155 protein-coding genes, 1 tRNA gene, 1 pseudogene and 1 riboswitch are annotated in these 179,490 nt (G+C 59.1%); of the genes and pseudogenes, 73 read left to right on the forward strand and 84 right to left on the reverse strand.

Going from position 1 to position 179,490, the window contains the following annotated elements; genetic code table 11:
- Positions 1-438: 438 nt before the first annotated feature.
- From rplT to recJ, 9 genes are all read right to left on the reverse strand, one after another.
- On the reverse strand, positions 439-798 hold the full coding sequence (gene rplT, locus GT571_RS01910; RefSeq protein WP_022094123.1) for a 50S ribosomal protein L20: 360 nt from the start codon (positions 796-798) through the stop codon (positions 439-441).
- A 46-nt stretch (positions 799-844) separates the two neighbouring features.
- Positions 845-1,036 carry a 50S ribosomal protein L35 gene (gene rpmI, locus GT571_RS01915; protein WP_006234422.1) on the reverse strand — a complete coding sequence of 64 codons (192 nt, stop codon included), beginning with the start codon at positions 1,034-1,036 and terminating at the stop codon, positions 845-847.
- 32 nt (positions 1,037-1,068) lie between these two features.
- The gene (gene infC, locus GT571_RS01920; RefSeq protein WP_006234423.1) at positions 1,069-1,638 is read right to left on the reverse strand and encodes a translation initiation factor IF-3; all 570 of its coding nucleotides are present in this window, start codon (positions 1,636-1,638) and stop codon (positions 1,069-1,071) included.
- A gap of 431 nt (positions 1,639-2,069) precedes the next feature.
- Positions 2,070-2,156: transfer RNA gene (locus GT571_RS01925), tRNA-Leu, on the reverse strand.
- Between the two features lie 39 nt (positions 2,157-2,195).
- Entirely contained in the window at positions 2,196-3,629 is a 1,434-nt protein-coding gene (locus GT571_RS01930) for a transglutaminase-like domain-containing protein (protein WP_161155110.1), read from the reverse strand.
- A 351-nt stretch (positions 3,630-3,980) separates the two neighbouring features.
- Positions 3,981-4,847, reverse strand: coding sequence for a class II fructose-1,6-bisphosphate aldolase (fba, locus tag GT571_RS01935; protein WP_035137086.1), 867 nt, complete (start codon positions 4,845-4,847; stop codon positions 3,981-3,983).
- A 195-nt stretch (positions 4,848-5,042) separates the two neighbouring features.
- A complete protein-coding gene (locus tag GT571_RS01940) occupies positions 5,043-5,726 on the reverse strand; it encodes an MBL fold metallo-hydrolase (protein ID WP_161155112.1) in 684 nt (227 codons plus the stop codon).
- Positions 5,727-5,810: 84 nt separating this feature from the next.
- Entirely contained in the window at positions 5,811-8,171 is a 2,361-nt protein-coding gene (locus GT571_RS01945; protein WP_161155114.1) for a RelA/SpoT family protein, read from the reverse strand.
- Positions 8,172-8,186: 15 nt separating this feature from the next.
- Positions 8,187-11,474, reverse strand: a complete 3,288-nt coding sequence (recJ, locus tag GT571_RS01950) for a single-stranded-DNA-specific exonuclease RecJ (protein ID WP_161155116.1) — start codon at positions 11,472-11,474, stop codon at positions 8,187-8,189.
- Between the two features lie 276 nt (positions 11,475-11,750).
- Between recJ and GT571_RS01955 the strand changes: the two genes are divergently transcribed.
- Positions 11,751-12,749, forward strand: coding sequence for a bile acid:sodium symporter family protein (locus GT571_RS01955; protein WP_161155118.1), 999 nt, complete (start codon positions 11,751-11,753; stop codon positions 12,747-12,749).
- 30 nt (positions 12,750-12,779) lie between these two features.
- Here GT571_RS01955 and GT571_RS01960 read toward each other — a convergent pair whose 3' ends face one another.
- The gene (locus GT571_RS01960) at positions 12,780-13,577 is read right to left on the reverse strand and encodes a DUF4931 domain-containing protein (protein WP_089573302.1); all 798 of its coding nucleotides are present in this window, start codon (positions 13,575-13,577) and stop codon (positions 12,780-12,782) included.
- Between the two features lie 3 nt (positions 13,578-13,580).
- On the reverse strand, positions 13,581-14,258 hold the full coding sequence (locus GT571_RS01965; RefSeq protein WP_089573303.1) for a copper homeostasis protein CutC: 678 nt from the start codon (positions 14,256-14,258) through the stop codon (positions 13,581-13,583).
- A 284-nt stretch (positions 14,259-14,542) separates the two neighbouring features.
- Here GT571_RS01965 and GT571_RS01970 point away from each other — a divergent pair, with 284 nt between their 5' ends.
- Genes GT571_RS01970 through GT571_RS01980 form a run of 3 tightly spaced genes read left to right on the forward strand, consistent with a single transcriptional unit; the run spans position 14,543 to position 15,760 of the window.
- A complete protein-coding gene (locus GT571_RS01970) occupies positions 14,543-14,863 on the forward strand; it encodes a PadR family transcriptional regulator (RefSeq protein WP_192934611.1) in 321 nt (106 codons plus the stop codon).
- Positions 14,850-15,482 (forward strand): DUF1700 domain-containing protein, encoded by a 633-nt coding sequence (locus GT571_RS01975; protein WP_117655177.1) that lies wholly within the window; start codon positions 14,850-14,852, stop codon positions 15,480-15,482. Before GT571_RS01970 ends, GT571_RS01975 begins: the two co-directional genes overlap by 14 nt.
- Before the next feature lie 14 nt (positions 15,483-15,496).
- Positions 15,497-15,760 carry a hypothetical protein gene (locus GT571_RS01980; RefSeq protein WP_161155120.1) on the forward strand — a complete coding sequence of 88 codons (264 nt, stop codon included), beginning with the start codon at positions 15,497-15,499 and terminating at the stop codon, positions 15,758-15,760.
- A 511-nt stretch (positions 15,761-16,271) separates the two neighbouring features.
- Here GT571_RS01980 and GT571_RS01985 read toward each other — a convergent pair.
- From GT571_RS01985 to GT571_RS02010, 6 genes are all read right to left on the reverse strand, one after another.
- Positions 16,272-16,985 carry an ABC transporter ATP-binding protein gene (locus GT571_RS01985; RefSeq protein ID WP_006234438.1) on the reverse strand — a complete coding sequence of 238 codons (714 nt, stop codon included), beginning with the start codon at positions 16,983-16,985 and terminating at the stop codon, positions 16,272-16,274.
- Positions 16,986-17,846, reverse strand: coding sequence for an ABC transporter ATP-binding protein (locus tag GT571_RS01990; protein ID WP_055287178.1), 861 nt, complete (start codon positions 17,844-17,846; stop codon positions 16,986-16,988).
- Complete coding sequence (locus tag GT571_RS01995; RefSeq protein WP_161155302.1) at positions 17,836-18,915, reverse strand: branched-chain amino acid ABC transporter permease; 1,080 nt, start codon at positions 18,913-18,915, stop codon at positions 17,836-17,838. The genes GT571_RS01990 and GT571_RS01995 overlap by 11 nt, the downstream gene beginning before the upstream one ends.
- Positions 18,916-18,924: 9 nt before the next feature.
- A complete protein-coding gene (locus tag GT571_RS02000; RefSeq protein WP_022095035.1) occupies positions 18,925-19,806 on the reverse strand; it encodes a branched-chain amino acid ABC transporter permease in 882 nt (293 codons plus the stop codon).
- A 139-nt stretch (positions 19,807-19,945) separates the two neighbouring features.
- Positions 19,946-21,133 (reverse strand): ABC transporter substrate-binding protein, encoded by a 1,188-nt coding sequence (locus tag GT571_RS02005; protein ID WP_161155122.1) that lies wholly within the window; start codon positions 21,131-21,133, stop codon positions 19,946-19,948.
- A gap of 269 nt (positions 21,134-21,402) precedes the next feature.
- On the reverse strand, positions 21,403-21,756 hold the full coding sequence (locus GT571_RS02010) for a type 1 periplasmic-binding domain-containing protein (protein WP_226790394.1): 354 nt from the start codon (positions 21,754-21,756) through the stop codon (positions 21,403-21,405).
- A gap of 184 nt (positions 21,757-21,940) precedes the next feature.
- Between GT571_RS02010 and GT571_RS02015 the strand changes: the two genes are divergently transcribed.
- The gene (locus GT571_RS02015) at positions 21,941-23,284 is read left to right on the forward strand and encodes a homoserine dehydrogenase (protein ID WP_161155124.1); all 1,344 of its coding nucleotides are present in this window, start codon (positions 21,941-21,943) and stop codon (positions 23,282-23,284) included.
- A 214-nt stretch (positions 23,285-23,498) separates the two neighbouring features.
- Entirely contained in the window at positions 23,499-24,248 is a 750-nt protein-coding gene (locus tag GT571_RS02020) for an SDR family NAD(P)-dependent oxidoreductase (RefSeq protein WP_138340724.1), read from the forward strand.
- Positions 24,249-24,532: 284 nt separating this feature from the next.
- Here the strand turns inward: GT571_RS02020 and GT571_RS02025 are convergent, their stop codons facing one another.
- On the reverse strand, positions 24,533-26,095 hold the full coding sequence (locus tag GT571_RS02025) for a cation:proton antiporter domain-containing protein (RefSeq protein ID WP_006234446.1): 1,563 nt from the start codon (positions 26,093-26,095) through the stop codon (positions 24,533-24,535).
- A 184-nt stretch (positions 26,096-26,279) separates the two neighbouring features.
- Between GT571_RS02025 and GT571_RS02030 the strand changes: the two genes are divergently transcribed.
- Both GT571_RS02030 and GT571_RS02035 read left to right on the forward strand, forming a co-directional pair.
- Positions 26,280-30,026: a phosphoribosylformylglycinamidine synthase gene (locus GT571_RS02030; RefSeq protein WP_161155126.1), complete on the forward strand. Its 3,747-nt coding sequence runs from the start codon at positions 26,280-26,282 to the stop codon at positions 30,024-30,026.
- 101 nt (positions 30,027-30,127) lie between these two features.
- On the forward strand, positions 30,128-31,063 hold the full coding sequence (locus GT571_RS02035) for a DMT family transporter (RefSeq protein WP_161155128.1): 936 nt from the start codon (positions 30,128-30,130) through the stop codon (positions 31,061-31,063).
- Between the two features lie 99 nt (positions 31,064-31,162).
- On the opposite strand, the gene GT571_RS02040 is transcribed toward GT571_RS02035, so the two are convergent.
- The 4 genes from GT571_RS02040 to GT571_RS02055 all read right to left on the reverse strand — a co-directional run bounded on the left by GT571_RS02040 (position 31,163) and on the right by GT571_RS02055 (position 34,666).
- A complete protein-coding gene (locus GT571_RS02040; protein ID WP_161155130.1) occupies positions 31,163-32,305 on the reverse strand; it encodes a diguanylate cyclase domain-containing protein in 1,143 nt (380 codons plus the stop codon).
- Between the two features lie 190 nt (positions 32,306-32,495).
- Complete coding sequence (locus GT571_RS02045) at positions 32,496-33,518, reverse strand: 2-keto-3-deoxygluconate permease (RefSeq protein WP_161155132.1); 1,023 nt, start codon at positions 33,516-33,518, stop codon at positions 32,496-32,498.
- A 142-nt stretch (positions 33,519-33,660) separates the two neighbouring features.
- Positions 33,661-33,984: an AzlD domain-containing protein gene (locus tag GT571_RS02050; protein ID WP_161155134.1), complete on the reverse strand. Its 324-nt coding sequence runs from the start codon at positions 33,982-33,984 to the stop codon at positions 33,661-33,663.
- The gene (locus tag GT571_RS02055) at positions 33,974-34,666 is read right to left on the reverse strand and encodes an AzlC family ABC transporter permease (RefSeq protein WP_161155136.1); all 693 of its coding nucleotides are present in this window, start codon (positions 34,664-34,666) and stop codon (positions 33,974-33,976) included. The genes GT571_RS02050 and GT571_RS02055 overlap by 11 nt, the downstream gene beginning before the upstream one ends.
- A 126-nt stretch (positions 34,667-34,792) precedes the next feature.
- Between GT571_RS02055 and GT571_RS02060 the strand changes: the two genes are divergently transcribed.
- Positions 34,793-35,605, forward strand: a complete 813-nt coding sequence (locus GT571_RS02060) for an HD domain-containing protein (RefSeq protein WP_161155138.1) — start codon at positions 34,793-34,795, stop codon at positions 35,603-35,605.
- On the opposite strand, the gene GT571_RS02065 is transcribed toward GT571_RS02060, so the two are convergent.
- From GT571_RS02065 to GT571_RS10195, 3 genes are read right to left on the reverse strand one after another with little or no spacing between them, the layout of a single operon-like run.
- Positions 35,602-36,807 carry an electron transfer flavoprotein subunit alpha gene (locus GT571_RS02065; RefSeq protein ID WP_161155140.1) on the reverse strand — a complete coding sequence of 402 codons (1,206 nt, stop codon included), beginning with the start codon at positions 36,805-36,807 and terminating at the stop codon, positions 35,602-35,604. The two genes, GT571_RS02060 and GT571_RS02065, sit on opposite strands and share 4 nt — an antisense overlap.
- The gene (locus GT571_RS02070) at positions 36,808-37,623 is read right to left on the reverse strand and encodes an electron transfer flavoprotein subunit beta/FixA family protein (protein ID WP_089573320.1); all 816 of its coding nucleotides are present in this window, start codon (positions 37,621-37,623) and stop codon (positions 36,808-36,810) included.
- A 2-nt stretch (positions 37,624-37,625) separates the two neighbouring features.
- Positions 37,626-39,227, reverse strand: coding sequence for an FAD-linked oxidase C-terminal domain-containing protein (locus tag GT571_RS10195; RefSeq protein ID WP_161155142.1), 1,602 nt, complete (start codon positions 39,225-39,227; stop codon positions 37,626-37,628).
- A 345-nt stretch (positions 39,228-39,572) separates the two neighbouring features.
- Between GT571_RS10195 and GT571_RS02080 the strand changes: the two genes are divergently transcribed.
- The 9 genes from GT571_RS02080 to GT571_RS02120 all read left to right on the forward strand — a co-directional run bounded on the left by GT571_RS02080 (position 39,573) and on the right by GT571_RS02120 (position 49,314).
- A complete protein-coding gene (locus GT571_RS02080) occupies positions 39,573-39,869 on the forward strand; it encodes a hypothetical protein (protein WP_089573322.1) in 297 nt (98 codons plus the stop codon).
- Entirely contained in the window at positions 39,866-40,375 is a 510-nt protein-coding gene (locus GT571_RS02085) for a cell division protein FtsQ/DivIB (protein ID WP_099431401.1), read from the forward strand. The genes GT571_RS02080 and GT571_RS02085 overlap by 4 nt, the downstream gene beginning before the upstream one ends.
- A gap of 90 nt (positions 40,376-40,465) precedes the next feature.
- Complete coding sequence (locus GT571_RS02090) at positions 40,466-41,065, forward strand: hypothetical protein (protein ID WP_089573324.1); 600 nt, start codon at positions 40,466-40,468, stop codon at positions 41,063-41,065.
- Positions 41,049-41,330: a hypothetical protein gene (locus tag GT571_RS02095; RefSeq protein ID WP_117640550.1), complete on the forward strand. Its 282-nt coding sequence runs from the start codon at positions 41,049-41,051 to the stop codon at positions 41,328-41,330. Before GT571_RS02090 ends, GT571_RS02095 begins: the two co-directional genes overlap by 17 nt.
- 18 nt (positions 41,331-41,348) lie before the next feature.
- Positions 41,349-42,779, forward strand: coding sequence for a hypothetical protein (locus GT571_RS02100; RefSeq protein WP_117774084.1), 1,431 nt, complete (start codon positions 41,349-41,351; stop codon positions 42,777-42,779).
- Positions 42,780-42,897: 118 nt separating this feature from the next.
- The gene (locus tag GT571_RS02105; protein WP_192934605.1) at positions 42,898-43,614 is read left to right on the forward strand and encodes a DUF554 domain-containing protein; all 717 of its coding nucleotides are present in this window, start codon (positions 42,898-42,900) and stop codon (positions 43,612-43,614) included.
- An 87-nt stretch (positions 43,615-43,701) separates the two neighbouring features.
- Positions 43,702-45,456: a TerB N-terminal domain-containing protein gene (locus tag GT571_RS02110; RefSeq protein WP_233539776.1), complete on the forward strand. Its 1,755-nt coding sequence runs from the start codon at positions 43,702-43,704 to the stop codon at positions 45,454-45,456.
- Positions 45,449-46,753 carry an ATP-binding protein gene (locus GT571_RS02115; protein WP_117582895.1) on the forward strand — a complete coding sequence of 435 codons (1,305 nt, stop codon included), beginning with the start codon at positions 45,449-45,451 and terminating at the stop codon, positions 46,751-46,753. Before GT571_RS02110 ends, GT571_RS02115 begins: the two co-directional genes overlap by 8 nt.
- Positions 46,754-46,869: 116 nt before the next feature.
- Positions 46,870-49,314, forward strand: a complete 2,445-nt coding sequence (locus tag GT571_RS02120) for a DEAD/DEAH box helicase (protein WP_161155144.1) — start codon at positions 46,870-46,872, stop codon at positions 49,312-49,314.
- Between the two features lie 25 nt (positions 49,315-49,339).
- On the opposite strand, the gene GT571_RS02125 is transcribed toward GT571_RS02120, so the two are convergent.
- The 4 genes from GT571_RS02125 to GT571_RS02140 form a co-directional block, all read right to left on the reverse strand.
- Entirely contained in the window at positions 49,340-50,215 is an 876-nt protein-coding gene (locus GT571_RS02125) for a spermidine synthase (protein WP_161155146.1), read from the reverse strand.
- On the reverse strand, positions 50,216-52,120 hold the full coding sequence (locus tag GT571_RS02130) for an elongator complex protein 3 (RefSeq protein WP_161155148.1): 1,905 nt from the start codon (positions 52,118-52,120) through the stop codon (positions 50,216-50,218).
- Between the two features lie 98 nt (positions 52,121-52,218).
- Positions 52,219-53,118 carry a DUF4097 family beta strand repeat-containing protein gene (locus GT571_RS02135; RefSeq protein WP_161155150.1) on the reverse strand — a complete coding sequence of 300 codons (900 nt, stop codon included), beginning with the start codon at positions 53,116-53,118 and terminating at the stop codon, positions 52,219-52,221.
- Complete coding sequence (locus GT571_RS02140) at positions 53,115-53,831, reverse strand: helix-turn-helix domain-containing protein (protein ID WP_161155152.1); 717 nt, start codon at positions 53,829-53,831, stop codon at positions 53,115-53,117. The genes GT571_RS02135 and GT571_RS02140 overlap by 4 nt, the downstream gene beginning before the upstream one ends.
- Positions 53,832-54,098: 267 nt before the next feature.
- Between GT571_RS02140 and GT571_RS02145 the strand changes: the two genes are divergently transcribed.
- The 3 genes from GT571_RS02145 to GT571_RS02155 all read left to right on the forward strand — a co-directional run bounded on the left by GT571_RS02145 (position 54,099) and on the right by GT571_RS02155 (position 58,909).
- Positions 54,099-54,971 (forward strand): class I SAM-dependent methyltransferase, encoded by an 873-nt coding sequence (locus GT571_RS02145; protein WP_161155154.1) that lies wholly within the window; start codon positions 54,099-54,101, stop codon positions 54,969-54,971.
- A 119-nt stretch (positions 54,972-55,090) separates the two neighbouring features.
- Positions 55,091-55,972 carry a tRNA (guanine(46)-N(7))-methyltransferase TrmB gene (gene trmB / locus GT571_RS02150; RefSeq protein WP_161155155.1) on the forward strand — a complete coding sequence of 294 codons (882 nt, stop codon included), beginning with the start codon at positions 55,091-55,093 and terminating at the stop codon, positions 55,970-55,972.
- Between the two features lie 267 nt (positions 55,973-56,239).
- Complete coding sequence (locus GT571_RS02155; RefSeq protein WP_161155157.1) at positions 56,240-58,909, forward strand: DEAD/DEAH box helicase; 2,670 nt, start codon at positions 56,240-56,242, stop codon at positions 58,907-58,909.
- Between the two features lie 79 nt (positions 58,910-58,988).
- Here GT571_RS02155 and GT571_RS02160 read toward each other — a convergent pair whose 3' ends face one another.
- From GT571_RS02160 to GT571_RS02185, 6 genes are all read right to left on the reverse strand, one after another.
- Positions 58,989-60,746 (reverse strand): DUF2130 domain-containing protein, encoded by a 1,758-nt coding sequence (locus GT571_RS02160; protein ID WP_161155159.1) that lies wholly within the window; start codon positions 60,744-60,746, stop codon positions 58,989-58,991.
- Positions 60,747-60,884: 138 nt separating this feature from the next.
- Positions 60,885-61,430 (reverse strand): metallophosphoesterase, encoded by a 546-nt coding sequence (locus GT571_RS02165; protein ID WP_161155161.1) that lies wholly within the window; start codon positions 61,428-61,430, stop codon positions 60,885-60,887.
- A gap of 66 nt (positions 61,431-61,496) precedes the next feature.
- Positions 61,497-61,676: a hypothetical protein gene (locus GT571_RS02170; RefSeq protein ID WP_161155163.1), complete on the reverse strand. Its 180-nt coding sequence runs from the start codon at positions 61,674-61,676 to the stop codon at positions 61,497-61,499.
- Between the two features lie 18 nt (positions 61,677-61,694).
- On the reverse strand, positions 61,695-62,021 hold the full coding sequence (locus GT571_RS02175; protein WP_161155165.1) for an HIRAN domain-containing protein: 327 nt from the start codon (positions 62,019-62,021) through the stop codon (positions 61,695-61,697).
- Positions 62,022-62,144: 123 nt separating this feature from the next.
- On the reverse strand, positions 62,145-63,524 hold the full coding sequence (locus GT571_RS02180; protein ID WP_161155167.1) for an aldehyde dehydrogenase: 1,380 nt from the start codon (positions 63,522-63,524) through the stop codon (positions 62,145-62,147).
- An 8-nt stretch (positions 63,525-63,532) separates the two neighbouring features.
- Positions 63,533-64,753, reverse strand: coding sequence for an iron-containing alcohol dehydrogenase (locus tag GT571_RS02185; protein ID WP_161155169.1), 1,221 nt, complete (start codon positions 64,751-64,753; stop codon positions 63,533-63,535).
- A gap of 256 nt (positions 64,754-65,009) precedes the next feature.
- Between GT571_RS02185 and GT571_RS02190 the strand changes: the two genes are divergently transcribed.
- Positions 65,010-65,570, forward strand: a complete 561-nt coding sequence (locus GT571_RS02190; protein WP_022094328.1) for a ferritin family protein — start codon at positions 65,010-65,012, stop codon at positions 65,568-65,570.
- A gap of 241 nt (positions 65,571-65,811) precedes the next feature.
- Here GT571_RS02190 and GT571_RS02195 read toward each other — a convergent pair whose 3' ends face one another.
- Positions 65,812-66,693 carry a hypothetical protein gene (locus GT571_RS02195; protein WP_161155171.1) on the reverse strand — a complete coding sequence of 294 codons (882 nt, stop codon included), beginning with the start codon at positions 66,691-66,693 and terminating at the stop codon, positions 65,812-65,814.
- 541 nt (positions 66,694-67,234) lie between these two features.
- A complete protein-coding gene (gene pdxR / locus GT571_RS02200; protein WP_161155173.1) occupies positions 67,235-68,671 on the reverse strand; it encodes a MocR-like pyridoxine biosynthesis transcription factor PdxR in 1,437 nt (478 codons plus the stop codon).
- A gap of 145 nt (positions 68,672-68,816) precedes the next feature.
- On the opposite strand from pdxR, the gene pdxS reads away from it, so the two are divergent.
- Together pdxS and pdxT are read left to right on the forward strand one after the other, a co-directional pair.
- The gene (pdxS, locus tag GT571_RS02205; protein ID WP_161155175.1) at positions 68,817-69,707 is read left to right on the forward strand and encodes a pyridoxal 5'-phosphate synthase lyase subunit PdxS; all 891 of its coding nucleotides are present in this window, start codon (positions 68,817-68,819) and stop codon (positions 69,705-69,707) included.
- Between the two features lie 20 nt (positions 69,708-69,727).
- A complete protein-coding gene (gene pdxT, locus GT571_RS02210) occupies positions 69,728-70,315 on the forward strand; it encodes a pyridoxal 5'-phosphate synthase glutaminase subunit PdxT (RefSeq protein WP_161155177.1) in 588 nt (195 codons plus the stop codon).
- Between the two features lie 305 nt (positions 70,316-70,620).
- Here pdxT and GT571_RS02215 read toward each other — a convergent pair whose 3' ends face one another.
- Positions 70,621-71,520 (reverse strand): hypothetical protein, encoded by a 900-nt coding sequence (locus GT571_RS02215; protein WP_161155179.1) that lies wholly within the window; start codon positions 71,518-71,520, stop codon positions 70,621-70,623.
- A gap of 214 nt (positions 71,521-71,734) precedes the next feature.
- On the opposite strand from GT571_RS02215, the gene GT571_RS02220 reads away from it, so the two are divergent.
- A complete protein-coding gene (locus GT571_RS02220) occupies positions 71,735-72,145 on the forward strand; it encodes a peptide deformylase (protein ID WP_161155181.1) in 411 nt (136 codons plus the stop codon).
- Positions 72,146-72,219: 74 nt separating this feature from the next.
- On the opposite strand, the gene GT571_RS02225 is transcribed toward GT571_RS02220, so the two are convergent.
- Positions 72,220-73,701, reverse strand: a complete 1,482-nt coding sequence (locus GT571_RS02225; RefSeq protein WP_161155304.1) for an aminotransferase class I/II-fold pyridoxal phosphate-dependent enzyme — start codon at positions 73,699-73,701, stop codon at positions 72,220-72,222.
- Between the two features lie 202 nt (positions 73,702-73,903).
- Positions 73,904-74,761, reverse strand: coding sequence for a LysR family transcriptional regulator (locus tag GT571_RS02230; protein ID WP_117757314.1), 858 nt, complete (start codon positions 74,759-74,761; stop codon positions 73,904-73,906).
- Positions 74,762-74,879: 118 nt separating this feature from the next.
- On the opposite strand from GT571_RS02230, the gene GT571_RS02235 reads away from it, so the two are divergent.
- Positions 74,880-75,791, forward strand: coding sequence for a DMT family transporter (locus GT571_RS02235; protein ID WP_161155183.1), 912 nt, complete (start codon positions 74,880-74,882; stop codon positions 75,789-75,791).
- A gap of 139 nt (positions 75,792-75,930) precedes the next feature.
- Entirely contained in the window at positions 75,931-78,180 is a 2,250-nt protein-coding gene (locus tag GT571_RS02240) for a KUP/HAK/KT family potassium transporter (protein ID WP_161155185.1), read from the forward strand.
- 79 nt (positions 78,181-78,259) lie between these two features.
- Here the strand turns inward: GT571_RS02240 and bsh are convergent, their stop codons facing one another.
- Together bsh and GT571_RS02250 are read right to left on the reverse strand one after the other, a co-directional pair.
- Positions 78,260-79,225 carry a choloylglycine hydrolase gene (gene bsh / locus GT571_RS02245; protein WP_089573355.1) on the reverse strand — a complete coding sequence of 322 codons (966 nt, stop codon included), beginning with the start codon at positions 79,223-79,225 and terminating at the stop codon, positions 78,260-78,262.
- A 244-nt stretch (positions 79,226-79,469) separates the two neighbouring features.
- On the reverse strand, positions 79,470-79,889 hold the full coding sequence (locus tag GT571_RS02250; protein WP_117746174.1) for a peptide deformylase: 420 nt from the start codon (positions 79,887-79,889) through the stop codon (positions 79,470-79,472).
- A gap of 193 nt (positions 79,890-80,082) precedes the next feature.
- Here GT571_RS02250 and GT571_RS02255 point away from each other — a divergent pair, with 193 nt between their 5' ends.
- The gene (locus GT571_RS02255; protein ID WP_022094378.1) at positions 80,083-81,393 is read left to right on the forward strand and encodes an NCS2 family permease; all 1,311 of its coding nucleotides are present in this window, start codon (positions 80,083-80,085) and stop codon (positions 81,391-81,393) included.
- Positions 81,394-81,530: 137 nt separating this feature from the next.
- Positions 81,531-82,196 (forward strand): alpha/beta hydrolase, encoded by a 666-nt coding sequence (locus tag GT571_RS02260; protein WP_161155187.1) that lies wholly within the window; start codon positions 81,531-81,533, stop codon positions 82,194-82,196.
- A 232-nt stretch (positions 82,197-82,428) separates the two neighbouring features.
- On the opposite strand, the gene GT571_RS02265 is transcribed toward GT571_RS02260, so the two are convergent.
- From GT571_RS02265 to GT571_RS02275, 3 genes are all read right to left on the reverse strand, one after another.
- On the reverse strand, positions 82,429-83,562 hold the full coding sequence (locus GT571_RS02265) for a 5-methyltetrahydropteroyltriglutamate--homocysteine S-methyltransferase (protein WP_240136085.1): 1,134 nt from the start codon (positions 83,560-83,562) through the stop codon (positions 82,429-82,431).
- Positions 83,563-83,717: 155 nt separating this feature from the next.
- Positions 83,718-84,614: a LysR family transcriptional regulator gene (locus GT571_RS02270; RefSeq protein ID WP_055286633.1), complete on the reverse strand. Its 897-nt coding sequence runs from the start codon at positions 84,612-84,614 to the stop codon at positions 83,718-83,720.
- A gap of 10 nt (positions 84,615-84,624) precedes the next feature.
- Entirely contained in the window at positions 84,625-85,533 is a 909-nt protein-coding gene (locus tag GT571_RS02275) for an HAD-IIB family hydrolase (protein WP_055286635.1), read from the reverse strand.
- Positions 85,534-85,626: 93 nt separating this feature from the next.
- Positions 85,627-85,737, forward strand: a riboswitch (TPP riboswitch).
- A 51-nt stretch (positions 85,738-85,788) separates the two neighbouring features.
- Between GT571_RS02275 and thiM the strand changes: the two genes are divergently transcribed.
- The 3 genes from thiM to GT571_RS02290 are packed head-to-tail and all read left to right on the forward strand — an operon-like array spanning position 85,789 to position 87,665.
- The gene (thiM, locus tag GT571_RS02280; protein WP_271741844.1) at positions 85,789-86,628 is read left to right on the forward strand and encodes a hydroxyethylthiazole kinase; all 840 of its coding nucleotides are present in this window, start codon (positions 85,789-85,791) and stop codon (positions 86,626-86,628) included.
- A 3-nt stretch (positions 86,629-86,631) separates the two neighbouring features.
- On the forward strand, positions 86,632-86,973 hold the full coding sequence (locus GT571_RS02285) for a thiamine-binding protein (RefSeq protein ID WP_006234516.1): 342 nt from the start codon (positions 86,632-86,634) through the stop codon (positions 86,971-86,973).
- The gene (locus GT571_RS02290) at positions 86,970-87,665 is read left to right on the forward strand and encodes a thiamine phosphate synthase (protein ID WP_006234517.1); all 696 of its coding nucleotides are present in this window, start codon (positions 86,970-86,972) and stop codon (positions 87,663-87,665) included. The genes GT571_RS02285 and GT571_RS02290 overlap by 4 nt, the downstream gene beginning before the upstream one ends.
- Positions 87,666-87,901: 236 nt before the next feature.
- Here the strand turns inward: GT571_RS02290 and GT571_RS02295 are convergent, their stop codons facing one another.
- A complete protein-coding gene (locus GT571_RS02295; protein WP_192934607.1) occupies positions 87,902-88,771 on the reverse strand; it encodes a patatin-like phospholipase family protein in 870 nt (289 codons plus the stop codon).
- A gap of 323 nt (positions 88,772-89,094) precedes the next feature.
- Between GT571_RS02295 and GT571_RS02300 the strand changes: the two genes are divergently transcribed.
- From GT571_RS02300 to GT571_RS02325, 6 genes are all read left to right on the forward strand, one after another.
- Complete coding sequence (locus tag GT571_RS02300) at positions 89,095-91,812, forward strand: bifunctional diguanylate cyclase/phosphodiesterase (protein ID WP_161155191.1); 2,718 nt, start codon at positions 89,095-89,097, stop codon at positions 91,810-91,812.
- 128 nt (positions 91,813-91,940) lie between these two features.
- The gene (locus GT571_RS02305; RefSeq protein ID WP_161155193.1) at positions 91,941-93,470 is read left to right on the forward strand and encodes a diguanylate cyclase domain-containing protein; all 1,530 of its coding nucleotides are present in this window, start codon (positions 91,941-91,943) and stop codon (positions 93,468-93,470) included.
- Between the two features lie 111 nt (positions 93,471-93,581).
- Positions 93,582-94,205: a flavodoxin family protein gene (locus tag GT571_RS02310; protein ID WP_161155195.1), complete on the forward strand. Its 624-nt coding sequence runs from the start codon at positions 93,582-93,584 to the stop codon at positions 94,203-94,205.
- A 184-nt stretch (positions 94,206-94,389) separates the two neighbouring features.
- On the forward strand, positions 94,390-94,731 hold the full coding sequence (locus GT571_RS02315; protein ID WP_161155197.1) for an arsenate reductase family protein: 342 nt from the start codon (positions 94,390-94,392) through the stop codon (positions 94,729-94,731).
- An 86-nt stretch (positions 94,732-94,817) separates the two neighbouring features.
- Complete coding sequence (locus GT571_RS02320; protein WP_118226587.1) at positions 94,818-95,948, forward strand: GTP-binding protein; 1,131 nt, start codon at positions 94,818-94,820, stop codon at positions 95,946-95,948.
- Positions 95,949-96,043: 95 nt separating this feature from the next.
- Complete coding sequence (locus tag GT571_RS02325; protein ID WP_161155199.1) at positions 96,044-96,643, forward strand: tRNA (cytidine(34)-2'-O)-methyltransferase; 600 nt, start codon at positions 96,044-96,046, stop codon at positions 96,641-96,643.
- A gap of 268 nt (positions 96,644-96,911) precedes the next feature.
- Here GT571_RS02325 and GT571_RS02330 read toward each other — a convergent pair whose 3' ends face one another.
- From GT571_RS02330 to GT571_RS02370, 9 genes are all read right to left on the reverse strand, one after another.
- A complete protein-coding gene (locus GT571_RS02330) occupies positions 96,912-97,973 on the reverse strand; it encodes a hypothetical protein (RefSeq protein ID WP_161155201.1) in 1,062 nt (353 codons plus the stop codon).
- A gap of 9 nt (positions 97,974-97,982) precedes the next feature.
- Positions 97,983-98,654 (reverse strand): DUF4230 domain-containing protein, encoded by a 672-nt coding sequence (locus GT571_RS02335; protein WP_161155203.1) that lies wholly within the window; start codon positions 98,652-98,654, stop codon positions 97,983-97,985.
- Positions 98,655-98,868: 214 nt separating this feature from the next.
- On the reverse strand, positions 98,869-99,717 hold the full coding sequence (locus GT571_RS02340) for an FxLYD domain-containing protein (RefSeq protein WP_192934608.1): 849 nt from the start codon (positions 99,715-99,717) through the stop codon (positions 98,869-98,871).
- 161 nt (positions 99,718-99,878) lie between these two features.
- On the reverse strand, positions 99,879-100,481 hold the full coding sequence (locus GT571_RS02345; protein WP_161155207.1) for a recombinase family protein: 603 nt from the start codon (positions 100,479-100,481) through the stop codon (positions 99,879-99,881).
- 255 nt (positions 100,482-100,736) lie between these two features.
- Positions 100,737-103,229 carry an excinuclease ABC subunit UvrA gene (locus tag GT571_RS02350; RefSeq protein WP_161155209.1) on the reverse strand — a complete coding sequence of 831 codons (2,493 nt, stop codon included), beginning with the start codon at positions 103,227-103,229 and terminating at the stop codon, positions 100,737-100,739.
- Positions 103,226-103,783, reverse strand: coding sequence for a GNAT family N-acetyltransferase (locus tag GT571_RS02355; RefSeq protein ID WP_161155211.1), 558 nt, complete (start codon positions 103,781-103,783; stop codon positions 103,226-103,228). The genes GT571_RS02350 and GT571_RS02355 overlap by 4 nt, the downstream gene beginning before the upstream one ends.
- A gap of 50 nt (positions 103,784-103,833) precedes the next feature.
- Positions 103,834-104,952, reverse strand: coding sequence for an AAA family ATPase (locus GT571_RS02360; protein ID WP_161155213.1), 1,119 nt, complete (start codon positions 104,950-104,952; stop codon positions 103,834-103,836).
- Between the two features lie 93 nt (positions 104,953-105,045).
- Positions 105,046-107,049, reverse strand: coding sequence for a GTP-binding protein (locus GT571_RS02365; protein ID WP_161155215.1), 2,004 nt, complete (start codon positions 107,047-107,049; stop codon positions 105,046-105,048).
- Between the two features lie 305 nt (positions 107,050-107,354).
- Entirely contained in the window at positions 107,355-107,843 is a 489-nt protein-coding gene (locus GT571_RS02370; protein ID WP_161155217.1) for a GNAT family N-acetyltransferase, read from the reverse strand.
- 76 nt (positions 107,844-107,919) lie between these two features.
- On the opposite strand from GT571_RS02370, the gene GT571_RS02375 reads away from it, so the two are divergent.
- Positions 107,920-108,216, forward strand: coding sequence for a hypothetical protein (locus tag GT571_RS02375; protein WP_055310006.1), 297 nt, complete (start codon positions 107,920-107,922; stop codon positions 108,214-108,216).
- Between the two features lie 48 nt (positions 108,217-108,264).
- Here the strand turns inward: GT571_RS02375 and GT571_RS02380 are convergent, their stop codons facing one another.
- The gene (locus GT571_RS02380) at positions 108,265-108,969 is read right to left on the reverse strand and encodes a class I SAM-dependent methyltransferase (RefSeq protein ID WP_161155219.1); all 705 of its coding nucleotides are present in this window, start codon (positions 108,967-108,969) and stop codon (positions 108,265-108,267) included.
- A gap of 440 nt (positions 108,970-109,409) precedes the next feature.
- Here GT571_RS02380 and GT571_RS02385 point away from each other — a divergent pair, with 440 nt between their 5' ends.
- Entirely contained in the window at positions 109,410-109,814 is a 405-nt protein-coding gene (locus GT571_RS02385) for a hypothetical protein (protein ID WP_161155221.1), read from the forward strand.
- A 135-nt stretch (positions 109,815-109,949) separates the two neighbouring features.
- On the opposite strand, the gene GT571_RS02390 is transcribed toward GT571_RS02385, so the two are convergent.
- The gene (locus GT571_RS02390) at positions 109,950-110,762 is read right to left on the reverse strand and encodes a putative RNA methyltransferase (protein ID WP_161155223.1); all 813 of its coding nucleotides are present in this window, start codon (positions 110,760-110,762) and stop codon (positions 109,950-109,952) included.
- A 191-nt stretch (positions 110,763-110,953) separates the two neighbouring features.
- Here GT571_RS02390 and GT571_RS02395 point away from each other — a divergent pair, with 191 nt between their 5' ends.
- Positions 110,954-112,336 (forward strand): MATE family efflux transporter, encoded by a 1,383-nt coding sequence (locus GT571_RS02395; protein WP_161155225.1) that lies wholly within the window; start codon positions 110,954-110,956, stop codon positions 112,334-112,336.
- 27 nt (positions 112,337-112,363) lie between these two features.
- Here the strand turns inward: GT571_RS02395 and GT571_RS02400 are convergent, their stop codons facing one another.
- Positions 112,364-113,230, reverse strand: a complete 867-nt coding sequence (locus GT571_RS02400) for a LysR family transcriptional regulator (RefSeq protein ID WP_161155227.1) — start codon at positions 113,228-113,230, stop codon at positions 112,364-112,366.
- Between the two features lie 158 nt (positions 113,231-113,388).
- On the opposite strand from GT571_RS02400, the gene GT571_RS02405 reads away from it, so the two are divergent.
- Complete coding sequence (locus GT571_RS02405; RefSeq protein WP_161155229.1) at positions 113,389-114,291, forward strand: DMT family transporter; 903 nt, start codon at positions 113,389-113,391, stop codon at positions 114,289-114,291.
- Between the two features lie 88 nt (positions 114,292-114,379).
- Entirely contained in the window at positions 114,380-115,105 is a 726-nt protein-coding gene (locus GT571_RS02410) for a uracil-DNA glycosylase (RefSeq protein WP_161155230.1), read from the forward strand.
- 50 nt (positions 115,106-115,155) lie between these two features.
- Here the strand turns inward: GT571_RS02410 and GT571_RS02415 are convergent, their stop codons facing one another.
- The 3 genes from GT571_RS02415 to GT571_RS02425 form a co-directional block, all read right to left on the reverse strand.
- Complete coding sequence (locus tag GT571_RS02415) at positions 115,156-115,836, reverse strand: SDR family NAD(P)-dependent oxidoreductase (protein ID WP_161155232.1); 681 nt, start codon at positions 115,834-115,836, stop codon at positions 115,156-115,158.
- A gap of 9 nt (positions 115,837-115,845) precedes the next feature.
- A complete protein-coding gene (locus GT571_RS02420) occupies positions 115,846-116,568 on the reverse strand; it encodes a VUT family protein (RefSeq protein WP_226812554.1) in 723 nt (240 codons plus the stop codon).
- A gap of 156 nt (positions 116,569-116,724) precedes the next feature.
- Complete coding sequence (locus GT571_RS02425) at positions 116,725-118,338, reverse strand: peptide chain release factor 3 (RefSeq protein WP_161155235.1); 1,614 nt, start codon at positions 118,336-118,338, stop codon at positions 116,725-116,727.
- Between the two features lie 727 nt (positions 118,339-119,065).
- On the opposite strand from GT571_RS02425, the gene GT571_RS02430 reads away from it, so the two are divergent.
- The 4 genes from GT571_RS02430 to GT571_RS02445 all read left to right on the forward strand — a co-directional run bounded on the left by GT571_RS02430 (position 119,066) and on the right by GT571_RS02445 (position 122,065).
- The gene (locus GT571_RS02430) at positions 119,066-119,446 is read left to right on the forward strand and encodes a GntR family transcriptional regulator (protein WP_161155237.1); all 381 of its coding nucleotides are present in this window, start codon (positions 119,066-119,068) and stop codon (positions 119,444-119,446) included.
- Between the two features lie 23 nt (positions 119,447-119,469).
- A complete protein-coding gene (locus GT571_RS02435; RefSeq protein WP_161155239.1) occupies positions 119,470-120,351 on the forward strand; it encodes an ABC transporter ATP-binding protein in 882 nt (293 codons plus the stop codon).
- Positions 120,348-121,046, forward strand: a complete 699-nt coding sequence (locus tag GT571_RS02440; protein ID WP_161155241.1) for an ABC-2 transporter permease — start codon at positions 120,348-120,350, stop codon at positions 121,044-121,046. The genes GT571_RS02435 and GT571_RS02440 overlap by 4 nt, the downstream gene beginning before the upstream one ends.
- Before the next feature lie 281 nt (positions 121,047-121,327).
- Positions 121,328-122,065, forward strand: coding sequence for an SAM-dependent methyltransferase (locus tag GT571_RS02445; RefSeq protein ID WP_161155243.1), 738 nt, complete (start codon positions 121,328-121,330; stop codon positions 122,063-122,065).
- An 82-nt stretch (positions 122,066-122,147) separates the two neighbouring features.
- Here GT571_RS02445 and GT571_RS02450 read toward each other — a convergent pair whose 3' ends face one another.
- The 3 genes from GT571_RS02450 to GT571_RS02460 form a co-directional block, all read right to left on the reverse strand.
- Positions 122,148-123,437, reverse strand: coding sequence for a chloride channel protein (locus GT571_RS02450; RefSeq protein ID WP_161155245.1), 1,290 nt, complete (start codon positions 123,435-123,437; stop codon positions 122,148-122,150).
- A 123-nt stretch (positions 123,438-123,560) separates the two neighbouring features.
- Entirely contained in the window at positions 123,561-124,094 is a 534-nt protein-coding gene (locus tag GT571_RS02455; protein WP_161155247.1) for an LOG family protein, read from the reverse strand.
- A gap of 36 nt (positions 124,095-124,130) precedes the next feature.
- On the reverse strand, positions 124,131-124,556 hold the full coding sequence (locus GT571_RS02460; protein WP_158550201.1) for a potassium channel family protein: 426 nt from the start codon (positions 124,554-124,556) through the stop codon (positions 124,131-124,133).
- 214 nt (positions 124,557-124,770) lie between these two features.
- Between GT571_RS02460 and GT571_RS02465 the strand changes: the two genes are divergently transcribed.
- Together GT571_RS02465 and GT571_RS02470 are read left to right on the forward strand one after the other, a co-directional pair.
- On the forward strand, positions 124,771-127,575 hold the full coding sequence (locus GT571_RS02465; protein WP_161155249.1) for an ATP-binding protein: 2,805 nt from the start codon (positions 124,771-124,773) through the stop codon (positions 127,573-127,575).
- 41 nt (positions 127,576-127,616) lie between these two features.
- Positions 127,617-128,096 (forward strand): pyridoxamine 5'-phosphate oxidase family protein, encoded by a 480-nt coding sequence (locus GT571_RS02470; protein WP_161155251.1) that lies wholly within the window; start codon positions 127,617-127,619, stop codon positions 128,094-128,096.
- Positions 128,097-128,192: 96 nt separating this feature from the next.
- On the opposite strand, the gene GT571_RS02475 is transcribed toward GT571_RS02470, so the two are convergent.
- Complete coding sequence (locus tag GT571_RS02475; protein WP_161155253.1) at positions 128,193-129,404, reverse strand: MalY/PatB family protein; 1,212 nt, start codon at positions 129,402-129,404, stop codon at positions 128,193-128,195.
- Between the two features lie 112 nt (positions 129,405-129,516).
- On the reverse strand, positions 129,517-130,254 hold the full coding sequence (gene tsaA, locus GT571_RS02480) for a tRNA (N6-threonylcarbamoyladenosine(37)-N6)-methyltransferase TrmO (protein WP_240136084.1): 738 nt from the start codon (positions 130,252-130,254) through the stop codon (positions 129,517-129,519).
- A 147-nt stretch (positions 130,255-130,401) separates the two neighbouring features.
- On the opposite strand from tsaA, the gene GT571_RS02485 reads away from it, so the two are divergent.
- From GT571_RS02485 to GT571_RS02505, 4 genes are all read left to right on the forward strand, one after another.
- Positions 130,402-131,229: a TipAS antibiotic-recognition domain-containing protein gene (locus tag GT571_RS02485; protein WP_161155257.1), complete on the forward strand. Its 828-nt coding sequence runs from the start codon at positions 130,402-130,404 to the stop codon at positions 131,227-131,229.
- A gap of 52 nt (positions 131,230-131,281) precedes the next feature.
- Positions 131,282-131,527, forward strand: a complete 246-nt coding sequence (locus GT571_RS02490; protein ID WP_161155259.1) for a glutaredoxin family protein — start codon at positions 131,282-131,284, stop codon at positions 131,525-131,527.
- A 318-nt stretch (positions 131,528-131,845) separates the two neighbouring features.
- A complete protein-coding gene (locus tag GT571_RS02495; RefSeq protein WP_161155260.1) occupies positions 131,846-133,135 on the forward strand; it encodes a DUF1016 domain-containing protein in 1,290 nt (429 codons plus the stop codon).
- A 332-nt stretch (positions 133,136-133,467) separates the two neighbouring features.
- Positions 133,468-133,734 (forward strand): ribbon-helix-helix protein, CopG family, encoded by a 267-nt coding sequence (locus GT571_RS02505; protein WP_161155262.1) that lies wholly within the window; start codon positions 133,468-133,470, stop codon positions 133,732-133,734.
- Between the two features lie 143 nt (positions 133,735-133,877).
- On the opposite strand, the gene GT571_RS02510 is transcribed toward GT571_RS02505, so the two are convergent.
- On the reverse strand, positions 133,878-134,831 hold the full coding sequence (locus tag GT571_RS02510) for a tRNA dihydrouridine synthase (RefSeq protein ID WP_161155263.1): 954 nt from the start codon (positions 134,829-134,831) through the stop codon (positions 133,878-133,880).
- A gap of 256 nt (positions 134,832-135,087) precedes the next feature.
- Between GT571_RS02510 and GT571_RS02515 the strand changes: the two genes are divergently transcribed.
- Entirely contained in the window at positions 135,088-136,221 is a 1,134-nt protein-coding gene (locus GT571_RS02515) for a hypothetical protein (RefSeq protein ID WP_161155264.1), read from the forward strand.
- A 44-nt stretch (positions 136,222-136,265) separates the two neighbouring features.
- Here GT571_RS02515 and GT571_RS02520 read toward each other — a convergent pair whose 3' ends face one another.
- The 4 genes from GT571_RS02520 to GT571_RS10235 all read right to left on the reverse strand — a co-directional run bounded on the left by GT571_RS02520 (position 136,266) and on the right by GT571_RS10235 (position 141,792).
- A complete protein-coding gene (locus tag GT571_RS02520; protein ID WP_161155265.1) occupies positions 136,266-139,520 on the reverse strand; it encodes an ATP-binding cassette domain-containing protein in 3,255 nt (1,084 codons plus the stop codon).
- A 253-nt stretch (positions 139,521-139,773) separates the two neighbouring features.
- On the reverse strand, positions 139,774-140,745 hold the full coding sequence (locus tag GT571_RS02525; RefSeq protein WP_040358702.1) for a TlpA family protein disulfide reductase: 972 nt from the start codon (positions 140,743-140,745) through the stop codon (positions 139,774-139,776).
- Positions 140,746-140,774: 29 nt separating this feature from the next.
- Entirely contained in the window at positions 140,775-141,725 is a 951-nt protein-coding gene (locus GT571_RS02530) for a 4Fe-4S binding protein (RefSeq protein WP_204987187.1), read from the reverse strand.
- A complete protein-coding gene (locus tag GT571_RS10235) occupies positions 141,670-141,792 on the reverse strand; it encodes a CD1871A family CXXC motif-containing protein (RefSeq protein ID WP_152068672.1) in 123 nt (40 codons plus the stop codon). Before GT571_RS10235 ends, GT571_RS02530 begins: the two co-directional genes overlap by 56 nt.
- Positions 141,793-141,889: 97 nt before the next feature.
- Here GT571_RS10235 and GT571_RS02540 point away from each other — a divergent pair, with 97 nt between their 5' ends.
- The 4 genes from GT571_RS02540 (at position 141,890) to GT571_RS02555 (ending at position 144,873) form a co-directional block, all read left to right on the forward strand.
- The gene (locus GT571_RS02540) at positions 141,890-142,582 is read left to right on the forward strand and encodes a response regulator transcription factor (protein ID WP_161155266.1); all 693 of its coding nucleotides are present in this window, start codon (positions 141,890-141,892) and stop codon (positions 142,580-142,582) included.
- Positions 142,579-143,718, forward strand: coding sequence for a sensor histidine kinase (locus GT571_RS02545; protein WP_161155267.1), 1,140 nt, complete (start codon positions 142,579-142,581; stop codon positions 143,716-143,718). The genes GT571_RS02540 and GT571_RS02545 overlap by 4 nt, the downstream gene beginning before the upstream one ends.
- 30 nt (positions 143,719-143,748) lie before the next feature.
- Positions 143,749-144,156: an arginase family protein gene (locus tag GT571_RS10240; RefSeq protein WP_204987185.1), complete on the forward strand. Its 408-nt coding sequence runs from the start codon at positions 143,749-143,751 to the stop codon at positions 144,154-144,156.
- A 267-nt stretch (positions 144,157-144,423) separates the two neighbouring features.
- Entirely contained in the window at positions 144,424-144,873 is a 450-nt protein-coding gene (locus tag GT571_RS02555; RefSeq protein WP_161155268.1) for a PH domain-containing protein, read from the forward strand.
- Between the two features lie 169 nt (positions 144,874-145,042).
- On the opposite strand, the gene GT571_RS02560 is transcribed toward GT571_RS02555, so the two are convergent.
- The 4 genes from GT571_RS02560 to GT571_RS02575 all read right to left on the reverse strand — a co-directional run bounded on the left by GT571_RS02560 (position 145,043) and on the right by GT571_RS02575 (position 146,750).
- The gene (locus tag GT571_RS02560) at positions 145,043-145,348 is read right to left on the reverse strand and encodes an ATP-binding cassette domain-containing protein (RefSeq protein WP_161155269.1); all 306 of its coding nucleotides are present in this window, start codon (positions 145,346-145,348) and stop codon (positions 145,043-145,045) included.
- Between the two features lie 174 nt (positions 145,349-145,522).
- Complete coding sequence (locus tag GT571_RS02565; RefSeq protein ID WP_161155314.1) at positions 145,523-145,804, reverse strand: hypothetical protein; 282 nt, start codon at positions 145,802-145,804, stop codon at positions 145,523-145,525.
- A 15-nt stretch (positions 145,805-145,819) separates the two neighbouring features.
- The gene (locus GT571_RS02570; protein ID WP_161155270.1) at positions 145,820-146,443 is read right to left on the reverse strand and encodes a DUF1700 domain-containing protein; all 624 of its coding nucleotides are present in this window, start codon (positions 146,441-146,443) and stop codon (positions 145,820-145,822) included.
- Complete coding sequence (locus tag GT571_RS02575; protein WP_006234594.1) at positions 146,430-146,750, reverse strand: PadR family transcriptional regulator; 321 nt, start codon at positions 146,748-146,750, stop codon at positions 146,430-146,432. Before GT571_RS02575 ends, GT571_RS02570 begins: the two co-directional genes overlap by 14 nt.
- Before the next feature lie 340 nt (positions 146,751-147,090).
- On the opposite strand from GT571_RS02575, the gene GT571_RS02580 reads away from it, so the two are divergent.
- Positions 147,091-148,095 (forward strand): helix-turn-helix domain-containing protein, encoded by a 1,005-nt coding sequence (locus GT571_RS02580; RefSeq protein ID WP_161155271.1) that lies wholly within the window; start codon positions 147,091-147,093, stop codon positions 148,093-148,095.
- 210 nt (positions 148,096-148,305) lie between these two features.
- Positions 148,306-152,619, forward strand: coding sequence for a hypothetical protein (locus tag GT571_RS02585; protein ID WP_161155272.1), 4,314 nt, complete (start codon positions 148,306-148,308; stop codon positions 152,617-152,619).
- Between the two features lie 110 nt (positions 152,620-152,729).
- Here the strand turns inward: GT571_RS02585 and GT571_RS02590 are convergent, their stop codons facing one another.
- Positions 152,730-153,746, reverse strand: a complete 1,017-nt coding sequence (locus GT571_RS02590; RefSeq protein WP_161155273.1) for a DUF4352 domain-containing protein — start codon at positions 153,744-153,746, stop codon at positions 152,730-152,732.
- Between the two features lie 367 nt (positions 153,747-154,113).
- Between GT571_RS02590 and GT571_RS02595 the strand changes: the two genes are divergently transcribed.
- From GT571_RS02595 to GT571_RS02605, 3 genes are all read left to right on the forward strand, one after another.
- The gene (locus GT571_RS02595) at positions 154,114-156,111 is read left to right on the forward strand and encodes a DNA gyrase/topoisomerase IV subunit B (RefSeq protein ID WP_161155274.1); all 1,998 of its coding nucleotides are present in this window, start codon (positions 154,114-154,116) and stop codon (positions 156,109-156,111) included.
- 45 nt (positions 156,112-156,156) lie between these two features.
- Complete coding sequence (locus tag GT571_RS02600) at positions 156,157-158,397, forward strand: DNA gyrase subunit A (protein WP_161155275.1); 2,241 nt, start codon at positions 156,157-156,159, stop codon at positions 158,395-158,397.
- 246 nt (positions 158,398-158,643) lie between these two features.
- On the forward strand, positions 158,644-159,738 hold the full coding sequence (locus tag GT571_RS02605; protein ID WP_161155276.1) for a P-loop NTPase family protein: 1,095 nt from the start codon (positions 158,644-158,646) through the stop codon (positions 159,736-159,738).
- A gap of 108 nt (positions 159,739-159,846) precedes the next feature.
- Here GT571_RS02605 and GT571_RS02610 read toward each other — a convergent pair whose 3' ends face one another.
- Positions 159,847-160,377 carry a flavodoxin family protein gene (locus GT571_RS02610; RefSeq protein WP_161155277.1) on the reverse strand — a complete coding sequence of 177 codons (531 nt, stop codon included), beginning with the start codon at positions 160,375-160,377 and terminating at the stop codon, positions 159,847-159,849.
- A 287-nt stretch (positions 160,378-160,664) separates the two neighbouring features.
- Here GT571_RS02610 and GT571_RS02615 point away from each other — a divergent pair, with 287 nt between their 5' ends.
- The 3 genes from GT571_RS02615 (at position 160,665) to GT571_RS09970 (ending at position 163,565) form a co-directional block, all read left to right on the forward strand.
- Positions 160,665-162,398: a DUF262 domain-containing protein gene (locus GT571_RS02615; RefSeq protein ID WP_161155278.1), complete on the forward strand. Its 1,734-nt coding sequence runs from the start codon at positions 160,665-160,667 to the stop codon at positions 162,396-162,398.
- A gap of 9 nt (positions 162,399-162,407) precedes the next feature.
- Complete coding sequence (locus GT571_RS02620) at positions 162,408-162,752, forward strand: DUF6508 domain-containing protein (protein WP_161155280.1); 345 nt, start codon at positions 162,408-162,410, stop codon at positions 162,750-162,752.
- A gap of 285 nt (positions 162,753-163,037) precedes the next feature.
- A complete protein-coding gene (locus GT571_RS09970) occupies positions 163,038-163,565 on the forward strand; it encodes a zinc ribbon domain-containing protein (RefSeq protein WP_204987186.1) in 528 nt (175 codons plus the stop codon).
- Between the two features lie 290 nt (positions 163,566-163,855).
- On the opposite strand, the gene GT571_RS02630 is transcribed toward GT571_RS09970, so the two are convergent.
- The 3 genes from GT571_RS02630 to GT571_RS02640 form a co-directional block, all read right to left on the reverse strand.
- Complete coding sequence (locus tag GT571_RS02630; protein WP_161155282.1) at positions 163,856-165,055, reverse strand: EcsC family protein; 1,200 nt, start codon at positions 165,053-165,055, stop codon at positions 163,856-163,858.
- Positions 165,056-166,333: 1,278 nt separating this feature from the next.
- Complete coding sequence (locus GT571_RS02635) at positions 166,334-167,305, reverse strand: alpha/beta hydrolase (RefSeq protein ID WP_161155284.1); 972 nt, start codon at positions 167,303-167,305, stop codon at positions 166,334-166,336.
- A gap of 2 nt (positions 167,306-167,307) precedes the next feature.
- A complete protein-coding gene (locus tag GT571_RS02640) occupies positions 167,308-168,072 on the reverse strand; it encodes a carboxymuconolactone decarboxylase family protein (RefSeq protein WP_161155286.1) in 765 nt (254 codons plus the stop codon).
- Positions 168,073-168,346: 274 nt separating this feature from the next.
- Between GT571_RS02640 and GT571_RS02645 the strand changes: the two genes are divergently transcribed.
- Positions 168,347-168,787 (forward strand): MerR family transcriptional regulator, encoded by a 441-nt coding sequence (locus GT571_RS02645; protein WP_161155288.1) that lies wholly within the window; start codon positions 168,347-168,349, stop codon positions 168,785-168,787.
- 229 nt (positions 168,788-169,016) lie between these two features.
- Here GT571_RS02645 and GT571_RS02650 read toward each other — a convergent pair whose 3' ends face one another.
- Complete coding sequence (locus GT571_RS02650; protein ID WP_161155290.1) at positions 169,017-169,916, reverse strand: LysR family transcriptional regulator; 900 nt, start codon at positions 169,914-169,916, stop codon at positions 169,017-169,019.
- 129 nt (positions 169,917-170,045) lie between these two features.
- Between GT571_RS02650 and GT571_RS02655 the strand changes: the two genes are divergently transcribed.
- From GT571_RS02655 to GT571_RS02665, 4 genes are all read left to right on the forward strand, one after another.
- Positions 170,046-170,894 (forward strand): aldo/keto reductase, encoded by an 849-nt coding sequence (locus tag GT571_RS02655; protein WP_161155292.1) that lies wholly within the window; start codon positions 170,046-170,048, stop codon positions 170,892-170,894.
- 71 nt (positions 170,895-170,965) lie between these two features.
- Positions 170,966-171,100, forward strand: coding sequence for a flavodoxin (locus GT571_RS10145; protein WP_267473384.1), 135 nt, complete (start codon positions 170,966-170,968; stop codon positions 171,098-171,100).
- 105 nt (positions 171,101-171,205) lie between these two features.
- Positions 171,206-172,057: an aldo/keto reductase gene (locus GT571_RS02660; protein ID WP_161155294.1), complete on the forward strand. Its 852-nt coding sequence runs from the start codon at positions 171,206-171,208 to the stop codon at positions 172,055-172,057.
- 44 nt (positions 172,058-172,101) lie between these two features.
- Positions 172,102-173,265 carry an iron-containing alcohol dehydrogenase gene (locus GT571_RS02665; protein WP_161155296.1) on the forward strand — a complete coding sequence of 388 codons (1,164 nt, stop codon included), beginning with the start codon at positions 172,102-172,104 and terminating at the stop codon, positions 173,263-173,265.
- Here the strand turns inward: GT571_RS02665 and GT571_RS02670 are convergent.
- Both GT571_RS02670 and GT571_RS02675 read right to left on the reverse strand, forming a co-directional pair.
- Entirely contained in the window at positions 173,262-173,540 is a 279-nt protein-coding gene (locus GT571_RS02670; RefSeq protein ID WP_161155298.1) for a hypothetical protein, read from the reverse strand. The genes GT571_RS02665 and GT571_RS02670 overlap by 4 nt on opposite strands.
- A gap of 626 nt (positions 173,541-174,166) precedes the next feature.
- Positions 174,167-174,334: a hypothetical protein gene (locus tag GT571_RS02675; RefSeq protein ID WP_157966984.1), complete on the reverse strand. Its 168-nt coding sequence runs from the start codon at positions 174,332-174,334 to the stop codon at positions 174,167-174,169.
- An 837-nt stretch (positions 174,335-175,171) separates the two neighbouring features.
- Here GT571_RS02675 and GT571_RS02680 point away from each other — a divergent pair.
- Both GT571_RS02680 and abc-f read left to right on the forward strand, forming a co-directional pair.
- Positions 175,172-176,458, forward strand: coding sequence for an MFS transporter (locus GT571_RS02680; RefSeq protein WP_005987410.1), 1,287 nt, complete (start codon positions 175,172-175,174; stop codon positions 176,456-176,458).
- A 261-nt stretch (positions 176,459-176,719) separates the two neighbouring features.
- On the forward strand, positions 176,720-178,189 hold the full coding sequence (gene abc-f, locus GT571_RS02685) for a ribosomal protection-like ABC-F family protein (protein ID WP_005987409.1): 1,470 nt from the start codon (positions 176,720-176,722) through the stop codon (positions 178,187-178,189).
- A 908-nt stretch (positions 178,190-179,097) separates the two neighbouring features.
- On the opposite strand, the pseudogene GT571_RS02690 reads toward abc-f, so the two are convergent.
- Positions 179,098-179,490, reverse strand: a pseudogene (locus tag GT571_RS02690) (hypothetical protein); the annotation flags it as partial.

Below are 179,490 nucleotides of genomic sequence, written 5' to 3' on the forward strand. Positions count from 1 at the left end.
GCCTCTCGGCGGCCTTGCGAAAAACAAATCCAAGTTAGACCATTTCAAATGGTTCGATGTCTGCCCGGATGCGACACTGAAGTAAGTGTCCATCCTCGCAGTATCCGGTTCTCAAGGTGCACGCTTTGCGGCTGATCCGGTCCGACCGGGCCGCGCGGCAAGGAGATATATTGCCAGACTACGAAGCCATGTGGGACGTCAATTCCACTCTTCACAAGTCCTACACAATCTATGGCTTTCTATATAGGGAGTAGAAAGTCGAGTGCAGCAAGACCGCACGTATCAGATGATGACCCTTCGGTTAAGAGACATATAAAGATCGGTCACCTGTAAGTGTTTATCTACCCGCGCTTTTAGCTATGTAAACCAGCGCTTTCGATAAAAAAGAGGGAGCGCCGCGCACACCGCGACACTCCCCTAGAGATTCAACAGAATCTATTAGGCCTCGAGAGCCTTCTTGGCAATAGCAGCCAGCTCGTTGAAGGACTCGATGTCCTCGTAAGCCATCTGAGCCAGGACCTTACGGTCGAGCTCGATGCCAGCAACCTTCAGACCGTGCATGAACTGAGAGTAAGAGATGTCGTTCAGGCGAGCAGCAGCGTTGATACGGGTGATCCAGAGAGAGCGGATCTCGCGCTTCTTGTTGCGGCGATCACGATACTGATACTGCAGGGAGTGCTGGACCTGCTCTTTAGCATGCTTGTAAGTACGCGAAGCGGCACCGTAGTAACCCTTCGCACGGTGCATAACGGTACGGCGCTTCTTCTTGGCGGCAACAGCGCGCTTAATACGTGCCATGTTCTATCAACTCCTAGACGGTAAAACGAAAAACGGGAACGCGAACTTAGGCGAGACGCGACTTGATGACCTTGCGGTCGGCAGCGGCGATCTCGGTCTCCTGACGGAAGCCACGCTTACGCTTGGTGGACTTCTTGCTCAGGATGTGGCTCTTGAAAGCCTTGGCGCGCATAAGCTTGCCGGTACCAGTCTTGCGGAAACGCTTCTTGGTGCCGCTGTGGGACTTCATCTTAGGCATGAAATACTCCTTAATCGGTTACAGAACACTAGTTACTTGGTATCGCTTGCCGCTTTATCCTCATCGAAGGCGCCCTTAATCGGGGCGAGCAGCATAAGCATGTTACGGCCTTCCATCTTAGGCTTGGACTCGACCGTAGCGTAAGGCTTGAGATCCTCGGCGAGACGCTCGAGAACGTTAAGACCCTGCTCCGGGTGAGCCATCTCACGGCCACGGAACATGATGGTGATCTTAACGCGTGCGCCCTTCTTGAGGAAACGCAGAACGTGGCCCTTCTTGGTCTCGTAATCGCCAACGTCAATCTTGGGTCGGAACTTCATTTCCTTGACCTCGACCTTGGACTGGTTCTTACGAGCGGCCTTGGCCTTCATGGCCTGCTGGTACTTGAACTTACCGTAGTCCATGACCTTGCAGACCGGCGGCTCCGCGTTGGGAGCGATCTCGACCAGGTCGAGACCCTGATCGTCAGCGACGCGCTGGGCATCGCGGATGGCGAACAGGCCGAGCTGAGAGCCATCGACGCCAATCAAACGGCACGAAGATGCAGTAATCTCGTCGTTGATGCGGGTGTCATCAGACTTAGCTATTTTCCCTACCTCCATTCATAAAAAAATAACCCGGCGCTTCTTTGCAACCAGGTCGTACACATAGACATCCTCAATATGAGGAAGGGAATCTAAGTTGTATGACCAGTCAGCTGCTCATTGGCGCCAAAAGGTGGGAACCCTCGGGTTCCTCTTTAGGGCATTGCGGGAACAACGCCTTGCGAATAATAACACGTACCGCGCGTTATCACATTACGTACACGAAAAAGGGGGCTTTGACCTCCTTGAAGCGCAGGTGCATGTATGGTGCCCGAGGCGAGACTCGAAGGGCCTTCGCTTCGCGAAGCCCCGGGCTTCGGGCGCACGGCGCCCTCGCCACGCTCCGCTACAAACAGGCCACAGGCCTGTTTGCTTAACGCTCCGCGCGCTCACGCGAGTTCGGCACGAAAAAGGGGGCCTTGACCCCCTTGAACGCTCACTTGCATGTATGGTGCCCGAGGCGAGACTCGAACTCGCACGTTGTTGCCAACGGTGGATTTTGAGTCCACTGCGTCTGCCAATTCCGCCACTCGGGCACGTAATGCGTGAGTTAGTTTATCACAGCTTTCTGTTTATTAGTCCGAAAATGGAACTTCAAGCATTTCGATGAGTTCGACCTTGCGCAACATCTCCCGCTTACGACTTCCACGTCCGTCAACCGAGGCCTCGCCCATCTGGTTGTCATAGGGATCCTCGCGCATACCATCGAAAGCAGGCACAAAATCAGCCTGGAATCGGTTGTTGGCCACCATACGCCACGGGTCGAGATTGCCAAAGTAGTGACGACGACGCCACTCCTCCCCCATCCTGCGTGCCGAGGAACCAAACGATACGTCGGCGTTAAGCCAACCGGTCTGGGGCGTGAAGAACTCGGCCCAGTCGTGCGGTCCCACCGAGTCGGGCGCAACATACAGGCCGCTCTGCCAACGGGCAGGCACGCCCGCGATGCGGCACATGGTGATAAACGTGAGCGCCATAACGCCGCAATCGCCGCGGAGCGAATGCGCACAGTCGTCGGCAATAGATCCCAAAAGCAGGTACGGTGGCTGATAGCGATAGTCGATATGCTGTGTCAGGTAATCATAGATAGCACGAGCGCGATCGAGCGGATCATCGAGCCCGTCAATAACACGCTTCGTCAACTGTCGCAGGTACGGCGTAAACACAATGTGCGGACGGTCCTCGGAAGTGTCCTCTGGCAGCGGCGTGTCCATGCACGCATGCGATGGGAGCGCACCACCATAGATATCGCAATAGGCGGCATCGATGCGATAGCGATAGGTCACCGAGAATGAATGTTCAGTCGAAGATGTCCAAGAGGCAGTACGAGCCGAAACGTTTTCAGAGGCAACGGTACCCTCCGACGTCATATCGAGAATCTCGATATGAGACTGTTGACGACAGGCGGCGGCAACGGGTAGCCACGCGCGAACGGTCTCTCCCTCCAGAGCCCCGGGGACAGACACGGATGCCTTAAGCGTGATGACGCGAGTCAGCCCGTTTTGCGACTCCATCTCCCTGAGCATCTGGTTACGCAGCGCTATGCCGTCCGTAGAGTCGGGACGCAGGCCCGGAACCTCCTTGGGGTACACGCGAAGCGAATCGAGAAAGTTATCGAGAACAAACAGCTCGTCATCGATAAAGCGCCAGTCTATACGCTTGCGATTAATCAGGTCATCAAACTGATCTTCGGTAAACTCAGGCCACTCCTCGCGAATCATCGCAATGGCCCGATCACGCGACACCGAAAAATGAAGCGGCGTCTCGAGCATGCGATACCGCTCGGCACGAACACAAGCAGCCAGCGAAGGCTCAGGGTTCTGCTCCAAAAGGCGATCGCAGGCAGCAACAGCCTGCGTCAAATACCCGGCATCCTTAAGACGAAGAATCTCAGGCGGCAGTCCAATATCGAGATGACGAAAATCATCACAGCAAACATCAACAGAGCAGCCAACAGGGCCCTCGTCAATAACCTTCCCATCCGAAGGCAGCACATCAATAACAGCCATACCAAACTCCAAGTCATTAGAACTCTTGAAGCACATTGTAGCGAGATAAAAAGAAAGCCCCAACAAGGGAGCCATCAACGCCGCCGAACGGTAGTCAAAAAAAATGACTTCAGCCCAGTAACCCTGTAGCGAGTTAACAAAGGAGGCCCCGTTTCCCCGGAGCTGATTCCGTCGCGCGACTTCTGGCGAAGCCAGAAGCCATTTTAATTCAGCCTCGTAACCCTGCGGCGTTAAACGAAGGAAGCCCCGTCCCCCGGAACTGTTTCCTTGGCGCGACTTCTGGCGAAGCCAGGTGAGCGCAAAGGAAACAGTGTAGGGGGACGGGGCTTCCGGCGGGAAGTTTAGCGACGCTTACGCCTTGTTGACGGAGCCAAACTCCTCCATGAGCTCCTTGGTGCGGGCAACGATGTTGTCGCGACCAGGCTTGAGGAGCTTGCGGGGGTCAAAGCCCTTGCCCTGCTGATCCTTGCCAGCCTCGATGTACTCGCGGACGCCCTTGGCGAAGACGAGCTGCAGGTCGGTGTTGACGTTGATCTTGGAGATGCCCAGGGAAATGGCCTTCTTGATCTGATCCTCGGGGATGCCGGTACCACCGTGCAGAACGAGGGGCAGGTCACCGGTCTGAGCCTTGATCTCGCCCAGGCGCTCGAAGGAAAGGCCAGCCCAGTCGGCGGGGTACACGCCGTGGATGTTGCCGATGCCGCAGGCGAGGAAGTCGACGCCCAGGTCAGCGATCTGCTTGCACTCAGCAGGATCAGCGAGCTCGCCGCTGGAGGTCACGCCGTCCTCGGTGCCGCCGATGCCGCCGACCTCGGCCTCGATGGACATGCCCTTGGAGTGGGCAAGCTCAACGAGCTCCTTGGTGCGGTCGAGGTTAAGCTGGAAGGTCTCCTCGTGAGAGCCGTCATACATGATGGACGTGAAGCCGGCCTCGATGCACTTGAAGCAGTCCTCGTAAGAACCGTGATCGAGGTGAAGGGCGACGGGAACGGTAACGCCCGTGGCCTCGACGGCAGCCTTGACCATGTCGGCGCAGACCTTGAAACCGCCCATCCACTTAGCGGCACCAGCGGTGCACTGAAGGATCAGCGGAGACTTGGCCTCCTCGGCGGCCTGGAGAATAGCCAGGGTCCACTCGAGGTTGTTGGTGTTGAAGGCACCGAGACCGTACTTGCCGGCCTCAGCCTTCTTGAGCATGTCTGCTGCGTTGACGAGCATAAAAGAAACCTCCTGTAAGGTTGCTCCGATAACGCCTGAGATTTTACCACGGCGCACCCGAGCATAAACGTTCGTTTGTTCACGAATATCGTCCAAACAGACTTTTTTTGACCGTTTGCCCTACGGAATCGACCCGTTGGGGAAAAATAGCTTGACGTTTGGACGCTTCTCGTGCTTCAGAAGCCGACTATTAAGCTACATCTGCATGAAAGGGTTCTGCATGAGCTCGCGTGCCATGGTGGTCGAATCGCCATGGCCGGTTAGGCAAACGGTATCGGGCGGAAGAAGCCGGGCGAGCTTGGAGAGCGAGCGCAGAATCGCCGTCTCGTCTCCTCCAGAAAGATCGGTGCGGCCGTGCCCACCCGGAAACAGGGTGTCGCCCACAAAAGCAATGTTCCCCTGCTCGGTGGCAGCAAACAAGACGATCCCGCCCGGCGTATGCCCTGGCGTCTCGATCACCTGCAGACAGATATCGCCCACCTCGATAGCATCGCCCTCGGCGAGCAGGCGCGTCGGCTCCCCGGGGTCGGGCGTCTCAATGCCCCACATAGCTCGCTGTTCCTCGATGTTCGCATGCGGCACCGCCACATCCTTAGCGCACAGCTCATACCGGCAGCTCTCGCCAACGGTGGTTCGCACGCCGGCAACACCGCCAACATGATCAGCATGGCCATGAGTGCATACGGCGCCAAGCACGCGTACGCCGGGATGCTCGGCTCGAATATGCTCCACCAAGCGCTCGCCTTCCCATGCGGGGTCGATAATCATGCACTCATTGTCCGAAATAACAGCATAGCTATTGGTCTGAATGGGACCGTTTACGAGCGTCTCGATCTCGACCGATCCCTTGGGAGTTAAATCCAAGGACACAGCGCTCATGCCCCTCTCCTCTCTATAGAACTCGAGGCATCAAACGATGCCTCGAGTGTAGCGAATATCGATAATGTGGCACGTTCGTCGCGACTAAACGCGGCGCTTAAGCTGGGCTCCACCCTCGCCGGGCATCAGGCGGCGCGCGTCGTAGACCGAGTCAACGCTGCTGATAGAGGCCAGCAGCGGATCCAAACCACTCGCGTCCGAAATCTCGACCATAAAGCGCAGGGTTGCAATACCCTCGCGGTTGGTCGACGTGGCGGCAGAAAGGATATTGCCGCCCGCATCGCCAATGGCGATGGTGACATCCTTGAGCAGGCCCATGCGGTCCAGGCACTCGACCACGATCTCGACCTGAAAGAGGGTGTCGGCAGCGCCGTCCCACTCCACTTCGATCATGCGCTCGGGATGTTCCATAAGACCCTTGACGTTGGGGCAGTTGGCGCGATGCACCGAGACGCCGCGACCGCGCGTGATGAAGCCGACAATGTCGTCGCCCGTCACGGGGTTGCAGCAATGCGCCAAACGGACCAGCAGACCGCTGTTGCTCTCGCCCTTGACGATAATGCCGTTGCTGGCGCTCTTGCCGCGCTTTTGCGGCTTGCGGTTGGAGCCGCGGGCAGGCTGCTTGACGACCTCGGCGATAGCCTCGGCCTTGGTGAGCTGTTCCTCGGGCTTGGGGTCCAAGATTTGCTCGACCTTGTTACCCACAGCGCGCGGGGCAACCTTGCCGGCGCCCACGGCGGCAAACAGGTCCTCGAGCTGCTTGAAGTTCAGTTGCTCCGCCACGGCGTTGAGCGCGCGCGTGGATCGCGGCGTAGAGATGCCATACCCGCGCTTGCGCAAGTCCTTGGCCAGTATATCGCGGCCGGCAGCAGCGTCGTCGTCCTTGGTCGCGGCGGCAAAATAGCGGCGGATCTTTGACTTGGCGGAAGGTGTCTTAACGATCTTGAGCCAATCACGAGACGGCTTGGAACTCTTGTTGGTCAGAATCTCGACACGGTCGCCCGTCTTGATCTCGTGCGTGAGCGGGGCCACCGCACCGTTGATCTTAGCGCCGACGCAGTGGTTGCCGACCTCGGTGTGAACGGCGTAGGCAAAGTCGAGCGGCGTGGAGCCGGCACGAAGCGCCATGACCTCGCCCTTGGGCGTAAAGACAAAAATCTCCTGGTCAAACAAGTCGACCTTCAGCGAGTGCAGGTATTCCTTGGCATCGGTGATCTCGTCAGACGCAGCCCAATCAAGCGAATGTTTGAGCCAGTTAATCTGGTCGTCCAGACGCTGGGCATCATTGGTCTTAGACGCAGACGATCCGCCCGATTTCTTATACAGCCAGTGGGCGGCAATGCCGTACTCGGCCTGCTCATGCATCTCGTAGGTTCGAATCTGAATCTCGAGCGGACGAGCCGTGGGGCCGATAACCGTCGTGTGGAGCGACTGGTAGTTATTGACCTTGGGCATGGCGATATAGTCTTTAAAGCGACCGGGCATGGGGTGCCACAGCGTATGCACCGCGCCGAGCGTGGAGTAGCAATCGCGCACCGAATGGGTGATGACGCGCAGTGCCACCAGGTCGTAGATCTCGGAGAACTCCTTGCCCTTGCGCTTCATCTTTTGGTAGATGGACCAATAGTGCTTGGAACGGCCATTAATCTGGAAGTCTTCCAGGCCAATGCGGTTGAGCTCGTCGGTGAGCGTCTTGATGGTCTCGGCCAGATAGCGCTCACGGACCTCGCGCGACTCCGCCACCATGCGCGCGATGCGCTGGTAGGCATCGGGCTCCAGGTAGAAGAAGGACAGGTCCTCGAGCTCCCACTTAATAGAGCTCATGCCCAGGCGGTCGGCCAGGGGAGCATACACGTCCATGGTCTCGCGGGCCTTAAACAGGCGACGGTCCTCGCGAAGGGCCGCCAGCGTACGCATGTTATGCAGGCGGTCGGCAAGTTTGACGATGATAACGCGGATGTCCTTGGACATGGCGAGGAACATCTTGCGCAGCGTAAGCGCCTGCTTCTCGTCCATGCTATCGACTTCGATGTTGGTGAGCTTGGTCACGCCATCGACGAGCTCGGCTACCGTATCGCCAAACAGGCCGGAAACATCGGCAAGCGAGGTCTCGGTATCCTCGACGGTATCGTGCAGCAGCGCGGCGCACACCACATCGCAGTCCATCTTGAGGTCGGCCAAAATGATGGCAACCTCGACGGGATGGTTGATGTACATCTCACCCGAGCGGCGCTTTTGGTTGCAGTGCTTCTCGGCGGCAAAGCAGTAGGCCTGCTCCACCTTAGAGAAGTCGTCCTCATTCATATATTTGAGGCACAGGCGCTCCAGTTTGTCGTAGCTGTCCGCCATAATCTCGGGCGGCAGCTCATCGGCATGCTTATAGTGCTCCATCTCCGAAAACGGCTGGAGGGTGGAATCATGGGCGGTACGGGCTGCGGCATCCATCGAGGTCCCCTTCCCCTAGGCCCGCGGTACGATCGGGCGGTTAACTTTGGCTAGCATATCAGAAGCGCACGAATCGAGCGCCCAACTCCGGAAAGCCGAGAACTCCATGCGCGAGCGCAAGCCCTCCAAATAGCGAATTGACCTGCTCAATTGCACACGGCCGGGGTTTTCGGCCATCGCGATGCGACGGGTGTCGTCAAACCCCGAAACGCGACAGAAACCAAGCTCTTCGAAGATTCCCAGGCCGCTTTCCACCGAGCGCTCGTCAACCGGCGTGCGAGCATCGATGGCAAGGCACATCTGCGCGATGTCGATATCGCTCGCGCTAAAGGAATCGTCCCCGGTCTTGCCGCGGTTGGAGCGCCACATAGTCTGCAGCGCTCGATAGAGCGTGACGAGTTCGTCACGCTCGGGCGCATAGCAGTCGAGTAGGCGCTCGTTAATGCGGGCGTCGCGCGACGAATAGAGCAGATGGATCACGGCGGGTTGGCCGTCGCGACCGGCGCGTCCGCTCATCTGGTTGAACTCGATGGCGCCAAACGGCATGTGATAGAGCACGACATGGCGGATATCGGGCAGGTTCACGCCCTCACCAAAGGCAGAAGTCGAAACGATGCAACTGAGGCTTCCGTCACGAAACGCTTCCTCGACACGGCGACGATCGGAGCGCGCAAGCCCCGCGTTATAGAACGCGATGCGGGTCGCGCAATCGGGTACCCGCTTGCGCAGCGTCTTAGCAAGCGCCACGGACTGGTCGCGCGAGTTGACGTAGATGACGGTCTTCTCCCCCGTCGCAACGATGGACACCAGGCGGTTTTCGCGGCTCGCAAGATCGCGGTCGTCCTCGAGCTGCAAGTTCTCGCGCACGGTCTCGTCGACCACCGTACGGGTAATCGGCAACACGCGGGCAAGCTCCGCCACGACCGGAGCCGTTGCGGTGGCAGTCGTGGCCAAAACGACCAGATCGCCCAGGGCCTTGAGGATATCGGGCATGTCGAGATAGGCGCTGCGGTCGCCGCCCTTGGCAAGACCGGCATGATGTGCCTCGTCAATAACGACAAATCCGATACGCCCCGAGCGCGCAAAGCGGTCGCGGTGAATAGACAGGAACTCGGGCGTCGTGAGCACGATGCCGATGCGGCCCGAAGCCAGGCCGGCAAACACGTCATCGCGCGCTGCTTCCACGGTCTCGCCGGTCAGCACGCCGACGCCAATGCCGAGCGCAGCCATCGTCGATGAAAGATGATAGGCCTGGTCGGCAACGAGCGCACGCAGCGGGTAGACAAAGATGCTCGCACGCCCACGAAGGACCGCCTCGCGCGCGGCGTGCACATGGAAGATAAGAGACTTGCCGCGCCCCGTTCCCATAACGGCCAGAACACTTTGGTGATCGGCCAGGGCATCGAGCGCCTCGACCTGCGCGCGGTGCGGCTGGTTCGAGCCGATAAAGCTATGGATAAGCGAGCGCGTGAGCTCGGTATAGGAAAGCTGGGCGAGCGTTTGGCGCTTGCGGGACTCCAGACGAAGACCGGCGTCCGCAGGCTCCACGCCGCGGCGAAGCTCACATGCCGGGTCGTCAACGATGGGCGCCGTGGTATCACGGACCAAGACATCCTTGATCATGAGCTTGGGCTTTACGCGACCTTGCCAATGTTCGGCCACCGCCTCGAACACCAAATCGACAGCGCTATCGCAATTGATGAGCTTATCGATCTGCGGCACGCGAAACATAATGGCCGGCACGCTCGCGGCGCCATCGGTCGCCACAAAGCGCATGTGCTCGCCGGTTTTGCCCACCACGGCGCGATCGCACATTGTCACGCCCTCGGCCGCCAACAGCGGCACCTTGTTGCCCTGGCCAAACGGCTCAAGACGGGAGATCTGCTCGATGGTCTCAATATTCAGCTCGGAGAGGTCGACCGTGGCGGCAACCTCGTCGGTGTCCTCAAAGTCCTCGGCGGGAAGTTCGGACAGCACGGCGGAAAGACGACGACGGAACTCGTCGAGCTTGGACGCCTCGATGGTCACGCCCACCGCGCCCGCATGCCCGCCGCGACGAATCAGCAGATCGGAGCAGCGTTCTACGGCGTCGAACAGGTTGACCTTGCCCACCGAGCGACCCGAACCGCGAGCGATACCGTCTTCGATCGAGAAGAGCAGCGCCGGCACGTGATAACGGTTGGTCAGACGGCTCGCCACGATACCCTTGACGCCCTCGTGCCAGCCCTCGCCACCCACGACGATTGCGCGACCGCCATCATAGGTCTCCTCGACCTTTGCCATAGCGTCTCGTGTGAGCTCCGCCTCGATCTCGCGGCGTTGACGGTTAATCTCCTCGAGCTCGGCCGCCAGCGCGCTTGCCTCGATAGGATCGCGGGCAAGCAGCAGGTCGAGCGCCAGCTTGGGATCGGCCATGCGGCCGGCAGCGTTCAAGCGGGGAATGAGCGAAAACGACAAGCCATCGGCCGTAATGCTAGAGAGGTCGGCCTTGGCGAGCGCGGCCAGCGCGATATAGCCGGGGCGGGCGGTCACGCGCATCTGCTGGATGCCCTCGGCGACCAGCGCGCGGTTCTCGGGCGTCAGCGGCATCATGTCGGACACGGTGCCCAGCGCCGCGACCTCGATCAGCGAACGCCAATACGACGGCTTGCCCAGACGCTCGCCCAAAACCTGCACCAGCTTGAGTGCCACGCCGGCACCGGCAAGCTCACGCGAAGGACCCTCGTCCTCGAGCTTAGGGTCGGTCAGGGGCACGCCCTGCGGCACCTGATCGGAGGGCTCGTGATGGTCCGTGACCACCAAATCGATCCCCAGGCTCTCCAGATAGGAGACCTCTTCCTTGGCGGCAATACCGTTATCGACGGTCACGATCAGCTGGGGGCGAGCGAGCTCGTTAACGCGGTCGAGCGCCGCGCGCGAAAGACCGTAGCCCTCGTCAAAGCGATGCGGAATAAACGGTGTGACATCGGCACCAAACGTGCACAGTGCCTCGGTCAACAGGCAGGTCGACGTAATACCGTCAACGTCAAAATCGCCAAAGACCGCGATGCGCTCGTGGTTGCGAATAGCACGCTCGACGCGGTCGGCAACGACCGACATGCCCGGGATAATGAGTGGGTCGGCCCAGTCGCGATCGAGCGAAGGCGTCAAAAACAGCTGGCCTTCCTCGATGGATGTAATGCCGTGCGCAACCATAATGCGCGCCACCAGCCCGGGTATGCCCAGGCCAGCCGAAAGCTCCTTTTCGAGCTCGGGGTTCTGCTGAGCGACCGCCCAGCGATGCGTCGTCTTAAGCGATGACATAGGCGCCCACCCCCGATAGGGGCAGGTCGCCGCGATACCTCTCACGGTTCATAGCGATGAGTCCTCTGTGTATGCCCGCTTCGGCAGGCAGATCTGTTGAACGGATTTATTATACCGTGCAGCGCGGACGCAAATCGCCGCAGCACGCCGCGGTTTCGGTAAACGATGCCGGTAATAGCCTCGAAATAATCGAGCGTTTCTGACGCACGGACGCATGCGAGCGTCTAGCATATCCATTCAAAACGGATTCACGAGCAAAGGGAGTCACAAGAGCATATGAAGCAATGGGTTGGACTGGGCAAGTTTCTCGCGGGGCACATGCAGGTCATCGTTCCGATTTGCGTGACGCTCGGCGTGCTCTTTCCCCAGCAGATCGGCGTGCTCAAGCCCATCGTTCCCGCCCTGTTTGCCTTTATGACGTTCCAAGGTGCGCTCAGCAACACCTTTCACCAGGTGGCCGAGGTGTTCCGCCGTCCGTTGCACCTAGTCTTGGCGCTGCTCGTCTCGGCGGTGCTTATTCCCATCGCGGCTTATGCCATGGGGTCACTCTTCTTTGGCTCCAACCCCAACCTTGTCTGCGGCATTGTGCTCGAATACAGCGTGCCCGTGGCCGTCACCGCTTTTATGTGGATCAGCATGTTCGGCGGCAACGGCCCGCTCGCGCTCACCATCATCCTGACGTCCTCGGTCATCTCACCTGTGACGATTCCGCTTACGCTCAAGCTCCTGCTGGGCGCCACCGTCTCGATCGACGTGCCGAGCATGATGCAGAACATGGCCTTTATGATCGCCATCCCCGCTGTGCTCGGTATTGCCATCAATGAACTCACGCGCGGCTGGGGCCACGAGAAACTCTCTCCCGTGCTCTCGCCCGCCTGCAAGTTCATGATGATGGGCGTCATCGCGTCCAACTCCACCGCTATGAGCGAGTACGTGCTGCACATAAACGCGGTGCGCCTGGAAGTCGCCCTCTTTATTTTGGTCTTCGCCATCAGCGGCTTTGTCGTCGGTTTTCTGGTCGCACGTGCGCTGCATCTGCCATATAGCGAGACGACTACCATGTGCTTTACCTGCGGCATGCGCAACATCTCTTCGGGTGCCGTCATCGCCACGCAGTACTTTCCGGGCGAGGTCGTGTTTCCCGTCATGTGCGGCACGCTGTTTCAGCAGGTGCTGGCCTCGATTATCGGGCATCTCTTTGAGTGCCTAACCTGCGAGGAGCGCACCAAACAGCGCAAGCGGGTCGAAGCCGGCCGCGACGCCATGGCGCGCTAGGCTGTCCGCATTACGCGGGTGTTAGTCTTGCTATACGAGCGTTTCCAGATGCGCACGCAGACGCTCAGCATCGATATCGAGCGTCGTCTCGGCATTGACTTGGGCCAAACGATAGCCGACAAAGTAGGGCGAAACCACCCAACGCGGCAGCGCCTTGGCAATGGTCCGACCGCCCAGGTGATAGAAGAACAAGTTGTACGACTCTGCGCGACCACCGTGGTGCTCGTTTAGGATATAGCGCAGAGCTACCTGGATCGCATCGGCAAAGAGATCCGCCTCGGCTTGGTCTCGTGCGTCATCGCTGGCGGCGATTCCCTGCGGGGCTGAAACGTTGATCTCAAAGAACCCCATGATCGGTTCGGTTGAGATATTGACCGAGATTCTCCCCTGTTGCCAGACATTGATGCCTTCGAAATTGGCAGAAGTCAGCGAAGTGTAGCCGTCTTCCTGCTCCAAACCCACAATCTGCATGTGCGGATGAACGAGACTACCGCCCGAGAGCGGACCCTTGTTCTTGTACATGAGAACGCTGCGATACTGCTGTGAATCGATCATCTGCTGCCAGCAACCCAGGGCAAACCGCATCACATGGTGGAGTTCATCCGGCTCATAGATCACCAGGTCGGCATCGTGATCGGCCGACTCGATCAGCACGGTTTGACGGGTGGCGCGCAGGGTCTTGAACTTATTCTCGAGCCAGATGCAGTCACCATCGCGCCGGATGATATCGGCAAGTTCCTCGGTATCGCAAAAGGGACACGCGGTGCCAGGGCGCCGGTTGTCGTCGGGCTTACCGTTCGCCTGCTGAACGTCAAATACCAGCGCCACGGGTTACGCCTCCAGCGGCACGATCTTGGTGCCATGGAGCTCGGAGACGCTCAATGCCGCCGCCACGGTATCGCGGTTGGCCGTAGAAATGCCGCCGCCGGGAAGGATGGTCAGGCGGTCGCCCGCATACTCGACAAGACGCGACAGGTGCTCCAGGTTGTCCTCGATCGGCGTTCCGGCAGCACCACCATGCGTCAGGATGCGCGTGATGCCGCAGTCGGCGAGTGTGTCAATGGCGTCCAGCTGAGCCTCGGGCGAGAGCTGGTCAAAGGCCATGTGGAAGGTGATATCGATGGCCCCGCGCTTGCACTCCTCGGTCGCGCAGCCCGTAGCCATCACGAGGGCGCCGAGGGTGAGCTCGTCGAGCGCCCAGCCGCCGGCACAGGGCTTGCAGCAGCCAAAGACCAGGCCGTCAACGCCGGCGCTCACGGCAAGACCCAAGTCCATCTCCATCATGCGCAGCTCGTCCTGGTTGTAGTGAAAGTCACCGCCACGCGGGCGAATCATGCACATCACTCGCGCGTCATGCTCGTGAGCATAGCTGACCGTAGTGCTGATAACGCCGGCCGAGGGCGTGGTACCACCGACGGCAAGGTTGTCGCACAACTCGATGCGCTTAGCACCGGCATCGATAGCCGCCGGCACACGCTCAAAGTTCTCGGCACAAAACTCGTACAGCATAGATAGCCCCCAGGAGACATTTCGATTTCCACACGGCATTGTCGCACGTTAAATAGCAACCCGCACGATGGAACAAAACCTTGACAAGGAGTGTCCCAAAGTGCCGGCACATAAGGAACGTCCCCAGGTGCCACCTTGAGCGATGGGTACTCATTTAAGTACGTCCCCAATGAGTACCCGCAGGGGACAGACAGACCGGACTCCCTATACGACAACTGTTGACATCATATACTATGTGTCATATAGTAGGTGTTACACAGTATACTACGAAAGGAGGTGTGCGGATGGAGGCACAGATGAAGCGCGGCTTCCTCGAGGCCTGCGTGCTCGCGGCCGTCTCGGGCGAGGAATCCTACGGCTATCAGATCGTGAAGGACGTGCCCGCGAGTATGGGGCTCACGGAATCCACGCTCTATCCGTTGCTCAAGCGCCTGGAGAAGGCGGGCTGCATCACCGTGCGCTCCGCCGAGCACAACGGGCGGCTGCGGAGGTACTACCGCATCACGGACGCCGGGCGCGAGCGTATCGCCGAGTTCCTCGCCGAATGGCCATCCGTGCAGGAGATCTACCGTTACGTGGAGGGGGCGCACCATGACGCGCGATGAGTTCTTGAACCGGCTGGGCGAGCTTCTGGCCTGCCTGCCGGCAGATCAGGTAAAGGAAACGCAGGAGTTCTACGCGGAGGCCATCGCCGACCGTATGGAGGACGGCATGACGGAGGCCGAGGCTGTGGCCGCCATGGGCACGCCCGGTGAGGTCGCCGAGGCAACGCTCGACGAACTGCCCGCCGTGCCGCGCGCGATCGCGAGGACCAAGCGCAAGAGCACGGCACTTCTATGGGCGCTCGCCATCGTGGGCTCTCCGGTATGGATTCCGCTGCTGCTCGCGTTCGTCGCCGTTGCCGCTGCAGTCTACATCTGTATTTGGGTTCTTGCGCTCTGCGTGTGGATCGTGGCCGCGGCATTCGGGGGCGCGGGCCTGGTAGGGCTCCTGTTCGCCGTGGACGGCATCATTATCGGGCATGTTCCGTACGTTTTGGCCTCGATGGGAATGGGATTCGCTTCCATCGGTGTGGCGCTCCTCACGGGAGCCGGCGCCTGGACGGCGTCCAAGCAGATCGCGCGCCTCTCTGCCCTTTGGGCGAAGAAAGCCGTTTCGCCCTTCTGGAAAGATCGAGGCAATAAGAGCCGCATGGGCGCCGAAGCGGCGCCGCTCACGGCATAGGAAGGAGTGCAAACATGTCCAGCGTAAAAAGGATTTACCTTGCCGTAGCGGGTGGGCTTGTTGCCACGGGGCTCGTCCTGGCTGCTATCGGATTTGTGGCCTCCGGCTTTAACCTCGCTGTGCTCAACACGCAGATCGACCTGCGCGATGACACCATCATTCTGGGTGGTGTTGAAATAGACGGCCCGACAGGGCTTCCACTCATCGAGCAGCTTGCCGAGGTCGGCGAGATCCATATTGGATCTGCAACGACTGGTTCGTCTTCTCCTCGCAAATGATCGAGCTCGTAGCAGCCGTCCCCCCCCTTCGGGCGCACCACGACGGGCATGAGCACGCCGCGCTCGGAGCCTTTTTGCGAGACCTTCCGTCACGCTCTTCCTGCGTGGTGAACCGGTCATCGACCGACGAGAGGCTGATGGGAATCTCTCGACTTCGGGCCAATCCCGCTCACCGATCTGGTCTTCCTTCGTGATGCGCACATAAGCGAGCAGACACCGCGCAGTGCTTCAGCGCGGCCGCACTTCCACGTCTATGACGGAGGTGCCCGGCGGCGTCTTGGCAATCCCCTTGTTTGCAGGCGTTAGCGCGTGGGGATCGCCCACTCGGGGGCCGAGGCCGCCGAGGACGGCAGCGAACCTCGCGGTGTCATTCGACATCGCGAGGTTCCCGGACCATGACCACCTGGCCTCGTACCGCGGCATAGCCCCGAGGGTGAGGAGCTTCGGCACGTCGATCAGGGCGCCCGCGCAGCGTCGGCCGGTCCGCCGTTCGGTAGAACGGCGGAACCTCTTAGCCTCCGAGGTAGGCTTTGCGGACGTTATCGTCGTGCAGGAGCTCTTGGCCGGTGCCGGTCATGGTAATCTTGCCGGTCTCGAGCACGTAGCCGCGTGTGGCGATGGAAAGAGCCATCTGTGCGTTTTGCTCGACCAGAAGCACCGTGGTGCCGGCCTTATGCAGATCCTCGACAATCTGGAAGATCTGCTCAATCAGAATCGGCGCCAGGCCCATGGAAGGCTCGTCGAGCATGAGCAGCTTGGGGTTACTCATAAGGGCGCGGCCCATAACGAGCATCTGCTGCTCGCCGCCCGAAAGGGTGCCGGCGACCTGGCGACGGCGCTCCTTCAGGCGCGGGAACTGCTCGTAGACGCGCTCAAGGCCCGGAGCCACCGTGGACTTGGGCTGCGTATAGGCGCCCATCTCCAAGTTCTCCTCAACCGTCATCTGCAAAAAGGCGCGACGTCCCTCGGGAACCTGAGCCAGTCCCTTACCAACCAGCTTATCAGCGGGCGTATGGGTAATGTCCTCGCCCATAAACTTGATGGAGCCGGTCTTGGAGCGCAGCAGGCCCGAGACGGTCTTGAGCGTTGTGGACTTGCCAGCGCCGTTCGCGCCGATCAGAGCCACGATCTCGCCCTCGTTAACGTTAAAGGAGATGTCCTTGATGGCGTGGATGGCGCCGTACCAGACGTTGATGTTGTAGACGGAAAGCATCGGCTCTGCCATTTAGTTCTCCCCCTTATCCTGCTTGCCCAGATATGCCTCGATAACGGCGTCGTTGTTCTGGATCTCCTCGGCCGTGCCCTTGGCGATGACCTTACCAAAGTTGAGCACGCAGATGCCCTCGCAGATGTTCATAACGAGCGACATATCATGCTCGATAAGCATGATGGCGATACCAAAGGTGTCGCGAATCTTAACGATGTTCTCCATGAGCTCCGCGGTCTCGGACGGGTTCATGCCGGCGGCAGGCTCGTCGAGCAGCAGCAGCTTGGGGTTGGTGGCAAGAGCGCGAACAATCTCCAGACGACGCTGAGCGCCGTAAGGCAGCGAGCCGGCCTGCTCATTTGCCAGGTGCTCCATATCAAAGATGGACAGCAGCTCCATGGCGCGCTCGTGAGCAGCCTTCTCGTGCTTCCAATACGTCGGCAGACGCAGCACGCCCTCAAAACCGGAGTAGCGCTCCTGGTTGTGCAGACCGACCTTGACGTTGTCCTCCACCGTCATGGTGTTGAACAGGCGAATGTTCTGGAAGGTACGGGCAATACCCATGCGGTTGACCTGATAGACCGACTTGCCCGAGGTGTCCTCACCGTCGAGCAGGATGGTGCCGTGCGTGGGCTGGTACACCTTGGTGAGCAGGTTGAAGACCGTGGTCTTACCGGCACCGTTGGGTCCGATCAGACCAGCGATCTCAGTCTTGCCGATGGTTAGGCTAAAGTCGTCGACTGCCTTAAGGCCGCCGAATTCAATGCCCAGGTGGATGCACTCGAGCGCCGGACGCTCGCCCAGGTCGCGGTCGGGAACGATGGCGCCAGAAGGATACGGGACCATCTTGCCCTTGTTGAACTCAAATTTACTGGGCATCGGCTGCCACCTCCTTCTTGGGAGCAAAGCGATCCTTAATGCGTGCGAAGAACGCCTTGAGCTGCGGGTTATTGGTAAAGATCATGACCAGAATCAGCACGATGGCGTAGATGAGCATGCGGTAGTCCGAGAACTGACGGAGCAGCTCGGGCAGCACGGTAAGCAGCGCTGCAGCGATGACGGAGCCGCGCATATTGCCCAGACCGCCAAGGACCACGAACACCAGGATGAGGATGGACGTGTTGAAGTCGAACTTGGTGGCGGAGAGCTGCGAGAAGTTACCGCCGAAGAGGGCTCCGGCAGCACCGGCGAGGGCAGCGGAAACCACGAAGGCGATCATGCGGTACTGGATGACGGAGATGCCCACGGACTCAGCAGCGATCTTATTGTCGCGCACGGCCATGATGGCACGGCCGGTACGGCTGCGAACCAGGTTGAGCACGATCACGAGTGCGACCATGACCAGGATGGCACCGGCGAGGAAGGTCGAATACGTCGACACGCCCGAGGCGCCCTGGGCGCCCTTGATGATGGCGGTGCCGTCCTCGAGCAGGTGCAGGTCGTCAATCGTGGAGTTACCCGTGATGTTAAAGATCACATGCAGGCCGCGGGAGTCGACGCCCACGATAAGGCAGGTGACGATCTCTTTGATGATCTCGCCAAAGGCCAGGGTCACGATGGCCAGATAGTCGCCGCTCAGGCGCAGGACCGGGATACCGATCAAGAAGCCCAAGATGGCAGCGGCGATAGCGCCGACCACAATGCTGATGATCAGACGTATCGGATCGGACGGAACTGCACTCTCCAGCGCGACGGCGGTGACGATGCCCGTATAGGCGCCGACGCTCATAAAGCCTGCGTGGCCCAGCGACAAGTCGCCCGCGATACCAACTACGAGGTTGAGCGAGATGGCCATAACAATGTAGGCCGTGATGGGAACCAGCTGACCGGCGATCATGCGCGGAATCATGTGGTTAGACTGCATAAAGAACACGATGGCGAACGCCACAAGGCACATGGCGTACGTGACAAAGTCGTGACGCGTCTGCTTGTCTTTAAGAAACTTCATAACGCTCACCTACACCTTCTCGGGGACGTACTTGCCCAAGAGGCCGGCAGGCTTGACGAGCAGGACGATGATCAGAACACCAAAGACGATGGAGTTGGCAAGGCTCGTGGAAATGTAAGCCTGCGCCATCGCCTCGATGATACCGATGAGAATGCCACCGACAAAAGCGCCGGGGATGGAGCCGATGCCACCGAAGACTGCGGCGTCGAAGGCCTTGATGCCAGGCATGGCACCCGTCGTGGGTTGCAGCACCGGCGAGTAGGAGCACAGCAGCACGCCGGCGATGGCGGCAAGGGCAGAGCCGATGGCAAACGTCATCGAGATGGTGCGGTTGACGTTGATGCCCATGAGCTGAGCGGCGGCCTTGTCCTCGGACACGGCGCGCATGGCTTTGCCCATCTTGGTCTTTCCTGTAAAGAACATCAGGCCGGCCATGATAACCAGGCAGGCGACGATGGTGACGAGCGAGACGGCGCTTACGTTGAACTTGGCCAAGAACTCCGGCACCTGGAAGGTGACGAGCGAAGTGAAGTTCTTGGGCGTGGCGCCCCACAGAAGCTGCGCGGCGTTCTGCAGGAAGTAAGACACGCCGATAGCCGTGATCAGAACGGCCAGCGGGCCTGCTTGGCGCAGCGGCTTATAGGCCAGACCCTCAATGAGAACACCGAGAACCGTGCAGGCCACGCAAGAGAGAACTACAGATGCCCAGCCCGGGAGGCCGAGATACGACGTGGCGCAGAACGAGACATAGGCACCGACCATGATGACATCGCCGTGAGCGAAGTTCAGCATCTTGGCGATACCGTAGACCATGGTGTAGCCCAACGCGATGATGGCGTAGACGCTGCCCATGGACAGGCCGTTGACCAGGTATTGGATAAAGACCGTCATGTTCCACATCCCCCTTTCGAATAGGTTTCCAGTTGATGTATGAAACAGGGACGTTACATCGTCCCTAGATACCAAGCAAGCAGGGAAGGCCAAAACCTCCCCTGCTTGGGATCAAAACCGCTCTATGTAAGGCGGCCAATTAGGCCTGTACGTACTTGCCGTCGGTGATGACGTACGCCGTGGGCTCCTTCTGGACCTGGCCCTTGTCGTTCCAGGAGAGCTTGCCAGTCAGACCGTCAACAGTAATGTTGCGCATAGCCTCGGGAAGTTTCTCGGCAACCTCGGTGGGGTCGGCGTCGACACCCAGGCCGGCCTCCTTGAGAGCCTCGACCACCGCATGCACGCCGTCGTAGGCGTCGGCGGCAAACTGGTCGGGGGTATCGCCGTACTTATCTTTGTAAGCGTTGACGAAGTCGGCGTTCTTCTCGTCGTCGGCTGAGAACGGGGTCATGAGCAGCAGACCCTCGGCAAGAGAGGTGTCGAAGCCCTCAACGCCCAGGATGCCGTCCATGCCATCGCAGCCCATCATCTTGACATCGTAGCCCATGTCCTTGGCGTTCTTGAGCAGGACGGACGCCGGCGTGTAGTAGATCGGCGCGAAGATCATGGTGGCGCCGGCCTGCTTGGCCTTGGTCAGCTGGTTGGTAAAGCTCGTGGCGGAGTCGTCCTTAAAGGTCTCCTCGTCAACAATCTCGAGCTTAGACTCAGCGGCCTGGGCCTTAAAGGAATCTGCGATGCCCGAAGAATAGGCGTCGCCGGAGTTATAGAAGAGCACGAACTTCTCGTCCGCATACTTCTGCGCCAGGAACTTGGCAGCGTTGACACCCTGGTTGGGGTCGGTGAAGCAAACCTGGAAGACGCAATCCTTGCCCTTGGTAACGTCCTCGGAGGACGCGGACGGGGTGATCATGAACGTCTTGGGGTCGTTACCGCACTCTGCGGCAACGGCAACCGACGCACCCGTGGTGGTCGGACCGACGAGGGCCTGCATGCCCCAGTCGAGCAGGGTGTTGAAGGCGTTGACGGCCTTCTCGCCGTCAGCCTGGTCGTCCTCGGCCTTGCTGACAAGCGGCAGCTCCTTGGTCGAGAAATCCTTGCAGCCAAGCTCGACAGCCTGTGTAACGGACTTGCCGTAGGACGCGTTGGCGCCGGTCAGCGGGCCGATGGTGCCGATCTTAAACGAAGCGTCGCCCGACGCGGAACCGCTGTCGCCGCCGTTGGAGGAGCAGCCAGCTAGAATGGACATCGCCCCCAGACCTGCTGCGCTCGCGATAACGCTCCTGCGATTCATAACAGGGTTCAATGACTTACCGGTGAGGCTCGACATGCGGCTCTCCTCTCAAATCTCGTCGGGTTTCGGTTACCCGACAGGCCATCCTTCGCCGTGTTCGGCGTTCGCAAAATACTAGACGCTTTAGTTAAGGAAAGTGGCGATTATTTCAACTTTTCTTTTGATTTGTTCATTTATCCATAATCATGCGTATTTCTGTCGGTTTATGCAGTTTAGCCACTTTATTGTGTGAAAGTAATGTTTCCGTTCTGTTACAGGCGTCCCCGCCCTGAATAAAACGGCCCCACCGGTCTCGTTATATGCACTTAGGCGGCGATGTACTTGCCGTCCTGAATCACATAGGCCGTAGCGGGCTTTTCGACTTGGCCCTCATCGTTCCACGTCAGCTCGCCCGTCAGGCCCTCGATCTTGATCTTGCGCATGGCCTTGGTGAGCTGGTTGGTAAAGCTCGTGGAAGAATCGTCCTTAAAGGTCTCGGTATCAACGATATCAAGCTTGGACGCCTTGGCCTGCTCGGCAAAGGCGTCGGCAACGCCCGAGCTGTACGTATCGCCGGAGTTGTAGAACAGGGCGACCTTGGCGTCCGTATACTTCTCGGCCAAGAACTTCGCGGCGCTGGTGCCCATGGTGGGGTCGGTGAAGCAAACCTTATGGTGCAAACGTTGACAGTTTGTTACGGAGTTCCGTTTGTAGCGAGCGTGTTTCCAATGTTTCCGCAGCGTTTCGGGGGTGGCGTTTTGTGCTGCTCCCGCTGCCAGGCAAGCACGCGCCCGCACTTCACGCTAGAATGCACTCAACCTTTAAGCGGTTAATCCATCCATAAGATGCACGAAGGAGCTATCTATGAGCGAACCCATGCGCACCGTGAACGTCGGTCTGATCGGTCTGGGAACCGTCGGCGGCGGCGTGGCCCGTCTGATCAAGAGCCACCACGATGAGTACCTGGCAGCCTACGGCATCGACCTTAAGCTGACCCGCGCCTGCGCGCTTGCTTGGGAGCAGGCCGAGGCAGCAGGCATTGAGCGCGAGGCCTTTACGAGTGACTGGCACGATGTCGCAACCGACCCCGCCGTCGACATCGTCGTCGAGCTGATCGGCGGCGAGCATCCCGCAACCGAGATCTTCACCACTGCCTTTGAGCACGGCAAGCACGTCGTCTCTGCCAACAAGGCCCTGCTGGGCCGTCACGTCGAGACGCTTGCCGAGAAGGCGCGCGCGTGCGGCGTGCAGATTAAGTGCGAGGCCAGCTGCGGCGGCGGCATCCCCATCGTGAGCACGCTTGAGCACGACCTGGTAGGCAACAAGATCCTGACCATCGCCGGCATCCTCAACGGCACCACCAACTACATCCTGTCGCGCATGGACGCCGAGGGCGCCGATTACGCCGACGTACTTGCCGACGCACAGGCAAAGGGCTATGCCGAGGCCGACCCGTCCGCCGACGTCGACGGCTTCGATGCCGCCAGCAAGACAGCCATCCTCGCCTCCATCGGCTTTGGCACCCGCGTTACCACCGACGATGTGTACCAGCAGGGCATCCGCACCATCGGTGCCGAGGATATCGCCCAGGCCCGCGAGCTCGGCTACACCATCAAGCTGCTGGGCATCGCCCGCAACACCAACGCCGGCGTCGACGTTCGCGTGCATCCCACGCTCATCCCGGCAGACCATATGCTCGCCAAGGTCAACGGCGCCATGAACGCCGTCTACGTGGTAGGCGACGCCGTGGGCGAGACCATGTTCTACGGTGCCGGCGCAGGCTCCTTCCCCACCGCGAGCGCCGTCGTGGGCGATATCCTGTCGCTCTCCGAGCAGATCAGCCGCGGCGTGGCTCCGCTGCCCGAGATTGAGCCCTATGGTCACAACCTCGCCTTTAAGCCCATGGACGAGCTCCAGACTAAGTACTATGTGCGCCTGAAGGTCGCCGACCGCGTGGGTGCCCTGTCCGAGACGGTCGACATCTTTGCCAAGCACAACATCTCGATCTCGCTCATCAACCAGGTCGAGGACGGCAAGTCGGGCGCCAGCGATACTTGCTCGGTCATCTTCCTGACGCACCGCGCGCTCGAGAAGGACGTCCAGGCTGCCACCGCCGAGCTTGCCAGCGTCGACTGCGTAGCCGAGGTCGCCAACGTCCTGCGCATCGAGGACGTTGAGGCTTGGACCGAAGGCGTCATGGCGAACTAGCTCAACGCTCGCCTAGCAATACACGCTTTGAGGGCTCCCGTCCGATGCGGGACGGGAGCCCTTTTGTCTCCTGCCCTAAGCACAACGGCAGAGCACATTTGCGCGAGCCGCTCATCGGTAACGCGGGCTACCGTTCACCGATATGCAAACACGGCCGATTCCAGTTACGGCTACGCTGTGCTGCGAATGTCCGCCCGCGATGAGAGGAAATACCATGTTGCTCGAGGGCAAGAAAGCAATCATCACCGGAGGCACGCGCGGTATCGGCTATGCCATCGCCTGCCGTTTTATCGAGGAAGGCGCCGCCGTCACCGTCTTTGGCTCGCGTCAGGAGACCGCCGATGCGGCCGTTGAGAAGCTGACAGCCGCCTATCCCGACGCCAAGGTCTGGGGCCGCTCCTGCGACCTCACCTCACTCGAAGCCGTGACCGAGGCCTTTACCCAGGCTGCAGCCGACATGGGCGGCTTGGACACGGTCGTCAACAATGCCGGTATCTCCCAGCGTTCACCCCTCTTGGACTACACGGCCGAGGAGTTCGCAAAGGTCATGGACCTTAACGTCGTCGCCGTCTTTAATGGCCACCAAGCTGCCGCCAAGATCATGACCGAGGCCGGCCACGGCGGCACCATCACCACCACGAGCTCGATGGTTGCCAAGTACGGCCAGCCCTCTGGCGTCGGCTATCCAACGTCCAAGTTTGCCGTCAACGGCATGGTCCAGTCGCTCTCGCGCGAGCTCGCCCCCATGGGCATTCGCGTCAATGCCGTAGCACCCGGTGTAACCAAAACCGACATGGTCGCCAACCTGCCTGAAGAGGTTATTAAGCCCATCGTCGCCACCATTCCGCTGGGTCGCATGGGCGAGCCCGAGGATGTCGCCAACGCCTTTGTTTTCCTGGCGAGCGACATGTCCTCCTATGTCACGGGCGCCGTGCTCCCCGTCGACGGAGCCGCCCGCTCCTAAGGAGCCACAAGCTTTGGCTTCAAGCTTCAACATAGCTCAACCAAAAAGGCGCGCCGTCTGAATCAACTGCAGACAGCGCGCCTTCTCCTGTTATGAAAGGGAAACTATGTCCCAGTATTTCGGATCAGAACGGGGCACGGTTTCCCCCAGGACCTCCTTGCGGAAACTGCATCCCACTCTGAGCGCCCATTCCGGGACACAGCTTCCCAACGGCCCCCGTTTCGGAAACCACATCCCGTTCCGAGCCTTCAAAGCGGGACGCGGCTTCCCCGAGAAAGTATCGACTACTTACCGTCGTCGTCTTCGGCTTCTTCGCGCGCATAGAGCTCCAGCATGCGACGGCGGTATTCGCGCACAGCGAGCTTGGCGCGCTCCAGGCGGCGGCGCTCACGCGGAGTCAGCTCGGACGGGTCGACCTCGTCTCCATAGGTCTTATCGGCAAGCAGGTGCGCCGCGTCCACGATGCGGGCATCGATGTGGCCGCTCGCTGCCTCGGCGGAAAGACGCTCGGCAATCGTATCGAGCGTAGGCAGGCCCTCGAATACGCGACCATGGCCATGCGAGGTCAGCAGCTCGTGCTCGCGCGCGAGCAAGCTCGCTAGGTCGTGGTGGGCGCGCAAGATGTCGAGCGCATCGGATGGATGCTCGGCAACCTCTGCCACGGCGGCGACCGGTGCGGCATCCACCACGCGGTAGAAGAGCTGCGCGAGCAATGGCATCAAGAACACCGTGATGGCACCGGCGGCAACCATGACCGACGCAATATCTTGCGACAGCGCGCCCGCGTTGACGGCAACGCTCGTAACGGCAACGATGATCGGCAGCGCCGTGGTGCAGTACAGGGCCACGGTAATGCGACCATACGCCGACACATCGCGCGTCGCAGGACAAATGCTCATGGAAATAAGAATGGGCACGGCACGAATAATCAACAACGCCACGATAAAGCCCACGAGCAGACCCGGGCGCGACGCCACGGCCGTCAGATCGATCTTTGCGCCCGATACGGTAAAGAACACCGGAATCAAAAAACCGTAGGCCAGACCGTCGAGCTTGGTCTCGAGCGTATGGTTGCCCTCGGGGATGATATAGCGCAGGACAAAGCCGGCGGCAAAAGAACCCAACACGATGTCGAGATCAAAGACAGCCGAGAATGCCACGAGCGTGACCAGGATGAGCACCGTCAGGCGCACGAAGGTCTGTGATGTGGTATCGGCGCGTTCCTCGACAAACGCAAAGAAGCGGCTGCCGACGCGCTTGGAGCGGCTTGGGACCACGGCCAGCAACACGCAAACCACCGCAAACAAGCCAAGGATTACGAGCGTTTGGATGCCAGTGCGGGCAGACAACAGCACCGACATGGCGAGCACGGGACCGAGCTCGCCCCAAGTGCCATACGCGAGAATCGAGTCGCCCACGCGCGTGCCGGTGAGCGAGCGCTCACGCATGATGGGCACAAGCGTACCGAGCGCCGTCGAAGTGAGGGCAAGCGTCACGGCGATACCGTCGAAATGACTGACTGAGAACCACGGGGTAAAGCGCACGGCAAGCCAGGCGATACCAAACGTGACGACCCACGTCGCCAAGCCGTAGCGCCCCTCGACGCCCGTGATGCTCTTGGGGTCGATCTCAAAGCCGGCAAGCAGGAACAAAAAGGCCAGGCCCAGCTCGGACACAAGCGAGACCTCAGCATCTACATGGATGACGCCGAGCATATGGGGTCCCAGTACCGCGCCGAGCACGAGCAAAAAGACCGTCTCGGGAACGGGTTTTCCGGGAATCGCCGAGGCGATAAAAGGACTCGCAAAGGCCACGAGTGCGATGATGGCGAGCGAAACGAATGCCATGTGATGCCTTTCTCTTGTTTGCGCTTCACTGTAGCACCCTCGCCGTCCTCAACGCGCCGCGAGCTGTCGTATCATAGTGAGGTTTACAAACATGTGGCTCAAGGCGACCGCAGGGCAGACCCCGCAAACCGACCGCTGCCGCATACCGTACCGTACGCCCAACCGATCAGGAAGGCAGGAACCAATGGTCTCTCGTATCTACGTGGAGAAGAAACCCGGGTTCGACGTCGAGGCTCAGCAGCTCAAGGGCGAGCTGACCGAAATTCTCGGCATCAAGGGCATCGAGGCCCTGAGGATTATCAACCGCTACGACGTCGAGGGCATCGACAAGGAGCTTTTCCGGTCCTGCGTGCCGACCGTCTTTAGCGAGCCCCAGGTCGATGTGACCTACGACGAGCTCCCCGCAAGCGATGGCGCCGTCTTTGCCGTCGAATTCCTGCCTGGCCAGTTTGACCAGCGCGCCGACTCCGCCAGCGAGTGCGTGCAGCTCATCAGCCAGGGCGAGCGCCCCGCCGTGCGCTCCGCCAAGGTCTATATGATCTCGGGCGCTCTGGACGAAGCCGCCGTCGAGGCCATCAAGCACTACGTGGTGAACCCCGTCGAGGCGCGCATCGCCTCGCTCGACCTGCCCAAGACGCTGTACATGGAGACCCCCGAGCCTGCGCCCGTCGAGGTGCTCGACGGCTTCCGCGAGCTCGACGAGGCCGGCCTTGCCGCCTTTATCTCCGAGCGCGGTCTTGCCATGGACGAGGCGGACATCGCCTTCTGCCAGCAGTACTTCCGCGATGAGGATCGCGACCCCACCATCACCGAGATCCGCGTGATCGACACCTACTGGTCCGATCACTGCCGCCACACCACCTTCGGCACCGTCCTGGATGACGTGACGATCGACGACGCCGTGGTGCAGCAGGCCTTCGACCGCTACATGGAAATGCGCCACGAGCTCGGTCGCGACGCCAAGCCCGTCTGCCTCATGGACATGGGCACCATCGGCGCCAAGTACCTCAAGAAGACCGGCGTCATGACCGATGTCGACGAGTCCGAGGAGATCAACGCCTGCACCGTCAAGGTGAAGGTCGATGTCGACGGCAAGGACCAGGACTGGCTGTTCCTCTTTAAGAACGAGACCCACAACCACCCGACCGAGATCGAGCCCTTCGGCGGTGCCGCCACCTGCGTGGGCGGTGCCATCCGCGACCCGCTGTCGGGCCGCAGCTACGTGTACCAGGCCATGCGTGTCACCGGCGCCGGCGACCCCACCGTCCCCGTGTCCGAGACGCTCGAGGGCAAGCTGCCGCAGCGTAAGCTCGTGACCACTGCTGCCGCCGGCTACTCCAGCTACGGCAACCAGATCGGCCTTGCCACCGGTCAGGTCAACGAACTCTATCACCCCGGCTACGTCGCCAAGCGCATGGAGGTCGGCGCCGTCGTGGGCGCTACCCCGGCAAACCACGTGCGTCGCGAGTGCCCCGCCCCCACCGACAAGATCATCCTGTTGGGCGGCCGCACCGGCCGTGACGGCATCGGCGGTGCCACCGGCTCCTCCAAGACCCAGAACACCGAGTCCATCGAGACATCGGGCGCCGAGGTCCAGAAGGGCAACGCCCCGGTCGAGCGCAAGCTGCAGCGCCTGTTCCGCCGCGGCGATGCCTGCCGTCTGATCAAGCGCTGCAACGACTTTGGCGCCGGCGGTGTCTCGGTCGCTGTAGGCGAGCTTGCCGACGGCCTGTATGTCGACCTTGATACCGTGACCAAGAAGTACGACGGTCTTGACGGCACCGAGCTCGCCATCTCTGAATCCCAGGAGCGCATGGCCTGCGCCGTCGCCGACGGTGACGTCGAGGAGTTCATGGGCTACGCCGCCGAGGAGAACCTGGAGGCGACCGTTATCGCCGAGGTTACCGCCGAGCCGCGCATGCGCATGGCCTGGAACGGCGTCGCCATCGTCGATCTGTCCCGCGAGTTCCTCAACTCCAACGGTGCGCCCAAGCACCAGGTCGCCCACGTCTGCGCCCGCAGTGTGTGGCAGCCCAGCTGGGCCGGTACCACGCTCGCCGAGCGCATGACCTCGCTCGTCACCGACCTCAACGTCGCTTCCAACAAGGGCCTTTCCGAGCGCTTCGACTCCACCATCGGCGCCGCGACCGTGCTTATGCCTTTTGGCGGCAAGACGCAGCTCACCCCGAGCTCGGCCATGGTCGCCAAGTTCCCCGTGGACGGCGAGACCACCACAGCGAGTGCCATGGCATGGGGCTTCAACCCCTATTTGATGGAGGCCGACCAGTTTGCGGGCGCCTACCTGTCCGTGGTCGAGTCCATCGCCAAGCTCGTTGCCGCCGGCTTTGAGCACAAGCGCGCCTACCTCTCCTTCCAGGAGTACTTCGAGCGCCTGCGCACCGAAGCAGAGCGCTGGGGCAAGCCCATGGCTGCCGTCCTGGGTGCCCTTATGGCCCAGGTCGACCTGGGTGCCGGTGCCATCGGCGGCAAGGACTCCATGAGCGGTTCGTTTGAGGACGAGACCGGCGAGCTCAACGTTCCGCCGACCCTGATCAGCTTCGCCGTCGCCGTGGGCAAGGCCGCCCGCGCCGTCTCGCCCGAGTTCAAGGGCCTCACGCACCGCGTCGTCCGCATCGCCCCCGCCACCTACGGCGAGGATTACCGCCCCGACGCCCAGCAGCTGCTCGCCGCGTTTGACGCCGTCGAGGCGCTCACCGCCAACGGCAACGCCCTGGCCATCTCCACGCCCGGCTACGGCTGCGGCGCCGAGAGCCTCTTTAAAATGTGCGTCGGCAACCAGATCGGTATCGAGCTTGCCGAGGATGTGGACGTGGAGAGCCTCTTCACCCCGCTCTACGGTAGCTTTATCGTCGAGCTCGCCGAGGATGCCGAGCTGCCCGAGGTCGCCGACGGCGTTGTCGTCGAGCCCCTGGGCACCACCGTCGAGGGCTATGTCATCGACACCGGCTCCGAGGTCATCGAGCTCGCCGAGCTCCAGGAGGCCTGGGAGAGCGGCATCGAGGGCGTCTTCGCCTACCGCAGCGCCGGCGAGACCCCCGAGGTCGAGACCATCGACTTCCGCGCCAAGGATATCCACGTGTACGGCGGCGCCAAGATCGCCCGCCCGCGCGTGATCATCCCCGTGTTCCCCGGCAACAACTGCGAGTACGACAGCGCCCGCGCCTTCCGTGCCGCCGGTGCCGAGGCCGACACCTTCGTGATCAACAACCTCACGCCCGAGGCCGTCGCCGAGAGCACCCACGAGCTTGCCCGCCGCATCCGTGCAAGCCAAATCGTTATGATCCCCGGCGGCTTCTCGGGCGGCGACGAGCCCGACGGCTCCGCCAAGTTCATCACGGCGTTCTTCCGCGCTCCCGAGGTCACCGAGGCAGTCCGCGACCTGCTCAAGGCCCGCGATGGCCTGATGCTGGGCATCTGCAACGGCTTCCAGGCCCTGATCAAGCTCGGCCTGGTGCCCTACGGCGACATCGTCGACGCCACGCCCGATGCGCCCACGTTGACGTTCAACACCATCGGTCGCCACCAGAGCCGTCTGGTGCGCACCCGCATCTCGTCCAACTTGTCCCCGTGGCTGTCGCAGTGCAGCCTGGACGACCCCTACACCGTCGCCATCAGCCACGGCGAGGGCCGCTTTGTCGCCAATGACGAAGTGCTCGCCCAGCTGATCGCCAACGGCCAGGTCGCCACGCAGTACGTGGGCGAGAACGGCAAGCCCAGCATGGATCTCTCCGTCAACCCCAACGGCTCCGCACTCGCCATCGAGGGCATCACGAGCCCCGACGGCCGCGTCCTGGGCAAGATGGGCCATGCCGAGCGTCGCGGCGACAACCTGTACCGCAACGTGCCCGAGCATGTCCCCGGCGATAAGTTCATGCCGATCTTTGAGAGCGGCGTGGCCTACTTCGCTTAAACCTTTCCCATCGGGTACAATCCCCCTCGGGTAACAACACCCGCCACCGACACATCCGGTGGCGGGTTCTTTTTTTGCTTCGCGCATGCAGGAAGGACATCATGGAAAGCCGCAAGCCGTATCTCGCCACCCTGCCCGGACTCATCCTGGGCTGTCTTGTTTGCTGTGCACTCTGGGGATCGGCCTTTCCCTGCATCAAGATCGGCTACGCACTCTTTGGTATCCCGGCGCACGATAGCGCCTCGCAGCTGCTCTTTGCGGGCTTGCGCTTCACGCTTGCCGGCGCCCTGGTTATCGTTGGGATGAGTGCGGCCCAACGCCGCCCCCTCATTCCGCAGGCTCGCGACATCAAGCCCATCTTTGTCTTGTCGCTCTTCCAGACTATCGGGCAGTACTTCTTTTTCTATCTGGGCCTCTCGCGCGCCAGCGCCATGTCGAGCTCCATCATCGAGGCCAGCGCCAACTTCCTCGCAATCCTCTTTGCCGCCCTGGCATTTCACACCGAGAAGCTCAATACGGCCAAGGCGCTTGGCTGTGCGCTGGGCTTTGCCGGCGTCGCGCTCGTCAACCTCTCGGGCGCAGATGGCACCTTTGGCTTCAGGCTCGATGGCGAGGGCTTTATCCTAGCCTCCACTGTCGCGGGTGCTCTTTCGACCTGCCTGATCGGCATCTTCTCGCGCAAACACGACGGCGTCTTGCTTGCCGGGTGGCAGTTCTTGGTCGGCGGCCTGGTCCTCACCGCCATCGGCTTTTTGATGGGTGGCGCGCTCTCCCCCACGGCGATTGCCCCTGCCATCGCGCTCATCATCTACATGGCGCTTATCTCCGCGGTCGCCTACTCGCTGTGGTCGCGCCTGCTTGCCGTCAACCCCGTCAGCCGCGTCTCGGTCTTTGGGTTTATGAACCCCGTCTTTGGCGTGCTGCTGAGCGCGCTGCTGCTCGGCGAGGGTGCTGGCACGAGCCCTGTTACCGTACTTGTTGCCCTGCTGTTGGTCTGCGGCGGCATCATCATCGTCAACAGGCCCAAAAAGGCCTAGCGAGCTCACCTTTTTAGGGAGGATGTTCGCACACTTTAGCTTAATGGAGTACATCGGAGAGCCGAGGGCCGCCATGCACGCAAGCTTGCACCCCTTTATCTAGCGTATCTGGATGCCAGCTTTCTTTTTCTCGGCCTTGACACGGTAGAGCTCCGCGTCGGCAGTACGAAACAAGTCTTGCCAGGTATCGACGCCATCACCAACCCGTGCGTAGCCGATGGACATCCGCAACAGATACGGAACCTCGGCGCGCGCGAGCTCATCGTTGATTGTCGCGCACAGATGCATGATATCCTGTTCCGCTACCGCCTTTTGGAGCACCACGAACTCATCGCCACCATAACGTGCGATAAAGCCGCCAGACGCCGAGCAGACTTCTTTGAGCGCAGCGGATATGACCTGAAGAGCGTGGTCGCCCTCCACATGCCCATAGCGATCGTTAATCTGCTTAAAGCCGTCGGCGTCCATCATAAGCAGATATACATCTTCAGCCTGATCCACATTTGAGAAGAGCGACAGCATATAGGTCTCAAAACGGTTGCGATTGTTAAGTCCAGTCAACGGGTCGGTCGAGATGAGCTGCTCCTGGTAGATGATGTAGAGCAGCAACATGCTAATCATTATGCCGACACAAAGGCCGGGCAGCGAGTATACGACCTGAAAGGTACCGCCCACCAGGGCCGGAATGGCGAAAAATGCCAAGGTTCGATAGATGGCCTTCGTCTGCAGGCTCTCGACCCTGCGAGATTGCACAAATGCATGCAGGGACGTATGTATAACGTAACAGTAGCTGACGATGGGCTGGATCATATAGGCAAAGCCGCGACGATACACGCCCTGCGAATCGATATAGAACAGGGCGTGCGTCCAGTAACTGGTAAACGCCAGCACGACCACCAGAGCCGTAGGCAACGCTACAAGCACCACCCTATAGCGCGAGGTCAAAAGGCGAGAACCCTGCACCGTCTCGGAATAGATAAACCAAATGAGACACGCGATAGCAAAGAGCGAAAACGAAACCGCGTTGGAAATCCAGTTGGCAGCAATGCCCAACGTGCCGTCCACACCGTCCGAAAGCGTCCAGATCATATCGAATAATATGTACGCGGCAGAGGTGTAGCCAAGCATGCTAAACAATAGCTGCTGGGTGCTCGAGAACAAGGAGCGACGACTTCGCACGGCAAGCCCGATAAGAACAATCATGCATAGCACGAATATCTCAATCTTGAGTGCCTTAACCACTAGCGCCATCCCTTCAATACCCAAGTGGTCAGAATCGCCCAATTCGAATCAGGGCAATAAACACCCCTTTACTCCGCAGGGGTAAAGGGGATAATAGCAGAGCGCCCGAACATCACTGCAAAACAGTTTCTGTTCGGGCGCCCATACGGCGCGAATTGCACACGCCGGCATCATTGATGGGTATCGATTGCTACTCGCCATCGATGTCAGTCACGACGGCCTCCTCGATGGCCTCGACACCGACAGGCGACAGATCCTCCTTGCCTTGGCAGAACTTCTTGTCGACCCAGCCAGTCAGAATCGGAGCCATGATCGCCGTGATGATAACGGCGGTGGCGATCTGAGCGTACGCGGTGGGCGCAAGCTCGGCGTAGCGCGGTGCGACCTCGGCGAGGGCAACCGGTGTGGTCATAGCCGTGCCGGCAATGGTGGAGCAAGCCACAGCGGCCTTGCCATTGCCGCCGCACAGACGCTCGAACGCAAAGGTGATGGGACCGACGACAAACAGCGTGACAAGGCCCAGCAAGATGCCGGAAATACCGCCGGTGATAAAGCTCGACAGGCTCATGGACGCACCGAGCTGAAATCCGATGACGGCAATCGCGGGATTGGCACCGGGAACCAGCAGGTTCTTGATAAACGGGAACAGGTTGCCCAGAACCATGCCAATAACGAGTGGCAAGATGGAGCCGATAATGGTGCCAATGGGAATGTTGGCGAGGCCGGAAACACCGAGGATGGTCATCGTGACGGCGGGGCCAGCCGTAAAGAACAGGATACCGACGGCGCCCCGCTCGGACTCATCGCCGAACTCGCCCATGATGCCCGTATAGAGCGCCATGTTGCAAAACGTGATGCCGCCGATGATAGACACGGAGCTCAGACCCAGGAAGTTGTCGTTAAAGCAATATGCCACGCCCAGGCCGAGAGCCGCTGCGACGACCAGCTTGGGGATCAGCACGACGATACCGGTCTTGATGGCACCCGGCGTGGACTTAAAGCTGATGCCGGCGCCCACAAACAGCAGGATCGCGGCGACGATGGTATTTGAGCCACCGCGGCAGGCAGCCGTAAAGAATCCGCCGATCTCAAAAACCTGCGGGCAGAAGGTGTTGAGCAAAAGACCGACGATCATCGGATAGATCATGATGTCGCCCGGGATGCGCGGGACCTTGAATTTCTTTTGCTCGTTGGCGGTTGCTTCCTGTGCCATGAAACCCCCATTTCCGCTGACGGGGTACAAAAGCCCACGTCACGCTTTGCTACAGTAAAGTTTGACCATGGTACCAAAAGAAATAGACCAGCTCGGTGAGAAATTCGATTCGTTGGACAGGGGCGCTAAACGTGCCCTGCTCTTATATGAGGCTCAAAACGATATAGAACACGATGCCCGAAACACAGCACCACAGCATCGATTTTGTCTTGACCGCCACGGCCACGACGCCGGCAGCCGCAGTCCAGGGAACCAAGGCAGGCCAGGGTCCCGCGTCGAACGCGCCGGGGCTCACCAAGTCGTTGGCGACCAGCGCGGCAAAGGCAGCGGGCGGGATATAACCCAGGGCCTCGGTAATGCGGGGCGACAGCGTTCTCCCGCGCAAGGCAAACGCCGGCGCGACGCGAAAGAACGCGATAGCAGCCCACGACGACAGCCACAGAACCAAGAACTCGTTAACGGGCATCGCGGGCACCTCTTCCGTCTAATACAGCATCGCACGCCAGCGCAATGGCAATGCCGACCACGACGCTTGCCGGCACGGCAATATTCACGAGGCCCAAGAACTTGCATACGGCGACGGACACCGCGCCCGAAACCGCCGCGACAACGTTGCCGCGCGACAGCCGCTGCGAAAAGAGTAGACAGATAAAGAGCGACGTGCAGACAAAACTCGCAATAGCGGTGGGAACATCGACAACGGCACCGACGATGGCACCCATCGTGCACGAAGCGCCCCATGTCGCGATGAGGATCACGTTGAGCACGAAGGATTCGCGCGGGCCCCAATCCTCCCCCTCAACCAGCTTGGCAAGCGAGATGCCGTATGCCTCCTCGGTAAGCGTCGCGGCAACAGCCAGCGCCTGACGCTTCGAGGCACCCGTCAGATGCGGAGCGATCGATGCCGAGTAAAGCGCAAAGCGCGAGGAGATTGCGGCGACGCTCGCGACGATCGACGCCGCAGGCACACCTGCCAGCCACAGATTGCAGATCATAAACTGCCCGCTGCCCGTCACGAACGTGCTGCTCAGAGCAAAGACCATCCAGGGTTCCATTCCCGTCTGCCCCATGATCATTCCGCACGGCGCGCCTATTGCAACATAGGTAAGCATCACTGGCCAGACGGTTCTAACGATTTTGAGCACCATACGCTTCTCATCCTGACAAGGTCTCCGAGCCGCATGTAGCGACACGGCAGAATCATCATCCGACAGCAACCGAGTTCACCTACAATTGCCACCGGATCGAAAGACACAACTTTTTAGGAAGTCATTATGACAGCTATCGATCGAGACCGGGCGCGCGCGGCCTTCAAAAGCTACACCGATGCCTACGACGCCACTAACCCACGCATCGCGCTCAAAATCGAGCATACGTACCACGTGGCCGAGGCATGCGATGCCGTAGCACGCGAGCGGGGCTGGTCGTCAGAAGATATTGACCTGGCATGGCTTTGCGGCCTGCTACACGATATGGGCCGCTTTGAGCAGTTGCGGCGCTGGGACACCTTTAAGGACGCCGAGAGCATGGGCCATGCAGCGCTGGGCATCGAGGTCCTCTTTGGCGAGAATCCCGCCGATGCACCCGCCGTAACGAGCATCCGCGACTTTATCGATGACCCGGCAGAAGATGAGCTCATCCGAGCGAGCATTGCCTATCACAGCGATTTTCGTCTACCCGCGCAGCTCGACGAGCGTACGCGGCGCTTCTGCGATATCGTGCGCGATGGTGACAAGATCGACATTATGCGCACCATCGCCGACAGCACCGTCGAGACCATCCTTAAGGTGGATGAGGACGCATTTCTCGCCAGCCACTTCTCGGCACCGGCGCTTACCGCCTTTGACGAGCACCGCTGCGTCGCACGCGATGAGCGCGATGAGCCCGCAGACTACCTGGTGGGACTCATCTGCTTTATGTTTGAGCTCGTCTATCCAGCGAGCCGCGCGCTGGCGCGCGAACAGGGCGATATCCACCGCCTGCTCGACGCGCCCTTTGGCATTACGCGGCCCTTTACCGACCCCGCCACGCAGGCAACCTGGAGCCGCCTAAAGGACGAGATGCGCGACTGGCTGACGCGCGCTTAGCGCTCAAGCTGAGCCAGCAGCTCCTCAACGATCTCAACGGCATCGCCGACGACCTTGTACTGGGCGGCACCAAAGATGGGGGCATCCGGGTCCTCATTGATGGCGACAATGCACTCCGCCCCACCGATGCCGGCGAGATGCTGGATAGCGCCCGAGACACCGATGCTCACGAGGAGCTTGGGCGAGACCGATACGCCCGTCTGGCCAATTTGGTGGCGATACTCCAACCAGCCTGCCTCCACAATGGGACGCGTGCAACCAAGCTCGGCACCCAGGGCACCGGCGAGCTTTCGCATCAGGGGCAGATTCTTCTTGGAGCCGATGCCGCGGCCCACCACGACCAGACGCTCGGCATCGGCAATTGAGGCCTGCTGTCCCCACTCCTCGGCGGGAATCGAGATCTCGACGCGGGCCTTAACGTCATCCGCAAGCACTACCTGGGTAATCGTGCCGGAGCGGCTATAGTCAAACTCGGGCGCCTTAAAGATGCCGGGGCGCACCGTTGCCATCTGAGGACGGTGGTTGGGGCAGATAATGGTGGCCATCAGGTTGCCGCCAAACGCCGGGCGCGTCTGCTGCAGCAGACCCGTCTCCGTATCCATAGAAAGCACCGTGCAATCGGCCGTAAGACCCGTCTGCAAGCGCACGGCCACACCGGGCGCCAGCTCGCGACCAAAGGCGGTCGCGCCGTACAGAATGGCCTCGGGCTTGCGCTCGGCTACCAAATCGCAGATCAAGCGAGCGTAGACCTCCGCGTCGTTCTGACGCAGGCGCTCGTCACGACAGACCAGAACTTCGTCCGCACCGGCGCAAATCAGATGCTCCAGGTCCCCGAGTGAGCCCTCGGGGCTCATGCCGACCAGTGCCACCAGACGGCAGCCGCGGGCATCGGCAAGCTCGCGCCCCTTGCCCATGAGCTCGAAGGCCACGGATGCAACGGCATCGTGCTCGTCAGTCTGCACGAAGATCCAGATGTCTCGATATGCGTCAAGGTCTGCCGCGCCGGCGGCCTCGTCGCGCTCAATCGAGATGGCGTTGACGGGGCAGGCGTCGACGCACCCACCGCACAGGATACAGCCGTCGGTTACGCGGGCACAGCGATTGGGGCGCTCACCCTCCACCACAATGCCGCCCGAGGCGCAGGCGCGAACGCAGCGACCGCAGCCGATACAGGCTTCGCTATCGATAATCAGCCCGCTCATCTATGCCATCCCCTCAATAATCTTGGCAAGTTTTACCGCCTGCTCGGACGCCGTTCCCTCGACGGCCTCGCACGTTTGGTCACGGTCGGGCACAAACGAGCGCACGACCTGCGTCGGTGATCCGGCAAGGCCGCAACGCGAGGGGTCGGCGTTTACGTCGGCAGCGCTGGCCACGCGCACGTCTGCATCCTCGGCCGCGCGAATACCGGCAATACTCGGCATGCGCAGCTGGCCAATCTCCTTGGCGGTCGTCATCGCACACGGCATCTCCAGGTACACCGTCTCCTCGCCGGCATCGCAGCCGTGGACGAGTGCCAGCGAGCCACACGTCGTAAATCCCGCGCTCTGCACACAGCTCACGTCGGTCACGCAGGGGACCCCAAAGGCGCCGGCCAGCTCGGGGCCGATCTGGGCCGTATCGCCGTCCACTGCCATCTTGCCGCAGATGAGCAGGTCAAAGTCCTCATCGAGTGCCTCGATGCCGCATTTGAGGGCATAGGTGGTGGCTAGGGTATCGGCGCCCGCAAAGGCGCGATCGGTCAGCAGCAGCGCGTCGTCGGCACCGCGGGCGATGCAGTCGCGCAGCAGCGATTCGGTCGCGGGGATGCCCATCGACACCACCGTCACACGCACGTCCATGCCAAAGCCGATAAAGTCGTCCTTCAGCGCTAGCGCACATTCGAGGGCACTTGCATCGAAGGGATTGATGACCGCCTGCTTGCCATCACGCACGATAGTATTGGTCTTGGGGTCCATCTTGACCTCGGTGCTTCCGGGCACCGCCTTGACGCACACCACCATATGGAAATCACTCATCTTCACGCGCCCCCTTTCTGGACGAGTTCATCCAAGAGCTTCTCCGTAAACAGGTTGCCGCGACCCAGCTGGCCGGCAGGATCGAGCTGGAGTTTGAGGCGCGCCGACTCGACCATGGCCTCGTGGCCGTACATCGTCTCCAAGAAGCCCGCCTTGATCTTGCCGACGCCGTGTTCGGCAGAAACGGCACCGCCCATGGCCGTGACCTCGGAAGCCCACTGGGCAAAGAGCTCTCCACCACGACGGTAGTCTTGCGCATCGCGCGGCAGGATGTTCACATGCAGATGGTTGTTCCCGATGTGTCCCCAGGCAGCAGACTCAAGCCCGCTTTCGGCCAGCGTGCGGCGATAGAGGGCCACGACATCGGCAAGGCGTGCATTGGGCACCGACATATCCGATCCCAGCTTGGTAATGGTGGGGTCGGTGCGGCGACGCTCGTCAATGAGCATGTTGACGCTCTCGGGCACCGCGTGGCGGAAGAACCGCTGGCACTCGCGATCGACTTCGGTGCGGGCGACCCATGTCGCATCGTCGCGGCCGCCCGCAAACTCCAGCACCCATCCCAGGTGGTACAGCTCCTCGGTCGCCTGGGCCTCGTCATCACAATCGAGCTCCACGTAGACACATACCTTGGCCTCTTTGTCGAGCGCCGGCAGCGAGGCAAACGCTGTCGACTGCTCGCGCTGGCGACGCAGGATATCCAGGGCGCCAGCATCGAAATACTCAATAGCGGCGGCATGGGACAGCACGGGACGCAAGGAATCGGTAAAGGACACGGCCTTGTCTTCGCTATCGAAAAAGCAACTCACACCCCATACGACCGAAGGTGCCGCCTGCAGGGCGATCTCGAGCTCGGTAATGACGCCGAGCGTGCCGCACGCACCGATAAAAAGATCGATGGCGTCCATATCGTCCGCAACAAAATACCCCGAGGCATTTTTGGTCTTGGGCATGGTGTAGTCAGGAAGATCAAGCTCGAATGTATGACCCTCTGCCGTCACGAGCGACAGGTGGCGGCCCTGGGCAAAAGCCTCGCCGCGCTGAAGCTCAAGCAAATCGCCATCAGCCAGCGCGACGTGGAGTCCCGTGATATGCGGGCGCATGGGGCCGTAAGCGTAGCTGCGGGCGCCGGAGGCGTTGCATGCCGCCATGCCACCCAGACAGGCAGATGCCTCGGTGGGATCGGTGGGAAAGAACTGCTCGGGGGACTCTTGGAACTCCTCGTAGGCCTCAAGCGATGCCTGGTCCCAACCAGCGGTCGGCAGTACCTTCTTGCTCAGCTGCTTACGCAGCTCCGAGAGCACAACGCCCGGCTCCACGCGCAGCAGAAATTGGCCTTGTTCATCGCGGCGAAGGCCCAAGTAGCGATTCATACGGGAAGTATTGAGGATATGCCCACCGTGGGGCACGGCACCGGCGGCAAGGCCGGTTCGGGCGCCCTGAACCGTTACCGGGACACGCTCGGCATGGAGCGTTTCCAAAATGGCACGGACCTCGTCTTCCGTTGTCGGAAACGAGATGCTCGATGCTTCGCCCGATGCGCGAGATTCATCGCGGCCATACTCCTCGAACTCGTCGGTGAAGGGTTTAATGGTTGCAGACACGCGAACTCCCCCTTTAGCTAACTACAGTGTTTGCAGGGAGATGTTACCGCATCGTTTCGTCGACGTGTTCGAGACCGTCTCCATAATTGGCGTTTTTTACGTTCGTGCAATTCGGCGAACGGCAAGGCTTCCTCGGCAGACGATGCTTTTGACACATATCGCCCCGCCGTCGCCGACCGCTCGATTGTCGCTCGAAAAAAGTTGAAGTAATTTTTCCCACCTTTTACCTGCGGAGATGTCAATCCGTCAAGCATTTGGTCAGAAATTGGTCAAGTAGCGGCTGATACGGTCGGCATCGACAGCCAAAACCGATAGAAGTTTGGCCCCAGAAGCAGGGAGGTTCCCATGGCATATTACTGGCCCCAGTACGGCGTCGCCATCGAGGTCGACGACGATCCCTATCTCCTGCCTTTCGACGAAGAGGCGTTCCCCGATACGGCGGTCTACCACGTCACCACCGATGTTATCTGCGACCCCGAGTCGTTCTCGGCGCTCGCCCACCACATCGCGCGTATCCACGACATCGAGCTCCCTCACGACTTTGACGAGCTCATCTACTCGCGCCGCCTGATGCTTCACATGCTCTTTGGAGCGGACCCGTCCACGTTCGCACGTGTCTACACCACCAAGGACGCCGCATGAGTGCGAAGAAGCCGCCCCGCCTCGCAGGACTGGGGCGTCGCAAGAAACTCGTCGTTGTCTGTCTGGCTATCGTCTGCGCCCTCATCGCCGTAGGGCTATACGCCTGGCAGTCGCAGCCCGTGCCCGAAGCGGGCGCCTCAGTCACGACGGCAGAGGGTAAATCGCGACAAGAAATCCAAGATGAGCTCGATGCCATCGTCCGCGACAACATGATGACGATTTCGGTCGCGCCGGTCGCTCAGCTACAGGAGGACGGCAAGCTGCGCGTCAACGTGCAAAACGTCCAAGACAATAAATTTCCCCAGCGATTCCGCGTCATCCAAAACGACGAGACCATGTACGAATCCGGTGTGGTCGAGACCGGCAAGACAATCGAGACGTGCCCCGCCGGCGACATCAAAGAAGGCGAGGCATACATCGAGATCCAGGCACTCGATGCCAAGACCCTCGACAGCCACGGCAATCCGACACGTGTTAAGGTACGGGTTGAGCAAGCCGAGAACTAGCTTTTTCGGCCGACGCGGCACCGCACGCAATTCACCAGCATTCGTCCAATCATCGCGGGGACGGCCCGCGGCGAATAGAAAGGAACGACCATGGACATCACCAGGAACATGAACGGAGCCAGAGCGCTCGTCGTGGGCGCAGGGCTCGCGCTCGCGCTCGCAATGGGCGCCGCCCCGACGCCAGCTCTGGCAGCCGGGCGCGTTGGAACCACGAAAGTAATGGTCAGGACCGAGATCGACAACGTAGAGTTCAAAGTTCCGACGGTTATTCCCTTCGTCGCCAAGGCCGACGGCACGCTTCAGGGCCCCTCAGAAGACGCGACCACCATCGACAATCATTCGGCCTACGGCATCCATGTCACCAACATGAAGATCGACGCCATGAACACCTGGACCATTGCCGCCGACGCCAAGGCCGGAACCGCGCAGAATTCCATCGACTTTAAGGTCGGCCCCGACGGCGCACTCCAGAACGCCAGCGCCGCAATGCAGGAGACGGGCCTCGATCTTTCCAAGAATGCAGCCTTCGACATGGGCTACCAGGGCATTGCCGGCGGCACGGACAAAATTAAGCTCAAGACAAGCGGAAACGTCGCCCGCGTCACGCGCGACATCTTCCGCGTAACCGGCGAAGGCGATCAGGTTGCAACGATCACCTGGACGGTCGAGCCCGGTGCGCACACGGCATAAGGCCGTCGCCCTGGCCGCCGCCGTCAGTATCCTAGCGTTTGGGCCAGCCATGGCCTTTGCCCAGCAAGAACAGGCGCAGGCCGCCACGCAGGTGACGGTCGACCTCTCGGAGCTCGACCGCGGCAACTGCAAGGAACCGTTGGCACAGACAGACGACAGACGATGGCTCTTGGCAGCAGGCGCCACGGCAGCAGGCGCGGGAACCGCCGGCCTCGGTCTGCACATCAAACGCAGCCAGAAACGAAACACGGACAGGCCGCACTAAATTAGCTAAGGAGACCCCATGGCATCGAAGAACCTTTTGCCCGTCGTCGCACTCTGCGGCGCGCTCGCAACCGGAACGCCTGTCGCCGCTTGGGCGACTCCCGTCATGGCAGACTCCTTACCAGCAGCCCTAAGCTCCGCACCAAATCCGTCGAGCGCCATTGCGTGCAAGCGTTTTTCGTTCGCACAGGCCGCAATCTCAACCTCGGGATGCCTTCGTCGTAATACGGACGGCTCGATAGTCGTGGATATCAATCGTTCGAACAAGGCAAACGGCTCCCAGGCGGGGTGCGCCGTCTGCACGTGGCGCTCGATTGTGCTCGATGCAGATGGCGATCCGTGCGATTTGGGGTTGCGCATCGATATCGCTTCGGTCGATGACTCGGCGAACGGAGCGAAGGTCGCCTTCGACGGTGCGTTTTTCGAGAAAGGAGGCGGTATATGTCTGGGCTGCGCCGCCGCGAATGCAGACGATGTGCAGCCCACCCTCTCATTCACGGCATCGCTGCGGCTGACCAAGGCGGGCACCGATGCCATCGCGGCGGGAGAAGCATCCCTGCTGTTCTACGCCGCCAGTACCGAAGACACAGACATTCATTTCGAGAAGCCGGCCGGATCGCTCAGCCTTACGCGCGGGACGGAGGCAGGCCCTATTGCGATCGATACCCACACGCTAGGCAGGCAACGCATTCTTGCCGACCCGGCGCTTCTCGAGATGGAGTGGAACGGATCCGGAGCCGTCGGGATTGTCCCCTCCGCGCTTGACGCCAAGACGCTCCCCTCAAACGACGAACCCATCAACGCAACCATACAAGAAGAGAGCACGGACAAAGAAGCAGGTGCGGGCGACACGCCGTCGCCGACAAACAGCGTCCCAGCTTCTTTCGAAGCACCAAATGAGCCCGCTACCGGTCCAAACGATCCCGAGCTCGCGGACAGTCTGGGGCTTGCTGATCCTCAGGAGATCGATGAAGGTAACTGCTGCGTGCTTGCCGCCCTCGACCACACAGAGGTCATCGATGCTGCAAACATCGAAGTTGCCGCCGCCAATCAGCCCGTCCGCAAGTCGGCCATCATCGCATTTCCCGAATCCATCGAAGTCGTCTATTTGCCATCGGGCGAGGTCGTGGCCCCAACGCTGCTCACCTTGTTGGGCGCCAAGAATACTCGAAACGAAATTAAAAAGGTCACGGTTGTCGACCCTGCAACCACCGCTAAACTGCGTCTATACGCCGTTGCCCCAGACGGAGGCAAGACCTTGGAATTCGATGGCGACACACTTCTAGCCTGGCGACGTCTGGACATTATGCAAGACGTCTCGTATCAGATCGAACTCGAAGGGTTTGATCGTGCCCGCGATGCCAATATCATCGCCGCGGCTATTGAATCCCCGCAGCGGCTTATGACACTGCGCTTTGACTACTACCCCTATGTCCCGACAACCACCTGAGGCTTAAATGCTGCGCATCATTCCTAATACCACTTATATAACGTATTAGATGAGTCGCGATGTGCCTCGCATTTCGTTCTGCTACGATTGCCACGTTGGCATCAATACAGGAGGGCTCATGCCGGGCTTGGGAACAATCATCAACGTTGCGCTTTTAGTTGCGGGCGGTCTTTTGGGATTAGCGGGCGGCCGCTTCATTACACCGCACATCCAAGACACGCTCATGAAAGCATCGGGGCTGTGCGTCCTGTTTATCGGCCTGGGCGGCACCATGCAAAAGATGCTCATCATCGATGGAAAGGCGCTAGCGACCACCGGTACCACCATGCTCATCGTCTCATTTGCGCTCGGTTCGCTCATCGGCGAGGCCATCAACTTGGAGGCCGCCATCGAGAACCTTGGCGAATGGCTCAAGCGCAAGACTGGCAGTGAGGGCGATAACAAGTTCACCAACGCTTTTGTCTCGACTTCACTCACCGTGTGCATCGGCGCCATGGCCATTGTGGGATCGATCCAGGACGGCCTGCTCGGCGACTGGTCAACGCTTGCCCTCAAGGGCGCACTGGACTGCATCATCGTCTGCACCATGACGGCCTCGCTTGGCCGCGGCTGCATCTTCTCCGCCCTGCCCGTCGCCGTGTTCCAGGGGACGATCACGTTGTTTGCCGGCGCGCTCTCCCCCATCATGACCACAGCTGCCCTCAACAGCCTTTCGCTCGTAGGTTCCATGCTCATCTTCTGTGTCGGCGTCAACCTCATCCGTCCTCAGACCTTCCGCACGGCCAATATGCTTCCCTCCGTCGTCATCGCCGTCATCTACGCCCTCCTGTTCTAAATCTATCAACGCATCGGTATCTCGAACATCTGTTTGATGCTGTGCTATGATATGAGGTCACCGTAGCTGCGTTCGAGAGGAGGAGCGGTGGCCGACCAGGACATCAAGATGCTCATCGAGCGCATTATGGCCGAGGCCCGGACCCATCAGTCCGCCCGCTTCTCAAACGAAACCTACGCAGACGAGCCGATTCTCAAAACCGGCCGACAGATGCAGAATTTCCTCCCCGACCAGTACCGTAAAATGCGCGAGATATCGCGCTGGCAGGATGACCCCAAGGGCGGTGCGGGCCGCTGGCTTTCGGAAGCCGAGCTTTTTTACCGCCAGGGCCTGCTGATGGCCGACTTTGAGGACGACTGTCCCTACAACGGCACCTTTAAGTCGTACTTTCCCACCTACAACGCCATGAGCGACCGGCAACTGCGCGGCTACTTTACCTGGCGTGCCCAAGTGCGCCGCGGAACCGTCGAGGAAACGTCTACGTCCTTTGCCTTTCTGTATCTCTATGAGCTGATCTGCGGCATTGGCGTAGATAATCCACTCGATGGTTTTAACAAGATCAAGGCTTTTTGGGATGTCTATCGCGCCTTCGAGCCCGGCATCGACCGGTTTGCGCGCGTGTGGCTGCAAGATTACGCCGTGTTCCACGGGCTCGACCCCAAGCTGCTTCGCGACTCTAAAACCGTCATGTTCGATAACGCCCTTATCGAACTGCGGCGCGCGGCACGAGACCTTGTACCGGCACCGTCCGGCCAGACCCCTAAGCGTCGCAAAACCTCCGAGCCCACGCTCCCCCTTCCGCCCGATGAGGTGCGCGAGGAGCGACTCATGGCCGCCATCAACGCCCTCTCCACGTACAACCTAAGTAGCTCGCGGCTCGACCGCAGCCACCACCGCGATCTGCGCCACGTGGCGTGCGCCGTGTATGTCCGCATGGCGCGCTACTATGACACGCACCGAAAGACCGGCATCGTGGCAAGTTTATTTGGGGAGGAGACGGCCATGCCCTACACCATGTTTGCCTCGGCCGTATTCTTTGCGCCCGAGCGCCACGAGGACTGCGAATACCGTCTGGACCCCATCCATATCTACCGTTGCCAAAACGGCTTTTGGGAATGCATGCGTATCCACGGTAGTAGGCAAAAGAGCAGCAAGCTCGGTGAAATGATGCGCGCCTGCGACCAACGCCTGCGCCTGGCGCTGGACCCTGCCCATCCCCTTAAGGAAGAAAAGGTCCCCAAATATCTGGCCAAGATTATCGATGACGAGATTGTGGCATGGCTTTCGTGGGACGCCGCACACCAGCCCGTCAAGATCGATATCGATCTGAGTCAGCTGGGGCATATTCGGAGCGCCGCCGCACAAACGCGCGAGGCGCTTTTGATTGACGAGGAACGCGAGGACGGCGCGTCCGCAGAAGCCGAGGCAGCGGACTCAGGGCAACCGGAAGCCGAGCCCGTAGCCGACGCGATGGTCGAGGCGGTCGCGGCGGCTGCAGGGCAGGACGAGTCCGACGAGCCGACCATATCCACCGAACAGTTTGGTGTCGTGGCACCGCTTCTCGCGCCGACGCCCGCGTTCGCAGCTGCTACGCCCGCTGACGCCACAAACGAACTCGCGCCCGCCGCAAACGCCTATCTCCGCGCTCTGCTCGAGCACAACGCAGTACAGGCGGAATCGGCGGTAGTGCAATCGGAGCAGAGCGAGGACATGCTCGTCGATACCATCAACGAGGCGCTCTTTGACCTGGTGGGCGACACCGTAATTGAATTTAGCGCAGCAGGGCCGCAGATTATCGAGGACTACGAAGCAGACGTGAGAGGATACCTAGACCATGAGTGATACCGCATCCGCAGCACCTCGCGTGCCCAAGCGCGTCGCTGCCGTCATTCTCAACTCGCTCAAGGGCGGCGTGGTCCCGCGCATCGGCCTTCCTTACATCACCGTAGGGCGCGAGGTCGAGATCCGCGCCCTGCTCACCGATCTGAGTCTCATCGCCGACGGTGGCGCGAGCTTCCGCTTTCTGGTCGGTCGTTACGGCGCCGGCAAGAGCTTTTTGCTCCAGACTATCCGCACGCACGCCATGGGCGAGGGGTTCGTCGTCGCTGATGCCGACCTGTCGCCCGAGCGCCGCCTGCAGGGCGGTCAGGGACAGGGCCTTGCCACCTACCGCGAGCTCATCCGCAATATATCGACCAAGACGCGCCCCGAGGGCGGTGCGCTCAACCTTATTCTGGATCGCTGGGTCGCCTCGTGTGCCGACGTCGACGAGTCGGTCGTCAATGCCCAACTGGCCCCGCTCGAGGAGATGGTCCACGGCTTCGACTTCACCCGCATGCTCCGCCGCTATCGCATGGCCGCATCCGGGGGCGACGAAGAGACCATGAGCCGCGTGACCAAATGGATTCGCGGCGAATACCGCACCAAGAGCGAGGCACGCGCCGAGCTGGGCTCCTCGACCATCATCAGCGATGACGACTGGTACGACTACGTTAAGCTCATTGCGCGCTTTTTGGTTTGCAGTGGCTACAAGGGCATGCTGGTGCTCATCGACGAGCTCGTGAATCTGTATAAGATTCCCAACGCCATCACGCGCCAATACAACTACGAGAAGATCCTGACTATGTACAACGACACGCTCCAGGGCAAGGCGCAGTACCTGGGCATGATCATGGGCGGCACGCCAACCTCCATCGAAGACCGCCGCCGCGGCGTGTTCTCCTACGAGGCCCTGCGCAGCCGACTCGCTCAGGGCCGCTTTGCGCGCGAAGACCTTAAGGACATGCTCGCGCCCATCATCCGCCTGCAGCCACTCACCTACGAGGAGCTACTGGTGCTCATCGAAAAACTCATGCAGATCCATGCCGGCTACTTTGGCTGGACGCCCACGCTTGCCGAAAACGACTTGGTGGACTTTCTCAAGATTGAGTTCGGCCGCGTGGGAACCGATACGCACTTGACGCCGCGTGAAGTCATTCGTGACTTTATCGAGTTGCTCGACATCCTATGCCAAAACCCCGACGCCAACGTGGCCGAGCTGCTGCAAAGCGTCGGCGGCGACGCGCTGGCGCCGGCAGCCGCAACAGGCGACACCGGCACCGCAGGCGGCGACCGCAACTTCGCCGAGTTCACCATCTAACCTACCAAAAAGGGACAGGTTTATTTTGGCAGGTTTTATCTGGGCAAACGTTGAAGCAGTAATGCAGCAAGCCGTTGCCAGCCGCGTTGAGAGATTCGTTGTTGAAAGGAGGCCCCGTGAACGCCTTTGACCGCTACGCCCCGTTTATCCAAGACTTCATCTACTCCCACGATTGGGAGAGCCTACGCTCTATCCAGGTTGCAGCAGCTGATGCCATCTTTAACACGCAAGATAATGTGCTCCTGACGGCATCCACGGCTTCCGGCAAAACCGAGGCAGCCTTCTTTCCCATCCTGACCGAGTTTTGGGAGAACCCGCCCGCAAGCGTGGGCGCCCTCTACATTGGCCCCCTCAAGGCGCTCATCAACGACCAATTCGTCCGCCTCAACGACCTGTGCGAAGAAGCCGATATCCCCGTCTGGCACTGGCATGGCGATGTCTCGCAATCACACAAGGCCAAACTCATCAAAAAACCGAGCGGCATCCTACAGATTACGCCCGAGTCGCTCGAGGCGCTCCTGATCCATAAGCACATGGCGATCCCGCGCATGTTTTGCGACCTGCGCTATGTGGTTATCGACGAAGTCCATTCGCTCATGCGCGGCGACCGCGGCGGGCAGACGCTCTGTCTTATCGAGCGCCTCTCGCGCATGGCAGGCGTGCAGCCCCGCCGCATTGGCCTTTCGGCCACCATCGGCGACCCCGAGCGCACGGGCGCCTTTCTCTCGCAGGGAACGGGGCGCGACTGCGTTATCCCCCGCTTTGAGGAACCGCGCCGCGTGTGGCGCATCTCCATGGAGCACTTCTACAACTCGGGCCCCCAGGCTCAGCAACGAGGATTCGTAGGCACAGGTCCACAAGAAGCCGAGGTGCTTGCTTGCGAGCGTATTGAGACGGCGGCGCCCGCGGCGCTGCCCGCATCCGGACAAGACATGTGCCACAGCGGACGGCTTACACAGGAAGAACACCGTCAACGTCGTGAGCAGGCGCGGGGCAAGGCCGCTCCCAAAGACCGTCGCACTTCCTCGGCCCCCGAGGGCGAAGTCGACATCCCACGAGCGACCGAGCAGGCGCTTCTCAACCCCACCGACACGGCGCCCGACAACGCCGACCCCGGCATGGGCTATATCTTTGAGCATACGCGCGGCCGCAAATGCCTGGTCTTTGCCAACTCGCGCGAGGAGGCAGAGGCCGTGTGCTCCATGCTGCGCAGCTACTGCGAGAGCCGGCACGAGCCCGACCGTTTTCTCATCCATCACGGCAATCTTTCGGCATCGCTACGCGAGACGGCCGAGGAGCTCATGCGCGACGAGGAGCAGACGCAGACAACCGTCACCACCTCTACGTTGGAGCTCGGTATCGATATCGGCCGCCTGGAGCGCGCCTTCCAGATTGACGCGCCGTTTACCGTTAGCTCCTTTTTGCAGCGCATGGGGCGCACGGGCCGTCGCGATCTTCCGCCCGAGATGTGGTTTGTCATGCGCGAGGAAGAGCCCGAGCCGCGCACGATGATGCCCGAAACCATTCCCTGGAAGCTCCTGCAGGGTATCGCGCTCGTACAACTCTATCGCGAGGAAAAGTGGGTCGAGCCACCCGAGCTCGATCGTCTCCCCTACAGCCTGCTCTATCACCAGACTATGTCGACCCTCGCCAGCACCGGCGAGCTCACGCCGGCCGAACTTGCCCAGCGCGTGCTCACGCTCAGCTATTTCCACCGTGTCTCGGCAGACGATTACCGTGTGCTGCTACGTCACCTCATTAAGATCGACCATATCCAGGTCACCGAAGGTGGCGGGCTCATCGTGGGTCTCGCGGGCGAGCGCATCATCAACAACTTTAAGTTCTACGCCGTGTTCCAGGAAAACGAGGAGTTTACCGTCCGGAGCGAATCGGCCGAGCTGGGCACGATCGTTAATCCGCCCCCGCCCGGTGAGCGCATCGCCATCGCCGGACACTGCTGGATTGTCGAGGAAGTGGACTGGAAGCGCCACACTGTCTTTGCCACGCAGGTCAAGGGCCGGGTGCCGGCCTACTTTGGCGACTGCCCCGGCGACATTAACACGCATGTGCTCGAGCGCATGCGCCAAGCGCTCACTGAGCACGCAGCATATCCGTACCTTATGGGTAACGCACGGGCTCGCTTGGCGCAGGCTCGTCATACCGCCGAGATTTCGGGCGCGGGAACTAAGCCGCTCATCAACCTGGGTGGCGACACCTGGGTGCTCTTCCCCTGGTTGGGCAGCTACGCCTTCCTAGCACTCGAGCGCATGCTTAAAATCAAATGCGCCGCTGAGCTGGGCCTTCGCGGACTCGACCCGTCACGCCCGTACTTTATGCAGTTTAAGATGAAGGCCGACGAGGAGACGTTCTTTGAGGTACTCGCCGCCGAGGCCGAAAAGGACTTCGATCCCATCGAGCTCGTCTATCCCGGCGAGGTGCCTTATTTTGACCGCTACGACGAGTTTGTTCCCGAAGAGCTCGTGCGCAAAGGCTTTGCCGAAGGCGTGCTCGACACCGAAGGCATGAAGCAGCGCGTTCTCGGCTGGCGCGACCACACCTAAGACGGGACTGACTACTCCCAATAGGCTAGTCGTGGAGAGCAGTGCCAAGGAAGTCGGCGTCGAAGGGCACGGCTTCGGCAAAGGCATAGTCGCCGTCACTGGCAATGAGCAGGTAGTTTTCCTCGCCGCCAAACTCCGCATCGCCGCATGGGACCACCCAGGCGTGGGCGAATACCTCGAGTGCCGTGGCAGCGCAGTCGCGCAGGAACGTCACGTCGCTCCCCTCGTTTGCGCTCACGATATTGGCAACGTAGATACCCCCGGGGTTCAGGCTGCCTCGCACCAGGCGCAGCGCCTCAACCGTCGCCAGCTCGCGTACGGGCTCGGCACCGCCAAAGCAATCGCTCACGACCACATCGTAGCGACGATGACCCACGCTCGTCACGCCCAGATACGAGCGAGCCTCAGCGGTAATCACCCGCAGGCGGTCGCCCACCATGCGCTCCAGCTCGTCCAGGTAAAACCAACGACGTGCCAGGCGCGTAATCTCGGCATCGTACTCAATGACGTCCATGCGCAAGCTCTCGTGCGACATCAGCGCAAACTTGGGATAGGCAAACCCGCCGCCGCCCAACATGAGCATGCGGTCGATACCGTGACCATAGGCGTCATGCATTGCGCGCTCGGCCTCAAACACGTCGTCAAACGCACGATAGTACGCAAAGACGGGCTCTGCCCAACGCTCGCCAACGTAGCTTGCGCTTTGGTAGACTCCGCCTTGCACCAACACGCGAATCTCATCGTCGCCCTCATCGTGCACGCGTTTCACACGCGCCAACCCATTGCGGGTTCGCGCAACCTGCAGACAGGCAGCACGAACAGCGACAGCGGCCGCACCAAGCGCCGCGGCTCCCAGAGCAACGCCGGCAACGACGCCGGCAGAAACACTCGGCTTGTTCATCTAGAGCTCCTTTTGCAGATAAAGGCCATGGTCATAAAATCCAAGATGGCGATAGTACTCGCGCGTACCGATCGCGCTGATCACGTTGATGTGCGTATACCCCGCATCCCGAGCAATCTGGCACGCGCGCTCCACGAGCAGACGCCCCAGACCGTGATGCTGAGCCGCCTGGCCCTGATCGCCCACACGTGCCGCCATACCATACACGTGTACCTCGCGAATCATCGCCTCCTCCGGCCCCGTCGGCAGCTCGTCCGCGTGCGCGGCAACAAACGAACGGTCGGGCAGCGACAGGCGCAAAAAGCCGGCGATCTTGCCTTCGGGCGTCACCCACTGCAAAAAGCGTTCACGCGTCACCGGCGTCTCGTAAGCGACTTCATCAAGAAACAGTTCATCCAGGTCGGCACCCGCCGTGCTGATCTCGCGATAGCGAATCTCACGCACCGTCGCACCGTCACCCCGAGCAGCCAGGCGGTTCTCAACGAGCTGACGCAGGTTGGGCTTCTTGTTGCCCACCATGATGTCATCGGAGCTAAAGTCGCGGACCATGCGACTGATGCGGCAGAACGCCGGCGTCACCACGATGTCATCGGCCAGTACATCGAGCAGCTCTTCCTCGGTATAGGGGCGCCACTCGCCACGCTCATAGCAGCCCACCAGACGCGAGCCCTCGATGAGTGCACACGGATAGACTTTGACCTCGTCGGGCATAAAGGCCCCTTCGGTCATAAAGCGTTCGTAGTCGCGCTTGTCCCCTTCGGGCGTGGCACCCAACAAGTTGAGCATAAAGTGCGCGTGGATCTTAAAGCCAAACAGGCGCGCAAGCGAAAACGCCCGCTCGATCTGAGCCACCGAAATGCGACGCTCGTTGATATCGAGCAAATGTTGGTCGAGACTCTGAATACCCATCTGGATCTTGGTGCAGCCCAGCCGGCGGATGAGCGTAAGGGCCTGCGGCGTTACGGCATCGGGGCGCGTCTCGATAACGAGCCCCACCACGCGATGCTTCGCCGTCTCGTTGATGCGCTGTTGACGCTCAAGCTCCTCCATCGTTGCCGTCTGCCACTCGGCAACCTCGCCCCACGGCGTACCGGGGCCGTACAGACGACGCACCGCACGGTTATAGCCGCCCACGGCAGCATCCACACGCCCCTGCTCGTCGGCAACGCCGCTCGCAAGCTCAACCTCATCAGTCGTAATACCGGCAGCCCGATAGCGCTCGCGACGTTCCGCCACCACCGGCGGCAGCGCATCGGCGGGAGCGTCATCGAGCAGGCGCCCCGCCTCGGCGCGGCTGATGCCCGGACGCGCCAACATGGGGTTTGCCGCCACGCCGGCGACGGCATCGTCATTGAGCGCACGGAAAAGCTCCGACATAAACCACGTCTGATACCCTTGCGGATAGTCGCTCCAGGTACCGCCAAGCACAATGAGCTCGATCTTATCGGTCGCATGCCCCATTTGCGAAAGCGCCGTCAAACGGGCACTCACCTGCAGATACGGATCGAAGCAGTTTTGCTCCGCACGGGCACACGCCGGCTCGGCGTGCAGATAGCTCTTGGGCATGCGCAGGTCGTTGGGGCAAAACAGGCAATCGCCCGAGCACGGCCACGGCTTGGTGATGACGGTAATGGTCGCCACGCCCGAAGCCGTGCGACGAGGCTTCATGCGCAGCACCTGCAGCAGTCGACGTTCCAGCTCGACATCGACATTCCACCCAGCCCAACGAGCCGGCTCCTCACGTTTTACCCGCTGGTAAAACGGCAGCAGACGGCGCTTGGCCAAATCGCGTTTGTCGGCACCCTCACGACGCGCCTCGGCATGTATCAGTTTGACGAGCGCCTTGTCGTCCACGGTCTCACCGCGACGCAGAGCCTCGAGTATGTTAAAGATAATCTGTTCCATGCCCCCATTGTAAAGGCAAAGGCGCCGGAGCCCGTCACGGCTCCGGCGCCTCCATCAAAGAGCGCAGCTATGGTTTATAAGTCTTCGATAGCCGTCTGTCACTCCGGATCAAATGACATGTCGCCCGAACCGACCTCAAAACGATACGTGGCAGACTTATCGCCGTTATCGAATTCAAGATTCAAAATGGTCTCGCCGTCGTAGCCAAGCGGAAGGAAATCGCTCTCGAAGTCGCCGCTGCCCAAGGTGAGGCTCGCCTTAAAGCCCGTCGAGTTCGGAACCGTCATCTCCACATCGCCCGAGCCCACGCTCACGTCCATCAACTTCGCGGGGGCCTGGTAGAGCTCGAACGTCACATCGCCCGAACCGACCTCGGCATTCAGGGTATCGGTCACGGTGCCCGTAAACTCAACGTCTCCCGAGTCCAAAGTCAGGTTGAGGTCATGACACGCAATGCCCGCGACCGTCAGATCACCCGATCTTACATTCGCTGTAATGCCCACCATGTTATCGGCAACTTCGCGCGGCAGTTCGACGGTAACCGTGCGGTCAATGGCGCGCTCGTCATCGCAATCGAACTGGCGAATCTTGAGCGTAGAGCCCTTGATTTCGGCCAGGTTCTGAGTTGCCGCATCGAAGGCAACGGTCCCCGTTGCCACGCGACCGCTTTCAATCACGCGCACTGGCCCGCCGGAGACGTGTTTGACCTCGACCGTGCCCGACGTCACGTCCAAGTCAAGCGATGTGAACGCGTCGGCATCAAACGTTTCGCTCGAAAGCTGTTGAGGACGAGCGGAATAGTTACCGCTATCCAAAAGATCGTCCTCGTCAAGCGCATCGTCCATACCAGACAAGCCGGATACAACATCGTCGAGATCCCACGGGCCATCAAAATGAATCAATGTCCGCGAAACGCCAAAGACAAGTCCGATGATGAGCACGAACGCTCCGATGCCAACGCCCAAGCGTACCTTGGATTCATGCGAGAGCTTCATCATTCATCACCCTCTTTGGAAATCGGCTCAGCGGTGGCCGCGGTGGCCGCGTCAGCGTCAACCGCAGCAGAAACACTCTGAGCCCTAGCTGCCACCGGTGCCGGACCAACCTGAATATCCCCGCGTGCCCAATCACCATCGAGCGCACGCGCCACCCAGTGATAGATGGGAATCGTAAAGAAGATCAGCGCGGCAAAGGGGCCAGCACCAAACGGGAACATCAGCAAAAAGAACAGCAGCCAGCACACGGCCCAATACGGGAACGACTGGAACGGGCCCTTCACCGGAGTCGAGCCAACCTCGGTGCCACTCGTCGCCTGTGCCGTAGCGGCATTGGCGGCCTGCGCACTCCAGCTTGCCGCTTGCGCTGCCTTGGCCGCAGCATCACTCGCCTGTGTTGCCGCCTCGGTGGCGCGCGCCGCCGCCTCATGGGTGCGGGCACGTTCCGCCGCCTCGGCCTCGCGCTGACGGGCGCGGTCCTCGTTCTCAAACTCGATATCGTCCTCAATCTCGTCGCTCGGATTGAGCAGCTCGTCCAGGCTCACGCCATAGAGCTTGGCGAGCGAGATCAGGTTCTCGGTATCGGGCGAGCTCTCCGCACGCTCCCATTTACTGACCGCCTGGCGCGACAACCCCAGCTTTCGTGCCAGCCCTTCTTGGCTAAAGCCTTTGCTGCGGCGAAGGTCGGCGAGCCGCTGCGCAGTTTCTACATTCATGGTTCCTCCTATGTGATGCCAGCCGTGCCGCCGGACCGTTTTTGTTCTTAAGGCGCCTTGCACAGTTAAAAATCTATCCGCCACCGCCAAAAACATGCCACCTATTCTAGTGAGATTTTTGACAACCGGCGGTTGCGGGCACATATGAGCTGCGGAAATGTGTCCAAACAAAGCAATGACCCGTAGCTTGGTTGTCCCCGTTGCGGCGTTAACGGTAGTATGGTCGTACTGTTTATTCCGCACCGCCAACGGAGGGAGTCCCGCGCCGTGAACCGCGATTTCGCCTCATCGCTCATCCAGCTCAACAACACGTTCTATCGCGAGCACTCCGCCTCCTTTTCCGATACGCGCCAAGCCCCGTGGCCCGGCTGGGTGCGCACCATGGACGTTGCGCTCGAACAGCTCGACGTCGCCACGATCGAGCATCCCGTCCGCGTCTTCGATCTCGCCTGCGGCAATATGCGATTCGAGAACTTTGCCGCCGGCGGCGCACTTGCCGCCAAGGGCGTCGACGGCGCAAACCCCTCGGCAGACGCCAGCTGCCCGTTTGAGTTCTATGGCGTCGACTCGTGCCAAGACCTGGCCATCGATGCGCATGGTCACGCCCTGCGCATTCCCAACCTGCACTTCCAGGAACTCGACGTGCTCGATGCCCTTATGAAGCTCAACCCCGCCGAGACACCCGACGTGCTTTTCGACGCCCCGCTCGCCGACATCTCGGTCTGTTTTGGCTTTATGCACCACGTGCCGTCGTGCGAGTACCGCGTACGCGTGCTCGACGCCCTGGTGCGTCAGACACGCCCGGGCGGCATCATCGCCATCAGCTTTTGGGAGTTTATGAACGACGAGCGCATGGCGCGCAAGGCCGTTCGCGCCGAGGCCCGCGCCGAGCTCACCCCGCCGTTTGAGGGTTACGATTCTGCGCAGTTTGAAGCCGGTGACCACCTCATTGGCTGGCAAAACGACCGCCACGCCTACCGCTATTGCCATCACTTTGACGATCAGCAGATCACCGACCTGGTGCGCGGCGTCCGTACGTTCTACAAGAGCGGCGAGGTCCCCGTGCGCGAGCTCGAGCGCTTCCATGCCGACGGTCGCAGCGGCGATCTCAACCGCTATGTGATTCTCAAGCGTCTGTAAGCACCGGCGACTCGCCGCCGAGCTGCCCCGCGTCTTTCGGGCAAACTATGCCCACCCTTTTTTCAACCCATTGACGGAACGCGCAGCCATGCGTTCCATATTTATGACCAAGGAGCCTCATGGGAGCCGTCCACGTTCGCACGCCTAAGAACTTTGTGCTCGAGGAGCGCCTGGAGCGCTACACCGATGCGATTGAGACGAACCCCGAGGCCTATGCCGGAGATTGGCGCGAGGCTTGCGCACCAGTTGGCATCAAGCCCTTCGAACACCTTCACCTGGATCTTGGCTGTGGCAAGGGAACGTACCTTGTAGAGCGCGCGGCCCACGAACCAAACACCCTCTTTATCGGTATGGACCAGGAGCCCATCTGCATCGCCTATGCCGCGCAGAAAATCTGCGAGCAGGAGCTGTCCAACGCACTCGTCCTGCCCCGAGGCGCCGCATCGCTGCCGCAGCTGTTTGCCGCAGGCGAGCTCGATGTCATCACCATCAACTTTCCCACGCCGCAGCCCAAGGCCAAGTACGCCAAAAAACGACTCGTCCATGTCGACCATCTGATGCTCTACCGCCCGCTCTGTGCAGTTGGCGCCACCGTAACGCTGCGAACCGACAGCAAGCCATTGCGTGACTACGCCCTGGGGCAGTTTGCCGCGGCCGGCTACGACACGCTTTGGGTAAGCGACAACGTCCGCCGCGACCATCCCGAGCACCCCGAGACCGAATATGAATGCCGCACGCGCGAGATGGGTGCCGTCGTCTACGGCATTTGCGCCACACCCGGAGCGCAGCCCAGCGATGAGCAGCTCGCGGCGGGCCGCGCGCAGGAGCAAAGCCTTGCGTGCTACCTGCCCGACAATCTCGATGAGCTCGCCTACGTGCCTCTCGGCATGGAAGAGGCCGTCGAGAACTTTAAAAACCGCGCCCGCAAGGGCAAGAAGCGCTTACCGCAGGAGTCCCAGGGGCCTCTGATGGTCGCAGCTTCGGCAAACAAGCGCAAATAGGCGCCAGCAAACGACCCTCAAATCTAAGTGAGTAGACTTTTTTGCAATAGCCAAGCACAACCCGCATAGCAAAAAATAAAACCGCAGGTAGAGCCCTTGCGCAAAAACCATGTGTTCGCAATACCGCGAAAAGTCTACTCACTTAGCTGGCAACTGCGCCAAACGGCTGGGCAGAACGCCCATTTCCTGCATTTTCTTGCCTGCGAACGCATCGATGCGACGCTACGCCATAATAGTTGGCGGACAATCGCGAGAGAAAGCAAACACATGGCACAGACCACGACAGACACCGTCTCCGGCGCCGGCGCCGCCAGCTCATTCTCGGGCGGCACGGGAACCGAAGCCGAGTTTGGCTCGCTCGGCGCGCTCTCCCCCACCTGGTGGGAGCCCGAGGACGGCAGCGAGCCCGAACCATGGCTCACGCCCGATCAAGCCTTCGAACGCTTCTTTGAATGGACGAGCGATCGCGGCATTGAACTGTGGGATCACCAAGAAGAGGCCCTCATGGACCTGGCAGCCGGCGATCACGTCATTTTAGGCACACCGACCGGATCGGGTAAATCGCTCGTCGCGCTGGGCATGCTCTTTATGGGCATGGCACAGGGCAAACGCTGTTATTACACGGCCCCCATCAAGGCCCTGGTCAGCGAAAAGTTCTTCGACCTGGTGCAGGTGCTCGGTCGCGATAACGTCGGCATGATCACCGGCGACACGCATATCAACACCAAGGCACCCGTCATCTGCTGCACGGCCGAAATCCTTGCCAACGATGCGCTCCGCGAGGGCGAGGACGCCGACGTGGGCTGCGTGGCCATGGACGAGTTCCACTACTTTGCCGACCCCGACCGCGGCTGGGCCTGGCAGGTGCCGCTGCTCACCCTGCCCCACACGCAGTTTATGCTCATGAGCGCCACACTCGGCGATGTCACTGCCATCGCCGCTTCACTCGAGGAACACACCGGCGCTGCTTGCGACTTGGTTGTCGACGCCCCACGCCCCGTGCCGCTGAGCTACGACTACGTGACGACCTCGCTCGAGGGCACCGTCGAGCTCGCGATGCGTCGCGGCGAGGCCCCGCTCTATATCGTGCACTTTAGCCAGGATGCCGCACTTGCGACGGCACAATCCCTCGCCAACTTTGGCATTGCCAGCAAGGAGCAGCGCGAAGCTATTAAGGAAGCCGCCAAAGGCACGAGCTTCTCCACGGCTTTTGGCAAGATCCTCAAACGTTTGCTTGGCTGCGGCGTCGGTGTGCACCACGCCGGTATGCTGCCGCGCTATCGCCTGCTGGTCGAGCGCTTGGCACAGCAGGGCCTGCTGCCCGTCATTTGCGGCACCGACACACTCGGCGTCGGCATCAACGTGCCCATCCACACCGTGGTCCTCACCGCGCTCACCAAGTTCGACGGCTACAAGATGCGTCGCCTGCGCGCCCGCGAGTTCCATCAGATCGCTGGTCGCGCCGGTCGCTCGGGCTTTGACACCGAGGGTATGGTCATCGCCGAGGCCCCGGAGCACGAGATCGAGAACGCCAAGCTCATGGCCAAGGCGGGCGACGACCCCAAGAAGCTCCGCAAGATTAAAAAGAAGAAGGCCCCTGAGGGCTTTGTCACCTGGAACAAGCAGACCTTTGAGCGCCTGATTGAGACTCAGCCCGAGACGCTCAAGCCGCGACTTCGCATCACACACTCCATGGTGATTAGCGTGGTCGAGCAGGGCGGCGACGCTCGCGCCCGCGTGCACGACCTCATCGAGACAAGCCTGCAAACGCTCGAGGAAAAGGCAAAACTCGAGGTTCGTGCCGACGAGATCTTCGCCACGCTCATCGACTCCGGCGTCGTCGTGCGCACCGAGGTGCCGCCCGCACCCGACGCTCCGGCTGACGCCGCGCCGGACATCGACTACGCGCTGACGGTCGACCTGCCCGAGGACTTTGCGCTCGACCAGCCGCTCTCGCCGTTTTTGCTTGCCGCGCTGGAGCTACTCGACCCCGAGAGTGAGACCTATACCATGGACCTCATCTCGATGGTCGAGGCTACGCTCGAGGACCCCAAGCAGGTATTGCGCGCACAGGAGCGCGCTGCACGCGATCGCGCGATGGCCGAAATGAAGGCTGACGGCGTCGAATATGAGGAACGCCTGGAGCGCATCCAGGATGTCACCTACGAAAAGCCGCTCGAGGACTTGCTCGATGCCGCCTTCGACAAGTACTGCCAGGAAGTACCCTGGGCCAACGACTACCAGCTCTCGCCCAAGAGCGTCCTGCGCGACATGCTGGAAAGCGCGAGCGATTTTAAGGGTTACATTCAAAAGCTCGGCATCGCCCGCTCCGAGGGCATTCTGCTGCGCTACCTAGCCGAGGCCTACCGTTCCCTCGATCGCACCGTACCCATTGAGAAGCGCGATGAGCGCTTGCGCGACATTATCTCGTGGCTGGGCTTTGTGGTGCGCTCGGTGGACTCGAGCCTGGTGGACGAGTGGGAGAACGCCGGCAACCCGGCAGCCCTCGACGCCGCACCGCCGCAGGGCATCGACGAAGTCGTGACAGACCGCCGTGGCTGCACCCTGCTGGTGCGCAACGCGCTCTTCCGCCGCGTGACCCTTGCCGCCCGCGAGCATGTTCGCGACCTGGGCGAGCTCGACGACGACTGGGGCATGAGCGAGATCCGCTGGCAAAAAGCACTCGACGCTTACCACGAGCAGCACGAGGAAATCCTCACCGACGGAGATGCCCGCAGCGCCGCGATGTTTTCCATCGACGAGTCCGACGAGAAGACCGCGCACGTATGGCACGTGCACCAGATCTTTGCTGACGAGGATGGCGACCACGATTTTGGCATCATGGGCGATGTCGATCTGGACGCCACGCAAGACGGTGGCGAGGTCATCTTCAAAAACTACCGCGTCGGCTTTATCGAAGACCTGCTCGAGGACTAGCCGCACATACTGGAACAAAACGAAGCGGGGGCGCTGGCAATATCGCCAGCGGCCCCGCTTTTGCACTATACGCTATGCCCTACTCGGCATCCTCGACCTCATACGAATCCGCCTCGGCGGGCTCATCGTTTGTCTCTGGCGCAGTCCCGCGTGCCTCGTCAAACGCCGCTTTCATGGTCTTGTTGCCCCACGTGAGCTTGCGAATGGTAAGATCGTCGGCTTTCTTGTTGGCTAGGCGCAGGTTGTTCTCGGAGGACAGCAACGCCTCCTTGGTTTTCTGCAGATGGCTAATCGTCTTGTCGATCTCATCGATCGCCGTTTGGAACTTGCGGCTCGCGATCTCGTAGTTGCGACCGAAATCGTTCTTGAACTTCTCCATCTTGGCTTCGAAGTTCGTGACGTCGATATTCTGCTGCTTGTACTCCGCCAGCTCCTGCTTATAGCGAAGCGAACCCATGGCAGCATTGCGCAGCAGCGTAATGATGGGAATGAAGAACTGCGGACGGATAACGTACATCTTCTCGTAGCGGTAACTCACGTCGACGATGCCCGCGTTGTAGAGCTCGCTCTCGGGCTCCAGCAGGGTACAGAGCACCGCGTACTCGCAGCCCTTTTGATGGCGATCGTGATCGAGCTTCTTAAAGAAGTCCTCGTTTTTATGCTTGGTTGCAGTCTCGTCGTTCTCGTTTTTCATCTCGAACATAATCGAGATGACCTCGTTGCCGCTCGCATCGCATTCACGGAAAATGAAGTCGCCCTTGGTGCCCCCGGACGCATCGTTATCCTTCTCAAAGTACGCGTTGGGAAACGCCGTCATGCGCAGGCGATTGAACTCGGTCTCGCAGTGCTGCTCGAGCGACTCGCCCACCATCTTGGTGGACAGGCGTACCTTCATGTCCTTAAGACGCTCAATCTCTTCGTCCTTGTAGCGAATCAACTCGTCGCTCACGCGCTTGGCCTGCGCAAGTTCAAGCTCGTGGGCTGCCTTGGCCTGTTCCTCACGCGAATCGCGCACAGCCAGCTCGCTCGTCAGCTTGGCACGCGCCTCGTCGCGCTCACGCTCTGCTGCGGCGACCGCCTCAGACAGGTTCATTTTTGCCGTAAGCTCTTGCTCACGCAGTTGGGCACGAAGGCCCTCGGCCTCCTGCTCAGACTGAGCCTTTGCGGCGGAAAACTTCTCCTGTACCTTCGCGCGGTAGTCTGTGAGTGCGCGTTCGGCCTCGCTGCGAGCGGCATCGAGCTCACGCTGCGACTCGGCCGCGGCAGCGGCAAGCGCCATCTCCTGGGCCTTGTCCGCCGCAGCAAGCTTGGCCTGCAGCTCGGCAATCTGGGCATCTCGTGCAGCTAAATCGTTTTGAGCGGCGTTGCGCGCCGCCGACTCGGCAAGCTTGGCCTCGTCATCCTTGCGCCCCAGCTGCGCACGCAAGTTGTCGATTTCGCGCTGGAGCTCGGCGTTCTCCTTCTGAGCGTCGGCACGGGCCTCAACCGCCGCGCGCTGGCTTGCACTCTCGCGCTCTGCGGCAGCGCCCTCGAGCTTGGCACGCAATTCGGCAAGCTCGGCATCACGCTTGGCAACCTCTTGTGCCAGCTCCTGAGCCGCGGCGTTTTTCTGCTCGGCAAGTTGAGCGCTACGCTGAGACTCCACCTCCTGCAGGGCGGCCGTCGAACGAGAGCGCTCGAGCTCCAACGCCTGCTCCCCCTCACGCTGGACGGCCTTTACACGCTCATCAAGATCGCGCGAGAACTCGGCATCGCGCACCTGCTTGACGATATCCGCATAACCGGACGCATCGACCTTAAAAACTTCGCCGCAATGCGGGCACTTGATCTCGTTCATAGCAGCTCCTCGATGGACGCAAATTTCAACCGCCTACACTCTACCGCGCCGCACGGACAAAAAAGGCGCCGCTGCCATAATGGCAACGGCGCCAGAATCACCACAAAGGTGCCTGTCCCCTTTGTGGTGGTTTGAGAATTACAGTCCAAAATAGCCGAGGATTTGATCACGACTTACGGGCTTGTAGTCATTGGCGTCGAGGCCGACATCGTAGCGAAAGATAGGACGTTCGCGATCGCGGTTGCGCGCGTTGGTGCGATCACCCCTGCTGTGGATATGCCCATGCAGCATAATGGCGCCACGTGCCTTGCCGTTCCAGCTGAGCATGGGGTAGTGGCTCATAACCAGGCGATGGCCCTTGGCATAGCCAGGAGCAATCTCCAGGTAATCGCGCACGTCTTCCCAGATTTGAGGCGCAGCTGGATCTTCCCAGTCGCCGTCATGGTTACCACGGATGAGCGTCACACTCTGGCATTCGATGCGCTCGCGCAGGCGCACCGCCTCCGCCAGGGGCAAACGATAGGTAAAGTCTCCCAAGATATAGAGGCGGTCGTCCACAGCCACGCACTCATTGATGGCATCGATGACCCTGCGGTTCATCTCCTCGACCGAATCAAACGGTCGGTCCATATCGTGCAAGATATTCGTATCTCCCAGGTGCAGGTCGGCGGTAAACCACATCATCGTCTCTGTCCTCGTTTCGCAATGCGTCCAACTCGTGCTAAGTATACAGACACAGCGATGCGGCGGTTATCCAAAGAGCCCGCCGAACAGTCCGCGGCGGCGCTTGTCTTGCTTTTTCGAAGCGTCACTCTGAGTTTTCTTGTCATGCCGTTTCCTACGGTCCTGCTCCAACTCATCGTCATCGAGTAGCATATCCCACTCAAACGGATCATCTGTCAGATCGAACAGGTCATCGTCATCAAACATGGCAGCCCCCATTGCCGACTAGCGAGCATCCACCACGTAGAGTCCAACGCGAACCTGATGCCACGGGCTGCGCTCGGGAGCAACCTGTTGCACGTGGGCCTCAAATACGTCCTCATGGCCGTAATACATCATCAAAGACAGCGGGCCGACCTCGTTTCCCGGAACATAGCCAAGTTTGGTCTTGCCATAGTAGATCGCAACCGCCTCGGGGTCATGGGGATTATCGCGCTCGGCACACAGCGTCAGTTTATCGCCCGCTTTAAGATCGCCTAGGACCAAAGCGCCGTCGGCATATTGAAATCCTGCGATATGAAACGACAAAAGAACACGTGAAGGCTCGTACATAGCAACTCCCCTAACGGCTGGATAAACCAGCGTTTAACCTTATAGAGAAGTCTACGAACTCGCGCGGACACAAATTCGCCCCACCCGCGCCTTTTCGACCGTTTGTCGCTACGCCATCTGATTCTAATGCACAAACATGCGCACGAACTTGTGCTTCCAGCTTGCATAAGGGGCATAGCGGAATGACACGTCCAACCACGTTGCCTTGTTCACGATGCTCTTCTTGTGGCTAAACGTATCGAAGCTCTCGCGTCCATGGTACTGTCCCATACCGCTCGCCCCCATGCCGCCAAAGCCCATATGGCTCGTGGCCAAATGCATGATCGTGTCGTTGACGCAGCCGCCGCCAAAGGGCACGTAGCGCACAAAGCGTTGCTGGACCTCACGATCCTGACTAAAGATATACAGGGCCAGCGGCGTCGGGCGATTCGTGATGAACGCCTCGGCCTCATCTAGGCTCTCAAACGTCAGCACCGGTAAGATGGGGCCAAAAATCTCCTCCTGCATTACGGCGTCATCGGGGGTCACGCCGTCTAGAATCGTCGGTTCAATCTTGAGCGACGACTCGCGCGCCGTGCCTCCCAGCACAACCTTGTCGGGGTCGATCAGCCCGCGCACGCGCCCAAAATGCTTGGCGTTGACGATATGCCCGTAATCCTCGTTATCGAGCGGATGGTCGCCAAACATACGGCGGACCTCCTCCTTGATGAGGCCCAACAGTTCATCGTGCACGCGCACGTCGACCAGCAGGTAGTCGGGCGCCACGCAGGTCTGTCCCACATTGAGCCACTTACCAAAGGCGATACGCCGTGCCGCGACCTTCAAGTTTGCCGTCGCATCCACGATGCAGGGACTCTTTCCGCCCAGCTCAAGCGTCACGGGCGTAAGGTTTTTACTTGCGCGCTCCATGACGAGTTTGCCGACCGGAACGCTACCGGTAAAGAAGATCTTGTCCCAGCGCTCATCGAGCAGCGCCTCGTTCTCGGCGCGCCCGCCCTCGACAACCGTCACCAGGCACGGATCAAATGCCTCATCACAGATTTGCTTGAGCACCGCGCTCGATGCCGGAGCATAGGCACTCGGCTTGATGACCGCGGTGTTGCCCGCGGCAAGGGCGCCAGCGAGCGGCTCGAGCGTCAGCAAAAACGGATAGTTCCAGGGCGCCATGATGAGCGTGACACCATAGGGCACGGCTTGCGTTTTGCACACGCTTACGGCGTTGGCGAGGTCACACGGACGCAGGCGTGGACGACTCCATCGAGCCACATGTGCAATCTGATGACGAATCTCGGAAAGCGAGGTGCCGATCTCACACATATAGGCCTCGTCATGCGACTTTCCCAAATCGGTCTTGAGCGCATGGGCGATATCGGTCTCGTGTGCCCGCACCGCCTCGCGCAGGCGCACGAGGGCGCGGCGTCGAGCATCGACATCAAACGTGGCGTGCGTCTTAAAATAGGCGCGCTGATCGGCAACGATGCGCGCGATTTCCTCGGTATTCATGGGCCCTCCTAGTTCTCGCCCTCAAACATACCATCTGCAACGACTTCATACATATGCTCGAGCTCCAAGCGGTCCATTAATAGCGGAACGGGGTACAGCGGATTGGCCTCGGCATCGGCATGCGTCGCCATTTGCGGAATATCGGAGCGGCGAATACCCGAAACATATTTGGGGATTCCCAGGGCCTCGTTCATGCGGTCGACCCAATCGATAAAGGCCTCGGCCGCCAGGCTGTCCTGCGCGTTAGCCGGCGCGATACCGGCCATGCGGGCGAGATCGGCGAGTTTAGGAGCAGCAGCTTCGCCATAGGCGCGAAGCATATGCGGCAGGATGATAGCGTTGGCCAAGCCGTGCGGAATCCCGTAACGCCCGCCCAAGCTGTGCGCGATGGCATGAACGTATCCAACATAGGAGCGCGTAAAGGCAACACCCGCCTTATACGCCGCCGAAAGCATATTGCGACGCGCACGCATGTTGTCGCCATGCTCATAGGCCTCGAGCAAATTGTCGTGGATGAGCTGAACCGCCTGTCGCGCCATCTTGCGCGTATAGGACGTGGTGCTTCGCCCGATAAAGGCCTCGACGGCATGCGTCAGGGCGTCCATGCCCGTTTGCCCCGTAATGGAGGCGGGCAGGCCGCGCGTAAACTCGGGGTCGTGCACCGCAAAGCGCGGGATAAGCACAAAGTCGTTAATGGGATACTTGTAGTGTGTCTCGTCATCGGTAATTACCGCCGCAAGCGTGACCTCGCTTCCCGTACCTGCCGTGGTGGGAACGGCGATGAGCAGCGGCAGGCGACGATGAATCCGCAACAGGCCGCGCATCTTGTTGATGGGCTTGTTCGGCTGCGCGATACTTGCTCCCACGCCCTTGGCGCAGTCCATGGCCGATCCTCCGCCAAAACCGATAATGGCCTGGCAGGCGCTCTCTCGATACAGGGACGCCGCCTCCTCCACATTCGAGACCGTGGGGTTCGCACACGTTTTGGCATAGACCGCAACGTCGATTCCCTTGGACGCGAGCGCTGTCTCGAGCGGTGCCGTGAGCCCCAGACGGGCAATGCCGGGATCCGTCACGATAAGAACCCGCTGTATCGAACGCTTTTGAAGCACTGTGGGCACATCCTCAGCATGCTCCAGGATGCGTGGCTCGGTATAGGGCAGCACCGGCAATGCGATACGAAAAATCGTCTGATATGTTCGGCACCAGGCGCGGCGGGCTAGATGCATAAAGGAAACTCCCTCATTTGTTGATTGGTCAACATTTGCTCGACCGATTGTACTCAGCGGCGTCCGTATATGACTTGCAAACCGTTAATCAATCAACATCTTCATATCTCAAAATTGTTTTATTAAAAATCATTCCTAATAGGCTTCACATTTGGTTGCATTTATGGATAATAGAACTCGTCAAGACGCACGTCCGGAGAGGGCCCTTACGGGACCGGACGAGCGCACAATCGCCATCGATCGAAAGGATCGAATCATGAAGTTTGTTTGCCCCGTTTGCGGTTATGTGGAAGAGTTCGACGGCGACCAGCTGCCCGAGGACTTCAAGTGCCCCCAGTGCGGCGTTCCCGGTTCTCGTTTCCTGAAGCAGGAGGAGGGCCAGCTCGAGTGGGCTGCCGAGCACGTCGTGGGCGTCGCCAAGATGGAGGGCGTCTCCGAGGACATCGTTGCCGACCTGCGCGCCAACTTTGAGGGCGAGTGCTCTGAGGTCGGTATGTACCTGGCCATGGCTCGCGTCGCTCATCGCGAGGGCTATCCCGAGATCGGCCTGTACTGGGAGAAGGCTGCCCACGAGGAGGCCGAGCACGCCGCTAAGTTCGCTGAGCTCCTGGGCGAGGTCGTGACCGACTCCACCAAGAAGAACCTCGAGATGCGCGTTGAGGCCGAGAACGGCGCCACCGCCGGCAAGACCGATCTTGCCAAGCGCGCCAAGGCCGCTGGCCTTGATGCCATCCACGACACCGTGCACGAGATGGCTCGCGACGAGGCTCGCCACGGCAAGGCTTTCGCCGGCCTGCTCAAGCGCTACTTTGGCTAAGCCAACCGCTTGAGACATAACCTCTAGCTCGATGAGGCCCGGACCGTATCGGTTCGGGCCTTTTTGTGTCTCGAGGACTCGTTAACGCCCTGAAATAGAGCCATCTTCGGCATCGGTCTCTCGTCAAAAACTAAGTGAGTAGACTTTTCGAAACTTGCCGAGCAGACCATCCGTATTGCTTTATAAAGTCGCAGGTAAATGACTTGTTTCAAAACGGCCTAGTCGCCAAAGTGCCAAAAGCCTACTCACTTAGAACCGCAGCCGTCCACGATCGAGCTGTTTTGTGTCTAACTGGCATCTTTCCGTCAATTACTCCCAATTTTGTCCAGTCAACGAATAGTTCAGACCGGAGTAATGTCTCAGCCCTTTGCTCATCTGAGCTTTTATCACGATATTCAGCATCGAGCATCCTGCATACGGCCTTAACGATCGCGTGGAATCTACCCTCATCGGATATCTGTCTGTGTGTCAGGAGAAGTACATCGTAGCCCATGGCCTGAAGGGCCGTCATGCGGTCAGCGTCACGCAAGCCATCCCCTGCGCGTCCGTGCGAGGCCTTTCCCTGACATTCAATGGCCACCTGTCGCCTGCCGTCCGGCGAAGAAAGAAGTAGGTCGATATATACACGGGACTTTCCCACAATCGCTCGAGCACTTGTGCTTAGCATCACTTCAACATTAAGCTCTATGCCGCAAAAACCTTCGCCTCCCAGGGATCGCGGCAGTGCAAGTAGCAAATACGTCTCGACCTCAAAAGGCGACGCGGCGCCCAATGGAACGAGTTGCGATACCGCTATAAATCTATTGCCGTAACGCATCCCGCAAACATCTGAACAAAAACGGTCAAGGTCTCCGCCCAAAACCAAAGCGTCTCGACGCCATAAATTTGAGGCGGTGCCGTCCTCGGACGGGCAGCGCACCCAACCGAACGTTGTCGAAATCGCGCCCGAATCAATTGCACGCGAAAGCTCCGCCTCAAGTGCCGCCGGCAGGGCACATACCGCAAACAAGCCACACATCTCCGCCAATACCAAAAGAAGCTGAAGATCCGTCAGATGCCGCAACATGATGAATGCCGTCAGGAGAGGAGACGTAATCAAAAACCCATGCTCCGTTTCCAGCACGAATTCCCTGGGAAGCTCACCAAGAAACAGCCGCTGCCTAATACTGGCAGGACAAGTCCGTTTGTTTCTCGTCCGAACCAATGTATACAACGGAAAACCGAGCGCGACCGCAGCCGTCGGGTTACGGGCGAGGTCATATCGCTGCCGGTCTTCTTCCGGTCGTGGAAGCGGCGGACACAAAGCGCGGACTTGAGGGGGCAATCGCCAGTACCTAAAAGCCGATATGTCGCAAAGTAAATCCTTCATAGGCACAGGAAAACACGAATTTCAACCCAGCCAGTCACGCATTGGCGCGAACGCACCGAAAATGGTGCCGAACGGACCGCTAAGTTTTCAACAGCCCTCCCCAACTGACCAAAAGCTTGCCAAGAACTGGACGAAGCCCTGTTGAAAACCCCATTTTTACTCGTGCGGAAGCTTTGTGCGGCAAGTGAGTAGACTTTTTGGAACATCCCGAGCAGACCGGTCATCCTGCTTTTCAAAACCGCAGGTAGATAGCTTGTTACAAAACTGCCTGGTCGCCAAAGTGCCAAAAGTCTACTCACTTAGGTTGCAGAGTGCCCCCCATTAGCTGCGATTCCAAAGTAGTTAGCACTTTTGGACTCAGATCGTCATACTGAACAAGAATTTGAGTTGAGTTTTCAGGGACAGATGCGCCATCGGCACACCAAAAACAGTCACCGATATCGATAAAAGGGATGCTCGAGCGCGTGAGGGCCCGTGCAAAAGTGCTTCCGCCCGTTCCACGCTCCGCAACCACGATACAGTAAAGGCCCGCGTCTGCATGCTCGATCGAGACTTCCCCTGCCGGAAACGCTTTCCGCACAAGCGCCATCAGGCCATCGCGTGCCTCGCGAGCACGAACGCGCACGCGGTTCACATGTCGCTCGTAATCACCCGATTCCAGCAAGCGCGCTAAAGCGACCTGGTCAACAGAGCTCACCGACGAAGCGTAAAAACCAAGGTCGCGCCCAAACCGCTCCATTAGCTCATCGGGCAACACCATGTACGCTAGACGCAACGTCGATGACAGACTCTTCGAAAACGTGTTGGTGTAAATAACCGACTGGGCGGCATCGATCGATGCGAGCGCGGGAATCGGCTTGCCGGCAAGGCGAAACTCACAATCAAAGTCATCTTCGATGAGATACCGACCTGGTCGCTCGGCGGCCCAGCTCAGCAGCGCATAGCGACGCGCAATGCTCGTCACAAGGCCGGTCGGATACTGATGGGACGGCATCAGGTGAAGGACATCGGTCCCAGTTTTCTGCAGAGCGCTCAAGTCCACGCCCTCACCATCCAACGGGATATGTCGAACTTTGCAACCCATAGCCTGATAGATGCGCGTCAGGCGCAAATAGCCCGGGTCCTCGACGGCATACACCTTGTCCGCGCCAAGCAACTGAACCAACATGGTATCGAGCAGCTGGGCGCCCGCGCCGATAACGATGTTGTCGGGGTCGACATTCATGCCCCTCGTCCCACGCAGATGGTGAGCGATTGCGCGTCTTAGCCGAGCGGTGCCCTGTGCCGGTGCGGGCGAAAAGATTTCGCGTTCGTCTTCGGACGTCAGCGTCGCCCGTAACGCGCTTTGCCAAAGCCGCGCCGCCTCCAAAGCGGAAGGAGAAAGTGCATCGAATCGCTCGACCTGTCCGTTGACATCATGCGCGCTGGGGCCCACAGAGACGGCATCTCGCTCGACACCCTCCGCAGCCAAAGCCAAAACCGGCGCATCCGGAAGTTCGCACGCGTAGTAACCACGGCGCGGCTTTGAGCAAATATAGCCCTCGGCAAGCAACTGGCTATATGCATTCTCGATGGTAATGACACTGATTCCCAGATGACTCGCAAAGGCGCGCTTAGATGGAAGATGCTCCCCCGCCGCAATGCGCCCGACAACAATATCATCTCGAATTTGCTGGTAAACATACTCATAGAGCGATGCTTCGCCGCGGTTTTCCAAATTATAGTCAAGCATGAGTTTGTCACCTGACCTTATCGAGTCATTCAATCTGGCATTAGTCTGACCTTGTTATTATCTCGAAAACTGAGTATTTCGCCATACCCAGCTCCCCGATAGGATGTTCCGTCAAGCAATGCACATGCCAACCAAGGGAGCAACCATGGCAGAACAGACCAGCAAGGCCGATCGCGTCAAACTCAACCGCGAGCTCGCGCAGATGCTCAAGGGCGGCGTCATCATGGACGTCACCACGCCCGAGCAGGCACGTATCGCCGAGGAGGCAGGCGCCTGCGCCGTCATGGCTCTCGAGCGCATCCCGGCCGACATCCGTGCCGCCGGCGGCGTGTCGCGCATGAGTGACCCCAAGATGATCAAGGGCATTCAGGAGGCCGTCTCCATCCCCGTCATGGCCAAGTGCCGCATCGGCCACATCGTCGAGGCGCAGGTCCTTCAGGCCATCGAGATCGACTACATCGACGAGTCCGAGGTTCTCTCCCCCGCCGACGATGTCTACCACATCGACAAGACCCAGTTTGACGTCCCGTTTGTCTGCGGTGCCCGCGACCTGGGCGAGGCGCTGCGCCGCGTCGCCGAGGGCGCCACGATGATCCGCACCAAGGGCGAGCCGGGCACGGGCGACGTGGTCCAGGCCGTGCGCCACATGCGCAAGATCCAAAAGCAAATCCGCGACGTTGTCGCCCTGCGCGACGACGAGCTCTTTGAGGCAGCCAAGCAGCTGCAGGTTCCGGTCGAGCTGGTGCGCGAGGTCCATGCCACGGGCAAGCTTCCCGTCGTGAACTTTGCTGCTGGCGGCGTAGCGACCCCCGCCGATGCCGCGCTGATGATGCGGCTGGGCGCCGAGGGCGTATTTGTCGGCTCGGGCATCTTTAAGAGCGGCGACCCCGCCAAGCGCGCTGCCGCCATCGTTAAGGCCGTGGCTAACTTCACCGACGCCAAACTCATCGCTGAGCTTTCGGAGGACCTGGGCGAGGCTATGGTGGGCATCAACGCTGACGAGATCGAGATCATAATGGAGGAGCGCGGACGCTAGTCCGGCAGAAAGGATCGTACATGAGCGATTACGCAGACCAGACGGTCGCCGTGCTGGCGGTCCAAGGTGCTTTTGCCGAGCACGAGGCGAGGCTGTCCGAGCTGGGCGCACGTTGTATTGAGCTGAGGCAGGCGGCTGATTTGAAGCAGAACTTTGACCGTCTGGTACTTCCCGGCGGCGAGTCTACCGTTCAAGGGAAACTGCTTGATGAGTTGGGCATGCTCGAGGAGCTTCGTGCCCGCATCGCTGAAGGCATGCCCGTCCTGGGCACCTGCGCCGGCCTGATTCTGCTGGCTCACGACCTTGCCGCCCATGACGATAAGGGCACGCCGCGTTTGGCAACCATGGATGTACTTGTCGAGCGCAATGCCTATGGCAGACAGCTCGGCAGTTTTCGCACCAAGGGACAGGTAGACGGCATCGACGGTGAAGTGCCGCTGACGTTTATCCGCGCGCCCCGCATCGTCGAGGTCCACGGCGACGCCAAGGCCTTGGCAGAGGTCGATGGTCGCATCGTCGCCGCCCGCCAGGGCAACCAGCTCAGCGTAACCTTCCACCCCGAACTCGATGAAGACACCCGCCTCCACGAACTGTTCCTACAAATGTAGGCGGAATAGAAACGAGCGTGGATTTTCGGACACACAACAAATGAGAGTGGATAATCTCCCACTTTGAGCTTGAATGCAGGCTCAAACCGGGAGATTATCCACTCTCATTTTTTAGTGCAAATGATTCCTTGGGGATGCCGATGTTTTGGTACCGACAGCGAGCGTCCACCAGAGCGAACAAATTGACATGAAAAGAGGACGGCATAGACCTTCTGGTCATGCCGTCCTCTTTGAATGACAAGTTGTCGCTCTGGTGGGCGCGCAGCGTCAACTAGTTACGCGGTTCGTAGAACCGCGTAACCCAATTAGAAGCGGTTGCCGCGGAAGCCGCCACCGTTGCGGCCGCCACGATCGCCACCGCGACCGCCGCGGTCGTTACCACGGTTGCCGCCGAAGCCGCCACGGTTGCCACCGCGATCGCCATAGCCACCACGGTTGCCGCCAAAGCCGCCGCGACCGCCACGGTCGCCGCCACGGTCACCAAAGCCGCCACGGCCACCGCGACCGCCGCGGTCACCGCCACGGCCACCGCGATCGCCAAAGCCGCCGCGGCCGCCACGGTCACCGCCACGACCACCGCGATCGTCACGGCCGCCGCGAGGACCGCGGTCCTCGTCCAGGCCCATGGCGACGAGCGGAGCGATAACCTTATCGAGAGCAGCCATCAGCTCGGTGGCCTCCTCGTAAGAAAGCTCGGGCAGGAGCTTCTCCTTCTTATTGGCAAGCTCGACCAGGCCCTCAGCGGCATCCTCGGCAGCGAAGACGACGATCTTGCGCATATCGCCCTCGGCGTCGTCGATGCGGCCGACCAGATCGGCAGCCTCGGCCTCGGCCATCAGGCCATCGAGCTCACGAAGGCGCATGCCCAGCAGGTCGGACATTTCCTTCTGCTCCATCTTGGGCTTGAGGTCAAGGAGCTTGATGGCGCGCTCGATGTTCGCCATGCGCTCGGCCTTGGCCTCTTCCTCCTTGGAAATAGCAAAGCGACGGCTACGCAGCAGGCGGGCGGCCTTCTGCATCTTGTCCATCAGCTCTTCGTCATCGTAATCAACGGCGGCCTCGACAATCTCGGCCTCCTCCTCAGCGGAAACCTCGTCAGCAGCCTCAACCTCAGCAGCTTCGGTCTCCACGGTCTCGACTGCCTCAGCCTCGGCAGCCATGGTCTCGTTCTCGGTCTCGTTCATGATCTCTTCGTTCTCAGACATGAGACTCCTTCTTGGCCCTCTCGGGCATCATCGCCCCATTCGCGGGGCCCGTCGCGCACTCTTTGCGCTTTAAACATTCATGCCTCTCGGCAAAACGCCCATTAGTTTATGGTGTCGCCCGCCAATCTAGCTGCAGAATCTATGTGCACACATTAATGCGACATGTCGCGGTATCATGGCCTGAACCAAACGTGTCCACCCTAAGGAGCCCGCCATGATTAAGCCCATCATGAAATCCGAGTTCTTTTTGCGCCTGCCTTCCGAAGACGCCGGCCCAGAAGATGCCGCGACCGGACAGGATCTCCTGGATACGCTCCACGAGCATGAGCACGAGTGCGTGGGCCTCGCCGCCAACATGATTGGCGTGCGCAAACGCATCATCTGCGTAAAGGACGGCAACAGGGCGCTCCTGATGTACAACCCTCAAATTCTTGAGCAGGTCAATGCCTATCAGACGAGCGAAGGATGCCTCTCGCTGGTTGGTGAGCGCCCCTGTACCCGTTATCGCCGCATTAAGGTGGAGTATTTGGACGAGAACTTCGTCCACCGCATCAAAAACTTCTCGGGCTACACCGCCGAGATCATCCAACACGAAATCGACCACTGCAACGGGATAGTGATCTAGTCCCGCCGATTCAAGAAAGCTCCCTGCAGCAAAACAACTGCAGGGAGCTTTTCATTGTGCGGAGTTTCTATCCCCTACGATTGACGGTAATGGTCGAAGAAGTCGGCGAGGTCTTCGAGAGACTCTTTGAGCACTTCCATGCGCGGCAGGTACACGATGCGGAAGTGGTCGGGCTCGCCCCAGTTAAAGCCGCCGCCGCGCGTGATCAGGATCTTCTTCTCGTGCAGCAGGTCGAGGGCAAACTGCTCGTCATCGGTGATGTTGAACTTCTTAACATCCATCTTGGGGAAGATATAGAACGCCGCGCGCGGCTTAACCACCGAGATGCCGTCAATCTTGTTGAGCGCCTCATACACAAAGTTGCGCTGCTCGTAAACACGACCGCCGGGGCGGATGTAGTCGTTGACCGACTGATGGCCGCCGAGCGCTGTCTGGACGATCGACTGAGCCGGCACGTTGGAGCACAGGCGCATGTTCGAGAGCATGTTGATGCCCATGATGAAGTCGCTCATGCAGCGCTGGTTGCCCGAAAGCACCATCCAGCCAATGCGATAGCCCGCGATCATGTGCGACTTGGAAAGGCCGCTAAACGTAATGCAGGGCAGATCGGGGGCGAGCGATGCAATGGAGACATGCTCGTAGCCGTCCATGCACAGGCGGTCATAGATCTCGTCGGCAAAAATCATGAGCTGGTGCCTGCGCGCAATCTCAACGATGCCCTCGAGCACCTCGCGCGGGTAGACCGAGCCCGTGGGGTTGTTGGGGTTGATGATGACGAGGGCCTTGGTCGCGCTCGTGATCTTGGACTCCATATCCTGCAGGTCGGGATACCAATCCGCCTGCTCATCGCACAGATAGTGCACGGGATGACCGCCGGCAAGGGTTGCGCACGCCGTCCAGAGCGGATAGTCGGGGCTGGGGATCAGAATCTCGTCGCCATTGTCGAGCAGCGCGTTCATCGAAAGCTGAATGAGTTCGGACACGCCGTTGCCCGTGTAGATATGCTCCATCTGAACATTGGGCAGGCCCTTGATCTGCGAATACTGCATGATCGCCTTGCGCGCAGAGAACAGGCCGCGCGAGTTGGAATAGCCTTCGCAGTCGGGCAGCTGCTGGCGCATGTCCTTGATAACCTCGTCGGGCGTGCGGAAACCGAAGGGCGCCGGGTTGCCGATATTGAGCTTGAGGATGCGCTCGCCCTCGTCCTCCATACGGGCAGCCTCGTCGACGACGGGACCGCGCACGTCATACAGAACGTTCTCGAGTTTGGTGGATTTAGAAAAAGTACGCATGGTGGTGCTCCTTGGAATTTGAGCTGAGGGATGGGGTTCGGGCTTGGAAACGTTGCGGGGCGATGATGTCTCGCCTTGATCGGTGTCACCGGCGAGCAGCCAGGTAACATCGACCTCCAAAATACGGGCGAGTAGCTCTGCCACGTCGCGCCGCGGAATCGTCTTGCCGCTCACATATTGGCTCATCTGACTCTTGCCGAGTTTTTTGCCGAGCATCTCCGATGCACGAATCACGTCCGACTGTCGAACGTCGCGATCGGACATAGTCTGTCGCAGGCGATCGCTAAACGTCTCTTGGGCCACAGGAACCTCCTTGCTGGCAAAGTTCAATTTATAGAACACGAATTGAACCAGAGTTCAATTTAGGCAGCAGTATAATGCCGTGCTATTTCGAAAAGTTCAATTTCAAAAATAAAATGAGCAAGACCTCGAAATTTATCCCAAGGCGATAACGACGTGCACGCATTTAGAGGTATTCGAGGAAACGAGCGGCGGCAAGCGAAACATCGGCCGTTCGATATATGGCGTTGATCTGCCGATGGGGATGCCCTTCGAGCGGACGCACAGCAACATCGAACTGGCAGCGACGCAAGATGAGCGCGGGAAGAATGCTCACGCCCAGGCCGTCCTCGACCATAGCCATAATCGCATAGTCATCCCAAGTCGACAGTTTTGAGCGCACCGCCAGCCCCGCCCGACGGAATAGCGGCGTAATCTCATCATCGGTACCCCGTTCCAGCAGAATAAACTGCTCTCTTGCCAAATCGGTAAGAGAGACGAACTCCGCCGTGGCAAGCAACGAATCTGTCGGCACCACCGCCATCAGCTCATCACACACTAAAGACCGTGATGCCATGCCGTTTTCTCGGGGCTCACGCGGGATAAAGCCCAGGTCGCAGCGCCCCTCCGCCACCCATTGTTCAATCTCTGAGTAATCGCCCATCAGCAACTCATAATCGACGTCCGGGTGATCGGCGCGAAAACGCGCTATGACCGGTGGCAGCACGTGGGTCGCCACACTCGAAAACGTACCAATGCAGATCTTGCCGCGCATGAGCCCACGCATCTCGTCCACATGTCGCTGCAGGCGGCCAAACTCCTCGCAGAGCGCCTCAACCGCCGGCATGATCTGCCGCCCATCGGCAGAAAGCACCACACCCTCGCGGCTGCGGTCGAGTACCTTAAAACCCCAATCGGTCTCAAGGTCGCCCACCATGCGGCTCACGCCCGACTGCGAATAGCTCAGCCGCTCGGCGGCGCGCGTAAAACTGCCGGCCCGCACGGTCTCGAGCAGAACCTGCATCTTTTGAATATTCGTTTCCACGGCACCCCTCCACCTTTACATGAGTTTTTGTCATGTTATCCATGCATTATATTCGCTTTTCTTCTAAAGCCAGTTCACCCATAGTGAACATGTTCGGATATAGAGGGGATGTCAGCACATGAACAACGGATTGTTTACGTACTTAGCAGCATTGCTATTGTTTGGCTCCAACGGCATCATCGCCGCTGCCATCGCGCTGCCGAGCTCCGATATCGTACTGTTGCGCACGTTTTTGGGCGCTCTCACCCTTGCCGCCATCCTCTTCATAACCAAGCGCCATAACCTGCAGGCTCCGTCTCGCCCCCGCGAGGCCGCAGCGCTCATCGTCTCGGGCGCCGCGCTGGGCGCCAGCTGGATTTTCCTGTTCCGCGCCTATCAGACGATCGGCGTTGGTATCTCCTCGCTGTTGTATTACTGTGGCCCCATCATCGTTATGGCCCTCTCACCGCTCATTTTTGGCGAAAAGCTGACCGGCGGCAAAATCGCCGGCTTTGTCGCCGTTGCTTGTGGTGCTTTTCTCATTGCAGCGCAAGGTCTAGGCGGCAATATGCCCATTGCGGGCATCGTCTGTGGAATCGCCTCGGCCTTCTGCTATGCATTGATGGTCATCGCCAGCAAGGGTGCGCCGCACATCGAGGGCCTCGAGAACTCCGCACTCCAAGTGAGCGCCGCCTTTGTGACCGCACTGGCCCTCACGCTCATCACGCAGGGCGCTCCCTCGTTCCTGTCCGCCGGCGTCGCCGCCAGCATTGATTGGCGCGCCGTCGCTATGCTCGGCGTCGTCAACACCGGCATTGGTTGCCTGCTCTACTTTAGCGCCGTCGCCAAGCTGCCCGTCCAGACCGTCGCCGTCGTTGGCTACCTCGAGCCGCTTTCGGCGGTCGTGTTCTCGGCCGCCCTTTTGGGTGAAGCCATAACACCGGTCCGCCTGATGGGCGCCGCGCTTATCATCGGCGGCGCGCTCTTTTGCGAACTCGCCGGCAAACGCGCAAACGCCAAGGCTGGCATCGCCCAGACAGCACGTGCTTAAAAGCCCCTGCTTTGAAATGCTACCTGCGTAGATAAATAATCCCCAGCTGAGGATTATTGTCTAAAATAACCAGATGTGCCAAACTGCTCTTGTATGTATAAAGACGGCATAAAGTTTTTTGTCCTAGACAGATAACCGGATGTCTAAGGGAGTCCTCGTGGCACACAACAAACTGGAGGCAAACCTCCAAGACCAGCGCGGGCAAGGCGGGCACGGAGCCATCCCCCTCTCCGCTGGCATGCTGCTCGTAACGCTCGGCGTCGTCTATGGCGACATCGGCACGAGCCCCATGTACACCATGAAATCAATCGTCGCCAACAACGGCGGCATCGGTACCGTCAGCGAGGACATGATCCTGGGCGCGCTTTCGCTCGTCATCTGGACCATGACGCTCGTGACCACGGTCAAGTACGTGGTAATCGCCATGAAGGCCGACAACCACAACGAAGGCGGCATCTTCGCCCTGTTCAGCCTCGTACGCAAGGTGGCACCATGGCTGATTCTGCCCGCCATGATCGGCGGCGCGGCGCTGCTCGCCGACGGCATCCTCACCCCCGCCGTCACGGTCACCACAGCCATCGAGGGTCTGCGCACCATCGAATGGGGCCATGCGCTGCTGGGCGACGGACAGACCAACGTCATCATCATCACCATCATCATTATCTGCGGCCTATTTGCCATGCAGCGCGCCGGCACCTCGTCAATCGGCAAGCTGTTCGGCCCGCTTATGACGCTATGGTTCCTGTTCCTGGCGGGCGCCGGCCTGTTCAACATGCTCGGCAACCTGTCCATCCTACGCGCGCTCAACCCCATCCGCGGCATCATGTTCCTGTTCTCGCCCATCAACCACTCGGGCATCATGGTGCTCGGCTTCGTCTTCCTGTCGACGACTGGCGCCGAGGCGCTCTATTCGGACATGGGTCACGTGGGCAAAGCTAACATTTACGCATCCTGGCCGTTTGTTAAGGCGGCCCTCATCCTCAACTATCTGGGTCAGGGAGCTTGGCTGCTCGCCAATAACTCCAACCCCCAGATGCTCGCGATGAATATCGTCAACCCGTTCTATATGATGCTCCCCGAGTCCCTGCGCCCCTTTGCCATCGTGCTTTCGGCCGTAGCGGCCATCATCGCCTCGCAGGCGCTCATCACCGGCTCGTTCTCGCTGGTATCCGAGGCCACGCGTCTCAACCTCATGCCGCATCTGCGCATCCACTACCCCAGCGACACCAAGGGCCAGCTCTATATTCCGCTCGTCAACAACATCATGTGGGTCGGCTGCGTCTTCATCGTGCTGCTGTTCCAAAACTCCGAGCGCATGGAGAGCGCCTACGGCCTCGCCATTACCGTGACCATGCTCATGACCACGACGCTTTTGACGAGCTACATCGCCGGCGTCCTCAAGCACAGGCTGGGCGCCTGCGTCTTCGCCCTGCTCTTTGGTGCCATTGAGCTGTGCTTCTTCGCCTCGTGCCTCACCATGTTCTTTGACGGCGGCTACGTCATGATCTTCCTGGCCGCACTGCTGTTCGGCCTTATGTATGTGTGGCGTCGCGGCACCGCCATCGAGCGCACGCAGACGATTCTGCTGCCCGTCTCCAAGTACATCGACCAGCTCAACCGCCTGCGCAATGACGAGACCTACCCCGTGCTCGCCGACAATCTGGTGTTCCTCACCAACAGCCCCGACCCGCTCACGCTCGACCGCGACGTGCTCTATTCCATCCTGGACAAGCACCCCAAGCGCGCCAAGGCATATTGGTTCATCAACGTACACGTTACCGACGAGCCCTATACGCACGAGTATTCCGTTGAGACCTTTGGCACAGACTTCCTGTTCCGCGTGCGCTTGGACCTGGGCTTTAAGGTCAATCAGCGCATCAACGCCTACCTGCGCCAGATCGTTGGCGACCTGATGGCCTCGGGTGAGTTGCCGCCGCAGCACCACACCTACTCCATCTACGAGACGCGCGGCAACGTGGGCGACTTCCGTTTTTGCATGCTGCGCAAGATGCTTGCCCCCGAAACGGACATCAACCGCAACGACCATCGCGTCATGGCCATCAAGTATGCCGTCCGCCGCGCCTGCGGAAGCCCGGCACGTTGGTATGGTCTCGAGAACTCGGCCATCATCATCGAGTACGTACCGCTCTTTGCCCGCATGCGCCCGGCCGTCAAACTCGTGCGCACCCAGGTGCCGCTCGAGATCCAGATCGAAGAGGCCGAGGAAATGGAAGTCGACATCTTCTCGGACGACTTGGTCAACGGCAACGAGGCCGGCAAGAGCATGAACGTCGATCCCACCGAGCTGCTCGAGAGTGTCGCCGATACGCCCGAACAGCAACAGCTCGACGGCCTCGAGAACGAACAACTCAACGACGCCAACTTCTAGCGGCGCCATAAATCAACGACAGCGGCCCTGCACCTCACGGGAGATGCAGGGCCGCTTTGCATTGCGGTAAAGCCATCGGCTACGAACGGCGCGGCTCGGGAACCACGAGCCTATCGGGGCTCGCGCCCTCGGCATCCATCAGGCTCACGTAGCGAATCGACGGATCCCCATACATCGCGTAGTAATAATTGCCCGTGCGCGCGCTAAAGCATCCGGTGTAGATAGTCTTCTCGAACTTGCCATCGCCCATCCTGGACGCTCCCTCGATCATCACCACGCCCTCGAGCGAGCGGAACATGCGGACGACGTTTTCGGTCTCGCTCTCCTTTTGCGGGTAATTGGCATTGAGGTACGCCGCCTTTACAAAACGGCTCGGCGAATAGCAATCGCCCGGAATGCCGCGCATGCCGGCACCGGCTCCATAGGGCTTGAGCTCGGCGCCACGCCATGTCGCCGTCTGCGGAAAATCGCTTGTAGCGGTGATATAGGTGCGGAGGTTTTCCATGTGCCACGGGAAGGTGGGCTGATTGGCAAGGGTGTCGACCGGATCGTCGTATACATGCAGGCCGTCAGCCATCATCTCGACCACGATGCTGCGCTGGCTGTCGCCGATAATCCAATGGAGCAGCGACACGCCCAGCCCCTCTCCGGCAGATTTGGCGACAATCACCGTGTCGCGCAGCGCGGCCTCGACCTCATCGACCGTCGAGAACGTCGCTGCCACCCACAGGGGAAACTCATAGGCCGCGATATTGGTCTTGCCGTCGACAGGGCCCTCGGCATACTCGGCATAGCCGGGAAAGTTGAGCCCCGCCACAGCCAGACCCGCATCGTTACCGCAATCGAAAAACATGGGATAGTTCTTGTAATCGATGCACATACCGATCACCGCGTGTGCCGCCGACGCATCGTCGATAAACGAATACGGAATGTGAAACCCGCGCGGCATCACGCGAACCTGTTGGCCGTAGTCAAAGCTCCAGTCGAGGTTGCGGCCCAAATACATGTGGCCAGAATTATCGGTAAATCGAATACTCGTACACATAGCGCCTCCTAGCTTTACGTTCTTGCTAATTTCATTGTCTCCAAACAAAAAGGCGCTAAACACAAAAGCCCGGACATGACAACAATGTCATGCCCGGGCTATTCAAGCAGGATAAACTCAACCAAGTTAACCCCGCAGGTCGTCTAAGGGGTCAAAGTGCCGCAGATTGCCACGAAAGAGGAGCGAAGCGTACTTAAGGTACGCGAGCGACGATTGAGCGGCAAGGTGCGGTGCTTTGGTCCCCTTAGACCAACTTTCCAAGACAGTGATCGATCATATGCTGGATCATCTGTGCCTCGAAGCCGACGAAGTCCTGCTTGCGCTCGCGCATCTTGCCGTCGACGATCACGTCATAAGCAACCTTGCACTTGATGTAGCGCGTGGACTTGGTGACCTCCTCGTGCGTCAGGCAGCTCTCCTCCATCTTGCTGGCGCCCAGGCCAAACACCAGACGGGGGTTGTAGAGCACGTGGGGCTCGCCGGCATCGTCCAGGTAGACGCAAACCTTCTTGGTAACGCCAATCTGGTTAGCGGCAAGGCAGCCGGCATCGTCGAGCGACTTGATGGTATCGATCAGGTCCTGAGCAACCGACTCGTCCTCGACGGTCGCAACCTCGCAACGCTGGGACAGGATAGCCTCGTCGTGGCAAAGCTCTTTAATCATACGTTCCTCCATAGGGGTCGTTGTAACCGCTTAAGTATACGGTACCCACACATTTTCATGCGAAAAATACCGTCCGTCTGCTACAAAGCGCCGAACATCAACATGCGAGGAACAACAGCGTCGTAAAGGGGCTATAGTGGGAGCGTTCGTGTCAATCGGCCTAAACTCGGGGCCGAACAAGGAAAGGGTATGCATGGACGAACTTTTTCACGTCAGTGAGCGCAAGTCCACAATCGGGACCGAACTTCGCGCTGGACTGACAACATTCCTGGCGATGGCCTACATCATCGCCGTCAACCCCGCGGTGCTCTCGGGCGCTGGCATCGATGCGGGAGCGCTCGCCTGCGCCACCTGCCTGGGCGCCGGCATCATGACCATCTGCATGGGCATCTTCGCCAACCGCCCGCTCGCCTGCGCGTCGGGCTTAGGCGTCAACGCGATGATCGCTGGAATCACCACCACCGTCTGCGGCGGTGACTGGCACGTGGCCATGAGCGTCATCTTCCTTGAGGGCGTCGTCATCTTGCTGCTCGTGCTTTGTGGCCTGCGCGAGGCCATCATGGACGCCATCCCGGTTGTCCTGCGTCACGCCATCTCGGTGGGTCTGGGCCTGTTCATCGCCATGATTGGCCTGTGCGATGCCGGCATTATCACCGCTGGCGCCGGTACACTCGTCGGTCTGGGCGACATCACCTCCCCCACCTTCATCGTCGGCATCATCTCCATCCTGGTGACGGTCGCCCTCGCCTGCCGCAACGTCCCCGGCTCGCTGCTCATCGGCATCGTCGTCGCCGTCATCGCCGGTATCCCCCTAGGTGTGACCCAGGCTCCGACCGGCATCATCGCCCCGCTCGACTTCTCGAGCATCGGTGGCCCTATCGCCGACGCCGGCGGCGTGCCCGCCATCGTCAAGGTCCTTACCGACCCCGCGCTCCTCGTCATCTCGTTCTCGCTGCTCATGAGTGACTTCTTCGACACCATGGGCACCGCGATGGCCGTGGCCAAGCAGGGCGAGTTCCTCACCGACGACGGCAACGTCGAGAATATCAAGGAGATCTTGATCGTCGACTCCGCCGCCGCTGCTGTGGGCGGTTTCATGGGCGTCTCCTCCATCACCACCTTCGTCGAGTCCACCTCTGGCGCTGCCGACGGTGGCCGCACGGGTCTCACCTCCGTCACCACCGGCGTGCTGTTCATTCTCGCCGCGTTCTTCTCCCCCATCGTCACCATCGTTTCCAGCGCCGCCACCTGCGGTGCTCTGGTCTACGTCGGCTACCTCATGATGAGCGAGGCCTCCGAGATCGACTGGTCCGACGTGTCGCAGGGTTTCCCGGCGTTCATGATTGTCGCCGGCGTGCCCTTCACCTACTCCATCTCTGCCGGCATTGGCCTGGGCTTTATCGCCTACGTGGTCGTCGCGCTCTTTAAGGGCGAGGCCTCCAAGATCAAGCCGCTCATGTGGATCGCAGCCCTCGCCTTCCTCGTCTACTTCTTCGTGGCGTAACGGCATAGTCTGCTAAAGCAAAACAACAAGGCGCGGAATCGCATCGAGCGGCTCCGCGCCTTTCTTTTAGCGTCTGCCCCCGTGTCAGCGTGCGACAATTGAGGCTGTCAATATCACAACACCGAGAGAAGCCTGCCTTGGAAGCGCATCATAAGCAGATAACCGTTTATTCAGAGTGTGCGGAAGGCGCGCCCGTCATCTATCTCCCCGTGATTATGGGCAACGGTAGTGAAGTCTACGAGCGCTGCCGAGAGCTCGACTGCCCGCTGTTCACCCTTGTCGCCATTGGAGGGCTCGATTGGAATCGCGAGCTGAGCCCCTGGGAATGCGACGGAACTATACGAGATGCCGAGCCCTTTGGCGGACAGGCTGCTGGTTTTCTTGACGAGTTGTTGAAGCAGATAATCCCCCAGGCCGAATCATCGCTCCCGCAACCGCCCGCCTGGCGCGGCGTTGCCGGCTACTCGTTGGCGGGTCTTTTTGCACTGTGGGCACTTTGGCAAACAGATGTCTTTGAGCGCGTGGCGAGTGCATCGGGGTCGCTGTGGTTCCCCGGCTTTATCGACTACGCGCGCGAGCGCACGATGACGGCTACGCCCGACGCCGCCTATCTGTCGCTCGGTAAAAAGGAAACCAAGACGCCCAACCGCATGATGCGGCACGTACTCGACGATACGCGCGCGATGGAAAAGCTGTTTATCGAGCGCGACATCCCAACAACGCTGGAGCTCAACCCCGGCAATCATTTTGCCCAAACTGACCTGCGCATGGCGCGCGGCATCCACTGGATACTGACGCATTAAAAATGGCGTCCACGCGCATATGTAGGCCGAGCGGGAACATGCGCGGGCGGCCGAGCGACGATGCATCGTAGATGGCATCGGTGACGGCGGGCGTCGAGGATTGGGACATGAAAGTCCTTTCATGATGGAAGGGCGATCAGGCATATCGAATAACCTGCCCGAACGATACGATCCGAACCACTGTACGTGATACGCCATGTCTCGCACGCGCCGTCACCTGTGAACGGTAGCGCTACTTCCAAACACGCTCGGCAATGCGCTTGACCAGCGCGATCTTTGCCCATTGCTCATCCTCGGTCAGCTTGTTGCCAATCTCGCAGCTGGCAAAGCCGCACTGGGGCGACAGGTACAGACTCTCGAGCGACACATACTTTGCGGCCTCGTGGATACGTTCGACGATAACGTCCTCGTCCTCAAGCTCAGCCGCCTTGGTGGTCACCAGGCCCAGCACGACCTTCTTGCCGGGAGCAACGTACTTGAGCGGCTCAAAGCCACCGGCGCGTGGCGTATCGAACTCAAGGTAGAACGCGTCGACGTTCTCACGCGCAAACAGGTACGGAGCGATAGGGTCGTAGCCGCCCTCAAAAGCATAGGTGGAGTGATAGTTGCCGCGGCACACGTGCGTGTTAATGACCAGGTCGTCGGGCTTGCCCTCGATGGCGGCGTTGTTGAGCGCCACGCCCAGCTCGCTTACCTTTTGCAGGTCGACCGGGCTCATGCCGGTTTTGGCGACAAAATCGGTATCGCAGTAGATGCCCCAGGTGCAGTCATCAAACTGGATGTTGCGGCAGCCTGCTGCGTACAGGTCGGCGATCACCGTGCGATAAGCGGCTGCAATGGCGTCGGCAAGTTCCTCGTCGGTCTTATAGACGGCACGCAGGCTCTCCTGCTGGCCATCGCAGCGATCGAGCGTGACCTCAGAGAACGTCTGGATCGGCGCCGGAATGGTCTGGCGTGCGACCTGGCCCTCCTCCTCAAGCGCCTTGACGAACTTAAAATGCTCGACGAACGGGTGGTTCTCGCCGCTAATGGGACCGGTAACCACGGCGGTGTCGGCCGTCGTCTCCTCGTCATGGAACATATAACCCGTGCGTGAGGTGCGGCGCTCAATGCCGTTAAGGCCCCACATAAAATCGAGGTGCCAGTAGCTGCGGCGGAACTCGCCATCGGTGATCACCTGCAGGCCGGCGGCCTTCTGCTTGGCCACCAAATCGCGAATGGCATCGTCCTCGACGGCCTTAAGGCCGGAAGCGTCGAGTTTACCCGCGACATAGTCGGCACGGGCGTCCTTTACAGCCTGCGGACGAAGAAAGCTGCCGACGATATCGGCGCGAAACGGCGCGTTCGGTTGAATCGAAGTGCTCATAGATATCTCCCTTTGCATTGGTTGCTTTACTGGGACAGAGTATGAGCGCTCATATGACCATCGTAAAATATACGTTTATAACAGTTTGATATAGATGTTTCCTATATCAGTCTGGACTGTCATAAAGAGACTTGAACCGTGCGGAGCACAGCAGCCTAGATATGCTGACGAATCGCGTCGATATAGGCCCGACCGTAGCGCGTAAGCGTCGTGTTCTTGCGCGTGATGATGCCAATCTCCATGTACTCGTCCACGTCGAGCGGAATCGAGATAATGCCGGGGCCGTTGAGCTCGTGGCTGATCACGCCCGAGCATACCGTGTAGCCGTTGAGGCCCATGGCCAAATTGAACAACGTCGCACGGTCGCGCACGCGGATATTTTTGCGACGCTCGAACGTCGAGGTCAGCTCCTCGGAATAGTAAAACGAGTTGTAGCTGCCCTGCTCGTAGGACAGGAACGGGTAGTCTTCCAGATCCTCGAGCGTCACGCTGGAGCGGTCCGCCAGCGGATGGTCGGCGCAGACGAAGACATGCGGCGTGGCGCAGAAGAGTCCTTCGAACACGAGCTCGTTGGCCACCAGCATGCGCTCGATGACCTCGCGGTTGTGCTCGGACAGATATAGGATGCCCAGCTCGCTTTTCATGTGCGCGACATCCTCGATAATCTCGTGGGTCTGTTCCTCGCGCAGGGTAAAGTCGTAGCGCGCGGCATCGAACTCGCGGATCACGTCGACAAACGCGTTGACGGCAAAGGAATAATGCTGGCAGCTCACACTAAAGTGCGGCACCTGCTCGGATGCGCCCTTGTACTTGCCCTCGAGCAGGTCGGCCTGGTCGAGTACCTGGCGCGCATAGCCCAAGAAGGTCTCGCCTTCCTCGGACACAATGACGCCCTTGTTGGTGCGCTCAAAGATGTGCACACCCATCTCGTTTTCGAGATCGCGAATCGACGCGGTAATCGAAGGCTGCGACACAAAGAGCCGGCGCGAGGCCTCGGTAATGCTGCCGCATTCGGCAACTTTGACGACATATCTGAGCTGCTGGAGCTTCATGGCTGTCTCCTTAGCTGTTAGTGAGATTCGCGTCGGCAGTACCCGGCAGGCGCATAAACGGCGGCATCTCCCCCGTCGCGGCGCAGGCGGCAATCTGATGCAGGACTCCGGCGACCGCATCATCCACCGCGGCGCCGATATGCCAGCGCGCGGCAGCCGTGACGGCCTCGTTGGCATTGGCGACTGCAACGGAGTTGGGAACGGCATCGATCATGGGCAGATCGTTATCGGAATCGCCAAATACGGCCACCTCGTCGGGCGTCAGGCTCAAGGCGCGCGCCAGCTCCAGCGCAGCGCAGCCCTTGTCCCAACCATCCGGAAGGATGTCGAACAGGCGCACTCGGTTGTTGGGAAACACAAGCGAGAGTTCCGGCACCTCAACGGCAACGCGCTCGCGTAGCTCCGCGAGCTCCTCACGCGAACGGGCACTCCAGATATTCGCCTTAAACACCGGCGCGCCATCGACGACGGGACGACACGGGGCCTCTTCGCCTTTGAGCCACGCATTGCCGCCCGACTCCATAGCGCGACGCACACGCTCGGGATTGCTCGTCACGCAATAGGCATCGTTGCCCCAAAAGTCATCGCCCAGGCTGTAGACTTTTAGAAATGTATCGTCGGTCTCTTGCTCCAGATAGTCAGCCAAACGCATCAGAGCATCGTTGTCGATTGCGCGCGAAGCGACTACTTCGCCGTCGACAAACATCACCTGGCCGTTACAGAACGCACCGGTCGAAAAACACTCGGAACGGTTTTTGAACATCCAGCCCATCGCGGACGGCTGACGACCCGAAACCGGCCCAAAGTGCAGACCCGCCGCCTGCATGGCATGAATGCCCTCAATGGCGTAGTCGCTGGCGCCGTCATGCCCGGCTGGAATCAGCGTATCGTCCATATCGGTCAGCACAAGTTTAATCATAAGGCCCCCATTCGTATCGGTCCTACCTATTGTAACGACCTGCCAAAATAAACCTGTCCCTTTTTGGCAGGTGCGCTAGTATAGGGAACAACAGATTCGATGCGGGAGTGCCGGCGGTGCAAACCACAAGGCTGAGAGGGCATGGGGCCCAATCCTTTGAACCTGTCAGTTAATGCTGGCGTAGGGAGCATGCCGCCTTTACAGGGGCGCTGTCTATGCACAGCGCCCCTTTTCTATGCCAAGGAGGCATGTGCAGTGATTGATTCGGAACAGCTTAAGCAACATATGGTCAAGGCCGTAGAGGAAATTCGCGCCACCAATCCGATGGCCGGCTCCATCACCAACACGGTGACGATCGACTTTGTCGCCAACGCACAGCTCGCCGTGGGCGGATCGGCCGCCATGGTCTATCTGCCCGACGAGGGCGAAGCGCTCGTTGCCGGCGGCGGCGCCATCTATCTCAACATGGGCACGCTCTTCCCCATCTACGAGCAGACAATTCCCCGCGCGGCCAAGGCGGCACACGACGCCGGCAAGCCCTGGGTGCTCGATCCGGTGGGCCTGGGCATCGGTAGCCTGCGCACCCAGTTGGTAAACGAACTCAAGCAGTACAAGCCCGCCATCGTGCGCGGCAACGCCTCCGAGATCATCGCGCTCGCCGGCCTGTGGGGTCTTGAGGGCGAGGCGGCCGATCTGAGCCGCGTGCGCGGTGTCGATACCACCGACACGGTAGACGCTGCCCGCGATGCCGCCGTGGCGCTCGCCCGCTACACCGGCGGCGCCGTTGTGGTCTCGGGCGAAGTCGACCTGATTACCGATGGCACAACCGTGGCCAAGTCCCACGGCGGCAGCCCGCTCATGTCCAAGATCACCGGTTGCGGCTGCTCGCAGGGCGGCGTGCTGGCCGTGTATGCCTGCGCCGCCGACCCGTTTACGGCAGCCATCTGCGGCACCGCGGTCTACAACGTTGCCGGCACGCGTGCCGCCGCTGTCGCCGACGCCCCGGCAAGCTTTAAGGTCGCCTTTATCGACGAGCTCTACCGCGCGAGCGCCCAGGACATCGCCAACAACCAGCTCGAGCTCGAGGAGGCGTAAGCCATGTCCGAGCCCGCAACCAATGCCGGAATGAACACGCTCATCGCCGTGGCCATCGCCCCGTGCGGCACCGGCGACGAGCTGTCCGCCGAGGTCGCCGAGGTCGTGCGCGTCATACGCGAGAGCGGCCTTCCCAACCGCACCACCTCGATGTTCACCGAGATCGAGGGCGACTGGGACGAGGTCATGCAGGTCGTGCGCGACGCAACCTTTGTGTTGGCGAGCAAGGGAATCCGCACCGAAGTCGTGCTCAAAGCCGATATTCGGCCCGGATTTACCGACACCATGACCGGCAAGCTCGAGCGCATGGAAGCACAGATCAAGAAGCAGGAGGAAGCACGATGAGCATCCGCGACAACCTTGATATCTCGGCCTATCTGGTACTCGGCCCCGAAAACACCCTCGGGCGCCCCGTGGGCGATGTGGTGGCCCAGGCGCTCGACGCAGGCTTTACCTGTATCCAGGTGCGCTCCAAGGTGGCAAGCGCCCGCGAGATCATTGCACTGACCGGCGACGCCGCGCAGGCAATCGCACAGGCTGGCAAGACCGGTCAGGTCGCCCTGTTAATCGACGACCGTCTGGACTGTGTACTCGCCGCGCGCGAGCAGGGCATTGCCGTCGACGGCGTGCACGTAGGCCAGAGCGACATTCCCGTCGAGGTCTGCCGCAAGCTGCTGGGCCCCGATGCCATTGTGGGCCTTTCGGCCCGTTGCGAGGAGATGCTCGAGTACGTCAAGACCGCCGACATGAGCCTGGTCGACTACCTGGGCATCGGCCCGCTCCACGAGACCGAGACCAAGCGCGACTGCGGACGCGCGGCCGACGGCTCTATCATCACCAAGAGCTTTGAGGACCTGGCCGCACTCCACGCGGCAAGCCCCGTGCCCATCGTGGTGGGCGGCGGCGTCAAGACGGCCGACCTGCCGCAGCTCAAGGCCACCGGCGTCGACGGCTTCTTTGTGGTGAGTGCCGTCTGCAGCGCCGATGACCCCTACGCCGCGGCCAAGGAGCTCGTCGACACTTGGCAGCAGGCATAGGCATAAGCCGAGCAGCTGATCCGCAGCCTCACATCTTCAGCAATGGAAAGCGCATCCCAGTTTGGACGTCCATTCCGAGATGCGCTTTCCGCATGAGGCTCCGTTGGGAAACCGCATCCCATTCCAGACGCAAATTCTGGGACGCCGTTTCCAAAACCCTCCCGTCCGGGAAACTGCATCCCGTTCTGGGTGCCGATTCTGGGACGCGCTTTCCGCCGAGCACACGGCAAGTTGTTCTACCCCGCCAGGTAGGTCTCCAACGCCGGCAAAGACGACTCCGCATCGTGGCGGCCGATCTGATAGATACGCTCGAGCTCATCGGGCTCGCGACACAGCGACGGCACCTTCACCGATTCGCTCGGCCGCACCACAAAGATCTCGCCGGCAGCCTCGCGACGTGCCAGGTCATCGAGCGTGGCATTGTAGACCTCATGCCGATGCTCAAGTGCTGCGACAAACGCCGGGTAGTGACGGAACACGCGACGCAGCATGGGCATCACACTGTTGGGCTGCTTTACAAAGCCCGCCGGCTGCGTCAGCACCACCACGTTGCGGTCATACCCCTGCGCAAACAGCCATGCGCTGGGAATAGAATCAGCCACGCCGCCATCCAGATATTTATGCCCGTCAATAGCGACAGGACGCGTCGCCACAGGAATCGCCGACGACGCCCGGATCCACTCGATATCCCTCTCGTCGCCATAGGGCAGGTCATGATAGACGGCCTTGCCCGTCTCGATATCGGTACACACGCACGTAAACCGCATGGGGCAGGCGCGATATGCCTCCAGGTCGATGGGATCGCGCTCGATGGGCACCTCGTGATAGGCAAAATCAGCATTGAACATATCACCGGTTCGCAGCCAGCTGGTCACACCCGCATAGCGCTTATCGGCGCAATAGGCCTTGTTGTAGCGAATGGCGCGGCCGATCTGGCGCGATTTAAAGTTGTAGCCAAACGCCGCGCCCGCCGAGACACCCACCATATGGTCGCAGGTCAAACCGTGCTCCATCCAAACGTCGAGCACGCCCGCCGTATACATACCGCGGTAGCCGCCTCCCTCGAGTGCCAGCCCCACCGTGCGCGTCATATTTGACTGTGCCATGCGACCATCTCCGTTCCTGCGTTTTAAAACGGGACAAGTATACCCGTCAACATATATCGTCTCAGTCGCATTTTCATCGAACATCGCATCGTCGCGGTACCACTTGTCGAATAATAGCCGCTCACAGCATGTGCACCCATATATAATTGCGTACTGTTGTTTATACTACTCAGCAGTTATCAACAGCGAACATTAGCCGGCAAAGTAACTCAACAACGCAGCAAGGCGGGGGCCTGGATACACGCAAAGCGTGAGCAACGACGCGTGTACACAACGAGCTCGCCCGACGCAATCCGCCCCGACCTCAGAAAGCCGCTTAGAACATGGATACTGTCAGCAATTACACCGAAACGCTCGAAAAGACCGTCCGTGACCTTCTCGAGCGTCAGGATGATCTGATTAGGACGGCCTTTACCGACCAGCTCACCGGGCTTGGCAACCGCGGCGGCTTTGCCCGTTCCCTCGAGGAGCTCTGGGAGCAGGACGCCCCCGTTACCATGGCGTTCATCGATATCGATAACCTTAAGCACTGCAACGACGTCTTTGGGCATGACGAGGGCAACCGCTACATCTTGCAGGTAAGCCTCTATCTCAAGCTGTATATGAAAGCTGACGAGGCGGCGTTTCGCATAGGCGGCGACGAGTTTGCCATCCTATCTACGATTGCAACCGAAGACGACCTCGCCGAACGTCTGGAACACTGCCGAACGATCCTGCTCAAAAACAACGATTCCGAGATGCCTCACTCGTTTAGCTACGGAGTGGCACACGCCGACCCCGCCCTGGGCGAAGCCTCCAATCGCATGACACTCGATGCCGACCATCGCATGTACGACTACAAGCTACGCCATGCCATACACCTTGATCGACGCAATATCACACAAGTCCACGCCGATGACTTCGAAATAAGCGACCGCGTTTTCGATGCCTTTTCGATGCTCAACGAAGGCCGTTATTGCTTTATCGAGAACTTGGACAAGCATCGCACCCTTTGGTCACAAGGCGCCTTGCGCGATCTCGGTCTTCCTTCCGAGCATATAGACAACTGCCACGATTACTGGAAAACGCGTGTCCATCCCGATGACCTTGAGGCCTATACCAGCGATATCGACCAAATCTACAACGGCTCCAAACACCGCCGCGTCATGCAGTACCGTATGCGCAATGCCGCGGGCGACTACGTCCTTTGCCGCGCTCGCGGGTTTCGTATCGACGGCGACGGAAATACCCCCTCGCTCTATGTCGGCGAGCTCGTCAATCACTCACTCGCCGAAACCGTCGACGCCGCTACGGGCCTCGGAACGCAGCGCATGCTGATTAACGCTATCGATGCCTGCCGTCGCGACCGTTGCGAGACGGGGCTTATAGCGGTCCGCGTTCGCGGCACGGCAAAGCTCAACGAGCTCTATGGGGCCGAGGCCGTCGACAACATGCTCGCCGAATACGCAGGCCGTATGCTGTCGATCACCCGCGGCAGGAGTCGCGTCTTCCGCTCACGAAACGCCCAGTTCGTCGTGCTCAGCAACGATTTGGGCCACGAGGCATTCGAGCAACTGACCCATCATCTTAAAGAAGCCGTTTTCGCTCCTGTTCGAATCGCGGACGACACCATTACCCCCGTCTGTCTTCTCGTCCCGGCCTTTTACGAGCGCTTAACCCATCAAGCGACCGCTGTTTTAGGCGAACTCGACCGTCGCCTTCGCACGGCCGGTGGACTTGTTCCCAACGACAGCCTCCCCATACCCGAAATCGAACGCAAGAGCGCAATCGCCGAACGCATCGACACGCTCACCGGCCTCTACCGCCCCAGCGAGTTTATGCGGCGCACCAACGCATTTCTCGAGGCAAGGCGCGACGGCACCTGGTGCATCGCCACGGTCGACATGGGCCACATGCGCCTGTTTAATGAATGGCACGGCCAGGCCGAGGGCGACCGCGTACTCGCCGATGTGGGCACGGTCCTCAAGGACATCGAGAATGCCGATATGGGCGTCGCAGGGTACTGGGGCCAAGATGACTTTTGCGTGCTCATCCCCTTTAAGCACATCACCGTCCATCAAATCTACAACCGCGTTCGCGAGGCCGTAGCCAGGCATGATGACGGCGTAGGTTTCTGGCCGTCCATGGGCGTTTACCCCATCGACTCCAATGAGGAAATCACCATCGATGCGCAGGCTAAGGCAATGTTTACCAATCGACGCGCCAAAAACGACTTCAAGGAGCGCATTGCCATTTTCTGCCCCACGGAGTACGAGCGCGAAGTCGCGTTCCACCGCACCCTCACCGAGTTCCAGTACGCGCTCTCAGATGGTCGTATTACCTACCACTTGCAGCCCCAGGTCGATATGGAAACCGGTGAGATTATTGGCGCCGAAGCGCTCACCCGCTGGATTGACAAGGACGGCTCTCTCATTTCGCCCGCAACGTTTATCCCCGCACTCGAGGAAAGCGGCTTTGTGGTGACGCTCGACAAGTACATCTGGCAAGGTGTCGCCTCGTGGCTGCGCGAGCGCATCGATCGAGGACTTCGCGTGGTTCCGGTCTCGCTTAATGTGTCGCGCGTGGATATCCTTGCCTGCGACGTTGCCGAACATATGGGGGCGCTCGCCGCCCAATATAGCCTACCGCCCGAGCTCATGCGTATCGAGATCACCGAGACGGCTTATACGGGGGAGTCCGAGGCCGTGGACAAACTGACAGCCGACCTGCACACCCGCGGCTTCTCGACCTATATGGACGATTTTGGCACCGGCCAGTCCACGCTCGCGATGCTCAAGAACGTCAACGTCGACGTCATCAAGCTCGACCGCACCTTTGTGCCCACCGACCGCGATCAAGGCCGCAGCGCGCAGATCGTGTCGTCTATGCTCGAGATGGCGCAATCGTTGCACCTGCCCGTCGTGGTCGAAGGCGTCGAGACAAATGAGCAGGCGAACATACTGCGACAGATGGGCGCCCGCTACGCACAAGGGTTCCTCTACCACCGCCCCATGCCGGTGGAGGATTTTGAGATATTGCTCGATGGCGGCGCCGGCAACTGATACGCTCGCGCGCAAAAACACCACCGTCTAGGGGAGCATTTGTCCCCATTGGCTAACTCATATCCCCAATTCAAACCGAATTGGGGATATGATACGGAGCATCCTGTCACCTAAGGAGGTTATCCATCATGAACGAGTCGTATCGCCTGGGCGAGCAATCAATCATTGCCCATCTTCAGCGACTCGCGAACGGGACCTCAACCGCCGAGCTCGATGTCGCGGCACTGCCCACGGAGCTGCGCTCCATCGGCGAGCAACTGCAGAAAACGCTCGCCGTCTTGCAACAAGAACGCCAGCTGCTTGAGCGCAGCGCCTATGTCGATTCGCTCACCAATCTTGGCAACCGCGGTGGACTCGACCGCCATGTCGATCAGCTCTGGCTCAAAGGCACTCCCTTTACCTGCGCCTATATTGACATCGACCATCTCAAGCACTGCAACGATAAGTTTGGCCACGCCGAAGGCAACCGCTACATTCTGGGCATCTGCCGCGCGCTCACCGAGGCAATGGAGCACGATGAAATGCTGTTCCGTATCGGTGGAGATGAATTTGTACTCGTGTCTCCCACGACAGGCGAAGCCGAGCTCGAGCAGCGCTTGGAGCGGACACGTACCGATCTTGTCGAGGCAACATCAGACGGCAAGGCGCCCATGATCGCCAGTTTTAGTTTTGGTTGCTCGCACGTCGACCCGCTTGCAGGCGATACGCGTCGCCAGATGACGATGGATGCCGATCGCAAAATGTATCGCTATAAGCTTATGCACCGCGTGCAGCAACCGAAAGAAGACAACGCGCCGATGCGGCCGATTGCCGATCAACTTCCCTGCAACGACCGCGTGTTCCAGGCGATCTCCATGAGCTCCGAGACACGCTATCCGTTTATCCTTAACCTCGATACCGGCGAATCGCAATGGTCGGTTAATGCCGTACGCGATTTTGGCCTGCCCTCCCAGCACCCTTACAACTCGCTCGATATGTGGCTTGCCCGCGTTCACCCCGAAGATCGCGATAACGTACACGCCGAGCTCGACATGGTGATAAACGGCACGTGGCACTTCCACTACATGCAGTATCGCGTGATGGATGCTACCGGAGCGTACGTGCTTTGCGACTGCACGGGCTACCGTTTGGACGGCACCGATACCGAGCCTAACATGTACGTGGGCATGATTATCAACCGCAGCCCGGCAGATACGACCGACTCGGTAACGGGTCTGGGCGATGTCCACGCCCTGGTCAACGCTATTGGAGAGATGCGCCGCGTGCCGCGCGAGGCTGGCTTTATTGCCATTAAGATCGACGATATCGCCGAGGTCAATGCCCGCTTTGGATTCGACGCAGGCGACCGCGTGCTCGCCGAAAGCGCCGCCTGCCTCACGGATTGTTCGCGCGGCAAGGGCCGCCTGTTCCGCTCAACAGGACCGACATTCGTGGCGCTTTTCGACGACCTTGATCCCGAAGAGACCAACGCGATTGCAGAGGAAATCGAGCGGTTCCTGGGTTCGCCTGTGCTCATCGGATCGCTTGAATACCAACCGCCCATTCGCGTGGCTACGCTTCATCTGGACGCCGTCGACCGACAGCCCGTTTCCATTCTGAATGAACTCAAAGCGCTGCTTAAAGAGGCGCCGCAAGTACCGGGCACCAAGCTGGACTAGCACCACGGGGCGCGATGTGAAACACAAACCGTTTCGCATCGCGCCCCACGCCATCTTCCCTCTCGTGCGATAATCCTCCGCAGAAGTCACCAACAGTAGAGGGAGTTTGTGATGAAGGTTCTTTTGGTCAACGGCAGCCCCAAGGCAAACGGCAATACCGCCCGCGCACTCGCCGAGGTCGCCGAGCAACTCAACGCCGAGGACATCGATACCGAGGTGTTCCAGCTGGGCGCCAAGCCCATTCGCGACTGCATCGGCTGCGGCCAGTGTGGCAAGCTTGGCGGTTGCTGCACCTTTGACGACGACGTGGTGAACGAGCTGATCGCTGCCGCCGAGCAGGCAGATGGCTTTGTCTTTGGCTCCCCCGTCTACTATGCGCACCCCAGCGGCCGCATCCTCTCGGCTCTCGACCGCGCCTTCTATGCCGGAAGCAAAGCTTTTGCACACAAGCCGGGCGCTGCCGTCGCCGTTGCCCGCCGCGGTGGCACGTCGACCACGTTCGATGTACTCAACAAGTACTTCACCATCAACCAGATGCCCGTGGTCGCCTCCACCTACTGGAACAACGTCTTTGGTGCCATGCCGGGCGAGGCCGCCCAGGACGCCGAGGGCCTGGCCACCATGCGAAACATCGGCAAAAACATGGCCTGGCTCCTGCGCTGCATCGAGGCAGGACAGGCCGTCGGCATCGAAGCCCCCGAAGCCGACCGCGCCCGCACCAACTTTATTCGATAAGTCCGGCGGTGGTCACCTCGATGTACCGTCAATGTCAGCGAAAAGCCAGCTGATGAGGCAAGATGCCTTGAAAGAGGAGGGCGCTGGGCTTTTGCCCGCGCCCGACGATTGAAAGGCAGATTGCCCATCAGATGGCTTTGCAGCGTCGAGGTGACCGCCATTCGTTAGAACGGCGGAACATTATATGAACGTGCAAATCTTCGGCACCAAGAAGTCCTTTGATACCAAGAAGGCCCAGCGCTATTTTAAGGAGCGTCGCATTAAGGTGCAGTTTATTGACCTTAGGGAAAAGGAGATGAGCAAAGGCGAGCTCACGAGCGTGATGCAGGCGGTCGGCGGCATCGACAAGCTGCTCAACCCCAAAGCCAAGGACGAGGAGACGCTCGCGCTCATCCAGCACCTTACCCCCAGTCAGCGCTTCGACAAGCTGCTCGAGAACCAGCAGGTTCTAGCCGAGCCCATCGTGCGCAATGGCAAAAAGGCCACCGTCGGTTATTGCCCCGATGTATGGGGAGCCTGGGAGTAGCCTGTGTTATTTGCCAGCGCGTGGGTATAAGAGCAGGCGTTTGGCATAAGATTCAACTGTAAGCCATGTCTAACAAAGGAGGGCACATGCCCAACAAACCCGTGAAGATCATCATGCTTACCGGATACCTCGGTGCCGGCAAGACCACGCTGCTCAACCACATCCTCGCTAACGATGGCGGCATCCGCGCCGCCGTGATCGTCAATGATATCGGCGAGATCAACGTCGACGCCAGCCTCATCGCCGACGGCGGCCTTTCCGAGACCGACGACCTCATCCCGCTCACCAACGGCTGCATCTGCTGCACGCTTTCGGACGACCTGGCCAACCAGCTGCAGGGCATCGCCGATTCGGGCAACTTCGATTACATCATCATCGAGGCCTCGGGCATTTGCGAGCCTATCCCCATCGCCTACACCATCTCGAGCTTCTGCGACGAGGCCAAGGTGGGCGGCGAGCCCAAGCTTGCACTCGACAACATCGTGGCTGTGGTCGACTGCGCCCGCATGTACGACGAGTTCAACGGCGGTCGTGACCTGCTGGCAGAGGATATCGATGAGGACGACATCGAGAGTCTGCTCATCCAGCAGATCGAGTTCTGCTCCACGCTGATCCTCAACAAGACCGACACCGTGACGCCTGAGCAGATTGCCGAGCTCAAGGCTATCGTGCGCAGCCTGCAGAAGGACGCCGTGATTGTCGAGGCTCAAAACGGCGAGGTCCCCATGGAGGAGCTACTCGATACCGACCGCTTCGACTTTATGCGCGCCTACAACTCCGCCGCCTGGATCGAGGCCATGGAGCATCCCGAGGAGCACGACGACCCCGAGGTGCTCGAGTACGACATCGAGACCTTTGTGTATTCGCGCCGCAAGCCGTTCGACCTACAGAAGTTCACCGATTTTGTTGAGCAGGAGTGGCCCGACGAGGTCATCCGCGTCAAGGGTCCGCTGTGGCAGGCCAGCAACCCGGACATGTGCTACATGTTTGAGCAGGCCGGTCACCAGATGCGCCTGATGGAGAACGGCCTGTTTGTCGATTCCGCACCCGAGGGCGAGAAGCAGAAGATCATCGACGAGAACCCCGAGATCATGCAGATTTGGGACGACGAGACGGGCGACCGCATGACGAGCCTGTGCATCATCGGCCGTCACATGGACAAGGATGCGCTCATCGCCTCCCTCGATGCCTGCCTGACCGACTGGCACCGCGCCTAGGTTTATCCAAGCGGGCATTTTTCTGCCTACGTAACCGCCAAACCACCACGAAGGTGCCCTTCGTGGTGGTTTTTCGTTCTGAGCCAAGGAGATTCATGTTCAATATCGTGCTGTATGCACCCGAGATTCCAGCCAATACGGGCAATATCGGCCGCACCTGCGTGGTTACCGGCGCCCGCCTGCATCTGGTGGAGCCACTGGGCTTTTCGCTCGACGACAAGACGGTGCGTCGCGCCGGCCTGGGCTACTGGCAAAACTTGGACGTGACGACCTATGCCGGCTGGGAGGATTTCCTTGCGCGCAACGGCCTCTCCCCTGTCGACGAGCGTCTACATCTGCTGACCAAAAAGGCGCGCCGCACCTATGCGCAGAGTGCCTACCGCGATGGCGACTACTTGGTCTTTGGCAGCGAGAGCTCGGGCATTCCCGAGCCACTGCTTGCCGCGGCGCCCGAGCGCTGCGAGCGCATCCCGATGCTGCGCGATTGCGACTCACTCGATAACGCCGAGGCTTGGGAAGCCCACGAGGAATCGCTGGGGCATACCGAGAACAGCCACGAAGCCATCCTTCAGCAGGATATCTGCGGCAACTTCGTCGACCCGGACGACTACCGCATCAGCGCCCTCAACCTCTCCAACAGCGCCGCCATCGTCCTCTACGAGGCCCTGCGCCAAACAGGCTTTCCGGGAATGTGACAAACCTGCCATTAGGGGACGGGGTAGAAATGGTTAATTTTCAAACCCTCTAGCTCTTAACAAATTGGTTTTGGCATTAAGGTGGCAAAGGAACTGTCCCTTTGCCACCTATTGCAACTGCTGATTTAAATGGAATTAACCGTTTTTAAACGCTTTTAACTAGAATAGATGCCAGTATATTAGTAACTTTTACTGAGTTGCACCGTATGGGTTTATACGCTTCCATCCCGTAAAGGACAGGAACCCCGCAGCAAAAGGTCCCTACACATCAGAATTCAACTTCAAATACAAACGACTGCCGGAGTTCTCGCTTAGCTTGGCTTGTCAGGCTCGAATTCGCCCTTATGTTCAGTTTGCTGCATGCCTCGTCGATAGCCATAGCAAGTGATACAGACATGGTCATGGTCGTTTCACTTTTCAATTCGACCCGATAGCTCTTCGCCTTGTTTTTATCCTCTCCACCACATCTCGTCTCAATTAACAAGAGAATATCTGAGTCATGGGCATACCAATGGAGTTCAGGGCGCTGTGGAACCATGTCACCCTCGAATTCCTGTGTAAACAGAATTTTCTTCTCATTTCTCGTTGAATCGCTCAAGGAACCGTCGATTCGAACCGAGCCCTTCTTTCCCGCCTTGGCATTTCCCTTAACCTGGCGGCCTCGCCGAGTTTCCTCGTACTCCGTCACCTCCAGCTTGCAGCGTTTCGCGCCAAGCATGAACGCAATCCGCCTCAACTCGGCCATCTTGTCTTGTTGCATGGTTGCGAAATAAGAGTCAAGGTCAACAAAGCGAGACCGATCAAAAGCATCTATGTAATATGTGGAATAAAGAGATGGTTTAGGATAGAAAGACAATTCGCTATCCCCGATTGCCTCGCGGTACAGATTGAAAACCTGCGTACCCTTAACGGTATCCAGCCAACCAATAGCATCCCTACAGGCGTCGATGCCCCGACGCTCATTTCCGTCAACAATTCGAATCATATTCGGCAAATAAAATGAAGGACTCTGATAGGTCTCCTTGGTTACCGGCCTGTATCTATTAAGCTGCTGCTGGTATGCCCAATCGTTGACGGCGTCACCGATATCCGCAGCAGCACCTGCCGCGCCATCGGCCGCATCAGCAATAGCTGCCAAGGCGTCATCGACCATCGGAGTTGCAGCACGCATTGCACCATCGGCAACTTTCTGTACGGCTGCAACCGCGCCCGCCATCGCGCTTCCGGCGCCATCAACCAACCCGGCAGCGGCCTTACGGATATCAAAACTCTGCTTATGTCGCGGCAGCTCCTCCCTTTCGACAACAGCTAGATCGTCTTTATCTTCCATAGTGACCTCCTATTTCCGATAGTCGAAATCAACCGTATATTCATCGCCAAATGCCGAGTTGAACATCGCGCGGATATTTGCTTCGGCGTTCACCCGAGCCTCTTCGAGCAGGTCGCCATCCTTGATGGCCTCGCTTTCACTCCGCTCCTTGCACTGCGCTTCAAACGCCGTGACGTCTTTGACCTCAATGGGATTGAGGATGTTGTTGCGCTCCTCGAGAGCGCCCGATTTCTTCATATCCGGCGTGTTTGAGATTACATAAGGCTCATCCATCGTAATGGTCAGCTTCCTCTTGTTTGTATGTATCTCTGCCGTCTCGAGATTCACGCCCGCCTTAATGGTTCCAACATAGCGATACCAAAAACTGTTTTCTGTAAACGGGATATCAAACCAATCGAAAAACCTCTTGGTATCTGTCACCTTATCGACAATCGTATAGTTCTGCGATGCAGAAACCATCTCATTCTGGGAAGCGATACGTTCAAACACGACCGACGGGGAGAGCGTATTGGGGGTCGCTTCTTTTGCACCCGCAGCTTTGCCGTTATTAAAGATGCTAATAAAAAGTACAGCTACAATCAGCCCGCCAAGCGCCAAGCCCGCGATGAATACCTTGGGTTTCGTCAGAATTCTCCCGAGTTTCGCTTTCAGCGCCCCCATGCCTTCCTCCATCTCATCCATCCCCTATTCCCTTCAAAATCCCTGTTATTTAAGAAACTGCCGTGGGTTATACCTCATGCCTTAATTGTCGTTTTCAGCATGTCTTTAGACGAGGGCAGTTGTTTGCAATCCGAAATAATACACATTCGTTCGCAGCACTTGTTGTTCAATAATTGGCATAAAACGGGCAGGTCAACCATTCATTGCCGATTAACCCGCCCCTTCCGTGCAGAACTTATTTATTTACATCGTAGCTGGAAACAGATGCGACAACGCGCGCAGCGTCAACATCGGACATTGCCTCGAACTTGACTTTCTCACCCGGCGCCCACGAAGAAGTGTCCGCATAGGTCTCCTCCGCTTTGATGTCATCTGCATCATAGAGAGCAAGTGTCAGGCTGACGTTAGAGAACGATATACCAGAAGTGTTCTCAACTACCGCCGTATACGTATACAGACCGTAACCGTCATCCGATTTTTCGAAATTTGCTCCCTGAATCAAACTGTTGATGGCATCCTCATAGCGGGTCTTCTCTGCTACGGACTTTCCATTCTTAATTAAGTCGTTGAAATCATCCTTATATTTTTCCCCTACTTCCAGCCCGTAATTATCAACAAGCTTCTTGAGCTGCGCAGACCGCTTATCGTAGACTTTATTCCACTCTTCGTAATAATCCGCAGACGATTGCGAGTAGTCCTCGGTCACCTTAAGCTGGTCATCAAGCAAATTCAGATACGTGATTACGTCCTGTTGCATCTTAGAATCCTTAAACCTAGCGTTCTTGAGTTCCTTGTCGTTCTTGATTTCGGCCTCAATAGCTTCCTGGATATTCTCGGTTGAATGAGGATCATCATCGTTTGCATTAGATTCAATGACGTCGGACCTTCTCTCAAACCCGGCGGCGATAACATTCATCGCCTTATCGTCGACATATTTCGACTTTGCAGCGTTTGCATCATTCTGTGAACAGGCCGAAATGAACCCCAGAGAACAGATGAGCAGAACAAGCAAACCCATCATGGGCATCTTTTTAGTAATATTTCGTTTCACGACTATTTCCCTTCGATTGACGTTACAGCTCATAACCCCTCGTCAAAAAGCAGACGAATTGGCAACGCGGTGGCACTATTTGGTTCCAGGGCGTGAACTGGATAAACATCGAGGGAAGGAGTGGGCTCCGTGCAATAAACTCCCCTCGTCAAAATGTCTAGTTAAAGAGGACGGACAGACGGCGAACGGTCATATCAGTTCGTATCCGCCCGTCTCCAACGATCGAACGTCGATGCGCTGACGTTCAGGAGCATTGCGGCCTCTCGCCTCGTAACTTCACCTCCTTCGAATGATTTGATGACATCGTTATAGCTATCCGGACGTTCGAGCGCCGGCCTCCCAAATCTCACGCCACGCAGGCGCGCCGACGCGATACCCTCCGCCTGGCGCTGCTTGATGTTTTCGCGCTCCAGCTGCGCCACGTAGCTCAAGATCTGAAGGACCAGATCCGCCATGAACGTTCCCGTGATGCCATCGGGCTGCTCGCGCGTATCGAGTAACGGCATATCAAGCACCACGATGGCAGCGTGTCTATCCACCGTGATGCGTCTCCATTCATCGAGGACTTCACGATAATTGCGACCCAAACGGTCGATACTTTTGATCACGAGAACGTCACCCTCGCGCAACCTACGAAGAAGACGCTGGTACTGGGGACGTCTAAAGTTCTTACCACTTGCCTTGTCAGCGTAAATCTGACCCCGTTGAACGGGAAACCTTCCTAGTGCGTCTAACTGGCGGTCCAAGTTCTGGTCCGCGGAAGAGACACGTGCATACCCAAAGATTCGATTGTCCATAATTGCCCCTATCGGCCGCCTCTTGGCAGCATCAGCTCAAGCGAGAGCCCACTCACTATAGGGCGTGCAAATTTCGCGAATGGGCTGAGGTCATTTTGGCCCTCAGACGCAAGCTGTTCAAGCGCTACATCGACAACCTGCTAGCTTTTAACAGCAATTAACTGCTTTTTACTAGAATTGGCTAGAAAAGAAAAGCGTGATGCTGACAGGCTTTCCGGGAATGTGACAAAGGGACTGTCCCTTTGTCACATTCGGTTATAGGTAGCGGCCGGTGATGCTTGCGGAGCAGGCCACGATGTCGTCCGGCGTGCCGGCGCAGACGATTTGCCCGCCCGCGTCGCCACCGCTTGGGCCCATGTCGATCACGTAATCGGCGTTACGGATAAGGTCGAGATCGTGTTCGATCACGATAACCGTGGCGCCCTTGGCAACGAAGCCATCGAACACACTCAACAGTACCTGAACATCGAGCGGATGTAGTCCGATCGTGGGCTCATCGAATACGAATACGGCATCGTCCTGCACGCGGCCCATCTCGCTCGCAAGCTTAAGACGCTGCGCCTCGCCGCCCGAGAGCGCCGGCGTGGGCTCACCGAGCGTGAGATAGCCCAAGCCCAGGTCATGCAAGGTCTGCAAGCGCGTCTGAACCTTCTTGAGCCCCAGCGTGGCGTCGATGGCCTCGTCCACACTCATGTCCATGAGCTGCGGCAACGTAAGCAGGCTCCCGTCCTTGCCCTCGCGATGGATATGCGAAGCCGCGTCTGCATAACGCGAACCACGACATGCCGGACAGACAATCTCGACGTCGGGCAAAAACTGCACGTCGAGAGATATCGAGCCCGTGCCATCGCACGTAGGGCAGCGCAAGGCGCCAGTGTTGTAGCTAAAGGCGCCCGCCTTGTAGCCGGCAGTCTTGGCCTCGGGCGTACGGGCGAAGGCGCGACGCAGCTCATCATGGATGTCGGCATAAGTTGCCACCGTCGAGCGCACGTTGGCGCCGATAGGCGTAGCGTCAATCAGGTTGGCACGTGCAATGCCCTCGGCATCGATCCAGCGCACGTGGCGTGGCAAGCGCTCGCCAGCTGCCTGCGCCTTAAGCGCCGGGATGAGCGTCTCGAGTACCAACGTCGTCTTGCCCGAACCCGAAACGCCCGTCACCGCGACGAGACGGCCGCGCGGGATATCGACTTCGAGCGGCTTTACGGTATGAATGGTATCGGTCGCCATGCGGATGTGACCCTGGTCGAACATTTCGTCGTCAGTCACCTGCGGCCGCAAGCGCTTGGGGTCTGCGCGTAAAAACGGCGCGATGCGGCTGCCTTGCGATTGTTCGACCTCATCCACCGTACCGGCAGCGATCACATTACCGCCGCCCGCTCCGGCAACGGGACCCATCTCGACCAGATAATCGGCTTCCGCCAATACGCGCGTGTCGTGATCGACAACGACCACGGTGTTGCCGTCATCCACCAGATCGCGCATCACGCCTACCAGGCCGTCGACATTGGCAGGATGCAAGCCAATCGAGGGCTCGTCCAGCACATAAAGCACGCCCGTCGAGCGGTTGCGCACCACGCGGGCGAGCTGCACACGCTGGCGCTCACCCGTGGAGAGCGTGGCACCGGCGCGATCGAGCGAAAGGTAATCGAGACCCAGGTCGACCAGACGACGGGCCGTGCTCGAAAATGAATCGCAGATATCCGTCGCCATGGGCTGCATCTCGGCCGGCAAGGATGCTGGCACCCCGCGCACCCACTCAATCGCATCACCAAGCGTCATGGCCGCGGCCTGCGCCAAATTGATACCGCGTACCTGGGGCTGGCGCGCAGCCTCGGAGAGACGCGTGCCGCCACAGTCACGACACGGGCCCTCGCGCAAAAAGCGTGCCACGCGTTTGAGGCCTTTGTCGTCCTTAACCTTGGCGAGCGCATTCTCAACGGTATAGACGGCGTTGTAATAGGTAAAGTCGAGCGGCGTGGCGCCCTCGCCGTTTTTGGGAACGTAAAGAATGTGCTTCTTAACCGCCGGACCGTGGAACACGACGTCGCGCTCTTGAGATGTGAGCCGGTTAAACGGCACATCGGTACGCACACCCATCTCGCCGGCCACCTGCTTCATCAGGTCCCACATGAGCGTACCCCAAGGAAGCACCGCGCCCTCGTTGATGGTCTTTGACTCGTCGGGCACCAGGCTCGCCTCGTCCACCTCGCGCATGACACCGGTGCCGCCACAGGTGGGACATGCACCGCCGCTATTGAAAGCCAAATCCTCGGCACTCGGCGCGTAGAACTCGCGGCCGCATGCGGGGCACGTGAGCGACAGGCCCGCAGCCACGTTAAGGCTCGGCTCCACACGCGCCCCGCAATGTGGGCACACGTGATGGGCGCAACGGCTAAAGAGCAGACGCAGGCTATTGTTGAGCTCGGTCATGGTGCCAAAGGTGGAACGCACGCCCGGCACGCTGGGGCGCTGATGCAATGCGAGCGCCGCTGGCACGTGGAGCACTTCGTCCACCTGGGCGTGTTCGGCCTGCGTCAAACGACGGCGGGTATAGGTGCTGAGCGCCTCCAAGTAGCGACGCGAGCCCTCGGCATAAAGAACTCCCAGCGCCAGCGAACTCTTGCCCGAGCCCGACACGCCGGCAATACCCACGAGCCTTCCCAGTGGGATATCGATATCGATGTCTTTGAGGTTGTGGACACGTGCACCACGCACTTCGATAGCACTTGGTTGTTGCCACACCGTCATCGCTCCCCTTCTGCTCGCCCGCGCCAGTCTTCGCGGGTCAAATACGTAAAGCACTCGGTACGCACATCGTCCATAAGCTCGCAGGGCACGTCGCGCTCAACGTGATGTGGCGCGAACCCACATTTTTGCTGGACGCGTAACGACTTGTTATTGCCCTCGTAGTATCCGCACCAAAGCGCCTTGCAGCCAAGCGTTTCGAACGCATAGCGCTGCATGGCTCGTACTGCTTCGGGAGCAAAGCCTCGGCCCCAGAATGGCTTGGCGATCCAATAGCCCACTTCGAGTTCGAGACCGTCATCTCGACGGTTTGACTCGCAGCGAGATGGCATAAGTCCGATGCTACCCACGGGCTCATCCGTCGCAGCCAGGCAAACGGCAAAGGTATGGGGTGCCGCAAAAACTGTCCGAATGATCTCCCTGCTCTCCTCAATGCTTCGATGGGGCGGCCAGCCCGCAGCCGGCCCCACGTCCGGGTCGCTCGCATATGTAAACAGGATCGCCGCATCCGTCTCGCGCCACGGACGGAGCGTCAATCGCTCAGTTTGAATCACCATGTTTTGACCTCACATCTATCGATGTGACAAAGGGACCGTCCCTTTTCACATTACTCATGCCATAAAACGCGATCGCGAATGTACGCGCCCAGCATGGGCACGGTAAATCGGACGAGGCCGTATCCGGCAGCCTCGATGACGCGCTCGCGAATCAGGCTTGCGCGATATTTGCTCGCCCAGCTCTGGGTGCGATCGCAGCGCTCAATGATATCCGCCATGCGAGTCGGTTTGCCCTCGTCAACCGCCATGGCCTCGATAAAAAGGCGCTGTGGACTGCGCAGCCCGTAATACAGAGGCGCGTCAACCGCTTCGTAGAACTCGGAGACGGCATCCGCATGCCCATCCTCGACATCGTGCCTTTCAATGACCTGCGAGCCACGCCGGACAGCAGAGCGCCACATGTAATAGCCCACCAGCTGAACCATATAGGGATGCCCCATGCTCTTGTGTGCCGCAAGGTCCGCTGTCTCCGCGTCAACGTAAAGACCGGCGTCTTTGACCGTCTGGACATATGAATCGCGCACCTTGGGCAAAGATATCGCCCCCAGCGTACGCTGCTGGGCACGCCGCAAAAACGTCACGCTCGGCTCTTCGAGCAGATCGTCAACCATACTGGGTAAGCCGGCGAACACCAGCGCAAGACCGCGCTGGTCGCTATCGGACAAGCCCGTGGCATCCTGGTCTCCGAGCACCTGCTGATAGAGAACGGCAAGAGCCGCCAGCTCCTCGATAGACGCAGATTGCGCCTCGTCAATCGCAAACAGTATGCCCTTGCCTGGACCGAGCTTCTTGAGGCGCTCGTTGACCAGCCCCCGCAACGTCTCACCCTTTGCCCGCGCAGCCTCGACCGACATCCGGCCAAACGAGGGACCGAACTCCATTGACGTCACAACGGGTTTATTCGAGCGAAGCGCGTCGGCCAAGCGGTCGCATAAGCCGAGCGAAGCGGAATCGGAGACAACCGCCCATCCGCGCTCGCCGGCTAGACGTTGCAGCTCCCTCAGGAGAACCGTCTTGCCGCAGCCGCGGTTTCCCGTAATGAGCATGAGCCTACCCGGCGCTCCGGCGCCGTTATCGAGCCCTTCCTCGAAATCTTCGATGACCAACTCGCGACCGATGAGTATCGGAGGCCGCTTGCCAGCCGTGGGCTTAAAGGGATTTGGATTCATGTCGGCCTCCTCGGATTGGCAAACGCTGTTAATAGTTATACCAACTTATACCGAGTTATACCAATAGCGTGTGAAAAAGGAACTGCCCCTCTATCACCTATTGCCGAAAAACTCGGCGTCTGCCGCTCGCCAGGGGCGGAAGGTGGCGGGATCGATCTTTACGTGCGCCGCGGCGGGTACGTCGTACCATTTGACCGTGTAACCGGCGCCGTGAGAGCAAAAGACCGAATCGGGCGTGTTGGGCAGATCGGCCTCGGGCTCATAGGCGGCCGTCTCGATTACGCGCTCGGCATCATGGCAAGCCGCATAACCGGCGAACTCCAGGTACAGATGGCCGCGACCACTCGTGTAGGCAGCCACCTCCAGCGCGTAATCCTGCATCTCGGATGCTGGCACGCGACCCACAAGCTTCGCTCGGTCTCCCGCCATCGTCGGCGGCTCGTACTCGGCACTCATGCGCGTGGCATCCGAGAGCGCCCGGCCCACGCACTCCCCCGGCACCTCGAGCTCAAAGTGGTACCACGGCTCCAACAGCACCGCCGCGCCGGCCTCGCGCGCCTGCATCAAACCCTGGCGAATCGCGCGGTACGTGGCCTGGCGAAAATCGCCGCCCTCGGTGTGTTTGGCATGCGCGCGGCCGCCCGTGAGTGTAATGCGCACATCGGTGATGGGCGAGCCGGTCAGCACGCCCAGGTGATCGCGCTCCATGGCGTTGGTAAGCGCCAGGCGCTGCCAGTTTAGGTCGAGCTCGTCGGTCGAGGTCACGGTGCCAAACTGCACGCCCGAACCTGCTGGCAACGGCTCCAGGCGCAAATGCACCTCGGCATAGTGGCGCAGCGGCTCAAAGTGGCCCACGCCCTCGACCGGCTGCGAAATAGTCTCCTTATAGAGAATGCCGCCAGGCTCAAACTCGACCGCAAGGCCAAAACGATCGGCCAGCACGCGCTGCACGACCTCGAGCTGCACGGCACCCATCAACTGCAGGTGAATCTGCTCAAGATGCGTATTCCAGCTTACGCCGAGCATGGGATCTTCGTCCGCTAACTCAGTCAATGCTTTGAACACCGTATGGACGTCGTGTTCGCCCGGCAGCACCGTATAGGTGAGAACCGGCGCAATGACAGGCGCATCGCCCGCGGGCTCCGCGCCCAGGGCGTCCCCTGGGCGAACGTGCGCAAGACCCGTCAAGGCGCAAATTCCACCAGCGGCAACCTCTTGGGCAAGCTCATACTTCTCGCCGTTATAGATGCGCACTTGATCGACCTTCTGCTCCCATGCCTCGGCACCGAAGTGTCCATCGATCATCTGTTTTGCACGCAACGTGCCGCCGGTCACTTTAACCCAAGCCAAACGCTCGCCGTGATCCCCGCGGCTGACACAATAGACGCGTGCGGCGAACTCCGGGGTCCACACCTGTTCACGCATCAGCGTGCACATACCATCCAGCAGCTCGTCCACGCCTTGGTCCTTGAGCGCTGAGCCGGCAAAGCAGGGAAAGAGCTTGCGCTCGGCAACCATGCGCGACAGCGTTGCGACAGAAAGCTCACCCGCCTCAAGAAACTCCTCGAGCGCCGCCTCGTCCAATGCGGCAGCGTCCTCCTGGACGGCCCCGCCTGCCAGCAGCTCGCTGGCATCCAGGCAGCCCTCGGAAAGACGCTGCCCAAGTTGTGCCAGCAAAACCTCGCGGCCGGGATTCTCCAAATCGATTTTGTTGATATAGATGAACGTCGGAATGTCATAGCGCGCAAGCAGGCGCCACAGGGTTTCGGTGTGCCCTTGCACGCCGTCGTTGGCGCCCACAACCAAAATCGCGTAGTCGAGTGCACGCAATGTGCGCTCCGCCTCGGCAGAAAAATCGACATGCCCCGGCGCATCAACGAGCATGACGTGGGTATCGCCATGGTCGAGCACGGCCTGCGTCGAGAAGATCGTAATGCCGCGCTCGCGCTCGATCGCGTTAGTGTCCAGATGCGAATCGCCATCGTCCACGCGGCCGCGCTTGCGAATGCGACCCGCGTTGAACAGCATGGCCTCGGCCAACGTGGTCTTGCCGGCATCGACATGCGCCAAGATTCCAACGACCGCTTGCTTCGACATGGCTCTCCTCTTATTGCAAGCCCATCGCACACGGCAATGGGCATCCTCGTTCCACACTGGATGATACAATTTACGGGCCGGCGGGCGAAGCGGGCCCTATCCCCCGACCGAGCTCATCGCCCCGCGTTGCCGTGCGGCGATTTTCGTAGGTTCGCGCCTTGCGAAAGCCGGCACCTCCCCTTTTGCCCGCCCGGTCTCATCTGAGGCGGTAACAATGCGAGTCCCACAACGACGCGTTTTACCAAAAATGGCCCCACTCAGGGTCATTTTTTATTTGAGCTGGGTGATGATACGTGCCTTGGCTCCTACGCCTCGCGTAGCCAATCAAACGCGACACGCGGCGTACCGTCCGACACATATATGATACCGGCGCGCTTAAACCCGGCCTTGGCGATGGCGCCCTGCATGGGCAGATTGTCTTGGTGCGTGTCGACACGCAGATGGTCGGTGCGTTCCTTGGCAAAGGCAAACATCGCAGCAGCGACGCCATGCGTGGTGCCGTCCGACGCCACGCGATGCAGCACGGCATACGGAATGTCGCTGCGCCATTGACCGTCCTCAATCACGTCATAGCACTCGTCCGGACCCGGTAAAAAGGCAAACGTCGCCACCACGCGACCGTCGACTTCGCACACATAGCTGCCACCAGCGGCGATATCGGCAGCCAACTGCTCGGCCGAAGGCGTGCCCTCGGGCCACTGCGTGGCGTTGCCATGTGCGCGCATAAAGGCGCGGGCCGCGTCATAGATAGCCATGACGGCGGGAATGTCGGTATCGAGGGTTTTTCTGATCATCACGCGGCGACCTCACGTTTATTGGTATCACTTTGATTGAGCAATGATACCAACGTTTGGAGAGGGTGCGAAGCAGATGGGAAGCAAAAAGCGAGCCGCCTGGTCAAAGGCCAAAAGCGAGTTTTTGGGCGCTGCCACCGGCGGCGATATGAGCGACCTGTTTGCACGCGAGGACGAGCGCCGCGACGCCCTGGACGCCGAGCGCGATGAAGCCTGGCGCTACAAGTCGTGCGAGCGCAAAAACCGTTACGACACACGCGCCGAAGCCGAGGCCGTTATGGCCGACTGCGAAAACCGCGGACGACGCGGTTTAGCCTGCTACAAATGCGAATACTGCGGCGGATGGCATCTGACGTCACACCCTTGGAAATAAACTCCGCATCGGCACGGCGCTGGCGAAGCGCCAGCCATCGTGCGCAAGCTACGGGCGCGGCGGCACCAAAACATCGTAACGAACGGCCTTGCCCGCAAGCTGATAGCTCGGCTTGACGTCGGCAAGCAGCGGCCCCTTCACCGGCCGTTTGATAACGACCTTGCGCGGCCGCACCGCAAGCGCAGCTTCGACCAGCGTCTCCTCATCGGCACACGGCTGTTCCAGATGGTGCAAGAGTTGGAACTTCTTTTTGACCGCCGCACTCTTGGTGCGCTCGGGAAACATGGGGTCCAGATACACCACGTCGGGAGCGGTGAGCTCGCCCTGCCCGATCAGCTCAGCTGTATGGCGAAGGCCGGCGATGCTGTCCTCGCCCGCATGTAAGCGCATGCGCGCCACAGCAGCAGCAAGCGCCGGATCATCTGCCGCGCGATCCAAAGCGTCCTTGAGGAGCGCCGCGATCACGCAATCCTGCTCATACAGATCGACGGTAAAGCCCGCGGCAGCCAGCAGCAGCGAATCCTCGCCAAAGCCTGCCGTGGCATCAATCGCCCATGGGCTCTCGATGCCCTTTGTGCGCGCAGCCTTCACCAGCAGCTCTTGCTGCAGACGACCCTGTTTGAGTCGTGGCAGCATGCGGCTAAAATCGGCGCGCAGCTCCATCGTGCCGTCGGTGAGCGTGAGGCCCTCGGACTTCCCGGTCAGCTCAAGCCCCGCGGCCCGAGCAGCAGAAAAGGGATCGACGACGCCCATGGGCACTCCTTACCAAGCAAACGAATACGCGAGCGCCGTTCGCGTCGGCGCCCAACCGTCCGCTATTGTCCCACATGCGACATGGCCCACAGCACCCCAATGCAAAGCACCGCCATCAATCCCGTGCACACGGCAGCGATCACAGAATCACCCATGCGCCTTCCCAACGACCGCGGCTCACGCACTTGTCCTGCTCCGTACATCATGGCTCCTCCTTGAGACCAGTTCCTTGTTACGACCTCATCATCGCAGCGTCGCACATGAGCTGCCATCGATTTGGCTTACGTCCAGCTTTCCCTTTTGAAAGGTTGGGGTGGGCTGCGCGGGGTCAAAGCGCTTTCAGGCGCATGCATCGCCACGTTGAACTACAATGTGCTTCACCATATGTACAGCACATGGGCTACGCCAGACCGGCCGTACCCGTATCGAAAGGACCAGCCATGAGCAACGCCTGTAAATTACTCAAAATCCTATCGTTCCTCTTCTTTGTCGTCGGCATTCTAAGCGCAGGCATGGGTGCTACAGCGCTCTTTGCAGGCAGCGCGGCAGGCGATATCACAAGTGTCATGATCGTTTCTTGCGTCGTCGTCATCGTATTGGGCGTGATCGAAATTGTGACCGCTGTCTTTGGCATCCGCGCGGCAAATAATCCCGCCAAGGCTGGCGTTGTCTGGATCTGGTCCATCATCTGCCTAGCATGTTCGGCCATCAGTCTGCTCCTCTCCCTGCCCCTCTTGGGTGGGACCGGCTCAAGCATCCCCGATTTTACCGGCCTGATTGTCAGCATTATCTACTTTGTACTTGCCAACCGCGTCAAGAAAGAGGGTATGGACCGTTTGAGCTAAGCCGCATCCGTGTCAATCGCTCAGCGACTTTGATATATACGCCAATAAAAAGGGCCGATCGCGCATCTCCGCGGTCGGCCCTTTACGTTTGCCCAGATAAAACCTACCAAAATAAACCTGTCCCTTTTTGTTAGGTTAGTGGCGGTACTCGGCGATGATGAAGTCGATGTCGGTTTGAAGGGTGTCCAAGTTTGCCAGACGCTCTTTGTCGGCGGGGCGCGTGCGGTAGTAGTACGGCGTCATCTGGAACACCGCCTCGATATCGGCCTGGGTCTGAAGCGTAATATTCGCAGACACCCGCTGCGTTCCGACTAACTCGAGCTCCGTGGTCTGCGGCAGTTTCTCGTCATTAAGATATGGCGTGTCGTAGAGCACCTCCTTGAGCCCAAACAAATGACGGGCACCCGGCACCACGGTATAGAGCGAGCCCCCTGGCGCCAGCACGCGGGCAAACTCGCGCTCGTTAAAGGGAGCAAAGAGCTCGGCCACCATATCGAAGGCGCCATCGGCCACGGGGATATCCTTCATGTTGGCCACGAAGTAGGTCGCATCGCCGCGCTTGGCGGCAAGGCGCACCATCTCTTTGCCCAGGTCGAAACCGTAAGCATCCACGCCCGGCACCGCGCCCATGGCGCTGGTGTAATAGCCCTCGCCGCAGCAAATATCGAGCAAGGTCAGCTGCTTGCCCGTAGACACCCCGTGCTCCGCCGCCCGCTCGCGCACCAGCTCAACCATCGCATCGCGCAACGGCGCATAGTATCCACGGTTAAGAAAGTCACGACGGCTGCGTGCCTGCGACTTGGGATCGCCCATGGAGTCGCCGCTCTTGGACGAGCGCAGCAGGTACAGATAGCCCTCGCGCGCACGGTCAAACCGGTGTCCGCCCGAGCATGCAGCACCGCGTTCGTCGTCCACCAGCGGCTCATGGCAAACGGGACACAACAACATAGCAACTCCTTAGCGCGAACAACACAACGCCCACCATTGTCGCACGCCTTCCCCACCTAGTCATAGAAGAGACAAGGAGTGTCCCCAAATGCCGGCAGAAAAGGAACGTCCCCAAGTGCCGGCTGAATGCATTAGGAGTATCATCGTCTGCGCAAATAAGCACGAAATAGCATGTTAGAGATTGAGAGCGCATGGCTGACACCGTATCTAAGCACATTGACATGACCACCGGATCGCTGTGGCGCAATATTCCCCTGTTTGCCTTCCCCGTGGCCGCCACGAGCATCTTGGAGCAGCTGTCGAACCTCATCGCCACAGTCATTATCGGTAATTTCTCGGGCGACCAGGGAACCCTCGCCATGGCGGCGGTCGGCTCCAATGTTCCGCTTACCAGTCTTATGCTCAACCTGTTTATTGGCATGTCGCTTGGCTCCAACGTGGTCATCGCCAACGCTATCGGCCGCAACGATCAGAACATGGTCAAACGCGCCGTCCATACCTCGATTTTAATGGCGCTCGTGGGCTTTGTCGTCATCGCGCTGGGCGAGATCTTTGCCGAGCCCATGCTCGCCGCGCTCAACGTCCCCGCCGAAACCATGCCGCTCGCATCGCTCTACCTGCGCGTCTTTTTGCTCAGCATGCCCTCGATCTTGCTCTATAACTTTGAGGCCGCGATCTTCCGCTCCGTCGGCATCACCCGCATGCCGCTGCAGGCGCTTGCCGTGTCCACCGTCCTCAACATTGGCCTGGATCTCATCTTTGTCCCCGTGCTCCATTGGGGCGTCACGGGTGTCGCCATCGCCACCGCCATCGCCTACACCGTCAGCGCCGCCACGCTCTTTATCCGCCTGCTCAAGACCGACTCCGTCGTCCGCGTCACCCCGCGCGACTTAGGCTTAGACCCCGTCGCCCTCAAGCGCATCGTCAAGATCGGCCTGCCCGCCGGCATCCAAAGCGCTGTCTTTGCCGTCGCCAACATCATCATCCAGTCTGCCATCAACAGCCTGGGCACCGAGGTCATGGCGGCATCGAGCGCCGCCATGAGCCTGGAGTACGTGTGCTACAACCTGCTCAACAGCTTTAGCCAGGCCTGCACCACCTTTGTGGGACAAAACCACGGTGCCCGCCAGATCGACCGCTGTACCAAGACGCTCAAGATCTGCCTGGTCGAAGGCGGCATCGTTGCACTCACCACGATTATCGTTATTGTCGGCCTGGGGCGCGAGATCTTGTCGCTGTTCAACAGCGACCCCAACATCGTCTCAATCGGCTATATCCGCGTGTGCTCGATCTTCCCGGCGTACGCCTTTAGCATGTTCTACGAAAACATGTCCGGCTACCTGCGCGGCTTTGGCATCTCGCTCATGCCCGCCCTCATCACCATGATCTGCGTCTGCGGCATCCGCTTCTATTGGGTGTTCTGCGTGTTCCCGCACTTCCGCACCTTTGCGAACATCATGATGGTCTACCCCATCAGCCTGGGCACCACGGCGTTCTTTATGGTCGTGGCGGTGCTACTTTGCCACCCGGCACGCACCTATCGCGCCACCCAAGCCAAAGCGACAGCCCGCTAAACACCGCACTCAACGCCACGCCAGTCATTAATTGACAATATGTGAGCCCATATAGTCGATAAAGCGCCTCGTGGCGATGGGCATGGTGTCCCAGCTGCGCCAGGCGGCCACCACGTCACGCGAAGGAGCATGCACGATGGGACGCACGTGAATATCGGCCCGCATGCCCTCGACGGTACGGCGATACAGCATGCTCACGCCTAGGCCCTCCTCCACCATCGCCATGATGGTGTAGTCGTCGGTCACCTCGCTCGTCACGTGCGGCGACAGTCCATGCGCCGAGAATGCATCGAGCACTAGGCTCTGTTCGCCCTCGTCCAGCAGCACAAACGGCTCGGACGCCAGGTCGGCAAGTGTCACCTTTTCCTTTGCCGTCAGCGGATGCGCGGCCGGCAGCAGTGCCACCAACTCGTCGTGATAGACCACACGCTTCTCGAGCCCAGCGGTAAATCCGCGCGCCGTAAAACAAAAATCAACCACGCCATCGTGCACCCACTGGGCGTTGCGCGTGTAATCGCCTTGCTTGAGGGTAAAGCGTACGCCCGGGTGCAGAGCACCAAAGTCGCGGATCACACGCGGCAGCACGGTACGACTCACATTGGTAAACGTCGCGATGCGAATGTCAGTCGAGGAGAGCCCCAGCAGCTCCTGGCGCTTGCCCTCGAGCTCGGCCTCTGCGGTCACGATCTGGCGCAGGTACGGCAGATATTGTTTACCGTCGCGCGTAAGCGAAACGCCCTGCTTTCCGCGCTCGATAAGCGTGGTGCCCAGCTCGCGCTCGAGCGCCTTGACGGCCTGGCTCACCGCGCTTTGCGTATAGCCTAGCTCGTCGGCCGCGTGTTTCAGACTGCCGCGATCGACCACCATACACATAATCTGATACCGCGATGCCATCGTGCCTCCCCATCGATGTAGCCGTAAAACGTTTTGCCAGGGCTTTTTCTTCCGACATTAGCATTTCTTAATCATACTAAAGATACATTCGCTTTACTACATCCAAATCTGGGAGCAGAATCCTTTTTACGAAACCGTTCTGTAACAAAAGGAGTCCCATGGATCGCAAAAAAGCAATCGCGCTCTCATTTTCCGTTCCCGTCGCATGGGGCTTTTCATATCCCCTCATGAAGATCGGCATGGACAGCATGAACGCCACGAGCATCGTTGCGCTGCGCTGCATCATCGCCTTTGCGGCTTGCCTGCTGCTCTTCCACAAGCGCGCGTTCCGCATCAACCGCGACCTTATGGTTCGCGCCGCCATCATCGGTGCCATCATGGCAACCGAGCTCACCTGCATGTGTCTGGGCTCCAGCCTCACTTCTGCCTCCACTGCCGGCTTTTTTCAGAGCCTGACGGTCGTGATCGTACCGTTTGCCAACGCCGCCCTGCTGCGCCGCGCCCCCGAGCGCAAGGTGCTCGTCGGCACCGCCATCGTCACCTGCGGCATGTTGCTGCTCTCGGGCGCCGACTTTACCAGCCTGAATCCCGGCGCGCTCATCATGCTGCTCTCCGCTTTTGTCTATGCCGGACACATCATTGTCGCCAAGCGCTTTGTCGAAGATGTCGACCCGCTGGCTCTGGGCGTTTGGCAGCTGGGCTTTGGCGGCTTATTCTCGGGTATCGCCGCATTCACCTTTGGCGGTTTCACACTTCCCGGCACGCCGGGCGAGGTCGTGGTCGTCGTCGCGCTCGCACTTATCTGCTCTGCCTATGGCTTTATCACCCAAACGCTCGTGCAGCCCCACGTGCCCGCCGAGACCACCGGCTTCGCTTTCTCGCTCGAGCCGGTCTGCTCGGCCGTCTTCTCGTTCTTCTTGGTCGGCGAGGTCCTGAGCCCCATCGCCTTCTTTGGCGCCGCCCTCATCCTCACCGGCGTCATGGCGGCAACCGTCGAGCTTCCGCGCCTTCGCGCACATGGACAGGCTCGCATGGCAGGAGCGCCCGAGCGCGTTTCGTAGACCCCACTCTTCATACAGCCGTGGCATAAAGGCAACCGGTGCGCCTTTACAATAGATGCCAACAGAGCATCTGCCATAAAGGAGCCCCATGGACACCACAACCCGCGACCGCAACATAGCAACTTGGTTGGGCGATGCGCCGCAGCCGGTACGTGACACTACGAACCAGCTGCTCGAGCGCATCGCCCTTTTGCGTGCCGAGCAGACCATCTACCCGGCACAAGACGACATTCTCAATGCCCTCGCCTACACGCCGGCCGACCAGGTCAAGGTCGTCATCTTGGGTCAAGACCCCTATCACGGGCCCAACCAGGCCATGGGGCTGTCGTTCTCGGTCCCCGCGACGCAAACCAAGTTGCCGCCAAGCCTGCGCAACATCTACAAGGAACTCAATGCCGATCTGAACTGCCCCATTCCCGCCACGGGAGATCTAACCCCATGGGCACAACAGGGCGTCCTGCTCCTCAACACCACGCTCACCGTGCGCGAGCATGCCGCGAACTCGCACGCCAAACTGGGCTGGAGTACCCTGACCGACTACGTTATCGAACGTTGCTGCCAGCTGCCCCAGCCGATGGTCTTTTTGGCATGGGGCCGCTTTGCCCAGCAGATGGTCGAAGGCAAGCTCGCCGCGACCGGCGCGGGCAAGGCAACCGGCAAGTTCTGCCTGGCCTCCACGCACCCCTCGCCGCTTTCGGCCAACCGTGCCACGGCAGAACTCCCCGCTTTTATGGGGTCGCGCCCCTTTTCCGCTGCCAATCGGCTACTCGAACAGCACGGCTCGACCCCCGTCAACTGGACTTGCATCGACTAAAAATCGAGACATCAAAAACGCGCCCGACGGCTTTCCATCGGGCGCGTTTCCTATTCGGGCCAAATAAATTGTGTGCGGCCGGCCTCGCCGCCATCGATCAACAGGCTCTGCCCGGTCATAAACCGGTTGGTCACGCCCACAAAGTAGATCCACTCGGCGATCTCTTGGGCGGTGGCCCAGCGTTTAAGCGGCGTGAGCTCCATAATCTGGTTCCACAGGTGCTCGTCTTCCATCACGCAACGGTTGAGCGGCGTGATGACGCCGCCCGGGTCCACACTGTTGGCGATGGCCTGCGGCGCCAGGCGGTTTGCAAGGTTTTTGGTGTAGGCGATAACGCCGCCCTTGCTGGCAGCATAGGCGGGAAACTCCGATCCCGTATGTCCACTCGCCGACCCCACGTTGACCACGGATTTGATAGCCGGCGTCGGCTTGGCGGCAAGCCCCTCCCCCACAAAGGCGTAGCGTTCGGTCACGTTGATGGTGCCACACAGGTTGGCGGCAATGTCGTCTGCCGAATCCTGCGCGCCGGCAACATTTACGATTACCTGGGGTTCAAGGTCATCTGGAAACGAGTCCGGTTCGCGGACATCAACGATCAGATGGCGGTAGCGCTCGTGTTCGACCGCCGCCGGCAGCAGATCAAAGCCCACGACCTCGTGGCCCTCGTCCAAAAAGCGCTGCACGCACGCGGCTCCGATACCGCCCGAAGCGCCCGTGATCAAAACCCGCATACTTGCTCCTTAGGCGGTTGCGTGGCGCTCGAGGTACTCGGCGCCAACATTCTCGCGCTCCCAGCCGCGCACGACCTTGTAGCCCACGGGGCTCAGGAAGACCTCGCACAGCAGCTCGGCGACAGCGCCGGTCAGCGAGCACATAAGGACCTGCACCCAGGTCCAACCAAAGAACGTGTGGCTCACCACAATGGCAAAGACCAGGTTGTCGATAAACTGGCCAACACCCGTAGACACATAGGAGCGGAAGGCAAAGCTCGCAAAGTTATTCTTTTTGAGCATACGGCCGAGCGACTGGTTGAGCGTGGAGTTAACCACGGCAGAAACGAGCATTGCCAGCGAAGAGCCCAGCACCACGTACCAGGTGCCGCCGATGGTGGCGTTAAGGGCGGTGTTGACCTCGATCATGCCCGTGTCGTAGTAGGCGCCCCACATACCGGGCGTGAGCGAGCATGCCCAAAAGCACAGGCTCACGGCCAGGTTGACCAGCAGCGCGAGGATAGAGATTTTGATGGATGCCTTGGCGCCAAAGCGCTTGCAGATCATGTCCTGGCACAAAAACGAAACCCAGCTCACCACAAAGCCGCAATCGAGTGCCAGATACGGCAGGCTGATGAGCTCTTTGTTGGCCAGCAGGTTCATCATGATGACGCTCACGAAAAACAGCGAAACCGTTGCCGCGGGAATGCTCCGCAACAGGACCTTGTAGTCCTCCATGACCTTCTTGATCATTATGTACTCCTTTGGTTTTAGGTTTAACGAGCAGGATATCGGACCCGAACTGCTCGGACGCCCCGGTCTTGAGACGACGGTGGGTATGATAGCCGCTCACACGGCATCAAGCAAGCAAGCGGCGCGGCAGCCCCGCAGGGCCACCGCGCCGATGCGTTAAAAGGCTACGTTGCCAAACTCCGACAGGATAAGGTCGGGGTTGTGGTCGGTAGCCCAGTCCACGTTCCACGGGCTCGTGAACAGCAGCAGCTTGCCGCCGCGCATGTCCTCGACGCGCAGCGTGTCGCGCGTGAGCGAAAGGCCCGGGATATCGATGGTGTCGGGGTCGTTCTGAATCCAACGGATGTCCGTATAGGGCAGCGGCTGGCGACGAACCTCAACACGGTACTCGGCCTTGAGGCGGCGCTCGAGCACCTCAAACTGCAGCACGCCGACCACGCCCACGATGACGCTCTCCATGCCGGCACCCAGCTCGCGGAAGATCTGGATGGCGCCCTCCTGGGCAAGCTCCTCCATGCCCTTCACAAATTGCTTGCGCTTGAGTGTGTCGACCTGCGTAATGCGAGCGAACATCTCGGGGGCAAACGTCGGGATCTGCGGATACTGCACGTGGCGCTTGCCGGAGCACACGGTGTCGCCGATGCTAAAGATACCCGGATCGAACAGGCCCACGATATCGCCCGCGTACGCCTCGTCCACGATGGCGCGGTCATCGGCCATCATCGACGTGCCCGTGGCAAGCTTGAGCTTGCGGTTGCCCTGCACGTGGAAGGCATCCATGCCGCGCTCGAACTTGCCCGAGCAAATGCGCACAAAGGCGATGCGGTCGCGGTGGTTCTTGTCCATGTTGGCCTGGATCTTAAACACAAAGCCGCTAAAGTCTTCGCGGCATGGATCGACCGGCTCGCTGGTGAGCGTATCGGTATAGGCGCGCGGCGTCGGGGCCAGGCGCAGGAACTCCTTGAGAAAGGGCTCCACGCCAAAGTTGGTGAGCGCCGAGCCAAAGAACGCCGGGCTCAGCTTGCCGCAGGCCACAGCATCCAAGTCGAGCTCGTCGCCAGCACCATCGAGCAGCTCGATGTCGTCCATCAGGTTCTTATGGTTCTCTTCGCCAATAAGCTCGTCCATGGAAGGATCGCCCAGCTCGGCCTCGACCTCGGCGACCTTCTTGGTGGCATTGGCGTGGCCGTCGCCCTCAAAGGCGATAACGCGACGGGTCTGGCGGTCGAACACGCCGCGGAAGTTGCGGCCGCTGCCAATCGGCCAGTTCATGGGATACGTATTGATGCCCAGGACATTCTCGATCTCTTCCATGAGCTCAAACGGATCGCGAGCCTCGTGGTCAAGCTTGTTCACAAAAGTGAAGATGGGAATATGGCGCAGCGTACAGACCTTAAAGAGCTTTTTGGTCTGGGCCTCAACACCCTTGGCGCCGTCGATGACCATGACCGCGGCGTCGGCGGCCATAAGGGTACGGTAGGTATCCTCCGAGAAGTCCTGGTGGCCGGGGGTATCGAGGATATTGACGCAGGCGCCGTTGTAGGTGAACTGCAGCACCGAGGAGGTAACGGAGATACCGCGCTCCTTCTCGATGTCCATCCAGTCCGAGACGGCATGCTTGGCCGAGCTCTTGCCCTTGACCGAGCCGGCGGTCTGGATGCTGCCGGTATAGAGCAGCAGCTTCTCGGTAAGCGTGGTCTTACCGGCGTCCGGGTGGCTGATGATCGCGAATGTGCGGCGCGACGAGATTTCATCCGACAGGCTTGCCATGCGGATCCTTTCTTGCATTGAGTGCATTACGTCGTTGTAACCGCACTATTGTAGCCGCGAAATCCGACCACAGGGCACCTATCAGGACAAATTCATCAGTTGGGGCTCGGACGGTGGAATGTCAGCGGTGTTCCGCGACGGTTTGTCTCAATCTGTAACACCTAGAAGGGTTTTTGACCTCCAGATGTTACAGATTGAGATGAACGCACAGGGCGGGCAGCCAATATCTTGATCTGTAACAGTTAGCCAGCAAAAACGGGTCTAGATGTTACAGATCAAGACAAATGAATGGACCTGTCAACAAAATCTCAATCTGTAACAGATAAACGGGTTTTTGACCTCCAGATGTTACAGATTGAGGCAAACGGTCGGACGTCTCAGAAAGATCTCAATCTGTAACAGTTAGCTGCCAAAAACAACTCCAGATGTTACAGATTGAGGCAAACGAATGGACAGGCAAATAACGTCTCAATCTGTAACAGTTAGTCATCCAAAACGGGTCTTACTGTTACAGATCAAGACAAACGGACAGGCGGGCAAATAACATCTCAACCTGTAACAGCAGGCGACCAAAAACGGACCCATGTGTTACAGATTGAGATTGTTTTGGAGCAAGCGCGGCGCCGGCGGGCTATCCCACATTTGCCTCTTGCATAACTGTGTATAGTGTATATATACTGTGCTTACCGGTTATATACACGTGTAGCCCAACAGCTAAGGAGCCGCTGTGGACATCATCCTATCCAATTCGAGCGACAAGCCCATCTACGAGCAAATAGCCTCGCAAGTCAAAGCTCAGATCCTTTCGGGCACGCTCGCTGCGGGAGCCAAACTCCCCAGCATCCGTGCACTCGCGAGCGATCTTGGCGTGAGCGTCATCACCACCAAGCGCGCCTACGCCGACCTGGAGCAACTCGGCTTTATCTGCACCGTGCAGGGCAAGGGCTGTTTTATCGCCGAGGGCAACCAGGAGCTTTTGCGCGAAAACCAGCTCTGCCATATCGAAGAGCTGCTTGCGAAAGCGGCGAGCCAAGCCGAAGCCCTGGGCGTTACGCGCGACAAGCTGCACGAGATGCTCGACCTCGTAGCCCCCGAAACCATGCAGTAGCCATCTGCAAGAAAGGCTATACCATGCAAAACCTTTTAGAACTCAAAGGCATCTCACGCCGTGTGAGCGACCGTTTTTCGCTGCGTGATGTCACGCTTGCCGTAGAGCCTGGCCAGATTGTTGGCTTTGTGGGTGCCAACGGCGCCGGCAAGACGACGACCATTCGCGCCGCGCTTGGGCTTATCAAACTCGATGCCGGCGAGGTGCATCTGCTTGGACAGCGCTGCGACGACAACGCGCCCGACGAGACGCAGCGCCACCTGCGCTCCCGCATCGGGCTTGTCCTGGACACGTGTCCCTTCCCCTCCACGCTCAAGGTGGGCCAGGTCGAGAGGCTCGTAGGCCCGGCATATCCCACGTGGAGCTGCGAAACGTTCGCTGGATTCATCGACCGATTTGGCCTCGATCCCAAGACAAAGGTCAAGGACCTCTCCCGCGGCATGGGCATGAAGTTGCAGCTTGCTTGTGCGCTCAGCCACAATGCCAAGCTGCTCGTTTTGGACGAAGCCACCGCGGGCCTTGATCCCATGGCGCGCGAGGAACTGCTCGATGAGCTGCTTGCCTTTGTCGCCGACGGCCAGCGCAGCGTGCTGCTCTCGAGCCACATTACCTCCGACCTCGATCGCGCCGCCGACCGCGTCATCTGCATCGATAACGGTTCGATTGTGTTTGACCTGCCGCGCGAGGATATTACCGACCGCGCCGGCATCGCCCACTGCACCCAAGCGCAGGCCGCCGAGCTTATGGCTTGCGTCGAAGGCGCCCGTGCCGCCCACCACGCCTATAGCGTGGACGTGCTCGTGCCCAACCGTCGCGAAACGCTCGAGGCCTTCCCCGAGATTCCCTGCGACCGGGCAACCATTGACGACTATCTTCGTCTCATGCTGAAAGGGGCTTCGAAATGAAACGCGCCTTTATGTCCGATCTCGCTATCGTTCGCACGCTCATCCCGAGCATCGCGGGCGTCGGCTTGTTCATCTTCGTCGTGCTGACGCTCGCCAACGCGTCGGATGGCGATTCCGGTATGAGTGCCGGCGCCTGCGCGGTCAGTGCCATGTCGCCCATCATGGTCATGAGTTCGCTGGCCGGCTTCGATAATCAAAACGGATGGGAGCGCTATCGGGCAACGCTGCCCATCTCGCGCAAAGACATCATCTGCGCACGCTACCTGTGCATCGTTGTCTTCTCGGCCATCATGGCCTGCGCCGCCGTGCTTTTGAACATCATCGCCCTTCCGTTCTTCGATCACACGGGCATACCCCCGACGGGACAGACCGTCTTTGAGATCACAATCGCTTCGACCGCGTCCATGCTCATCTCCCTCATGATGGTGTTTTTGGCACAGCCGCTGTTCTTTCGATTTGGACATATGGAGGCGCTGCGCCTTTCCGTCGGCCTGTTTGCCCTGCTCGGGTGCCTTGCCATGGCAGCGCTGAGCTCCTCCAACCCCATCAGCAACTGGCTTATGTCGATTGCCGGGGCGAATCCCGATCCCGCCGTCCTCGGCTGCCTGTGTACAGGAATCGCGGTATTGGCCCTCGTGCTATGTGCACTTAGCTGCATCGTCAGCACCAAGGTCTACCGGGCACGCGACCTGTAGGCAAGCGGATCTCAGCCCACGCAGGCCACAATCGGTCGCAATCGCCCATCCGTAAATCCGTGACAAATGGCATGTCCCCGGCCCGTGCGCAACGTTCTATAATCAAAGCGTCACGGGCCTCGGCCCAATTTCGATCATCCAAGGGAATGTCTTTTTGGTCATTGTTCTTTAGGGAACGGTCAATCGCATAGAACCACGAAAAACGGCCGTCTTGCGGCCGTGGTTTGTTGCGCCGTTCCGTCTCCATCATCTGCCACATATGCACCTGATAGGAAAGAACAATGAACTCTGCGAAATCTCAATCCTTCCCAAAAGCCACCAGCTTCGACACGGCACTCGTACGCTCTAAGATTATGGGGCGGAACCCCCTCAAACTCTGCGAAGAGCTCCTTTGCGATGCGAGCATTCCCCGCGGCGCCCGTGTCTGCGACCTTGGGTCGGGCACCGGCATTACCAGCGCCCTGCTCGCCCGCGAATACGGGTTTGACACCTGCGCCGTCGATCTGTGGAGCGACCCCGTCGAGAACCGCGCGTTCTTCGATTCGCTCGGCATTCCCCGCAACACTATTCACCCTGTTAAGGCGGACGCCTCACAGGGTCTACCGTTTGAGCACGGCTATTTTGATGCGGTCGTGAGCATCGACTCGTACAACTACTACGGTCGCGACCCGCACTATCTGGGCGAGCGCCTACTCCCCTACGTAAAGCAAGGCGGGATGCTCTACGTAAGCATCCCCGGCATGGTTCGCGACTGCCACGACAACCTGCCCGCCTGCCTGCTCAAATCCTGGACATCCGAGCAGCTCGACTATATGCACGACATAGCCTGGTGGCGCGCCATGATCGAGCCGACCCCCGGCGTCGAGATTGTCTCGATGCACCCTATGCTCTGCACGGACGAAGCGTGGAAAGACTGGCTCGCCTGCGACAACGAGTACGCAGCAGGCGACCGCGCTGCCGTTGAAGCCGGCGCGCTCGAATACCTCAACACCATCGCCATTGTGCTGAGGAAGCTCTAAACAATAGCCGCGCGAGCCGTAAACAAACGGCCTCGCGCGGCTTCTTTAAAACGAGTTCTGAACAAACACAAAGCGCAATACGCTACTTGCGCAGCGGCTTGGGCAGCGGAATGCCGGCGGCGATAACGGCGGCGATGATCATGCAGACGATACCCTTGAGCGGGAAGCACATGAGCAGCAGGCCCACGACCATGACGGGCTGACGCATGACCGCGCCCATCGTCGATGCCGTGCAGACGGCGACGCAAAAGACCGGATCGGCACCGGTGAGGATGGCAAGGCCGTAGCCCAGGCTTACGCCCGAGAAGATAACCGGGAAGAAGTGGCCGCCGCGCCAACCAAGGTTGATGAGGGCGGGTGTCAGCATGGCCTTAACAAGACCGGTCGCGATAAGCACGCCGGCGGGGATGGTCAGATAGGTCTCCATAAGCACGTCGGCTTGGGTCTCGCCGGCAAACATGGTGTAGGGCAAAACCGTGCCGCAGATAGCGAGGGTCAGACCAGCCAGCATTGCCTTGACGACAGGGCGCTCCCCTATGGCATGGGACAGTGCCTCGCTTGCATGCTCAGAGACAAAGTATAGCCAGCCGCAGATTGTTCCGATCAGCGACAGAGGAATGAGCCAGACAAGTTCCAGGTTGCCCACCTCGGCGGACTCGAACCTGGGCATGCCCATGCCGCCGCCCACAAGCTGGCCAAGCAGCAGGTAGGTGCCCAGACCGCCGGCAATCGCAATGCCGTAGACCACAGTCTTTTGCGCCTTAGGGAGCTTGATGGTGATCTCATCGGATGCGGGGTCCTCGTCGCCGTCGGCGCTACCGGCAAGCGGTGCCACAAAGCCAAAGACGGGCGCGGTAAAGAGCGCCGTCAGGGCAGCCTGGGTGCCCAGCAGCGTGAGCTCCCTAAACTCGGCGCCAAAGCGACGCATGCGGTCGCCGACCCAGCTGCACAGACCCGCGATAACGCCGGTCAGGCCGGCCTCCGGTCCAATACTTCCGCCAAACAGCAGCGGCAGCAATGCCGCGAGCGAAAGCTTGCCCAGATTGTCATACGGGTAGCGTCCGTCTTGTTTGACCTTGGCCATCACCTGGTTAAGGTCGTCGGTCTTGGTGCCCGTAATCTTTTCGTACAGACCGATCAGCAGGCCGCCCAGTAAGCAGACGAAAAACGGGTACGGCAGAAAGCCAAACGGGCCGCTGGCAAGCTCGGGCGAAGCGACGCCCAGCGCGTGCGGAATCTCGGTCCATAGATAGTCGATACCGTGCTCCATCGCAAAAAAGAACAGCCAGACCGCGGCGCCTGCGAACGCACCGGTCACGGCAACGCTAACTAAAAACAGCGCACGGTTTTTGGGTTTTGCAAGGCTATCCATCGGGGCCTCCCGTGGTCAAAGTCGACAAGGATACGTTTTATTGTAAGACGGGCATAGCGAGGGCGGGCCAACCATCCACGCCGCGAACGGCGCCATTGGGCGCCGCACGTGTAAGTCCAAGGCTTAGCTGCCGATAATCGATGCGATCTGGTGCAGGTTATCGGCAAAGTAAATCCCCTGCTGGCGCTGCGGGCTCGAAAGTCCTTTATCAATCATGTGCTCGAGCAGCGCCTTAAGATCGTTGTAGTAGCCCCCGAGGTTGTACAGGATGCACGGCGCACTCAAGTGCCCCAACGACACGGCGGACATGACCTCGGCAATCTCCTCGAGCGTGCCCGTACCGCCCGGGAAGGCGATGAACGCGTCGCCGAGCTCGATCATCTTGGCCTTACGCTCGGCCATGTCGCTTGTCACGATGAGGTCGTCAATACCGTCGTGTTGAAACTCTGCCTCAATAAAAAAGCTCGGCTCAACACCCGTCACGTGTCCACCCGCCTCGAGCACGCTATCGGCAAGCGTGCCCATCAGGCCCGACTTGGAGCCGCCGTATACCAGCGCGTGGCCGTTGGAGCCAATCCACGTGCCGAGCTCTCGCACTGCAGGCAGAAACGCCGGGTCGTTGCCGACGCTCGCGCCCAGGTACACCGTGATGTTCATATGCAATCCCCCTCGTCGTGACGCGCGGCACCCGTTCTATCGTTGCCGGCGACGATACTCGCGCACGCGGCGCGACAGGTCAGCGAGCTCGTCACGATCGAGCTCTTCCAAATGCTCAAGATCGTCCATAAAGCGCGCCATGGTGTCCTTTTGGCGCAGTTTAATGAGCGTATTGCAGTAGTTCACCGCCACGCCCGTGAGCATGGCAATGTAGAAGATGCTAATAACGCTCAGGACGACGGTAATAGCGCGGGCGACCGGCGTTTCGGCCGGGATATCGCCAAAGCCGATGGTCGAGACCGTCTCAAAGCTAAACCAGAGACCATCGCCAAACGTAAGGGTCGTGGGCTCGGACAGCCAGACAGCCGTCGAGCACAGCAGATAGAAGATAAGGAACAGGCCCGTGATGCGCGCAAAGCCAGCCTGGCGCAAAACATCGGCAAGCGTCCTCAACTTGTTCATCGCGACCCCTTTTCCCAGACGCCCCATCACATTCGCTCGGTATTGTCCCACAACCGGCACTTGGGCAACCGACAGCTAGGGACGTTCCTTTTGTGCCGGCAGAAAGGGACTGTTCCCCAACTGCCGGGCGGAACCGTTTAGCGGCTCAGCTGCCGACTAAGCATGCTGAGCTGGTATCCTTATGCGAAACTATCTCAACTCGATAGGATTTCATGTGAAACCTTCCGCCGTCCTTCGCTTAGCCCTACGCCGCACCCTGGCCGTCGCGCTTGCCGCACTCGCCATACTGAGCACCATCATGCCCGCCCCCGCCTTTGCCACCGACTCCGACCAGCAGGTCAAGACGGTCCGCGTTGGTTGGCTCGTCAACAACAAAGGCTTCCAGGAGGGCACGCCGGGCGAGCGCCTCTCGGGATGGGGCTACGAGTACCTCCAGACCCTCTCGTATTACACAAAGGGCTGGCAATACGAATACGTCAGCGGCACCTTCTCCGAGCTTATGGACATGCTCGAGGCAGGCGAAATCGACCTCATGCCCAACATCTCGTATTCGGCAGAACGCGAGCAGAAGCTGCTCTTTTCCTCGAACCCCGAGGGCACCGAGCGCTACTACATCTACGCCAGGCCCGACCGCGACGGCCTGGCCAAGGGTGACCCCCAGGCGCTCCAAGGCCTCACCATCGGCTGCAGCCCTGGCGTTATGCAAACTATCGTCGGCCAGCAGTGGCTCGCCGACGAAGGCGTTACCTGCACCTATAAAAAAATCGACACCGGCAGTGCCCTCTTTGAGGCGCTTGCAGACGGCGAGGTCGACGCCGTCATCATGAACGACACCATTTCGTCGCCCGATGCGTCACCCATGTTCTACGTAGGCTCGAGCGACTACTATTTTGCCGTTCCCAAAAGCCGCCCTGATCTGATGAACGACATCAACGCCGCCATGACGACCATCGCTCGCGATAACCCGCGCTATAACGAGGAAGTCAAATCGAGTTACTCGACCCAAAACAGTGGCTCGTCATCGCTCACCGGCACCGAGACCACCTGGCTCAAAGAAAACGGCAATACCATCACGCTCGGCTATCTTAAAAACCAACTTCCCTACTGTACGCAAAATGACGACGGCGAGATGGAAGGGTCGCTCGCCTCGCTTGCAACGACGTTGCACGACAAGTTTGGCATTACGGTCAAAACAATCGCACTCTCGAACAACAAGCAAATGATCAAAGCCCTTTCCAACGGAACCATCGATGTCGCCCTGCCGTTGTTTCGCGACTACTGGCTCGCCGAGCAGACAGGGGTCATCCAGTCAAACTCGATGGGAACGGTTTCGCTGACCGCCATTCACAGTGGCAAAAACCTGAACAGAGACCTTAAGAACATCGCTTGTACAAAGAGCACAATCGTTAACCGTTTTGAGCTCGAAAGTCTCTTTCCGAACGCAACGGTAACCGAGTATTCGAATGACGGCGAGGTGCTCAAAGCCCTCAATGAGGGGAAGGCACGTTGCATCATTGTCCCCAGCACGCGCCTGGAAACTCTCCGCGACATCTACGACATCGAGGATTTCGAAACACAGGAACTCACCAACACGGCGCAACTATCGTGTTTAATTTCGCGCGGCAAGCCCGAGCTGCTGGGAATCATCAATAAGGGCATCGTCAATGCAGGTGAATCGCTCTCTGCAAACAGCTATTTCCCCACATCGTACTCGGCGCAAGAATCGGATGCGTTCCGACTTCTCTACCGCAACCGCATCGTCATTGCGGCAGTTGTCATCTGCATTTTGCTCACCGGCATCGTCATCCTTGTCTGGTCGCTTTACCGCGCACAGGAGGAACGGCAGAAAGCCGATGCCGCCAACGCCGCCAAAACCGCTTTCCTCACGCGCATGAGCCACGACATCCGCACGCCGCTCAATGGCATCCTGGGCCTTATCGAGATCGAGGAATTGAAGGAAGGCGATATCCAGGTCGCCCGCGAGAGCCGTGCCAAGGCGCGTGTTGCCGCCAATCACCTGCTCTCGCTAATCAACGATATCCTCGAGATGGGCAAAATCGAAGACCACAAGCTAACACTGGAACATGCGCCTTTTAACCTCAAAGAGCTCTGTGACGATGCGCTGGTGCTGTGCAAGCTCCGCGCGTCCGGTAGCGGCATCACAATGCAGGACAATAGCCTGCCGTACGCCACGGGGCCATACATGATCGGCAGTCCCACCCATATCCGACGTATCATAATCAACCTGCTAGACAACAGCATTAAGTACAACAGGCACGGCGGCTCCGTCACCTTTAGCTCACAGACCAAGCCACTCGATAACGGGCGCGCGCTCTTTTGCTTTAGCGTTTCGGATACCGGCATTGGCATGGCTCCCGAGTTTTTAAAGCATATCTATGAACCGTTTGCCCAGGAAGGTGACGATGCACGCAGCAAATTCCAGGGAACCGGCATGGGCATGCCAATCGTCAAATCGCTCATCGACATGATGGGCGGCACGATTGAGATTTCGAGTGAAGTTGGCGTGGGAAGTACGTTTAACGTCCAGATTCCGCTCGAGATCGACAAGAACCCTCAGGCAAAAGAACGTACAGACGAGCAGGCATACAGTTGCTCGCTTGCCGACATGAACGTTCTTTTGGCAGAAGATAACGAGCTCAATGCCGAGATTGCCCAGGCTCTGCTCGAAAGCGAGGGCATCGTCGTAACTCGCGCCGCCGACGGCAACGAAGCGGTCGACCTATACGTTGGCCGTCCCGCGGGTAGCTTCGATGCGATTCTAATGGACATCATGATGCCGGGCATGGACGGCTACGAGGCAACCCGCGCGATCCGCCTGAGCGAAAAGGCCGATGCGGCCGACATCCCCATCATCGCGCTCACCGCCAACGCCTTTGCCGAAGACGCCAAGGCGGCGCACGACGCCGGCATGAACGCCCATCTGCCCAAACCGCTCGACTTTAACAAGCTCAAAAACATACTCGCCTGTATCAAGAAAAACGGGGCTGTTTCGCTATAGTTTGTGCTCAACCACCATGCGCAGTAGAAAGGAAGCCAACGATGTTTAGGCCCTTACGTCGAAAGAAACGCGCCATCACCGACGAGGAAGCACGCGAGTTGCTCGCCACCTGTAAGCGCGGCGTCTTTGCCGTCAACGGCGACGATGGCTACCCCTATGCCATTCCCGTCAACTACTTCTTCGACGCCGAGCACGACAAGATTTATTTCCATGGCGCCAAGGCCGGCCACAAGGTCGACGCACTCAAGCGCGATGACAAGACCTGCTTTACCGTTTACGGCAACGAGTGGTACAAGGACGGCGACTGGGCTCCCTACGTTATGAGTACCGTTGTCTTTGGTCGTTGTCGCCTGGTAGATGAAGCGCCCGCGTTTATCGAGGACAAAGTCCGTCAGCTCGCGCTTAAGTACTACCCTTCTGCCGAAGAAGTCGAGGAGGAGATCGCCAAAGACATCAAGGGCGTCCAACTCTACGAGATTTCGATTGAGCATCTTTGCGGCAAGCAGATTCATGAAAAGTAGCGAATGCGGAAAACGCGCTCGCTACCCTCTGCGCCCCATGCGCCCACGCATTTTGACGGCGTGGGCGCATGGGGCAGCACTCGAATCGAGCGCCCCCTATACCCCAAAAACGTAGCGGTCCAGGCGGTCGCACGCTTCCCTTACGCGCGAAAGCGGCAGCGCCAGATTCACGCGAATGTGGCAGGGCCCGTGGAAGGGACGGCCGTCCTGATACCCCACGCCCACGCGCGCCCCCTCGTCGAGCAGCCACTGAATATCGCGGCCATGCTCGCGGCACCACTCGGTGCAGTCCAGAAACACCATGTAGGTGCCCTGCGGACGCGAATAGGACACGCCCGCAAAATGCTTGTCAACGTAGTCGCAGAAGTAGTCAACGTTGCCCTCGATGACCTCGTTGAGCTCATCGAGCCACTCGTAGCCCTGCGGCTGATAGGCACCGATAAGCGCATGCATGGAAAGGACGTTCATCTCGTTGTAGTGAGTCTTGTTGGACACGGCGCACACGCGGTCGCGCAGCGTCTCGTTATAGATGATGTGATAGCTGCCGACCAGGCCCGCCAGGTTGAACGTCTTGCTGGGTGCATAGAGGGCAACCGTGCGCATGCGGGCATCCTCGCTCACCGACTGCGTCGGGATATGCTTGTGACCCGGCAGGATGATATCGGACCAAATCTCGTCCGAGATCACCACGCAATCATGCTGGCGATAGATGTCCATAGCACGCTCGATCTCGTCGCGCTCCCATACGCGGCCACAGGGGTTGTGCGGCGAGCAGAACACCGCGGCATGGATGTGGTTTTGGGCGAGCTTGCGCTCCATGTCCTCAAAGTCCATACGCCACACGCCCTGTTCGTCGAGCTTAAGCGGGCTGTGAACAATACGATAGCCCGCGGCTTCGATGGACTTGGTAAAGCCGATATAGGTGGGACTGTGGACCAGCACCGCATCGCCCGGCTGCACATACGCGCGCAGCGTCGACACAACACCGCCCAGTACGCCGTTTTCGTAGCCGATATGCTCCGGCGCCAAGCCCTCGACGCCATTGCGGCGGCTCTGCCATTCGATGATGCGGTCGAAGTACTCGTCGCGCGGATCGAAATAGCCAAACATGGGATGCTGGGCACGCTGAATGATGTGCTCCTGGACCGTGGGCACCGTGGCAAAATTCATGTCGGCCACCCACATGGGAATGCGGTCGAAGCCCTCGTCGGGTGCGTTCGGAGCCATGCCGGGAATTTCTCCCCAGGAGTCAACGGTGATGGCGTCCATGCCGTGGCGGTCGATGATTGAAGTGAAGTCGTATTTCATGCTGAGCTCCCGTGCAAAGCGGATTGTTTTGGTAGGCGTTATTGTCCACCAGCATGGGCGGTTTTGGCATGGGGTTTGGCGCTTAATTTGACGGGTGCGGACGAATGGCTGGTTAGTCTCGCGCGTCGGTGATGGCGGTTATCGTCAACCTGGTTCCGTCGACCGTAAACGATATGTCGAGCCCAGCGTAAGCCAAATGGTAAATGCGGTTTGGCTCGTGCTTGCTACCCGCGCGGCGCGGATCTTGGCGAAGAACCTCAACCAAGCCAGGAATCTTTGCGGGCGGGACCATATCCTGTAGCGCTTGCGGAAACTCGACGTCGAGCTCTTGCCACGGAGCATCCTCAATCCAGCCTCCGGTCGCATCCGGGTGGCAGTCGGCAAACGGAATGTAGGGCTTAATGTCGTAGATGGGCGTGCCGTCGCGCAGGTCGGCCCCCAGCACATGGATAATCGGACCATCGTCGGTGAGCTCGACACAATCGAGCTTGACGCAGGTGAGCCCGATGGGATTAGGGCGAAACGGACTGCGCGTGGCAAACACGCCCACGCGCTCGGCTCCGCCCAGGCGCGGCGGGCGTACGGTTTTCGACCACTTGGCATTGGTGCCGGACCTGTCCCGCGTCTTGGCATCGGCGGCAATATCCTTGGCCGTGCCGCCGGGCGTGCCGTTTTCGAAGCGCCAGAGCAGCCATAGGTGGGAGAAGGAGTCCAGACCCTCAACCGCTGCGTTGGAGGCAAATTCCGGCTCAAAAACGATGCGCCCCTGCAGATGGGGCGCCAAAAAGCTGTTGCGCGGGATGCCGAACTTCTGCGGCAGGTCGGTATGTATGTGTGCAATAGGTTCCATGCCGGTCATTGTACGGCATGGGCGCGCGGGCGACGGGCCGCGATCCCCTCTCATCGTCATCTGCATGCAACCAACGGTTGCTTGGAAGGGCGCCTACTGCCGCGTATGCTTAAGCCATCAACCAGCAGAAAGCAGAAAGGAGCCGTTATGGCCTTTGCAGAAAAGCTCATTGCTGTCCGTCGCGCCCATCACCTTACCCAAGAGCAGCTCGCCGCCAAGCTCTTCGTCACACGCCAAGCCGTCAGCCGTTGGGAACGCGGCGAGGTCACACCGGGTATCGACATGATGAAGCTCATTGCCGCCGTGACCGGCGAGCCGCTGTCCCACCTGCTCGAAATGCCCGAGCACTATTGTCAGAGCTGCGGCATGATACTCACGCCCGACGACTGCGGCACCGATGCTGCGGGCACCGCGACCGATCATTACTGCAAGTGGTGCTACGACCACGGCCAGTACACCTACGAGACCACGATGGAGGCGATGATTGAGGACTGTGCCCCGCGGCTGGCACAAAACACCGGTATGTCGCTCGACGAAGCCGTCTCGCTCATGGGCGCCGTCCTGCCACAACTGGAGCGCTGGCGCACCGTGCAGGAAAACGAGGAGCGCTACGGCGCCGAAGCGCGGGCACGCTACGGAGACGAGGCGATCGACGCAGCAAACGAAACGTTACTGGACATGGACCCTCAGACATGGAACGACATGAAGGAACTTGAACGCGCTATTCTGGGTCAGCTCTCGATTGCCATGGGCGACGGCGATCCAGAGAGTAACGATGCCCACAAACTTGTCGCAATGCACCGTCGATGGATTGGCCTTAACTGGGGACGCGAACCCCAGAACGAAGCGTACCTGGGCCTCGCCCACGGCTATCTTGCCGATCAGCGCTTTGTTGACTACTACGACAAGCCCTGCGGCGCCGGCGCCACGGCATTTCTGGTTCAGGCAATCGAGTCATCGCTGACTCACGCATAGACTGCGGCGGCTTTGGGTATCTCAACCGAAACCTCAACCGATTGGAGACACCATGGCTACTGATCATGAGCTCGTGTTGTACGTTATGACCGGCTGCCCGTATTGCATAAAGGTCAAGCGCTTTCTGGCAGATAACGGCGTGACCATCCCTGAGCGCAATATCTCGACCGATTCCGATGCCGAGCAGACACTCATCACCGTCGGCGGAAAACGCCAGGTTCCCTGCCTGTTCATCGACGGCAAACCACTCTACGAATCGAGCGACATCATCGCATGGGTACAGGAGCACCTGCTCTAGCACTCATTGGGGACGCACTTAAATGAGTAGTTTCACTCATTGGGGACGTACTTAAATGAGTAGGTAGGAATTCAGTTTCTCAATTTTATAGAACATACGTTTGCTTTTATGCTATACTCACCTCAAGGCATGAGACGAGTCGAGAGCTCCTGCGGAGGTCCCCAATGACACGCTGGAGCGAGCTCGGTAAGTAAGATCAGTGGTTACCGCACTCGCCCGTCTCAGGCAGGCCGCGCTCCTGTTCGCCGTCGCCATCAAAGAACGGCACTCACAACCAAACGTTTCCGTTATCCGTGAGTCACACAGGAGTGCATCGTTATGGCAAAAAAGATTCCAACCTTTACGTCCGACACCGTTTCAAGCGCCCGCTCAGATATCAGCAGAATCGTTGAAGCCAAGAGTCTCAATCAAAAGGGCATCGATCATGAGACTTCGCTTGAGGGGGCATTGCTCATCGGGCGCCGTCTCGAACAAGAGACTGCCGGATATCCCGTTACCAATCTCAAAGGGCTGCTCTCCCCCGTCGGCGCTCATCTACACAAGCACTATGGCCCTCGCCTAGGACAATCCTATCTCACACGCTGCATTAAGCTCGCTCGCGCTGTTCCCAAAGGCGCTCCCTTTCGATCAGAGCTTGACCTAACTCACTATGAGTCGCTCGCTCGCGTCGCAAACGAGCACCTGCGCCTAGAGCTCATGAACGTCGCGGCCGACAACAGGTGGTCCTCATCGCACATCGCGCTTCACGCCAGATACCAGAGTCCGCAAGATGCTCCAAGCAACAGGGAATTCCGCGAGCTCGAATCGAACCAAGAAGTTTGGCGCTTTGCCCGCGCTTATACGGATGCCTGCGGAATCATTTCGCTCGAGAAGTTTGTTGAGCTCTACAATTCATACGCTCCCAAACCAGTCTCGATATTCGAAGTACATGAAACCATTTGGAAAATCAGAGACGAGTCGGGACGCATCGACAACCCCTGTATGTTATCCAAGGACGGAGAGCTGTACCTCATAGCGCCAGAACTAGACGACACGATTGAAGATAACCCTTATTACTACGACGACTACGGATATTGTTATCGAAAATACGAACGCCATAGCGAGTACACCAAGGAAATGCGTTCGCTGCGCGAACGACGCGTTCAGAGCAAAAAGGCAGCTATATTCGCTGGTCATAAGCAGCATTCGATTAAACTGCTCGATTATGAGGACGTCGTTTGCGGATATGCCAGCTACACACGAGCCGTTGAATATCTCAAACAGTATATTTTGAAAGATTTCAAACTTAGCGCCGCAAGCCTTCACACAAGAGAGGACGAGTTCGATTTCATCATGGCAAAGCTCTTGCGCTCTATTGGTCTCAATGGCATGCCGACAGCGCAACAAACAATCGAAGATGCCGAATTTTTATTGATCGTCGTACGACCCGATTTTTACGAACAGGCGAAGATAATCAAGGTCTCCAAGCTCCTCACAATAGCCTACGAAAACACCCCCCCCCTGTGGGAGTTCAATGGACGCTCACATGCCGAGCTGAGAAGCGAAGAAGCGGTGGGTTCTCCGGTGACGACTTTACATCGAGAAATTCAATCAAAACAGGCTGCTTAACCGTATTAACTGCTTGCATTTTTGTCTACAAAACTGTATACAAAAAGAGAGGCCCTTATGGAGCTCATCGCAATCCACCCCCATGCCCTCAAACACGGGCTGACGGAGACGGATATTACCTGCGCCTGGAACTCCGCTTTCGCATGGCTCAGGCGTGATCTTGAAAATGGAGGCATCGATTGCGTTCTCGTTGGACTTGATGGAAGAAACCGTCTTATGGAGCTCATCGCTCGATGTTGCCCCGATCGAGATGGGTACATCATTTACCACGCCCTTGTCCCTCCTACGCGCAAGGTGCTCAGAGAAATCGGGATCGATCGATAGGAGGCACTATGGACGCTAAGCAGCTCGAGAAGATGATGGGGTTTGCTCCCGGAGAGCTGGAAAAGGCCGCAGAGGCATACGAAAAGGATGAGTGGCCAAAGGGTCGCACTATCAAGTTGGGAAGGCCGCCGATCTCCGATGAGCCGAGCGTTGTTTTGTCGGCACGCGTGGGTGAATCGGTTCTTGAGGCGTTTGACGCAAAGGCAAAGCGTCATGGGCAGACACGCACGGAGCGGCTCAGGGAGCTCATTACGCTCGATGCAATGATTGCCTAGTCCCCGCCAAACCCAAACGTGTACGTCAGCATCCAAAGTCGACATTTTTCGGCATCTTTGGATGCTGGTGTACAGCTTTTGCAACATTGTCGTTGGGGGCGTTCTTAAATGACTAGTCGATAAAGAACGCCCCAAATGACTAACTAGCCGTGGAAGCGGGCTATAGGTGCGAGTGGTTGTTCGCGAAAGACGCGATCGACGGCGGCGCGGTATTCGTCGACCTTTTTAGTCTTGCGTACGAGCTTGTGAACGGTAGCGGGGTCAATGAAGGCGCATTTGGCGTAGAACCACCACTCCTTCATGCGAAAGACCGCATTGCCGCCAATCTCTTCCGCGTACGCCGCAAACAGCGTGTCGTGGAAGCGCTGCAGCTCAGCCGCCGTGGCAGCAGGGCCGCCGGCAACCATGCGAGCCAGCGCGGGGTTCGCAAGCAAGCCGCGCCCCAACATTACGTGGCACGTTTCGGGATAGGCCTCCACCAGCGCATCCATGTCCTCAAGATCAAAGATGTCGCCGTTATAGGCCACGGGAAACGGCGCACGCTCCAGCGTCTCGCCGTAAAACTCCTTGCGCGGCGATCCCGTATAGCGGTCCTTTTGCACGCGCGGGTGCACGATAAGCTCTGCCAACGGCATACGGCAATACAAATCGAGCACACGCTCGTATTCGTCGTCGCTCTCCAGTCCCAGCCTGGTCTTTACCGATACCGGCAACGGCGACCGCTCGCACACGTCACTCAAGAACACCTCGAGCTCATCCAAGTTGCGCAGAAAGCCCGAACCCTTCCCCTTGGCGACAACCGTGCCCGAAGGGCAGCCAAGGTTGAGATTGACCTCGCGGTAACCCATGTCGGCGAGCACCTGCGCCGCCCACACAAACTCGTCCGCGTTTTTGGACATCAGTTGAGGCACCACGTTAAGCCCCTGGTTATTGGCGGGATCGACCTCTTTAAACGCCTTGCCGCCAAAGCGGTTGCCCACGCGCGGCGGCGGCAAAAACGGCGTGTAATAACAATCGAGCGCACCGAAACACTCCGCATGCACGCGACGGAACACATGCCCGGTAATCCCCTCCATAGGGGCCAGCGATAAATACATCAACATCCACTCTCAACTCAATGTGACAAAGGGACAGTCCCTTTGTCACATTGCAAATCATCATACGAGTGCTTATTTTGGCACACATACGTATCGGGCGGCATCATCGCGTGGGCACAGGAGCACCCGCTCTAAACCAGGGCAGTCGTGGCACTTTTGCCGTATGACCTGCGCTCACCGATGGCGGGATTCTCTATACTGAGTCACATATGACGGCATCGCGCCACAACGACCGCCACGACACCAAGGACCAGCCATGGCAGCACTCTGCGAACAAGAACGTAAGCGCATCCAGCGATACTGCATCTGCCCCAAGGTTGCCGGAGCGGCGCTTGCCATGGCATTCGTGCTGCCCTTATTGATCATTCCCTTCGAAATGATCGACGACATCGTCTTCCATCACGAAGGCTTCCAAGAGACGGGCATGATGACCGCCTTGGTGCTCACCGCCATCGAGCTCGTCATATTCTGCTATTGCGCTCTCGCCCCGCGCTTTGGCATGCGTGGCAAGCAGTGGAAGGAAATGCAGTACCGGCTCGCCGTCGAGCAGAGCGAAAAAGACCGCTCGGCACAGATCGCAGGCGTTGTTGGCACGCAGGCCGCCGCACGCCTGCTCAAGAACAGCGACAACGAGGCTGCACGCAACCTGGGCGGCGCGGCAGAAGTCGCCGCTGCCGTAGGCGCCGTCGCCACCGCGGCAGACGTGCTTGCCGAGAGCTTTGCCAACGCAAAGGCCATGGCAGAAGCCTGTGGCGTGCCCATCCCCCGTGCAAAAAAGTGGATCGTCGCGCTTGTGGCGCCGCCCCTCGCAATCGTGTGCGGTGCCTATATCCCACAGCTGGCGCAGGGAAACATCGAGATGCAAGAGAACGCCGCGGCCGCGGCCGAGCAGATCGCCATCGCTCGTAAGGCGCTCGAGCCCTCATGCGAGTACGTGTCCGCCGATAACCCCTACGAGCGATATCAAGACTACGGCTATCACGTCCGCGGCTATCTGCACGACGGCGACTCCGATGCCCAGAAAACCTATACGTACCTGGATTTTGACAACAAGGGGACGCTCACGGAAGTGAGCTACGCAGCAGAGGTCGACCCCGGCGCGAGCCTCGAGGACAACCTCGCCCGCATCGAGCTCGATCTTGACGAGCTTTCCTCTGCCGTCCAAACCATAGACGTCAAGACCGCAAGCCCCGAGCTCCTGGCACCGCAGAAGCTCCCCGAAGAGTTTAGGCAGGCTTTTTTGAACGGCTCGCTCTACGAGAGAATCTCTATCAGGACGAATGACGGCCCCGTCAAAGCGTATTGCTCGTTTGATACGGATCCCAAGGACGAGTTTGACGAGTACACCCATCCGACCATCCGCATCACGTTGATGGGCAAAACGAACTAGGTGCAGGGAGATGAATGTGACAAAGGGACTGTCCCTTTGTCACATTATTCGGAGCGTAGGGCCTCCACGGGGTCTTTCTTGGATGCGCTACGGGCCGGCAGCAGGCCGGCGACAACCGTCAGCAGCACCGAAATCGCGATGAGCACCAGCGCATCCTGCACGGGCAAGCTCATCAGATTGGGTACCTGTTTGGCAGCAAGCGCCCAGGCATTGACCGGGAAGCTCACGAGCACCACGACGACAATAGCAAAGACGCCGGCAATGAGGCCTTCGATAAAGGTCTCGGCATTGAATACGTTGGCCACGTTGCGCTTTGACGCGCCGATCGCGCGCAGGATGCCAATCTCCTTTTTGCGCTCCAGTACGCTGATGTAGGTGATGATGCCGATCATGATGGAGCTCACCACCAGGCTGATACTCACGAATGCGATGAGCACCAAGCTGATGGTGTTCACGATGTCGGTCACCGAACCCATAATGATGCCCATGTAGTCGGTGTACGAAATTGCCCGATCATCATGGCCGGCGGCTTTGACCTGCTTGTTGTACGCATCGATGTGATCAAGCACGCGCTCCTTGGCCTCAAAGTCACGCGGGAAAATCTTGACTGAGATGGGGTCTGCCTCGTCCGCATAGCCCAACGTGGTCAGATTGTTGTCGTAGGTGAGCTTCGACGCCTTCGCATAGCTCATCATGAGCGAGCTCAGGTCCTCGGCGTCCATGTTGAAGTGGATGGCATGAGCAAAGGCACTCGCATCCACGCGCATGGCGCTCGCCAGGTTAGCAAAACTCGAAGACATCTGCGTCGCCACCTGGTCCATAAGCCCTGCCGCGCCCGCCTTGAGCTGGGATGATACCGTCGACGCTATCTGCTCGCTGATTGCCTTCATCACCTGATCCATAGCCTGCTGCAGATACGGAGCCAGCTGCTTTTGCACATAGTCGCTCATCGCCTGCTGCAGACGCTCGGCCAGGGCATCGCCGCCGAGCGCTTTGAGCTGGGCCAGGATTTGCTGAGCTGTGTCATCATTCTCAAGATACGTCGAGAATGCGGCAGAGAGCTTTGACGCGTCCTTAAGATCTTCGGGCGACAGCGCCTTAAACTGATCAGACTGCAAAAAGCCCTCAAACAGCTGGTTGGCTAGTGTTCCCACCTGCTGCATTTGCTCGGGCGTGAGTTCCAGACCGTCAAAGATACCCGAGAAATCTGGGGTTGGCGCTTTTGCCATGATGTCGCTGAAGTCGATGTCCTTGCCAACGCCCGAAAGGTCAATGTCCAGCCCGGACAAGTCAAGACCCGACAGGTCCATACCGCCGGCCGCACCCGAAAGTGCAGACGTATCGAACGAGAACGCGCTCTTGAGCGCCGCCTCGTCCACACTGAACATGCTGCCCAGATCCACGCCTTGCTTGGCCTCGCCTTGCAGTTCGTCGAAGGTTTTGCCCGTAAAAACATCCGTCTCGGGGTGGGCGAGTTGCTCCTGCACAATCTGCGAATCGGCGGCGCGCTCCATAAGCTGGCGAGTCAGTGCATGCGTATAGGCAATGCCCGGAGACAACGCACTCGCATTGGCCGTCTCGTTAGGTCGCACCACGCCCACAATGTGCACGTCAATACCGTCGGCAACCTTGGCAGCCATAAAGTCGGCGTCGTCAGACATGTCGGTCCACATGCCGGTCTCTTCGTTTTTGCGATAGGCATCGGCCGGCGACAGCACCTTAAACGTCGTGGACAGCGCATCGTCGTAGGTAAAGTCGGCGCCGGTCTCGGGCGTTTCGATCTTACCGTCAGCCGTCATGGCGCTGTTAACCAGGTCGTTGAGCTCATCGATATCCAGCGCACCGATGCTGTAGAGCGTATAGTCGCCCACCGTACCGCGGCTCGAAAGCACCATTACGGCTTCGTTTGCGGACGTGGGCCAATGACCGGCGACGACATCGTACTGGCTGTCGAGCAGGCTCTGGTCGTCAATCATCTCGTTAAAGACCGAGGTTCCCATGGATTCCATGCTCACCGTTGCCGCCGAGCTCGCGCCGCCGCTCATGGCCTCGGTCATGGCATTGGGCACCAGCCGGACAGGCCTCTCGTCTCCCTTGCCCGCGCGATAGACAACCGGCGTTACGCCATAGCCGTACTGAATGGCGTTGACCTCTTTATCGATGCCGTCGCCACCGGCATCGAGCCATGCCTTAAAGCTCGTCATGTCGTTGGACTTAACACTCGCAAACATATCCTTTACGGCCGTGACCACGGGGATTTTATCGGTTCCCGGAGCCTTGCCGTCGGTGCCGTCGTCGGATAAATCCTCGCCGTTGGACGCCTCATCATCCACAGCCCCCTGTCCGCCCATCATGGACGACAGGTCGTAGTCCTGCTTGGAGATGGTGAGCGGGTAGCTCGAAAGCGTATCCTCCTCGACCTTTTTGATGTAGCCGTTTACGCCGTTGGACAGCGCCAGAATCGCCGCGATACCGATAATGCCAATCGAGCCCGCAAAGGCCGTCATGGCCGTACGGCCCTTCTTGGTCATGAGGTTTCGAGCAGAAAGCCCCAGCGCCGTCACAAAGCTCATCGAGGTTTTGCGCGTAGGCTTGGCTTCGCGGCGCGCGGCCTTGGCAGCATCGAAGGGATCGGAATCGTCGGTGATCTTGCCGTCCGCCAGATTGACGATGCGCGTGGCATATTGGTACGCCAGCTCGGGATTGTGCGTGACCATAATAACCAGGCGGTCGCGCGCCACATCCTTGAGCAAGTCCATGACCTGCACGGACGTTGTGGAATCCAAGGCGCCGGTCGGCTCGTCGGCCAGCACAATCTCGGGATCGTTGATCAGGGCACGGGCGATGGCCACGCGCTGCATCTGTCCGCCCGATAGCTGGCTCGGGCGCTTGTTCATGTGCTCGCCCAGGCCGACTTTCTCCAACGCCTCGCGCGCACGCTGGCGGCGCTCGGCATGCCCCACGCCCGTGAGCGTAAGCGCCAGCTCCACGTTTTCCAAAATGGTCTGATGCGGAATGAGGTTATAGCTCTGGAACACAAAGCCAATGCGGTTATTGCGATAGGCATCCCAATCGCGATCGTGAAAGTCCTTGGTCGATATGCCGTCGATCAGCAAGTCACCAGAATCGAAATGATCGAGCCCACCGATAACGTTGAGCATCGTAGTTTTGCCCGAGCCCGAGGGACCCAGAATGGCCACGAACTCGTTATCGCGAAAAGACAGGCTTACGTTGTCGAGCGCCACCTGCGTAAACGACTGCGTAACGTACCTTTTGCAAATACCTTTGAGCTCCAACATGGACGGCAACCTCTCCTGCGCAGGCACCCTGCCCGCTCTCCCCCGCCGTTCGTATTCGACGCGTTTGTCCTACTCTATCCCCATTTTTCACCGACACCAGTGAGGAATGCAACGAACCGCGCCAAAAAACGAACGGGACGGCACCCAAAAGAAGAGGCCCCGAGCGGGACCTCTATATGGTGGAGATTATCTTGAAAGGCAGCGGACTACTCCGCACAGCGGCGCACGATCCTCGCCATGCTTTACGCGTTTTTTACTGCTCGCTATTCGCAATCGCCTGGTCGATAAGCTTGTCGAGTGCTGCGCGCTGCTCGGCGGAGCTAATGGCTCCCACGATTGGATCCCCTACGATGTTGCCGTTCTGATCGATGACATACGTTGTCGGGAACGAGAACAAATTTGATGTGAACTTACCGGCCTCGCTATCCGACTTGAACCAGATGTTCTTATATGTCACGCCCTTCTTGCTCAGCACGTCCTTGGCATCTGCAATCTCGCCCTTGTTGCCATCGAGCGTAAAGGAATTGACACCCACGACCTGGCCGCCCTTCTCGGCAAGCTCCTGATTCAGTTTCTCAAGGTCGCCCAGCTCGCCCACGCACGGCTTGCAAGTGGTGAACCAGAAGTTCATGACGGTGACCTTGTTCTTAGAGAACAGCTCGTCGCTGTTCACGTCGTTGCCATCCAGGTCTTTGCCCGTAAAGCTGGGGAACTTCGTCGCCTCGCTCGAAGCATTGGCACCAGCCGTCATGCCAGCGGTCGAAGCGTCGACGCTCTCGCCTGCGCTCGGCGTGCTTCCACAGCCGGGGAACTCCTTCTCCAAGCTCTCGAGCTTGTCCTCGATCTCCTTGATCTGCTGTGCACCGGCCTTGAGCGTCTTAAGCTCATCCGCCGTAAACTCATCCTTAGCGCCGTCGATGGTCTTGAGCAGGAAATCGCCGTAATTGCTGCCATCCTCAATCATTGCCGAGTCTTTATTTGCCGCGTTGAATACCTTTTCCCACAGCGCGTTATCACTCGAAAAGATCTCGTTCTCCTTCTGCATGAGCTTCGCATACAGCTCGGCGGCCTCGTCGGCATTGGCCGGCTTCTGCGCAGTGAGTTCTGCGATCTTAGGATCGGAGCTCGCAGATTCGCTCGCATTGCCACCGGGCGCCGAACATGCCACAAGGCACAAGGCCAATACCGGCACCATAAACAGGGCCGCAATCTTAGAAAGCTTCATAGTCATTCCTCCGTTTTGTCGAAGCTTGTTTACTTTTTATCGGCAGTCAAGGGAAGCTTTTCCGCCGACACATCCAGGCCATAGCGATAGCTGATGGCATCGACGGGGCAGGCCCCAATGCACTTTCCGCACCGGATACATTCGGCATGATTGGGCGCGCGGACCACATCAACGTCCATCTGACAAACCCTTGAACACTTGCCGCACGAGATGCATTTGCACGCGTCGACCTGAATCCCCAACAAGGACACCTTATTCATGAGCGCATAGAATGCGCCGAGCGGGCAAATCCATTTGCAGAAGGGGCGATAGAACAAAACGCTCAGCACTACCACGGCAATGAGAACGGCAAGTTTCCAAGTAAAGAGCTGTCCCAACGCAGATCGAATGCCGGCATTGGCAATGGCCAGAGGAATGGCGCCCTCGAGCACGCCCTGCGGACAGATGTATTTGCAAAAGAACGGATCTCCCATCCCCAGATCGTTGACCACCAGCACAGGCAGCACTACCACAGCAAACAGCAGCACGACGTACTTGATGTACGTGAGCGGCTTGAGCTTTTTCGTGGAGAACTTTTTGCCAGGAATTTTGTGAAGCAGCTCCTGCAGCCAGCCAAACGGGCACAGAAAGCCGCATACAAAGCGTCCCAGCAGCACGCCGAGCAAAATGAGCGTACCGGTAACATAGTAAGAAAAGTTGAACTTGGATGAACCTACTACCGACTGGAACGACCCGATGGGGCACGCACCCGATGCCGCGGGGCACGAATAGCAGTTAAGCCCGGGTACGCAGACTGTTTTTCCCGCGCCCTGATAGATGCCGCCTTTGGCAAAGTTTGGCAGGTGAATGTTGGTAATAAGTGTTGCCGCCGCTTGAATGAATCCGCGAAATCGAGCCAAAACATGCGACGCAGTGTTTTCTCTTTTATCCAATTCCGATACACTCCAAGCACAGCCTAATCGCTTTGGCCAGCACGGCATCTGCCTCGCCACGCATAACGCCAAAGCACACCATGGCCACACCGACGATCAGCAACGCAACCTGCATTACAGGTTTTATCGCTTTGAACAACTTGACCACTCCTTTCGTCACGCGACCTATTGGACCATATCGACTATAAAATCCGTGTTAAGCGCGATTTGAAATGTGCAAGGAGACTGTTATGCGTATTTTGATCGTCGAGGACGAGCGGGCGCTGTGCGACGCAATCGCGCGCAGCTTGCGGAACTTGGCGTACAGTGTCGACTGCTGTCACGACGGACAGGAGGCGCTCGACCTACTGGACGTTGAGGCCTTCGACCTCGTGGTACTCGACCTCAACCTTCCCCGCATCGACGGCATGACCGTACTCAGGGAACTTAGGAAAACTGACTGCGAGACTAAGGTACTGATTCTGTCCGCACGTGGCGAAGTATCAGATAAAGTCGCCGGACTCGATGCCGGCGCCAACGATTACCTCACCAAGCCGTTTCATCTGGACGAGCTTGCGGCAAGGATTCGCAGCCTTACCCTAAGACGCTTTACACAAAGCGACGTAGTTTTAACCTGCGGAAAGCTCAGCTTTGACACCAAGGCGCGCATCGCTTCCGTGGACAGCGAGGCTTTATCTCTTACGCGCAAGGAAACGGGAATCTTGGAATACCTGATGCTTAATCAGGGGCGTCCGGTAAGTCAAGAGGAGCTTATCGAGCACGTTTGGGATAGCAGCGTAAACAGCTTTAGCAACGCAACCCGCGTTCATATCTCGTCACTCCGCAAAAAGCTACGCAGCGCTTTGGGATACGACCCGATTCGCAATCGGATTGGAGAGGGCTACGTTATGGAGGATAGCGAATGAAAAGGCTTTCGCTGCAATGGCGCATAACGATTATGACGGCACTGCTCACGTGTGCGGCGTGCGTGCTGACGAACTGCCTGGTCGGCTATACGGGCATGCGCTACATGGATGCCATCGGCAGTAACATCTCGGCCTTTAACGCAACCGGCGAAGATTCGCCCCAGGCGTTCGACCCGACGAAAGCGGTCCCCGATGACAGGGTCACGATCGTCGTAAACGACGCACAGGAGTCTTTTGGCACGACAACCTGGTACATCACGGCTGGAGTCACACTCCTTGGCGGCGTGCTGGCATACTTTGTGAGCGGCCGTGCACTCAAACCGCTACGGGATTTCGCCGCCCAGGTAGAGCGCGTGCAGCCTGACAACCTAAGCGAAATCAGACTCAGTGAAGATGTGCCCACCGAGCTACAACGATGCAGCGCCTCTTTCAACGACATGATCGCCCGTCTTGGCGAAGGATTCTCTGCACAGCGTCAGTTTACCGGCAACGCCGCACACGAGCTGCGCACCCCGCTCGCCCTTATGCAAGCACAGATTGAACTATTCATCTCCGAGCACTCCGGTTTGCAACCCGAAACAGCCGAGCTGCTCGGCCTGCTGCAAGAACAAACCGAGCGCATGTCTCGAATGACCAAGGTATTGCTTGAGATGAGTGAGCTCCGCAGCGTTCCTTGCGAGGACGATGTTGAACTCGGCCCCTTGTCCGAAGAGGTCCTCACTGACCTTGCGCCACTTGCCGAAAATAGGAGCATAGCCCTCAACTGTGCTGGAGACGCTTTAGTAATCGGGAGCGACACGCTCCTCTATCGGTTGCTGTTCAACCTGGCCGAAAACGCCATCCGTTACAGTCGCTCCGGCTCGACTGTCAATGTCTCCATCAGCGACAGCGACAGCCACGTGCTCCTGCGAGTCAAAGATGAGGGCTCGGGAATACCCAAGCAGTACCGAGAGAGCATCTTCCAGCCGTTCTTTCGTCTAGACAAATCCCGCAGCAGGGCATACGGCGGCGCAGGACTCGGGCTAGCGCTTGTTTGGGAAATTGCAGCGCTTCACGGTGGCACGGTAGAGGTCGAAACAAGTTCCGAGAACGGGACTACCATGCTCGTAAGCCTCTCAAAGGGGGCCACCACGTGATCCGACTGTCCAGGGGTCCCACTCGGCATTGTGAAACGCGTCCCAAAACTTGGACATGAGAAATGGGAGGCAGTTCGCATCTATGCCGAGGACGAAGTCCTGGCGGGGATTCAGGATGCGCAGAGGAAGCTTACGGCAGAAAACCCCGACAGAGTCGTGACCGTCGGCGGCAATTGTATGGTGTCGCTTGCCCTCTTCGATTACCTGCACGGGAAATACGAGAACGTTGGAATCGTCTGGATCTATGCGCATCCGGATGTATCCACGCTGAATGATGACTACCCCAACGCTCACGCCATGGTACTTGGCAGCCTTTTGGGAGAAAGTCATCCCGGTCTTCGGCGGCGAATAACGCGAATGTCCGCAGGCAGACTCCAATCTGTGCGCGGAGAAGCTGGGCGACGCAAACAAGATTCCTCGACCCGAGCATGGAGATGAATCCGTCTATCAGTCTCATCGCATACTCAGAGGAGGATGCCAGATATAGATCCCATTGGGTAAAGTCGCCGTTCATAAAGGGAATCACTGCATTGCGCTCGGCGACTCTCAAGGCACTCAGGCTTTGTTCTATTTTCTCAGCTTCTTGTTTGAACTGTTCGCTATCCAAAATGCCCCCAAATGCCGGCTTCTCAACAAATCAGAAAAAGCATTGGCTATACTGATGCGGACAGTTCCGGGAGGGGTGCAAGAGACGGAAGGGCCGTAATGGGTGAGAAGGGCGAGCGGCCGGAGCGGGTGTTCCCCGGCAGGACAGACCCGTGGTTCATAGCGGCCATGGTGATTGTGGCGGGCGGTTTATCCGCGGCGTGTATCGCGTGTTTCCTGAGCTCGAGTCCCGCGCTCCTATGGGGCTGGCTCGCGCTGCTGCCCATCCCGGCCCTCGTGGCCCTGGCTGCCCTTCCCGTCCGCAGCAATCGCCTCGAGCTCTACGGCGACCGCCTCGTCGTCGTGTACGCTGGGACGCGTTCGGTGATACCCTACGCCCACGTGCGGGGCGTCCGGCGCACCAGGACGCTCTGGGCGGGGACGGCCAACTCGCTCGACCGCGTCTACATCGAGGCGCCCTACGACGGCGACGCCATCGTCTCGGTCAGAGACAACGACGCCCTCGTGGCGGAGCTGGGGCGCAGGTGCGGCCTTGGGCCCGGCGCCTGACGCCCCGAAAGGAAGAGAGGATGGACGTCCCGCACTGGCCCTACTGGAGGAAGTATTCCCTCGGCGGCACACAGGTCTGGTACGCGGACTGGGGCGACTGCCCCTTCGACACTGGTCTACATGAGCCCAGTTGAGTTCAGGAACGCAGGGCTGTCCCTGTAAAAAATGTTTAAGCAACCGTTGCAAATCCATTCTCCCGCGCAGAGAGCCCCGGGTAGGCCGAGCTCGCGTCGGGCATGTAGCCCATACGCCTCCGGGCGGCGGCAAGCCCGCGCCCGCCGCGCTCGCCGAACAGCTCAACCGAGCCCGAGCTGGGGCTGGCGGTGCCAGTGACGATACAGATGAGCGTTGACTTCCCGGCGCCGTTTTCGCCGATGAGCCCGTAGACGCGCCCCGCCTCGAGGGCGAGGTCGATGGGGCCGAGGACGGTCCTCCCGCGGTACGCCTTCGTGACCCCGTGAAGGCGGAGGGGCATGGCTGTCGTCATTGCGTTCCTTTCTCCTCGGATGGATTTTGGGTATGCGTCATGGGCCCCCGCGCGGGACGGGGAGCGAATCGACGCAGGCTCGAGGCCGGTTGGGTTGGGGTTGAGGTCCGGGTTCCACAGGCTTGCACAGCCCGACGGACAGGGCGTCCGGGCACGCTATGCTTAGGGAGCGGTGGGCGCCTCCGGGGCAGCAGGGGACTCGGACGCGGTGATGCCGGAGGTGTCGACCTCGCCGATTCCGGCGAGCTGCTCGATGAGGGGGAGGCCCGTCGGGTCGTCCACCTCGACGCCGCCGAGCACGATGGTGCTGTCGCGCGTGTCGATTTGGGTTGTGAACACGGCCGGGTCGAAACCCGAAGCGATAAAGCCAATGCCCGCGAGGACAACACCCGCAGCAACGAGCCCGCCCGCCACGGCGAGGTAGATCTTCTTCGCACTGGTCATGGTACTCACTCCTTTCTACGCCGCGAGATGCGCGGCAGCGCCGCCCTTCTCGCCCTTACCCTTCCAGAAGGGCGAGGCGGCCTTCCTCGCCCAGAGCGCCGAGAGGCGCGCAATTTGTTTTGAGGCGGCCCAAGCGCCAGCACCAACGAAGAGCGCCACGCCGACGAGGCCGAGCCCCGCGCCCGCCGAGGCGAGGGCGTACGGGAAGTGGCCGATGATGATGCCGCTTATGGCAAGCAGGAGCTCAACTACGCCCACGCCCCCGAGTGCCGCCGCGACGATCCACACGCAGAGCGCCAGCACCCAGATGCAGATATAGACCGTGACGGCCACGGCGGCGAAGGCGGCGAGCAGCGGCACCCACACCGGGGAGCCCACGATGGTCAGCACCCACAGCAGCGCGGTGCTGCGCCGGCGCGTCCTCGCGATCGCGCGCGGCACGGCGGGCAGGTCGTCGAGCGTGGCCTCCGCCACCTCGCCGGGCGTGCCCATGGCGGCCACGGCCTCCTCCTCGCTCATACCGTCCTCCATGCGGTCGGCGATGGCCTCCGCATAGAACGCCTTGGTCTCCTCCACCTGCTCGGCCGGCAGGCAGGCGAGCAGCTCGCCCAACCGGCCCAGAAACTCATCGCGCGTCATGGTGCGCCCCCTCAACGTATGCGTAAATCTCCCGTACGGACGGCCACTCGGCCAGGAACTCCTCGATGCGCGCTCGCCCGTCGTCCGTGATGCGGTAGTACCGGCGCAGCCGCCCGTTGTGCTCGGCGGAGCGCGCCGTGATGCACCCGGCCTTCTCCAGGCGCTTGAGCAGCGGGTAGAGCGTCGACTCCGTGAGCCCCATGCTCGCCGGTACGTCCTTCACGATCTGGTAGCCGTAGGACTCCTCGCCGGAGACGGCCGCGAGCACGCAGGCCTCCAGGAAGCCGCGCTTCATCTGTGCCTCCATCCGCACACCTCCTCTCGTCATATACTATGCTATACACACTATACGATGCAAGGTATTAGACGTCAACTCTCATCGCGAAGATTCTCCGGCCCCTGCGCGCTGCGAACGTGATGTCGCGGGGCGGTTGGCATTATGCATGAAACGTCAAGTAACGCTCTTTTGATCCACTTCCGCTCGGCCCCATATGCCTTGTACAACGCCCTCTTCGACCTCGGGTTCAAGAGAGCCGCTAGTCTTCCTTTATACGTTCGGCATAATCGTCGGCGATACCCACAAATTCCAGTCCCGAGCAGCAGGAGTACAATTGCTGCTATTGTTGCCAGCTGTTGGGAGATGGAAGATGGACTGCGATGGCTACCCATGCGTTCCCATGCCGTTGATGTGCACCGCCTTTGTGCCGGGGCAGATTGACGCTGCGGTTGCAGGCATTTCCGACCCCGATTCACGCACCATCGCCACGGCAGAAGCGCTGTACTTTCGCGGACAGGCCGCACTCGCCGCCGAGACAGCACGCCCCTATCTTGACGCCACCGACCCCGCGCTGCGCTATTCCGCATGCTTTATCTGCGGATATGCCAGTCTGTCGCTCAACCGTATCGCCGATGCCCGCCGTTGCCTTGCTGGCATCCTCGATACGCCGGCCGACGAGGAATCACCCGCCGTCCACGCCACGCATATCCTGTTCGCCTCGGCCGCGAGCGTCCTGCTGCACTTGCCTTCCCCGTATTCCGCCGAAGAGTTTTATCCGCTTGCGGCGCATCTGCCCGAAGGCCTGCGCCTGTTCGCCAGCTACGTGATGGCGCACGCCTTATATCTGCGCGGCGAATACGGCCGCAGCCTGGGCATGGCGGAAAACGCCCTGATTATGAAACAAGGAAGCTACCCCATCTCGGAACTGTTCCTGCACTTGGCAGCCTCCATGGCATGCATGAGCCTCAAGGACATCGACGCCGCAAAAACGCACTTCGGAGCTGCTTGGAACATTGCGCGCTCCGACGGCCTTATCGAGCTCATCGGCGAGCACCACGGCCTTTTGCAGGGGCTCATCGAGGCGTGCCTAAAAACGCAATACCCTGACGACTTCGCGCACATCATCGAGATCACATACCGCTTCAGCTACGGCTGGCGGCGCATCCACAACCCCGATTCGGGCGAGGACGTGGCCGACGACCTGACGACCACAGAGTTCACCATGGCCATGCTCGCCTGCCGCGGATGGACCAACGCCGAAATCGCACGCCATATGGGAGTATCGCCGGGCACTGTCAAAAACCGCCTATCCAGTGTGTATGCAAAGCTTGGCATCGGCACGCGCACCGAACTGGTCGCGCATATGCTGCGTTAGCGGCCAGACTGCCTAGCGCAGCATGCGCGCTCCGGAGCCCCGGCGCTTCACGCGCTCAAATTGGACATTTTGGCCCTCGGACGGCACTACCGCCACGGGGCACCTTCTCGCAAAATTGGATTATTTCCACCGAAATTTGCGGAATGGGGGCCCAAGATGCTTGATCGCCGTTCGTTACTTGTTGCTGGAGCGTCCTCGCTAGCGAGCATTATGTTGCCTCGCGTGCCGGGAAGCGAAAATGCCTTCCTGCTGCCGTTCGCGCCCACCGAAGCCTATGCCGACGAAAAAGACCCCTTCAGGGTGCTCGTTCTCTCGCGCACCATGTTTGGTGTGGTCGTGGTCGACGTCGCCAACAAGAATATGCCCATCAAGGGAGCGCAGGTCACGCTCACGTCGCGCTACGCCGCAGGCAAGCAGCTCACCGCCACGACCGATGACGAAGGCACGGCCATCTTTGAGGTCGCGCCGCTTTCGGAAGGCTACGTGGACGAGGCAACGCTCCTTGACGCGTACGACTTTAACGGCGGCATCTCCATTAGCATGGCGGGATACCGTGATGTCGAGATTCCCCTTGCGCGTATCCAGGGCGGCACCGCCATAACCGCGCCCACGCGTCCGCTTTCCGACGGCGAGCCGTACTTCCGCCAACTCACATTCGACGAATGGGACATCCAGTACGCTGAAGCCACGTTCATGGCATTGCCGAAGGACGACACGGCAAACGAGCAGCCCGATACGCACGCCTTTACCGTTCAGGCACATCTGCCACAGGGCGGACAGGCAACGCTGCGCATCAACAAAGTGACGCCTGCCGCGGGCAGCTCACCCGAAACCGTCACGCAGATCGGTCAGATCAAGGCCAGCGCATCGGGCGCGGATAATCTGGCGACGTTCACACTCGAAGACAAGTTTCTCGACGCGGCATCGGGCCTTCTGGAAGAAGGGTGCAAGCTGCGCTTTGTCCTCGACTATCAGGGCAAAACCTACACGCTTTCATCCCCTATGGCCGTTGTCACCGCGCCGGCCGCAAAGGCGGAATCGGGCTCGACCACCATCATTCCCACCACCATGGACCAAGAGATCACTCCGTTTGATTTCCCCGCGGCGTTTCCCGGCATCGGAGGCAATAAGTTCACGTGCTGGATGCCTTTGTTCCCCATCTTGTTCGATTTCTCGTTTGCCGGGTACGTGCTGTTTGGCGGAGGATACAAACCAGCCAGCTACATGAACGATTCGGGCAACCCTGATCCGGAATACTGGAAGAAGTCACCGCGCGAGTCGGGCGCCAAGCAGGCAAACCGCTACCTCGACGAGATGGAGGGGAAGTGGAATCAGTACAAAAGTATGAGCGCCGGTTCGGGCACCGATCCAAGAAACACTAAGTTGTTTCGCCACCATTGCACGCTGCTGTTCACGATGGATATCGCCACACAGCTGTACGGCTCGCTTGCCTACGATTGGGTGGGCAAAACCTGGGGTAACAACAACGACCCCGCATACGGCAATATTAAGGCCCTCTTCCAGGTAAGAACCGACCTCAATTGGACCGAGCAGTTTACCCTAGGACCGGTGCCGTTTTTCCTAAACGTCAACCCCTGGGTGCTGGCGAAGCTGGCGCTCGCCGTGGGTGCCCACACGCACGGCAGCGGCGCGGCGTTTTTTAAAAACATTTCGCTCGACTATTCAAACACGTCGGGCTCGTTCACCATCCAGATCGGGCTCGCCGTCACCTTTGGCGCCGGCGTTGCAGGCGTCGCTTCGTCTGCCGTGCGCGGCGCCGCATCCCTCACGCTGTTCATTGGGTACGAGAAGGCAGACGGACACCAGCTTCCGCGACTGCGTGTAGGTGCAGACGTCGATGTCGATGTGATACTCCAGTTCGTAATGTTCAAGTGGACCACCAAGGCTTGGTCGGGGTCGTGGCCCACGCTCGCCGATTCGTGGAATATGTCGGTGGACAATGGCGACCAGTATGTGCTCCAACGCTCTGAGCTCGCATTGGGTGGAGATACCCCTTACACGCTGGATGCCTGCTTCGGCACGCCCGGCAACGCCGAGGCAGGTGGTGTGCCGCAATTTATCGCATCGGCCACCATCGTCACCAACGCCGAGCTGCTCGCACGCGCCGAGGTTAAGGCTACTGCCGCAAACGTCGCGCCTACCGTACGCGATTGGGACCGGGCGGTCACGCGCATTGAGCTCGAGGCGGATGCAGAAAGCGACGACACGGGACAGATCGAGCATTTCGTCCATGCACTGATAGAGGACGACGACAACGCCGCGCCGATGTATAAGTACGCCTATATCGGGCAGCCGACGAACGTCGTTGCGGACCCCAACGCCAATTCTGCCGGTGTATCGGAGGACGAGCGTGGCGGCATCAAGCCCTCGAGTGACAACGTGCTGTTTACTGGCGTGCTCAGCGAAGCTCACATGAAGCTGGCAATGATTGCCGGCGCAGAATGCCTATTCCGTATCGCCTCGGTGCGCTACGGCGAGAATGGCCGCTCGCGCCTAGTGGTGCACACAAAGGCAAACGGCACGTGGTCCGCTCCCACGCCCGTGGACTTTCCCCTTGGGTTTGGCGAGGGCGACGTGGAGCGCGATGGCATATACGATTACGACTTCGACGTGGTGGAATATACAGACGGGAGGGAAAACCAAGACGCCTACGTGTTGCTGGTCTCGGGCGAGCGCCGCGACGGCGACAACACCCCTTTCGATACGGCGAGCACATCCGGCATACTGTCCGTTGTGCGCCTGCGCATAAGCAACGGCGGAGTTCGCGTGGTGTCGCATACGTCATGGCGCAGCATCTCGCGCGGCCGCCTGCAAGAGGATGGCTACCATTGCCTGCAGTGCCCGCGTATCACGGTGGGCAAGACGCTGGCCGACGGACGCCTGTCGGGTGCCTACCTCCACCGCCGCGGAGCCACCGCAGAGAAGGCGCTCGGCAGCGAGGCTGAAGTTGCGCTGGAGTGCTTCACCCTGTGGTCGGACGTTTCGGGCGACAGCCTGACGTTCCGCCAAGTTCTCCGCTTTCCGCAAGCACCGTCGAGTATCGAGCTGGGCGAACCCGAGAATATCAACGGCAAAATGGTGGTGCCCGTTGCGTACGAGACCGCAGACGGTTGCGGCTGCGCATCGTACGCCGTGATCGGCCAGTCCATTGCGGGCTGGGGCGTTATGCCACCAGACGCCACGGTACCCCATGCGGTGCCGTGGCCACAACATTCGGGCTTTTTGGCCACCGTCAACGAGCAACTGCAACATATTACTTGGACGCGAGGCGCATCGGCATTTGCAACGCAGCCCGTGGGTGCCGCAGGCTGTGGCCCGGCGTCGTTTAGCGTAAGCAACAACGGCAGGTGCGTGCTCTATGTAGAGAACACCGATGGCAAGGTGGGACAAACCTACGACGAAGAAGGCAACCCGGTAGCAGTGATGGGCAAGCACTTCCGCATCTTCGCCAGCACCTTGGCAGGCGATCTGTTCACGGAGCCGTTCGTGATGTGCGAGCTGGACCATCCCGTCGATCAGATAACGACATTTTTGACGCCGGGAGGCATGCTCTCCGCGCTCGCCACGCACATTGTGAGCGCGGAGAAGAGCGAGGCAGAGCTGCACGGCATCGAAGTGCCCTTGGTGGCGTGTGCCACTCCGACGGGCGCGGTCGCTACCTCGGGCGCGGTGGTGCCCGGAGCAGCAGGCGAATCCTTCATGGTCACGGTGCGAAACGACGGCAACACTTTGCTGACCGCCGGTACGATCGATCTGTACCGAGAGGGCTCCGGCCAGCCGTTCTCCAGCGCATCCATCGGATTCGGAGCGAACGCACGCATGGCTTCGATCTACGATCCAGAGCTTGCCGAGGATGCTTCGGCCAACGATATGGCACGCGTGAAATACGCGCTCGAGACGCTGGACGCGCGTTTTGCAACGCACCCGCTGGTAGCCGACAACGGCAACGCCGTGCTGGCACCGGGTTGCACGGCACAGTTCCGCATGAGCTTCGCCATCCCCGAGAGTTGGAGCGACGAAGTGGGCAAACGCGTAACACTCTACGCAAAGGCGCGCGACCTGGTGGCGCTCGACCCCGTGACGCTCGAGGAAATCCGACCCGGCGCAAACTCGGCACTGGGCGCCGTACTGCACGAGCTTCATGTGCCCGACGCGGCATGCGAACGCTCAAAAGTTCAGGTCGGCATATGCGACAGCGCGGATACGACAGGACTTCACGACGCCCCGATGACGGCAGACGGCGATGGTGGCTCGAGTGGCGGCGGTACTGACGAGGGCGGCAGCTCCGGAGGAAGCAGCTCCGGCAGTGGCAAGGACCACGGCAATAACAAGCGCTCCAGAAAAGCGGGCGCGCTTGCGGGCACGGGCGACAGCAACGTCCCCCTAACCGCAGCCGCAGCAGCACTCGCCGCAGCTGGTGCCGGCCTCGTCGCCTACAGCGCCCGTCGCACGGCGCTCGAAACCGACACCGCCAATGAGGTCAATTCGGATAAGCCTCGCTAGCTCCTAGTTACTTTTGTGAGAGACGCCGACTCGGCTCATCGAACATCAAAATGGGCTGGCCCCGATAACTCGGAGCCAGCCCTGAGTCGCCTGACGTAAGAATTGCGGCGTTACTTGAGCTTCAGTGCCTCCATCATGGGCACGGCGGCATCCCAGTCGATCTTCCAGCCAATCGACACGCGGACGGTCTCGCCCGTCGCGGGAGCCGTCGCAAACAGCGTATGGCCGTTGTCGGGACCGGTAAAGCGCAGCCACGTTATGCCGTTGTACTCAACCTGGTCGGTTGTTGTCTCCTTGCCTTCGTAGACCTGCTCTAGGCTTGCAACCTCTTCCTCCGGCGAGCGCGGGAAGATGCTGATGTTCAGATGTCCTCCAGTCTCGTCGTGGAAGAAGTTTGCCTTTTCGCGCTCTTCGTCGGACGAATCCAGCGTGTACCCATCGGCGGCCTCGATGCTGTACGATGCGCAGTCGATGCCCGTTAAATCTGCCTTCTCGCCAGAATCGGCCACGCCGCCGGCCGCCTTGAACTCCTTGGTCTCGCATCCCGTGGTGTCAAAGTGCATGGCCTCATGATTCTTGGCGGGGGCGTAAGCGTCTACGAACTCGACAGTGATGGGCCCGTAGTACGCCGTCTTGGGCGCCCAGAAATACACGTACTCAACGGTCTCGCCCGGGCCGATATCTGGCCTCTTGGAAAGATCGATGCCCTCGTGAAGCTCATCGGGAGCCTCACTTGCAACGTAGTCGAGCACGGCCGACTTGCCGGAAGTAAACAACGGGTCGCCTGCCTCAAGATCGCCTTGGGCAGCATGCACGTTAAAGGAACTGAACGTCCTGTTCTTTGTGTTGTTGTTGGTAATCTTGATGTGCAGGTAAAAGCCGTCCTGCTTCTTAGCATCACCGCGATAGAACGTACCGTGAGCCACCGACTCGTAGGTAATGCCTGCCACCTCGACCGTCTGCGACTCATAGGCCCTGGGCTTCTCGGCCTTCTCCTGCACAGGTGCGCTCCCGCCCGAGCCACTCGGCGCATTACCGCCGCAGCCGGCCACCGTACATGCCAGCACGGCCGAAAGCGTCACGGTGGGAATTCCTAACAGCAGCTTCTTCGTCATGGGCTTCATCATCCTCACCGCTCCTTTCGGCTTGTAGCTCATCCGTTGCCCGAGTCTCAAGTCGACCCCGTGGCATCGGCTTCCACTATGAGCGTATGACGAAACACGGCGCGGGCGAAGTGACCCACGGCCCAAATAACGACCCGCCAGCGTTCCTTATGGGCCAAAGGGACTCGCACACGCACGCCCGTGGCCCATAAAACGAGACGCTTGTCCCAATGTTCGATTCGGAACAACAATCCGCACGACACGTTTTACCCATTATCCGAACGATTGTTCGATGGATTTCGTGTTGGTTGGAATCGTCTGTGGGCTGGGCTATGCTACCTTGACTATCTATATGACTAAAACGCAGCAAAGGAGCACCGAGAGAGCGAGCATGGCAAAAAACACCGCAAACTATGGTAACGACAGTATTCGTCAGCTCAAGGACGAGGAGCGCGTACGCCTGCGCCCCGCCGTCATCTTTGGCTCGGACGGACTCGATGGCTGCGCGCATGCTGCCTTCGAGATCCTGTCCAACGCCGTTGACGAGGCACGCCAGGGCTACGGCAAACTTATCACCCTTACCGCCTTTCGCGATGGCTCCATTCAGGTAGAGGATAACGGCCGTGGCTGCCCGCTCGACTGGAACCCTTCCGAGAAGCGCTTTAACTGGGAGCTCGTCTTCTGCGAGCTCTACGCCGGCGGCAAGTACAACAACAACCAGGGCGGCGACTACGACTTCTCGCTCGGCACCAACGGCCTGGGCTCCTGCGCGACCCAGTACGCTTCCGAGTACATGGACGTCACGGTTTGGCGTGACGGTAACAAGTACTCCCTGCACTTTAAGAAGGGCAAGGTCGTCGGCGCCAAAAAGAAGGCACTCGAGATTGAGCCCAGCGCCGAGGACCGCACCGGCACCACCATCAAGTGGCGCCCCGATCTTGAGGTCTTTACCTCCATCAGCATCCCCCACGATTGGTATCGCGAGACCATGCGCCGCCAGGCCGTGGTCAACGCCAACGTGACCTTCCGCCTTCGCATCGAGGGCGACGATGGCGAGTTTTCCGAAGAGGACTTTTGCTATCCCAAGGGCATCGAGGACTACGTACTCGAAAAGGTCGGTACCGACTACCTCACCGAGCCCTTCTTTATCGAGGCCGACCGTCGCGGTCGCGATCGCGAGGACCTGCCCGATTACAACGTAAAGATCACCGCGTGCATGTGCTTCTCGCGCACCTTCATGATGCAGGAGTACTACCACAACTCCTCCTGGCTCGAGAACGGCGGCTCGCCGGAGAAGGCGGCCCGTAGCGCTCTGACCAGCGCCATCGACGCCTACATTAAGCAACAGGGCAAATACAACAAAAACGAGAGCGGCATCAAATGGCAGGACGTCCAGGACTGCCTAGTTCTGGTGACCAACTGCTTCTCCACCCAGACGTCCTACGAAAACCAGACCAAGAAAGCCATCAACAACCGCTTTATCCAGCAGGCCATGACGGCATTCTTTAAGGAGCGCCTCTCGACCTACTTGATCGAGAACAAAGACGCCGCCAACAAGATCATGGAACAGGTGCTCATCAACAAGCGCTCGCGCGAGAACGCCGAGAAGACGCGCCAGAGCATCAAGACCAACCTGCAGCAGAAGACCGACATGGCCAACCGCGTGCAGAAATTCATCGACTGCCGCTCCAAGGACAAGAGCCGTCGCGAGATCTACATCGTAGAGGGTGACTCGGCAGCAGGCGCCATTCGCACCTCGCGCGATGCCGAGTTCCAAGGTGTTATGCCCGTCCGAGGCAAGATCCTCAATTGCCTGAAGGAGGACTATCCGCGCATCTTTAAGTCCGACATCATCATGGACCTTATGCGCGTGCTGGGCTGCGGTGTGGAGATCAAGGACAAGCGCATCAAGAATCTTGGCGCCTTTGACCTGAACAACCTCAACTGGAACAAGGTCATCATCTGTACGGACGCCGACGTCGACGGTTATCACATCCGCACGCTCGTGCTCACCATGCTCTACCGCCTGGTGCCCACGCTTATCGACGAGGGTTACGTGTATATCGCCGAGTCTCCGCTCTACGAGATCAACTGCAAAGAGAAGACCTACTTTGCCTACACCGAGCTCGAGAAGAACGGCATCCTCAAAGAGATTGGCGACCAGAAGTGCTCCATCAACCGCTCCAAGGGTCTTGGTGAAAACGACCCGGACATGATGTGGCTCACCACCATGAACCCCGAGACGCGTCGCCTGATTAAGGTGGAGCCCGAGGACGTCACCAAGATGGAAACCATGTTCAACCTGTTGCTGGGCAACGACGAGGCTGGCCGCAAGCGCCATATCTCCGAGCACGGCAAGGAATACCTGGACCAGCTGGACCTGCAGTAGCAGCAAATCGATAACGACGGCCCATAAGAAGTTCAAGAGGATATCGTGGCAAAGAAGAAGACGAAGAACCAGCCAAAGAAAAAGCAGGTCAACGCCGAGAACGTCATCGGCCTGCACTCCGAGGTCACCGACCAGCCGATCACACAGACGCTCGAGGTCAACTACATGCCCTACGCCATGAGCGTAAACGTCTCGCGCGCATTCCCCGAGATCGACGGCTTTAAGCCCTCGCACCGCAAGCTGCTCTACACCATGTACAAAATGGGTCTGCTCAAGGGCGAGCGCCAGAAGAGCGCCAACATCGTGGGCCAGACCATGAAGCTCAACCCGCACGGCGATGCCGCGATCTACGAGACGATGGTGCGCCTAGCCACCGGCAACGAAGCGTTGCTTGCCCCCTTCGTGGAGTCGAAGGGCAACTTTGGCAAGTACTATTCGGGCGACCTGAGCTACGCCGCCTCGCGTTATACCGAGGCCAAGCTCTCCCCCATCAGCGCCGAAATCTTCAAGGACATCGACAAGGACCCGGTCGACTTCGTCGACAGCTACGACGGCGCCATGAAGGAGCCGCGCCTGCTGCCCACCACGTTCCCCAACATCCTCGTCTCGGCCAACAAGGGCATCGGCGTCGCCATGGCGTCAGACATCTGCGGTTTCAACCTCAACGAAGTCTGCACCGCCACCATGCACTACCTGCAGGATCCCGACTGCGACCTGCTTGAGTATATGCCCATGCCCGACTTCTCGACCGGCGGCGAAATTATCTACCGCCGCGAGGAGATGGAAAAGATTATCGAGACCGGTCTTGGCAGCTTCCAGATCCGCTCCCGCTGGCGCTGGATTCCCGAAGAGCGCATCATCGAGGTCTACGAGATCCCCTACACCACCAAGACCGATGTCATCATCGAACGCATCGTTAAGCTCTCCAAAGAGGGCAAGGTCAAGGAGATTGCCGACATCCGCGACGAGACCGACCTTTCGGGTCTGCGCATCGCTATCGACCTTAAGCGCGGCGTCGACCCCGACAAGCTCATGGCCAAGCTTTATCGCTCGACCACGCTGCAGGATTCGTTCTCGTGCAACTTTAACGTGCTGGTCGACGGCTATCCCCGCGTTATGGGCGTGCGCCAGATTCTGCACGAGTGGGTCAAGTGGCGTATTGAGTCCACGCGCCGCCGCATTAACTTTGACCTGGGCAAAAAGTCCGAGCGCCTGCACCTGCTGCACGGCCTTGAGGCAATTCTGCTCGATATCGACAAGGCCATCGCCATCATCCGCGGCACCAAGCTCGAAGCCGAGGTCGTGCCCAACCTTATGAAGGGTTTCGACATTGACGAGACCCAGGCCGAGTTTGTTGCCGAACTTAAGCTCCGCAACATCAATGAGGAATACATTCTCAACCGCACCAAGGACGTCGCTAAGCTCGAGGGCGAGATTGCCGAGCTTGAGGAGATTCTCTCGAGCGAGGAGAACATCAAGAAGGTCATCAGCGACGAGCTGGCAGCGGTCAACAAGAAGTATGTGATGCCGCGCCGCACGGGCAGGATCGAGCCCCATGAGGTTATCGAGGTAAGCTTGGAGCCCGAGGTCGAGGAGTACCCGGTCACTATCATGCTTTCGCGCGATGGCTACCTTAAGAAGATGACGGACCGCGTGCTCAAGAAGGCAACCACGCTCAAGTACAAGGACGGCGACAAACCCTTTATCGAATTCCCGTCCTCCAACACCCACGAGCTGCTGGTCTTTACCAACAAGAGCCAGGTGTACAAGTGCAAGGTTGCGGCGTTTGAGGACACCAAGTCGGCCCAGCTGGGCTCGTACCTGCCCACCGACCTTGAGATGGAACCCGACGAGAGTGTCATCTGGGTCATCGACCCCGAGGACTACAAGGCCGACGTGCTGTTTGTCTTTGAGAACGGCCGCGTGGTGCGCGTCGCACTTGCCGGATACGTTACCAAGACCAACCGCAAGCGCCTTAAAAACGCCATCTACGGTGGCAGCAAGCTGCTGTATGCCCAGGTGCTCAAGGAAGATCGCGACATCGCGCTGGTCTCGAGCGACTATCGTTTGATGAACTTCAACACGTCGCTGCTCAAGACCAAGACGACCACCAACACGCAGGGCGTCCAAGCCTTTACCGCCAAGAAGGGCCGCTCGATCACCACCGTCGGCACGACCGAGGAGATCCTTGGCGCCGGCGTCTCTGCCGAGAAGTTCACCGCGCAGAGCCTGCCCTCCGCCGGTGCCCTCATGAAGGAAAACGACATGCCGAGCTTGTTTGACTAGGTACCACGGCAACGAGATCGTTAGATACTTCGCAAAGCGACGAGGCCCGGAACGCAACGGCATTGCGCCCGGGACTCGTCGTTTTTCTTCTCAACTATTTTTTAACGCAGATAAATTGATTTCTGCTTATTTTCTGCGTAAAAAATGTCAGCGTCACTGCTTCGATGCCCTTTGGTCAGTCGTTAGCAAAACTTGCAAAAGTTAGCAAAACTTGCAAAAATTAGCAAAACTTGCAAAGGAGCTACCATGGAGTACAGCAAGAACCCCTTTACCCCGACGTTCGGAAGCGTCCCTCCCTTTCTAGCGGGTCGCGAGCATATCCTGCGTGACATCAACCGTGGCTTTATCAACGGCCCGGGAGATCCCAACCTGTCGACCATTTTTACTGGCGCAAGGGGAACGGGCAAGACGGCGCTTCTCTCGCTCCTTTCAGAAACGGCGCTTGAACACGGCTGGATCGCAGCAAATGTCTCCGCCATGCCAGACATGCTCGAAGATATTATCGAGCGAACCAAAGAAGCCGCAGATAGCTACCTCTCACAGCCTCACGCGCGCATAAACGGTGTTCAAATTGGCCCAGTGGGCATCGATTGGACATATGCTCAAGAGGCTCAGGGCAACTGGCGCACGCGCATGAATGGCATCTTTAAGCAACTCGAAAAACATGACATCGGACTTCTCATCACCATCGATGAAGTCACCGTCGATCTCGAAGAAATGCTTCAATTTGCCTCTGTTTACCAGCACTTTGTACGCGAAGGTAAAAAAGTTGCCCTACTCATGGCAGGACTGCCCTACAAAGTATCGGCACTGCTGCGCAACGATTCCGTCTCGTTCCTCAGGCGCTCCCAGTATCATCAGCTGGGACGAATCACTGATGTTGAGATTGCAAACGCGTTTCGCAAAACCGTTGAGGCCGGAGGACGTTCAATCACACCAGGAGCGCTCGAGAATGCTGTGAAGGCCGTCGACGGATTTCCCTATATGATGCAGCTCGTCGGATATCGCACATGGGATGTTTCGGAGAACTCGCCCAAAATCAGTGCACCTGATGTACAGCAGGGTTCTCTGCTTGCCCGCATGGAGCTACGCGATCGAATTCTCGAAACGACCTATCGGGAGCTTTCCGATAAAGACATTGAGTTTTTGCTCGCGATGCTGCCCGATTCTGGCCCCAGCAGGGTCTCGGAGATAGCCAAACGCATGGGCGTCGCCAGCAACTACGCAAGTCAATATAAACGCCGCCTCCTGGAGGACGGCGTCATCGGAGAGCGCGGGCGTGGTCTCGTTGGCTTTGACATCCCCGCGTTCAGGGAGTTCCTGAACGAGAAGGCCTCCTAGCACGCCAAGATTATCCGCAAGGGCGACGGCGCATGGCAATCAGCAATCCTCTTGGTAAGGGCAGCAAGCATTTCCGCTTGTGCTGATTGCCATGCGTTCTTCTTGTCCTTAGGCGAGCTTGCGAGCGAGCTCTCGCACCTCTTCCAACTTGGGCGACGATGCCATGCTGTCGCGCTCGGTCATACCGCTGATGGTGACAATGCCCTGGTCCTCCCACTTGCAGTACGCGCAGGTTGACTTGTACATAGCGATCGCCGCATCATAGACGCCCTCGCTGTGGCTATCGAGCAAAAGGGCCGTCTTGGTGAACGGGAAGCCCGTAGCACCAAAGGCGTACAGGCGGTCAATGGCGGCCTTCTCCTGCGCGGTGATATCGAACCAGTAGATAGGCGAGGCAAAGACGACCATATCTGCGTCTTTCAGTGACTCGATCACGCCGGCCATGTCGTCCTTCTGCACGCAGGCGCCCTCATGGGTGAAGCAGTATTGGCATCCCAAGCAGCCCGCAATCTTTTTGCTGGCAACGCGGACGACCTCGACCGTATTGCCGCCCTCACGCGCAGTCTTGGCAAACGCCTCGACCATAGTGTCGGTATTGGCGCCCTTGCGCGGGCTACCGCTCAATACAACGATTTTCATAGGATTCCCTCTCCTTCATGCTGCAGGCGCGCAGCATGTTTTCTTGTAACCAAAACGAATGGAGCTATTCAGTCGTCTGTAGACCGCATCTTTCGTTCGCGCTCTCCAAAGAAGGTGCAAGCAGAAGCATCACGGGCATTGATCGGCGCCGATATGGATCACGACATGAAACCGTAAGGGTTGGCCAGAGGTTGCTAGATTCAATAGCTCTCAGCAATGGAGCGAATGACGACTTCGGCGATATAATCCGTGTCATCTTGATTGTTCCTGCGCGGAAGGTACAGCTCATGTCCAAGCTCAACATCGACCAGCGATCGATTCGCGATCTTCTCACCGATAAGCGGTCAGACTTCCTCATCCCCGACTACCAGAGGCCCTACGCCTGGGGCGAGGATGAATGCGCAACGCTGTGGGATGACCTGTTCTCGTTCGCTTTTCCAGGCGATGACTACGAGCGTTTCGACAGCGAAAACGACGAATACTTTCTAGGGCCCATCGTCACCTTTAAGAACCTCTCTGGCCAACTTGAGATCATTGACGGCCAGCAGCGCCTCACCACCATCATGCTGCTGCTCCGCGCGTTCTACGACAAGTTCACCAACATGAAGGATAAGCAGTCTGTGAAGATGCGCGAGGCAATCGCCCGTTGTGTATGGAAAACCGACGAGTTCGACGAGCCCGACATGGAGCGCCTCAAGATCGACTCCGAGGTTGCATCGGACAACGACAAGAATGAATTCCTCGAGATTTTACGAGAGGGCAACGTAGGCGATGGCTGGAAGAGCGCTTATGCCCGCAACTTCGCTTTCTTCCAGAGGAAAATTGAACAACTGGTGAGCGAGTGGCCCACCTACACCGTCTACATGGCCACACGCGTTATCAACAATGTGATACTGTTGCCCATTGAAGCGGAGTCGCAGGACACCGCGCTACGCATCTTCTCGACTCTAAACGACCGAGGGTTGCCTCTCTCGGATGCCGACATCTTCAAGAGCCAGTTCTACAAGCATTATTCCGACACGGGGCGCAAGGACGAGTTCATCCGTCGCTGGAAGGCACTCGAGGAGGGAGCGAACGCTATCTTCCGGCCCATGCGCGGCACACCAACCGATGAGCTATTTACGCGCTACATGTACTACCGCCGCGCGAAGAAAGGCATCCGCGACACGACCACCGCATCGTTGCGCGACTTCTTCGGTGCCGATGGCTACGCCATGCTCAAGGAGGACGCCACGCTCGACGATCTCGAGGCGCTGCTCGGCTTCTGGAAACGCGTCGACGCGCAGGAAGGGTTCAGTGAGCGCGTGCTCCGCAGGCTCTTCGTGCTGAACTACGCCCCCAACGGCATGTGGACCTATCTGCTAAGCGTCTGGTTCCTCGCCAACCGCGACAGCAAAAGTGCCCTCGATGACGAGGCACTCTACGGCTTTCTAAACAAGATCACGGCATTCATTCTCGCCTACGCCATTGAGCGCCCCGGCGTGAATGCGCTGCGTTCGCCAGTGTATCCCGAGATGATCAACATCGTGGAGCACCGCCCGGTGGAGTTTCCTAACCACCACTTCAATCGCGCAAATATTGCTGAGCGATTCCGAACCTACGTGTTCACCAACGGCAGGCCTGTAACGAAGTCCATACTCACTTGGTGGGCGTACGCAGACCCAGATCAGCCACTCATGGACCTAGACACCACGCTTGAAATTGAGCACATCTATGCCAAGAAGCGCAACGAGATAGACCCGCTCGTCGATCAATCCAGCCTGGAGGCGTTGGGTAACAAGGCGCTGCTTGAGAAGCGTGTAAACATCCGCGCGGCCGACTACAGATTCTGCGATAAACGCAAGTACTATGAGGGATACACCGACGGCAACGGCAAGCGCAAAGCCGGAACAAAGATCGCGGAACTCAAGCGCCTGACACAAGTCATGGGAGACTTCACCGAAATAGACATCGCGACTCGCACGGCACGGATCATCGATGCCTTCGTGGACTACCTGGGCAACAACGGACTTTTGAGCTAAAGAGCGAACATGTTCGAAAGACTAACCAAGTACGCTGGCAAGCTGGCGGACAGAAACATGAATGTCGAGTTTGGGGGCGGGACGTTCGGACTCGAGGATTTCGTCGACGATTTCTATGAACTGGACGGGTTCGCAGACACCAGCTACTTCGAGACGCTTGAACGCCATAGCATCGACACCTCGGAAGGTATAGACAGCTGCGACATCGACCATGGGGACATTGACCTGATACGTGCATGCATCACGTGGTGCGTTCGTGGCGACCGCTTCTGCGACGGACTCCTTGCCGCGCAAGCTAGGAGCGGGTTTCTGGACCGCTGCCTCTCCCGACTGAAGGAGCTCGACGAAAGTTAGTCAGCGACTCCGAATACACTTGGACCGTGGCCGCCACTAGCGTCAGTAGTAAATCCAGAGACAGTCTCCATCGAAAAGAGTGATTGACCACTGCCGCCAGTTCTCCGAATCCATTTTGCAGGGTTTACACTCGCAGAAGGAGCCCTTGGCAGCATCGTCGTGATGCGCGTCGCCTACCACGAGACTTTCAGGTGATATTTCACAGCGGGGCTATCCGCCTTTATCATCTTACACGTCGCATTGTTTTTCTCGCATGCAGCGCTGGAGTTATTTAGGGAGCATTTAATGGATATGCTGACGTCACTTTTGCCCATGTTCATTCTCCTTGGCATCGTAGTGTTCGCATCCGACAGACAGGAGAAACGGAAGGTCGAACTCGAAAAGGTCAAAGCAAAAGCCGAGTGGGACCGTGCGAGCGAGAGTTTCAGAGACGATGTGACCCAAGAAGAGCTTGAGGAAATTGTCGCCAATACGCGACGATCAGTAAAAAGACTTGAGTCCCTTACCGTAGCCGGGCACAGAGTCTACGGGGCAGTTGCTACTCTCAGCGGCATCAGCTCATGGAAGTTCGTAATTGACTTTGACTACAAGGGCCACCTCACAAGCGATTACACCGTAGCGAGCTCAAACGAAGACTCGGGTATCCCCGAGCGCGTAGCAGTCCTGATTGCCAAGGGAATTAGGACCTGGACGCCAGGAGGCCGCAAGGTGCGCGCGTCTTTCTGCCCCTATTGCGGCGTCAAGGCATCCGGCGACGCGTCGTACTGCTCTTCCTGCGGAGCCAGGCTGCCGCAGGTGCCGAAGAGGCCGTAGCTGGGACTAAAATGGCTGCGGGCATGGACAATAGAATGTAAATCTAAATACTGAACCGGGGTGCCAGATATGACGTTTGACAAACTGTTCGCCAACCAAGAGCCAAGGACCTCCACCCCCGACGCAGACGTGCACGAGCGCGATGATGCGGGTGGACGTCACATAAGCTCGGAGTACCTGACGGCGAGATAGAGTAAGGCGGAAGCCGCATGGCCGAGGGCAGCCAAATAGCTTCCGATTGATTACGTTTCGGCGCATGGAGTTGCGCCCGACAGGTCTAGTTGACGACTCTAACTCTCTGCAAACTCAGCCGTTTCTCCCGTAAGCCTCTGCACACGTTGTTCCTTCTCGACAATGAAACGCTTGTGGTAGAAGAGGTCGGCGAAGTCTAGGATACTGTTCATTTGCGCTGTGTCAAAAAAGGCACCGAAACCCGCTCCCACCACGGGAACAAGTCTGCCGACGTTCTTCAGAGTCAGCTTCTGACCAATTTGAGTAAGGGTTTTCTTAAATACGCCAGCCTCGATTGCCTTCTTGCCACCGTTCTCCAAAGCCTTTTGGGCTGCTTTGTTGGCGAGCGCGCGCATCTGGGCGATAGCGAGCGCGGCGCCACCTTTCTCGACCATCGCGGTCCAGCCCTTCTTTGCGGCTTGTTTCACGGCCGCGCTCTCGGCATATACGAGAACCTTCCCGATATAATCAGTAGCTGGGTTCCCCTTGGGGCACGGCGACATCGCCCTTTGGAACACCTCGCTGGCAATGATGAGCTCTGCGGGGTCTTCTTTGACGTCGTAGCCATAGAACATGGCCACTGACTGGACTGCCCTGAAATAAACAAGCATGCTGAGCGCGATGTTTGCAGGGAGACCCCAGAACCCGATAGCACCCGTTCCTCCGCCCTCGGCAAGTGCGATTCCCATGTGCTGCGGGCGCTCCTTGGCCGAGACGGCAGCGACGTCATATGCGCGCAGCAGACAGATTTGCGAAATATCCGAAACCTTTTGTGCCTGTTTTCCCGCGTTGACGCACTGTATGACGTGTTCTTTGCTCACGCTTGCCTTTGCCGCCTGTTTCTCGAGCTCTCCGAAGCCATCGGCAGCCTTCTTGATGGCAGCCGCCATGAGCTCCTGCTCCGTCAGATCCTCGAATGTATCCCTGGCGATGTCACTAACTTTACCGGCAATCTCCTTGACCGGAGCGGGCGTGAGTTCATCGGCTTTCCTCCCGGCTTTTGCCAGAATACCGGGAGAGGTCATCTTCTCGTAGCGTTTGGCGAGGGAGTCGATCTCTTCACATTCGCGGTCGTCAATTATCGGATCCGGTAGGATATATTCGCCATTCTCAGCAACGACATTTCCCTCGAATGAATCCCCGTATTCACCGCCGAAAGCCTGATGAATCCTCTTCGCTCCGTTCGCGGCCCCCTGCACCATGCCCTTGGCCATATTCCCGAAGTCAGGCATCTTCATATCATTAATGCTCTTTCCCATGGTTCTCCCTTCTCGGTATGTCCGCCTGCCTTATATAGGGCGAGAAATTATCGCGAGGCACTTCATGAACCGAAGGCGCGTATCCGCGAAATGAAATTTGTTCATACTGTTTAAAGATTTTACGCCTAGTGAACCTCCTATCTTTTAGTTGCCTGCTGATTTGTGACCACCGCAGAAGAACCCTTGATTATCAACTTCATCCCACGCCCCCCTACGTTCACCGTCGGCGTTTGCCATATAGTTACTTACGGCTCTTTTGGCTACCTCCAAGTGCCAGGAAAGTTCCCCGGCTATTTTATATTTATTTCCATTAGGAGCCCCATTGGCCAAAGAGCCCAGTATCTTCGTTGACGAGAACGGCGACATGGTGAAAAGGCTCGCTAGCATTTGCTCACACTCATCTACCGCCGCAAATAGTTCGAAAATCCGATAAGACTAATGAAGCGCATGGGCGCGATGTCTCCGCCGTCACGGCTGAATACCTAGACCCCTTCCAATCCCTTGACAACGTGAGGGCTTATTACGACAACTGCCAGCACAAAGCCCTATTTTGCGACGTTAGCCGCACGCGCTCGGCGCACACCAGAGCTACCAACACGGCACATGTCGAAAAAATGAGAGTGGATAATCTCCCACATTGAGCCTTGCTTGGGGCTCAATGTGGGAGATTATCCACTCTCATTCATCAGGCGTCCGAAAATCCACGCTCGTGCGTCCGTATTTCCACACTCGTGCTGCGCGCTCGCGAAGCATCGCGGATGTTGATTAGGAGCGACATGAATCGCGGTATGAAGCCGTAGGGGTTGCCTGGAGGTTGCCCGGAGGCTGCCAAAAGAAAAGCTCCTGACCTGTCGATGCAGGTCAGGAGCTTGAAATCGCCGAATATCAGCTATTCCCACTCTTTCACGCTCGTTTATTGTTGTGCCATTCCAGTCAACTCCAGTTGGGTCGTCGGCTTTAGGTGTCTTGCCACCGAATCTCGCCGTGTGTCTTCGCGTAGGAGTTTGAGACAAAACGTGGAGCAACGCAGAAAACTTTTCGGCATCGAAGGCCCGCAGTTTCATTTTTGTCCCAAGGACAAAACAGGTCGGATTGCAAGTTGCAGACATCTTGGCTGAGGACGTGAATCCGCTATTTCAGCCCCTCTTCACCTATTTCGAGGAAGGAATCATAGCTAGCGGCTTTATCCCTGCGCGTTTCAGCAGGTCAGAAGCCGTATGCTGTGACCATGACTGGAAGAATCGTTGCTGGGGGCTTGGCATTGAATCAAGGTGCGCCTTATTTCAGATATTCCTCAAAGAATGCCTTCAGCTTTCCAAACGGAATGATGTCCATCTGATCGTAAAGGTCGGTGTGGCTGGCACCAGGGATAATGAGCAATTCCTTGTTGTCCCCCGTCAGCTTGCCGTACGCGGTTTCGCTGAAATAGCGGGAGTGCGCCTTCTCGCCATGCACCAGCAACACAGCAGAGCGGATTTCGCTGCTGTATTGCAAAATCGGCATATTCAAAAATGACAGCGAAGACGTCGCATTCCAGCCACCGTTGGAGTTCAGGCTGCGGGGATGATAGCCTCGCGGAGTTTTGTAGTAGGCATAATAGTCCGCTACAAACTGCGGCGCATCCTCCGGTAGCGGATCGACCACGCCGCCCGCCAGCGCATAGCTGCCGTTTTTATAGTCCTCGGTGCGCTGCGCGTTCAGTGCTCTTCGCTTCTCAAAGCGTGCCTGCTCGGAATCCTCGGCGTCAAAATAGCCGTTTGCGGTCACGCGAGTCATATCGTACATGGTCATAGCCGCGGTAGCTTTGATACGGGTGTCGATGGCCGCCGCATTGACTGCCATGCCGCCCCAACCGCAGATACCGATGATGCCGATACGCTCCGGGTCAACGCTTTCCTGCACAGAGAGGAAATCCACCGCTGCGCAGAAGTCCTCGGTGTTGATGTCCGGCGATGCTACATAGCGGGGCGTGCCGCCGCTCTCGCCGGTATAGGACGGGTCGAAGGCAATTGCGAAAAAGCCCAGCTCCGCCATTTTCTGCGCGTACAGACCGGAGGACTGTTCCTTCACCGCGCCAAACGGGCCGCTGACGGCGATGGCGGGCAGTTTGCCTTCCGCGTTCTTAGGCACGTAAACGTCAGCCACCAGCGTGATGCCGTATCGGTTGTGGAAGGTCGCCTTGCTGTGCTCAACCTTGTCGTTTTTGGGGAACACCTTGTCCCATTCCTGCGTCAGTTTCAACTGCTCCATGCCTAAGCCTCCTTGTCAGTCGCTTTAAGGTACTGCTCGTCATTCACGGGCTCCAACCACTCGTTGGAGGCCTTCTCGCCCGGAACCTCCATCGCGAGATGGGAGAACCAGCTGTCGGGCGCCGCACCGTGCCAGTGCTTTACGCCCGCGGGAATATTTACTACATCGCCAGGGCACAGCTCCTGTGCCGGTTTGCCCCATTCCTGATAAAGCCCTCGACCAGCCACGCAGACGAGGATCTGCCCGCCGCCGCTTTTGGCGTGATGGGTGTGCCAGTTGTTGCGGCAGCCCGGCTCGAACGTAACGTTGTAAATGCCGACCTGCTCGGTGGAAAGGGGCGCGAGGTAGCTTTGCCCGATAAAGTACTTCGCAAATGCGTCGTTGGGGGCACCGATGGGAAAGGCCATCTCGTTTTGATGCTTAGCTCTTGCATCAGCGGCATTGTCATCCGCCCAGACCTCCTTCGCCATGCGAAAGGCCGCCCACGCCTTGGGCCATCCCGCATAAAACGCCGCATGCGTAAGGATTTCCGCTATCTCAGCCCTGGTCACGCCATTGTTCTTTGCGGACATCAGATGATATTGAAACGAAGAGTCCGTCAGGCCCTGCGCCATTAGGGCAACCACCGTCACTATGCTGCGATCTCGAAGGGAAAGCCCGTCTTCTCGACTCCATACCTCGCCGAACAGCACATCGTCATTGAGCTGCGCAAATTTGGGGGCAAAGTCCCCCAGGGCATCCCTGCCCGCTGTCTGCTTAATCGTCATGTTTGATTCCTCCTGTCGATGGTTTTGAGTACAAACTGCTTTCGCGCAGCTAAGCCGCGCCTAGATTTCCATGCCCATTCGATGCGCCTGCTCCAGAGCGGGATGCCCGGCGATTTCGCCCACGCCGTTCACGCCGCCGGCGAAAATCGTTCCGGCAAGCGCGCGCCTTTGGCGAAAATCCCTTGCACTCCTTATATATATTGACGAAAATAAAGGTAATACCTAAACCTAACTTTAGGTCAAGGAGTAAATTCGAGATTTGTCCGGAGGGACCATGTACACAATCGGACAGGTGGCGGATATGTTCGGTCTGCCCGTTTCCACGCTGCGCTATTACGACAAGCAGGGATTGTTCCCGGAATTGGAGCGAACATCCGGCATTCGCCGATTCGGCGATACGGAACTCGAGGCGCTTCGGGTCATCGAATGCTTAAAGAAGGCTGGGATGGAGATCAAGGACATCCGGCTGTTCATGGAATGGTGCGCGGAGGGCCCATCGACATATCCCAAGCGCAAGGCCATGTTCGAGGAGCGGAAGGCCCACATGGAATCGGAAATCGCGAACATGAACCGTGCGCTGGATATGTTGAAGTTCAAATGCTGGTACTACGAGCAGGCGATCCAAGATGGCAACGAGGATAGAGTGAAGGCGCTGATTCCCGACGATTTGCCGGAAGAGATCAAAGATACCTACGATAGCGCCCACGCTCAATAATGCCGCCCGATGCTCAAGGGGCTTTGGCAAGGAGTCGTTTAGGCAGACATGCAAAAAGAAAGCCTCCGAACAGAAGGTTCGGAGGCTGTTATTCCCGTTATTTCGCTGATGGCTTTGCTCTATGGCGACGCCGAAACAACATCGGGCGGTACTCGACGGTATCAAAACGCAAGCTCAGAAGCCAGTTCCCGTTATTCCCATAGGCATAAGCGCATCTGTTCGCGATTGCCTATCGATGCTTTGCCTCGAGCACGGCAGACACCGCATCGAGGAACTCCCGCACATGGTCTGCGGGGTGCGGCGAATGAAGCAGCCCGTAAGACACGAGACAGTCCCAATCGGTAGGGACGGTTTTGAGCATGGGGTGGACGTTGGCCCACAACGGCAGCGTCGCAAGCGCGAGGTCCTCGTTCGCGCCGCGATTGAACACCTCCACCCGATATTGCGGGAAGTCTACGAGCGCGATTTGAGGATGATGCAAGAGTATCTCGTCGCGTACGCGGTCGATTTCGGTGTTCCAGCCCCGGCGTATAAGCATAAGACTGTGATTGTGGAGGTCGTCGAATGTGACGATGTCGCGTTTGGCGAGCTCGCTGTCGACGGGAACGGCGCACCAGAGCGGCTCGCGCGAAAGCTCGAGGCCCAGGCATCCGCGCTCTTTAAGAAAGGCATCGTCGAAAATCCCCACCACGATATCCATGTCTTGCCCGAGGTTCGCCAAACCGCGCGCCGCCGAGGGTGTGTTTTCAAACGTGACCACCTGAAGGCTCATGCCAGGGCAACGTTCCTTCACCTTCGGCCATAGCTTCGTGAGCGGCGTGCTGGGCGTCATGAGCGACACTCCCACGCGGATGATGCGCTTCTCTCCGCGCTCGGCGACGCGGGCGCGTGCGATTGATTCTTGAGAGTACTGCACGATATGGCGGGCGTCGGCGAGCAGCGACCTGCCTGCTCGCGTAAGCGAAAGCCCCTGATGCGATCGGTGGAACAGCGTAAGGCCTAGCCGCGACTCCAGCAGGTTCATCTGCTTGATGACGGCCGTGGGCGTGATGAAGGACTCTTGTGCCGCCTTGGAGAAGCTGCCCGCCTCCGCCACGCGGATGAAAGTGTCAAGCTGTGGGTTGTACATCGATCCTCCTGTCACGCATTATGTGCCGTATATACCTCATGGTTATATCCATCATTCCAACGTGAACTTCTCGCGCGTCAGTAAACGCCGTAGCCTCGTATTCGAAAAGTCACCATTAAGGAGGAGACCATGGAGTATCTGAAGCTCAACAACGACGTAGAGATACCCATCGAAGGTTTGGGCACCTTCCTCATGACCCCGGTCGAGGCCGAGGCGGCCGCAACCGCCGCGCTCGCGGCTGGCTACGAGCACATCGACACCGCCAACGCCTACATGAACGAGCACGCCGTGGGCCGTGCCATCGCCAAGAGCGGCATCGCGCGCGGCAAGATCTTCGTCTCCACCAAGCTCTGGCCGAGCGTCTACGACGCAGGCATGCCGGCGGTGGACGCCACGCTCCAGCGCCTGGGGCTCGACTACGTCGACATGCTCATCCTGCACCAGCCGGTAGGCGACTACCTGGCCGCGTGGCGCACGATGGAGGAGGCGTACCGCGCGGGCAAGGTGCGCGCCCTCGGCCTCTCCAACTTCCCGCAAGACAAGATCGCCGAGGTCATCGAGGTCGCCGGCATCAAGCCGCAGCTCGTGACCGTTGAGTGCCACCCCTACCACGCCCAGCGCGACCTGCGCGCCTACCTCGCGCCGTACGGCACGGTGATCGAGGCGTGGTACCCGCTCGGCCACGGCGACAAAGGTCTTCTGGAGGAGCCCGTCTTCGTCGCTCTCGCCGAGAAGTACGGCAAGACCCCGGCCCAGGTGATCCTGCGCTGGCACGTGCAAATGGGCACCTCCATCATCCCCGGCTCCAAGAACCCCGCCCACATCGCCGACAACGCGAACATCTTCGACTTCTCCCTCACCGAAGACGAGATGGCTGAAATTGCCAAGCTCGACGGGACCATGACCTACTACACCGCCACTGAGGAAGCACTCGCGGGCTACCTGGCCATACGCCCCGATTTCGACGCGCAGGAGTAGCGCTCAGACAATAACGGACCAACCAAGCCGCCGCCGAGGACCAGTCGACTGTCGAGGACGAGCCCGCCGCAGTGCCCGCTGCAGACGGCAACGTCCTCGTGGCCTACTACTCGGCACAGGGCCACACCGCTGTCGTAGCTCAGGCCATCGCCGACGAGCTCGGCGCCGATCTCTTTGAGGTGACGCCTAGAACCCGCGGGTTATAACACCGTGCACACCCCAGCGTTATAGAACCCTCACCAACGGAAACTTCCGCCGACGCGGCTCCCCTCGTATGGTGGATACGTCAAGTTGCGAGAAAGGAAGGCACCATGAACTACATCACCTTGAACAACGGCGTCAGGATGCCGCAGCTCGGCTTCGGCGTGTACCAGATTCCGGACGCCGCGGAATGCCAGCGCGCCGTGGAGGACGCGCTCTCGGTCGGCTACCGGCTGCTCGACACGGCCGCGAGCTACGGCAACGAAGAGGCGGTCGGGGCCGCCATTCGTGCGAGCGGCCTGCCGCGCGACGAGGTGTTCGTGACGACCAAGCTGTGGATGTCGGATGCGAGCTACGAGGGGGCCAAGCGCGGCTTCGACGCGTCGCTCAAGCGGCTGGGGCTCGACTACGTCGACCTCTACCTCATCCACCAGCCGTTCGGCGACGTCTTCGGCGCGTGGCGCGCCATGGAGGAGCTCTACGAGCAGGGCGTTATCCGCGCCATAGGCACAGCTAACTTCTACCCCGATCATCTCGCAAACCTCATCTCGTTCAACCGTATCGCCCCCGCTGTGAACCAAGTCGAGTGCAACGTGTTCTTCCAGCAGCGCGAGGCGCAGGAGTACATGGTCGGCAAGGAGGTAGCCATAGAGGGCTGGGCGCCCTTTGCGGAGGGCAGAAACGACCTCTTCCGCAACGAGGTCCTCGCTCGCATCGGCGAGGCGCACGGCAAGACGGTCGCCCAGGTCGTGCTGCGCTGGCTGCTGCAGCGCGGTGTGGTCTGCATCCCTAAGAGCACGCACCGCGATCGCATGGAGCAAAACTTCGACGTCTTCGACTTCGCGCTGGGCGACGACGAGATGGTCGCCATCGCCGCGCTCGACACCGGGCGCAGCGCGTTCTTCGACCACCACGACCCCGCCACCATCGAATGGATGTCCGGGCTCGTGCGCAACGTGTAGACGAGCGGTCAGACCGCACTGATAACTTACTAGGAGGAATTGCCATGAACTCATTCACGTACGACTACCCGGTCAGGAACTACTTCGGCGAGGGGGCCATGGACCAGGCACTCGACGCCGAGATGGGTGCCATGGGCAAGACAGTGATGCTCGCCTACGGCGGAGGCTCGGTCAAACGAACCGGCGTCTACGGCCACGTGGTCGACAAGCTCACGAGCGCGGGCAAGCGCGTGGTGGACTTCGGCGGCATCATGCCCAATCCGACCTACGAGAAGTGCCAGGAAGGCGCCGCGCTCGCACGCGAGGAGCAGGTCGACTTCATTCTCGCCGTCGGCGGCGGGTCGGTCTTCGACTGCTGCAAGGTGGTCTCCGCGCAGGCGATGCTTGACGAGGACATCGAGACGTTCGAGCACGCCGACGGCAAGATGCCGAGTTCGTTCATCCCCATGGGCTGCATCGTTACGCTCTCCGGCACGGGTGCCGAGCAGAACAACGGCGCCGTCATCACCAACGAGGAGACGCACGTGAAGGGCGCCTATCTGGGGGCGATGCCCATGTGGGCGGCGCTCGACCCGGCGCTCACGCTCACCGTACCGCACGCGCAGTTCATGAGCTGCGCGTTCGACACGCTCTCGCACTGCATGGAGAGCTATTTCGGAAGCCCGCGCGGACGCAACGTCACCGACGACATCAACCTCGCCATCCAGCGTAACGTCATCCGCAACATGCGCCTCATCGCGGACGACGACCAGAACTTCGATGCCAGAAGCGAGCTCGTATACGACTCCGCCATGGCCGAGAACGGCGTGCTCAAGATCGGCAAGTCAACGGACTTCCAGACGCACATGATCCAGCACCAGTACGGCGCGTACACCCACACCAACCACGGAATGGGCCTCGCGGTCATCCACCCTGCGCTCTACCGCCACCTGGCCCCCGAGGCGCCCGCGCAGTTCGCCCGCTGGGCGCGCGAGGTGTGGGACGTCGACGCCAAGGGCAAAGACGACCTTACGGTGGCGCTCGAGGGCATCGACCGCCTGCAGACGTTCATCGGCGAGATGGGGCTTCCCACGAGCTTCGCCGAGATGGGCTCCGACGCGTCCGACGAGACGCTGCACAAGGTTGCGGACACCTGCGTGCTCACCGGCGGCTGCGCCAAGAAACTGGAGCGCAGCGAGGTGTTCCAGATTCTGACCGAGTGCCTCTAGATCGGCGCTCGGTCCCGATCCGCCCGCGCCGAATCGTGCGTTTCGGGGCTTTCGACCTCTTTCTCCATGTCATCGCGCCACCGCTTAAGCTCAGCCGTGGCCGCTCTCTTCCCCTTGGTAAGAGCCGCCTTGGACGTTGTCTTCCTCTTGGGTTTGCCGAACAAATCCAGCTCGCCCATGTCGTGATAGTGGAGAGTTCCCTTCCATCCGACTTGCTTACCGTCCCTCTTGTAGGGGCTGACGCTCACTTCTGAATGAAAGATGTCTCTCGCCATCTCCAAAACCACTTTTGCACCAAACTTCGCAAAAAAGAAGCTCCTCACGGGAACGTAAGGAGCTTCTACCTGCTGGTTTGTGTTTCGCTAGCCCTGTCAGCCTATTCCCACTCGGTGGTTATAGTTTTGCCGTCTCGTCACTCCAGTTGCACCCAGTTTTCGGCGGCATCTCGAAGTGAGTGCCGCTGAATGACGCGACGTCGCGTTTCATCGGCTTCGGGGACAAAAGCTGGGACAACTTCAAAAACCATTTTCAAACTCAGAGTATTGAGTTTTTATTTTTGTCCCAAGGGGCACGGAGAGCCGCCTTTGGAGGCTCGATATCGCCGAAAAACGCCCGTTTTGAAACTCAACCGCCTTTGAGCCTGCAAACCACCAGCTTCAACAGTAAGTGAGTCGACGCGGGTGGCTTACGAGCCGTTCACAAAACCGCAGGCCACAGGTCTTTGTCAACGATAAGCAAAGTGAATAGTCTCAGGTGGCTTGCCCATGAGTTGGCGTAAGCCTGTTTAGCAAAAGGCTAATCGGACACGACAGGCCGCCCGCATGGCGACGGCGTTTCCCGTGCGGGCACAAACAGCCCTGCGTGCCCTGTCGCGCGATATCCCAATGCGACGTTCAGAACCCTACCCGCCAAGCAGCCACCTCGCGAAATTCAGCACGAGCACGCCCTCCCGGGTATGGGGCTCATGCCTCGTGCGAGTGATGAGAATCTTCGGGAATGCATCCCCGATGGATAGAATCGGCGCAATCTCCCTCTCGAGCGTCGAATCGGCGCCGATATCGTCGCTCACATACACTTTCCTTCCCGGTTTCGAAACTTGGAAGGCAGTATGCGCAAGGATGCGTCGAGGTGCGATCCCAGTCGTACCATGCCAGCAGAGATGTCGAGGCACATTCGTTCATGCTGCAATGCGGGCATCGGAGATGAAAAACAGCCCGTCGGGTAGTCATGGGCGTGCGGGAGCCCGCATCAGTAACCTGCCTCCTCGGTTGTCCCTTCTTTGCATGGTCGTCTACATAAAGGAGGAACCAGCCATGCAGATCAGCATGCTTGCCCTTCTTGGGTCACGGACCGGGGAGGCGAGGGCCTCCGTCGGGACCGCCCCGAGCAACCGGCATATCCAAGGAATGACAAGGCTCGATCGCTGTGCTGGTCAGGATGCCGAAGCGGGCCGTCCGCCAATCGGAATGCGGGTCAGGATGCTGCAACGTGATTCCAGCTGCAGGATACGGCTCCTTTGCGGTTGCCGCAAAACCTGCTGGCAACATTCTTACTATCCGAATGATGTACGCATCCCTTGGGATCGTTTCGCCTGACCAGGGCCATCTTCAGCGCCTCATCGGCCAGCTCGGCAGGCGCCTCTTCCACGCGTAATAGCCCTGGCGGGTCACCTATGCAACCAAAGATACAAAAGGAATCGAATGGCCAGAGAGGATTGCCCTTACCGATGCTCGATTCTTGACAGGCAAACTCAAGCCTCGTTAATATTACATGGTTTGCCAGACCGAATTAACAAAGGAGGGGTGTCGTGGTTGGTCTTTTCCGCACGTGGATGAGCGCCTAGAAAGCGGCGCTGTTGTGGCGTCGCGCTGTTTTTCTGCACGCCATTTCACGATTGGACATAACCATGATATTTGAAACCTCTCGGGGCAGGTCTGTTCTGCTGTGCCATTCATGGCAATTCAAGCTTTGTTTCGTATGGGGCGGGGAGCTCGTTTCGACATTGACGAGTTCGATTCTCCAAATGGGTCTTATTTGGCATCTCGCCCTCACGACAGGGTCGTCTTCTCTCCTCTCCTTAGCATCGCTGGCAGGCTTTCTGCCGATTGCTTTGTTCGGAATCCTTGCGGGCGCCGTTGTCGACAGACTGCCTTTGAAACGTGTCCTCATCGGCGCCGACCTCTTCATTGCCGCGGTGGGTGCCGCCTTGGCGATTGCCTCGTTGGCCGGCAGCTTACCTGCATGGCTAATTCTCATCGCCCTGTTTCTCCGTGCAGTTGGTACTTCGTTCTACACGCCAGCCTCCCAATCTCTCACGCCCCATCTCGCCCCGCCAGAGCATCTCGTTCGCCTATCGGGGGTGACTCAGGCGATTCAGTCCGGCGGATACATTCTTGGCGCCGCGCTTGCAGCAGTGATTTATCCCGTGGCGGGCATTACCGCTATGATTGTCCTCGACGTGCTGGGAGCGCTTTTCGCTTCTTTAGCCGTCCTCGCCGCACAGATAGACGCAGGGGGCCTCGATGAAGCCGACCGCAGCTTGTCCTTTTCCAATAAGGTTCGAGAGCTCTTCTCTGAGATTTCGGACGGCTACAAGCTGATTAGGGAGTACAGGGGGCTGTTCGCCCTTCTTTGGTGCGGGTTCGTCTTCGCTTTCGCGTTCTCTCCGCTCGCGGCATTGTTCCCAATAATGACCTTGGGGCATTTTGGCGGTAGCACGGGGGATGCCGCTTTGGTGGAAATCCTTTTTTCTGCAGGCATGCTGGCTGGGTCCGGCATTTTGGCGGCCACGGGAGGGTTCCGCAATAGGTCGTTCACCATGGTCGCCGCGATTGCCGGCTTCGGCATTGCCGCAATCGTATCCGGATCGCTCGGCCCGTCATTGTTCGCTGCTTTCCTGCCGGTGAGCTTTCTTATGGGCGCATGCTCCCCGTTGTACGCGGGAACCCAGACTGCCCTTATGCAGGAGCAGATACCTCCTGAGTACCTAGGCCGCGTTTTCGGCCTCTACGGAACCATCATGGCGTGGGCCATGCCCATGGGCCTCGCAGCCCCCTCCGTTTTTGCGGATCTGCTTGGAGCTCCGTTATGGTTCGTCGGCTCTGGAGCGACCATGGTACTGCTTGCGATGGCTATGCTGCTTGCTCCGAGCGTCCGAAACGCGGGGAAAAGAGATACCGGGCAGATTCAATAGCCCAAGTATTCGAAAAAAAGAGGCAGCAGCCATCGGTTCAAGCGTCAGCCTTCAAGCCCTTGCGACGACGAGGTATTGCACCGACATTCCGCATCGCGCTCCTTATTCGTCGCCAACTATCATTTTCGGATTTGCCGGCTTGCGCAAGGTCAAAACGCTCGCGCCGGCAATTGGGCAAAGGCGAAAAATCGACGTGAGCAATCTTTTTTGGCATGGCTGCGCTTCCAGTAAAACGCTAATACACAAAAGGCGGTTCAACCTATGGAACTCATAGTCAAAGCTAAAGACATCTTTTTGGAATATGCCGGCCGCGATATCCTAGATATCGAAGAGTTGGAAATCTACTCCTACGATCGCATCGGCTTGGTGGGAGACAATGGCGCAGGCAAAACCAGCCTGCTTAAAATTCTGAGCGGCAATCTTACCATTGCGGACGCCGACGTCAGGCGCTTCGGCAGCATTGCCCTCATCGGCCAACTCGATGAACTCGACCTTGATGCGGCTCAGGACAGTGGTGAGATGCTCTCCCGTCTCAACGTCGCCGGAGTGGCGCAGGAGACGATGAGCGGCGGGGAGGAAACACGCGCCAAGATTGCCTCTGCACTCTCCCAGCATGCAAGCGCGATCTTCGCCGACGAGCCTACGAGCCACCTCGACCAAGACGGCATCCGCCTTCTCGTCGGACAACTCAAGGCATTTGATGGGGCTCTGCTCATCGTGAGCCATGACCGTCATTTTCTCGACCAGGTGGTAGACAAGATCTGGGAGCTCAAAGACGGCGGTATTTCCGAATTCTGGGGTGACTACTCCGACTATCTGCGACAGAAAGAAGAAGAGCGCAAAGCTCAGGCGACTCGATACGAAGAGGCGATGCGCGAGCGCGATCGCCTCGAAGCCGCCATCGAAAAACAACGGAAAAAAGCACGGCAGGTCGACGCCAAGCGGAAGGCTGCGAAAAAAAGCAACGAGTATGCAGGTCGATTGGGGCATCAGAAAGCAACCGGCACCAAACAGAAGAGGATGTACCAGGCGGCTAAGGACATGGAGAAGCGCCTCGAAGCGCTCGAAGGGATTGAGGCCCCAGATAGCATTCGCGCCGTGCGGTTCCGCCAGAGCAAGGCCCTGGAACTGCATAGTAAATTTCCCATCTCGGCAGACGATTTCAGCTTGAGCTTCGGCAACTGCATGCTCTATGACCACGCGAAATTCGAGATACCGCTCGGTGCCAAAGTGGCCATCACCGGTGGCAACGGTACAGGAAAGACCAGCCTGCTGAAGGCAATCGCTCGACGCGCCGACGGTATCAACATCTCTCCCAAGGCAGAGATCGGTTACTTCGAGCAAACAGGCTACAAGTTCGACGCCCGTCAGTCTGCGATCTCGTTCATGCAGGATGGTTGCGAGTACAGCATGACCGAAATTCGAGGCATCCTCGCCTCTATGGGAATCGGACCGCGCGACCTGACAAAGGACGTTGGCGTTCTCTCGGGAGGCGAAGTCATCAAGCTGCTACTCGCGAAGATGCTGCTGGGCAGATACAACATCTTGCTCATGGACGAGCCTGGAAATTACCTGGACATCAAGAGCGCCGAAGCCCTCGAGCAGATGATGAGCGCCTATGCCGGAACGATAGTGTTCGTCTCCCACGATAAGAGGCTGGTCGAGAACGTCGCAGACATTGTCTACGAAATAAAGGACACCAAGCTAGTCAAAATCTTTCAGCGCGAATAGCCCTAAATGAGCAAGAAATAATCCCCGAACGGAGACAAGGGAGTAAAACGGCAAAGAAAGAGCCTCCGTCCCAACGCAGGGAACGGAGGCTCTTTAATCGCTTTTACTCATCTCCGTCGCTGGTGGCTTTGTCATGACTCTCGTACGAAACGAAACTCAGCGGCACAGTGCGGCACTCAAAATCGCAGGTCAGAACCCTATCGGCCTACTCCCACTCGATGGCTTCAGTTTTACTGTCCCGACATTCCAGTTGTCCTCAGTTTTCGATGCCGTCTCAAACCGAGTGCCGCCAAGTAACACTATGTCGTGTTTCATCGGCTTCGGGGACAAAAGCCGGGGCAATCTCAAAAACTCATTCCAAACTCGGGGCTTTGAGTTTTCGTTTTTGTCCCAAAGGGCACGGCGGACAGCCTTTAGAGGTTCGATATCGACGAAAACGCCCGCTTTGAAACTCAAGTGCCTTTTCGTGTGCGAGCCGCCAGCTGCAATAGGAAGTGAATCAACGCAGGCGCCTTTCAAGCAGTTTGCAAAACTGCAGGTTGCAGGCCTTCATTGCTAGTAGGGGAAATGAGTAGTCTCAGGTGGCTTGCCCATGAGTTAGCGAGCAGGTTGGGGCTTCGTTGTTGGCGCAATCACTTCGTGCACACTCGAAAGGTCTGTTTAACTTCAGACAGGGCGCCAGTGCCTACGCGCAGTGGCGCAGATGATGGGCAGCAAGAGACAAGCATCTGCTGCCGCCCATCAGAAAGCATCGTACAGGCCATACCACACGTCGGTGTAGATGAAGTCGGCGCCCTTGATGCACTCGGTTGTCGTCGGAGACCTTGCAGTTCTCCTCGCCGATGGCCATGAGGTCGCCCATCTCCTGCGAAGGCGGGCGAGCCGTAGCTCGCCCGACCTGGTACGTCTTACAGACCGTGCTTACCGAGAGCGGCCATGCGCTCATTGATGGTGGCGCGGTATGCCGCAGCCTTCTGCTCGTCGGGCTCGCTCTGGGGGCACAGAGTGGCCAGGATGGCGCGAATGGAGTGCTTGCGGTTCTCGGCCTCGACCCAGCACAGGGAGCGCTCGGGATCGTCCATGACCTCGTCGACGACTTCCTCGCCACGGTTGGCGGGCAGGCAGTGCATGAACATGCTGTTCGGACCGGCAACGTTCATCATATCCCAGGTCACCTGGTACTTCGGATAGAACACATCCATGTAGCTGGAGCTGGAGACTTCACCTTGATTATCAACTTTATCCGAACACCTCCCACATTCATCCGCACATGTGCGGATGAATGTGGGAACCCGATACCC

It is taken from the genome of Collinsella aerofaciens (genome assembly GCF_009876115.1).
GTDB classification, from domain to species: domain Bacteria; phylum Actinomycetota; class Coriobacteriia; order Coriobacteriales; family Coriobacteriaceae; genus Collinsella; species Collinsella aerofaciens_N.

Coding starts and splice junctions, on each gene's coding strand:
- rplT (WP_022094123.1), bottom strand. CDS start 798: ATGGCACGTATTAAGCGCGCTGTTGCCGCCAAGAAGAAGCGCCGTACC.
- rpmI (WP_006234422.1), bottom strand. CDS start 1,036: ATGCCTAAGATGAAGTCCCACAGCGGCACCAAGAAGCGTTTCCGCAAG.
- infC (WP_006234423.1), bottom strand. CDS start 1,638: ATGGAGGTAGGGAAAATAGCTAAGTCTGATGACACCCGCATCAACGAC.
- GT571_RS01930 (WP_161155110.1), bottom strand. CDS start 3,629: ATGGCTGTTATTGATGTGCTGCCTTCGGATGGGAAGGTTATTGACGAG.
- fba (WP_035137086.1), bottom strand. CDS start 4,847: ATGCTCGTCAACGCAGCAGACATGCTCAAGAAGGCTGAGGCCGGCAAG.
- GT571_RS01940 (WP_161155112.1), bottom strand. CDS start 5,726: ATGAGCGCTGTGTCCTTGGATTTAACTCCCAAGGGATCGGTCGAGATC.
- GT571_RS01945 (WP_161155114.1), bottom strand. CDS start 8,171: ATGGATGCCGCAGCCCGTACCGCCCATGATTCCACCCTCCAGCCGTTT.
- recJ (WP_161155116.1), bottom strand. CDS start 11,474: ATGTCATCGCTTAAGACGACGCATCGCTGGGCGGTCGCTCAGCAGAAC.
- GT571_RS01955 (WP_161155118.1), top strand. CDS start 11,751: ATGAAGCAATGGGTTGGACTGGGCAAGTTTCTCGCGGGGCACATGCAG.
- GT571_RS01965 (WP_089573303.1), bottom strand. CDS start 14,258: ATGCTGTACGAGTTTTGTGCCGAGAACTTTGAGCGTGTGCCGGCGGCT.
- GT571_RS01970 (WP_192934611.1), top strand. CDS start 14,543: ATGGAGGCACAGATGAAGCGCGGCTTCCTCGAGGCCTGCGTGCTCGCG.
- GT571_RS01975 (WP_117655177.1), top strand. CDS start 14,850: ATGACGCGCGATGAGTTCTTGAACCGGCTGGGCGAGCTTCTGGCCTGC.
- GT571_RS01980 (WP_161155120.1), top strand. CDS start 15,497: ATGTCCAGCGTAAAAAGGATTTACCTTGCCGTAGCGGGTGGGCTTGTT.
- GT571_RS01985 (WP_006234438.1), bottom strand. CDS start 16,985: ATGGCAGAGCCGATGCTTTCCGTCTACAACATCAACGTCTGGTACGGC.
- GT571_RS01990 (WP_055287178.1), bottom strand. CDS start 17,846: ATGCCCAGTAAATTTGAGTTCAACAAGGGCAAGATGGTCCCGTATCCT.
- GT571_RS01995 (WP_161155302.1), bottom strand. CDS start 18,915: ATGAAGTTTCTTAAAGACAAGCAGACGCGTCACGACTTTGTCACGTAC.
- GT571_RS02000 (WP_022095035.1), bottom strand. CDS start 19,806: ATGACGGTCTTTATCCAATACCTGGTCAACGGCCTGTCCATGGGCAGC.
- GT571_RS02005 (WP_161155122.1), bottom strand. CDS start 21,133: ATGTCGAGCCTCACCGGTAAGTCATTGAACCCTGTTATGAATCGCAGG.
- GT571_RS02015 (WP_161155124.1), top strand. CDS start 21,941: ATGAGCGAACCCATGCGCACCGTGAACGTCGGTCTGATCGGTCTGGGA.
- GT571_RS02020 (WP_138340724.1), top strand. CDS start 23,499: ATGTTGCTCGAGGGCAAGAAAGCAATCATCACCGGAGGCACGCGCGGT.
- GT571_RS02025 (WP_006234446.1), bottom strand. CDS start 26,095: ATGGCATTCGTTTCGCTCGCCATCATCGCACTCGTGGCCTTTGCGAGT.
- GT571_RS02030 (WP_161155126.1), top strand. CDS start 26,280: ATGGTCTCTCGTATCTACGTGGAGAAGAAACCCGGGTTCGACGTCGAG.
- GT571_RS02035 (WP_161155128.1), top strand. CDS start 30,128: ATGGAAAGCCGCAAGCCGTATCTCGCCACCCTGCCCGGACTCATCCTG.
- GT571_RS02045 (WP_161155132.1), bottom strand. CDS start 33,518: ATGGCACAGGAAGCAACCGCCAACGAGCAAAAGAAATTCAAGGTCCCG.
- GT571_RS02050 (WP_161155134.1), bottom strand. CDS start 33,984: ATGCCCGTTAACGAGTTCTTGGTTCTGTGGCTGTCGTCGTGGGCTGCT.
- GT571_RS02055 (WP_161155136.1), bottom strand. CDS start 34,666: ATGGTGCTCAAAATCGTTAGAACCGTCTGGCCAGTGATGCTTACCTAT.
- GT571_RS02060 (WP_161155138.1), top strand. CDS start 34,793: ATGACAGCTATCGATCGAGACCGGGCGCGCGCGGCCTTCAAAAGCTAC.
- GT571_RS02065 (WP_161155140.1), bottom strand. CDS start 36,807: ATGAGCGGGCTGATTATCGATAGCGAAGCCTGTATCGGCTGCGGTCGC.
- GT571_RS02070 (WP_089573320.1), bottom strand. CDS start 37,623: ATGAGTGATTTCCATATGGTGGTGTGCGTCAAGGCGGTGCCCGGAAGC.
- GT571_RS02080 (WP_089573322.1), top strand. CDS start 39,573: ATGGCATATTACTGGCCCCAGTACGGCGTCGCCATCGAGGTCGACGAC.
- GT571_RS02085 (WP_099431401.1), top strand. CDS start 39,866: ATGAGTGCGAAGAAGCCGCCCCGCCTCGCAGGACTGGGGCGTCGCAAG.
- GT571_RS02090 (WP_089573324.1), top strand. CDS start 40,466: ATGGACATCACCAGGAACATGAACGGAGCCAGAGCGCTCGTCGTGGGC.
- GT571_RS02100 (WP_117774084.1), top strand. CDS start 41,349: ATGGCATCGAAGAACCTTTTGCCCGTCGTCGCACTCTGCGGCGCGCTC.
- GT571_RS02105 (WP_192934605.1), top strand. CDS start 42,898: ATGCCGGGCTTGGGAACAATCATCAACGTTGCGCTTTTAGTTGCGGGC.
- GT571_RS02115 (WP_117582895.1), top strand. CDS start 45,449: ATGAGTGATACCGCATCCGCAGCACCTCGCGTGCCCAAGCGCGTCGCT.
- GT571_RS02125 (WP_161155146.1), bottom strand. CDS start 50,215: ATGAACAAGCCGAGTGTTTCTGCCGGCGTCGTTGCCGGCGTTGCTCTG.
- GT571_RS02130 (WP_161155148.1), bottom strand. CDS start 52,120: ATGGAACAGATTATCTTTAACATACTCGAGGCTCTGCGTCGCGGTGAG.
- GT571_RS02135 (WP_161155150.1), bottom strand. CDS start 53,118: ATGATGAAGCTCTCGCATGAATCCAAGGTACGCTTGGGCGTTGGCATC.
- GT571_RS02140 (WP_161155152.1), bottom strand. CDS start 53,831: ATGAATGTAGAAACTGCGCAGCGGCTCGCCGACCTTCGCCGCAGCAAA.
- trmB (WP_161155155.1), top strand. CDS start 55,091: ATGGGAGCCGTCCACGTTCGCACGCCTAAGAACTTTGTGCTCGAGGAG.
- GT571_RS02155 (WP_161155157.1), top strand. CDS start 56,240: ATGGCACAGACCACGACAGACACCGTCTCCGGCGCCGGCGCCGCCAGC.
- GT571_RS02160 (WP_161155159.1), bottom strand. CDS start 60,746: ATGAACGAGATCAAGTGCCCGCATTGCGGCGAAGTTTTTAAGGTCGAT.
- GT571_RS02165 (WP_161155161.1), bottom strand. CDS start 61,430: ATGATGTGGTTTACCGCCGACCTGCACCTGGGAGATACGAATATCTTG.
- GT571_RS02170 (WP_161155163.1), bottom strand. CDS start 61,676: ATGTTTGATGACGATGACCTGTTCGATCTGACAGATGATCCGTTTGAG.
- GT571_RS02175 (WP_161155165.1), bottom strand. CDS start 62,021: ATGTACGAGCCTTCACGTGTTCTTTTGTCGTTTCATATCGCAGGATTT.
- GT571_RS02180 (WP_161155167.1), bottom strand. CDS start 63,524: ATGAATACCGAGGAAATCGCGCGCATCGTTGCCGATCAGCGCGCCTAT.
- GT571_RS02185 (WP_161155169.1), bottom strand. CDS start 64,753: ATGCATCTAGCCCGCCGCGCCTGGTGCCGAACATATCAGACGATTTTT.
- GT571_RS02190 (WP_022094328.1), top strand. CDS start 65,010: ATGAAGTTTGTTTGCCCCGTTTGCGGTTATGTGGAAGAGTTCGACGGC.
- pdxR (WP_161155173.1), bottom strand. CDS start 68,671: ATGCTTGACTATAATTTGGAAAACCGCGGCGAAGCATCGCTCTATGAG.
- pdxS (WP_161155175.1), top strand. CDS start 68,817: ATGGCAGAACAGACCAGCAAGGCCGATCGCGTCAAACTCAACCGCGAG.
- pdxT (WP_161155177.1), top strand. CDS start 69,728: ATGAGCGATTACGCAGACCAGACGGTCGCCGTGCTGGCGGTCCAAGGT.
- GT571_RS02215 (WP_161155179.1), bottom strand. CDS start 71,520: ATGTCTGAGAACGAAGAGATCATGAACGAGACCGAGAACGAGACCATG.
- GT571_RS02220 (WP_161155181.1), top strand. CDS start 71,735: ATGATTAAGCCCATCATGAAATCCGAGTTCTTTTTGCGCCTGCCTTCC.
- GT571_RS02225 (WP_161155304.1), bottom strand. CDS start 73,701: ATGTCCGATCGCGACGTTCGACAGTCGGACGTGATTCGTGCATCGGAG.
- GT571_RS02235 (WP_161155183.1), top strand. CDS start 74,880: ATGAACAACGGATTGTTTACGTACTTAGCAGCATTGCTATTGTTTGGC.
- GT571_RS02240 (WP_161155185.1), top strand. CDS start 75,931: ATGTCTAAGGGAGTCCTCGTGGCACACAACAAACTGGAGGCAAACCTC.
- bsh (WP_089573355.1), bottom strand. CDS start 79,225: ATGTGTACGAGTATTCGATTTACCGATAATTCTGGCCACATGTATTTG.
- GT571_RS02250 (WP_117746174.1), bottom strand. CDS start 79,889: ATGATTAAAGAGCTTTGCCACGACGAGGCTATCCTGTCCCAGCGTTGC.
- GT571_RS02255 (WP_022094378.1), top strand. CDS start 80,083: ATGGACGAACTTTTTCACGTCAGTGAGCGCAAGTCCACAATCGGGACC.
- GT571_RS02265 (WP_240136085.1), bottom strand. CDS start 83,562: ATGAGCACTTCGATTCAACCGAACGCGCCGTTTCGCGCCGATATCGTC.
- GT571_RS02270 (WP_055286633.1), bottom strand. CDS start 84,614: ATGAAGCTCCAGCAGCTCAGATATGTCGTCAAAGTTGCCGAATGCGGC.
- GT571_RS02275 (WP_055286635.1), bottom strand. CDS start 85,533: ATGATTAAACTTGTGCTGACCGATATGGACGATACGCTGATTCCAGCC.
- GT571_RS02285 (WP_006234516.1), top strand. CDS start 86,632: ATGTCCGAGCCCGCAACCAATGCCGGAATGAACACGCTCATCGCCGTG.
- GT571_RS02290 (WP_006234517.1), top strand. CDS start 86,970: ATGAGCATCCGCGACAACCTTGATATCTCGGCCTATCTGGTACTCGGC.
- GT571_RS02295 (WP_192934607.1), bottom strand. CDS start 88,771: ATGGCACAGTCAAATATGACGCGCACGGTGGGGCTGGCACTCGAGGGA.
- GT571_RS02300 (WP_161155191.1), top strand. CDS start 89,095: ATGGATACTGTCAGCAATTACACCGAAACGCTCGAAAAGACCGTCCGT.
- GT571_RS02305 (WP_161155193.1), top strand. CDS start 91,941: ATGAACGAGTCGTATCGCCTGGGCGAGCAATCAATCATTGCCCATCTT.
- GT571_RS02310 (WP_161155195.1), top strand. CDS start 93,582: ATGAAGGTTCTTTTGGTCAACGGCAGCCCCAAGGCAAACGGCAATACC.
- GT571_RS02315 (WP_161155197.1), top strand. CDS start 94,390: ATGAACGTGCAAATCTTCGGCACCAAGAAGTCCTTTGATACCAAGAAG.
- GT571_RS02320 (WP_118226587.1), top strand. CDS start 94,818: ATGCCCAACAAACCCGTGAAGATCATCATGCTTACCGGATACCTCGGT.
- GT571_RS02325 (WP_161155199.1), top strand. CDS start 96,044: ATGTTCAATATCGTGCTGTATGCACCCGAGATTCCAGCCAATACGGGC.
- GT571_RS02330 (WP_161155201.1), bottom strand. CDS start 97,973: ATGGAAGATAAAGACGATCTAGCTGTTGTCGAAAGGGAGGAGCTGCCG.
- GT571_RS02335 (WP_161155203.1), bottom strand. CDS start 98,654: ATGGATGAGATGGAGGAAGGCATGGGGGCGCTGAAAGCGAAACTCGGG.
- GT571_RS02340 (WP_192934608.1), bottom strand. CDS start 99,717: ATGAGCTGTAACGTCAATCGAAGGGAAATAGTCGTGAAACGAAATATT.
- GT571_RS02345 (WP_161155207.1), bottom strand. CDS start 100,481: ATGGACAATCGAATCTTTGGGTATGCACGTGTCTCTTCCGCGGACCAG.
- GT571_RS02350 (WP_161155209.1), bottom strand. CDS start 103,229: ATGACGGTGTGGCAACAACCAAGTGCTATCGAAGTGCGTGGTGCACGT.
- GT571_RS02355 (WP_161155211.1), bottom strand. CDS start 103,783: ATGGTGATTCAAACTGAGCGATTGACGCTCCGTCCGTGGCGCGAGACG.
- GT571_RS02360 (WP_161155213.1), bottom strand. CDS start 104,952: ATGAATCCAAATCCCTTTAAGCCCACGGCTGGCAAGCGGCCTCCGATA.
- GT571_RS02365 (WP_161155215.1), bottom strand. CDS start 107,049: ATGTCGAAGCAAGCGGTCGTTGGAATCTTGGCGCATGTCGATGCCGGC.
- GT571_RS02370 (WP_161155217.1), bottom strand. CDS start 107,843: ATGATCAGAAAAACCCTCGATACCGACATTCCCGCCGTCATGGCTATC.
- GT571_RS02375 (WP_055310006.1), top strand. CDS start 107,920: ATGGGAAGCAAAAAGCGAGCCGCCTGGTCAAAGGCCAAAAGCGAGTTT.
- GT571_RS02380 (WP_161155219.1), bottom strand. CDS start 108,969: ATGGGCGTCGTCGATCCCTTTTCTGCTGCTCGGGCCGCGGGGCTTGAG.
- GT571_RS02385 (WP_161155221.1), top strand. CDS start 109,410: ATGAGCAACGCCTGTAAATTACTCAAAATCCTATCGTTCCTCTTCTTT.
- GT571_RS02390 (WP_161155223.1), bottom strand. CDS start 110,762: ATGTTGTTGTGTCCCGTTTGCCATGAGCCGCTGGTGGACGACGAACGC.
- GT571_RS02395 (WP_161155225.1), top strand. CDS start 110,954: ATGGCTGACACCGTATCTAAGCACATTGACATGACCACCGGATCGCTG.
- GT571_RS02400 (WP_161155227.1), bottom strand. CDS start 113,230: ATGGCATCGCGGTATCAGATTATGTGTATGGTGGTCGATCGCGGCAGT.
- GT571_RS02405 (WP_161155229.1), top strand. CDS start 113,389: ATGGATCGCAAAAAAGCAATCGCGCTCTCATTTTCCGTTCCCGTCGCA.
- GT571_RS02410 (WP_161155230.1), top strand. CDS start 114,380: ATGGACACCACAACCCGCGACCGCAACATAGCAACTTGGTTGGGCGAT.
- GT571_RS02415 (WP_161155232.1), bottom strand. CDS start 115,836: ATGCGGGTTTTGATCACGGGCGCTTCGGGCGGTATCGGAGCCGCGTGC.
- GT571_RS02420 (WP_226812554.1), bottom strand. CDS start 116,568: ATGATCAAGAAGGTCATGGAGGACTACAAGGTCCTGTTGCGGAGCATT.
- GT571_RS02425 (WP_161155235.1), bottom strand. CDS start 118,338: ATGGCAAGCCTGTCGGATGAAATCTCGTCGCGCCGCACATTCGCGATC.
- GT571_RS02435 (WP_161155239.1), top strand. CDS start 119,470: ATGCAAAACCTTTTAGAACTCAAAGGCATCTCACGCCGTGTGAGCGAC.
- GT571_RS02440 (WP_161155241.1), top strand. CDS start 120,348: ATGAAACGCGCCTTTATGTCCGATCTCGCTATCGTTCGCACGCTCATC.
- GT571_RS02445 (WP_161155243.1), top strand. CDS start 121,328: ATGAACTCTGCGAAATCTCAATCCTTCCCAAAAGCCACCAGCTTCGAC.
- GT571_RS02450 (WP_161155245.1), bottom strand. CDS start 123,437: ATGGATAGCCTTGCAAAACCCAAAAACCGTGCGCTGTTTTTAGTTAGC.
- GT571_RS02455 (WP_161155247.1), bottom strand. CDS start 124,094: ATGAACATCACGGTGTACCTGGGCGCGAGCGTCGGCAACGACCCGGCG.
- GT571_RS02460 (WP_158550201.1), bottom strand. CDS start 124,556: ATGAACAAGTTGAGGACGCTTGCCGATGTTTTGCGCCAGGCTGGCTTT.
- GT571_RS02470 (WP_161155251.1), top strand. CDS start 127,617: ATGTTTAGGCCCTTACGTCGAAAGAAACGCGCCATCACCGACGAGGAA.
- GT571_RS02475 (WP_161155253.1), bottom strand. CDS start 129,404: ATGAAATACGACTTCACTTCAATCATCGACCGCCACGGCATGGACGCC.
- tsaA (WP_240136084.1), bottom strand. CDS start 130,254: ATGGAACCTATTGCACACATACATACCGACCTGCCGCAGAAGTTCGGC.
- GT571_RS02485 (WP_161155257.1), top strand. CDS start 130,402: ATGGCCTTTGCAGAAAAGCTCATTGCTGTCCGTCGCGCCCATCACCTT.
- GT571_RS02490 (WP_161155259.1), top strand. CDS start 131,282: ATGGCTACTGATCATGAGCTCGTGTTGTACGTTATGACCGGCTGCCCG.
- GT571_RS02495 (WP_161155260.1), top strand. CDS start 131,846: ATGGCAAAAAAGATTCCAACCTTTACGTCCGACACCGTTTCAAGCGCC.
- GT571_RS02505 (WP_161155262.1), top strand. CDS start 133,468: ATGGACGCTAAGCAGCTCGAGAAGATGATGGGGTTTGCTCCCGGAGAG.
- GT571_RS02510 (WP_161155263.1), bottom strand. CDS start 134,831: ATGTATTTATCGCTGGCCCCTATGGAGGGGATTACCGGGCATGTGTTC.
- GT571_RS02515 (WP_161155264.1), top strand. CDS start 135,088: ATGGCAGCACTCTGCGAACAAGAACGTAAGCGCATCCAGCGATACTGC.
- GT571_RS02520 (WP_161155265.1), bottom strand. CDS start 139,520: ATGTTGGAGCTCAAAGGTATTTGCAAAAGGTACGTTACGCAGTCGTTT.
- GT571_RS02525 (WP_040358702.1), bottom strand. CDS start 140,745: ATGAAGCTTTCTAAGATTGCGGCCCTGTTTATGGTGCCGGTATTGGCC.
- GT571_RS02530 (WP_204987187.1), bottom strand. CDS start 141,725: ATGCCGTGCTGGCCAAAGCGATTAGGCTGTGCTTGGAGTGTATCGGAA.
- GT571_RS10235 (WP_152068672.1), bottom strand. CDS start 141,792: ATGCAGGTTGCGTTGCTGATCGTCGGTGTGGCCATGGTGTGCTTTGGC.
- GT571_RS02540 (WP_161155266.1), top strand. CDS start 141,890: ATGTGCAAGGAGACTGTTATGCGTATTTTGATCGTCGAGGACGAGCGG.
- GT571_RS02545 (WP_161155267.1), top strand. CDS start 142,579: ATGAAAAGGCTTTCGCTGCAATGGCGCATAACGATTATGACGGCACTG.
- GT571_RS02555 (WP_161155268.1), top strand. CDS start 144,424: ATGGGTGAGAAGGGCGAGCGGCCGGAGCGGGTGTTCCCCGGCAGGACA.
- GT571_RS02560 (WP_161155269.1), bottom strand. CDS start 145,348: ATGCCCCTCCGCCTTCACGGGGTCACGAAGGCGTACCGCGGGAGGACC.
- GT571_RS02565 (WP_161155314.1), bottom strand. CDS start 145,804: ATGACCAGTGCGAAGAAGATCTACCTCGCCGTGGCGGGCGGGCTCGTT.
- GT571_RS02570 (WP_161155270.1), bottom strand. CDS start 146,443: ATGACGCGCGATGAGTTTCTGGGCCGGTTGGGCGAGCTGCTCGCCTGC.
- GT571_RS02575 (WP_006234594.1), bottom strand. CDS start 146,750: ATGGAGGCACAGATGAAGCGCGGCTTCCTGGAGGCCTGCGTGCTCGCG.
- GT571_RS02580 (WP_161155271.1), top strand. CDS start 147,091: ATGGACTGCGATGGCTACCCATGCGTTCCCATGCCGTTGATGTGCACC.
- GT571_RS02585 (WP_161155272.1), top strand. CDS start 148,306: ATGTTGCCTCGCGTGCCGGGAAGCGAAAATGCCTTCCTGCTGCCGTTC.
- GT571_RS02590 (WP_161155273.1), bottom strand. CDS start 153,746: ATGATGAAGCCCATGACGAAGAAGCTGCTGTTAGGAATTCCCACCGTG.
- GT571_RS02595 (WP_161155274.1), top strand. CDS start 154,114: ATGGCAAAAAACACCGCAAACTATGGTAACGACAGTATTCGTCAGCTC.
- GT571_RS02605 (WP_161155276.1), top strand. CDS start 158,644: ATGGAGTACAGCAAGAACCCCTTTACCCCGACGTTCGGAAGCGTCCCT.
- GT571_RS02610 (WP_161155277.1), bottom strand. CDS start 160,377: ATGAAAATCGTTGTATTGAGCGGTAGCCCGCGCAAGGGCGCCAATACC.
- GT571_RS02615 (WP_161155278.1), top strand. CDS start 160,665: ATGTCCAAGCTCAACATCGACCAGCGATCGATTCGCGATCTTCTCACC.
- GT571_RS02620 (WP_161155280.1), top strand. CDS start 162,408: ATGTTCGAAAGACTAACCAAGTACGCTGGCAAGCTGGCGGACAGAAAC.
- GT571_RS09970 (WP_204987186.1), top strand. CDS start 163,038: ATGGATATGCTGACGTCACTTTTGCCCATGTTCATTCTCCTTGGCATC.
- GT571_RS02630 (WP_161155282.1), bottom strand. CDS start 165,055: ATGGGAAAGAGCATTAATGATATGAAGATGCCTGACTTCGGGAATATG.
- GT571_RS02635 (WP_161155284.1), bottom strand. CDS start 167,305: ATGGAGCAGTTGAAACTGACGCAGGAATGGGACAAGGTGTTCCCCAAA.
- GT571_RS02640 (WP_161155286.1), bottom strand. CDS start 168,072: ATGACGATTAAGCAGACAGCGGGCAGGGATGCCCTGGGGGACTTTGCC.
- GT571_RS02645 (WP_161155288.1), top strand. CDS start 168,347: ATGTACACAATCGGACAGGTGGCGGATATGTTCGGTCTGCCCGTTTCC.
- GT571_RS02650 (WP_161155290.1), bottom strand. CDS start 169,916: ATGTACAACCCACAGCTTGACACTTTCATCCGCGTGGCGGAGGCGGGC.
- GT571_RS02655 (WP_161155292.1), top strand. CDS start 170,046: ATGGAGTATCTGAAGCTCAACAACGACGTAGAGATACCCATCGAAGGT.
- GT571_RS02660 (WP_161155294.1), top strand. CDS start 171,206: ATGAACTACATCACCTTGAACAACGGCGTCAGGATGCCGCAGCTCGGC.
- GT571_RS02665 (WP_161155296.1), top strand. CDS start 172,102: ATGAACTCATTCACGTACGACTACCCGGTCAGGAACTACTTCGGCGAG.
- GT571_RS02670 (WP_161155298.1), bottom strand. CDS start 173,540: ATGGCGAGAGACATCTTTCATTCAGAAGTGAGCGTCAGCCCCTACAAG.
- GT571_RS02680 (WP_005987410.1), top strand. CDS start 175,172: ATGATATTTGAAACCTCTCGGGGCAGGTCTGTTCTGCTGTGCCATTCA.
- abc-f (WP_005987409.1), top strand. CDS start 176,720: ATGGAACTCATAGTCAAAGCTAAAGACATCTTTTTGGAATATGCCGGC.